This window comes from Methanococcoides sp. DA23, assembly GCF_057593895.1.
This window is the reverse complement of the sequence record NZ_CM172520.1, coordinates 1,497,480-1,728,165: the sequence shown is the minus strand read 5'-3', so window position 1 is coordinate 1,728,165 and position 230,686 is coordinate 1,497,480. Positions and strand designations below refer to the sequence as shown.

At 42.7% G+C, this 230,686-nt stretch carries 234 protein-coding genes, 7 tRNA genes and 3 pseudogenes (2 of these 244 only partly in view); 153 read left to right on the top strand and 91 right to left on the bottom strand.

The annotated features are described in order from the left end of the window. The 8 genes in view from AC20MK_RS08380 to mbhE are tightly spaced (at most 37 nt apart) and all read right to left on the bottom strand, a layout consistent with a single transcriptional unit that may run on beyond the window. A protein-coding gene (locus AC20MK_RS08380; RefSeq protein ID WP_487355397.1) for an L-threonylcarbamoyladenylate synthase crosses the window boundary here: on the bottom strand, positions 1–907 show its 5' portion. It extends 146 nt beyond the left edge of the window; only the first 907 of its 1,053 coding nucleotides appear in the window; the start codon lies at positions 905–907; the stop codon falls past the left edge of the window. 37 nt (positions 908–944) lie between these two features. Then, positions 945–1,292, bottom strand: coding sequence for a monovalent cation/H(+) antiporter subunit G (mnhG, locus tag AC20MK_RS08375; RefSeq protein WP_487355396.1), 348 nt, complete (start codon positions 1,290–1,292; stop codon positions 945–947). Next, on the bottom strand, positions 1,289–1,555 hold the full coding sequence (locus AC20MK_RS08370; RefSeq protein ID WP_172368406.1) for a cation:proton antiporter: 267 nt from the start codon (positions 1,553–1,555) through the stop codon (positions 1,289–1,291). Before AC20MK_RS08370 ends, mnhG begins: the two co-directional genes overlap by 4 nt. Beyond that, a complete protein-coding gene (locus AC20MK_RS08365) occupies positions 1,552–2,046 on the bottom strand; it encodes a Na+/H+ antiporter subunit E (protein WP_487355395.1) in 495 nt (164 codons plus the stop codon). The genes AC20MK_RS08370 and AC20MK_RS08365 overlap by 4 nt, the downstream gene beginning before the upstream one ends. Further along, positions 2,043–3,584, bottom strand: a complete 1,542-nt coding sequence (locus AC20MK_RS08360) for an NADH-quinone oxidoreductase subunit M (protein ID WP_487355394.1) — start codon at positions 3,582–3,584, stop codon at positions 2,043–2,045. Before AC20MK_RS08360 ends, AC20MK_RS08365 begins: the two co-directional genes overlap by 4 nt. After that, on the bottom strand, positions 3,581–4,003 hold the full coding sequence (locus AC20MK_RS08355) for an NADH-quinone oxidoreductase subunit K (protein WP_487355393.1): 423 nt from the start codon (positions 4,001–4,003) through the stop codon (positions 3,581–3,583). Before AC20MK_RS08355 ends, AC20MK_RS08360 begins: the two co-directional genes overlap by 4 nt. Further along, entirely contained in the window at positions 3,996–4,415 is a 420-nt protein-coding gene (locus AC20MK_RS08350) for a monovalent cation/H+ antiporter subunit B (protein WP_487355392.1), read from the bottom strand. The genes AC20MK_RS08355 and AC20MK_RS08350 overlap by 8 nt, the downstream gene beginning before the upstream one ends. Continuing rightward, positions 4,415–6,784, bottom strand: a complete 2,370-nt coding sequence (mbhE, locus tag AC20MK_RS08345; RefSeq protein ID WP_487355391.1) for a hydrogen gas-evolving membrane-bound hydrogenase subunit E — start codon at positions 6,782–6,784, stop codon at positions 4,415–4,417. The genes AC20MK_RS08350 and mbhE overlap by 1 nt, the downstream gene beginning before the upstream one ends. A 119-nt stretch (positions 6,785–6,903) precedes the next feature. On the opposite strand from mbhE, the gene AC20MK_RS08340 reads away from it, so the two are divergent. From AC20MK_RS08340 to AC20MK_RS08325, 4 genes are all read left to right on the top strand, one after another. After that, a complete protein-coding gene (locus tag AC20MK_RS08340; protein ID WP_487355390.1) occupies positions 6,904–7,677 on the top strand; it encodes a HesA/MoeB/ThiF family protein in 774 nt (257 codons plus the stop codon). Between the two features lie 174 nt (positions 7,678–7,851). Beyond that, a tRNA-Val gene (locus AC20MK_RS08335) sits at positions 7,852–7,928 on the top strand. A gap of 63 nt (positions 7,929–7,991) precedes the next feature. After that, a tRNA-Phe gene (locus tag AC20MK_RS08330) sits at positions 7,992–8,066 on the top strand. Between the two features lie 10 nt (positions 8,067–8,076). Then, a tRNA-Gly gene (locus AC20MK_RS08325) sits at positions 8,077–8,148 on the top strand. Positions 8,149–8,509: 361 nt separating this feature from the next. Here the strand turns inward: AC20MK_RS08325 and AC20MK_RS08320 are convergent. Beyond that, positions 8,510–8,755 carry a winged helix-turn-helix transcriptional regulator gene (locus tag AC20MK_RS08320; protein WP_305064147.1) on the bottom strand — a complete coding sequence of 82 codons (246 nt, stop codon included), beginning with the start codon at positions 8,753–8,755 and terminating at the stop codon, positions 8,510–8,512. Between the two features lie 411 nt (positions 8,756–9,166). Here AC20MK_RS08320 and AC20MK_RS08315 point away from each other — a divergent pair, with 411 nt between their 5' ends. Further along, positions 9,167–9,397 (top strand): sulfurtransferase TusA family protein, encoded by a 231-nt coding sequence (locus AC20MK_RS08315; protein ID WP_487355389.1) that lies wholly within the window; start codon positions 9,167–9,169, stop codon positions 9,395–9,397. A 103-nt stretch (positions 9,398–9,500) separates the two neighbouring features. On the opposite strand, the gene AC20MK_RS08310 is transcribed toward AC20MK_RS08315, so the two are convergent. The 3 genes from AC20MK_RS08310 to AC20MK_RS08300 are packed head-to-tail and all read right to left on the bottom strand — an operon-like array spanning position 9,501 to position 11,994. Next, positions 9,501–10,508, bottom strand: a complete 1,008-nt coding sequence (locus AC20MK_RS08310; protein ID WP_487355388.1) for a DUF169 domain-containing protein — start codon at positions 10,506–10,508, stop codon at positions 9,501–9,503. Next, positions 10,505–11,686: an O-phospho-L-seryl-tRNA:Cys-tRNA synthase gene (pscS, locus tag AC20MK_RS08305; protein ID WP_487357088.1), complete on the bottom strand. Its 1,182-nt coding sequence runs from the start codon at positions 11,684–11,686 to the stop codon at positions 10,505–10,507. Before pscS ends, AC20MK_RS08310 begins: the two co-directional genes overlap by 4 nt. Before the next feature lie 59 nt (positions 11,687–11,745). Further along, positions 11,746–11,994 (bottom strand): thioredoxin family protein, encoded by a 249-nt coding sequence (locus AC20MK_RS08300; RefSeq protein ID WP_487355387.1) that lies wholly within the window; start codon positions 11,992–11,994, stop codon positions 11,746–11,748. A 98-nt stretch (positions 11,995–12,092) separates the two neighbouring features. Here AC20MK_RS08300 and AC20MK_RS08295 point away from each other — a divergent pair, with 98 nt between their 5' ends. After that, complete coding sequence (locus AC20MK_RS08295) at positions 12,093–12,320, top strand: hypothetical protein (RefSeq protein WP_487355386.1); 228 nt, start codon at positions 12,093–12,095, stop codon at positions 12,318–12,320. Between the two features lie 62 nt (positions 12,321–12,382). Here the strand turns inward: AC20MK_RS08295 and AC20MK_RS08290 are convergent, their stop codons facing one another. Beyond that, complete coding sequence (locus tag AC20MK_RS08290; RefSeq protein WP_487355385.1) at positions 12,383–13,345, bottom strand: anion permease; 963 nt, start codon at positions 13,343–13,345, stop codon at positions 12,383–12,385. 209 nt (positions 13,346–13,554) lie between these two features. On the opposite strand from AC20MK_RS08290, the gene AC20MK_RS08285 reads away from it, so the two are divergent. From AC20MK_RS08285 to AC20MK_RS08265, 5 genes are all read left to right on the top strand, one after another. After that, positions 13,555–14,415, top strand: coding sequence for a 4Fe-4S binding protein (locus AC20MK_RS08285; protein WP_487355384.1), 861 nt, complete (start codon positions 13,555–13,557; stop codon positions 14,413–14,415). Between the two features lie 111 nt (positions 14,416–14,526). Next, on the top strand, positions 14,527–15,276 hold the full coding sequence (locus AC20MK_RS08280; protein ID WP_487355383.1) for a phosphoadenylyl-sulfate reductase: 750 nt from the start codon (positions 14,527–14,529) through the stop codon (positions 15,274–15,276). After that, entirely contained in the window at positions 15,273–16,181 is a 909-nt protein-coding gene (gene cysD, locus AC20MK_RS08275) for a sulfate adenylyltransferase subunit CysD (RefSeq protein ID WP_487355382.1), read from the top strand. Before AC20MK_RS08280 ends, cysD begins: the two co-directional genes overlap by 4 nt. Then, the gene (cysN, locus tag AC20MK_RS08270) at positions 16,178–17,722 is read left to right on the top strand and encodes a sulfate adenylyltransferase subunit CysN (protein WP_487355381.1); all 1,545 of its coding nucleotides are present in this window, start codon (positions 16,178–16,180) and stop codon (positions 17,720–17,722) included. The genes cysD and cysN overlap by 4 nt, the downstream gene beginning before the upstream one ends. A 280-nt stretch (positions 17,723–18,002) precedes the next feature. Then, complete coding sequence (locus tag AC20MK_RS08265; RefSeq protein ID WP_487355380.1) at positions 18,003–18,710, top strand: DNA alkylation repair protein; 708 nt, start codon at positions 18,003–18,005, stop codon at positions 18,708–18,710. 17 nt (positions 18,711–18,727) lie between these two features. Here AC20MK_RS08265 and AC20MK_RS08260 read toward each other — a convergent pair whose 3' ends face one another. From AC20MK_RS08260 to thrC, 3 genes are all read right to left on the bottom strand, one after another. Then, positions 18,728–19,636, bottom strand: a complete 909-nt coding sequence (locus AC20MK_RS08260; protein WP_487355379.1) for an ABC transporter substrate-binding protein — start codon at positions 19,634–19,636, stop codon at positions 18,728–18,730. An 80-nt stretch (positions 19,637–19,716) separates the two neighbouring features. Beyond that, the gene (locus tag AC20MK_RS08255; RefSeq protein WP_487355378.1) at positions 19,717–19,992 is read right to left on the bottom strand and encodes a ubiquitin-like small modifier protein 1; all 276 of its coding nucleotides are present in this window, start codon (positions 19,990–19,992) and stop codon (positions 19,717–19,719) included. A 1-nt stretch (position 19,993) separates the two neighbouring features. Beyond that, entirely contained in the window at positions 19,994–21,262 is a 1,269-nt protein-coding gene (gene thrC / locus AC20MK_RS08250) for a threonine synthase (protein ID WP_487355377.1), read from the bottom strand. 241 nt (positions 21,263–21,503) lie between these two features. On the opposite strand from thrC, the gene moeB reads away from it, so the two are divergent. Next, entirely contained in the window at positions 21,504–22,322 is an 819-nt protein-coding gene (gene moeB, locus AC20MK_RS08245) for a molybdopterin-synthase adenylyltransferase MoeB (RefSeq protein WP_487355376.1), read from the top strand. Positions 22,323–22,345: 23 nt separating this feature from the next. On the opposite strand, the gene AC20MK_RS08240 is transcribed toward moeB, so the two are convergent. Beyond that, positions 22,346–22,582 carry a sulfurtransferase TusA family protein gene (locus AC20MK_RS08240; protein WP_172366005.1) on the bottom strand — a complete coding sequence of 79 codons (237 nt, stop codon included), beginning with the start codon at positions 22,580–22,582 and terminating at the stop codon, positions 22,346–22,348. Between the two features lie 231 nt (positions 22,583–22,813). On the opposite strand from AC20MK_RS08240, the gene AC20MK_RS08235 reads away from it, so the two are divergent. The 4 genes from AC20MK_RS08235 to AC20MK_RS08220 all read left to right on the top strand — a co-directional run bounded on the left by AC20MK_RS08235 (position 22,814) and on the right by AC20MK_RS08220 (position 26,299). Then, on the top strand, positions 22,814–23,224 hold the full coding sequence (locus AC20MK_RS08235) for a threonyl-tRNA synthetase editing domain-containing protein (RefSeq protein ID WP_487355375.1): 411 nt from the start codon (positions 22,814–22,816) through the stop codon (positions 23,222–23,224). 216 nt (positions 23,225–23,440) lie between these two features. Beyond that, positions 23,441–24,073: a hypothetical protein gene (locus AC20MK_RS08230; protein ID WP_487355374.1), complete on the top strand. Its 633-nt coding sequence runs from the start codon at positions 23,441–23,443 to the stop codon at positions 24,071–24,073. 9 nt (positions 24,074–24,082) lie between these two features. Further along, positions 24,083–24,781, top strand: a complete 699-nt coding sequence (locus tag AC20MK_RS08225) for a tetratricopeptide repeat protein (protein ID WP_487355373.1) — start codon at positions 24,083–24,085, stop codon at positions 24,779–24,781. Positions 24,782–25,084: 303 nt separating this feature from the next. Further along, a complete protein-coding gene (locus AC20MK_RS08220) occupies positions 25,085–26,299 on the top strand; it encodes a PGF-pre-PGF domain-containing protein (RefSeq protein ID WP_487355372.1) in 1,215 nt (404 codons plus the stop codon). 25 nt (positions 26,300–26,324) lie between these two features. Here the strand turns inward: AC20MK_RS08220 and AC20MK_RS08215 are convergent, their stop codons facing one another. Beyond that, positions 26,325–27,218, bottom strand: a complete 894-nt coding sequence (locus AC20MK_RS08215; RefSeq protein ID WP_487355371.1) for an MraY family glycosyltransferase — start codon at positions 27,216–27,218, stop codon at positions 26,325–26,327. 277 nt (positions 27,219–27,495) lie between these two features. On the opposite strand from AC20MK_RS08215, the gene AC20MK_RS08210 reads away from it, so the two are divergent. Beyond that, the gene (locus tag AC20MK_RS08210; RefSeq protein ID WP_487355370.1) at positions 27,496–27,978 is read left to right on the top strand and encodes a VanZ family protein; all 483 of its coding nucleotides are present in this window, start codon (positions 27,496–27,498) and stop codon (positions 27,976–27,978) included. A gap of 28 nt (positions 27,979–28,006) precedes the next feature. Here AC20MK_RS08210 and AC20MK_RS08205 read toward each other — a convergent pair whose 3' ends face one another. Genes AC20MK_RS08205 through AC20MK_RS08195 form a run of 3 tightly spaced genes read right to left on the bottom strand, consistent with a single transcriptional unit; the run spans position 28,007 to position 30,716 of the window. Next, positions 28,007–28,942, bottom strand: coding sequence for a UDP-N-acetylglucosamine 3-dehydrogenase (locus AC20MK_RS08205; RefSeq protein ID WP_487355369.1), 936 nt, complete (start codon positions 28,940–28,942; stop codon positions 28,007–28,009). A 2-nt stretch (positions 28,943–28,944) separates the two neighbouring features. Then, on the bottom strand, positions 28,945–30,021 hold the full coding sequence (locus AC20MK_RS08200) for a DegT/DnrJ/EryC1/StrS family aminotransferase (RefSeq protein ID WP_487355368.1): 1,077 nt from the start codon (positions 30,019–30,021) through the stop codon (positions 28,945–28,947). A 20-nt stretch (positions 30,022–30,041) separates the two neighbouring features. Then, entirely contained in the window at positions 30,042–30,716 is a 675-nt protein-coding gene (locus AC20MK_RS08195; protein WP_487355367.1) for a DapH/DapD/GlmU-related protein, read from the bottom strand. A 130-nt stretch (positions 30,717–30,846) separates the two neighbouring features. On the opposite strand from AC20MK_RS08195, the gene AC20MK_RS08190 reads away from it, so the two are divergent. From AC20MK_RS08190 to ftsY, 10 genes are all read left to right on the top strand, one after another. Further along, complete coding sequence (locus AC20MK_RS08190; protein WP_487355366.1) at positions 30,847–32,118, top strand: adenylosuccinate synthase; 1,272 nt, start codon at positions 30,847–30,849, stop codon at positions 32,116–32,118. A gap of 196 nt (positions 32,119–32,314) precedes the next feature. Then, positions 32,315–32,764: a 30S ribosomal protein S19e gene (locus AC20MK_RS08185; protein WP_487355365.1), complete on the top strand. Its 450-nt coding sequence runs from the start codon at positions 32,315–32,317 to the stop codon at positions 32,762–32,764. Positions 32,765–32,864: 100 nt separating this feature from the next. Further along, positions 32,865–33,218 (top strand): DNA-binding protein, encoded by a 354-nt coding sequence (locus AC20MK_RS08180; RefSeq protein WP_487355364.1) that lies wholly within the window; start codon positions 32,865–32,867, stop codon positions 33,216–33,218. A gap of 2 nt (positions 33,219–33,220) precedes the next feature. Continuing rightward, positions 33,221–33,814 (top strand): DUF7411 family protein, encoded by a 594-nt coding sequence (locus AC20MK_RS08175; RefSeq protein WP_487355363.1) that lies wholly within the window; start codon positions 33,221–33,223, stop codon positions 33,812–33,814. A gap of 142 nt (positions 33,815–33,956) precedes the next feature. After that, positions 33,957–34,112: a 50S ribosomal protein L39e gene (locus AC20MK_RS08170; RefSeq protein WP_011498297.1), complete on the top strand. Its 156-nt coding sequence runs from the start codon at positions 33,957–33,959 to the stop codon at positions 34,110–34,112. Between the two features lie 10 nt (positions 34,113–34,122). After that, positions 34,123–34,389: a 50S ribosomal protein L31e gene (locus AC20MK_RS08165; protein WP_172367999.1), complete on the top strand. Its 267-nt coding sequence runs from the start codon at positions 34,123–34,125 to the stop codon at positions 34,387–34,389. A 39-nt stretch (positions 34,390–34,428) separates the two neighbouring features. Further along, positions 34,429–35,082 (top strand): translation initiation factor IF-6, encoded by a 654-nt coding sequence (locus AC20MK_RS08160; protein ID WP_487355362.1) that lies wholly within the window; start codon positions 34,429–34,431, stop codon positions 35,080–35,082. Between the two features lie 40 nt (positions 35,083–35,122). After that, positions 35,123–35,299, top strand: a complete 177-nt coding sequence (gene rpl18a / locus AC20MK_RS08155) for a 50S ribosomal protein L18Ae (protein ID WP_011498294.1) — start codon at positions 35,123–35,125, stop codon at positions 35,297–35,299. Positions 35,300–35,304: 5 nt separating this feature from the next. Beyond that, on the top strand, positions 35,305–35,721 hold the full coding sequence (pfdA, locus tag AC20MK_RS08150) for a prefoldin subunit alpha (protein ID WP_487355361.1): 417 nt from the start codon (positions 35,305–35,307) through the stop codon (positions 35,719–35,721). A 59-nt stretch (positions 35,722–35,780) separates the two neighbouring features. Continuing rightward, positions 35,781–36,896 carry a signal recognition particle-docking protein FtsY gene (gene ftsY, locus AC20MK_RS08145; RefSeq protein WP_487355360.1) on the top strand — a complete coding sequence of 372 codons (1,116 nt, stop codon included), beginning with the start codon at positions 35,781–35,783 and terminating at the stop codon, positions 36,894–36,896. A 42-nt stretch (positions 36,897–36,938) separates the two neighbouring features. On the opposite strand, the gene trpA is transcribed toward ftsY, so the two are convergent. The 5 genes from trpA to AC20MK_RS08120 all read right to left on the bottom strand — a co-directional run bounded on the left by trpA (position 36,939) and on the right by AC20MK_RS08120 (position 40,945). Further along, positions 36,939–37,718 (bottom strand): tryptophan synthase subunit alpha, encoded by a 780-nt coding sequence (gene trpA / locus AC20MK_RS08140; RefSeq protein WP_487355359.1) that lies wholly within the window; start codon positions 37,716–37,718, stop codon positions 36,939–36,941. A gap of 1 nt (position 37,719) precedes the next feature. Beyond that, a complete protein-coding gene (trpB, locus tag AC20MK_RS08135) occupies positions 37,720–38,901 on the bottom strand; it encodes a tryptophan synthase subunit beta (RefSeq protein ID WP_487355358.1) in 1,182 nt (393 codons plus the stop codon). A gap of 16 nt (positions 38,902–38,917) precedes the next feature. Beyond that, a complete protein-coding gene (locus AC20MK_RS08130; RefSeq protein WP_487355357.1) occupies positions 38,918–39,733 on the bottom strand; it encodes an indole-3-glycerol-phosphate synthase in 816 nt (271 codons plus the stop codon). Between the two features lie 68 nt (positions 39,734–39,801). Further along, a complete protein-coding gene (locus AC20MK_RS08125) occupies positions 39,802–40,164 on the bottom strand; it encodes a hypothetical protein (protein ID WP_487355356.1) in 363 nt (120 codons plus the stop codon). Then, on the bottom strand, positions 40,157–40,945 hold the full coding sequence (locus AC20MK_RS08120; protein ID WP_487355355.1) for a hypothetical protein: 789 nt from the start codon (positions 40,943–40,945) through the stop codon (positions 40,157–40,159). The genes AC20MK_RS08125 and AC20MK_RS08120 overlap by 8 nt, the downstream gene beginning before the upstream one ends. A gap of 397 nt (positions 40,946–41,342) precedes the next feature. Between AC20MK_RS08120 and AC20MK_RS08115 the strand changes: the two genes are divergently transcribed. The 7 genes from AC20MK_RS08115 (at position 41,343) to AC20MK_RS08085 (ending at position 47,896) form a co-directional block, all read left to right on the top strand. Continuing rightward, positions 41,343–42,125, top strand: coding sequence for a flagellin (locus AC20MK_RS08115; protein ID WP_487355354.1), 783 nt, complete (start codon positions 41,343–41,345; stop codon positions 42,123–42,125). Between the two features lie 117 nt (positions 42,126–42,242). Next, positions 42,243–43,199, top strand: a complete 957-nt coding sequence (locus AC20MK_RS08110; protein ID WP_487355353.1) for a hypothetical protein — start codon at positions 42,243–42,245, stop codon at positions 43,197–43,199. Positions 43,200–43,309: 110 nt separating this feature from the next. Next, on the top strand, positions 43,310–43,552 hold the full coding sequence (locus AC20MK_RS08105) for a thioredoxin family protein (RefSeq protein WP_487355352.1): 243 nt from the start codon (positions 43,310–43,312) through the stop codon (positions 43,550–43,552). A 13-nt stretch (positions 43,553–43,565) separates the two neighbouring features. Beyond that, positions 43,566–44,486, top strand: coding sequence for a thioredoxin-disulfide reductase (gene trxB / locus AC20MK_RS08100; protein WP_487355351.1), 921 nt, complete (start codon positions 43,566–43,568; stop codon positions 44,484–44,486). A 60-nt stretch (positions 44,487–44,546) separates the two neighbouring features. Continuing rightward, the gene (locus tag AC20MK_RS08095; RefSeq protein ID WP_487355350.1) at positions 44,547–44,939 is read left to right on the top strand and encodes a DUF2111 domain-containing protein; all 393 of its coding nucleotides are present in this window, start codon (positions 44,547–44,549) and stop codon (positions 44,937–44,939) included. Between the two features lie 59 nt (positions 44,940–44,998). Further along, entirely contained in the window at positions 44,999–45,886 is an 888-nt protein-coding gene (locus AC20MK_RS08090; protein WP_487355349.1) for an RIO1 family regulatory kinase/ATPase domain-containing protein, read from the top strand. 33 nt (positions 45,887–45,919) lie between these two features. Beyond that, positions 45,920–47,896: a DUF460 domain-containing protein gene (locus AC20MK_RS08085; protein WP_487355348.1), complete on the top strand. Its 1,977-nt coding sequence runs from the start codon at positions 45,920–45,922 to the stop codon at positions 47,894–47,896. A gap of 18 nt (positions 47,897–47,914) precedes the next feature. Here the strand turns inward: AC20MK_RS08085 and AC20MK_RS08080 are convergent, their stop codons facing one another. Next, complete coding sequence (locus tag AC20MK_RS08080) at positions 47,915–48,460, bottom strand: ferredoxin domain-containing protein (protein WP_487355347.1); 546 nt, start codon at positions 48,458–48,460, stop codon at positions 47,915–47,917. Between the two features lie 83 nt (positions 48,461–48,543). Between AC20MK_RS08080 and mobA the strand changes: the two genes are divergently transcribed. Further along, positions 48,544–49,155, top strand: a complete 612-nt coding sequence (gene mobA / locus AC20MK_RS08075; RefSeq protein ID WP_487355346.1) for a molybdenum cofactor guanylyltransferase — start codon at positions 48,544–48,546, stop codon at positions 49,153–49,155. A gap of 197 nt (positions 49,156–49,352) precedes the next feature. Continuing rightward, positions 49,353–49,478: a hypothetical protein gene (locus tag AC20MK_RS08070; protein WP_487355345.1), complete on the top strand. Its 126-nt coding sequence runs from the start codon at positions 49,353–49,355 to the stop codon at positions 49,476–49,478. Between the two features lie 213 nt (positions 49,479–49,691). Here AC20MK_RS08070 and AC20MK_RS08065 read toward each other — a convergent pair whose 3' ends face one another. The 10 genes and pseudogenes from AC20MK_RS08065 to AC20MK_RS08020 all read right to left on the bottom strand — a co-directional run bounded on the left by AC20MK_RS08065 (position 49,692) and on the right by AC20MK_RS08020 (position 60,329). After that, the gene (locus AC20MK_RS08065) at positions 49,692–50,927 is read right to left on the bottom strand and encodes an MBL fold metallo-hydrolase (RefSeq protein WP_487355344.1); all 1,236 of its coding nucleotides are present in this window, start codon (positions 50,925–50,927) and stop codon (positions 49,692–49,694) included. Between the two features lie 23 nt (positions 50,928–50,950). Beyond that, positions 50,951–53,182, bottom strand: coding sequence for a DNA topoisomerase I (locus AC20MK_RS08060; RefSeq protein ID WP_487355343.1), 2,232 nt, complete (start codon positions 53,180–53,182; stop codon positions 50,951–50,953). Between the two features lie 241 nt (positions 53,183–53,423). Then, a complete protein-coding gene (locus AC20MK_RS08055; protein ID WP_487355342.1) occupies positions 53,424–54,203 on the bottom strand; it encodes a succinate dehydrogenase/fumarate reductase iron-sulfur subunit in 780 nt (259 codons plus the stop codon). Further along, positions 54,203–55,879, bottom strand: coding sequence for an FAD-dependent oxidoreductase (locus AC20MK_RS08050; RefSeq protein ID WP_487355341.1), 1,677 nt, complete (start codon positions 55,877–55,879; stop codon positions 54,203–54,205). Before AC20MK_RS08050 ends, AC20MK_RS08055 begins: the two co-directional genes overlap by 1 nt. Beyond that, a complete protein-coding gene (locus AC20MK_RS08045; RefSeq protein WP_487355340.1) occupies positions 55,876–57,348 on the bottom strand; it encodes a class II fumarate hydratase in 1,473 nt (490 codons plus the stop codon). The genes AC20MK_RS08050 and AC20MK_RS08045 overlap by 4 nt, the downstream gene beginning before the upstream one ends. Beyond that, positions 57,297–58,787, bottom strand: a complete 1,491-nt coding sequence (locus tag AC20MK_RS08040) for a glutamate synthase-related protein (protein WP_487355339.1) — start codon at positions 58,785–58,787, stop codon at positions 57,297–57,299. The genes AC20MK_RS08045 and AC20MK_RS08040 overlap by 52 nt, the downstream gene beginning before the upstream one ends. A 30-nt stretch (positions 58,788–58,817) precedes the next feature. Next, positions 58,818–58,979: a rubredoxin gene (locus AC20MK_RS08035; RefSeq protein ID WP_487355338.1), complete on the bottom strand. Its 162-nt coding sequence runs from the start codon at positions 58,977–58,979 to the stop codon at positions 58,818–58,820. A gap of 25 nt (positions 58,980–59,004) precedes the next feature. Then, positions 59,005–59,418 (bottom strand): annotated as a pseudogene (locus AC20MK_RS08030) (DsrE/DsrF/DrsH-like family protein); the annotation flags it as partial. 19 nt (positions 59,419–59,437) lie between these two features. Continuing rightward, on the bottom strand, positions 59,438–59,659 hold the full coding sequence (locus AC20MK_RS08025) for a sulfurtransferase TusA family protein (RefSeq protein ID WP_487355337.1): 222 nt from the start codon (positions 59,657–59,659) through the stop codon (positions 59,438–59,440). 148 nt (positions 59,660–59,807) lie between these two features. Then, on the bottom strand, positions 59,808–60,329 hold the full coding sequence (locus AC20MK_RS08020) for a DUF367 family protein (protein WP_487355336.1): 522 nt from the start codon (positions 60,327–60,329) through the stop codon (positions 59,808–59,810). 569 nt (positions 60,330–60,898) lie between these two features. Here AC20MK_RS08020 and AC20MK_RS08015 point away from each other — a divergent pair. From AC20MK_RS08015 to AC20MK_RS08000, 4 genes are all read left to right on the top strand, one after another. Further along, on the top strand, positions 60,899–61,246 hold the full coding sequence (locus tag AC20MK_RS08015) for a DUF5518 domain-containing protein (RefSeq protein WP_487355335.1): 348 nt from the start codon (positions 60,899–60,901) through the stop codon (positions 61,244–61,246). 30 nt (positions 61,247–61,276) lie between these two features. Next, positions 61,277–62,038, top strand: coding sequence for a DNA/RNA nuclease SfsA (sfsA, locus tag AC20MK_RS08010; RefSeq protein WP_487355334.1), 762 nt, complete (start codon positions 61,277–61,279; stop codon positions 62,036–62,038). A gap of 70 nt (positions 62,039–62,108) precedes the next feature. Beyond that, positions 62,109–62,735 carry a class I SAM-dependent methyltransferase gene (locus AC20MK_RS08005; protein ID WP_487355333.1) on the top strand — a complete coding sequence of 209 codons (627 nt, stop codon included), beginning with the start codon at positions 62,109–62,111 and terminating at the stop codon, positions 62,733–62,735. A 7-nt stretch (positions 62,736–62,742) separates the two neighbouring features. Next, entirely contained in the window at positions 62,743–63,579 is an 837-nt protein-coding gene (locus AC20MK_RS08000; protein WP_487355332.1) for an MBL fold metallo-hydrolase, read from the top strand. Here the strand turns inward: AC20MK_RS08000 and AC20MK_RS07995 are convergent. From AC20MK_RS07995 to AC20MK_RS07980, 4 genes are all read right to left on the bottom strand, one after another. Next, positions 63,574–64,764 (bottom strand): MFS transporter, encoded by a 1,191-nt coding sequence (locus AC20MK_RS07995; RefSeq protein WP_487355331.1) that lies wholly within the window; start codon positions 64,762–64,764, stop codon positions 63,574–63,576. The two genes, AC20MK_RS08000 and AC20MK_RS07995, sit on opposite strands and share 6 nt — an antisense overlap. A 40-nt stretch (positions 64,765–64,804) precedes the next feature. Further along, positions 64,805–67,096, bottom strand: coding sequence for a sensor histidine kinase (locus AC20MK_RS07990; protein ID WP_487355330.1), 2,292 nt, complete (start codon positions 67,094–67,096; stop codon positions 64,805–64,807). Between the two features lie 125 nt (positions 67,097–67,221). Next, a complete protein-coding gene (locus AC20MK_RS07985) occupies positions 67,222–68,496 on the bottom strand; it encodes a Glu/Leu/Phe/Val family dehydrogenase (protein WP_487355329.1) in 1,275 nt (424 codons plus the stop codon). 269 nt (positions 68,497–68,765) lie between these two features. Continuing rightward, a complete protein-coding gene (locus tag AC20MK_RS07980; RefSeq protein WP_487355328.1) occupies positions 68,766–68,984 on the bottom strand; it encodes a hypothetical protein in 219 nt (72 codons plus the stop codon). A gap of 255 nt (positions 68,985–69,239) precedes the next feature. On the opposite strand from AC20MK_RS07980, the gene AC20MK_RS07975 reads away from it, so the two are divergent. The 7 genes from AC20MK_RS07975 (at position 69,240) to AC20MK_RS07945 (ending at position 80,680) form a co-directional block, all read left to right on the top strand. Continuing rightward, entirely contained in the window at positions 69,240–69,962 is a 723-nt protein-coding gene (locus tag AC20MK_RS07975) for an ABC transporter ATP-binding protein (protein WP_487355327.1), read from the top strand. A 19-nt stretch (positions 69,963–69,981) separates the two neighbouring features. Next, entirely contained in the window at positions 69,982–71,229 is a 1,248-nt protein-coding gene (locus AC20MK_RS07970) for a COG1361 S-layer family protein (protein ID WP_487355326.1), read from the top strand. Positions 71,230–71,233: 4 nt separating this feature from the next. Continuing rightward, positions 71,234–72,448, top strand: a complete 1,215-nt coding sequence (locus AC20MK_RS07965; RefSeq protein ID WP_487355325.1) for an ABC transporter permease — start codon at positions 71,234–71,236, stop codon at positions 72,446–72,448. A gap of 15 nt (positions 72,449–72,463) precedes the next feature. Continuing rightward, a complete protein-coding gene (locus tag AC20MK_RS07960) occupies positions 72,464–73,678 on the top strand; it encodes an ABC transporter permease (protein ID WP_487355324.1) in 1,215 nt (404 codons plus the stop codon). An 85-nt stretch (positions 73,679–73,763) separates the two neighbouring features. Continuing rightward, complete coding sequence (bcp, locus tag AC20MK_RS07955) at positions 73,764–74,246, top strand: thioredoxin-dependent thiol peroxidase (RefSeq protein ID WP_487355323.1); 483 nt, start codon at positions 73,764–73,766, stop codon at positions 74,244–74,246. Between the two features lie 431 nt (positions 74,247–74,677). Next, positions 74,678–79,042: a PAS domain S-box protein gene (locus AC20MK_RS07950; protein ID WP_487355322.1), complete on the top strand. Its 4,365-nt coding sequence runs from the start codon at positions 74,678–74,680 to the stop codon at positions 79,040–79,042. Positions 79,043–79,432: 390 nt separating this feature from the next. Beyond that, positions 79,433–80,680 (top strand): M28 family metallopeptidase, encoded by a 1,248-nt coding sequence (locus AC20MK_RS07945; protein WP_487355321.1) that lies wholly within the window; start codon positions 79,433–79,435, stop codon positions 80,678–80,680. Positions 80,681–80,787: 107 nt separating this feature from the next. On the opposite strand, the gene AC20MK_RS07940 is transcribed toward AC20MK_RS07945, so the two are convergent. Beyond that, a complete protein-coding gene (locus AC20MK_RS07940) occupies positions 80,788–82,050 on the bottom strand; it encodes an MFS transporter (protein WP_487355320.1) in 1,263 nt (420 codons plus the stop codon). Between the two features lie 129 nt (positions 82,051–82,179). On the opposite strand from AC20MK_RS07940, the gene AC20MK_RS07935 reads away from it, so the two are divergent. After that, the gene (locus AC20MK_RS07935) at positions 82,180–83,082 is read left to right on the top strand and encodes an SPFH domain-containing protein (RefSeq protein WP_487355319.1); all 903 of its coding nucleotides are present in this window, start codon (positions 82,180–82,182) and stop codon (positions 83,080–83,082) included. 272 nt (positions 83,083–83,354) lie between these two features. On the opposite strand, the gene AC20MK_RS07930 is transcribed toward AC20MK_RS07935, so the two are convergent. Then, positions 83,355–84,164, bottom strand: a complete 810-nt coding sequence (locus tag AC20MK_RS07930; protein ID WP_487355318.1) for a helix-turn-helix transcriptional regulator — start codon at positions 84,162–84,164, stop codon at positions 83,355–83,357. A 288-nt stretch (positions 84,165–84,452) separates the two neighbouring features. Between AC20MK_RS07930 and AC20MK_RS07925 the strand changes: the two genes are divergently transcribed. The 5 genes from AC20MK_RS07925 (at position 84,453) to AC20MK_RS07905 (ending at position 90,486) form a co-directional block, all read left to right on the top strand. Further along, positions 84,453–87,146: an FAD-binding and (Fe-S)-binding domain-containing protein gene (locus AC20MK_RS07925; protein ID WP_487355317.1), complete on the top strand. Its 2,694-nt coding sequence runs from the start codon at positions 84,453–84,455 to the stop codon at positions 87,144–87,146. Between the two features lie 314 nt (positions 87,147–87,460). Further along, positions 87,461–88,195 (top strand): hypothetical protein, encoded by a 735-nt coding sequence (locus AC20MK_RS07920; RefSeq protein WP_487355316.1) that lies wholly within the window; start codon positions 87,461–87,463, stop codon positions 88,193–88,195. Positions 88,196–88,225: 30 nt separating this feature from the next. Continuing rightward, positions 88,226–89,494 carry a radical SAM/SPASM domain-containing protein gene (locus AC20MK_RS07915; protein ID WP_487355315.1) on the top strand — a complete coding sequence of 423 codons (1,269 nt, stop codon included), beginning with the start codon at positions 88,226–88,228 and terminating at the stop codon, positions 89,492–89,494. Continuing rightward, the gene (locus AC20MK_RS07910; protein ID WP_487355314.1) at positions 89,472–90,245 is read left to right on the top strand and encodes an alpha/beta fold hydrolase; all 774 of its coding nucleotides are present in this window, start codon (positions 89,472–89,474) and stop codon (positions 90,243–90,245) included. The genes AC20MK_RS07915 and AC20MK_RS07910 overlap by 23 nt, the downstream gene beginning before the upstream one ends. A gap of 88 nt (positions 90,246–90,333) precedes the next feature. Further along, positions 90,334–90,486: a hypothetical protein gene (locus AC20MK_RS07905; protein WP_487355313.1), complete on the top strand. Its 153-nt coding sequence runs from the start codon at positions 90,334–90,336 to the stop codon at positions 90,484–90,486. A gap of 383 nt (positions 90,487–90,869) precedes the next feature. Here AC20MK_RS07905 and AC20MK_RS07900 read toward each other — a convergent pair whose 3' ends face one another. Then, positions 90,870–91,022 carry a hypothetical protein gene (locus AC20MK_RS07900; RefSeq protein WP_487355312.1) on the bottom strand — a complete coding sequence of 51 codons (153 nt, stop codon included), beginning with the start codon at positions 91,020–91,022 and terminating at the stop codon, positions 90,870–90,872. Positions 91,023–91,121: 99 nt separating this feature from the next. Here AC20MK_RS07900 and AC20MK_RS07895 point away from each other — a divergent pair. Next, positions 91,122–91,277, top strand: a pseudogene (locus AC20MK_RS07895) (CRISPR-associated endonuclease Cas1); the annotation flags it as partial. Positions 91,278–91,390: 113 nt separating this feature from the next. Here AC20MK_RS07895 and AC20MK_RS07890 read toward each other — a convergent pair. The 4 genes from AC20MK_RS07890 to AC20MK_RS07875 form a co-directional block, all read right to left on the bottom strand. Further along, positions 91,391–91,807 carry an ester cyclase gene (locus tag AC20MK_RS07890; RefSeq protein WP_487355311.1) on the bottom strand — a complete coding sequence of 139 codons (417 nt, stop codon included), beginning with the start codon at positions 91,805–91,807 and terminating at the stop codon, positions 91,391–91,393. A gap of 405 nt (positions 91,808–92,212) precedes the next feature. Continuing rightward, a complete protein-coding gene (locus AC20MK_RS07885) occupies positions 92,213–93,847 on the bottom strand; it encodes an acetolactate synthase large subunit (RefSeq protein WP_487355310.1) in 1,635 nt (544 codons plus the stop codon). A gap of 1 nt (position 93,848) precedes the next feature. Then, positions 93,849–95,216, bottom strand: a complete 1,368-nt coding sequence (locus tag AC20MK_RS07880) for an NAD-dependent succinate-semialdehyde dehydrogenase (protein WP_487355309.1) — start codon at positions 95,214–95,216, stop codon at positions 93,849–93,851. A gap of 206 nt (positions 95,217–95,422) precedes the next feature. Further along, positions 95,423–97,705, bottom strand: coding sequence for a CDC48 family AAA ATPase (locus AC20MK_RS07875; protein WP_487357087.1), 2,283 nt, complete (start codon positions 97,703–97,705; stop codon positions 95,423–95,425). A 361-nt stretch (positions 97,706–98,066) separates the two neighbouring features. On the opposite strand from AC20MK_RS07875, the gene AC20MK_RS07870 reads away from it, so the two are divergent. From AC20MK_RS07870 to AC20MK_RS07855, 4 genes are all read left to right on the top strand, one after another. Then, positions 98,067–98,822, top strand: coding sequence for a hypothetical protein (locus AC20MK_RS07870; RefSeq protein WP_487355308.1), 756 nt, complete (start codon positions 98,067–98,069; stop codon positions 98,820–98,822). A 602-nt stretch (positions 98,823–99,424) separates the two neighbouring features. Beyond that, positions 99,425–99,766, top strand: a complete 342-nt coding sequence (locus AC20MK_RS07865) for a hypothetical protein (RefSeq protein WP_487355307.1) — start codon at positions 99,425–99,427, stop codon at positions 99,764–99,766. A gap of 121 nt (positions 99,767–99,887) precedes the next feature. Beyond that, entirely contained in the window at positions 99,888–100,739 is an 852-nt protein-coding gene (locus AC20MK_RS07860; RefSeq protein ID WP_487355306.1) for a class I SAM-dependent methyltransferase, read from the top strand. Between the two features lie 269 nt (positions 100,740–101,008). Then, on the top strand, positions 101,009–102,925 hold the full coding sequence (locus AC20MK_RS07855; protein ID WP_487355305.1) for a VIT domain-containing protein: 1,917 nt from the start codon (positions 101,009–101,011) through the stop codon (positions 102,923–102,925). 307 nt (positions 102,926–103,232) lie between these two features. Here AC20MK_RS07855 and AC20MK_RS07850 read toward each other — a convergent pair. The 6 genes from AC20MK_RS07850 to AC20MK_RS07825 all read right to left on the bottom strand — a co-directional run bounded on the left by AC20MK_RS07850 (position 103,233) and on the right by AC20MK_RS07825 (position 107,253). Beyond that, a tRNA-Glu gene (locus AC20MK_RS07850) sits at positions 103,233–103,310 on the bottom strand. Positions 103,311–103,425: 115 nt separating this feature from the next. Continuing rightward, a tRNA-Glu gene (locus AC20MK_RS07845) sits at positions 103,426–103,503 on the bottom strand. A 74-nt stretch (positions 103,504–103,577) separates the two neighbouring features. Beyond that, positions 103,578–103,928 carry a helix-turn-helix transcriptional regulator gene (locus tag AC20MK_RS07840; RefSeq protein WP_487355304.1) on the bottom strand — a complete coding sequence of 117 codons (351 nt, stop codon included), beginning with the start codon at positions 103,926–103,928 and terminating at the stop codon, positions 103,578–103,580. Between the two features lie 23 nt (positions 103,929–103,951). Continuing rightward, entirely contained in the window at positions 103,952–104,176 is a 225-nt protein-coding gene (locus AC20MK_RS07835; protein WP_250867539.1) for an LSM domain-containing protein, read from the bottom strand. Between the two features lie 138 nt (positions 104,177–104,314). Then, on the bottom strand, positions 104,315–104,686 hold the full coding sequence (locus AC20MK_RS07830) for a DUF3467 domain-containing protein (protein ID WP_487355303.1): 372 nt from the start codon (positions 104,684–104,686) through the stop codon (positions 104,315–104,317). An 89-nt stretch (positions 104,687–104,775) separates the two neighbouring features. Continuing rightward, positions 104,776–107,253 (bottom strand): DUF5814 domain-containing protein, encoded by a 2,478-nt coding sequence (locus tag AC20MK_RS07825; RefSeq protein ID WP_487355302.1) that lies wholly within the window; start codon positions 107,251–107,253, stop codon positions 104,776–104,778. Positions 107,254–107,421: 168 nt separating this feature from the next. On the opposite strand from AC20MK_RS07825, the gene AC20MK_RS07820 reads away from it, so the two are divergent. Further along, positions 107,422–108,324, top strand: a complete 903-nt coding sequence (locus tag AC20MK_RS07820; RefSeq protein WP_487355301.1) for an RAD55 family ATPase — start codon at positions 107,422–107,424, stop codon at positions 108,322–108,324. A 243-nt stretch (positions 108,325–108,567) separates the two neighbouring features. Further along, the gene (locus AC20MK_RS07815) at positions 108,568–109,164 is read left to right on the top strand and encodes a GTP-binding protein (RefSeq protein WP_487355300.1); all 597 of its coding nucleotides are present in this window, start codon (positions 108,568–108,570) and stop codon (positions 109,162–109,164) included. 213 nt (positions 109,165–109,377) lie between these two features. Here AC20MK_RS07815 and AC20MK_RS07810 read toward each other — a convergent pair whose 3' ends face one another. The 5 genes from AC20MK_RS07810 to AC20MK_RS07790 all read right to left on the bottom strand — a co-directional run bounded on the left by AC20MK_RS07810 (position 109,378) and on the right by AC20MK_RS07790 (position 116,607). Continuing rightward, complete coding sequence (locus AC20MK_RS07810) at positions 109,378–110,142, bottom strand: MTAP family purine nucleoside phosphorylase (RefSeq protein WP_487355299.1); 765 nt, start codon at positions 110,140–110,142, stop codon at positions 109,378–109,380. A gap of 18 nt (positions 110,143–110,160) precedes the next feature. Beyond that, positions 110,161–111,297: a DUF373 family protein gene (locus tag AC20MK_RS07805; protein ID WP_487355298.1), complete on the bottom strand. Its 1,137-nt coding sequence runs from the start codon at positions 111,295–111,297 to the stop codon at positions 110,161–110,163. 280 nt (positions 111,298–111,577) lie between these two features. Next, complete coding sequence (locus AC20MK_RS07800) at positions 111,578–112,201, bottom strand: 6-hydroxymethylpterin diphosphokinase MptE-like protein (RefSeq protein WP_487355297.1); 624 nt, start codon at positions 112,199–112,201, stop codon at positions 111,578–111,580. Positions 112,202–112,215: 14 nt separating this feature from the next. Continuing rightward, positions 112,216–115,392 carry an isoleucine--tRNA ligase gene (ileS, locus tag AC20MK_RS07795; RefSeq protein ID WP_487355296.1) on the bottom strand — a complete coding sequence of 1,059 codons (3,177 nt, stop codon included), beginning with the start codon at positions 115,390–115,392 and terminating at the stop codon, positions 112,216–112,218. 150 nt (positions 115,393–115,542) lie between these two features. Then, positions 115,543–116,607: a KamA family radical SAM protein gene (locus AC20MK_RS07790; protein WP_487355295.1), complete on the bottom strand. Its 1,065-nt coding sequence runs from the start codon at positions 116,605–116,607 to the stop codon at positions 115,543–115,545. 683 nt (positions 116,608–117,290) lie between these two features. Between AC20MK_RS07790 and AC20MK_RS07785 the strand changes: the two genes are divergently transcribed. The 26 genes from AC20MK_RS07785 to AC20MK_RS07660 all read left to right on the top strand — a co-directional run bounded on the left by AC20MK_RS07785 (position 117,291) and on the right by AC20MK_RS07660 (position 135,638). Beyond that, positions 117,291–117,773 (top strand): RNA-binding protein, encoded by a 483-nt coding sequence (locus AC20MK_RS07785; RefSeq protein ID WP_487355294.1) that lies wholly within the window; start codon positions 117,291–117,293, stop codon positions 117,771–117,773. 174 nt (positions 117,774–117,947) lie between these two features. Next, entirely contained in the window at positions 117,948–118,328 is a 381-nt protein-coding gene (locus AC20MK_RS07780; protein ID WP_172368164.1) for a cell division protein SepF, read from the top strand. Beyond that, positions 118,325–118,990: a ZPR1 zinc finger domain-containing protein gene (locus AC20MK_RS07775; protein WP_487355293.1), complete on the top strand. Its 666-nt coding sequence runs from the start codon at positions 118,325–118,327 to the stop codon at positions 118,988–118,990. Before AC20MK_RS07780 ends, AC20MK_RS07775 begins: the two co-directional genes overlap by 4 nt. Positions 118,991–119,047: 57 nt before the next feature. Next, a complete protein-coding gene (gene proS / locus AC20MK_RS07770; RefSeq protein WP_487355292.1) occupies positions 119,048–120,484 on the top strand; it encodes a proline--tRNA ligase in 1,437 nt (478 codons plus the stop codon). Between the two features lie 20 nt (positions 120,485–120,504). Then, entirely contained in the window at positions 120,505–121,551 is a 1,047-nt protein-coding gene (gene cobT / locus AC20MK_RS07765) for a nicotinate mononucleotide-dependent phosphoribosyltransferase CobT (RefSeq protein ID WP_487355291.1), read from the top strand. A 112-nt stretch (positions 121,552–121,663) separates the two neighbouring features. After that, positions 121,664–121,859, top strand: a tRNA-Trp gene (locus tag AC20MK_RS07760). Between the two features lie 351 nt (positions 121,860–122,210). Then, complete coding sequence (locus AC20MK_RS07755) at positions 122,211–122,876, top strand: CAP domain-containing protein (RefSeq protein WP_487355290.1); 666 nt, start codon at positions 122,211–122,213, stop codon at positions 122,874–122,876. A gap of 297 nt (positions 122,877–123,173) precedes the next feature. Next, complete coding sequence (locus tag AC20MK_RS07750; RefSeq protein ID WP_487355289.1) at positions 123,174–123,767, top strand: 50S ribosomal protein L15e; 594 nt, start codon at positions 123,174–123,176, stop codon at positions 123,765–123,767. Then, positions 123,764–124,219 (top strand): RNA-binding protein, encoded by a 456-nt coding sequence (locus AC20MK_RS07745; RefSeq protein ID WP_487355288.1) that lies wholly within the window; start codon positions 123,764–123,766, stop codon positions 124,217–124,219. Before AC20MK_RS07750 ends, AC20MK_RS07745 begins: the two co-directional genes overlap by 4 nt. Next, on the top strand, positions 124,212–124,937 hold the full coding sequence (gene rnp3 / locus AC20MK_RS07740) for a ribonuclease P protein component 3 (protein ID WP_487355287.1): 726 nt from the start codon (positions 124,212–124,214) through the stop codon (positions 124,935–124,937). The genes AC20MK_RS07745 and rnp3 overlap by 8 nt, the downstream gene beginning before the upstream one ends. A gap of 2 nt (positions 124,938–124,939) precedes the next feature. Further along, a complete protein-coding gene (locus AC20MK_RS07735; protein ID WP_487357086.1) occupies positions 124,940–125,302 on the top strand; it encodes an Rpp14/Pop5 family protein in 363 nt (120 codons plus the stop codon). A 112-nt stretch (positions 125,303–125,414) separates the two neighbouring features. Further along, complete coding sequence (gene psmA / locus AC20MK_RS07730) at positions 125,415–126,218, top strand: archaeal proteasome endopeptidase complex subunit alpha (protein WP_487355286.1); 804 nt, start codon at positions 125,415–125,417, stop codon at positions 126,216–126,218. Positions 126,219–126,261: 43 nt separating this feature from the next. Continuing rightward, positions 126,262–126,954, top strand: coding sequence for a ribosome assembly factor SBDS (locus AC20MK_RS07725; RefSeq protein ID WP_487355285.1), 693 nt, complete (start codon positions 126,262–126,264; stop codon positions 126,952–126,954). An 11-nt stretch (positions 126,955–126,965) separates the two neighbouring features. Continuing rightward, positions 126,966–127,757, top strand: coding sequence for an exosome complex RNA-binding protein Rrp4 (rrp4, locus tag AC20MK_RS07720; protein WP_487355284.1), 792 nt, complete (start codon positions 126,966–126,968; stop codon positions 127,755–127,757). Positions 127,758–127,807: 50 nt separating this feature from the next. Continuing rightward, on the top strand, positions 127,808–128,869 hold the full coding sequence (rrp41, locus tag AC20MK_RS07715) for an exosome complex exonuclease Rrp41 (RefSeq protein ID WP_487355283.1): 1,062 nt from the start codon (positions 127,808–127,810) through the stop codon (positions 128,867–128,869). Next, on the top strand, positions 128,853–129,641 hold the full coding sequence (gene rrp42 / locus AC20MK_RS07710; protein WP_487355282.1) for an exosome complex protein Rrp42: 789 nt from the start codon (positions 128,853–128,855) through the stop codon (positions 129,639–129,641). The genes rrp41 and rrp42 overlap by 17 nt, the downstream gene beginning before the upstream one ends. A 93-nt stretch (positions 129,642–129,734) precedes the next feature. Further along, entirely contained in the window at positions 129,735–130,022 is a 288-nt protein-coding gene (locus AC20MK_RS07705; RefSeq protein WP_487355281.1) for a 50S ribosomal protein L37ae, read from the top strand. A 5-nt stretch (positions 130,023–130,027) separates the two neighbouring features. Continuing rightward, positions 130,028–130,168, top strand: coding sequence for a DNA-directed RNA polymerase subunit P (locus tag AC20MK_RS07700; protein WP_011498374.1), 141 nt, complete (start codon positions 130,028–130,030; stop codon positions 130,166–130,168). 6 nt (positions 130,169–130,174) lie between these two features. Next, complete coding sequence (locus tag AC20MK_RS07695; RefSeq protein WP_487355280.1) at positions 130,175–130,642, top strand: rRNA maturation protein; 468 nt, start codon at positions 130,175–130,177, stop codon at positions 130,640–130,642. Continuing rightward, the gene (locus tag AC20MK_RS07690) at positions 130,639–130,893 is read left to right on the top strand and encodes a KEOPS complex subunit Pcc1 (RefSeq protein ID WP_487355279.1); all 255 of its coding nucleotides are present in this window, start codon (positions 130,639–130,641) and stop codon (positions 130,891–130,893) included. The genes AC20MK_RS07695 and AC20MK_RS07690 overlap by 4 nt, the downstream gene beginning before the upstream one ends. Before the next feature lie 84 nt (positions 130,894–130,977). Then, positions 130,978–131,331 (top strand): prefoldin subunit beta, encoded by a 354-nt coding sequence (locus AC20MK_RS07685; RefSeq protein WP_487355278.1) that lies wholly within the window; start codon positions 130,978–130,980, stop codon positions 131,329–131,331. Positions 131,332–131,392: 61 nt separating this feature from the next. Further along, complete coding sequence (locus AC20MK_RS07680) at positions 131,393–132,358, top strand: DHH family phosphoesterase (protein WP_487355277.1); 966 nt, start codon at positions 131,393–131,395, stop codon at positions 132,356–132,358. A 50-nt stretch (positions 132,359–132,408) separates the two neighbouring features. After that, positions 132,409–133,713 (top strand): phenylacetate--CoA ligase family protein, encoded by a 1,305-nt coding sequence (locus AC20MK_RS07675; RefSeq protein WP_487355276.1) that lies wholly within the window; start codon positions 132,409–132,411, stop codon positions 133,711–133,713. Positions 133,714–133,756: 43 nt separating this feature from the next. Beyond that, the gene (locus AC20MK_RS07670) at positions 133,757–134,194 is read left to right on the top strand and encodes an ACT domain-containing protein (RefSeq protein ID WP_487355275.1); all 438 of its coding nucleotides are present in this window, start codon (positions 133,757–133,759) and stop codon (positions 134,192–134,194) included. 99 nt (positions 134,195–134,293) lie between these two features. Continuing rightward, positions 134,294–134,644 (top strand): DUF2103 domain-containing protein, encoded by a 351-nt coding sequence (locus AC20MK_RS07665; protein ID WP_487355274.1) that lies wholly within the window; start codon positions 134,294–134,296, stop codon positions 134,642–134,644. A gap of 16 nt (positions 134,645–134,660) precedes the next feature. Further along, positions 134,661–135,638: a methanogenesis marker 12 protein gene (locus AC20MK_RS07660; RefSeq protein WP_487355273.1), complete on the top strand. Its 978-nt coding sequence runs from the start codon at positions 134,661–134,663 to the stop codon at positions 135,636–135,638. 62 nt (positions 135,639–135,700) lie between these two features. Here AC20MK_RS07660 and AC20MK_RS07655 read toward each other — a convergent pair whose 3' ends face one another. After that, a complete protein-coding gene (locus tag AC20MK_RS07655; RefSeq protein WP_487355272.1) occupies positions 135,701–136,492 on the bottom strand; it encodes a carbon-nitrogen family hydrolase in 792 nt (263 codons plus the stop codon). 171 nt (positions 136,493–136,663) lie between these two features. Here AC20MK_RS07655 and AC20MK_RS07650 point away from each other — a divergent pair, with 171 nt between their 5' ends. The 4 genes and pseudogenes from AC20MK_RS07650 (at position 136,664) to AC20MK_RS07635 (ending at position 139,837) form a co-directional block, all read left to right on the top strand. Beyond that, positions 136,664–137,803 (top strand): methanogenesis marker 9 domain-containing protein, encoded by a 1,140-nt coding sequence (locus AC20MK_RS07650; RefSeq protein WP_487355271.1) that lies wholly within the window; start codon positions 136,664–136,666, stop codon positions 137,801–137,803. A 7-nt stretch (positions 137,804–137,810) separates the two neighbouring features. Next, positions 137,811–138,758, top strand: a pseudogene (locus tag AC20MK_RS07645) (triphosphoribosyl-dephospho-CoA synthase). Further along, positions 138,758–139,354 carry a DUF447 domain-containing protein gene (locus AC20MK_RS07640; protein ID WP_487355270.1) on the top strand — a complete coding sequence of 199 codons (597 nt, stop codon included), beginning with the start codon at positions 138,758–138,760 and terminating at the stop codon, positions 139,352–139,354. Before AC20MK_RS07645 ends, AC20MK_RS07640 begins: the two are co-directional and overlap by 1 nt. 3 nt (positions 139,355–139,357) lie before the next feature. Beyond that, entirely contained in the window at positions 139,358–139,837 is a 480-nt protein-coding gene (locus tag AC20MK_RS07635; RefSeq protein WP_487355269.1) for a nucleoside deaminase, read from the top strand. 15 nt (positions 139,838–139,852) lie between these two features. Here AC20MK_RS07635 and AC20MK_RS07630 read toward each other — a convergent pair whose 3' ends face one another. Further along, complete coding sequence (locus tag AC20MK_RS07630) at positions 139,853–140,743, bottom strand: tetratricopeptide repeat protein (RefSeq protein ID WP_487355268.1); 891 nt, start codon at positions 140,741–140,743, stop codon at positions 139,853–139,855. A 215-nt stretch (positions 140,744–140,958) separates the two neighbouring features. Between AC20MK_RS07630 and AC20MK_RS07625 the strand changes: the two genes are divergently transcribed. The 8 genes from AC20MK_RS07625 (at position 140,959) to AC20MK_RS07590 (ending at position 148,484) form a co-directional block, all read left to right on the top strand. Then, a complete protein-coding gene (locus AC20MK_RS07625) occupies positions 140,959–143,568 on the top strand; it encodes a PAS domain-containing protein (RefSeq protein WP_487355267.1) in 2,610 nt (869 codons plus the stop codon). Positions 143,569–143,733: 165 nt separating this feature from the next. Further along, entirely contained in the window at positions 143,734–144,579 is an 846-nt protein-coding gene (locus tag AC20MK_RS07620) for a hypothetical protein (protein WP_487355266.1), read from the top strand. Positions 144,580–144,802: 223 nt separating this feature from the next. Beyond that, positions 144,803–145,156, top strand: a complete 354-nt coding sequence (gene rpl7ae, locus AC20MK_RS07615; RefSeq protein WP_172366827.1) for a 50S ribosomal protein L7Ae — start codon at positions 144,803–144,805, stop codon at positions 145,154–145,156. Between the two features lie 22 nt (positions 145,157–145,178). Beyond that, on the top strand, positions 145,179–145,394 hold the full coding sequence (locus AC20MK_RS07610; protein ID WP_011498392.1) for a 30S ribosomal protein S28e: 216 nt from the start codon (positions 145,179–145,181) through the stop codon (positions 145,392–145,394). A gap of 5 nt (positions 145,395–145,399) precedes the next feature. Then, positions 145,400–145,588, top strand: coding sequence for a 50S ribosomal protein L24e (locus tag AC20MK_RS07605; protein ID WP_487355265.1), 189 nt, complete (start codon positions 145,400–145,402; stop codon positions 145,586–145,588). A 14-nt stretch (positions 145,589–145,602) separates the two neighbouring features. Next, positions 145,603–146,052, top strand: coding sequence for a nucleoside-diphosphate kinase (gene ndk / locus AC20MK_RS07600; RefSeq protein WP_487355264.1), 450 nt, complete (start codon positions 145,603–145,605; stop codon positions 146,050–146,052). Positions 146,053–146,207: 155 nt separating this feature from the next. Then, positions 146,208–147,983 carry a translation initiation factor IF-2 gene (gene infB, locus AC20MK_RS07595; RefSeq protein ID WP_487355263.1) on the top strand — a complete coding sequence of 592 codons (1,776 nt, stop codon included), beginning with the start codon at positions 146,208–146,210 and terminating at the stop codon, positions 147,981–147,983. 90 nt (positions 147,984–148,073) lie between these two features. Further along, positions 148,074–148,484: a 30S ribosomal protein S6e gene (locus AC20MK_RS07590; RefSeq protein ID WP_487355262.1), complete on the top strand. Its 411-nt coding sequence runs from the start codon at positions 148,074–148,076 to the stop codon at positions 148,482–148,484. A 166-nt stretch (positions 148,485–148,650) separates the two neighbouring features. Here the strand turns inward: AC20MK_RS07590 and AC20MK_RS07585 are convergent, their stop codons facing one another. The 4 genes from AC20MK_RS07585 to AC20MK_RS07570 are packed head-to-tail and all read right to left on the bottom strand — an operon-like array spanning position 148,651 to position 151,873. Continuing rightward, a complete protein-coding gene (locus tag AC20MK_RS07585; protein WP_487355261.1) occupies positions 148,651–149,943 on the bottom strand; it encodes a hypothetical protein in 1,293 nt (430 codons plus the stop codon). A 9-nt stretch (positions 149,944–149,952) separates the two neighbouring features. Next, positions 149,953–151,152, bottom strand: coding sequence for an AAA family ATPase (locus AC20MK_RS07580; protein WP_487355260.1), 1,200 nt, complete (start codon positions 151,150–151,152; stop codon positions 149,953–149,955). Further along, the gene (locus AC20MK_RS07575; RefSeq protein ID WP_487355259.1) at positions 151,149–151,718 is read right to left on the bottom strand and encodes a hypothetical protein; all 570 of its coding nucleotides are present in this window, start codon (positions 151,716–151,718) and stop codon (positions 151,149–151,151) included. The genes AC20MK_RS07580 and AC20MK_RS07575 overlap by 4 nt, the downstream gene beginning before the upstream one ends. Then, entirely contained in the window at positions 151,718–151,873 is a 156-nt protein-coding gene (locus AC20MK_RS07570) for a hypothetical protein (protein ID WP_172367613.1), read from the bottom strand. The genes AC20MK_RS07575 and AC20MK_RS07570 overlap by 1 nt, the downstream gene beginning before the upstream one ends. A 142-nt stretch (positions 151,874–152,015) precedes the next feature. Here AC20MK_RS07570 and AC20MK_RS07565 point away from each other — a divergent pair, with 142 nt between their 5' ends. The 4 genes from AC20MK_RS07565 (at position 152,016) to AC20MK_RS07550 (ending at position 156,257) form a co-directional block, all read left to right on the top strand. Further along, positions 152,016–153,347: a zinc-ribbon domain-containing protein gene (locus AC20MK_RS07565; protein ID WP_487355258.1), complete on the top strand. Its 1,332-nt coding sequence runs from the start codon at positions 152,016–152,018 to the stop codon at positions 153,345–153,347. A 141-nt stretch (positions 153,348–153,488) separates the two neighbouring features. After that, positions 153,489–155,297: a PEGA domain-containing protein gene (locus AC20MK_RS07560; RefSeq protein ID WP_487355257.1), complete on the top strand. Its 1,809-nt coding sequence runs from the start codon at positions 153,489–153,491 to the stop codon at positions 155,295–155,297. Positions 155,298–155,444: 147 nt separating this feature from the next. Further along, a complete protein-coding gene (locus AC20MK_RS07555) occupies positions 155,445–155,801 on the top strand; it encodes a DUF4389 domain-containing protein (RefSeq protein WP_487355256.1) in 357 nt (118 codons plus the stop codon). Positions 155,802–155,864: 63 nt separating this feature from the next. After that, positions 155,865–156,257 carry a thioredoxin family protein gene (locus AC20MK_RS07550; protein ID WP_487355255.1) on the top strand — a complete coding sequence of 131 codons (393 nt, stop codon included), beginning with the start codon at positions 155,865–155,867 and terminating at the stop codon, positions 156,255–156,257. Between the two features lie 31 nt (positions 156,258–156,288). On the opposite strand, the gene AC20MK_RS07545 is transcribed toward AC20MK_RS07550, so the two are convergent. From AC20MK_RS07545 to AC20MK_RS07530, 4 genes are all read right to left on the bottom strand, one after another. After that, complete coding sequence (locus tag AC20MK_RS07545) at positions 156,289–158,553, bottom strand: ATP-binding protein (protein WP_487355254.1); 2,265 nt, start codon at positions 158,551–158,553, stop codon at positions 156,289–156,291. Positions 158,554–158,739: 186 nt separating this feature from the next. Further along, complete coding sequence (locus AC20MK_RS07540) at positions 158,740–160,377, bottom strand: AMP-binding protein (RefSeq protein WP_487355253.1); 1,638 nt, start codon at positions 160,375–160,377, stop codon at positions 158,740–158,742. Between the two features lie 22 nt (positions 160,378–160,399). Continuing rightward, complete coding sequence (locus AC20MK_RS07535; protein ID WP_487355252.1) at positions 160,400–160,813, bottom strand: acyl-CoA thioesterase; 414 nt, start codon at positions 160,811–160,813, stop codon at positions 160,400–160,402. A gap of 10 nt (positions 160,814–160,823) precedes the next feature. Then, complete coding sequence (locus AC20MK_RS07530) at positions 160,824–161,402, bottom strand: helix-turn-helix domain-containing protein (RefSeq protein ID WP_487355251.1); 579 nt, start codon at positions 161,400–161,402, stop codon at positions 160,824–160,826. Between the two features lie 145 nt (positions 161,403–161,547). Here AC20MK_RS07530 and AC20MK_RS07525 point away from each other — a divergent pair, with 145 nt between their 5' ends. The 4 genes from AC20MK_RS07525 to AC20MK_RS07510 all read left to right on the top strand — a co-directional run bounded on the left by AC20MK_RS07525 (position 161,548) and on the right by AC20MK_RS07510 (position 164,631). Beyond that, the gene (locus AC20MK_RS07525; protein WP_487355250.1) at positions 161,548–162,012 is read left to right on the top strand and encodes a cupredoxin domain-containing protein; all 465 of its coding nucleotides are present in this window, start codon (positions 161,548–161,550) and stop codon (positions 162,010–162,012) included. Positions 162,013–162,042: 30 nt separating this feature from the next. Further along, entirely contained in the window at positions 162,043–163,203 is a 1,161-nt protein-coding gene (locus AC20MK_RS07520; protein ID WP_487357085.1) for a tRNA (guanine(10)-N(2))-dimethyltransferase, read from the top strand. A 159-nt stretch (positions 163,204–163,362) separates the two neighbouring features. Next, entirely contained in the window at positions 163,363–163,917 is a 555-nt protein-coding gene (locus tag AC20MK_RS07515) for a MarR family transcriptional regulator (protein WP_487355249.1), read from the top strand. Positions 163,918–163,941: 24 nt separating this feature from the next. Continuing rightward, positions 163,942–164,631 carry a DUF2110 family protein gene (locus AC20MK_RS07510; protein WP_487355248.1) on the top strand — a complete coding sequence of 230 codons (690 nt, stop codon included), beginning with the start codon at positions 163,942–163,944 and terminating at the stop codon, positions 164,629–164,631. A 138-nt stretch (positions 164,632–164,769) separates the two neighbouring features. On the opposite strand, the gene msvR is transcribed toward AC20MK_RS07510, so the two are convergent. Further along, complete coding sequence (gene msvR / locus AC20MK_RS07505; RefSeq protein WP_487355247.1) at positions 164,770–165,504, bottom strand: transcriptional factor MsvR; 735 nt, start codon at positions 165,502–165,504, stop codon at positions 164,770–164,772. 223 nt (positions 165,505–165,727) lie between these two features. Here msvR and AC20MK_RS07500 point away from each other — a divergent pair, with 223 nt between their 5' ends. Then, the gene (locus AC20MK_RS07500) at positions 165,728–166,741 is read left to right on the top strand and encodes a class I SAM-dependent methyltransferase (protein ID WP_487355246.1); all 1,014 of its coding nucleotides are present in this window, start codon (positions 165,728–165,730) and stop codon (positions 166,739–166,741) included. A gap of 104 nt (positions 166,742–166,845) precedes the next feature. Here the strand turns inward: AC20MK_RS07500 and AC20MK_RS07495 are convergent, their stop codons facing one another. The 4 genes from AC20MK_RS07495 to AC20MK_RS07480 form a co-directional block, all read right to left on the bottom strand. Continuing rightward, a complete protein-coding gene (locus AC20MK_RS07495; protein WP_487355245.1) occupies positions 166,846–167,319 on the bottom strand; it encodes a DUF2124 family protein in 474 nt (157 codons plus the stop codon). Positions 167,320–167,377: 58 nt separating this feature from the next. Continuing rightward, positions 167,378–168,340, bottom strand: coding sequence for a methenyltetrahydromethanopterin cyclohydrolase (mch, locus tag AC20MK_RS07490; protein ID WP_487355244.1), 963 nt, complete (start codon positions 168,338–168,340; stop codon positions 167,378–167,380). 160 nt (positions 168,341–168,500) lie between these two features. Next, positions 168,501–168,818 carry a hypothetical protein gene (locus AC20MK_RS07485; protein ID WP_487355243.1) on the bottom strand — a complete coding sequence of 106 codons (318 nt, stop codon included), beginning with the start codon at positions 168,816–168,818 and terminating at the stop codon, positions 168,501–168,503. Positions 168,819–168,968: 150 nt separating this feature from the next. Beyond that, entirely contained in the window at positions 168,969–169,583 is a 615-nt protein-coding gene (locus AC20MK_RS07480) for a class I SAM-dependent methyltransferase (RefSeq protein WP_487355242.1), read from the bottom strand. Positions 169,584–169,721: 138 nt separating this feature from the next. Here AC20MK_RS07480 and AC20MK_RS07475 point away from each other — a divergent pair, with 138 nt between their 5' ends. Continuing rightward, a complete protein-coding gene (locus AC20MK_RS07475) occupies positions 169,722–170,384 on the top strand; it encodes a molybdopterin-dependent oxidoreductase (RefSeq protein WP_487355241.1) in 663 nt (220 codons plus the stop codon). 91 nt (positions 170,385–170,475) lie between these two features. Here AC20MK_RS07475 and AC20MK_RS07470 read toward each other — a convergent pair whose 3' ends face one another. The 4 genes from AC20MK_RS07470 to AC20MK_RS07455 all read right to left on the bottom strand — a co-directional run bounded on the left by AC20MK_RS07470 (position 170,476) and on the right by AC20MK_RS07455 (position 176,437). After that, positions 170,476–173,283 carry a sensor histidine kinase gene (locus AC20MK_RS07470; RefSeq protein ID WP_487355240.1) on the bottom strand — a complete coding sequence of 936 codons (2,808 nt, stop codon included), beginning with the start codon at positions 173,281–173,283 and terminating at the stop codon, positions 170,476–170,478. Between the two features lie 508 nt (positions 173,284–173,791). Further along, the gene (rimK, locus tag AC20MK_RS07465; protein ID WP_487355239.1) at positions 173,792–174,697 is read right to left on the bottom strand and encodes a 30S ribosomal protein S6--L-glutamate ligase; all 906 of its coding nucleotides are present in this window, start codon (positions 174,695–174,697) and stop codon (positions 173,792–173,794) included. Then, positions 174,694–175,176, bottom strand: a complete 483-nt coding sequence (locus tag AC20MK_RS07460) for an ATP-dependent zinc protease family protein (RefSeq protein WP_487355238.1) — start codon at positions 175,174–175,176, stop codon at positions 174,694–174,696. The genes rimK and AC20MK_RS07460 overlap by 4 nt, the downstream gene beginning before the upstream one ends. A 355-nt stretch (positions 175,177–175,531) precedes the next feature. Continuing rightward, a complete protein-coding gene (locus AC20MK_RS07455) occupies positions 175,532–176,437 on the bottom strand; it encodes a mechanosensitive ion channel family protein (protein ID WP_487355237.1) in 906 nt (301 codons plus the stop codon). Between the two features lie 370 nt (positions 176,438–176,807). Between AC20MK_RS07455 and corA the strand changes: the two genes are divergently transcribed. Then, positions 176,808–177,869: a magnesium/cobalt transporter CorA gene (gene corA / locus AC20MK_RS07450; protein ID WP_487355236.1), complete on the top strand. Its 1,062-nt coding sequence runs from the start codon at positions 176,808–176,810 to the stop codon at positions 177,867–177,869. A gap of 78 nt (positions 177,870–177,947) precedes the next feature. Here corA and AC20MK_RS07445 read toward each other — a convergent pair whose 3' ends face one another. Further along, complete coding sequence (locus AC20MK_RS07445) at positions 177,948–178,532, bottom strand: hypothetical protein (protein WP_487355235.1); 585 nt, start codon at positions 178,530–178,532, stop codon at positions 177,948–177,950. Between the two features lie 170 nt (positions 178,533–178,702). Between AC20MK_RS07445 and AC20MK_RS07440 the strand changes: the two genes are divergently transcribed. Both AC20MK_RS07440 and AC20MK_RS07435 read left to right on the top strand, forming a co-directional pair. After that, positions 178,703–180,106 carry a PAS domain-containing sensor histidine kinase gene (locus AC20MK_RS07440; protein WP_487355234.1) on the top strand — a complete coding sequence of 468 codons (1,404 nt, stop codon included), beginning with the start codon at positions 178,703–178,705 and terminating at the stop codon, positions 180,104–180,106. Positions 180,107–180,303: 197 nt separating this feature from the next. After that, complete coding sequence (locus AC20MK_RS07435) at positions 180,304–180,774, top strand: metal-binding protein (RefSeq protein WP_487355233.1); 471 nt, start codon at positions 180,304–180,306, stop codon at positions 180,772–180,774. Positions 180,775–180,875: 101 nt separating this feature from the next. On the opposite strand, the gene AC20MK_RS07430 is transcribed toward AC20MK_RS07435, so the two are convergent. Together AC20MK_RS07430 and AC20MK_RS07425 are read right to left on the bottom strand one after the other, a co-directional pair. Beyond that, complete coding sequence (locus AC20MK_RS07430) at positions 180,876–181,352, bottom strand: hypothetical protein (RefSeq protein WP_487355232.1); 477 nt, start codon at positions 181,350–181,352, stop codon at positions 180,876–180,878. Between the two features lie 159 nt (positions 181,353–181,511). After that, the gene (locus tag AC20MK_RS07425; RefSeq protein WP_487355231.1) at positions 181,512–181,742 is read right to left on the bottom strand and encodes a hypothetical protein; all 231 of its coding nucleotides are present in this window, start codon (positions 181,740–181,742) and stop codon (positions 181,512–181,514) included. 378 nt (positions 181,743–182,120) lie between these two features. Between AC20MK_RS07425 and AC20MK_RS07420 the strand changes: the two genes are divergently transcribed. Both AC20MK_RS07420 and AC20MK_RS07415 read left to right on the top strand, forming a co-directional pair. Then, on the top strand, positions 182,121–182,660 hold the full coding sequence (locus AC20MK_RS07420; protein WP_487355230.1) for a GNAT family N-acetyltransferase: 540 nt from the start codon (positions 182,121–182,123) through the stop codon (positions 182,658–182,660). Between the two features lie 397 nt (positions 182,661–183,057). After that, positions 183,058–183,510, top strand: a complete 453-nt coding sequence (locus tag AC20MK_RS07415; RefSeq protein WP_487355229.1) for a hypothetical protein — start codon at positions 183,058–183,060, stop codon at positions 183,508–183,510. 561 nt (positions 183,511–184,071) lie between these two features. Here AC20MK_RS07415 and AC20MK_RS07410 read toward each other — a convergent pair. After that, positions 184,072–185,133: a DUF7544 domain-containing protein gene (locus tag AC20MK_RS07410; RefSeq protein WP_487355228.1), complete on the bottom strand. Its 1,062-nt coding sequence runs from the start codon at positions 185,131–185,133 to the stop codon at positions 184,072–184,074. Between the two features lie 154 nt (positions 185,134–185,287). After that, positions 185,288–185,500 carry a hypothetical protein gene (locus AC20MK_RS07405; protein WP_487355227.1) on the bottom strand — a complete coding sequence of 71 codons (213 nt, stop codon included), beginning with the start codon at positions 185,498–185,500 and terminating at the stop codon, positions 185,288–185,290. Between the two features lie 178 nt (positions 185,501–185,678). Between AC20MK_RS07405 and AC20MK_RS07400 the strand changes: the two genes are divergently transcribed. Further along, positions 185,679–186,143: a DNA-deoxyinosine glycosylase gene (locus AC20MK_RS07400; protein WP_487355226.1), complete on the top strand. Its 465-nt coding sequence runs from the start codon at positions 185,679–185,681 to the stop codon at positions 186,141–186,143. 64 nt (positions 186,144–186,207) lie between these two features. Here the strand turns inward: AC20MK_RS07400 and AC20MK_RS07395 are convergent. Together AC20MK_RS07395 and AC20MK_RS07390 are read right to left on the bottom strand one after the other, a co-directional pair. Then, positions 186,208–186,293: transfer RNA gene (locus tag AC20MK_RS07395), tRNA-Ser, on the bottom strand. Positions 186,294–186,382: 89 nt separating this feature from the next. Further along, positions 186,383–187,105, bottom strand: coding sequence for an FKBP-type peptidyl-prolyl cis-trans isomerase (locus tag AC20MK_RS07390; protein ID WP_487355225.1), 723 nt, complete (start codon positions 187,103–187,105; stop codon positions 186,383–186,385). A gap of 382 nt (positions 187,106–187,487) precedes the next feature. Between AC20MK_RS07390 and AC20MK_RS07385 the strand changes: the two genes are divergently transcribed. From AC20MK_RS07385 to AC20MK_RS07370, 4 genes are all read left to right on the top strand, one after another. Next, complete coding sequence (locus tag AC20MK_RS07385; RefSeq protein ID WP_487355224.1) at positions 187,488–189,155, top strand: sensor histidine kinase; 1,668 nt, start codon at positions 187,488–187,490, stop codon at positions 189,153–189,155. Between the two features lie 253 nt (positions 189,156–189,408). Continuing rightward, the gene (locus tag AC20MK_RS07380; protein WP_487355223.1) at positions 189,409–190,911 is read left to right on the top strand and encodes a homocysteine biosynthesis protein; all 1,503 of its coding nucleotides are present in this window, start codon (positions 189,409–189,411) and stop codon (positions 190,909–190,911) included. A 2-nt stretch (positions 190,912–190,913) separates the two neighbouring features. Beyond that, a complete protein-coding gene (locus AC20MK_RS07375; protein WP_487355222.1) occupies positions 190,914–191,300 on the top strand; it encodes a 4Fe-4S binding protein in 387 nt (128 codons plus the stop codon). A gap of 9 nt (positions 191,301–191,309) precedes the next feature. Then, positions 191,310–192,023 carry a UPF0280 family protein gene (locus AC20MK_RS07370; RefSeq protein ID WP_487355221.1) on the top strand — a complete coding sequence of 238 codons (714 nt, stop codon included), beginning with the start codon at positions 191,310–191,312 and terminating at the stop codon, positions 192,021–192,023. Positions 192,024–192,090: 67 nt separating this feature from the next. Here AC20MK_RS07370 and AC20MK_RS07365 read toward each other — a convergent pair whose 3' ends face one another. Beyond that, positions 192,091–192,786, bottom strand: coding sequence for an AIM24 family protein (locus tag AC20MK_RS07365; protein ID WP_487355220.1), 696 nt, complete (start codon positions 192,784–192,786; stop codon positions 192,091–192,093). Positions 192,787–193,318: 532 nt separating this feature from the next. Here AC20MK_RS07365 and ftsZ point away from each other — a divergent pair. The 7 genes from ftsZ to AC20MK_RS07330 all read left to right on the top strand — a co-directional run bounded on the left by ftsZ (position 193,319) and on the right by AC20MK_RS07330 (position 199,342). Continuing rightward, positions 193,319–194,509 carry a cell division protein FtsZ gene (gene ftsZ / locus AC20MK_RS07360; protein ID WP_487355219.1) on the top strand — a complete coding sequence of 397 codons (1,191 nt, stop codon included), beginning with the start codon at positions 193,319–193,321 and terminating at the stop codon, positions 194,507–194,509. A gap of 105 nt (positions 194,510–194,614) precedes the next feature. Further along, positions 194,615–196,081: a dihydropteroate synthase-like protein gene (locus AC20MK_RS07355; protein WP_487355218.1), complete on the top strand. Its 1,467-nt coding sequence runs from the start codon at positions 194,615–194,617 to the stop codon at positions 196,079–196,081. 15 nt (positions 196,082–196,096) lie between these two features. Then, positions 196,097–196,555, top strand: coding sequence for a hypothetical protein (locus AC20MK_RS07350; RefSeq protein ID WP_487355217.1), 459 nt, complete (start codon positions 196,097–196,099; stop codon positions 196,553–196,555). Positions 196,556–196,766: 211 nt separating this feature from the next. Beyond that, positions 196,767–196,961, top strand: a complete 195-nt coding sequence (locus AC20MK_RS07345) for a TRAM domain-containing RNA chaperone (RefSeq protein ID WP_048063138.1) — start codon at positions 196,767–196,769, stop codon at positions 196,959–196,961. A gap of 208 nt (positions 196,962–197,169) precedes the next feature. Continuing rightward, entirely contained in the window at positions 197,170–198,360 is a 1,191-nt protein-coding gene (locus AC20MK_RS07340; RefSeq protein WP_487355216.1) for a geranylgeranyl reductase family protein, read from the top strand. Next, complete coding sequence (locus AC20MK_RS07335) at positions 198,357–198,725, top strand: gamma-glutamylcyclotransferase family protein (protein WP_487355215.1); 369 nt, start codon at positions 198,357–198,359, stop codon at positions 198,723–198,725. Before AC20MK_RS07340 ends, AC20MK_RS07335 begins: the two co-directional genes overlap by 4 nt. Continuing rightward, a complete protein-coding gene (locus AC20MK_RS07330) occupies positions 198,722–199,342 on the top strand; it encodes a TatD family nuclease-associated radical SAM protein (RefSeq protein ID WP_487355214.1) in 621 nt (206 codons plus the stop codon). The genes AC20MK_RS07335 and AC20MK_RS07330 overlap by 4 nt, the downstream gene beginning before the upstream one ends. A 15-nt stretch (positions 199,343–199,357) precedes the next feature. Here AC20MK_RS07330 and engB read toward each other — a convergent pair whose 3' ends face one another. From engB to AC20MK_RS07315, 3 genes are all read right to left on the bottom strand, one after another. Then, positions 199,358–199,981 carry a GTP-binding protein EngB gene (engB, locus tag AC20MK_RS07325; RefSeq protein ID WP_487355213.1) on the bottom strand — a complete coding sequence of 208 codons (624 nt, stop codon included), beginning with the start codon at positions 199,979–199,981 and terminating at the stop codon, positions 199,358–199,360. Positions 199,982–200,049: 68 nt separating this feature from the next. Continuing rightward, positions 200,050–201,264, bottom strand: coding sequence for a hypothetical protein (locus tag AC20MK_RS07320; protein ID WP_487355212.1), 1,215 nt, complete (start codon positions 201,262–201,264; stop codon positions 200,050–200,052). A 51-nt stretch (positions 201,265–201,315) separates the two neighbouring features. Continuing rightward, entirely contained in the window at positions 201,316–202,959 is a 1,644-nt protein-coding gene (locus tag AC20MK_RS07315) for a BatD family protein (protein WP_487355211.1), read from the bottom strand. Positions 202,960–203,418: 459 nt separating this feature from the next. Here AC20MK_RS07315 and AC20MK_RS07310 point away from each other — a divergent pair, with 459 nt between their 5' ends. The 20 genes from AC20MK_RS07310 to AC20MK_RS07215 all read left to right on the top strand — a co-directional run bounded on the left by AC20MK_RS07310 (position 203,419) and on the right by AC20MK_RS07215 (position 221,568). Continuing rightward, on the top strand, positions 203,419–203,901 hold the full coding sequence (locus tag AC20MK_RS07310) for a hypothetical protein (RefSeq protein WP_487355210.1): 483 nt from the start codon (positions 203,419–203,421) through the stop codon (positions 203,899–203,901). Positions 203,902–204,442: 541 nt separating this feature from the next. Beyond that, on the top strand, positions 204,443–205,951 hold the full coding sequence (locus AC20MK_RS07305; RefSeq protein ID WP_487355209.1) for an APC family permease: 1,509 nt from the start codon (positions 204,443–204,445) through the stop codon (positions 205,949–205,951). Between the two features lie 201 nt (positions 205,952–206,152). Further along, a complete protein-coding gene (locus AC20MK_RS07300) occupies positions 206,153–206,575 on the top strand; it encodes a response regulator (RefSeq protein WP_487355208.1) in 423 nt (140 codons plus the stop codon). 433 nt (positions 206,576–207,008) lie between these two features. Beyond that, positions 207,009–207,440, top strand: coding sequence for a DUF61 family protein (locus AC20MK_RS07295; protein WP_487357084.1), 432 nt, complete (start codon positions 207,009–207,011; stop codon positions 207,438–207,440). 109 nt (positions 207,441–207,549) lie between these two features. After that, on the top strand, positions 207,550–207,873 hold the full coding sequence (locus AC20MK_RS07290) for a transcriptional regulator (protein ID WP_487357083.1): 324 nt from the start codon (positions 207,550–207,552) through the stop codon (positions 207,871–207,873). Between the two features lie 318 nt (positions 207,874–208,191). Then, on the top strand, positions 208,192–208,983 hold the full coding sequence (locus AC20MK_RS07285) for a sulfide-dependent adenosine diphosphate thiazole synthase (protein WP_487355207.1): 792 nt from the start codon (positions 208,192–208,194) through the stop codon (positions 208,981–208,983). Positions 208,984–209,176: 193 nt separating this feature from the next. Next, positions 209,177–210,346 (top strand): cysteine desulfurase family protein, encoded by a 1,170-nt coding sequence (locus tag AC20MK_RS07280; RefSeq protein WP_487355206.1) that lies wholly within the window; start codon positions 209,177–209,179, stop codon positions 210,344–210,346. Positions 210,347–210,377: 31 nt separating this feature from the next. Beyond that, entirely contained in the window at positions 210,378–211,013 is a 636-nt protein-coding gene (locus AC20MK_RS07275) for an iron-sulfur cluster assembly scaffold protein (protein ID WP_487355205.1), read from the top strand. Between the two features lie 50 nt (positions 211,014–211,063). After that, the gene (locus AC20MK_RS07270; protein ID WP_487355204.1) at positions 211,064–211,351 is read left to right on the top strand and encodes a hypothetical protein; all 288 of its coding nucleotides are present in this window, start codon (positions 211,064–211,066) and stop codon (positions 211,349–211,351) included. A gap of 259 nt (positions 211,352–211,610) precedes the next feature. After that, complete coding sequence (locus AC20MK_RS07265) at positions 211,611–212,201, top strand: FmdE family protein (RefSeq protein ID WP_487355203.1); 591 nt, start codon at positions 211,611–211,613, stop codon at positions 212,199–212,201. Positions 212,202–212,217: 16 nt separating this feature from the next. Beyond that, complete coding sequence (locus AC20MK_RS07260) at positions 212,218–213,246, top strand: 4Fe-4S binding protein (RefSeq protein ID WP_487357082.1); 1,029 nt, start codon at positions 212,218–212,220, stop codon at positions 213,244–213,246. Further along, positions 213,246–215,000 carry a formylmethanofuran dehydrogenase subunit A gene (locus AC20MK_RS07255; RefSeq protein ID WP_487355202.1) on the top strand — a complete coding sequence of 585 codons (1,755 nt, stop codon included), beginning with the start codon at positions 213,246–213,248 and terminating at the stop codon, positions 214,998–215,000. Before AC20MK_RS07260 ends, AC20MK_RS07255 begins: the two co-directional genes overlap by 1 nt. Positions 215,001–215,004: 4 nt before the next feature. After that, the gene (locus AC20MK_RS07250) at positions 215,005–215,814 is read left to right on the top strand and encodes a formylmethanofuran dehydrogenase subunit C (RefSeq protein ID WP_487355201.1); all 810 of its coding nucleotides are present in this window, start codon (positions 215,005–215,007) and stop codon (positions 215,812–215,814) included. Between the two features lie 9 nt (positions 215,815–215,823). Beyond that, positions 215,824–216,213 (top strand): molybdopterin dinucleotide binding domain-containing protein, encoded by a 390-nt coding sequence (locus AC20MK_RS07245; RefSeq protein ID WP_487355200.1) that lies wholly within the window; start codon positions 215,824–215,826, stop codon positions 216,211–216,213. Position 216,214: 1 nt separating this feature from the next. Beyond that, positions 216,215–217,522: a formylmethanofuran dehydrogenase subunit B gene (locus tag AC20MK_RS07240; protein WP_487355199.1), complete on the top strand. Its 1,308-nt coding sequence runs from the start codon at positions 216,215–216,217 to the stop codon at positions 217,520–217,522. A gap of 2 nt (positions 217,523–217,524) precedes the next feature. Then, on the top strand, positions 217,525–218,373 hold the full coding sequence (gene fdhD / locus AC20MK_RS07235; RefSeq protein WP_487355198.1) for a formate dehydrogenase accessory sulfurtransferase FdhD: 849 nt from the start codon (positions 217,525–217,527) through the stop codon (positions 218,371–218,373). A 72-nt stretch (positions 218,374–218,445) separates the two neighbouring features. Continuing rightward, complete coding sequence (locus AC20MK_RS07230; protein ID WP_487355197.1) at positions 218,446–218,952, top strand: hypothetical protein; 507 nt, start codon at positions 218,446–218,448, stop codon at positions 218,950–218,952. 135 nt (positions 218,953–219,087) lie between these two features. After that, positions 219,088–220,464 carry a right-handed parallel beta-helix repeat-containing protein gene (locus tag AC20MK_RS07225; RefSeq protein WP_487355196.1) on the top strand — a complete coding sequence of 459 codons (1,377 nt, stop codon included), beginning with the start codon at positions 219,088–219,090 and terminating at the stop codon, positions 220,462–220,464. Positions 220,465–220,600: 136 nt separating this feature from the next. Continuing rightward, positions 220,601–221,197, top strand: coding sequence for a hypothetical protein (locus AC20MK_RS07220; protein ID WP_487355195.1), 597 nt, complete (start codon positions 220,601–220,603; stop codon positions 221,195–221,197). 5 nt (positions 221,198–221,202) lie between these two features. Continuing rightward, a complete protein-coding gene (locus tag AC20MK_RS07215; RefSeq protein ID WP_487355194.1) occupies positions 221,203–221,568 on the top strand; it encodes a hypothetical protein in 366 nt (121 codons plus the stop codon). Positions 221,569–222,056: 488 nt separating this feature from the next. Here AC20MK_RS07215 and AC20MK_RS07210 read toward each other — a convergent pair whose 3' ends face one another. Beyond that, entirely contained in the window at positions 222,057–222,335 is a 279-nt protein-coding gene (locus tag AC20MK_RS07210) for a hypothetical protein (protein WP_487355193.1), read from the bottom strand. A gap of 115 nt (positions 222,336–222,450) precedes the next feature. Between AC20MK_RS07210 and AC20MK_RS07205 the strand changes: the two genes are divergently transcribed. From AC20MK_RS07205 to AC20MK_RS07180, 6 genes are all read left to right on the top strand, one after another. Then, entirely contained in the window at positions 222,451–222,945 is a 495-nt protein-coding gene (locus tag AC20MK_RS07205; RefSeq protein ID WP_487355192.1) for a hypothetical protein, read from the top strand. A 195-nt stretch (positions 222,946–223,140) separates the two neighbouring features. Continuing rightward, positions 223,141–223,710, top strand: a complete 570-nt coding sequence (locus tag AC20MK_RS07200) for a COG1470 family protein (RefSeq protein ID WP_487355191.1) — start codon at positions 223,141–223,143, stop codon at positions 223,708–223,710. Between the two features lie 2 nt (positions 223,711–223,712). Beyond that, complete coding sequence (locus tag AC20MK_RS07195) at positions 223,713–224,615, top strand: ABC transporter ATP-binding protein (protein ID WP_487355190.1); 903 nt, start codon at positions 223,713–223,715, stop codon at positions 224,613–224,615. Next, the gene (locus tag AC20MK_RS07190; protein ID WP_487355189.1) at positions 224,616–225,668 is read left to right on the top strand and encodes an ABC transporter permease; all 1,053 of its coding nucleotides are present in this window, start codon (positions 224,616–224,618) and stop codon (positions 225,666–225,668) included. 265 nt (positions 225,669–225,933) lie between these two features. Further along, positions 225,934–226,824, top strand: coding sequence for a hypothetical protein (locus AC20MK_RS07185; protein ID WP_487355188.1), 891 nt, complete (start codon positions 225,934–225,936; stop codon positions 226,822–226,824). 22 nt (positions 226,825–226,846) lie between these two features. Beyond that, complete coding sequence (locus AC20MK_RS07180; RefSeq protein WP_487355187.1) at positions 226,847–227,461, top strand: helix-turn-helix transcriptional regulator; 615 nt, start codon at positions 226,847–226,849, stop codon at positions 227,459–227,461. Positions 227,462–227,529: 68 nt separating this feature from the next. Here the strand turns inward: AC20MK_RS07180 and AC20MK_RS07175 are convergent, their stop codons facing one another. Beyond that, on the bottom strand, positions 227,530–228,270 hold the full coding sequence (locus AC20MK_RS07175) for a PDDEXK family nuclease (protein ID WP_487355186.1): 741 nt from the start codon (positions 228,268–228,270) through the stop codon (positions 227,530–227,532). A 304-nt stretch (positions 228,271–228,574) separates the two neighbouring features. On the opposite strand from AC20MK_RS07175, the gene AC20MK_RS07170 reads away from it, so the two are divergent. Both AC20MK_RS07170 and AC20MK_RS07165 read left to right on the top strand, forming a co-directional pair. Continuing rightward, positions 228,575–229,078 (top strand): NTPase, encoded by a 504-nt coding sequence (locus tag AC20MK_RS07170; RefSeq protein ID WP_487355185.1) that lies wholly within the window; start codon positions 228,575–228,577, stop codon positions 229,076–229,078. A gap of 362 nt (positions 229,079–229,440) precedes the next feature. Further along, positions 229,441–230,686, top strand: partial view of a hypothetical protein gene (locus AC20MK_RS07165; RefSeq protein WP_487355184.1) — the 5' portion only. Its footprint extends 3,050 nt past the window's final position; only the first 1,246 of its 4,296 coding nucleotides appear in the window; its start codon is at positions 229,441–229,443; its stop codon lies beyond the right edge, outside the window.

The window sequence follows — 230,686 nt, the reverse complement described above, 5'->3', positions numbered from 1 at the left end:
CTGCCTGAGCAGGTTCATTTCTTTTACCAAGTGAGAATATCTCGTCAGCATTTATCGAACCTGATATTTCCTCAGTTGCAAGAAGTCCGGCCATTTTGCCTTCCTTGTGGCAGTTTGTTATTAGCTCAATAATTTTACTTTTAACATCCTCCGGACCTCCCTCTATGAGTATTACCTTTGTCTCAGGTGAATAGTGCGTATACTTCATTCCCGGGGATCTTGCGGTTTCGTTTTCCTCAAGGGTCCTGTCGGCATATCCAATTTCGACGTTCCCGACACATTCTTTGATATCTTCTGCACTGATCTGGCCGGGACGCAGGACCATTGGTATATCTCCGGTGACATCCACTACCGTTGATTCCAGGCCTATCTCCACTATCCCTCCGTCAATTATTGCATCTATCTTTCCGGTAAGGTCCTGTATGACGTGTTCAGCGCTTGTGGGGCTTGGTCGTCCGGAAGTGTTGGCACTGGGTGCTGCTATTGCTGTACCGGACCTTCTTATAAGTTCAAGTGCAATATCATTGGCAGGCATTCTCAAACCAACGGTATCAAGTCCGCCGGTGGTAATTTCAGGCACTATTTTCTTTGCTTTGAGGATAAGGGTGAGTGGTCCTGGCCAGAATTCATCCATAAGCCTGAATGCATTTTGAGGTATGTTCTCTGCCAGGTCCTTGCACTGGTCTTTGCTGGAGACATGTACTATGAGCGGATTGTCCGCAGGTCTTCCTTTTGCTGCAAAGATCTTCTTCACAGCATCAGGGTCCAGAGCATTGGCTCCCAGACCGTAGACCGTTTCTGTGGGGAAAGCAACGGTGCCGCCTTCTTTGATGATGCTGGCAGCCTTTGACAGCTCCTCTTCGAAATTGTCGCTGTCAGTCCGAATGATCTGTGTTCTTTTATTCATAATTAATTGATGGACCTTTTAGTTTCTCTATTCTCGATCATTTTTTGTATTCTTTGCCGTATTCATCAATGACGGATCCTTTACAAAGGCCCACTCCATGCCGGTGAGCTGCTCTTCCTATCATATGTGCGGCAACCGGTGCTGTAAGCAGGATGAAAAGACCAACTGTTATGGCTTTTACACCTATGGGCTCGAGCCCTATCTTTGCTACGATGCTCAACATCACTCCAAATGCACCGAGGGTGCCTATCTTGGTAGTGGCATGTAAACGATTATATACATCCGGCAAGCGGATCAATCCTACCATTCCAAGGAATACAAAGAATGCTCCTACTACGAGCAGAAATGTGCTGATGATGTCCTGAATAAGTTCTATCTCTATCAAAATACAGCCCCCTCGTCAAGATATTTGGAAATGGTAACTGTTCCCACAAAGGAGATTATTGCAAGGACCAGGGCTACGTCCATGAAGAACGCAGATTCCTGCATGTATGAGTAGATACCCAGTATAACAACTATTACGGTCGTCATTGCATCAACTGCGATAACACGGTCAGGGATCGTCGGACCTTTGATAACTCTGTATATGCATGGTATTATAGCAATGACCATGAACGTGATCGAAATATCAAATATCAGTGAATTCATTCGAATGCCTCCAGTACATATTCTTCAAGATCATCTCTTATGGAATCACAAAGTCCCTGTGGGTCAGATGCATCGATGGCGTGTACGTAAAGCACTTCTTTGTTGTCTGAAACATCAATTGTCAATGTTCCCGGGGTAAGTGTGATCGTATTGGCGAGGGCAGTTATTCCCGTATTTGTCTTTGTACGTATCGGGACTGCAATTATCCCTGGTTTTATGTCCATCTTTGGCTGAAGGATTATCTTGGCCACCATCACATTGGCTTTGATGATCTCTATGAAAAGTACATAGAAGTACTTTATTAGCTTCGGTATCTTCCTTATTACTTTTTGATATGACATCTTGTTCTCAAATCCATAGAGTGACCTGAAAGGTCTGATCACGATAGGGCCAAGTAATGCTCCTATCAGGAAGTTGTTGAAGTTTATCGTTCCGTGGACAAAACACCAGATAAGCCCAAGGAACATCGAGTAAAGGATATATCGTTTCATCGGACCACCCTCGTCATAACTGCATCAATATATGGTTGCGGATCGATAAGTTGTTCTGCGATCGCCTGAGCAAGGGACACAAGCGGTTCAGCGTAGATCCCAAAGATAAATACAAGAGTTGCAAGGCTCACTATGGGGAGGACTATCATCAGCGATGGTTTGTGTGAGGAATATTCACCATATTCTCCAACATCTCTGTGCTCTCCCCAGAACATCAACAACCATGCCCTGAACATGTAGAACAGGGTGAACACTGCAAATACCAGTGCGATGGCAATTGGTATGTAGTATTCTGCACGAAGTCCGGCATCAAAGAGAATGAACTTTGCCACAAATCCTCCCATTGGGGGGAGGCCTGCTATGGACATTGCACCTATGAGGAAAGCTATGCTCATGACGGGTGAGGTCTTGTTCATTCCTCCCATCTTATGCATGTCCCTTGTGCCTGCGTGGTGGATTATGCCGCCGGAGGTCAGGAACAACATGGACTTTGCAATAGCATGGTTCACCAGATAGACAAGTGCTGCTGTTAGTGCATATACTGAACCGATACCAATTCCAAGGAACACGTATCCTATCTGGCTCACACTTGAATATGCAAGGAGCTTTTTAACATCTTTCTGTCCTACTGCGGAGACTGCTCCGATTATGATGGTCACAAGTGCGAGCAGGATGATTATGGGTTGAAGCAGGAACAATGCATCCTTGAATATGAGGAAGAATATCCTCAGGATCCCATATGCTCCCACCTTTATCATAACACCGCTAAGCATGGCACTGATGGGTGACGGTGCTGTGGGGTGTACGTCGGGAAGCCAATAATGCATCGGGAATATGGCTGCCTTATTTCCGAAGACGACTATGAAAAGCAGCGCAATGGCGTATATATGCCATGGAAGTGTTCCGGCAGCGCTCATGGCACTTATCTTAACCGATAGGTCTGCCATGTTGAGAGTGCCCACTGTAGCATAGAGGGAAGCGACTGCAATGAGCATGGCAATGGAACCTATCATGTTCAGTATGAGGTACTTGAAAGTGGCTTCCATTTTATCGGAACTCTTTGTCACGCTTCCTTTTTCGTTGGCTATGACAAGTCCGCAGGAGGACAACAGGAGTATCTCGAAGAATACGAACATGTTGAATATGTCTCCTGTTAGGAAGGTTCCGTTCAGACCAGCTATGAGAAGGTTGAACAGGGAATGGTAGGTCGAGTTCAATGACCTGCCTTCTATGTAATCAAGGGAATATAGTAAAGCAAGGAATGATACTATCGAAGTTAGTACGACCATTCCTGAGCTTAACAGGTCTGCCACAAGCACAATTCCGTATTTGCCCCATTCTCCTACTTCGTAGACCTGAATACCTCCGTTCCAGACCTGCAGGAGCAGTACGATGCTTATCAGCATCATGGCAAATGTGACCGATATATTGAGCCATTTCTGCACATTTGCATTAGAGCGCAGGAATATCATGAGTGCGGACATCAGTATTGGCACTGCTACCAGGAGGATGGGCAAATGTGTCATTGATATGTTCATCCCCACAACCTCCTCAATTCACGTATGTCGGTAGTTCCGTATTCCTCGTATATCCTGTATGCGAGGATGAGTATGAATGCAGTCGTCGCAAGACTGATGACAATGGCTGTAAGTACGAGCGCCTGTACAAGCGGGTCTACAAATTCGACATGTGATCCTGCAGAAACTATGGGGGCTAATATCCCCTCTGCAAGATTGTCGTTGTAAATAGTACTTGCTACTTCTCCGCCATGTCCTGAGCCTGTTATGATGGGTACTTTTCCGTTCTCGAACACACCAGCTGATACTATAAGCAGGTTCACTGCATGGGACAGCACAGACAGCCCGATGATGACCTTTATCATATCTCTCCTGAGTATCAGGAATGTTCCAATCCCAAATAGTATAGATATGGTGAGGGTAAGTAAAAAATTATTCATTATCGTCACCTACGTTTTTGAATATGAATAGCAGTGAACCTATCACTACAAAATAGACGCCGATGTCAAAAAGACCGGCAGATACAAGCTCTATCTCTCCGAAAAAGGGCAGGTGTACGAATTCCACTGCACTTCTGAAGAAGTTGTGCCCGAACAACATGGCCGAAAATGCCGTTAAGGATGCAAGGGTCAGACCGAAGCCAAACCATTTGCCCCAATCCGGGTTAAAGAATGTCTTTATGTTTTTCAATCCGAAGACAACATATGAAAGGGCGATCACTGAAGCGAACATAACGCCACCTATGAACCCTCCTCCTGGATTGTTATGGCCTGCAAGTAGCAGAGAGATGGAGAACAGGATCACCAGTGGGATACATATCTTTGTGATGGTCTTTGTTATTAAGGTCGTCATTATTCCTCGCTCCTGCTGTGTATAAGGTTATAGACACCAAGTGCTGCAAGGCACATTACTGATATCTCTCCTAGGGTATCGTAACCTCTGAAGTCCACGATTATTACATTGACGATATTGTGACCGCCTGCAAGGAGGAGGCTATTATCGATGAAATAGTGGGACAGGGATGCAAAAGGATCGACTATGCCTTGTGTCGCATTGAGAAGTACTACAAATACACTTGCTGCGACGGTTATTGCGATCAGTATGTCCCTTGTAAATACCGATAAGGATATCTTTTCCTTATATTTCTGGGGTATTTTGGTTATTGCAAGCAGGAATATTATGGTGGATAGGGTTTCTACCAGTATCTGTGTCAAGGCAAGGTCAGGTGCTTTCAGGTAGATGAACAGAAGACTGACGCCATAGCCGAGGGTTGAGAGTGCAATGATGGCTGGCAGATATTTAGGTAGAATTGCTGCTGAGAGTGCCGCTACAATGAGCAGTACTAATAATATCGCTTCATAGGGCGGTATGGCGAAGTTCAGTTGTGATGGCACTATATTGGTTGCGAGTATTGCAGCTGGAATCGCTATCAGTGCTATCATCAGCAGGAGCATGGCGCTCATGTAGAGCTTTATATTTCCTGTCTGACTGATCGAAGAGAACCTGGATGCACTGCCTTTCGCGGAATCGACTGCACGGTCATAATAGTAATTGATGCTTATCCAGGGTTTCTTCATGTTGAAGTTATCCTGCCATGCTGCTATCCTGTCATATTTAGTGTATATCAGTATGCCCAGTATGAATGTCACGATGGTCATCATAAGGGATGTCGTGAACCCATGCCAGAGCTTTACGTGCAGATGTGCACTTTCCAGAAGGATACCTGATACTGCCGGTTCGATGATGTAATGTGTGGGTAATGATGGGACCACTCCGAACAGTATTATGAGGAATGCCAGAAATGCCGGTGGGATCAGCATAGTCATTGGGGGTTCATGTATGTGGTGTGGGATAGCTTCTTTGTCACGCTTTCCCAGGAAGATCCCGTCAATGAGCTTTATCGAGTAGGCGAATGTGAAAACTCCTCCGAGTACTGCAAATGCGGGGATAAGGAATGTGAATATGCCGCCTATGGAGGCTCCCATCTCGAGGGAGGCTTCGTAGAACATTTCCTTGCTGAGGAATCCGTTAAGTGGTGGAACCCCTGCCATGGAAAGGCCGGCAATGCACGCTATTATGAAAGTAATGGGCATCTCACGCCGCAGACCTCCGAGCTTTCGTATGTCCCTTGTGGCTGCTTCGTGTGCCACTATTCCTGCGACAAGGAAGAGGCAGGCTTTGAAGGTGGCGTGATTGAGAAGATGGAATGTGGCTGCTGCGACACCAATGCCAGGTTCGTGGTGTGTGGTGTAGCCGTACATTGTCATTAAGTATGCAAGCTGACTGATGGTCGAGTATGCGAGGATACCTTTGATGTCTGTCTGCCTGAATGCCATGAATCCGGCAACGAGCATCGTGATGATGCCTATTCCGCTCACAAGGATGAACCATGCTTCAGTTCCTGAGAATATCGGGTGTATCCTTGCGACAAGGTATATACCTGCTTTTACCATCGTTGCGGAATGGAGGAATGCACTGACAGGCGTGGGAGCTTCCATTGCATTGGGTAGCCAGATGTAGAAAGGTCCCTGTGCAGATTTGGCTGCTGCGCCAATAACTATGAGTATCAGTGTTATAAGGAATAGCTCGTGTTCTTTTATGGCGTTTATCACCTGTGGATCATTCAATATGACTGTCAGATCAAATGAACCGGTGATGTTTCCCAGTAGAAGGAAACCTGCAAGCATTGCAAGTCCGCCGGAGGCTGTGAGCAATAAGGATTTGGTGGCACCGTATATGGATTCGGGTTTGTGCCTCCAGTATCCGATGAGCATGAAAGAGGTGATGCTGGTAAGTTCCCAGAAGATGAACAGCTGTATGGTGTTTCCAGAAAAGACCATTCCTATCATGGAGCCCATGAAAAGTAAGAGGTATTGATAGTATCGTTTAAGGTCTTCTGTTTTGGACATATACCCATTGGAGTAGGACATTATCAGGATGCCTATGCCGGATGCGATGAATCCTATCATCATTGCAAGTCCGTCTGCGTATATTGTAAAGTCCACTCCTGCTGATGGTATCCAGGGTATCGTTCCCTGAACGATGTGTCCTTCTTCGATGACAGCAGGTGCTGCCATCCCAATGAGTATAAAACAGGCAAGGGCTGTAGCGACTGCAAACCAGCCGATACGTTGCTTTAACAGCTTTTCCATGACGGGTACCAACCCGGCAAATATAAACGGCAGGAATATGGCTGCCGTTATTGCATTAAATGAATCCATGTCTTCTCTCTAAGCAAAGTTCCTATATATAACTGTTTTTAATTACAATTATAAACCATGACAAATACGCGGTCTTAACCACTTGTTTATTTATATCATCTTAATTGTATATGCTGAATATGAGCCTTTCACCAGATCAAAAAGAACGCTATGCAAAGCACATTATCATGAAGCAGATGGGTGAGGAAGGGCAGAAGCGGCTTCTGTCATCCCGTGTCCTGTGTGTTGGTTCAGGGGGACTCGGTTCACCTGTGATACAGTATCTGGCTGCTGCCGGGGTTGGCACACTTGGTATTGTGGATGATGATATTGTGGAAATGAGCAATCTTCAAAGACAGGTCATACATGCGGGAAATCTCGGCAAGCCAAAAGTGCGGTCTGCAAAGGAATATGTCAAAAGGCTGGATCCGGATATCGATGTACTAACATATGAGATACGTGTTGGACCGGATAATGTGGAGGATCTCATTAAGGACTATGATGTTGTTGTGGATTGTTCTGATAATTTTGCCACACGTTATTTGCTTAACGATGCCTGTGTGTTGCAGAATAAGCCCCTTTTTCATGGAAGCATTTTCATGTTCGAAGGGCAAGTGATGACGATATTGCCACACGAGGGGCCTTGTTATCGTTGTATATTCGCACGTTCGCCTTCTACAGATGCTGCAAGGGATGCTGGTGTCATGGGTATTCTTCCGGGAGTTGTCGGTACCATGCAGGCTACGGAGGTAGTCAAGCACATTGTGCGCCTTGGGGCGCCGCTTGTGGGACGCATGATCTATTACGATGCCTTGAGTATGAGGTTTGATGAGATAACTGTGCGTAAGAATCCGAAATGTCCTGTTTGTGGGAATACTCCTTCAATAACGTCTATTGATGCGGTTAATTACTGAGATTCTATTATTTGGCCATTGACCCTGAAGATGTTCTAAAATAGGCCCTAGTGACAAAGTTTTTATAGCTTAACTCTGTTATAAGAGTTTGCTTCAAGCAATATGGTTTGAAGCAAAAACGAAACAGAAGAGTTGTTCAGGTTCCAAATATACTGGACAACAATTAAGCAACATGGGCTCGTGGTCTAGCTGGTTATGACGTCGCCTTGACATGGCGGAGGTCCGGAGTTCGACTCTCCGCGGGCCCACCACAAATCTTTAGTGTCATTCGATAGGTATTTATACCAATAAGATGTGTATTGGATGCTCTCAAAGCCCAGGTAGCTCAGTGGGAGAGCGCTGCCCTGAAGAGGCAGTTGTCCCCGGTTCGAATCCGGGTCTGGGCACCAGGATCAATTCACACCAGTAGTGTAGCGGTTATCACCGGGCGTTGCCAACGCTCGAACTCGGGTTCGATTCCCGACTGGTGTATATCTTTTTTATTATCTTAACATCAATGCTAATGTCCTATTTTTCTGATCTCTCATCAGTGTGAGCTTGTTTGCAATTGCTTTAGCAGGCAGTATATATTGCATCATTTAGGTATGATGTTCCTGTTGAATGTCCAAAAACTTTTCTGTATAGATGGATCTGTGTTTTTCTTTGTCACTAATATATGATTCTAATACCATTGCATGTCTGTCAGGATACTGATGAACCTGGATAATGAATTGTAAAAATAGAAGTTGAAGAAAGGTTACTGGAAATTATTTCACAGAACTTCTGCGAGATATTTCCAGTATTATTTTCTTTCAGATGCTATATGTTCAATAGGTTATCGATAACCTATCCCTCATACAGCTGATAATTCGTACTTTTCCGAATTTATGCCCAATATGGCAGAATTTATCTCGGAGTTTACGGGGATCTTTGTTTCTTCATACATGTCAGGTGTATTCTTCAAACCATACAGGCTTTGCCTTGCATCCTTGAAGTAAAACCTTTCTTGTAGGAAATCCTCATCTTTCAACCGACCCAAAGCATATCTTATGGTACGTGGTGGAAGATAACTTTGTTCGGCAATCTCTTTCTGTGTCAGAAGACCGCCGTATTCCAGTACTTTGAAGACAAGTTTTGCTGAAGGGGGTAGTCCTTCGATCGCCTTCCTCAGATATTTATCGTTTGGCTGTTCGATGTTTTTCTTTATCTGTACGCTATCCTTGTAGTTTTCAACAAAATCGATCCCTCATTATCATTTCTCCTTTGTATAGTAAATTTTATTAATATCTCTGGGTAGAGATGTTGCGACGGTTCACTATTGTGAAGTCACAATTGTGAGTGCGTCATTCTATTATATAAATATGTCGGCAAAATGCGCCAAATCGCCTTATTTCGTTGATCCCACATCAAGGTATGGATGGAGAATACGTCTTTATTTGCCTGTATCTTAGTTCTTATATCTTTATAGGTAGAGCTATTTTTGTTCAAATACTATATAATAGGTAAAAATATGGCTGAAGAATCAATAGAATTAGATCTCAGGGGGGAGATTTGTCCCTTTACTTTCGTAAAAACCAAATTACAGTTAGAAGAACTGGAAAATGGTGACCTTCTCACAGTTATCTTTGATTATGCACCTGCAGTATCAAATGTTCCTAAAAGTGTGAAGAACGAAGGTCATAGCATCCTTGGTATCGACAAAGAAGATAATATATGGAAGGTCCACATCAAAAAGGTCTGATACGCCAAACAGCTTTTCTTTTCTTCCATTATTTTTTCAAATTATCAAAAGCAGTTCTCCTAACTATGGAGGATCACTTTTGATAAAAAAAATTAAAATTGGTTCACTGTGTCGTCTTGCGCTTGAATTTGGTAACACGATCCAGCATAACTTCTATTCCGTTGTTCACAAGTGCATTGAACTTTTCAGTTTTCATGGCTGCACGTCTGATAGGTTCGTGAAGGTCGATCAGTAGTATCACATCAACCCAGTTGTCCCTGAGGCGATAGTTCATCGGGTCCTCGAACAGGCAGGATGCCACATCCTTTGAACCCTTTGCATTATCCGCATCTTTGAACTTGACAGGAACATGCAGGGTTATCGACGAGCTCTTTCCGCTTTCATCCTTTGGGATGTATAGCCTTACTATCTCATCTCCGAAACGTCCAAGGAAATGGTCCGTACCCTTCGTGAATCCGAGTGCGAGGATAGCCTCCACCAAACGTGCTGGCAGGTCATCCATGAGACAGCCACAAAGTGCTTTTGTGATGCTCTCTTCCTTCAGTGATTCTGTGAGCTCGACAAAGGCTTCCATTGGGAATCCGAATACTATCTCATCGTTCCTGTAATCGCTGAACATGCGTGCTCCTGCACACAAAAGGGAAAGGTTCACCTTGTTCTCCATTACAGGGATGGTCGTACATTCTCCACAGACCGCGAATTCCCCTTTGAACCTTGCATTCACCATATCTCCTTTCACCTTGGACAGCGTTGCTGCCACGCGCATGAGCTTGCTGGCGGTTCCAACAACCACTACCACATCAGGTTCGAATTCGCATTTGTCAAGGGGTTCCACGGTCATCTTTTCGGTATTGGCAGGTTTGACCCTTGGATACACATCCCCATAAGCAGGTTCGACGAACCCGAGTGCAAGTTCTGCGCTTGCACAGGACATATCATCAGCTGAGCAGGTATAGGAAGTACCGAACGCTGCAGCTTTCCTGACTATCTCACAATAACGCATGGGATGGGGAATGTTCGGCTCATTGTCGCTGTTGAACTTAACAGCAACCGGTGTAAGGGGCAACTCGAAGAACTGCCTGAACTGTTTTGTTAGTTCTGTGTATTTCATGCTTCATCCTCCACCGGTATCTCATATTTCCTTGCAATCTCAATGAAAGCGTTGGCGACGTATTCGATCTGATCTCTGCTGAGTCCGAATGTATTTAATTTGAAACTCTTGCTCATCCCTGGCTGTATTCCTATTATCTTTCGTTTCTTCAGTTCGTGGTACAGGAAATAACCCCGTTTCTTGGTCTTGGCAGCAGCCTCAAAGAGGGGCAGGGATTCGAATGCTACAAGTGTGTGTTCTGTAGGCTTAACTCCCATCTGGTGAAATCCTTCGATACGCTCGAGCTGTGTGGCAAGGTATCTTGCATTCTCTACCTGCTCATCCCAGTGCTTCACACGTTCCACAACACTCGGGAACGATGCCATCAGTGTCATTACCGGAACTCCGAATACAGGTGAACATCCAAACAGAGCGACCTCCTTTTTAGTGAAACCACGTCCACTCCAGTCACCTCTGATGGACGATTTATCAAATACCTGCTGGTTCCACTCAAAAGTGGTTGCGAGTATTCCCATTGGAGAGGATGCCGCCCAGCTCTTGTGCCCGGAAGCGCAAAGGAAGTCCACACCAAGCTTTTTGCCGTCAATGGGCATTATTCCTGAGGAATATGCCGTGTTCAGCAGGAACGGAACTCCGTATTCTTTACAGATCTTCCCCACGGCTGCAGCATCTGCCACATTACCATATCGGTAATCCACATGTGTAAGCAGTGCCATTGCCGGAAGGGAACCTGTATTACGCTCGACTTCCTCGAACTTTTCCGCGTATCCCTCAGGGTCAATGATAAATTCCGGATATCCGCTATGCGGTACTTCGACTACTTTCAACTGATTTGCCTCAGCTGCAAGATATGATGTATAATGTGCAAGTGAATCCAGCACAAGGGTCTCGCCGGGTTCTGTGACCATGTGCATGGCCGCCCATTTTGCATGTCGGCATCCGGCTGTGAACCTAACATCATCCATATTCAGGAATTCTGCAATATCTGCTGTAAGGTTTCTTACAGGCGGGTTCTGGACCAGATCAACTCGGGATTCGAAACAGAAATCACAAACTGAATAACCATCTGCAAATTCAAGCGCTGCTTTTCTGGCTTCAGCGGTAAGCACTCCTCCCCTCTGTATAGGGTTCAGGTTTATGTATGTGCTTTCAATACCCCTGTTCAAATTTTTATAAATATCAAGATTCAGTTAGGAATTCCCCCTGGATTCTGTTGCTCAAATACAATTCTTCTTATTCACAGGAACTCTTCAAGTTCCGTCCGTATCTCGTCCTTTTCCACTCGTCCGATAAGCACGATCTCTCCATCAATGGCTATGGTCGGTACTTCTTCTATTCCGAGTTGCTTTGCCCTCTCAGCACCTTCAGAGCTTGTTGTGTTAATTTCCTTGAACATAACCCCTTCAGGAAGAACTTCTATTATCTGGTTCCTGACGTAATGGCAGTTCATGCAAATATCAGAATAATATAGTTCTATCAATGTCATCTATTGTCTATTGTCTGCCAGTTAAATAACAAGTGGCATCATGACAATTATTGCCTCCCCCATTACCTTATTAATATCTTGCATATATAAGATATTCTATGGATGCCACAACAATTAACCGGACAAAGTCGGCTATTGATGCTCTTATTGAAGTGCAGCAGCTATGGATCGATAATGTTCCTGAATACGATCTTTCGGACAGGGAACTTGTAATACTGAAAAAACGCCTGACCCGTGCAATAGATAATGTACAGAAGATCTATGACGATAATGAAGAACTGATGAACAAGGCGGAAGAGTCACTTAAAAAAGAAAATCCCAGATGAACATCTCACAAATATTATGGGATCTTTATCTGGGATCCTTACATTTATTCTTCTCTTCCTTTTTATAAATAAACAAGCCTGATCGCCGAATATGCTATCAGACCTGCCAATAGTGGTGATGTGACCCACATGACTACAATGCGTCTGACTGTCTTATTGTTCATTGTAGCAAAGCCTTTGTTTGCACATCCAATGCCAATAACTGCTGCTGGTACTAACTGACCCAGTGCAACAGGTATGCCTGCAATAGAGGCACTGTGCACAATAATTGCTGCGATGGCTTCAATGAAGATCGCACGAATGGTACAGATCTCTGCTATCTCCGTTCCAACGGTCTCGAGGATACGACCGCCTATCAATATAGCACCAATGCCGAGTGTAAGTCCTCCGACTATGGCTCCTGTCCCCGGTTCCATGAATCCTGCTCCTACAAGAGGTCCAACTGCATTGGCCGCATTATTTGCACCTGCTGAATAGGCAACATAACAGCCGGATATTATCAGTAGCTTCTTAATAGTGCTTCTTATCTGTGCTTCCGATTCATGTTCGACAAGCCAGACAACAAGCCTGGGGTGAATATATTTCCCGGAAAGGTAAGCAAGTACAAATGCAATTATCGGGGTGGCTATCCACCATCCAACTATCTTTGATAACAACTGAACATCGAGTATCCCGTAGAATATGCCAATTCCGACGATCGCTCCTACGGCTGACTGGCTCGCAGATATTGGGACCTTCAGTACGTTCCCGATGAAAAGGCTGATAGCAGCTGCACTGGTTGCAATAATAGCTGCTACAAGCGTTATCGTGTTGCCGGGTACTATACCCTCCCCTAGCGTCCTGATCACATCCTCACCGCTAAGTATTGCTCCAAGCAGGGAAAAAACAGCTATTAATATTACTGCCTGTCTTTTAGTACGGGCTCTTGCACCATAAGCTGCTCCCATAGCTGCTGCTGCATTGTTACCGCCAATGTTGATCCCCATGAAGATCGCAGATGCTATTGCAGCCAGTGCTATGATCATTTATTAGTAGCTCCTTTCAATATTGTCACTTCAATTCATTTATATATGTTGATTTTCTATCTCACACTCGAAGTAACTATATAGCAAATGAAAGTGAATTTATTATATAGCAGTGGGCAATGGGGCTAAAATTACCACTAATAAGAGTGCAACTTTTGCCTTTTTATATACTTATATATCTCAATCTGTGGAAGTTAGAGTGATAATACATGGGTGAAAAGACGATTAACTATGACAGACTCAAAAGAGGCGGTTTTCTTCGCCAGAAGCAAAAAGAAGACCTTTTCTCAATGCGACTTCGTGTTGTGGGGGGTCAGCTAACTTCTGATCAGCTTCGTGCACTTGCAGATGCTTCTGAGAAATATGGCAAGGGTGAGGTTCACATAACTGCACGTCAGGGGCTTGAGATCTCATACGTACCCTTTGATTACACGGAGGATCTTCTTGATGAGCTTCAGGAAAGAGATGTCCATCAGGGCACATGTGGTCCGAGAGTTCGTGGAGTAGTTGCCTGTCAGGGCAATCTCATCTGTCCGCGTGGGCTGATCGATGCACAGGAAATTGCAAAGAAGATCGATGAGAAGTACTTTGCCATGGAACTTCCCGGCAAGTTCAAATTCGCAGTTACTGGCTGTCCTGCATCATGTATGAAGGCACAGGAGAACGACCTTGGTGTAATGGGAGGTCTTGAGCCAAAATGGGTAGAGGATAAATGTACCTATTGTGGTCTCTGTCAAACAGGATGCCCCGTGGATGCGATCAAGGTCGAGGATGAAGCTCTGTATTATGACAGGGACAAATGTATCCTGTGTGGCCAGTGTCTCTTGATATGCCCTACGGACGCCTGGATCACATCAAGAGAAGGATACACGATCTACGTTGGTGGGAAGGTTGGAAAACAGCCAAGACTTGCTGTCAAACTGACCGAACTGGTAGATGAGGATGCCCTGTTCGGGATAATCGAGAGGTCAGTGGAGTTCTTCAAAAAGGAAGCATCTTCAGGAGAGCGTTTCGGAGATACTATCCTGCGTGTAGGCTTTGAAGATTTCAAGGCCTTTGTGCTGGAATGAATTGAGTCTTCCAGATCAACAGTGTAAGCTGTTATCTGGACCTCATTTCGTTTGAAAAGTGATACTATAATATTAACAAACATTTGATCAAAATGATCGGGAAATGGAACTATGCCAGAACCAAATCCGGAATTAATAAAAGAAATAGAACAGTTGGCTGAAGGCTACAAAGATAGTTCACCCCAGGAAATTCTTGAATATGCTTTGAATAGATTTGACAATGGTATCTCTATTGCATTCAGTGGTGCTGAGGATGTCGTCCTCATTGATATGGCATCCAAGATCAAAGCAGATGTAAGTGTTTTCTGCCTTGACACCGGTCGTCTGCATCCTGAAACCTATAAGTTCTTCGATGTTGTAAGGGACAAATACAACATTCCACTGGAGATCTTCTTTGCAAACAGGGAAAAGACCGAAGAACTGGTTCTCAATAAAGGTATGTTCTCGTTCTATAAGGACGGACACAAGGAATGTTGTGGTGCCAGGAAAGTTGATCCATTAAGGCGTTCCCTTAGCAAGAGGACGGCATGGATCACAGGTCAGCGTAAGGACCAGAGCCCTAACACACGTGCATCTATCCCCGTGATCGAAGTTGATTCAGCGTTCGGTGATGGTACACTTGTGAAGTTCAATCCTCTGGCAAACTGGACCTCTAAGCAGGTATGGGATCACATAAGGGAAAACGATGTCCCGTACAATGAACTCCATGAGAATGGATATGTAAGTATTGGCTGTGAACCATGTACCAGGCCGGTTCTACCCGGTCAGCATGAACGTGAAGGACGTTGGTGGTGGGAAGAAGCAACCAAGAAAGAATGTGGACTTCATTCAGGAAATAAATTAGTGGAGGATCAAGTATGACCAATACGGAAGAATCTTATCGGCTTTCAAATTTAAAGGCACTTGAAGCGGAAAGCATAGGAATTATAAGAGAAGTCGCTGCAGAATTTGAAAATCCAGTGATGTTGTATTCGGTAGGCAAGGACTCGTCGGTGATGGCCCATCTTGCTATCAAGGCCTTTTATCCGAAAAAAGTACCTTTCCCTTTATTACATGTTGATACCGGATACAAGTTTCCTGAAATGTACGAATTCAGGGATTACTATACAAAGAAGCACAATCTTGACCTGAAGGTTCACAGAAACGAGGAAGCTATTAAGAAAGGGGTAAATCCCCTTTCAGTGGGAACGGTCAAATGTTGTGCCGAGCTTAAGACGAAAGCACTCCTTGACGCATTAAAGGAAGGCGGCTATGATGCAGCGTTTGGAGGCGCCCGTAGGGACGAAGAGAAATCAAGGGCAAAGGAAAGGATCTATTCATTCCGCGACAAGCATGGCCAGTGGAATCCGAAGGACCAGAAACCTGAGCTGTGGAACCTCTTTAATTCAAAGATAGATCCCGGGGAATCCATCAGGGTATTCCCGCTCTCAAACTGGACAGAACTTGATATCTGGACATACATTTACCATGAAAATATTGAGATAGTTCCTCTTTACTTCGCAAAGAAAAGGCCGGTTGTTGAGAAGCATGGCCAGCTAATTCCGGTCTATACGGATGAACACGAGGAAGAGGTCAAGGAGGTCATGTGCCGCTTCAGGACACTGGGCTGCCATTACTGTACGGGTGCAGTACGGTCAGAGGCAGATACTTTACCGAAGATCATTGAGGAGATGATGGTTTCCCGTCATTCTGAGCGTATTACAAGAATAATCGATCAAGATCAGGATAGCTCCATGGAGCAAAAGAAGAAGGAGGGATACTTTTGAAGGGTTCTGAGTCTTTAGTTGAAAAAAATCAGAATATTGATCTATTGAGGTTTGCCACTGCAGGAAGTGTGGATGATGGTAAATCAACCCTTATTGGTAGATTATTACACGATTCAAAATCAATATTCGAGGATCAACTGGATCTAATCAAGACATTCTCGAAAAGCCATAGAAGCCAGGATATTGATTATTCCCTGGTAACTGATGGCCTTAAATCAGAAAGGGAGCAGGGAATTACAATTGATGTCGCATACAGGTTCTTTTCGACTCCAAAAAGGCGCTTTATCATTACCGATACCCCCGGACATGAGCAATATACAAGGAATATGGCTACAGGTGCATCAAATGCATCGCTTGCCCTGATCCTTATTGATGCCAGGAACGGAGTTGTAACACAGACAAAACGGCACTCGTTCATCTCATCTCTTCTTGGTATACGGAACTTTGTAGTTGCGGTCAATAAAATGGACCTTGTTGATTATTCAGAAGAAGTGTTCGAGAATATTGTAAGCGAGTTCAATGCCTTTGCTGATAAGTTATCAGATGAATCAATTTACTACATACCCATAAGTGCCCTCAAAGGTGACAATGTCATCGAAAGAAGCGCCGATATGCCCTGGTTCCAGGGATCTACACTGCTTGATTACCTGGAGAATGTAAGTGTATCAGGTGGTCGCAACCTAACTGATTTCCGGTTTCCTGTCCAGTATGTTAACTGGGGGGGCGATGATTTCAGGGGCTATTGTGGCACAATAGCTTCAGGTGTTATACACAAAGGAGATAAGGTAAGAGTTCTCCCCTCTGGAAAAACGAGTAAAATTTCAAGGATCGTCACGTATGACGGGGACCTCGATCATGCCTTTGCTCCCATGGCAGTGACCCTTTGCCTTGAGGATGATATTGACATAAGTCGCGGTGATATGATCGCGAAGGTTGATGATCTTCCTGCAATCGCCGGAAGCCTGGAGGCAAATGTAGTATGGATGGATAGCGTTCCCATGGAGATCGGGAAAGACTATTTGATCAAACATACTACCAGCACGGTAAAAGGAAATTTCTCAGAAGTACTTCACGAGTTCGATCCTGAAGACATCAGCATGAAAACTTCGGAGTTCTTAAGCTTAAATGAGATCGGAAAGGTCAAGGTCGAATTAAAGGCCCCGATATTTGCCGACATTTATTCTGAGAACAAGGGCACGGGTTCGTTCATTGTGATCGATCCTCACACCAATCAGACCGCTGCTGCGGGTATGATCACGAAATACAATCAGGTATCTCCTGACAAAGCCTGCAAAGCTGTGAATGCGAAGGTTATCCGGTATCCAGGGGACAAAAGGGAAGATGCACAGGCCAATTATGACCGCCTTTCCATGCAGGGTACACATTGTATCTACGTGGATGATGAGCTGCTAAAGGAAACCTTTTGCAAGGGGATTCCGGTTGACAGTGAGCAATATTCCGACACGATCGATAATCTTTGCAAGATCGTCACAAGATCAGGTGTGTCTGTGGTCTTGTGCTCTGATCATTTGAGCAATTGAAGCTATTGAGATGGGATACTTCTGCACTTGAATGGGTGCGGAGTTATTTCATCTCTATATGGGCACATTTCCTGTTGCTACACTGCTGAAGAGTGTATTGCAGAGGTAGCTTTTTTTCATTTTGTTTAAGGAGATGATTGCTGTTGATCCTGGCGTATTTCTAGTTAGTTCATGCATATTTTCAGGATTATATCTTTGTCCATGACATAATAGTTCGATTTCAGATTAAAAAATTCAAATATCCGTTAACATTATCCTTAAATATGGTCAATAAAAACCTATGAACAAGATTGTTGCTAACATACGAAAAGACCTGGAACAAAATGCTGATGAACAAACAAAGATAAGTTCCTCACGTTTTTTTAAAGAGGAAATTAAGTGTCATGGTGTGAAGGCTGCTGCAGTCAGGAAAATAGCAAATGACTATTTTAAAAGCATATCTGGCAAAAGCAAGCCTGAGATATATTCCACGTGTGAAGAACTCCTGAACTCGGATTACAATGAGGAAGCCTTCATAGCATTCGAATGGTCATATCGTTTGAGAAAGCAGTATGAACCTGAAGATTTCTACGTTTTTGAAAGATGGATCGGGGATTATGTAAACAACTGGGCTAAATGTGATACTCTTTGTAATCATACGTTGGGTTCATTAATCGAAATGTATCCTCAATACATTCGTTCACTCAAGACCTGGGCAGGTTCGGACAACCGCTGGTTCAGGCGTGCTTCTGCCGTCATACTGATATTGCCTGCCCGCAGAGGAGATTTTTTGGATGATGTTCTGGAGATTGCCGATCTGTTATTAACAGATAAAGATGATCTGGTCCAAAAAGGGTATGGATGGATGCTTAAAGAGGCCAGCAGAAATCATCAGAATGAAATATTCAACTACGTCATGCGAAATAAGAAAAATATGCCTCGTACGGCGCTTAGATATGCTATTGAGAAATTCCCGAAAGATCTAAGGGATAGGGCCATGGAAAAATGAATGGGATAATATTCAAATCAAAGGTCTAAATCCTCAACAAAACGAAGGTCGAAGATATCCTTTTGCTCGAGCTTCTTTGAGATATATCCGAGTTCGCTCAACACATGCACAAATCTCATGGTCGATGCGATATAGTCATCTGATATGCCCGCAGAGTATTTTGGCGACACTTTGTACATATCATTCACAAAATCTGCATCAATGATCTCTATGGTCTCAGCAACCAATTTTGATGCCTCTTCAGTGTCCTTGCGAATGAATACACTGGCTTTCTCATGCAACTCTATGAACTTTAAAAGGGTCTCCGGTGAGTTCTCGATCATGTCAGAGGTCGCAACTATCCCATAACTTGGATTATGGGGCCACAGTCTTTCAGGCGGGATCACTATTTTTGCATCACAGTATCTTTTTGCCACGATGGCCAATGATGGGGTTCCTACTGCAACCTTTATCTCCCCGTCAGCTATGGCTTCGGGGATCATGTCAGCCCATTCGTAGTTGAGGACATCGATTTGATCCTCAAGACCTGCTTCTTTGACATAGTTCCTGATGATCACATCATGGATGGAACCGGCCGGGGGGCAAGCTATTGTATTTCCTTTAAATTGATTCAAAAAAAGTGTCCGGTCATTTCTGTATTCTTCGAGTGTCAGAAATTCAGGGGTGGCGATCATCACTGTTCCTTCAACATGTCCGCCAGCGATACATTTGATATGTAGGCCGTGATCACTCCCTATCATTGCAGGGGGAAGTCCGATGTATCCGATATCCAGCTCGTGGTCCTCGAATGCCCGGACGATCGCAGGCCCTCCTCCAAAAAGCTTCCATTCAGGTTCTATGCCTGCTTTTTCGAGCCAGTCCATGCCCATCAATATGAACGAGGTATGATACATGGTCGAAAGGTGTCCTATTCTAAGTTTCTTCATATAGCCACCACTTTTAAGGAATTGCAGGTTACTGAATGTATCCTCTTTCCAAAACCTGCTCTTCCCTGTTCTTTTTAAGATCATCCTCCGCTTACTGCCGGTAATATTGAAATCTCATCAGCATCGGTTATTTCGGTATCAAGACCCGAAAGATGCCTTATATCTTCCCCGTTGACATAGACATTGACGAACCTTCGTACCTGTCCGTCCTGAAGCAGGCGCTTTTCAAACTCTTCGCCGTACTCGGTAGTGAGTCTGTCAAAAAGGGTCTTAATTGTAGTATCACCCAGTTCGATATCTGTTGACCTCGTTCTTGTTAGGTTGTTCAATGCTGATGAAAATCTTATAGATACCATTTTAGTTCACCTCTTGACATGTTGGTGTTTGTTCTATCGTTATGTTTCTGAACGTATTCGTGAATTCGGAATATGTGGGCTTTATCGATACAGGGCTATCGAGCACTCCTGCGATAGTCTCCTGTGCTTTTAGACCATTACCTGTTACATATACAACTGTTCTTTCTTCGGGGTCAATATGGCCGCTTTCGACCAGGCTCTTAAGACCTGCAACCGTTGTCCCGCCGGCTGGTTCTGTGAAGATCCCTTCAGTTCTTGCAAGCAGAAGTATGGCATCAAGGATCTCCTCGTTCGTAACGGATGCAGCATAACCATTTGAATTCTGGATGGCCTGCTTTGCATAATATCCGTCGGCAGGATTTCCGATGGCAAGACTGTGGGCTATGGTGTCGAGCTCCCTTATTGGAACTACCTCGGCATCGTTCTGTACCGCGGTCGATATTGGAGAACAACCGGTGGGTTGTGAGCCTGAGATCCTGACATTCTTGCCGGAATCGATAAGACCGATATTTTCGAGTTCAATGTAACCTCTTGTAAGTGCACATAGCAGTGCTCCGCTTCCAAGGGGGGCAACGATGTGGTCCGGAGCATTCCATCCGAGCTGTTCGGCAGTTTCAAAAGCAAGTGTTCTGGAACCTTCCGTATAGTACGGCCTGATGTTTATGTTAACAAATGCCCAGTCGGAATTCTGGTCTGCGACCTCACTTGCAAGACGATTTGCGTCATCATAGGTTCCGTCAACCGCTATGACGTTTGGATCATATGTGAGCATCTGTGATATTTTTCCAAGCTCTATCGAAGCAGGTATGAATACGTATGCCGGAATACCTGCTTTTGCAGCATGGGCTCCCACGGCTGATGCGAGATTCCCTGTGGATGCACAGCCAATTGCGGTGGCACCGAGTTCGAGAGCCTTGCTTACGGCCACCGATGTTACTCTGTCCTTGAACGAATTCGTAGGATTGACAGAATCATCAAGGATGTATAGTTCCTTAAGTCCCAGCTCTTTTCCAAGGTTCTTTGCATGGTGCAACTTATTGTAACCTGCACCGAGATCGACATAATTCGTGCCATCCAAAGGAAGCAGGTCTGCATATCTCCAGATGGACGAAGGGCCTCTGGCGATCTTCTCTTTACTTACTGTATCCTGGACCTCATCCCAATCGTAATGTACCTCAAGCGGTCCGAAACATTCGTAGCAGGTGTTCTGTATCCCACTGGGATATTCGGCACCACATTCCCTGCATTTTAAACCAATTACTTTGCTCATTTTATTTGTCTCCTAGTAACGTATGATTATTATCTATTCAACATAAAACCGCGTTATATTATTACCATTAGTTATTAGGCAATATTTGCCTTTATTTCAATATGATGGCTTATAAGCTGGTTTTTGAGATACTTGGAGTATAATTGTGAAAATTGCCGCTTTCTATACCTATTTATCAGGACATTACATTTTTTTGAAAATACTGACACGAATTTTAATCATTATTTTCAGGGAGGTAAAAATGTTAGGCGAATTTACTGAAGAACAGATAAGGCGTTATTCAAGACATATCATACTGCAGGAAGTTGGCGGAAAGGGACAGCATAAACTACTTTCCTCAAAAGTGCTCTGTATAGGTGCAGGAGGGCTTGGTTCTCCTATTATACAGTACCTGGCTGCTGCCGGGGTTGGGACCATTGGGATCGTTGATGATGATGTTGTGGACCTTAGCAACCTTCAAAGGCAGGTCATACATGGAGGCAATATTGATGTCCCAAAAGTCGAATCCGCGAGAAAGTTCGTTGAGAATCTAAATTCGGATGTGAACGTTATCACCTATCAGAAAAGGATAAGTCCTGATAATATCTTTGATATCATAAACGATTACGATATCGTGGTGGACGGGTCCGACAATTTTGCGACCCGGTATCTCGTAAACGATGCCTGTGTACTTGCGAAAAAGCCTCTTTCACACGGTAGTATCTTCCGCTTCGAAGGTCAGGTCACGACAATTCTTCCCGATGAAGGTCCCTGTTACAGGTGCCTTTTTGAGCATGCACCACCTGCGGGAATGGTCCCAAGCTGTCAGGAAGCCGGAGTGATCGGAGTACTTCCAGGCATCATAGGTGTAATTCAGGCAACCGAGGTCATCAAATATTTGCTGGACTCAGGTGAGCTTTTGGTAGGTCGGCTGATATTCTATGATGCTTTTAACATGTCATTCGATGAGATCAAGATCCGTAAGAATCCATCATGTCCTGTATGTGGTCAGGATCCATCGATAACATCAATTGAGGATGAGAACTACCAGGATGGAGGCGGGGTCTGTAGCATTGGATAAAATGATCAAGGGGAATGTTTTCATCAAGCTTTGCGGACGTATATGTTGAAGATGCCTTCCTTTTCTTCAACAGCAAGCAGCACATTCCCTGTCTTTTTTGTCCACGTTGCGATGTTTTGAGGGGTTATGGCATCATTTGCTATGACCAGCAGTACCTCATTTGATTCCAGATCATCCATTGTCTGTTTTGTTCGTATAAGTGGGTACGGACAGCACTGTCCCCTTACATCAATTTCAAAGTCTGCTATTATTTTATCCATTTGAATCAACCATAATTATGATCTGCTTAATATTGTAGATATTTAATGAGGCAATATTTACGTTATTCCCATCTTTTACTACATTCATCAATTGTTCTTTTTCAATCTTCATGGCACTTCTTACCGCAAACAGTGAAGTTATGTATATATGAAGAAGCTACTAACATACTTTAAGAATTGTATGACGTTTCAGAAAAGTCTTGCCATGACGCTAACGGAGGATAAGGATCCATGAAAATGCTAATGTTCGATACGGAATCTTTTTGGTTCGAGACCTTCAGCAAGACCCTTGATCATGTGGAGGATGTTCACAGGGATGAGAAAATAGAAGATACTGCAGTAGCTTTTATCCACGTTGAAGCGGAAGATGAGGAAAGAAAAGCTAAAGTGGTAAAAAAAGCTGTGGCGAATCTGAAATGGTATCTTAACAAGGTCAATAAGGAAAGAATGGTCCTGCATTCATTTGCTCATCTTTCATCAAGCAAATCCTCTCCGGAACTGGCAATTGAAATTATATCAGCTGTCAGGGATAAGATGGAAGATAAAGGATTTGAAGTTCATACCACTGCTTTTGGTTATTTCTCAGAATTTTCCATCCATGTTCGTGGCGAATCTCTGGCAAAAGTGTTCAAGGAGATCTGAACATAGTTAAGTTCTGTATTTCTTTTTGGCTATTTTTCCGTTTTCTATGTCTCTCTGAAACCTTCATGGAGGTTGGAGTTTTTCAACTTCTATCTGTTCGTCTCTATTCTTATGAAAGAGTTCCATCTTATTTTTATCGAAAAGTAGTATGTTTTGAATACAAAGTTGAGCCAGAACATATACTATAATTAACAAAAACAACATTCTCAAATAAGTATGGGCAATGAGGATGAACTTCCTGAAAGTGAAGGTTTTGAAGATCTGATAAGGTATACTATTCCTGGATATATGCTGGGTCTTATTGCAGGTGTTTTCCTTGATATGCAGGGTTATCAGAGAAGTCCTGTGGGGCAATGGCTGGTCAGAACCTTATCCGGGGAGGGTGAGAGCATACTGGAAGGTATCTATTCAATTCGCCAGCGCTTTCTTGGTGGTTCAAGCACAATGGCGGAGGCATACGGTTGGGGCAAGCTATTTGGGTTGGCAGTGCCGTGGATCATCGATCTTGCCAGCCGTCTTGCAGGTGTGAATGTATATGGTGTTGAGGGCTTCTATATCCCATACTTCTATGCACTTAGTGACCAGATGGGAGCAAATATTTCCGGGATGCTTTTTTTGAGGAAAAAAGAAGGTACCTGGTTTGGTGCGTTCAATAGGTATATGCATCATCCTGTGATGGTCGCAAGTCTTGCAATAATTGTGATCGTGCCTTTTGGTCTTTTACTCTTGCGCATATATGGTTTCAGCCCGACCACCCAAACCTTTACTGCCCTTGAGACCATTGTGGCAAATCTATGTTGGATCCCACCGGTTGTGGGTTGGTATGTGCAGAAAAAAAGAGGGATCTGAGGATATTTTATGGCAAAAGATGATGTAACTAAGGTCGTTGAGAGGTACATTTCCTCCGGCAGAGCTGAAAAGGATGTTGTAAGGAAAGAACATTATTTCAAGATGGCTCTGGAAATACAGCCTAAGAATGTTCGCGCATTGAACAACATGGGTCTGTTGTTGCAACAGAAAGGTGAGTTTCGGGAAGCTATCAGATATTATGAGATCATTTTAAGTCTGGGTGTGGTAACAAAACCTTCTCCTATATACTACAATATTGCAGTATGCCTTAAGCGCCTTGGTAATCTGGAAGGTGCAAAGACGTACATCAACAGGGCACTGGCAAAAAAGCCGGATGAAGAAATTTTCCTGGAATTAAAGGAAGAAATACTCGACCTTCTGAACGGCACTCCTTCGGCAGTACTGCCGCATCCTACTCCTAAAGCTTCAGATATAGGTGCTCCTTATGGGGAATGGGACCCTCCGGCGATAGCGACCTTGGCAAGCCAATTATATTATTCCGGGTGGAATGACTACAAATATCATCGTGGGCTGGGTGAGACCGATCTTAATGAAAAGATCGTTCGTGACAAGCTTGCAAACCGTATCTATTGCTGTCAAACCTGTAAGTTCAATTCCGGGGATACATGTCGCAAAAAAGGTAAGGTGGGCAAGAAGGTTCGTCTTGATTCGATATGTAAACAGTTTTTCCCGCGAAAGACAGATTGAATCGTTGTGGGTTTATGGTCTGTTCATGAGGTATGAAGTTACTTTGTATTGCATACAAATTTCAACAAACCGGTCGATTTATAGAAAAATTTATGTATTATATCGACTTGTATAATTTGTTGTTAGGAGAGATATTTGAGTCCCCCCTTCTTGAACCACAAAATTTGTACCACCAACCAACATACCCCCTCTAACTCAAATATCTCTCTTATTCTTCTATCCCAAAAACTAAATATGTTATACGGTATAACTTTTCTTATATTCAAAAAATTGGTATTTCTTCTTTTATAGGTGGTGTTCGAAATGCATGATATTTTAAAGTATAGATCATCTGGTTATTTTTTCGCATTATTCCTGTTTGTACTCTTTGCCAGCACTTTAATTACTCCGGTCTCAGCGGAGAGTGTTGTAAGTATATCTCCTTCTGAACAGTCGATAGCTGCTGGTTCAAATGTAATCGTAGTAGTGTATATTGAACCGGATACTCCTATATCAGGTGCTCAATTTGACCTTTCATTTGACAGTGAATCCCTTTCTGTTGTCTCTGTCTCCGAAGGTGACGTTTTCGCAAATGGTGCTTCTACATTGTTCAATAAGGGCACTATCGATAATTCGGAAGGGACCATTGTGGATGTATGGAGTGTCCTTATTGGCGAGAGTGTAACGGAGTCTGGAACACTTGCTACGATAGTCTTTGATACAAAAGGAGTATTTTCTTCTTCTTCTTCCTCTTTACAATTGAGCAATGTGGTGGTCAGCAATTCCATTGGTTCTGCGGTCCCGATCTCAGTTGTTAATGGTATGGTCTCAATAATAGGTGAGTCTGCTCCATCTGATGGTGAAATGTCCAATGCTGGCCCTGGAAGTGGTGGGGGCAGCAGCGGTAGTGGTGCAACAGGGGAGGAATTCGGGAACATCGAGTTTAAAGATGTGGCTGAAAAAAATGTAAGGTCGGGTCAGGTCATCTCATATGGTTTCGATTCTCCTGGAAACCCCATTGTAACCGTTAATTTTACCGGTCAAAAAAATTCCGGTGCTATCTCGACAACCATTGAAGTTCTGAAAAATACTTCTGCTCTGGTGAAAGATGCTCCAAATGGGCTTGTTTATAAGAATGTGAACATTTGGGTTGGTAATGCTGGTTTTGCGACACCGGAGAACATAGATCATCCAACAATAGGATTTAGGGTAAATTCCTCCTGGATGGAGATGCATGGTGTTGATAGTTCGGATATTGGATTGAACCGATACTCCGATAATAGCTGGTCCAGTCTTGAAACAAAAGTAACAGAAGAAGGTGGGGAATATGTCTATTTCGAATCGAAAACTCCCGGTTTTTCACCGTTCGCAATCACTGCTCATCCTTCGGATAATGTTTTTGAAAGTGAGCTAGTTTCGAATGGATCTTCAAATAACCCGGATGATCTGCCCGATGAGAAGGCACTTGCTCAGAACACATTGGCAATAAGTATCCTTTCTATATTTATTCTGGCAATAAGGCGTAGCAGGGCCAATTAAAGTTAATGGTCCTGCTTCATATATTTTAAATTTTTCCCGGAAGGAATATTCCTATCAGACAGAAAATTCCTGTAAGCATGTACATGGCATAGGTTGCCTGTTTTTCTGTAAGGTTGTAATAATATGGAAGCACCCATTTCAATGTGTATGGATTTGGTACTTCAAGTATCCCATCACCACGGTCATGACCGAATTTTGCTACTGGGAACTTTCGAACCCTCCAATAAACGTAGAGCAGGAAGTTCACTGTATGGGGGATAAGCATTATGAACCCACTTATGATGAATCCCTGTATCACTATCAATGCACCTATTGTTGCTCCTATTGTAAGTGAACCAACATTGCCCCAGAAGATCTGTGATGGGTACCTGTCATAGAGGAAATACCCAAGCAGTGCCCCTGTAATGGCAACTATTGTGAAGATATTCTCCACATCACCCTGTATTATTGATCTTATTATGAGGGACAAAAGAACTATTGCAGAAAGCCCGGATGCAAGTCCATTGTATCCGGAGTGCATATTTACAAGATTCGAGGCCACAAGTACGTATGTTGGAACAATGAATTGCAAATAAAGTATTCCAAGCTCTATGTGTCCGACACTTGGAAGCACAAGTGCTGTACTTGTGGCGTATTGGATAAGTGGGTAAGAGCAATAATACATTAAAAATATTTTTGATACCCTTCCGATATCGATCATATCATCAAGTATTCCAAATATCCCAAAGAGGCAAATCACAATGAGGACTACGTAATTTGTGGTCGAGTATTTGAAGAACAGTGATGTGAAAGAGATCGAAAGAAGGGTGATAAGCAAAATAACTATACCACCACTTTCAGGAATTTTTACAACTCCTTTTTTGTAGTAGTCTCTTCCAAGAACTCCACTTTCAGTAAATTTCTTAATGAAATATGGCATTGAAATTGTAACTAATATAATTGGCAATAATAAATTACTAATAATTGCCAAATATTGTATCGTTGAAAGAGAGGTGAAATTGAACATTTTTGGACCTTTCTATTTTTATTTATTCGGGTTGTTGCCTCAAATTTATAATGTATTTTAGTTAAATCATTTGTGTTATCTTTATAATGGTGTCTCTCAATTTATATATTTTTGTGAGCGTGTAGCTTATAAGAGCAAAAGTTCATTTGTTGATAATAAGCTTTATTATTTTATTCGAAAGGTGTCGAAAATGGCCGATAGGCAGAAATTAATATTTAATATTTTTGTTGCACTTTCCTTATTCTATGCAGCCATTATATTCTATCTTTCAGCACAGTCCAGTATTGAGATACCTTCATCTTCACCAATTCCTTTCTATGATCAACTTCTCGATCTTGTGAAAAACAGTAATATTCCTTATGTGAGGGATATTGCATATTATATTGCTCATAATTTTGATAAATTTGCACACATGATCCTGTATTTTGGATTCGGGATCCTTCTTCACATTACATTCCGTCATTCAGATAATCTGACGCTCAGAAAATATGCTCCTGTCTTTGCTATTTTTATAGGGGTAGCTTATGGAATTACGGATGAGATCCATCAAATGTATGTTCCGGGTAGAACTTCAAGCTTTGATGATATTGTGGCGGACGGTATAGGTATAGCTCTGGCTCAGGTAATTTTATGGCTAGTTGTCCTCAAAAGTCTTTTTTTCAGAAAAAAATGAAAAAGATGCAATAGGATCGTCAATCCCTTCATTCGATCTTGACGATCTTGCTCGTTTTATATGATTCTATGGCCGCTAAAGCGACATTCAATGCATGTTTTCCTTCAACACCTGATTCGATAGGTCTTTTGCCTGTTCGGATGCATTCTGTGAAATGTTCAAGTTCCTTTGCCAGAGGTTCCCCTTTTTCGACCTTTGCATTCCTTATCCATTTTGCATCGTGTATCGTTACTGTCTGGTCGATGTAATCCAGATATCCGACACCATTCACGCCAATTACTTCCATCTGCCTTACTTTATGTGGGGTCAGCCAGTTAGTGCTGGCAAGTCCTGCTCTGTCATCCCCAAAACGAAGCATTATGGATGCATGGTCTTCCTGCGAATGTATGTCCTTTCCTGCAATGGCATAGACTTCCGACACATTGCTTGCGTACATGTAGGAGATCGCATCAATGTCATGTACGCCAAGATCGAGAATTATGCCTACGTCCCTTATCCTTGGGTTATAAGGTCCTACCCTTCGTGTGGATATGGACACTATCTTTCCGAGAAGTCCGCTTTCGATGATCTCTTTCATTTTAGAAGTGGCGGGATTGAATCTCTCGATATGACCTATCATCAGGGTAAGGCCTGCTTTCTCCGCTGCTTCTATCATTATGTCAGCATTTTCAAGTGTGTCCGCGATCGGCTTTTCCACAAGTACATTGGTATTTGAATTTATGGCATCGAGAGTAACTGCTTTATGAAGGGTTGTAGGTACAACGATACTTACTGCATCCAGACCTTCTTCTAGTAGCTTATTATAATCCGTAAATGCCTTGACACCATATTGGTCTGCCAGCTCTTCCACTCTCTTCTGGTCAACATCTGAAATGCCTACAAGTTCAATGCCTTCCATTTCATTGTATATTCTGACATGGTGTTGCCCCATGGCACCTACGCCAATGACGCCTACGCGAAGCATTATCATTCAACTCCTTTTATGACCGCATCGATTATCTGTTGAATTTCCTCTTCTGAAACTCCTGGATTCACTGGTAGGGAGAGCACTTCCTTTGATGCTTTCTCACATTCTGGAAGTTTGTCTGTATAACCTGCATCTTTGTAGATAGGCTGCATGTGTATGGGTATTGGATAATATACTCCAGTACCTATTCCTGCCTTTTCCAGTCTTGTTAATAGTTCGTCCCTATCGTTCACCCGGATGGTGTATTGATGGAACATGTGCTCGCACCCCTCTTTCACAACAGGTACTGTAATTCCATCTGTATTTTCCAGACCCTTTGAGAGCAAGGCTGCATTTCTCTGCCTGAGGGAATTGTACGAGGGCAATTTCTTAAGCTGTGTTAGTCCTATGGCAGCTCCAATGTCTGTCATCCTCAGGTTATATCCGACAATTTCATGGAGATATCGCTGCTGCGATCCGTGAGCACGTATCATTTTTGCTTTTCTGGCGACCTCTTCATCGTTTGTCGTGATCATTCCGCCTTCGCTTGTCGTCATGTTCTTGGTCGGGTAGAAACTGAATGCTCCTGTTCCAAAAGAACCGACTTTCTTTCCGTGGTGTGCTGCCCCATGTGCCTGACATGCGTCTTCGATGAGTATCAGGTCATGGTCTTCGGCAATATCGGTAATGGCCTTCATCTCTGCGGGATGTCCGTAGAGGTGGACCGGCATAATTGCTTTTGTATCATCGGTTATCTTTTCTTCGATAAGGGTGGGGTCGATATTGAACGTATCCGGTTCGATATCCGCAAATACTGGTTTTGCACCGGTGTACATTATAGAGTTTGCAGTAGCAATAAAGCTGAATGAGGTTGTTATCACTTCATCTCCATTTCCGATCCCGTGTGCAAGGAGGGCAGCATGGAGGGCGGCTGTGCCGGAATTGACAGCAACAGCATGGTCTGCTCCGATGTAGCTTGCAAATTCTTCTTCGAATTCTGCAACACGTTTTCCTTCTGCTATCATTCCTGAACGAAGCACTTCACACACGGCTTTTATTTCTTCTTCGCCGATATCTGGTTTTGCTATTGGTATCATTTTTAGCCTCATTGGTGTAATTAGATCTTGTTCAACGTTTGCAGTTCTTCGTTCAGGTCCTTTATTTCAGCAGGGCAACCGATGGCCAGTTTCCATGCAGGTACATTCTTTGTTACCAATGCTCCGCCTGCGACCATTGCTCCTTCTCCTATTTCCACACCAGGGAGTATTGTGGCATTTGCACCTATGGATGCGCCTTTTCTTATTACTGGTCCTTCGGGATGATATTCATTTCTTATCGGGTATTTGTCATTGGCCAGAACGGCGCAGGGGCCGATGAATACATTGTCTTCTATTTTCACATGCGTGGGTATGTAGACATTACCCTGTATGCTGACGTTGTCCCCTATTGTTACATTCCCATCGATTATGACATTGGTTCCTATAAGTACGTTATCTCCAATGGTGGTGTTCTCACGAATCAGACAGTTGTGACCTGTCCTGAAATCGTCACCTGTACTTACGTTGCTGAATATAGTTGTGTTAGGTCTGATGAACGAGTTCGAACCAATTGTACAACCTGTATATTCTGCTTCTTCTGTTCTCATTCCTTTTTCCAGCAGGGCAGTGAGAATTGAATGTTCGGGATAGCCAAGGACTACGTTCTCAAGGACGACTGAATTGTCACCTATGGAACTGGTCCCAAGTATCTTTGCAGATGAATGAATGTTTATGTTTCTTTCCAATGTTACCACCAATAAAAATCCCCTTTTGTTAATTTATTGTGTATGACCTATGCTAATATATTATTTTTGTCGTAAACTAAATTTATCTGCAGATTATCAATCAAAACCTTATTAAAGCTAAACTGCAATTGCACCCACTATGTTTACGATTCTGACAGGGTCACAGTTCGGTGATGAAGGAAAAGGAAAGATCGTTGATCTGTTATCAAAAGACTACGATCTTGTTGTCAGGTTCCAGGGCGGGGATAATGCAGGCCACACTGTGGTCGTTGGGGATGATGTCTATAAGCTTCATCTCATACCCTCTGGTTTCCTGCTTGATTCAAGGGTTCTGATAGGTCCGGGCACTGTCCTTAATCCAGAGGTTTTAGCAGAAGAGATCGATATGCTTGCAAAGACAGGTGTTGAGGTATCTTCTGATAAATTAGGTATAGATGCTAAGACGAGTATCATTATGCCTTATCATGTTGAACTGGACGGCCTTCGTGAATCATCACGTAAAGAGAAGATAGGTACTACTAAAAAGGGTATTGGCTTTGCTTATGTTGATAAGATCGCAAGGGATGAGATCCGAATGTCGGACCTTGTGGATTCTGAAAGGCTCATGAAAAGGCTTTCTGAGATGGCTGCATCCAAGGAAGCTGCTATCAGGGAACTTGGTGGCGATACTTCAATAGTTACCGATAGTGAACTGATGGACAAATATGTGAAGCTTGGTCAGAGACTTGCCCCTTATGTCACGGATGTTTCCTATGAGATAAATGAAGCTCTCTCTGAAGGTAAGAACGTTCTGGCAGAGGGTGCGCAGGGCACTTTCCTTGATGTTATTCACGGAACTCAGAAGTTCGTTACCTCTTCCAGCACTATTGCAGGTTCTGCATGTGCAAATCTTGGTGTCGGCCCGACAAAGGTCGATGAGGTTCTGGGAATTGTGAAAGCTTATATCACAAGGGTAGGTGAAGGCCCGTTACCTACTGAACTTTATGATGAGGCCGGAGCGCATCTTCATGATGTGGGGCACGAGTTCGGCACTACCACAGGCAGGTCCCGCAGATGCGGATGGTTCGACCTTCCGTTGCTCAAGAAAGCGATAAACCTGAACGGTTACACCAGTGTCGCATTGACTAAATTGGATGTGCTTTCAGACCTTGATGTCGTTAAGGTGTGTGTGGCATATGATCTCAATGGTGAAAGGCTGGATTATCCACCGGAAGATACTTCCCTTTTGAGCATGTGTAAACCTATCTATGAGGACCTTGAAGGCTGGTCCGATGATCTTACGGGTGTGAAGAGCTATGGGGATGTTCCTCGGGCTGCCCGTGATTATGTGGAGAAGCTGGAAGATATGATGGGAGTTCCTATCAAATATGTGTCCGTAGGGCCTGGAAGGGCACAGACTTTCGAAAAATGAGGCAAGTTATCCCACATTTCTTTGTCTTATTAGATGAGGATATGGGACACTGCCGAAACACGTATATACTAATCAATAAATTACACCCTATTTCCATGCACATATTGTAATAGAGTATTACTTGCTTTCAACAAGTTTACGAAAGATCAAAATATGCAGAAATTCAATCGATACATTTCATTCCAAGGAGGATATAATGACTACAGCATACGACGTTCCTGCTTCAGATATTATTGCAAAGCTGGCAGAGAACCTAAAAGAGAATGATCAGATGAAGCCACCCGAATGGGCAGCTTATGTTAAGACCGGTGTTCACAAGGAACAATCACCAATTGACAACGACTGGTGGTACACCCGCTGTGCAGCTATCATGAGGACAATCTATATGCAGGGTCCTGTTGGCGTTGAGAGACTCAGGTCTGTATATGGTGGTAAGAAAGGTAGGGGTGCAAACCCATCCAAGAAAGCAAAAGGAAGTGGTTCTGTTGTAAGGGCAGCATTCCAGCAGCTTGAGTCCGCAGGATTTGTGCGCAAGCTGAAAAGCGGTAGGGTTATCGCTCCTGCAGGTCAGTCTTTACTTGACAACCTCTCTACTGAAGTCAAGAACGATCTCGTTGAGACCATTCCTGAACTTTCAAAATACTGATGTGGTTATTGGGAGTTTGCTCCCATCCATGTCACTCCTAAGTTGCCTGTCAATGACCCAGCGGTCATATTTGCTATATAATAAATGGATGTGATCTACAGTGGATGATCTTGAAGCTATCCGACAAAAAAGGCTCGCAGAGCTCCAGCAACAGCAGCAGCAGCAATCCTCTCCACAGAATGAGGCTCAGGCTGCATATCAGCAGGAGCAGGCACAAGCTGAAAGGGATGCGCAGGTTCAGGCAGTTCTTCGCCAGGTCATGACACCTGAGGCGCGTGAGAGATTGACTCGATTGAGGCTCTCTCGCAAGGAATTGGTTGAACAGCTTGAATCCCAGCTTGTGATGCTTGCACAAAATGGTCGTCTTCAGACAAAGATAGATGATGAGAAGCTCAAAGTTCTTCTTACACAGATGCAGCCACAGAAACGCCAGACTTCCATAACTCGTATGTGAATATGAAAGCTCATGTACTTTTCAGTGGAGGTAAGGATAGTTCATTGTCTGCTATAATGCTTGACCCCTTTTTCGATATCGAACTCGTGACATGCACATTTTCGATACTTCCGGTGGGGGATATTGCAAAAGTAACGGCTGATGAATTGGGCTTCTCCCACAGAGTACTGGAGCTTGATCGTACTATTCTGGAAACTGCATTGAATATCATTATTGAGGACGGTTATCCGAGAAACGCGATAAATTTCATACACAAGAATGTGATCGAAACACTCGCAAAGGAAGATTCGGTGTCAGTGATCGCTGATGGTGTGAGGCGTGATGATCGTGTGCCAAGGCTTACGGATGGAGAGATCCGAAGCATTGAGGATCGGTTTGGTGTGAAATACATCTGCCCTCTTCAGGGATATGGTAGAAGTGCGGTCAACATGCTTGTTGAAAAACATCTGGTGATCGATGAAGGTCAAAGTGACAGTATTGCCAAGGCAGATTATGAAACAGAGTTACGTGAACTGATAAGGCAACATTATGGAAATGAAAAAGTTATCGATATATTTCCGCAACATATGCAATCAAGAGTTTTAAAACGTATCTGATATACCGTTCTTTGTTGAACATAAAGATGATATCAGATAGGGAATCTTATTGCTCATAGATTAATGATTTATAGGATAATCGAGTTATAGACGCAAATCTTTATGATTGGCGTTACAATTAATCAAATCACAGGTGAGATAAGTGAGCCACAATACAAAAGGACAGAAGATAAGGCTGGCAAAAGCGCATAACCAGAATCAGCGCGTACCAACCTGGGTAATCATTAAGACTAACAGAAAGGTTGTTAGCCACCCAAAGAGAAGGCACTGGAGAAGGAACAGTTTAGACGTGAAATAAGGTGATGACAATGGCAGAAGACGCGGTAAAGGAACAGATCTACACTATTCCACTTCGTGAAGCAAAGCTTGCTCCAAGGTGGAAACGTACCAGCAGAGCTATGTCTCTTATAAGAAAATATCTTGTAAGGCACATGAAAGCAGATCCTTCACAGATCAAGATAGATGCTACTATCAACCACAAGATCTGGGAACGAGGTTCTCAGAAACCACCATCGTCCATCCGTATTCGAGCTGCAAAGTTCGAAGATGGAGAGATCCAGGCAGAACTTGCTTGATCTTAAGATGGATATTATATCGTATAGCATAGGACAATAATGATCAAAACAGTGAACATCTATGATAACCCTGTATTAGGGGTATTTGCCACATGTACAGAAGATGTGGCTATCGTTCCTATCGGTACTGCTGGAAAGGCTATCGACTTGCTTGCAGAACAGCTTGATGTAAAGGTAATCTCTACATTGATAAATGGCAGTATTGTGGTAGGTTCACTTTCCAAAGGCAATTCAAATGGTTTCCTGATTTCAAGGAATGCCAATATCAGTGATCTCAAAGACGTTGAGGTTCCAGTCGAAGTGCTTCCAGATATGCTCACAGCCGTTGGTAATGTGATACTGGCAAATGATACGGCAGCACTTGTGCATCCGGAAATGACCGATAGTTCGATAGAAGTGATATCAAGGGTCCTTGGAGTAGATGTTCACAGAGGCACTATTGCAGGTCTGGGTACTGTTGGAATGGCAGGCGTTGTCACGAACAGAGGTTTACTGGTCCACCCAATGGTGACGCCGGATGAACTTTCCGTTCTTGAGGATGTATTCGCTCTTCCTGTCGAAGTGGGTACCACTAACTATGGTTCACAGGCAGTAGGCTCAGGTTTGCTCGCCAATTCAAAAGGATATGTAGCAGGTTCCAATACTACGGGTCACGAACTCGGAAGGGTTGAGGACGCACTGTTCTTTGCTTGATCATTGGTCTTTAAATTAATAATATAACAGGTGATTTCATATGCAGAATTATGTTGTCAAAGGCACATTCAAAGCAGGACATTCTTGGGAGAAGTTCACCAAGAACGTCGAGAGCCAAAATGAAAAGAATGCTCGTGATAAGACATTGTCCACTTTTGGTAGTAAACATAGGATCGTTAGGGCATTAATTAAGATCGAGAGTGTCACAGAGGCATGAGATCTATGTCAGAAATGAGTGAACAGGACGCACGAAATCTCGCAGCTCAACATCGCGAGTTACAGCAGAATGCTGAATCAGTTAATCAGCAGCTCGGTATGGTGCAGATGTCCATTGAGGATTGCACACGTGCCATCGCTACTCTGGAAGAGCTTAGATCTGCTTCCGGTGCTATCAATACGATGATCCCTCTGGGAGCAGGGGCATTGATACATGCAAATATTGCAGATGTCGATAAGATCGTTGTAAGTGTCGGAGCAGGTATCAGCGTGGAGAAAACTCCTGCTGAAGCCATTGAGACTCTTACCCAGCGCAAGGAAGAGCTTGGCAAGGTTGTTGAACGCTTGAATGGAACACTTGCTCAGATAGGGCAGCGTCTGGCTTCAATTGAATCCGCAGTTGGAAGCAGACAGCCAGCGTGATCTTGTTCATGATGTTCTGATTCCTTTTTTATTTTTATCATTTTTAAGGATGAGTTTTAGTGTTTAATAAGCTCAAGGAAAAACTTGGTAGTTTCAAACAATCGATCGGTAAGACCATCGATGAGAAAGCTGTTGAGTTAAAAGAGCCTGTCGAAGAGATCCTTGAGGTCGAACCGGCAGAAGGGCCAGTATCGTCGCCAGTATCAACACCGGTATCAGCACCAGAGGTTTCGGAAATCGTTTCTCCTTCTGAAGATGAGCCTAAACCCGCCTCCTCATTAAAACAAAAGATCGGTTTTGCTCAAAAGGCCAAAGCCCTTGTTTTCGAAAGAGAGGTCATACTCGATGGAAGTGATATCGAAGATTCTCTCTGGGAGCTTGAAATGGCTTTGCTTGAGAGCGATATTGCCATCAATGTCGCAGAGGCGATAGTCGAGTCTGTAAAAGAAGAGCTTGTTGGAAGTCGCAAGAAGCTCGGAAAGAATACTGGTGAACTTGTGGAGAATGCATTGAGGAGTGCTATCTACAAGGTCATGTCTGCAAACGTTTTCGACCTTGATGATTACATCAGGGATGCAAAAAAGCCGGTTCATATCGTTTTCATAGGTATTAACGGAACCGGAAAGACAACGACGATCTCAAAAATGGCAAAACGCCTGAAAGACATGAAATATTCCGTTGTTATTGCAGCCGGTGATACTTTCAGGGCAGGAGCTATCGATCAAATTGCTATTCACGCAGAGAGGATCGGCGTAAAACTGATCAAGCATCAGGAAGGCGGTGACCCTGCAGCAGTTGTCTATGATGCTGTACAGCATGCAAAAGCAAACAATGTAGATGTCATACTTTCCGATACGGCCGGCAGGATGCACACAAATGTGAATCTCATGGCGCAGCTTGAGAAGGTCTGCCGTGTAAGCTCTCCAGATCTCATAATCTTTGTGGATGAAGCAGTTGCAGGCAATGATGCCGTAGAACGTGCACAGCAATTCAATGATGCTGTCCCAATTCATGGCTCAATTCTAACGAAAACAGATGCTGATTCCAAAGGTGGTGCAGCAATATCCATTGCCTACATAACAGGTAAGCCAATTCTGTTCCTCGGAATGGGTCAGGGGTATGACGACCTTAAAAAGTTCGATCCTAAATGGTTCGTAGACCAGTTGTTCGAATAATTGCAGAGGGAGCTAACTCCCTCTAAGTTTAATTTCTGTTCTTCAGTCCCTTCTGCAGACTGCCTTAATTTCAGTTGTAAGGTCTTCCAGTCTTTTTTCGACATTTTCTCCTGATGCGATAATATCTACAAAAGCAGAACCCACTATAACTCCGTCAGCACCTGCATCTATGATCTTTGCTGCCTGTTCTGCATTGGAAATTCCAAAACCAACAGCTTTCGGGATTTCTGTCCTGACCCTTGAAATTATGTCGGAGGTCGCAGCTGTGACGTCGGACCTTGTTCCTGTAACGCCTGATCTTGAGACAATATACACAAAGCCGGACGTCTTGGACAATATCATCTCTATTCTCTCATCCGTGGTAACCGGAGCTACCAAAAATATAAGGTCCACTCCTTCCCTTGAACAGCAGTTTGCAAGGTCATTACTTTCCTCTGCCGGCAGGTCAGGGATGATCAATCCGCTAATGCCTGAACTGACACAATCCTTTACAAATCTTTCAATTCCTCGTTTGTATATCAGATTATAGTATGTCATGCACACAAGTGGAACCTGTAAATCAAGGTTTGCCACAAGTTCAAAATATCTGTCTGGGTTCATTCCTGCTGAAAGTGCTCTTTCGGATGCTGCCTGTATGGTAGGTCCGTCTGCCACCGGATCTGAGAACGGCAATCCCAGCTCAATAATATCTGCACCGCCCCTTATCAGCGAATCAACAATTCGTGGAGTCGAATCAATATCCGGATCTCCTGCACACACATAAGCAAGAAGTGCTGTCTCATTCCTGTTCTTCAGTTCATTGAATTTATCGGATAATCTCATATCATTCCCTCCTTTCGAGATCTATGACGGTTTCAAGGTCCTTATCCCCTCTTCCGGAGAGATTGATCACTACAAGTTCGCCAAGTTCACCTGACTCTGCTGCTTCCATGACATGTGCTACCGCATGAGATGATTCAAGCGCAGGGATGATACCTTCCACACGACTTAGCTCGTGGAACGCTTCCAATGCCATATCATCATTGACAACACGGGGCAGAAGTCTTCCAATGTCTGCTAGATGGGCAAGCTCAGGTCCTACTCCTGAGTAATCCAATCCTGCTGAAATGGAACTTGATTCGAGGATCTGGCCGTATTCATCCTGAAGTATGCGGGTCCGAGCGCCCTGGAGGACTCCGTCCTCTCCGACTGACAGTGATGCCGAATGAAGTGCAGCATCCTTGGTATATGTCATACCTTTTCCGCCTGCCTCCACTGCAATGAGCTTCACGTCCTCTTCAATGAACGGGTAGAATATGCCCATGGCATTACTACCGCCACCTGTACAGGCAACTATTGAATCCGGATAACATCCCTCCTTTTCCATTATCTGTTGCTTGACCTCATTTCCGATCACGCTCTGGAAATCCCTCACCATCATTGGATATGGGTGTGGGCCAACTACTGAACCTATCAGATAATGCGTATTCTCGACATTTGAAACCCAATCACGCAAGGCCTCGTTGATGGCATCTTTAAGTGTCCTTGAACCGGATTCGACCGGATGTACCTCTGTGCCCATGATCTCCATTCGATAAACGTTCATGCGCTGCCTTTCAGTGTCCTTGGCGCCCATGTACACATGTGTCTCGAATCCCAGATTCGTCCCTGCCATGGCAGTAGCAGTGCCATGCTGTCCTGCTCCGGTCTCTGCCACAAGTCTTGACTTTCCCATATATTTCGCAAGCAATGCCTGGCCAATCGTGTTGTTCAGTTTGTGAGCGCCACCATGTACAAGATCTTCCCTTTTCAGATAGATCTTTGTGCCGTATTTCTTGCTAAGGTTCCTGGCGTGATAAAGAGGTGTTTCCCGACCTGCAAAATCTTTCAGATAATAATCAAGCTCCTCCAGGAATTGTGGGTCGTTCCTGTACTTCTCATATCCCTGCTCAAGTTCTTCGAGAGCAGGCATCAGTATCTCCGGGACGAACTGCCCGCCGTACTTTCCATACTTTGTATCGCTCATATCATACCTCCTATTATCATTCCATAGTGTCATCAAGTGCATCGACCAGCTCTTTGGTCTTTCTATAAATGTCTCCATCTTTGACAATGGAAGTTCCTATAAGTATTGCATCAGCACCGGCTCTCATCATCCTTCTTGCGTCTTCAGGTGTATGTACGCCACTCTCGCTGATAACAAGGTGTTCTTCACCTGTGCTCCTGTCGTACTTCTTTATTATCGGTATAAGTTCCTCTGTGGTGGCAATATCCACTTCAAGGGTTGTAAGGTCGCGATTATTGATGCCTACGATCTTTGCTGAACTATTTTCAAGAACATATGTAAGTTCTTCTTTATTATGTACTTCCACAAGGGGTTCAAATTCCTTCGATCGTGCATATTCAATGAGCTCCTCCAGCTTCTCGCCGAGAATCCCTGCGATCAATAATATAAGATCACTTCTTACTTCATCGAACTGCACCTTGTCAATAATAAAATCTTTTCTCAGCACCGGTAATGAAATAGCTTCTCTGACAGCTTTAAGGTTGTCCGTAGAGCCTTCAAAGAACTCCGGTTCCGTCAGAACAGATATGGCAATAGCTCCTGCAGCTTCCATATCGATGGCTATTTTCCCAGCTTCTTCTGGTGAAATGTCCATTATTTTCATAGATGGGGATGCAGGTTTGACCTCTGCGATTATCGGAACCTTTCCACTATTCTTTTTCGTGTATATGGCTTCGATGATCTTCTCTATTCCTTGTGTATTCCCCTTCAAAACTGCAGGGCTCTCCGCTTCATAAAGCGTCTTGACCCTTTTTTCCGTAGAATTGATAATTTCATGTATTGCAGAGTGCATAATAACCACTTATGTACATTGAAGTATAAAGATGTACATAGCATTTCTTCTATATACATCTTTCGCCGTTATGGAAGGCGATCAAGCATTGCCTGCATGCTCTTTGTCCTTTTGTAGAATGCAGATGTATATTTCAAAAAATTAGCGGCTATTAATCCCCTTTCTGTTATCACATAACCGCCGCGTTGCACTTTCTCTGCAATTCCCTCTGCCTGGAATACGCTCTTCATCTTACTTCCAATACTTCCTCTGTCTGCAAATTGGTCTGTGTATGCTCTTATCTCTGCAAAATCCGTTATTTTACCTTCATTTTTCTTCAGAACTAATAAGATAATACGGTATTGGATATCCCCTGGTCCTTGATTTATTCCCAATGACTGGTAGAATTCGGCCACCCTTTTCTCATATTCAACATTTATTTCCTCAGACATATGTACTGTCCTCGAGATCCATGTACTCATCTTCGTCAAAAGGCTCATATTTATGCTGCATAATGCCGAGTTTTTCTTGTAATGTCATTGGTGGGAAATATGAAAGATATGCAAGAACTGTTCCTATGAGGACAAAGATCCTTGCAACAAGCTGCATTCTATCAAGTGTCGTGATCATGTCAGTTAACATGAAATCGATGACGAATGAGATTGACACAAGCAGCAGTACTGTGTGATATCGCATTCTTTTCGATATCTTCCTTAGGAGTATCAACAACATTATTCCAAGTATCATTGCTGTGGGGATGATAAAAAGGCCAAGCAGGTATATGTTGATCGCAATGTTACTGTTTATGCTGATAATTGAAGACCAATAAGTTGCTACTGGTTCTATTACTCCGTTAGTTAATAGGAATATCAGGTATAATACTCCAAACATTGCGAATATTATACTTACGTAGCTACTTGCCTTTTTGTTCCCTGTTATGACGTAGATGATAATGTATGCCAGTGGCACGGACACAAAAGCAAAAGGAATGGATGCTATGTAATACATCAATACGTCAACCTGCGTATTGTTCAGGTAGGCTGCTATCATCCGAAAGGCTGTGGGGTAGTAAGTAAATGCTACAAGTAGCCAGAATGTGATCAATGCATAAAGTGTAGGCTTTGAATTTTGTTTTTCCAGATTCTTATTTTTTGCAAGTACCCATGCAAATGTCAAAGAGATCACTGCTATTGCAAAACAAATTGTGATATTTAGTAAGAGCCCAGTACTCATTTTGTTCATCTCGCTCGTTAGTATTTGAAGACTTTCTAATATGAATTTATTTACGTTCTTTTCTACCGTGTTGTTTCTTGTTTGGATTTTCCAACCGTGCAATATATATATAAAAACACATAATACTAATTATGATGAGCATATGATGAAAATGCTATATAACATTATTTGTTTGAATTTTCAAACTATGGTTGTATTGTGTGTTTCATCATCGCTGCATTGTGTTTGGAGGGATGTCAAAATTGATCTTTAATGATCTTGTGTTGCTGAATAAGGTTTTCAAAACTTGTACAGCTCACAATTACCATATTCAGATCAAAAAAAGTTACTTCCTCTATCCATAAAGATGGAAATATTCCAATTTATCTGATTAACTTAAAAGATAGGAGATTAATGAATGAAAGCAAACAAACATCTGATGATGAACAATGATCGTGCTCAGGCAGGAATCGGCACCCTCATTATCTTCATTGCAATGGTATTGGTAGCAGCAGTAGCAGCAGCAGTATTGATTCAGACTTCCGGTGTACTCCAGGAAAAAGCACAGTCAACCGGTAAACAGGCAGCTGAGGAAGTATCCTCTAACTTGATGATCAAGGGTATCGAGGGCATACGCGCTAATAATGACTCCACTCTTGCAAACACATCTGCTACTATCGACCTCCTTAAAGTAAAGGTTGCACTCAATATTGGTAGCTCAGAAATCGATCTTAATCAGGCTGTCATTACCATTACTGATGGTACTAATACTAACGATCTTGTCTACGCGAACAATGACATGACTCATGGTGCTATAATGGCTGATTTCCTTACGGATGAGAATGCTTCCGCAAACATGAACGATTTGGTTACAGGTACTCAAACCACTCCTGGTGACAATGCTAAATATTTCTTCACAGTTGAGAAGATCAGGGATGAGGATGGCTCATTTACAACAGCTTCACCGATCATGAACCAGGGAGATCTTGTTAACATCTACATCTCTACCGTATCAAGCACAGGAACAGCTTACACCGAACTTGATGGAGCAGGTGTTACCGGTCTTAAGGATTCAGGCATCACTGTTGAACCAAGGTCCACTCTAAACCTGGTCATTACTCCTGAATCAGGTTCCTCAACAACCGCAGGATTCACAACACCTTCATTCGGTGTAAAGAAATCACTTGCACTCTGGCCATAAGGTGAAGTGATTCACCTTATCCTTTTATTTTTTTATTATTTTTCGTTTTAATTTATTTTCATCTATGTATATTGATCTTGATCTTTAATGTAATTTTAAGGAAGGGGCTATTGTCGTATGGTGGCGTTGTTTGAAAAAGTGCTTTCTTGTGTATGTATTGTTCTTATTATTCTGGTAATTACAGGTGGTAGCGGATGTCTTCGCTCAGGCTCTCACGAGGCAATTAATGAGACTGTCCTGAATTTTCTCAACTCCTTTAATGAGGGTGAATTTGAGACCGCACTTTCTTATTATGATGGCACTGATTTTATTGTACCTGCAACTCTAAATATAAAGTTTAAGAACAGGGGTATTCCTGCAGGTTCTATTCAGCAGATCTCCTTGAAAGACATAACAATTGAAGACAAAGTCGCTTATTTGACTGCCGATTGTAATGTGAGTATTTTTGAGAAAGATGAGGTTGTGGGTTCTGTTCAAAAACAGGTATATCTCAAGACACAAAAGATCGGTAATCAATGGCTTGTGACTAAAGTAGATCTGGATGCCCCTATCTCACGAGTGGATGCGGCTCCTCTGAATGTGACATCACCTTCTTCACCCTCTAATTCATTAGTTGATAATGCACCGTTAATTGGTGTTTTTTCAATTGTCATTCTCTTAGTTGGTCTTGTCATAAATAAAAATAAGCAAGCTGGAAGCAGTTCAATTTCCAGTGTGGATATCTCTAATGCAGTTCCTGTTGAAAGTAGTGTTCTTGCCCAGTTCATTAAGATAATGCCGCCTGCTCAGTGTGCATCCGGCCAGAGCGTTGGGATCGATGTGTGGGTGAAGAACTTCTATCAACAACCTTATGAGAATCTTATAATAATTGCGACATTTCCAGCTAACGTTAATGTGAAAAAGGCCACTCTTTCTTTTGGTATCATCAATCCGGGGGAATCTGTGAAGCAGACCTGGAAGGTCACTCCGCATGTTCCGGGATGGGCTGCGATAGAAGAGCCGACCGTTGTATTTGAATTTGGCGGAACACGTTACAGTGGACAGCTCGATCAGACCTGGTTAAACGTTCAGTAAGGGTATGAGTGCCCGATGATCGGGTATTTTTCTTTAGCTTTTTTGGTATTATATTTATTAGATGAGTTTCTTATTGTATAGTATAAATTGAATTATAGGGGGATCAATTGATGACAAAAGTTATACTTGTTCACGCTTCATGGTGCCATGTCTGTCCTGAGGCAAAGAAGCTCTGGCAGAGCTTGAAAGAGGGGAATGATTTTGATTATGATGAAATTGACTTTGACACTCCTGAGGGTGAGAAACTTGCAGAGGAATATTCTATAATGTCGGTCCCTACCACTATCATAGATGGGAAAGTGGCATTTGTTGGTGTTCCTGACAAGGAAAAAGCTGTTTCTATGGTATCCTGATGGGGCATTTAAAGTGGTCTATGATCTTATAATCATTGGCGGAGGGCCTGGGGGGCTTTCTGCAGGGATCTATGCTGTAAGGTATGGTCTCAATACGCTCGTTCTTGAAAAAGGATTTGTTAGCGGGCAGATATCAACTACTGGTAATGTGGAGAACTATCCGGGCTTTCCATCCATTGGTGGTATGGAGCTTATGGATAAATTTGCCGAACATGCAAAGGCAGCAGGGGTTGTTGTTGAAGATAAGGATGTTCTCGAGGTTCGATTGGATGGGGATAAGAAGATCGTCCACACTTCAGAAGGTGATCTTGAAGCGAGCAGCGTTATTATTGCAACCGGTGCAGAACCTAAGCACCTTGGAATTCCGGGAGAGGAAGAGTTCCGTGGGAGGGGCGTTTCCTATTGTGCTACTTGCGATGGTCCTTTCTTTTCAGGTCGTAATGTAATGGTGGTAGGTGGCGGCGAGTCTGCAATTACGGATGCTCTGATCCTTTCTGATGTGGCTGCATCTGTTTGTATTGTTCATCGGAGGGATGAACTGCGAGCTTCGAAAATACTTCAGGACAGGGCTTTTGCCAGGTCCAATATTGAGGTCTTATGGAACACTACCCTTGAGGAAATTGTCGGGGATTCTGTTGTAAGGGAAGCAGTCATACGCGACATAAATGCCAATGAGGTCCGCAGGGTTCCTATCGATGGTGTCTTTGTATATGTGGGCGTGGAGCCTAATACTGGATTTGTGGATGTGGATAAAGATGAATCTGGCTTCATCATAACCAATGAAAGGATGGAATGTTCTGAAAAGGGTATTTTTGCGGTCGGGGATTGTCGCAATGCTATTTTGCGACAGGTTATAACAGCTGCAAGTGATGGCGTAATTGCAGCGTTCGAAGCTTATAATTATGTTTCCGGACTCAAGAGGGGTGGGGAATGATCCTTTCGATGTTTTTGGAGTATTTTGGATGTTTAAATGTCATGAAGGAGGGATATAAATATGGTGTGTTTGAGAATATGTGGTGATTCAACATCAGAAGACCTTAAGCCAATAGCTGAGGCAGTGCATGCTGTGATTGGGATCCCTGTTACGATCCGAAGTAAGAAGTTCAAAGGGCTTCGTATGGAAAGGGGTGTCGTTGTGGATGATGATTATACTGGTCCTGTCCTTGAAGAGGTTATAAAGACCAACACGATCATAAGGAAAATGCCTACTGAGGGTGTCTACAAGGGAAAGGCAGTGGTAGTAGCTCCCATAAGGACCTCTGATGGGGATGTTGTGGGAGCTCTAGGTGTGGTGGATATTGTCGCTGCACTTGATATTCTGTCTGTGTTCAGTGAATATCCTGGTATTGTGGATGAGGTGGAGGAGTCAAGGAAACGCCTTTCCTGATCTAATTGTTGTTTTGTACGACCAAAAACTATCTTTAAGATTCGGGAGAATAACAGTCGATGATAGATGATGTAGTAAAACTGTTCAGGCAACTGGATAGTAAAGACCTTCGTATACTGATGGGTATCGAAATAGGAATGAAACACTATGAGTGGGTTCCTGTTGAGGAGGTCCGGAAATATACTAGATTCTCATATAGTCAGCTTGAATATAAGCTCCTTCAGCTTTTCAGGTCCAATATGGTCGTGGGCACGAAAACTCCCTACGAGGGCTATCAGATATATTTTGACGGTTATGATGCACTCGCTTTGAACACTTTTGTCAAGAGGGGCTCTGTCAGCGCAATTGGCGATGAGGTGGGTGTGGGCAAAGAGTCTGTCGTGCACGAGGCTATCAGGGAACCCGAACTTGCTATTGGAGAACCGACTCCGGTCATCATCAAGTTCCACCGGGAAGGTCGTACCAGTTTCAAGAGCGTTAAAAGGGGTCGTGAGCACCTTGCTTACCGTGAACATTTCTCCTGGATCTATGCTGCAAGGCTTTCCGCAAAGCGAGAGTTCGATATTATGGAGCAGTTGTACTCCGAGATCTCAATTCCAAAACCTCTTGATTATAATCGGCATGCCATTGTAATGGCTCCTGCAAAGGGCAGTATTCTTGTTAAAACAAAGCTCACTGAACCGAATTGGGTACTTGAGGAGATCCTTTCCCAAATGACCAAGGTCTATTCTCTGGGTATCATCCATTCAGACCTTAGCGAGTACAACATCTTCGTCAGTGAGGAGGGCGTTGAGTTCATCGATTGGCCACAGTATGTGACCCTTGACCATCTTAATGCAGAAGAGCTGCTCAGGCGTGATGTCTTCAATGTGCTTACTCATTTCAAGCGGAAGTATAATATTGAAAAGGACCTGGATGAGGTCGTTCGAGTTATCAAGGGCGAATGATGTATATTCTATGACCTCCCAATTTAATTTATAATGGTTGTGGGAACCGGGGTTATATTCGGCATTGACATTGCTAAAGGCTCATCCAGGGCAAAAGAGCTTCCAAGGTATGCAGTTACTGTGCTGAAAGAGGGGGAGGTCACCCACCATACAATGGTGCGCCTTCCTCGTATATTGAAGATGGTTCGCGAGGAGCATCCTCAATATCTCGCAGTGGACAATATCTTCGAGCTGGCTCCTGGTAAAAAAGAGCTTGTGCGTTTTCTTGAAAAGCTTCCTGAGGGCGTTAAGCTCGTACAGGTCACAGGGGGTCTGCACAAGAGATCCCTTTTACATCTTGCAAAGGAAAATGGATTGTCCTTCAATCAGTTCGATCCCAATGAGGAAGCAGAGGCATGTGCCCGCCTTGTGAGTATGGGGGTCGGGTCGGAAGTATCTCTTTTTGAAGATATCACGAAGATAAAGGTAAGTCGTGCCCGCTCCCTTGGGCGCGGGGGCTGGAGTCAGAACCGATATCGTCGTAAGGTCCATGGGGCTGTGAGGGAAAGGAGTCGTGAGGTCGAGGCGATACTGAAAAAGGCTTCAAAGGAGCATGGATATACCTATTCAAGCAGGATCTCCCGTGGGTTCGGAGGTTATGTGAATGCTGAGTTCACCGTACATGCAAAGAGGAATCTGGTGCCTGTTGGTTCCGGTTCAACTGCGGATGCCCAGATCCGTGTCAGCAACGTTGTGCGTGATAAGATCCAGTATGCTCCCTTATCAAAGGCTAAAAGGCGCCCCACAATTGTGGGTATCGACCCTGGCACCACTGTGGGAATAGCTATACTCTCTTTTGATGGTGAACTTCTGCTTTTGAAAAGTATCCGTGGCATTTCTCATGATGAGGTTGTCAAACTTATTGCTGAATATGGTAAACCTGCGGTCATTGGTACGGATGTCACGCCAACTCCGGGTTCTGTGGATCGGATAAGGCGCAGTTTCAATGCCGTGATAAATGTGCCTTCTGCGGAAATCTCCTCTGAGGAGAAGATAGCTCTTGGGAGGCCGTATGGTTATTCCAACGACCATGAACGTGACTCTCTTGCTGCAGCTCTTTATGCTTACCGGAACTACAAGGGCATGTTCTCACGTGTTGAGAAGAAATCACATCCTCATCTGGATATGGATAAGATAAAGCTGTATGTGATCCAGGGTGCTTCCATAGGTGAAGCTATAGAGAAGGTTTCGGGGGTGCCGGCTCCCGGGAAGAAACCTGTGGAATTGTTGGCAACTCCTGATGAGGATGCTGATGAAAGGTTCAGGAGAGCTTTAGAGAAACTGAAGTTAAAAGATACTCAGATCCGTAATCTCCGGGATTATGTCCAGGAACTTAAGAATGAAACAGTTGCAAAGGACAAGCACATCTTAAAGCTTGAAGTCAAGCTTAAGAAAGTAAAAGAGAAAGACCGCCTTAAGGTCCTTAAGGATAAAGAACTTGAGATCCGTGACCATAAGATATCTGTATTAAAGAAAGACCTTCGAAGGGCAAAGCGTTCTCTCAAGAAAGCTCATTATAGTATAAAAAAGCTAAAACAGATACGCAAGCTGGAGTTCAAAGGGGAGGGTATTCCTGTTAAAATGATCTCTTCATTCAATCGGGATGCTATTTTGGATGCGGAGGACCGTTTTGGTATAAAGAGTGGGGATGTGGTCTTTCTGGAGGATGCCAGTGGGGGGAGCACGGTAACAGCTTCGATGCTTGTTGCCATGGGCTTAAAAGCAGTGCTCGTTGCCGGGGATGTTACCTATGCAGCAGATGAGATCTTCTTCAAAGGCGATCTTCCTTTGCTTAAAGATATAACTTTAGAGAGGATGGATGATCTTGCTATTGTCGATCCGAAGGTCCTTCAGGTCGCGCTTGATGAGTGGGCTGAAAGGGCTGAAGTAAGGCGTCAGGAAGAAAAAGAAAAGAAGTTAAAACATCTGGTGGATGAATACAGAAGTGAGAGGCGCAGGGGTCTTTCCTGACCTCTGCCTTATGCAAGTTCACTTCCTGTCAAAGAATATGTTCTTTCCTTTTACGCTCAGCGGCATTCCGCATGCAATATCGGCATCTATCAATCCGGCTGCCAATGCACCTGCTCCAATGGTGTACATTATCCTGTTGTCTATGCAGAGGTCCTTTGCTTTCGCTGCTGCGCTTCCCAGTGCTATTCCGAGGTCAATGTACTTGAAGGCACATTTTGGTCCGTTAAAATCAGCTTTGACCAATGTCTGTTCTATCATTTCCTTGCATGTGGAAAAACCGCATGCTCCGCAGTTCAATCCGGATGGTTCTGATGTCTTAAGTCCGATGAGTATTACCGCATCCGCATCTCTGACGTTTTGAGCATTACGGTTGAAGAAACCAAAGCCTTCTCCTTTACTTTCTGCCATTGCATCCATGGAGTCTGCAAGTATACTTATGTCGGATGGTTCCAGAAGCCCGGTGACGATGCTATCCTTTCCCTTTGCTTTTGGAGCCGTCCTTGCTGCGGTCAATATCATCTTTGCCATCATTTCGATATTCTCGGATTCTGGATATGTGATCATATATCTACATATGATATTTTTGAACTTAATGTTTTCTGCTTTCAGGCTTACTTATATGTACCAATAATCTAAACTATGGTTCGATGAGCTTATCAGCACTTATTCTTGCAGGTGGTCGTGGCAGGCGTCTTGGAAATGTGGAGAAGTCACTTATACGGTGTAGTGGCGGCAGTTCTTTACTTGAGCGTACAATTGGCACTCTTGAGGATATCGTGGATGATGTCATTGTTTCTGTAAGGGATGGGGAGCAGGCACGGGAGCTTGCAGACGATGCCTGTGGCAAGGAAATGGTGTTCGATACCTATGAGGATGTAGGTCCGCTTGCAGGTATGCTTGAAGGGTTCAAAAAAGCGAAAGGCGAATACATCTTTGTAACGGCGTGCGATATGCCATTCATTAACAAAGATGTTGTGAACTTCATGTTCCATTGTGCAGAAGGGCATGATGCAGCTTTTCCTGTGCACAATGATGGCTCAATGGAACCTTTGTGTGGTGTCTACCGCATTGAACCTATGTTGCCTCTGATAGAAAGCTCCATACAGGCGAACCGAAAATTCATTCTTGCGCCTGTCTTTGAGCTGGATGATGTTGTAAAGGTCAACATCGAGCTACTAAAGGAATTCGATCCTCAGCTTAAGAGCCTTATTAATATTAACACTATTGAAGACCTGGGTCGATTCGATCTTTGCTCATAATTTTTTAATCAGCTCTATTTTTTTCTTTATATCGTCCACATATTTGTTTTTATTTTGTTTGTTTGTTGTTTGTTTTTCTTGTTTTTTAAGACGAGTCAAAAAGTTTATATATTGCATACAATATAATTATTATTATGATGAGGATAATGGTGTGGTTCTCTGATTGCAGCCTATCTGCTTAAAATAGAGGGGATTATATGAGGAATAAAGAGAGTTCAAAGAAAGATGAAGATGAATATGCTGCTTTGCATATAAACGAAAAGGAAACAAATGGTTTCTTCTCAAGTTCAGGACAGGCATTTATAAGGATCCCTGTAAAATAATACAGTTCCTTTCAATTTCCCATAACACCTCTGATCGACCCGATGCAAAATTCAATTTAGCAAAGTATCTTATTAGGAAGATGTTCTTTCCTTTTTCTTCTTTTTTAACTTCTATTTTATATACGATCTCTTTTCCTCATTTTTAGGTAAGTTGATCATGATGTAAAAAAAAGATCGCCACTTTCTAAAGTGGCATAATTAAATTAAATTAAATTAAATAGTGAACTCATCGCCATTGGCAGGTGCGTAACCCTCAACGCCGATCTCATCTGTAACCCATTGTGCGAACTGATCGGTATTTTCACCATGCATCGCAAATACCTTTTCTCCGCCCTTATCACAGAACTCCTTGACCATGGCTTTAAGCTCTTTATCGCCGGAATGTGCAGAGAAATCATATTGCTCGATCTTCATGCGTATGTTCTGTAGAACGCCGTCATTATCGATATTGCCGGTGTCGAGTGCCATTCTTCCGTTGGTACCCTCAACCTGATAACCGGTCAGCATTATCTTGGACTTCGGGTCCTTGTAGAGCCTGTTAATATAATGAAGGACAGGTCCGCCATTGAGCATTCCAGCGGTCGTAACGATAACTGATCCGTTTAGTGATATATTCTCTCTCTTACGTCCCTTGACAATTGTAGCATTATCAAAAGCATGCTTGAGCTTTTCTGGATCCTTAAGGTATTCCGGATTATTCATAAGAAGCTTGTAGATCCTTACTCCCATGCCGTCCACATAGGCAGGAATACCGTTATCGCTCAACATCATCAGGACCTCCTGTGTTCTGCCAATGGCAAAGGCAGGAATAATGACATTGCCCCCAACGTCGATTGTATCCCTGAGTGAATCGATGAACTCCTTCTCCGTTTCCTTTCTCGTAGGGTGGTCCTCTCCAAAATATGTGCTTTCAGTTATGAGTGCATCTGCTTTTGGCAATTCATCTGCTGATGGGACAAGACGTGTTTCTTGTGTACTGATATCGCCAGTATATACAATGCTTTTTCCATCCTTCTCAAGATAGATCGCAGATGAGCCTGGGATGTGACCTGCATTGTAGAACTGTGCTGTATATCCATGCGTATGGAACTCCACTCCCGTATCGAAAGTCTTGGTGTTCAAAACCATCTGCTGGATCTCCCGTTCGTCAAATGCTACGGGTGTTCCTTCCCTCTCTGCAATTTTCAGAGTGTCCTTTGCAAGTACCTGTGCAAGATCAGCTGTCGGAGGTGTCATGAATAGCTCAGGTTCCATGTCCATAAGATTAGGAACGGCACCACAGTGGTCAAGATGTCCATGCGAAATAAGAACTGCTTTAGGGTTTACATAGTCCACCGGGTAAAGTGGCTCCTCTCCCGGTTTGAGCCCATAATCTACAAGTATCTCATCATTAACAAGAAGTGCGGAACGTCCGACTTCCCTACATCCACCTTTGAACCCGAGTTTCAAGTTTATCCCCCTCTTTTATAGTTTTATGTAACAAGTTCCTGCCATTTCATGATCTTACCTGCAGGCAGGCTTGTGGCCTTTGAAAGTTCAATTGCATTCGCTTGCCTTAACTCATCAATAGTATTGATTTCTGCACTCTTAAGTTTTTCTGCAGTGACCTTCCCGATACCTGGAACATCCGTGATCTTATCGGGAATAGGGGCCTTTGGCTGTTTGGCCTTTTCTTCTTCCTGTGTCTTCTTCCACTCGATGAAATTACACTGCGGACATCCCAGGTCCCATGGACGTTTTCCGGGATTGATTATCTTTATATGATTAATTCCATGTTCTTCACATAGCTTTTCAGTAACGATGATCTGCCCGCTCTTTGGAAGTGGAAGTGAGAAATTACAATCCGGATATCCATTACAACCGATAAAGCGGGATCCTCTCTTCGATCTTCTTACCATTAGCTTCGAACCGCATTCGGAACATTCTCCGACTACCTTGTCCTCACGAAGACCTGCACGCAGTGATTCCGAGATATTTTCGCTGTTGTCGGCAAGTTCTGTAAACACTTCATGAAGCATCGTTCTTGATTCTTTCAGAACATTATCTTCTTTTACTTTCCCTTCAGCAATGCTATCCATATCCTCTTCAAGCTGACTGGTCATGTCATGTTTGGTAATAGTCGGTGCATACTTCTCAAGGGCCTCTATCACTGCAAAGGATGTCTTGGTAGGCTGAAGCGGGTTTCCATGGACGTATGCTCTTGAATATAGTTTACTGATGATCTCATGGCGTGTGGCCTTTGTACCCAGACCAAGTTCCTCCATGAGCTTTATCAAACGTCCCTGCCCGTATCTTCCAGGCGGCTGAGTTTCCTTGTCCAGCATTTCCTTGCCGGTCACATCAAGCACATCTCCTTCAGAAATTGCCGGAAGCAGTCTGTCCTGCGGGGCATTGTATGGGTAGTACCATCTCCATCCCTGGTGAACAAGTCTTGCACCGTTAGCCTTGAATTCCTCGCCAGAGATATCGAACCTGACCTTCATGGTCTCCCATACAGCTTCATCTGCAAAGGTGGCGAAGAATCTTCTGACCACAAGCTCGTAAAGTTTCCACTCCTGCTCATTAAGTTCATTCTTCTTTGCAAGGGATGCAGGATAGATAGGGGGGTGGTCCGTGGTCTCTTTCTTACCACGTGTAGGCACAAGTTGATCTTTGGCAAGCAACTTTTGGGCATATTCCTTGAAAGGGCCTTTACTGAATATCTCTATCTGTGCCCTCAGGTCTATGGATGCAGGATAAACGGTATTGTCTGTCCTTGGATATGAAATAAAACCATTAGTGTAAAGGGATTCTGCTATCCTCATGGCATTGGATGCTGTAAAACCGATGGAACTCGCAGCACCGATGAATTCTGTGGTATTGAAAGGAGTTGGTACCTTGTCCGTCTTTTTCGAGCTATCAACGGATGATACGGATGCCTTATCTCCGATAACTTCCATTACAGCATCAGCTTCTTCTTTTTCCCAGAACTTGGAGTTCTTGTGCTGTACATTGACCAGTGCATCGTCGCTATCCTTAAGGATCGCATTGATCTCCCAGTATGGCTTCGAGACAAATGCTTGCCTTTCCTTTTCCTTATCTACTATCAATGCAAGGGTTGGTGACTGCACTCTTCCCACTGACAGGAACAGCTTACCCAGCCTGCCTGCTGAGATCGAAAGATACCTTGTAAGGGAAGCTCCCCACACAAGGTCGATGACCTGTCTGGAATGGCCTGCATCCGCAAGATCGAAATCAATTGAAGCAGGTTCTGCAAAAGCTCCTTCTATCTCAGTCTTGGTTATGGCACTGTAGAAAACACGATCGAACTCAATATTGGGGTTCACTTTCTTTATGATGTTAAGTGCTTCAACACCAATAAGCTCTCCTTCACGGTCGTAGTCAGTAGCAATGGTAACATGTGTGGCTTCTTTGCCCAGTTTCCTGAGTGCGGTCACTATCTTAACATGTGTGGGTGTGGTAATGACCTCAGCATCAATAAGTTCCTCTGCATCGACTTTCTGCCAGTTGTTATAGGCTTTTGGAAAATCGAGCTGTACAATATGTCCGCTCAGGCCCATTACGACTGTTCTGTCCTCTGTATTAGGATCTTTATATTCGAACGTATCCATTCCACTGACACGTACCTGCTTTGGTTCCTTCGGGGCCAGGATCTTTGCTATCCTTTTGGCTGCAATGTGTTTTTCCGCTATGATAAGATGCATCGAAAACTCCAGTATGATTATTGTGAATACGTATGTGTGACTGCTGCTATAATTATGTTGCAGTATATTATAATGGTATAAAGGAAATAATAGTAGTTGAAAATCTTTATATAATAAAAACGTTTGTGTCAGAAACATTAATTTGCATCTCTTAAAGCCTCTTTGCACATTGAATCTAATATATATTCGTCTTTTGATACCCTTTATGATCCTTTTGTACGGTTACAAGGGCCATCTCTTCTTATTCCATCACTTTATCCCATTTTTCTTTCGTCTTCTCTATCCTGTCCCGAAGTTCATTTATTGCAAGGGTGGGTGCGACCTTTTTCGGACAAACAGCAACACATTTGTATACGGTATCACAACCCCACACCCCTGATCCCGAATCAACTGTGGAGAGGCGTTCCTGCTTACTTTCCTCGCTTTCCCTTGGGTCCAGATAGAACCTCCATGCTTTTGCGAGTGCAGCAGGTCCATAATACTGTTTATCCTTGGCTGCAACGGGACATGAACCGTGGCAGAGTGCACATAGGATACAATTGGTATATTGCTCGATCTTTACCTGAGTATCCCTGTCCATTAGATTCTCTTTTTCCGGTACATTTTCCTTCATCTCGAGCCAGGGCTTTATATCTTCAATTAACGAATAGAAAGGTTCCATATCTACCACGAGGTCTCTTATGACTCTCAGATTGGGCAATGGCTCTATAAGGATGACACTATTGTTTATCTCCGTCTTTTTGTTAGTGACAAGAACTTCCAGGTTACCTTCATTTGTCGGCTCCTTTCTCATCTCAGGGATCTGCATCTTGCAGGCAAGCCTTGGAATACGGTTGATCAGCATACTGCAACTGCCGCAGACAGCACCTCTGCATGCATATCGGAATGTCAGACTTGTATCAAGTCTTTCCTGTGCGTAGAACAATGCCTCAAGAACGGTCATTCCTGGTCTGTCCTCAACTTCATATTCCTGATACCAGACGTTTTCTCCTTCTTGTCTCTTGACCTTGAGCGTTATCATCAGTACTCCCTCCTTTGTGGCTTGAAAGTTGTGATGGTGACATCCTTATACTCTAACCTTGGTCCATCAGGAGTAAAATAAGCATGAGTATGCTTCATCCAGTTAGCATCATCCCTTTCCAGATGATCCGTTCTATAATGTGCGCCCCTGCTTTCCTCACGCACCAATGCACCCAGTGCGATCGTGTGGGCAAGGTCCAGCATCCCCTTGAGTTCGATGGCATTGAGAAGTTCAAGATTGAACTGCTTTGAAAGTGTCCTTACTCTCAGTGACCTTGCCCTTATCTCAAGTTCCTTTATCCTTTCAACCGCCTTTTCAAGTCTTTCACGCTCTCGGAAAACCCCTACGTTCTCCTGCATGTTCTTCCTGAGGCTGTCCTTTATATCCGCATAACTTTCCTCGCTGTCTCCCATAAGCTCCGAGATGTTCTTTTTTTCGCTCTCAAGGGCATCTTCAAGGATCTCATTATTTGGAGCATCAAAAGTACCGATGTAGTTCGCAGCATGCACTCCGGCCCTTCTTCCGAATACCACTGTATCAAGAAGGGAATTACCTCCAAGGCGATTCGCACCATGGACGCTTATACAGGCACATTCGCCGACAGCATAGAGTCCATCTGCGGGAGTGCATCCGTCTTTATCGGAACTCACTCCTCCCATTGAATAATGTTGTCCCGGTTGCACCGGAATAGGCTTTTCAACAGGGTCGATTCCGGCAAAATCGATGCTTATCTGACGAATTCCGGGTAAACGTTCCTCTATGAGCTTTTTCCCAAGGTGTGTGATGTCAAGCTCCACATACCCTTCAGAGAATCCCCTCCCTTCATCTATCTCCTGCTGGATCGACCTTGCAACTATATCCCTTGGTGCCAATTCCATGGAGCTTTCAGCATATCTTTTCATGAACCTTTCATGGTCCTTATTGTAGAGGTAGCCACCTTCTCCCCTTGCTCCTTCTGTTATCAATATATTAGTACCCAGTAATGTTGTGGGGTGGAACTGCACGAATTCCATATCCTGTAATGGAATTCCCGCGCGATATGCAAGACTTATCCCATGCCCTTTGTTGATCAACGCATTTGTAGAACGCTTATAGATACGTCCGTAACCGCCTGTGGCCAGCACAGTTGCCTTTGCCTTGAATATCTCCAGTTCTGAATTGAACAGGTTTATGGCTATGGCTCCGATGCATCTGTTCTCCTCGATGACCAGTCGCGTTACAAGCCATTCCTTGTAAACTTTGATCTTCCTTTTTGTTACCTGTTCATGAAGGCTATGTAACAGGTTATGTCCGGTCCTGTCACCTGCATAGCACGTTCTGGGAAATCCGGCACCTCCAAAGGGGCGTTGTGCTATCGTGCCGTCTTCTTTCCTTGAGAAATTGGTTCCCCAATGTTCCATCTCAAGGACCCTGTCTGGTGCTTCCTTTGTAAGTATTTCCACAGTGTCCTGATCAGCGAGATAATCGCTTCCCTTTATGGTATCGAAAGCATGTGATTCCCAGCTGTCGTCCTTTCCAAGCGATGCATTGATACCACCCTGTGCAGCACCTGAATGGCTGCGTATGGGGGGTACTTTTGAGATAATTGCAACATCCACGCCCCTGTCGTGAAGTTCGATGGCTGCCCGAAGTCCTGAAAGTCCCCCTCCGATCACAATTGCGCCGTGTGTTATCATTGTCTCACTCCGGTCATCTTCAATGGGTCAAGCAATTCTTCTGCATCCTTTTCATCCATTATTCTCATCTCTTTTACGGTTTCGATGATGGTCTTGCCCCCCTCGTGTGCAATGTGTGCGATCTTTGCAGCTTCCTCGTAACCTATCCTTGTGGCAAGTATGGTGACAAGGGCAAGGCTTTGCTTTGACAGTTCTTCACACCTATCTCTGTTCACAGTGATTCCCCGAAGGCAGCGTTCTGTAAAAGAAGTGGTAGCGCCTGTCAATATCTCTATGGAATTGAGAAGGTCGTATGCCAGCAGGGGTGTAAATACGTTCAGTTCGAACTGTCCACCCTGAGCTGCCATCATTATGGCGGAATCATTGCCTATTATCTGGAAGCATGCCATGTTCAACATCTCTGCCATTACCGGGTTGACCTTTCCGGGCATGATGGAGGAACCGGGCTGTACCGCAGGCAGATTTATCTCTCCTATTCCGGTTCTGGGTCCACTTGAAAGAAGCCTGAGGTCATTTGCTATCTTTATCAGGCTGACCGCAATGCTGCGCAGGGATGCAGACGCTCCCAGAATGGCTTCTGCCGCCTGTGTTGCTTCAAAAGGATTTACTGCAAGGACAAATTCCTGTCCGGTGGTCTTTCTGACCTCTCGAATAGCGATATTGCTGAAATTCTCAGGTATGTTCATTCCGGTACCTACAGCCGTGCCGCCCATGTTCAACTCCTGAAGGCCTTCGACAGATCTTTCCAGGCGTTTGATCCCAAGTTCCAGCATACGTGCATATCCTGAGAATTCCTGTCCCAGTGTCACAGGCACTGCATCCTGAAGGTGTGTTCTGCCAGGTTTGACAACATCCATGAACTCGGTGGCCTTTTCCGAAAAGACCGTCAACATACCCACAAGTGCAGGCATGAGTTCTGCGTTTATCGTCTCAACGGCTGCGATATGTATTGCAGTATGTGTGGTATCATTGGATGACTGTGACATATTCACATGATCATTGGGATGGATAATGTCATATCGTCCCTTCTCATATCCCATTATTTCAAGGGCCCGATTTGCAATGACCTCATTAGCGTTCATGTTCTGTGATGTTCCGGCCCCTGACTGGAAAACATCGAGAACGAACTGTGCATCGAACTTTCCTTCCCTTACTTCTAAAGCGGCTGAGATCATTGCTTCAGCTATCTTCTGTTCAAGTTTGCCGGCTTCAAGATTGGCACGTGCTGAAGCCAGTTTTATGGCTGCCTGTGCCCTGATAAAAGAGGGGGGTAGCTTCTGTTTGCTTACTTTGAAATTGTTAATTGCCCGTACTGTCTGAGGTCCATAATATACGTCCTCGGGAACCTCTATTTCTCCAAAAGTGTCTTTCTCTAATCGGATATGACCCCCTCCCACAACGGTCTTTAAGCTCCTCTTTAGACATGTTCTATTTCGGTATGGCCCGATATCTCCGAATTTATTGTGCAAAGGTCCTTTACACTTAGTTTATGGACATCATCATTTCCTGTCAGTCTTGCGAATGCTTCAAGTTCCTTTGTGGATACCTTCAGGAAATTTTCCAGTTTTTTCGCAGAAATATCGATCTTCAGCCTTGCTCGAAGTTCCGGGTCCTGCGTTGTCACTCCTACCGGACATTTTCCGGTATCACACAGCCGGTATTGCTGGCATGCACATGCCATAAGTGCGGCTGTGCCGATTGCTATGGCATCCGCTCCCAGTGCAAGGGCCTTTGCATAATCGGGTGAGGTCCTGAGGCCGCCGGTTATGATCAATGAGATATCCTTGATCCCTTTCTCATCCAGGAATTTCCTTGCACGGCAGAGTGCGAAAATAGTTGGGATTGATGTGGAGCTCTTGACAAACTTCGATGCTGCTGCAGTAGCTCCCGGCCTGCCGTCAATGGTGATGAAATCGGGTTTTGCAAAAGTAGCAACTTCAAGGTCGGCTTCAATGTTCCCGGCTGCGATCTTAATTCCGATGGGTTTACCACCGGAAGTTTCCCTTAGCCATTCCACTTTCTTCTTCAGATCATCCTTGTTCCTGATGTCGTCAAAGTTCGCGGGGCTTACAATGTCAGTACCTTCAGGGAAACCTCTGATCTCTGCCAGTTCGGAAGTTACTTTTTCAGCGGGCAGATGTCCTCCCATTCCGGGTTTGGCAGATTGGCCTATCTTTATTTCGATGGCATCTACTTTCTTAAGGTTCTCTTCTGTTACACTGTATCTGTTCGGAACATACTCGAAAATATACTTGTATGCAGTATCCATGCTCTCTTTGAGTATCCCGCCTTCTCCTGAACACATTGCTGTCCTTACAGCCGCGCTTCCCTTTGAAAGTGCCTGTTTCACTTCCTTTGAGAGGGCACCGTAGGACATATGTGTGATGAACACAGGGGTTTCAATGACAAGAGGATATTTTGCATTTGGTCCGATCGTTGTGTTGGTGTTAACTGGCACATCTTCGTTCAGAGGTATTTTGGCAAGCTGTGCACCTTTTATGAGTATATCGTTCCAGGAGATCACATCCTGTTTTGTCCTCATGGGCTCAATTATCGATTCGCCAGTGATCGATATCTTGTGGATGTCCTCCATGAATGTCTCGAACTCATCCTTTGTTCGCTTCCATTCTCCAAGATAGCTTTTAACGTCTACATCCTCAAGGGCAGAAACAGTTATTTTACTCTTGGTGCCACATTTAGCACATGTGACTATCTCTTTGGATGTCACATGGTCGACCTTTTCCTTTTCGGCTGGCATTTGGTGGTTCTTATCAGCACCACAGATCGGACATCTCCAGTCATCAGGAAAATCTTCCGGTTTGGTTCCCGGTTTCACTTCTGTGTTCGAGTCTCCTCTTGTATCATCGTACTCAAAGACATTACAGACATTGCAACGGTATTCCGTCATTTTTGCGGCACCTTCATTGTCTTAAAAATATCAGACAGGTATTAGATGGCTCTTGTCTGAACCACATATGGGACATTTCCAGTCATCCGGGAAGTCCTCTGGTTTTGTCCCCGGGGCAATTCCCATTTCAGCATTCCCCTCAGCATCATCATATTCAAAAACGTTACATACATCGCATTTATATTCAGTCATTTTATTCCCCACTCCTTAAGTTGTTTTAAATGAAAAGTGTTATCTGTGCATCTCTTGCTTCGTTTATATAAGTGCCAACCGCACCATATTCATCGATCCATTCGCTGCGAAGCTCATCAGCCTTTACTCCCATGATCTCCATGGTCATCTCACAGGCCAGGATCTTTCCCCCAAGTTCCTTGTAGTCGTTCATGAGCCTTTCAAGGGATGCAACATTGGCTTGTTTCATCCGTTTCTTTATCATCCATTTTCCAAGTCCCAACATGTGCATCTTGGACAATGGACCCTTTTCAAGTCCCCCTTTCTTCAATCTTTGAAGTCCCCAGAAAGTAAAATACATGGAAACATCCATTCCCATGGCCAGTGCACCATTTCCAATAATAAGGGCACTGTAAAGTTTATCCATATCCCCACTATGGACTATTATGACAGTTTTATCGGTCGAGTATACTCCCCCTTCATTTTCGTATCTTTATCTTCCACTCTTTATCGTCTTCTTTTATATCGATGATCTCCAGCCCAAGTGCCTTGCAAGCCATCGGAATCTCCTTCTTGGAAGCCGGATGTGTTCCAAGGATAGTTACTTCATCACCGTCTTCTGCTTTTCTCAATGCCTTTCGGCATTCTACAAGAGGTACGGGGCAGGTTTCCCCCCGGGTGTCTATCTCAATTTCAGCCATAATATTCTCCCATGATCTCTTTAAGTCACAAAATGATACTACGCCACACTATAGTCCCATAGAAAATATCTTCACCATACTATTAAAGGATTATTACCTCGGCAAAATGGGGAAATTGCCAGTTTGACATCGATCATTTCCTGCCTTTTCACATGTATTCGCTTTGTATCTTTATGATCTCATTACTGTCCTTGGCCTTTGAATAATCCTCAAGGGGTTCTTTGTTCATATCAAGGAAAACATGTCCCCAGTTGAACTTTGACAGTATGTTTTCAGCCTGTTTCTTGTTGCCCATGATATAAAGTGCTGCTGCGAAAGCTTCCACTGATGTGAGCTTGAAAGGTCTTCCGAAATTGACCGGATTGGTAGCTACAAGGTAGGGAAGAGCACGATGTTGCAGGTGTAATCTCATAAGATGTGGGAATACCTCTTCCACTGTCTCCCAGGAGCAATCAAGGACGGTGATGTTCTGTTCGTGCTTGTCCGCAGGTGACAATGCCTGCTTTGCCATGGGGTCAAGTAAAATAGAGCCTCGGGGGATCTTCTGCACCTTGTCAAAGATACGGGCAAGGTCAAAACGAGCCATTTTTTTCCCGGTACATTTTTTCGGATCACACTGTTTAGCATGGAAAATATGAAGGTGATAATCTTTATCTGTCTGTTTCTTCATGGGTCATAGATTGGTTTTTTAAGCTTATATTCTTTGGGCAGCTTAGTTCCTTTGGAATTGGTACAATGTGAATCCAGTTTGTATATATGCATCGATTGTATATACAATAACAAACTCGTGTATATCTGTATTATTTCCCATAACAATGCCTTTTGAAGTGTATTTCAACGCAGATGACTGTGGGTGAATATTTTTATGAAATGTATTCCTACACTTAAAATTGAGTATGTTCAAACCAATGCAATCAGATCCTAAAATGAGGGGGGATCCGGCACTGAGCAGGGCCCAGTACCGGTTTCAAAGTGGTGGTGGTAGTACATTCGTTTTTCCTAAAAAGCATTCCAAACAGGGTTTGGTTATAAGAATCATGCTTCCTAGTAATTTCGAGCTATGATCTCATTGTATATATATGTTAACGCTGTAAACATTGTAAATTATACAAAACGGGCACATATACAGTTTAATCTAATTGTATTTCCCTTTTTCTAGAATAGACTACAATGCAATATGCTTTCAATATAGGTAGCTACATTTCCATTTATATTGAATGACAGAGCAAGGGGGTCTATATGAACATTATTAAAGGAGCTATCATAGGATCGATCTGTACCTTAGTTCTTTACATGGTACCGGTCTTAAATGCACTCTCCCCGTTCTTTGGGGGTGCTATCGGAGGATATGTGGCAAAAGAAGGCGGTATTGGCGGTGTCAAGGTTGGTCTGCTAATGGCCTTGTTGTTCGCTGTGCCTGGATTCCTTATCTCAGGGGTCTTTGTTGCCCTGATGTCCGAAATACCAGTGATAGGTGCAATTCTGGCAGGTTCAGGTATAGTTATTACAATTGCTATCATGGTCTATACTGCGATCTTTGGTATCATTGGCGGTGTTGTCGGTGGTGTCGTGGCCGAGGACCGATAACCTTTCTATTATCATCTAAGGAGTCCTTCGATGGTTCACAATGATCTGGTAATGGAGATCCCATGGGACGTTGAAGCTACACTTCTATCAAGGCCAAACCGATTTCTTGGCATTGTGGAGCTGGACACATCCACTATTTCATCATCTTATCCCGATTTCACTTCTTCTTCCGGTATCATTCAGGAGAAGGTTCACATTCATGATCCCGGAAGGCTTGAAGACCTCCTTTATCCCGGGAACAGGCTTCTTTTAAGAAAAGCTACCAATCCCAAGCGTAAAACAGGATGGGATGTGATCGCTGCAAAGGCGGATGATGGATGGATACTGATAAATTCGGCATTCCATCGCAAAATAGCTGAATGGGCAATAGAAAATAAGGTATGCTCCTGTTTTGAGAATGTACTTAAGGTCATACCCGAACAGAAATTCGGGGATAGTCGTCTGGATTTTCTGCTGAAGAAAAGGGATACTGAACTATGGGTCGAAGTAAAAGGGTGCACACTTATCTATGGTAGTACTGCCACTTTTCCTGATGCTCCCACTACAAGAGGGAAAAGGCATGTGGGGGAGTTAAAGAAGGTATTGGAAAGCGGTTCTGAGGCACTTATAATGATGATCGTTCTCCGAAAAGATGCTTCCTGCTTTAAAGCGAACACGAGTATTGATCCTGATTTCGCAGAGGCTTTCAAGGATGCTGTCAATGCCGGGGTGAAAGTATGCCCTCTAGTGTTCAGCTATGAAGGAAGGGAACTATTCTATAAGGGAAAGGTCCCTTTATGCACTAAAGAATAAGTTCCATTTAATAATTGATGTGTTTACAAATATAATTCCGGTTAATAATGTTACTTTAGGAGTGTCAAAAATGAATGTCAAGGATACGGTCAGGAAACATTCCAGACCAACAGGGGAAGAAGGCAAGAAGGTCGGTCTGGAAATGAACGAGCATCATTTTAAGCTATGGGGATGGGGACTTAACCATGTTAGTGTTGAACCTGACTCCAGCATACTTGATGTTGGATGTGGTGGCGGTCGTGCTGTAAGCATCCTTGCAGAACTTGCAGAAAAGGGTAAGATATATGCTATCGACCACTCACAGGATATGGTGGACCTTGCTACTGAATACAATAGTAAGGAAGTAGAGCTTGGACGTGTTACCATCATGGAGTCCTCGGTCTCAGAACTACCGTTCCCTTATGATAAATTCGATCTTGTGACCGCATTTGAGACCTGCTATTTCTGGCCGGACCTCGAGGAAGGCCTAAGGGAGATCAAGCGCGTTCTCAAAAAAGGTGGTACGCTTCTGATAGTCAATGAAATGTACGACCATGAACTTTTTACCGAACGTAATTCTCCTTATAATACTGCAAAGGGAATGAACATATACTCTGCTGAAGAATACAGGAAAGCACTCACTAGTGCAGGGTTTTTAGCTATTGAGATCGATGAGGTTCCTGAGGACAATTGGATAACCGTTGTAGCAAAGAAATAATATTGCCATGCAGATCACAAGGCATGTTCATGCCATAAAGATACCTTTTACCCTGATAGGTAATTCCGGTGAGCGGATCGAACGTTCTGTTCATTCATATCTGATCTATGGTCGTGATGTTTGTCTTGTAGATTGCGGGGTTGCTGGGTCGGAGAACATCATCTTCGATCATATTAAGGCTACAGGAAGGGATCCAAGTGAGATCTCACTTATCGTCCAGACGCATTCCCATGCCGACCACACAGGTTCCACTCCCGCAATAAAAGAGCTTACAGGTTGCAAAGTAGCAGCTCACAGGGATGCCGTTGAGTGGATCGAGCATCCGGAAATTCAGGTAAAGATACGCCCTGTTCCGGGTTTTGAGAATATTTCCGGGGGTCCGGTCAAAGTCGATGACATTCTCGAAGATGGGGATGTCATCGAGCTTGATGATGTTCTCTCCCTGAAGGTCATACACACTCCGGGACACTCTAAAGGTTCCATCTCTTTGATGCTACTTCCTGACAACGTATTGTTCACTGGAGATGCTCTTCCTCTTGTCGGCGATATCCCAATATATGAGAATGTTGAACAAGTTCTTTCATCTCTCAGAAGGATAAAGGATATCGAGAACATCGAGACCCTTCTATCATCATGGGACGATCTTGTGAAAGGTGAGGATGCCTATAGGTACATAGATGGATGCATCGAACATGTCCATCGTATCCATGAAGCGGTTGTTGAATTCTCTTCTGTTTCATGGGAGAAGGTAATGGATGAGATAGGTCTGGAAGGTGTGGCTATAAATCCTCTTGTTCTGAGGTCTCTTGAAGCACATTTGAAAACGGATCTCGACCTTTTATGATCTCGTTTCCTTCCTTTTCCTCAACACCAGCCAGACCATTATTCCTGAGAGCACTATCATCAAACTGCTGATCTGGAATGGGGTTTCAAAGCTGACATATCCTCCGAAGATCCCACCTATGAGGGGTCCCACTGCAACTCCTGCTGCCTGTGCACTTGTGATGGTGCTTATCCGGCTGCTGATGTTTTGCTCTCCTACTATATCGACTGCAAGGGCAAGTAGCGGGGTTTCAACTGCTGCCATGGCAATTCCCTGAAGTAGCCTTAAGAATATAAGTGAATTAATGTCCGGAGCATAACCAAGGGCAAGAACTATCAGAGCATTGAAGAATATTCCGCAAAGGATCGGTATCTTTCGTCCAAAGCGGTCTGAGAACATCCCGATAGGCACTTGAAATACTATTCTCGAGATCACGTATGCAGACAGGGCAACACCAAGTAAGAGTTCGCTTGCACCTAGTCTTGTCTGGTATGCAGGAAGAAGGGAGAGGATCAGCATTATTCCCACAAGCATCATGAACATTGCAACAGCAAGCACTCTGATGATGAACGGATCATCAACATGTGACACTTCAACAGTGGCTAATTCATGTGATCTTGTCTCTTTCACGAAGGCAGCGATCATGAATGCACTTATCATCACAAGAGCTGCACTTACATAGAACCCTGCTACAAATCCATAGTACGTCACCACCGCACCACCTACAAGTGTGCCAAGTCCAAAGGAAGCTCCACGCAGGGTGGAATATATGCCGATGGCCTGACCTCTCACTGTGGATGCTGAAAGATGTGTGATCATTGCAACGATGGCAGGAATTGTTGCACCTATTGCAATTCCCTGAACTGTCCTTAAGACAAGTATAGATTCAAAGGACCCTGATACAGAATAAAGATAGCATATAATTGAAAAAACAGCATATCCGAGGAGCAGGAAAGCTTTCCTTTTATTGAGTCGTTCGCTCAATCTTCCCATGTATGGTTGGGAAAGGGAATTAGCCAGCCCGAAAACAGTTGTTGCAAGACCTGCTTTGAGCACTACGGGCATGTCCTGAAGGATAAGGGAATCTATGTTCGCAACATACAGTGGAATAATGAAGACCATCATTCCGGTTGCAAGGTCCTTGAATATTTTGGACAATGAAAGAATGTACAGCTGATGGTCAACAAGACGGCTGGTTTCAGGCATGTGTTCATTTATTTGTAATGGATGTGATATAAATCATTCATTACTGTTCATTATCCTGTCTTACTATCCCTTCTACCGGAATAGTGAACGTGAATACACTTCCCTTGCCCTTTTCACTATCCACCCATATATTCCCTCCTTGCATTTCAACAAAGCTCTTGACAAGGGCAAGTCCGAGACCGGTGCCCTGATACTTCCTTGAAGAAGCAGAGTCTATTTGCTGGAATGGCTGGAAGAGTTTTTCTATGTCTTTCTTATCTATCCCTATGCCGTTATCCTTTATGCCGATCTGTGCAAGTTCGTCATCATAGAGGGCATTTATGGAGATGGTTCCTTTCTCATCAGTGAATTTAATAGCGTTGCTTAATAGGTTGTATAATATCTGCTTTATCTTTTTTTTGTCAGCAGTTATCAGTGAGAGTCTTTCATCGATATATGTAGTTATTTCAATGTTCTTTTCTATCGCAATTGGGCTCAATAGTGTCACAACATTTGTGATGATCTCATCTATGGGGAACGTTTCATAGTAAAGTTCCATCTTTCCAGACTCTACTTTTGAGATGTCGAGAATATCATTGATGATGCTTAACAGGTGTTTGCCTCCGGTCAGTATGTTATTGGCATACTTCTCCTGTTTTTCATTGATATCCCCAATGGTCCTCTCCATAAGAAGTCCTGAAAAACCTATGATCGAGTTCAAAGGTGTCCTCAGTTCATGGCTCATATTAGCGAGGAATTCGCTCTTTGTCTGGTTTGCGGCCTCAGCAGCTAGTTTAGCTTGAATTACTATATCCTCTGCCTTTTTTCTTTCAGTGATGTCAACAATTATTCCATGCAGGTGTTCGATCTCACCGCTTTGATCACTATGGGACAGGGTCTGTTCTTCAACCCAGTGAATCTCTCCTGATCCTGATATTATCCTGTATTGGCTGATGAAATTTGGAACATTCCTTTTCAGACTTTCTTCAAGTCTGTCTTCTACACGACTTATATCATCAGGATGGATTATGTCTGCATAATCGATCGTATTTGAGAGGAAATCATTGGCAGTGTAGCCAAATTGAGTGACATTTTCAGAAACAAGCTCTACAGGCCAGCCCTTTTCATTTTTCCACTTGAAAACTGTTACCGGGCTATGGTCAATGATATTGTTCATCTCTTCATTAAGTTCTTGTGACCTCTGGAGGGTACTAAGAAGCTCGTTCAAGCCAATGGGGATCTTTTCGAGATCCGCACCTATATTTGTATTTGCTCGGACCTTGAGGTCCCCGTTCAAAGCAGAATCTGCAATTTGCTTGAAGTCGTCTACAATATCTTCGATCCTTTTGCTTATCGTATTGGCTGTTAAGGACGCAACGACTCCCATAAAGATTATTGCGATCGCTGAGAAGGATATCATTTCATTTCTTAAAGAAATTACTCCTGCAAGCATTTCTTCTTTAGGGACTACAAGCACGAACGAATAGTTCCCTTCTTTTAACGGCTCATAAAATGCGATGACCTCTTTTCCGGTGGTGGGATCAATTGTCTCGATCTGCCCACTTTTCCCTTCTTCGATATCTTGTGACATTTCATGGATATTGCCAGGAAATTCGTCTAGGGATATGTTACCTATCCAGTCCTTATTGGTAGGGTGTGACAAGATCATCCCTTTGTTGCTGCTAAGTAATGCATAACCTGACTCAAATATCGTGATGTCGCTTACCACACTGTCAAGATAGTTCAGCGATACGTCAACGCCAGCGACCCCTACGAACTCGCCATCAGAGAATATGGGTGTTGAGTAACTGATGATAATTTGATCATCGTACCAGTATGGTTCAGTGATGATATCGGTCTTTAATAATTTAGGTGATGAGTAATAATGCAGATCTTCGTAGTTCTTTAAAGGATCCAGTTCTATGTTGCCGGTCAATTTGTTCCAGTATGGGATGAATCTACCCGTGGAGTCATGACCTGCTGCGTTGATATATTGCTTGTCTTTTCCATCGAATGCATCGGGTTCAAAAGCGACATATGCTCCAATGAGTTCAGGGTTCTGGATGAGTATTTCCCGAAGGAACTGATTTGCTTCATCCCTGTCTCGTGTTGCATCTTTCGCCATTGAGTATGCTATCGTTCTTCCGATGGTATGGCTTTTTACCATATCACCGTTGAACTGATTTGCATATTTTCCAGCTGTCTCTTTAGCTTGTTGATAGGCAAGTTCTTCGTGCTGGGTCGTTGAAGTTGATATGATCAGAAAACTTGATGCTATGAGAACAAGAAATGTTCCAATAACGATGTAAATGGTTAGTCTTTTTCTGATCGAAATATTATCAAGAGAATTCAATTTTACTCCCTGTCTTAAATATAGTTAGGTATATATTTTGTATGCGTAAATATATATTTTATCTAATTAAACTCCTTATCATAACTCTATTTATTTAATACTTGTGCAAGTATTTTATAACATATTCAAAGATTGCCACGCAATCTTTCGGCTTCCAGTATTCTTTCAATGGAAATCTGGAGGGCTGCTCTTCTCATGCTGCATTTTTCTTCACAATAAATTGGATACACTGTCTCAAAAGCTGTCATCATCTTTTTTCTTAGCTTTTCGAGGATCTTCTCTTCTTCCCAGTAATCCTGATTGAGGTTCTGTATCCATTCAAAATAACTAACAACAACGCCGCCGGCATTTGCCAGTATATCCGGTATCACCAGTACAGAGCGCCCAAGCAGGATCTGACTTGCTTCGCTAGATGTGGGTGCATTTGCAAGTTCAAGGATTATTTGTGCTTTTACATTATTTGCATTTTCAAGATCGATCTGATCTGAAAGCGCTGCTGGGATAAGCACTGTACAATCCGAGGTGATCAATTCCTTATTGGTTATCTCTTGTGCGTCAGGAAAATCCATCAAGTGCCCTGTCCTGGATTTGTGTTCGATAACAGCCGGGATGTCAAGTCCTTCTTCATTCAATATCCCGCTTGTTGAATCACTGACCGCGCATACCTTGTATCCTTTTTCATGTAGGATAAGGGCTGCGTTCTTGCCTACATTTCCAAATCCCTGTACTGCGATCTTGATGTCCGGCATTTTGATATCCAGTTTGCCAAGGGCAGCTTCGAGGATATAGACCCCTCCCAGGGCTGTTGAATGCTTCCTTACTTTGCTGCCACCGAGGGCTAATGGTTTTCCTGTTACGATCGATGGGACATGTTCTCCCTTTATCCTTTCGAATTCGTCCATTATCCACACCATTATCTTTTCATCAGTGTAGACGTCTGGCGCAGGTATATCCTTAAATGGACCAATATAGTCGGAAATTTCACGTATATAGGCACGTGTGACCCGTTCGAGCTCTCCCCTGCTAAGCTCCTTTGTGTTTACGACTATCCCTCCTTTTGCACCTCCGAAAGGGATCTCCACTAAAGCACATTTGATCGCCATTAGGAATGCAAGGTTCTGGAGATATTCGACGGTAAGTTCAGGATGATATCGTATCCCTCCTTTGGTGGGACCCCGGGCATCGTTGTACTGAACTCGGTGACCGATGAACATCTTTGTTTTTCCTGAATCCATATGTACCGGGAAATGAACTGAGAATGAACGTCTGGGGGTGTCCAGAATGTCTATCTCTTCCATTTTCATATCTAAACGTTCATGTATACTATCCATTTCTATCTGGCATAGTTTACAAGTTGATGCACTATCCGCATGAATACGTTCTAATTTATTATTTGGCAAGTTCATCCCTCCATTCTGTATTGATAATTTGTATATGATAGTTAATATTCTTTTTCAAAAATTGCTTCTTGTAAGATTTGAATGAAAATAAGAGTTCTTAAAGAAAGATTTTGAGCATAATTTTTACACAGTATCTAACTTTATTATGGAATATCAATATATTTGCTGGAGGTGATGGCAATCATTTCAGGGGCAGGAAATGAATTCCCTGCCGTTTTCTGCTTATTTTTAATATTGTTAGGTTGGACCAAAAGGTAACAAAAAACCGTTCAATTTTTTCTTAATCTGGGTACCAGCTCTCTTGGGATCCTTTTGTATCCCATCAGGTAGATACCAAGTATCATCAGGATGAACGATTGGAAATATGTTATATTACTGTTCGAGATATAGGGTATTCCAATTCCAAATAGATTGTTCAAGGCAGAAAGTAAGAATATGAATCCAATTATTTCGCTTATGATGCTTTGATTCTTGTCGATTATCCCCATAGTTGATCTCCATTACTGTTGACGGAATTTGCTGTTAAATGTTGTCGTTTTCGGTTAATAAAGGTTCGGCTTTGTGTGGCTACTTGAAATTACAACTCAGGGATAAATGTTTTAGATATATGCTAACTCTTAAATAAGCAGAGGCTCAATATTTCTATTAAGTTATTGTTGTAGACGATCACCGTTTATATTCAAATAAAAATATATTATATGTAAGCAATATTGAGCTATTTATGGTCCTTTAGAGGTGACTATTTGAAAACTATCCAGAACTCGGATAATGATGATCCTGCTGTTGTAAGGGCGAATGATGTTTGTCGTTCTTATCAGGTAGGTGATATGATGGTCCCGGTTCTTAAAAATGTGAACCTGCTTGTAAAAAAAGGAGAATTTGTAGCTATAATGGGTCCTTCGGGTTCAGGTAAAAGTACACTCATGAACCTGATAGGTTGTCTTGACCGGCCTACATGTGGCAGTATTTCATTAATGGGAACCGATGTGAGCACTATTTCTGATGACGAACTGGCAAGACTTCGGGGGCTGGAAATTGGTTTTGTGTTCCAGAGCTTCAATCTTGTTCCGAGACTGACAGCACTTGAGAACGTAGAACTTCCCACATATGCCAATAGCAGGCCAGGTGTTGATAATCGAAAACATGCAAAGGAGCTTCTGGAATTGGTGGGGTTGGAAGACCGAATGAACTACCGTCCAACTGAACTTTCAGGGGGTCAATCCCAGAGGGTGGCTGTTGCACGTTCTCTGATCAATGACCCTTCCCTTATACTGGCGGATGAGCCTACCGGAAACCTTGATTCAAAAACCGGCAAGGAGATCATGGACCTGTTCACCGAGCTCAACAAAAAAGGACGTACTGTTATAATGATCACGCATGATCCAAATCTTGCAAAAGTATATGCTGACAGGGTGATATACCTGAAAGACGGATATGTCGAAGACCGTACTGATGTCACGAATTGATAGAAGGGTGGAGTATATTGTGAAAAACTATAAAAGACCAATCGGAATTCTGGTATTGTTAATGGTATTTTTTGTTGCTTTAGCTCCCATGCTTGCTGGTGCAGCATCTTCCAGCAGTACATTAAGGGTGGACCTCTTGAGGTACGATCCATATCCTGCAGAAATAGGTGCTTATGTAGATGTATGGATCAAAGTTGAGAACTTTGCAGCCGGCACTGCTGAAGATGTCACAATAAAGATCGAACCTGATTATCCTTTATCACTGGATTCAGAAAGCAATGCCATGGAAAATTTCGGCATATTACCTCCCGACAGGGCTGCTATCCATGCGTATCGTCTTTATGTGGACGATGGTGCAAAGGCAGGTACAGGAAGTTTTGACATACTGTATCGTTCAAGTGATGAATCCTCCTGGCAGGAAAGCACTTTTAATATCAAAGTAGGCTCCACCACTTTTGATAGCAAAGGCACTGTAGGGCTCTCAAATATAATCGCTTCTCCCGAGGTATTTATGCCGGGGGATGAGGGCAGTGTGAGCTTTACCCTGACAAATACTGCCCAGCAGAGTACGATCCTCATTGATGATGTGAACTACGATACTTTTGCAAGGGTACAATCCGCAACACTAATAGGTACTGATACTATCACCGTTACAAGTCAGCCTTATGAAGGTAAAGGGGTGCTTGGTCCGGGAGATTTCGTGCAGGTCACTTATAATCTCAAGGTAAGTGATTCCATAGAAGATGGTACTTATTTCCTCGATCTTGTCATGATCGGCAACTCCCACTCTTTTAATAATAACTGGATGGTGCCTGTCGTTGTGGATTCCTCTTCTGTGAGGGTAATTCCTTCCATGTCTCTTGTTCTTGAGAATGGTAAGGCGAACCTGGAGTTCGATGTTGCGAACATCCATCCGAATGCACTATCTTCTGTGATCGTAGAACTTGAAGCAGATGGGGTGGAGTTCCTTCCAAAGGAATATTTCGTTGGCTCCATGGACTCGGATGAACTTTTTACCATTGAGATCGAAGCACAGGCAGAAGATCCTGATAGGACCGGTCCGGTGAACCTTACTATCAATACGAATTACAGGAATGGTCTGAATGAACATGATGAAGTTGTCGGGACACGTGTCCTTACATTGAAACATGTGGATGAGGACAATGATCACACTACACTGTTCATCCTGTTAATTGGAGGTGCCATCGTAGTTGCTGCTTATTATTTGTACCGAAAGAAAGGTTTGAGGATATCCATGGAAAGCTGAGATCATGGTAAAGCTCTCACACGCTGTGAAGATCGCATTTGGAAGCATACGTAGTGCTAAGATACGCTCTGCTTTGACCACGCTTGGCATTATCATAGGTGTGGCTGCTGTCATTGTGAACATTTCATTGGGTGTGGGATTTAGCCAGAACTTTGAAGACAATCTCGGAGCGGTGGGTTCTAATTTCGTTGTTATTTTCACGCAAAAGAACAATGTATTCACTGATAACCAGCTTGAAGTTGTAAGGAACACAGCAGGTGTTGAGGCGGTATCGCCTGTCAATGGGCAAATAGGCACTGTCACGTACCAATCTTCGAGTCGGAGTGCTACAATAAATGGTGTCAGTTCCGAATATGAGGAAGTTGGGAATATTGTCATGGAAAAAGGTCAGTTCCTCAATGATCAGGATCAGTTCGTCGCTGTGATAGGTTCGGATATAGCGTATGACAAATTTGAAAGGAACCTTTCTGTAAAGAACTCCATCAATATTTCCATTAATAATATAGAAGGTGGCGTAAGTACCCGCAAGTTCACAGTGAAGGGTATCATTCAGGACCCTGATGCTACTTTTATTGCCCCTGAGGTCGATCCAAGGTTCAGGGTGTTCATTCCCCTGGATGTGATGCAGGAGATGCAGGGTGTAAGTGATATTGGTGGTTTTTTCATAAAAGCTGAAAGCCTTGAAATCCTTGAAACCACGACTGATGAGATCGACGAGAACCTTGCAAGATCGGTTGGTGTCCCAAGTCGTGACATTGATAATGAGGACGCAAAACCCTATGTGATCTTCAGCCAGCAGGACATTCTTGAACAGCTCAACCAGATATCCAATGCGCTCACAGCGATATTGACAGTTATTGCACTGATAGCCCTTCTTGTTGGTTCCATTGGTATCACTAACATCATGCTCGTGACGGTCACTGAAAGGACAAAAGAGATTGGTATCCTTAAGTCTCTGGGATTCACTTACAGGGATATTCTAACACTTTTTGTTGTAGAGGCAGCTATCATTGGGTTTTTAGGTGGCATCTTTGGTGTTATCCTGGGAGTTATAGCTTCTTACTTCGTAAATCAGTATATAGATGTACCGTTCGTCTTCCCGATATCTCTTATCTTCCTGGGCTTTGGGATCGCCCTTTTCGTTGGGGTGGTGGCAGGTGTATATCCTGCCAATAAAGCGGCTAAAATGGATCCGGGGGAATCATTGACCTATGAATGAAAGAGGTGTTCCGGTATGCTGAAGTTCTCACAGGCTCTGCATCTATCGATCGGTAGTATCAGTAGCTACAAGCTGCGATCTGCACTAACCACCCTTGGTATCATCATAGGGATAGCTGCTGTGGTTGCAAATGTATCTCTTGGTGCCAGTTTTAATCAGTTCTTTGTCGACGAGCTTGGGTCTCAGGGTTCGAACTTCATTGTCATCTATAGTGAGGATATCAATCTATTCTATGACAATCAGCTTGAAGCCATAAAGAATACGCCAAGGGTCGAGGGGGTGTCCCCGATAAGGCAGCAATTGGCGGGTGTTACTTATATTAGCACGATCCGACAGATCGATATACAAGGGACCTCGGGTGATTATGAAAAGATCGGCAATATACAGTTGGAGGTTGGGAATTTCTTTTCGGACCAGGACAAGTATACTGCTGTACTGGGTTCAGATGTTGCATATGAAAAGTTCGACCAGAAGATATCTTATCGCAATTCTATAGATATCGAGTTCATACGCAGAGATGGCACACCTGTAGCACACAGTTTCAAAGTAATTGGTATCATTGATAGCCCGGATACCACTTTCATACAGACCGGGGCTGAGTCCGATGTAAGGATATTCATTCCCATAGATACGATGAACGAGATGCTGGGAATTGAAGATTATGGCGGTTTTTCAATAACAGTTGAAGATGCCGAGTCTGTGCGTCCTGTTTCTGATGTGATCGATAAGAAGATCGCCAGGAGTCTGGGAGTTTCTGAAAGGGAGCTTGATAATGAGGATGTAAAGCCTTATACTATATTCAATCAGGCTGACATTCTTGATCAGCTCGATGAGCTCTCAGCTGGTCTGACCTCTCTTTTCATCTCGGTTGCACTTATCTCATTGATAGTCGGTTCCATTGGGATCATGAACATCATGCTCGTGACGGTTACCGAGAGGACAAAAGAGATCGGTCTTTTAAGATCATTGGGTTTTACGAGGTCCAATATCCTTTCCCTTTTTATCACCGAATCGATCATACTTGGGCTTATAGGGGGGATATTGGGGACTATCCTGGGCTTAGCAGGCTCTTATGCTGCAGTGACCATTCTCGGTCTGCCTTACATTTTCCCCATGTACCTTTTCGTTCTGGGCGTTGGCATAGCAGTTGGTGTAGGGCTGATAGCAGGTGTCTATCCTGCAAATAAAGCTTCAAAGCTTGATCCTGTGGATTCTTTAAGAAAGGGTTAATTCGAAGCTTATCTTCTATATGGATCATTTTATTCGTAGATGGTTTTTTGTAGCTGGATGTCTAAAATAAATGTGAGGTACTAAAATGGGTAAAACATCACTTTCAGTTGGGGAAAAAGCCCCACAACTCAGCCTTCCAGATCCAGAAGGTAATGAGATCTCTTTGGAGAACTTTAAAGGAAAATGGGTAGTTCTTTACTTCTATCCAAAGGACAATACATCCGGATGCAGTATAGAGGCCATGGAATTCACAAATCTCAAAGGTGAGTTTGAAAAAGAAAATGCTCTTGTGATCGGTGTCAGCAAAGACAGCCAGGCATCGCACAAAAAGTTCATCGATAAGAAGGAACTGGGTATCACCCTTCTTTCAGACGAAGGCACTGAGGTTCAGCAAAGCTATGATGTTTGGCACCTGAAGAAGATGGCAGGTCGAGAATATATGGGAACTGTCAGGACGACCTTCCTTATCGATCCGGAAGGGAACATTGCAAAGATATGGGATAAGGTCAAGGCTAAAGGGCATGCAATGGATGTACTTGAGGAATTGAAGAAGATCAAAGCGGAATGATCTTGTTTTTTTCTTTTATTTATTTGGCTTTGCAGAAAGTCTTGCACAAACCAACAAAAATTATTTTTTTCTGATCATAAGATCAACAATTGTTAGGATCTCTGCAGAATCGTTTTCTTCATTTAATCACAAGTACTGATCAGATCCTATCAACTTTTCAATTAAGGTAATTGTTGGAATATTAAGATAATCGATAAGAGATATCTTTTGTAATTTAAAATACATGTAGGGGAATTTTACCACCTCTAAATGTATCGTATGATGTCGTTTATATGAGGTTGAACTGGATTTGTGAACTTCTAATATCTAATCATCACAATATTATAAATGATAACTTTATATTTAGAAATAATATCATTAACCCAAATCTAAATTATTTGCTCTATCATATACAATTTTAATCACCAAATTTAATCGATGAGGGTAAATTCATGGGCAATGACTTAAAAAAACGAATCTCAACTTTTGAAAAGGAATTGTCACTAAAAAACCAAGCGATCGAATCAAGTATTAGTGCTATTGCGTTAACAGATATTGAAGGAACAATCATCTACGTAAATACTTCTTTTTTAAAGATGTTTGGTTTTGATAACAAAAACGAATTTTTGAGTGATAATGCGGCTATTTTTTGGGATGAACAAGTCGAAGCAACAGAATTAATAGGAAATATTCATGAAAAAGGTTCTTGGTCTGGTGAACTCACAGTTCGAAAAAAAGACGGCTCCCATATCATAACTCTAGTTTCTGCTAATATAATTCGGGATGATTCGTATGAGAAAATTGCTATGATGATATCGTTCATAGATGTTTCCAAGCAGAAAGAATTGGAGAACGATTTTCAAACGATATTTAATTCTGTTAATGATGCCATTTTTATATATGCTCCTGATGGACAGTTCTTGGAAGTAAACCAGGTCACTTGCGATGGATTGGGATATCCAAAGGACGAATTATTGCAAATGACGGTAATGGACATAACACCTCCTGAATTTATAGAAACAATAGGTGAGCAAATTATTGCTAAAATAAATCAGGGAGGCGGGATCGTCGAAACTATTAGTAGATGCAAAGACGGTTCTTTGGTACCAGTTGAACTTAACCTTCACCCGATCAAATACAAAGGAAGTCCTGCAATAATGGGCGTTGGCAGAGATATAAGTGAACGCAAGAAAGCAGAAGCTGTATTGAAGGCTAGTGAAGAAAAATACTCAAGTCTAGTGGAAAATGGAAATGACGGGATCATCATAATTCAAGGCGATCTGCTTAAATTTGCAAATCAAAAGTTCATAGAAATCTGCGGATTTTCAAAGGATGAAATAATCGGTAAATCTTTTTTTGATCTAGTTTCAACTGAATATAAGGAAATCGTACAGGAAAGGTACAATAAGAGATTTAGCAGCGAAAATGTTCCAAACAATTATGAGTTAGAGATAATTTCAAAGGATGGAAACTTTATTCCAGTGGAGCTCAATGGATCGATCATCGAGTATGAAGGCAAATCCGGAAATATGGCAATAATCCGTGACATCACTGAGCGCAAGGAAATGGAAGTAAAGCTGCAAAAAACGGACTTTATGAATAAAGCAATTTTGAATGCTTTGCCGGATATGATCTTTCAATGCACTAGAGATGGGACCATCATTGATTATCGCCCATCAGCTAATGTAAGCACATATGTTCAACCTGATGAGTTCTTAGGTAAAAAAGTCAGTGAAGTCCTGCCAAAAGAAGTTGCTGACAGGATCATTTACTCAATTGAACAGTTAATGCAAACAAAAGAATTGCAACATTTTGATTATCAGCTTCTAATAGATGGAAAAACATCTGATTTTGAAGCTCGTCTGGTTCTTAGCGGAAATGATTCAATATTAGCGATCATTTCAGATATCACAGAGCGTAAGCTAGCAGAGAATGAATTGAGAATAAGTGAAGAAAAATACTCAACTCTGGTAGAAAAAGGAAATGATGGAATTGTTATTTCCCAAGATGGCTTGTTGAAATTTGCGAATTCTAAAATGCTGGAAATAATGGGATACGGTCCAGAAGAAGTAATTGGAAAACCATTTTCAGACCATGTATGCGAAGAACATCGAGAATTAGTTCTTACGAGACATATTGATAGATTGAATAATGGTAAGAATATTCCATCTAGATATGAATTCGATCTTCTTTGTAAAGATGGAAATAGGATCTCATTAGGCGTCAGTGCTTCCATTATTAAATACGAAAATAGACCTGCAGTTATGTCAATCTTGCGTGATATAACCAAGAATAAAGAGATGCTAAATACGCTGAAAAAATCTGAAAAGAAGTTCAGAGACATTTTTAACAGCTCTAATGATCTAATTTGTATACACGATATAGAAGGTAAACTCCTGAAAGTGAACAAAGTTACTTGCGAAGTTACTTGCTATGGCCGACATGAACTTCTGCAAATGTCAATCATGGATCTGGTTCCACCTGAATATAGATCAAAGTTAATTGATGATGTCAAAATCCTACCTGAGATCAAACATTCTATATTTGAAACATTAGTTCTATGCAAGGACGGTTCCCACATTCCTATAGAAGTAAGTAACCGCCTTATTGAGTATGAAGGGAAAACCGCTGTACTCAGTATTGGAAGAGATATTACAGAACGCAACAGGTTAAATGAGGAACTGAAGAAGAAAAATAAATTACTTCAGGTGAAACTTGACTACATATCTTCATCAAAAAATGAATTGGATGATCTGTCACTACTGGACATAATAGATCTTGAACATATTCAATTAATACAGGACACTTTTTCAAAGGCGAATGGTGTGGCTTCCATAATTACCGAAACTGATGGCAGTCCCATAACCAGACCAAGCAATTTCTCTAAGATCTGTCAGATAGTGCGTAGCACAAAAGATGGAGAAAGGAACTGTCAGAGATCCGACATGATATTGGGAATAAAGGCGAATGAACTTAGGGAACCCATTTATGAAAAATGTCATAGCCTTAGATTGATGGATTCCAGCGCTCCTATAATCGTAGGCGGAAAACATATTGCCAACTGGCTTATCGGACAAGTCAATGTGGGAAATTTTGATCCTAAATCGATAGAGAAGTATGCCAGTGAAATTGGTGCTGATGTGGATGAAATGCTAGATGCATACAACGATGTCCACCAAATGTCTGAGGAACAATTCGAGAATGTGCTACACTTGTTTTCACTCTTTGCAAAGGAGATATCAACGCTAGGATACAACAACCTGAAACTGATACAAGAGATAAATGAACGCAAGAGAGTAGAAATAGGTTTGAAAGAAAGTGAAGCAAAATACAAAGATGTTGTTTCATCAATGGATGCTATGTTCTGGAAAACCGATGTGGTACAAAATGGAAATTTTATTAATACTTATGTATCTCCATTTGCAGATAAATTGTTAGGGGCAGAAGAAGGAACAATTGATTGGAATACATTTTTAAGTTCTATACATCCCGAGGATATAAATAAAATACATCAAAAACTAATTAAAGATGTTCATACACAGTCCCCTCTTGATTATTATGAATATAGGGTCATAAGACCCGATGGAACTCAATTGTGGCTATATGAAAAAGCAATAGCAAAAGTTAATTCTGAAGGGACGTTGCAGCTATTCGGAACTACAGTTGATATAACCGAACTTAAAAGAATACAAGATGCAATGATAGCCGAAAAGGATCGGGCACAAAAATATTTTGATGTTGCTAAAGTTGTAATGTTGGTTCTTGATGTTAACAATAAAGTAATTCAAATAAATAAAAAAGGTTGTGAGATCCTTGGTTATGAAGAGGAATATATTGTTGGCAAGAATTGGTGTGAGGAGTTTTTACCTGAAAATATTCGCGAACAAGTTGAAAAACAAATTGAATATTTAACATCAGATAATAACAAACAAATTAATTATTATGAAAATCCAATTTTAAATTCTGCCGGTGAAGAAAAATGGATTGCATGGAATCTATCCATATTAAATGACAAAAACGGTTACATTGAAGGTTATCTCTGCTCGGGACAAGATACTACAGAGCGCAGAATTTTCGAAAAGAATTTACTAAATGCAAAAATAGCTTCTGAACTTGCAAATCGTTCCAAGAGTGAGTTTTTGGCAAATATGAGTCATGAACTAAGAACTCCACTTAACTCTGTAATTGGTTTTTCGGATGTTTTATGCCATGAAACTCATGGGGAACTTAATTCAAGTCAAAAGAAATTTATAGAAAATATAAATAAAAATGGACAAAATCTTTTAAAGATAATAAATAACATACTTAACCTCTCAGCTATAGAAGCAAGAGCAACTGAACTCAATTGTGAAAAGTTCCTGCTATCTGATCTGTTCAAAGAGGTCCAGAAAAATGCAATTCCATTTGCAATTGAGAAGAACATATCCATAGATCTCGATGTTGAAGACCTGATCGTTATCGATGCTGACAAGGACAAAATGAAACAGATAATGAACAATCTAATTAACAATGCACTAAAGTTTAGTGAACATGATGGGTCAATAGTTATCAAAGCACGAGAAGGAAAAAATGAGGTGAATATTTCAGTTAAGGATTCAGGAATTGGTGTCCCTGAAAAAGAGATTGAAAAATTATTCGACCCATTTTATCAGATAGATGGTTCATCAACACGCAAATATGGTGGAAATGGAATCGGTCTCGCTCTTGTGAAGCATTTTGTAGAAATGCATGGAGGGGATGTTTGGATCGAAAGTCAGGATGGGATGGGGACCGAGGTTCATATAAAACTTCCTGCTGAGATCCGGATAATATCCTGACCTGTAGAAATTGAATTTGGAATTTAATACGCATGTTTGGTGGTTGAGAAATAATCTACATAACAGGCTTTCTCAATTCGCTGACTAAATTGATCAAAATAATGAAATTGAACCTGGCACATTTGTCAGGGTCATATCCTTTTTTTAACCAGGATCTTGAACTAAAGTTTAATGCCTTTAATCCTCTTTTGAAAATGAATTTGGTGGTACACTGGTTTACAATTGGCAAATATGAATGTCGATCGACTATGATCAAATCCGGATCACAATAAATAGATATTTTACGTTTAAAGACCAAGTATAGATGGGTACTGGGTAAATTCACATCAAAATAGGGACACTACCTTTTGACTGGCAAAGATGGGTTAGATCAATTCTTGGAGAATTAATATGAAATTCAATAAAAGAACTGAGAATGAAGAATATTCAGAAAAAGCAGAGTTCTACTTGAATACTTTATGTGATGTAAAGCCGACCAGAAGCACTGGTTCGGCAGGTAATCATGAAGCAACAGACTTCTTTGCGAGAATTGTTACCTCTTATGGCTATTCAGTCGAAAGTGATTCCTTTGATTGCATGGATTTTGAGAGTGGGGATTCTTCCCTTATGCATATGGACACATCTTTTGAGATATATCCAAGCCCTTTTTCTCTTGGATGTGATGTAGAAGCGAAATTAGAAACAGTTACTACCATTGAAGAATTAGAAAAATGCAACTGCAGGGATAAAATCCTATTGATGAAGGGCAAAATATGCGATGAACCGCTGATGCCAAAAAATTTCATTTTCTATAATCCCGAAAATCATAAGAAAATATATTCTCTTCTAGAGACAAAAGGACCAGCCGCCATAATCACTGCCACAGAAACCAAACCTGAACTTGTAGGAGCAATATACCCCTATCCCCTTATAGAAGATGGTGATTTTGACATCCCTTGTGCATATTGCACGGATACTGTTGGTGAAAAAATAGCCAAAGGAACAGGCGTCATGTTCAAATTAAGGATAGATTCCAAAAGGATCCCTTCAACAGCCTGCAATGTCATTTTGCGGAAAGATCCAGACGCGGATATGAAAATTGTTATTTGTGCACATATAGATTCAAGGGCCAGCACACCTGGTGCGTCAGACAATGCTTCTGGGACAGTGGTACTATTACTTCTTGCTGAAATGCTTTCAGATCATCAAAGCAACATTTGCATTGAAATTGTGGCTTTAAATGGTGAGGATCACTACAGTGTGGCAGGACAAATGGATTATCTGCATAAGTATCAAAAAGACTTCGATAAGATAATTCTAACTATCAATATCGATGATGTGGGCTACAAAGAAGGTAAAACCGCTTATTCATTCTATGAGTGTTCAGATAGAACAAAACAAAACATCTGTAAAACTTTATCCAAATACGAAGGTTTAACGGAAGGAGAACCCTGGTATAGCGGTGATCATATGATGTTCGCACAAGATCTCATAGAGACCATGGCATTTACATCGGAGTGCATACCTTTTTTGATGAAAACAATTACACATACAGAAAAAGACACACCAGATATCATTGATTATGATAAACTTGTGGAACTTGCATTTGCATTAAAGGATATCGTGATAAGTATGGATCCAATAAGTAAAGAAGAATAAGCATCTGTTATCGGTATCATCAAAGCTATTATGTTTTGTATCTGAAGAATATCTCAGATCGAAATATGTGGTACTTTCAGGATTACTTTCTTTCCTTTTTTCCTTTTTTATAATTTATTTTCCGTCTCTTCCTGTATTTTCTTTTCAAAAGAAAGCATCCTGAAGGACAGCAGGAACACTGTGTAGATGATCAATGCTGCCATTATGAACGCTCTTCCTCCAAGTATCTCATAGAGAAAACCTCCCAGAATAAGTCCTGCAATACTGGCCAGGCTTGAAAAACTGCTGGCAAAGCCCTGCACAGCACCCTGATTCTCTGTTCCGGCAAGTTTTGAGATGATGGACAGGATCGAAGGCCACATGATCCCGTTCCCAAGTGCAAAGAAGGCAGCTGCGAGATATGTGAGGGCAACGTTCCCGGATGCAAGCAGGACGAAGTTCGTACCGAGTACAACACTTCCGGTTATGGCAAGATGAGCATCCGAATACCTCTTCACCGCCTGGCTAAGTATGGGTCCCTGTACTATTATCATAAGGATCCCAAGTACTGAGAAATATATCCCCATATCAGCAACGGACCATTGAAGGGACCTTATGGCATGAAGCGGGAACGCTGTGTAGAATATATTGAATCCTAAAAATATCAGGAAATATAGCAACAACATATATGGTATGTTCTTTATTCCAATCACTTCTCTGAAACCGATCTTCTTCGTTTTCTGTATTATGCATTGCCTTGATTCCGGCAGATACAGCAGTATCACAATTGTTCCTGTGAGGGATATCAGAGCAGCAGCAAGTACTGGGACCAGTTCCTTATAGATCGTTATGCTAAGCAGTCCTGCAAGTGCCGGTCCTATTATGAACCCCAGGTTCGCGGAAATGGACATTTTCCCAAAGTTCTTGTTACGGTCCTTTTCCTCGGTTATGTCCGCAAGGTAGGCATTTGCTACGGCTATGTTTCCTCCAGTAAGCCCGTCAAAGCTCCTTGCTATGAACAGGATGAGAAGGGGTATCGTGATGATAAATGTTCCAAATATCGTGGAATCTACGGTAATCAGGGTCTTCAAAGGAGTGAAAAATGCAAGCAGGAATATTATCCAGGACAATAATGTTCCTGCCTGTGTTATGAGCAATATCTTCTTCCTTCCGTGAATGTCAGACCATCGTCCCAGTATGGGTGCCCCTATTAGCTGGAAAGCCGGATACATGGCACCGATGAATCCGTAAACAATGGCGTTCCCCCCAAACTGGTCCACCAGGAAAACAAGGAAGGGGATGACTATCCCAAAGCCAAGGGTGTCGATGAAGGTTATGAGGAGCAAGGGGAAAAGTCTCAGCTTTTTTGGGTCACAGCCATTTTCATCCATCTACATTTAGTATCTGTTTTCATTTATTTATAGGTTCTATTTTCCGGCTCTGAACTTTAAGGCAACTCTATATTGCGGACAAATCTATATAGTGCAACTTCCATCATAAAATTAAGAGGAGTGATGTATATGGCTTTCACTGAAAGATCACAGAGAGATACAAATAGAGAATTGAGATCTAACCCGATAATTTTTGCACAGATCAGACCAATCGAATACGGTGTGGTCGAACGTTTTGGTAAATTCACAAAGGTGCTTGAACCCGGATTGCATATCTTGATCCCATTCGTGGACAAAGTAAGGATCGTTAACATTACCGAACAGATGGTGGATGTCGATCCGCAGATGGTTATCACAAGTGACAAACTGAACGCGATCGTTGATGCCGTGGTTTACTATAAGGTAAATGATCCACAGGCTGCACTTTATCACGTCGATGACCATAAACGCCAGCTTTCTTCACTTGCACGAACCACACTCAGGGCGGTCATTGGTAAAATGACATTGACCGATGCGAACGAGAACCGCGCTGAAATAAACGATAGTGTGGAACAAGTATTGAACGAGGAAACAAAAAGCTATGGTGTGGATATCCTTCGTGTTGAGATCCAGAGAATTGAACCCCCTCAGGATGTTCAAGAGGCAATGAACGAAGTCGTGAAAGCAAATAACAAAAAGATCGCTGCTGCCGATTTTGCCAATGCTGCCGAGATCGAGGCGGATGGTTTCAAACGTGCGGAGATCAAGAAGGCGGAAGGTCTCAAAGAAGCCGCAATCCTTGAAGCAAACGGAAAAGCGTATGCAATAACAGCAGTCGCAAAGGCCGATGCAGAACAGATAAAGCTGGTCAACGAATCAATTCAAAAATACTTTGTCGATAATGCAATCGATTATAAGAAACTTGAATCGACCGTTGCTGCACTGCAAAACGGAACAAAGATCATCGTTGGTACAGATACCGAACTCGTCAATGTAATTGGTGATGCTTCCGGGGTTGTGCCAATAAATACAAAAAGAAATGATGTAATCTAAAATGCCAGTCGTAAGGCAGGTAATTTTGAGAAGAGGATCTCTACAGAACCAATTGGTTTTGTGTTCGATCTTCTCACAATTTATGTTTAATTAAACTTACATTGGGTAACTCTTTGGAGATTTGCATGTTCCTGAAGTCCCCTGGGGAAATAAAAGGTTCAATTATATCTTAAAACTGAAGGAAAGCTGTTCTATGTGTATGATGATAGTGATCGAGAAGGAGAGGAGGTGGGCGACTATTCGCCATAACGAAAAATCTCTTTCTGACTCTCTTATTTAGTAATTTCCTGAAGCATTTCTTCTTTTTCTACAGGTATTGATAGTTTCTTGAAGTGCTCTATCAGGTCCGATCCCCATTGCAGAGCCTGCAGATCAGAGCTTGTAAGCTTCAGGTGATCAAGCACCATTTCTTTATTGAAAAGCGCTATCATGAAAATATTATCAGTGACCGAGATCGACCCTATTGTTACATCTTCTTTCAAAATGAACAGTTCTGACCTGTCCGATCCAAGTATTGTCCTCAGGTCCTTTTCACGATCCTGTTTCATCCTGTCAAAAACAGCTTTTGTGAGTATAAGCGTTATATTGATGCCTCTTTTGGCAAGCATGGCATAGTTATGAGGGCACTGTGGGTGGAAAAAGGAAGCAAGGGTTTCGATACTTGCTGACTTTGCAAGGCTGTCATTAAATTCTTTTGGAGGCTCAAAAATACATGTCATATCAGGCTTTTTGAGCTCGCATTTTTCCAGATCCCATATCCTGTCGCGAAATTCTTCGGGAATACAGCTCAGGTTACGGCTCATCCAGTACTCATAATTGTCCTCGAAAACTTCGATGGTACCAAGAAGGGGTTTCATTTTCTTGACAAGTATCCGTGCAGCATCTGTCAATGAATAGACTTTGTCATCATATGCAATAAGGTCAAGTTTTCTCAGTTTCTTGATCTGTGGAAGCATGGCACTGGATGTAACATCGAGTACTTCCTTTATCTCATCGATATCCTTCGGTCCGTCCATTAGAAGCAGAAGTAAGTTCTTTCTTTTCTCTGAAAGGAAGATCGTATCGATGAGTGATGCTTGCATTTTTGATCTTGTCCCGAATGTAATCCAAATGGCATTTGTTTACTATTCTATTTAGTTTCGTTCCTTTGTACATGCTATTTCAGGATCTATAATATTTCAAAGCCCTAATGAATTTTAACGCCTTTGCTTATTTTAAGCCCTTTATGTTTTTTCATGCTTTTACGATACAGTAGAAGGTTAGGTTATATAAATTCAATTTCAACGTCTTATTGTTAACACTCTTACTTATCTGCCGGATCTTCCGGATACGAATGCATAATAGAATTCAGAAAAAATGAGGGATAGTCCATGACCAACAATGGAATTAATACAGCATTAAAAAACAAGCTCGAAGAGATGTTTGAAGATCGTGTATCTTTCAGTAAACTTGAAAGATTAGTATATTCCCATGATGTGGGAGTTATTCCATACTCTGTCAAAAAGACGATAGCCACAATGCCCGATGCAGTTGTTCAGCCTGTGAATGCTGATGAGGTATCCGTTCTTGTGAAACTTGCAATTGAGAATAAAGTTCCTATCATTCCAAGGGGTGCAGCATCCAGTGGGTTCGGTGGAGCTGTTCCTGTTGCAAATGGAATTGTCATAGATTTTGCCCGAATGACAAATGTAATTTCTCTGGATACTGAAGATCTCACCGCAGAGGTTGAGCCAGGTGTGGTCTGGTCAGAACTCGATGGAAAGCTTAAAAGAAGCGGATTGACGTTGCGCCTGTATCCGAGCAGTGCTCCTACTTCCACTGTTGCCGGATGGGTTGCCCAGGGTGGTAGTGGAATTGGCAGTTATGAGTACGGTACGTTCCGGGACAACATAGTTTCCGTTGAAATGGTCGATCCACAGGGTAATTTGAAGGTAATGAAAGGGGATGACCTTGACCTTGTTTATTCACTTGAGGGTATCACAGGTATAATCACAAAGGTCACATTCAATGTGAAAAAGGACGAAGAACAAATTCCAATCCTTGCAGCATTCGATGATGAAAAGAAATTGCAGGCTGCACTGGATGAAATTCGAAAAGCAGGAACTAAGGTCTGGTCAGTGAGCATACAGACTCCCGGCTATGTGGAACTTAGCCAGAAGGCTGCAAACGATACAACTCTTCCAAAGGGCAAGTATCTTGCACAATTCGTGTATAAGCAATCAGTTCCCGAAGTTGCATCCGAAGTGGAAGATATTGTCAGGCGAAATAAAGGTGAGGTCCTTCCTGAGAACGTTGCCAGGCATGAGTGGGACAATAGGTTCTACACCATGAGGCTCAAGCGTCTTGGTCCTTCATTGATCGCCAGTGAACTGATCGTACCTGCGGATTCAATGGGGGATTTCCTTAAGTCAGTTGATAAGAAGTTCAAGGGCGATTTTGTCTTTGAAGGTATAATGGAAACTCCTGACAGGTTCATCATGATGGGATTCATGCTGGCCGATGAAAGGAAAACAAATTATCCGCTGAAATTCTCATCCTCGCTCATTGTGGCAGATATTGCAAAGAAGCATGGGGGCAGACTGACGGCCACAGGCATATTCTTCACCGATGAGTCAAAGGAGCTGCTGGGTGAAGATCTGTTCAACAGGATCGTTGCCTTCAAGAAGGAATTCGATCCCGAACACATTATGAACCCTGGAAAGGTCCTGCCACCTTCGGCTGAAAAGGACTCTCCGATAAAGCAGCTTTCAATTGCCATGAAGGGTGCAAGCAAGGGTAAATCCATCATGAGCCTTGCCGGTAAGATAATGGAAGGAAAGGATGTGGAATACAAGTATGCTGACAAATTACCTGAAGAAATAGGTAAGGATGCGTTCATCTGTGCTCAGTGTGGGGCCTGCAAGACCACCTGTACAGTGTATGAAGCAGACCCCTGGGAAAGCAAATCGCCAAGGGGTAAGTGGTATTTGCTTGCCGAATATCTCAAAGGCAACATTGAATTCGATGAGGAACTGGCAACCGATATGTTCCTGTGTGCTACCTGTAAGAAATGTGACATCAAGTGTCAGACTGACCTGAAGATCGCTCACCAGTTCATAAGCATGCGTTCTATCATGGGTGGAAAGGACTTTGAGAACACCGGTCTTGGCATGATAAGGCAGAACGTGCTCAATTCAGGAAACTTCTGGGGACTGCCTAAGGAAGCCCTTGATTGGAAGACAGATGACATGAAGATGGCTGAAACGGGAGCGATCGGTTACTGGCCGGGATGCTGGTCATCTGCCGTTACCAAGAACATGCCTCAGAACATAGTGAGGATACTGGAGAAGGCAGATATTGAGCTTGTGAATCTTGGAGCACAGGACGACATCTGCTGTGGTCTTTACCTCGCACTTGGGGGATATTCCGAGGACTTCGTAAAGGCTGTTGAGAGAAACATCAACCTGATCAACGAGAAAGGTATCAAGACACTCATATTCTCCTGTCCCGGATGTTTTGCCACCTTCACGGAGCAGTATTCTGCCGTTGCAGAGATGCTCGGACTGAACTGGGATGTTGAGACAAAGCACGTGGTCGTCCTGCTTGATGAACTTATCAAGGATGGCAAATTGAAGCTTGAAAATCCACTGGACAAGACGGTAACATATCATGATGCATGTCATGTTTCCAGATGGTTCAATGCCTATGATTACCCAAGAGATATAATAAAAGCCATTCCAGGTGTAGAATTCGTGGAGATGGAACATAACAGGGAAGAAGCCCTCTGTTGTGGCATTGTAACCGCATTCAATGATCTTCCAACAGTGGCCCATTGCGGACAGAAGCGTATCGGTGAGGCCACTGAAACAGGAGCCGATTATCTTGTGACCAACTGTGCAGGATGCGCATCCCAGCTTAACCTCACCTCCAATATGATGGAAGCCCCTGTAAAACAAAAGGATATCACAGATCTCCTGTGTGATTCAATGGGAATCGAGGTGACCTATGATCCTACGGAGGCCATCGGTCAGTTCATGGGACAGGCAATTGAGCTTCTTGGAAAAAGCTGCATACACCGCCGTTAAAGTTGAAACGGGCTGATGAAGGTCAGCTCTGTTTATTTTGTTTTTATTTTTAGCATATATGCTCTATTATCCTTCTTCACTCCTACTCTCTCTTCTGTTCGCATGGACACAATCTAAATATTACGATAAGAAATATTTCCACTTTGGATATTTATATTTCATAGTGAAATATAATTATTCTACAAGCGTAACCTCACAATTAAATTCATTAATTAAATTATTATTATTAGAATCTGTTTATATTAGGATATTAATTTATATAGAATAGCTTCGAGATTATTATGACTGATATGGAATAATGTGTAGGTGATATAATGAGCGAAGAAAAGAGCAAACTTAAATATGTATTCATAATAGCTTTTTTAGTGATCATAGGTGGTGTTTTTTCAGCTTATGCAAGTTTTTCATTACTCGGACCTAAAGATCTGGGAGTTGAATATACCCATGAAGATTATCTGAGTGCTTTGGAAAAAACGGGTATGGAGATAGAATACAAAGGGTTAACTGGCGAAGCATTAGAAGAATATAAAAAAGATGCAAAAAAAGAATCAATTCATGATTACAATTTCGAATTCTCAGAATATGAAAGAAAACAATTTACTTTAACTGCAGAGGAGTCAACAGCTCTGTTAAATGAGATCGCACCTTCATTTTGGTGGTTCGATGATCTGCAAGTAAAGGTTTCACCAGATGGGACCATGGAAGGGTCAAGTACTGTTGATATAAAAAGGCTTAAAGCCGATCTATATTCAGATGTTGCAGATGATATCCCTATTCCATTACCAGGTAAATTAAATATCTATAGTAAAGGACAGATCAGCATTACAGATAATAAATTAAGCGGAAATCCGGAAGTATTCAATCTTGGACCTGCTCCACTTCCAGCTGAATATATGGCTGATGAAAGTGTAAGTGTAATGGAAGATTACTTCCCTCGGGTATATACTGTTGTTCCAGGACTTGAAATAAAAAGTCTGACCTCAAATTCAGATGGCGAATTCGTTTTTGATGGAGTAATTCCACAAAAAGTATCTGTGACTGAAAAATAAGGTTTGGAGGGGTTGCTACTGAAGCATTTAATGATCAATGGAAAAAAGGAAGAAATTCCTCCATTTCCTCATCACAAAGCTTACATCTATAGATGTAAGCAATTTTTTTTAGCTAAGAGAATAACGACTCATTTGACAATGGGCAATTTCGTTACCTTAAAAGAGCTATACAATGGATTCAAAAATAAAAGTTCGATTCCAAGAGTTCTTCTTGTAGATCCAACCAGTAACTGTAATTTGAAGTGTAAGGGTTGCTGGTCTCAAGACTATGAAAGTGGCCATAATATCTCATATGAAAAGTTTGATGATATATTATGTCAAGCTGAAAAATTAGGGATCATGGATTGCTTAATGACTGGTGGTGAACCTCTACTAAGGAAGGATGATATCCTTAAATTATGCAGAAAGCATGATAAAATGACATTTGGAGCGTTTACTAATGCCACTTTGATCGATGAAGAATTTGCCGATGAAATGGCTGAATTAGGAAATTTAAATGTTTTTATAAGTATTGAAGGGACAAAAGAAGAAAATGATTTTAGAAGAGGGGCAGGCGTTTATGATAAAGCGATCAGATCGATGGATATTCTGAAATCCAAGGAAATTGCGTTTGCTTTTTCAGCATGCTATCATTCAAAAAATTACAAGACCATAGCTAGTGATGAATTTCTGGATCATATGCGTGAAAGAGGTGCCTGGTTTGGCTGGTTATTCCAATATATCCCAGTGGGAAGTACTGCGGATACTTCTTTGGTATGCACTGCCGAACAAAGAGCATACGTACAAGAAAAAATTAAAGATTACTGCATAAAACACGATTATGTGATCATCGATTTTTGGAATAACGGTCACTTAGCTTTTGGTTGTCTTGGTGCAGGCGTTGGTTTTGTGCACATTAATGCTAAAGGTGATGTTGAACCCTGTGCATTTTGCCACTATTCAGATTCAAACATACACGAAGTATCACTTGCTGAAGCTCTCAGGTCAAAATTCTTCACTGCCTTTAGAGATGCTCAACCATTTTCACAAAATCCATTAAGACCCTGTCCGTTAATAGATAATCCTCAGGCAATTATTGATGTAGTTAATGAAGGAGATGCAAGATCAACTCATTTATCAAATCCAGAATCAGCTGAGGACCTTGCAAAGAAAAGTTTTGAAAGGGCTGAAGAATGGGCCGCAAAGTCAGAAGAACTATTCAAAAAAATGCCCGAACATAATCAAAAAAACTTTCCAAAATTTTTGAAATATCTTGCATTTAAGAAAGGAATAACCGATGGCAGAAGAAAAAAGATTTGATGCCGAAGTTTACTACAAAAGTGATTCAGCTGATTGGATCACTTTTATTCATGGTTTTGGAGGCAGTGCTAGAACCTGGAAAAAACAAATTGAATTTTTTTCAAAACGTTATAACCTGCTTGTGCTGGAAATGCATAAGAAAAAAATAAGTGAAGAGCTTAACCTTGATAAAGTATGTATTTTTATAAATAATACATTAGATCACTACAAAATTAAAACATCTCATTTTGTAGGGTTTTCTTTTAGTTCATTAATATGTCTACGCTTCGCCATCCTCTATCCCCAAAAAATAAATTCATTGATAATGGGTGGAGGTATCACCAAGTTCAACATAAGAACAAATTGTTTACTATTTTTGGCAATAACATTCAAAAGATTGATCAATTATATGATCCTTTACAGATTTTTTGCGTATATAATAATGCCTAAACACAATCACAAGCGATCAAGAACTATTTTTGTGAACGAAGCAAAAAAATTAGGTTATGATGAATTTTGTAAATGGGTTGATCTCGTTCCCCAAACAAAAAAAAGTTTAACCTGGTTAGATGAATTAAACAAAGATATCCAAGTCCTATATGTTTCAGGAAACGAGGATCATCTTTTTTTAAAAGACACTTTGAAGCATAGTAAGAAAATAAACAATTCTCAAGTAGAAATAATTGAGAATTGTGGACACGTATGTTCAATTGAGCAATATGATAAATTTAACAACATTGTGTTTAGATACTTAAATTCAGTACTTCTTTAACTTTACCTGTTTTGTTAAGGTTAAGAATAGGACAAACGTCTCTTTATTTACTCTCTCCTCCAGATCCCAGCTTAACCTCACCTCCAATATGATGGAAGCCCCTGTAAAACAAAAGGATATCACAGATCTCCTGTGTGATTCAATGGGAATCGAAGTGACCTATGATTCCACGGAGGCCATCGGTCAGTTCGTGGGACAGGCAATTGAGCTTCTTGGAAAAAGCTGCATACACCGCCGTTAAAGTTGAAACGGGCTGATGCAGGTCAGCCCTGTTCCTTTATTTTGTTTTTATTTTTTGGTGTATGTCTTCTTTCACCCATCCTCACTTCTCCCCTCTCTTTAACCTTCCTTTTAATTTTGTTAAAGATAGCTAACGTACATTATTTGAAGATATTGAATGAAATGCAAAACTTAGGAGCTGATGTTAAGGGTGATAAGCCGTTTACTCTCAATGTTCGTGTGAGGGAACGGTTGGAGAATTGAGAAGAATGTTGTTGATGAATCATAAGATTTAACTTATATCTGGTCTGCCGAATTTAAAAAATAAACTACTCCTATTATTAGGACTGCTCCTAAAGTGCTCAAGCCAGCTAAGTAAACTAATTAATGTGCTCCAAGATTGCTTTATAGTTTCCCCGGTCTGCAAAGGTACTTCATGTCATTTGATGCCCTTCCACAATTTTTGCAATAGAATTTTGCACCTGTAACAAGTTTTTTAAATTCATCTTCCTTGTCTCTTATGTCATCCTTTTTCCATGCACACATATTTTTTGACACACATAACACCTCTTGTCAATACACTTTAGAAAAATAGTGAAATACAATATACATCAATGCTTTATTAACATTAGAAGTTGGTGTTGATATTATCTGTTGAGGAAGGTTATTGACATATCTTATATCGAATGGAAGAAAATGGGTTTCTCTAAGGGTACTTTGCATTATATGAAGCAGAATGTTAAAAGCGAGAAGCCTTTTACTCTGAATGCACATGTTAGGGAAAGGTTGGAGTTTTGGGGAGAATGTTGCTAAGGACAATTTAAAAATCAGGGATAAAAGGCTTGGTAGAGAAGTTTGAAAAACGATTAAAGAAAGGGTTGTTGTCCCTTTCTCAAGATTATCTAGTAAAATAAACGATAGAGACTTCAAGCCCAACCAATCTGCTGGAGAGTGATCATATCATTCCAGATCTTGATCATGTGTTTGATATGATCTCCTTCGAATACCATCAGATAGGCATAGTCTGCTGCAGCGGTCTTACCTGTTGGAGGCACAGGACCACCTGGACCAGTCTGAGTTCCGTGGAATACAGCACAAGCTGCAACGCTATTCCTTTCCTCATCTTCTGCAAGGAAAAGCAGCTCATAATGTCCATCTGGTATTGGGGTTAGTAAGTTCTTCATCCATTCGGTGTAACCTTCCACAGTATTTATTCCATCCAATGCACCTGCTTGGGCAGAGAATGTTGCATCAGGATGACAGTATTGCTTACAGACTTCCCATCCTTTTCCAGTTTCGCATGCCTCGTAAAACTGTTTTGCCATTTCTAAATTTTTGCTCATCTTTCAACCTCCATTTTCCCATCACACATATTGTGACAAGAATTAACAAACTCATATTAAATAATATTCTAGAGTTACCATATATATACTAATGCCTATAGCAATTTCCAAAAGTAAAAGTAATTTAGTCTTAAAAACCGATGAGCAATTTGAGGTTATTATAATTATATCATTTATTTTAAAAAGGGTAATAGTTTAAGATAATATTTTGGGATCTCGGTTTTTTCACGTTACCTATATCCCCAATGAAATTTGCGAGGGGGTGGAATCTGAACCCTTTCTAATTCCCATTCCTAATATGACCTATCCCTCAAATGGGAACATGGTTGCCAACATACCGGGCAGTGCTTCCGCTGCAAAGCTAAAAGTTCATGATCCATTCTGAAACTGCGTGGCACCAACCGCTTAAACGGGGCAATACTTGCCTTCCAGTATTGTTGTGAGTTTCATATTTTCCGAATAATCAACGGGAACGTCGATCAACCAGACACCTCCTTCCTTAAAGGCATTTTGCAGGGCATCACCAAGTTCGTTAGCGCTGCTTATGCGTATTCCCTTGGCACCAAAACTGTTTGCGAGTCCCACGAAGTCCGGGTTTTTGAAAGAGGTACCGAAGGACTCACCGAATTTAGTATTGCTTTCCCACTCGATAAGCCCGTAGGATGCATCGTCAAAGATAATGATCACAAGATCGCAGTTCAGTCTCACAGCGGTTTCCAGGTCCTGGATGTTCATGAGGATACCTGCATCTCCTGCGATCGTCACAACTTTCTTTTCAGGATGCATAAGGCAGGCCGCTATGCCGGCAGGTAGGCCAAATCCCATGGCAGCCAGGCCGTTCGACATAAGTACGGTGTTAGGGGCGAGGGCTGGATACAGTCTTCCGATCCAGAGTTTGTGAGCACCCACGTCGCTGACCAGTATATCCTCGCGATCCAGTTTCTGTCGGACCTCCCAGAGAATGCGCTGGGGTTTCACCGGGAATGCGGAGTCATCCTTGTAGCGAAGTAATTCGTCCTCCATTGAAACCTTGATATTCCTGTAATGGTCCGGAAATTCCTGCGGGGTAATTGCAGAGGTCAGTGCACGGAGGGTTGCCTTAAGTGTGCCTAGAAGTGCACATTCCGGGATATAGCTGGCCTCTATTGCAGGATGCCTGTTCTGAACATGAATAATGCTTTTTGAACCGTCCATGTTCCAGTGGTCCGGGCTATATTCCACGGAATCGAAGCCAACGGCAATGACCACGTCAGCTGCATCCAGACCGCACATTATGAAATCATTTTCGGACATCCCCATGGAACCTATAAAATGCTCATCGTCTGCGGGAATTGCACCCTTCCCCATGAAAGTGGTAACAACACCGATGTTGGCTGCCTCCACGAATTGTTCCAGCTCAAGGGAAGCATTCTCACGGATCACACCGTTCCCGGCAATGATCAAAGGCCGGGTCGCACCCGAGATAAGTTCGATGGCCTTATGCAATTCCTTTTCATCAAAGCTACATGAATGGGAGTATTCCTTTTTCTCAAGGGGCAGTGCATCGGTCTCCTGGGCAGATACATCCTCAGGCAGTTCAATGTGAGCAGCTCCGGGCACATCCGTGGCGATATCAAATGCTTTCCCTACCAGTTCCGGGATCTGGTGTGCAGTGGTCACAGTCGCATTCCAGGAAGTGATCCTGCTGAACATTCCCGCAACGTCCAGAAACTGGTGGGATTCCTTATACGCCCTGTCAAGGGAACCCTGGCCGGTAATGGCCACAAGGGGTGCCCTGTCAAGATGGGCATCCGCTACACCGGTCATGAGATTGGTAGCTCCCGGACCCAGGGTGGAAAGGCATACACCGGGTCTTCCTGTCAGGCGTCCGCATACATCCGCCATGAATGCTGCGGATTGTTCATGCCTTACCACAATGAATTCAATGTCGGACCTCGAAAGTGCCTCCATGAGATCCAGTGTTTCTTCTCCCGGGATGCCAAAAATATATTTCACTCCCTCGTTTTCCAGACATTTGACAAACAGTTCGCTTCCTTTCATATCAATACACCTTGATCGACTTGATGTTCATGAACTCATAAAGTCCATACTTGTACAGTTCTCGTCCTATTCCGCTCTTCTTGACACCGCCAAAGGGAAGGCGTGGGTCCGAGGCCACCATTGAGTTCACCGACAACATGCCGGATTCGATACGTTTTTCAATCTCCATTGCATGTTCCCTATCTTCGGTCCACAGGCTGGCACCAAGCCCGAAATCGCTGTTGCCTGCAACCCGAATGGCCTCCTCCTCATCCTTTACAATGATAACAGGGGCAACGGGTCCGAATGTCTCTTCCTTCAACACACGCATGTTCTCGTTAACATTACCGAGTATCACAGGTGCATAGAATGCCCCTGGCCTGTCAAGTCTTCCCCCTTCAAGCAGGAGGTCAGCACCCTTGTCCAGGGCATCCTTTACCTGTGCATCAATGATGTCCACCTGTTGCGCATTGACGAGGGGCCCCACATCTGTTAGTGGGTCCATTGGGTCCCCTACTTTTAGCTGTTGTGCGGAGTCAATAAAAATACGCAGGAATTCATCGGCTACAGCCTCGGTAACTATGAAACGTTTGGCTGCAATGCAACTCTGGCCGCCGTTCTGGAAGCGGCTGTTCACACCCGCCTTTGCGGCCATCTCCACATTGGCATCATCAAGAACGATGAACGGATCACTCCCTCCAAGCTCGAGCACAGCCTTTTTCATATTCCTGCCTGCAGCTTCCGCCACCTTCCTGCCTGCATCAAGGCTGCCTGTGAAGGTGACCGCTGCGATCTCATTCCTTGCGATAAGTTCCGAGGCGGTCCTGCCGTCGATGAGCAGGGTCTGGAATGCACCTTCTGGAACCCCTGCATCAGCAAACACCTTTTCGATCGCAAGAGCACACATGGGCACGGAGCTGGCATGCTTCAGTATGACCGTATTGCCTCCTACGAGTGCCGGTGCAGCGAAACGAATGGCCTGCCAGAACGGGAAATTCCAGGGCATTATGCTGAGGATCACTCCCTTTGGTTCAAACGAGACCCCGGAATCCGGAGCGTCGGTTTCCACAGCTTCCGGTGCAAGGAAATTCTCCGCATTCTCCGCAAAGTATTCGAGAGCCCACGCACATTTCTCCACTTCGGGAACTGATTCCTTGATGGGCTTACCCATCTCGATAGTTATGATTCGGCCCAGTTCATCCTTGTCCTTTCTTAGTTGTGCAGCCGCCGTTCTTAGATAATGTGCTCTTTCGGAAATGTCAAGATCCTTCCATTCAAGAAAAGTAGCCCTTGCCTTTGTTAAGGTTCGGTCGATCTTCTCTTCGGAATAATATTCAAATTCATCATTTATTTCCCCTGTTGCTGGATTCATAGAGACCATTTTCTTCATGTAACCACTCCCATAGATACGGAGGAATGTAATCTCAAGCCCCGCCTCACAGGGTTTTTCAAATCCCCCTTATTTACCCAATATTAATGATGTTGGGCATGAGATATAAAACAAATTGGGAGAGGGTTCAATATAATTTCATGGACCTTGCATGTTCGCATCAGTGCAAAGTGAGATAGGTCTGTCTTGACATCTCTCAATAAGTATCAGCCATAGACAGGACTCTCTATCTCCCTTGATCTTTTGGTCTGAAGGTCTCCTTTAAGGCCCTCGTAATATTTCATGGTGTCAGAGGTAACCGATGTTCCTGTTTCAGATATCGCTTTTAGGAAGTGCTTCTGTGTGATCTCGTTTGCCATGAGGTCTTCACGAAGGGCAAAGCGCCCTGCTTTTTTACAGACTGCGGCAACATCAGCTCCTGTAAACTTGTCTGTTGAAGTTACCAGTTCATCTATATTGACATCACTTGCAAGTGACATCTTTCTGGTATGGACATCAAAGATCTTACGCCGGGTGGGCAGATCTGGCACAGGGACAAGTATCAGTTCATCAAATCTTCCCGGACGGATCAGTGCCGGATCGATTATATCTGGTCTGTTCGTAGCACCTACGATCACAACACCGTGAAGCTCTTCAAGACCGTCAAGCTCGGAGAGTAGCTGGTTCACGATACGCTCGGTGACCTGTGGTTCTCCCATTGCTCCTCCGCGTATGGGTGCAAGGGCATCAAGCTCATCAAGGAAAATAATGGATGGTGCTACCTGTCGGGCACGGGCGAACATCTCTGAGATGTGCTTTTCAGATTCCCCATACCACTTTGAAAGCAGGTCGCTTCCCTTTGCGGTTATAAAATTAGCTTTTGATTCATGGGCGATGGCCTTTGCCAGCATGGTCTTACCGGTTCCAGGAGGGCCATAGAGCAAAACTCCCTTTGGAGATTCCACTCCTATACGCTGGAAAGATTCCGGATTTTTAAGGGGCCACTCAACAGCTTCCTTGAGCAGTTCCTTTACATCTTCCAGTCCCCCGACATCGCCCCATCCCACATTGGGTGTCTCGATCATGATCTCCCTCATGGCGGATGGCTCCACATCCTTCTGTGCCAAGTTGAAATCTTCCGACGTAACGCTCAGCTTTTCAAGGATCTCGACCGGGATGTGCTCATCTTCAAGGTTGATCTGGGGAAGGACCTTCCTTAGCGAGCTCATTGCAGCTTCCCGACAAAGGGCTGCAATGTCCGCTCCCACGAACCCATAGGTAGTCTCGGCCAGTGCCTTAAGGTCCACATCATCTGCCAGTGGCATCCCACGGGTGTGTATCTGGAATATTTCCAGCCGGCCGTCCTGATCAGGCACATGCAGAACGATCTCACGATCGAACCTTCCGGGACGACGCAGGGCCATGTCCAGGGCTTCCGGACGATTGGTCGCACCAATAACAATGACATTCTTCCTCTCTTTCAGACCGTCCATCAATGAAAGGAGCTGTGAGACCACCCTCCTTTCGACCTCTCCGGTAACCTCTGCTCTTTTCGGTGCGATGGAATCGATCTCATCAAGGAATATTATCGCAGGTGCATTCTGTTCGGCATCATCGAAGATCTCACGTATCTGATGCTCGGACTCGCCATAGTACTTTGACATGATCTCGGGGCCATTGATGGATACGAAATAAGCATCGGATTCATTGGCAACTGCCCTTGCCAGCATTGTCTTGCCGGTCCCGGGAGGGCCATGCAGCAGTACTCCCCTTGGTGGTTCTATGCCCAGCCTGTCAAATAGCTCCGGATGCTTTAACGGAAGCTCTATCATCTCCCTTATTTTGGAAATTGCTGGTTTGATACCACCCAGGTCCTCATACATCACAGTTGGTATCGACTGCTCCGGCGGGAGCTCCACCGCTTCAGGAAGCAGTTGAAGTTCTGTCTGATCAGTGATCTTTACAATGCCCTTTGGAGATGTTGAGATAACCTGCATCTTGATCTCACCCAGGCCGAACGAGTAATCAAATAGGTCACTGAACATATCCTCTAACATCATGCTTCTGGCAGGGCTGCTCTTTGATCTCTTGAAATTTGTTGTAGAGATAAAATCTCCTTTTGATACTGTCCTGTTCCTGAAAACAGATGCAAGTATATCACTTGAAGCTGAGATGTGCATTCCTTTGCTCACAGGTGCAAGGGTGACATTAATTGCTTCCTTCCACTCCGCTTTCCTGACCTCCACATGATCTCCGATGCTGACCTTTGCATTGGCACGCATAAGACCATCCATTCGGATGACATCAAGCCCTGTATCTACCGGATCAGTATTTACCGCCAGTGCTGATGTTTTACGCTCCCCTTCTACTTCTACTACCTCATATTCCCCAACGCCGATCTTTTCCCTGTGTTTCGGATCGATACGCACAATGCCTTTTCCCACATCTTCCTGAGTTGCCTCAGCTACCTTCAGTTTGATACTATCCCCGTTCGAATTGCCTTTTTCCATACTCAACGGCATCTACCCATCTCCCACAGATGATCTTTATATATAGTTACAATATGTCAACTTCCTGTATTTATCATTGTTTGGAAATGATGTAGTAAAGAAATTTGTTGACTTAATTTAACAATCGTACATTTTTTGACAAATTACACATAAATGTCAGGTATAAGCAGTTACACTCCACAATTGTACATATTTTGACATTCTTGAATGAAATGTAAAAGATAGTAATGAAAGTTATAAATACATTAAAATAATTATTTAGTATACTCTACATTTTATTGAGATGACTTATTATTGATCATAAAAATAGAAAAAATGGATATTTTCAAGTTTGAAGTTAAGTTATTTTTGGAAGTTAATCATGAATAAGATTCTTAAGGTTGGTTTTGGTATTTCCATAATCATAATTTTAGTTGTGCTCTTGTATGTTGGCTTAATATTTGGTAGTTTAATTTTTTTAGGTTTTGCAGAAAGTGCCCAGGATATGATGGATTGGGACTATTATGGAGATGACCTAAATAGTAACTATGTGTATGATCTTGAACTTCGAGTATCTTCTACTCCCGACATTACTACTATAATCGATAATGTAACTATATATATTCCAGTAGTTTTGGGAAAAGATAATTTATCGTTTAGTGAATCCTTTATTGTGAGTGTGAAAAATGGTAATGCTCGCAATGAAAAATGGGATTGCTACTTTGTGAAAACGCCTAGTGGTACTATGATCGCTGTTGAAAATGTTTTACCAATAAGGGTTAGTGGAAAACGAAATATTGTGTTGCATAACTATTATGAAACAGACTATATCATTGACACTCTTGACCCTATAGAGAATGCTTTAATTATACCAATTAACTCAGATAACTCCTCCAGATCATTTTCTAACATTTATGTAAAATATGACATTAGTGAGGAAGATGCCAGAGTTATTTTAAATGTAAACTTAGAGGGAACTAATAGCTGGTATAACTCACGTAGACAAGATTATTATTATCAACATAGTCATCTGGCAATGATAGGTTCTCAGGATGGTTGGTTTAAGGCAGGTAATAGTATGTCTACTGGAGGAGGTAGATATCCAGAAGTTAGGGAAATTAAGGGTTCAGAATCATAATTCCATTGAGAATTGTGATTACCTGCTAATTTTTCTGTTTCTTATCTATTTTTAAAAGTTATATCTATCTTCTCTATCTACTAAGTTTAACCTTCCTTATGCGGAAATGTTAGATATGATGAACGGGCACAAGGGGCTTATTTTGATGGCTTTGTTCTCTATTTCTGTCATTATATCAATAGTATCTGACCTTTCATAACTTCGACAGGGAAAAGTCCATGACAACCTTCTCTTTATTTCTTCTTTTTTGACCAGTGTAAATGGCAATCCCTGATAATGTCTCATTGAAGTCAAAGAATCGTGAAAAAAACAAAGAGTAAATTCCCCAAAGTTCTAACAGAGCCTAGAATTTGCATGTTCGCATCAGTATCAAGTTAGATCGAACGGTCTTGACATCTCTCAATAAGTATATATTAAGTTACACACCTTTTTTTAGTGGGGAAATGTAATTCGGGTTGTTCAATGGCTTCTGGATCAATGCAATATTGACTCTTGCACTTATGCTGGCATATTGTACCCTGCAAGCAACCCGAATAAGCAACTTTAATAGAATATTGAAACTGCTTCAATACATTTTGTAAATACACTGGGAGTGACAATAAATGGACAAGATGAAGAAAATAGGCATATTGGGAGCAACGGCTTTGATCGGTGCAGGACTGGCAGCACTATCTGAAGAGAGGATAAAGGAGTGCGTCAAGGAAAGGATCGAATCAGGATCAATGAGCAAAGAAGAAGGCAAAATGCTTGTTGAAGACCTCGTGAGTGAAGTAAAAAAGCAGAAGTTCAATATGGAAAAGAACATCGTTGAAAAGGTACACAACACGATCAAGATGGCTGATAAGGAACTTGCGGAACTTTCAGATAAGATAGATGAAATGAAGATCCAGGAACTTGAGGCTGAGCTTGAGAGGATGAAGAGCTTGAGGAAGGCTAACAATTAAATTATCAGGCTACTGACAGTAAAGCCAATTTCTCTTTCTTTTTTAATTCATCTTTATTTAGTATCGATATCGTTATATCCATATATTTTTGAAGAAGTCTGACTGTCAAAATGGGGTTATCATGCAAGAGAAAGACCTTTCAATGGAAGAGATCGAAGATCTGGGCTACTATGATTTCATGAGCTATCTTGGGGTACCGTATTTTCATGTGGGTGGCTTAACATCAACGAAAAGATTGGCTGAACTGTGCCAGATCAACAAAGCCAGCAAGGTGCTGATGGTTGGATGTGGTACAGGGTTCAGTGCATGTTTTGTAGCTGAAAGGTTTGGTTGCTCTGTTGTTGGTGTCGATATTGCAGAGGTATCCATCAGGAAAGCAAAGGATAGGGCAGAGAGTTTAGGTCTTGGGGACAGAGTGGAATTCCGTATAGGTGATGCCTATGACCTGCCATTCGAGCCTGGTACTTATGATGTGGTGATCACTGAGTTCGTGGCACAGTTCCTTGATATGGATAAAGCGTTCCGGGAATTCGTACGGGTATTGAAGCCCGGAGGTATGGTGGGGATCAATGAGATGTACAGGGATGCGTATATCCCTCCGGCCATAGAGAAGGAGATAATGGAGGCTGAAAGCATCTTTAGTGAGCTCACGCAGTTGCCTTTTTCTCTCTATTCTGCTGAAGAGTGGGAACAGCGGCTCGAAAGAGCGGGATTGTGCGATGTCCATGTGCACAAACATAAGGTCTCTGTGAGCCTGAAGGAACTAGGGCTGCTGATCAGGGCAATGGGTGGGTTCGGGCAATTTGCCAGGCTGTTCCTGGGTTTGATGATCGGAATGATCAGATATGCTTTGTCAAGTAAGAAGATAAGGAACAGGTTCAGGCAGATCAGCAGGGGCAAAAGGATACTGTTGAATAAGGGATCTACTTCGAAGTATGTGGGGTACGTTCTTGGTGTTGGCAAAAAAGTTTAAGGTTCAAATATTTCATAACAAAAGATGGTCAGTAATATGGACATGTATTCTAGGAACTGATCGTAATTCATTATCTTCTACCTTTCCCTACTGCCCATGTCCCACCAAAAGAACCCATTTAGATATTGGAAAGTAGCAAGTTTTGTTTTTTTAATTCTTCAATAAATTCACTTCGACACCTTGAAATAAATCAAATCGCTAAAAGTTTTTATAGTTATATATCATTTCTTTACAATATTAGCCAGTATTAATTGGGGTGTATGAAAAATATGGAATATAAAAGGAGATTAGCTGGAGCTATAACTGTAGTATTGATCATTTTTATGTGTCTGTTGCTGATAGTTCCTGCAAATGCACAATCTAATGCAGAAGTCGATTACCTGAATATAGATGTCAATATCAATGATGGTTATGCGATCACTACAGTGGAAGAAAAGCTGGACAATGAGAACAATTTTGCAATTACGGACAAGTTTGAGTTCCTGATACCTGAGAAAGCATTTTTATCAGGTTTTTCCATAAGCATTGATGGTGAGGAATATCAAGCTGATATATTGAAGAAGGCTGAAGCACAGCAAAAGTTCGAAGAAGCTGCTTCTGGCGGTAGGACTGCAGGTCTTCTGGAAACCAGAGATTCCGAACTATTTTCGTATTCCCTTAATTTTGAGGCGAATCAGAGTATTGTAGTGAAACTCACCTATGAGCAGGCCCTTGCAAGAACACTGGATGAATACGAGTACCTACAATATTTGCGTAGCGATCATGATGTGAATGATCTGCAGGTTTCCATAGATATTGGATCATCAACAGATGTATTGAGTGTTGAAACCCCGGGTTTCAGGTCAGATATAACTTACCCGAATACCAATAGTGCCAGTGTCAGATATACTGATGTCGGACTTCCGGGGCAGGATATGAAAGTTGTTTTCAAGACCGAAAATACACCTCTCAATGGTAACATGCTTTTCTATGAAAGCGATGGTCGGGGCTACTTTATGCACACCTTCTCCCCTACGGAAAAGGAAGTTGGCGCATCACCATTGAACAAGGACATCATCTTTGTTATCGACAAGTCCGGTTCAATGAGTGGACTGAAGATACAGCAGGTGCAGTCAGCATTTTCTCAGATCATCAATGACCTTCCCGAAGGTGACAGATTTAATGTTGTATTCTTTGATTCATTAGTTAGGGAACCTGGCGATGAACTTTTGATAGCAAATGATACCAATAAGGATCGATCAGTTGAACTGGTAACTGAAACGAATGCAAATGGTGGCACTAATATCAATGATGCACTGGTGTCATCACTTGGTTTGTTCAATGCTAAAAGTGAAAATGTTCCTATGATCGTCTTCCTTACAGATGGTATGCCTACAGATGGAATACAATCAACTGCAGTTATCAGGCAAAATGTGATGGAGGCTAATGTGATCGGAGCATCAATATTTTCAATTGCTTTTGGTAGGGAAAATGATTATGATTTTGATTTCTTACAGGCATTAAGTCTCGAGAACGGCGGAATTGCTGTGTACTTCGAGCCAGATACCGAAGCATCGACCGGCATAAGCAACTTCTATGATACTATTTCCACACCTTTGATATCTCACCTGACGTTCTCATACGATGAACAGGTATCCAATACCGTTCTTACGGGAAGGGAACATCTGTTCGTTGGTTCAGAAGTTATACTTTTAGGCAACTACGATCAGGATGCAGAAACCATCATTGCCAGAGTAGACGGGAATACCAGGTCTGGTAAGCATGTTTTTGAGCGTGAGTTCATCGTACAGCCGGAGGAAAAGAACAACTTCGTTGCAAGGCTATGGGCTTACAACAATATAATGGACAAACTTGACCGGATGAAGGTGGTGGGTGAAACGGATGAACTTGTTTCAGAGGTCACAAACCTGTCTTTAGAATATGGTTTTGTCACTCCCTATACTTCATTCTTCGTGGAGGTCCCACAGGCAGAGAAGCCGGATGAAGGGCCTGTAGATTCTGCAACGGATGAAGCAGTGATGGATGAAGTCCCAGTGGAAGAAGCAATGGTGGATGAAGCTCCCGTAGAAGAAGCAGAGGATAGTGCTATGGAGGAACACGTGGAAGAAACCCCTGGATTCAGTTTCATACTGGCAGCATCAGCAATTGGAGGTACCTTGTTGTTTTTGAGAAGGATGAAAAATTGAGATATGTATGTAAATGCTGGAGATCGATGCAGTCTCCAGCATTACATAATTCAATAAATAACAACAAAAGGTGATAATATCGCCTAAAACGTTCCTTTATTATTTTCTCTTATTTGCTCTGGTAATGGTGACATTGCTGATGGATCTACTATGACTTCCCATAAATTGCAAAAATAGTAACTGAACTTGTCCTATCCTTCTATTTTTGTAGCCTTTGGCTCTGTATTAGCAGAATTTCCAAAAAGGATGCTTAATTATAATAGCAGAATATTTATGTGCTGTTAATATCATTTTAAAAAAGTTGAATTGGTGCTCCGGCCGGGATTCGAACCCGAGTTTTCAGCTCGAAAGGCTGGAATGATTGGCCGGACTACACTACCGGAGCACGCTGTTTTCTGCTCGCATTGGAGCGAGTTCTATAAAGGGGATTAAGAATATATACCTTTCTAACTATTATAACAGACTCAACATAATCTTATTACATTTTAAAAAAGTTATATTGGTGCTCCGGCCGGGATTCGAACCCGAGTTTTCAGCTCGAAAGGCTGGAATGATTGGCCGGACTACACTACCGGAGCACGCTGTTTTTCGCTCACATTGAAGCGACCCCTATAAGGGGTATTAAGAATATATACCTTTCGCTTGGAAAGGCTTATTCTTCTTCTGTTTCTACAGGCTCTGTGGTCAGCTGGCTAACCCATGCTGACAACAGTTCGCATTCTTCGGGTTGGCAGGCAAGCCTGCAACCTGCGCAAGGGGAGAACATCTCTCCTGCAAGGAGCAGATCAAAGGATTCCTCTTCTGGAGTGACTACCTTAATGAGGTAGGTACTGGCTCCATTGTTAACAGATGATTCGCGGGATATAAGCTCCGCTTTGATCAGCTTGTTGAGTATCCTTGAGCATTTACGGCTGTCTATCTCCAGAAGCTTCCATAGCTCGTTCTGATAGACGCCGTCCTTGCTATCGCGTATGATCTTTAGAGTCTTCTCTTCTATTTCCATGGTTCTTTCCGGAAAATAAAAGCTTAGTTCTCTACAGGCACTATCAATATTATGTTGTTTCCTCTCAATACAACGGAACCAAGTGATCGTAGGCGTTCGCCATCAGCGAGCTCTGTGGTGTCTACAAGATGCAGGTTAAGGTAATCATCAGCACTCTGTAATGTACCTTCAAGGATATGCTGGTCGCCCTTCATCTCTACCTGGACTTTAGATCCAATCATTTTCTGAACTTTCTTATTTGGGAACAAGATTGTATCCTCACATCATTGTTAATAGATAATTATCAATACTATATACGGAAAAAGTAAAGTGTTCTGCCTACTATTTATGGTTGCCGATTAGAAGCAAAACATCGTTCTCACAAATTGCAGATAGTAGGTTATCACTTAGATATATCCCTGTATTTCAGCTGTATCTTCTGGCTGTTCTACCGGACGCTGACCGTGTTTCACTTTCGCGATAGGTCCGAACATAGCTTCAAAGTCACGAATATGCTGTTCAAGCCAGTGGGATAGCTCCAGTGCGGCAAGGGGTGACATGATCACTTCTGTCTCGATGGACCTCTGTATGACCTGGGAATTCGAAGATTTTTCAAACCCTTTAGGGCTGTCATTATAGAAACCTATCCTAAAATCGTAAGGACTGTGACCACCCAATGCACCAATGGCATAGGTCTGCTTAAAGTCCTCAGGTTTAACGACCTCTATCTTCAACTTCTTTGCAACTTTCCCTTCGGGAGCGATCTTATCTTCGGTCATATTAATGTATCCTTCAAAATCATGCCTTATTTGGAAAGTAATTGTCAACATCGCTTAAAAGGGTTTGTCCAATTCGGAATATTCCCATGTCATCCTTCAATTAGCTTTTTCAAATCCCTTGCAGAATGTGCGATATCCTTCTTTGAATACACTGCCGCTATCCTCTCAACAGCATCCAGGTTCCTTATGGTATCATCAAGATAACCCAGCAGATCACCGGGATAAGCAGTAATACCGTACTTATCCTCAAGCTGCCTGACTATCTGTATGGGATCATAGCCATCCATCCTCATGTTGATGATCTTCTCGGAGAACAAATGCTCGGGACATCCGCAGAATGGGCTGTCTTTGCATCCGCACGTCAGGAAATCCGCAGCAAAGTCCAGTATCTGGTCCTGCATCTTGGTCTCAAGTTTCGAAAGGTTCTCGCCTTCCATGACAATATCCATTGAAGCACCCTGGAACACCCTTGAAGGCATATTTATCTTCAGGGCAGTTGATATCTGGGCTGCATACTTGAAATAGACAGCCTCAAAGAACTCGAGATTCGTGACGATCTCTATGGCTTTATGGTCGGAAAGGACCGCATCGCGTATCAAAAATGCCTTTGAGATCGAAAGGAAATGTCCGGCAGCAATACTTCCGAACTTCGTAAGTGCTATGGAATCATCCTTGATAATAATGAACTTCTTCTTTTTCAATTTAGCAAGCAATGAGCTAAAGGCAAAGTCCGCCAGCATGTTCCGGTGTATGGTCTCCAGGTCCCTTTTAGATGTGGTGACAGCAGCGGTTGCCAGTATCTCCTCTATCTGCTCCTCTTCACCATACTTCACATCCGTATGTTCCATCTCGCCATTCAACAGCCTGATGGCAACTTCCTCTTCAGTACCGGTCTGCTCACTTGTATAGTGCTTTTGAGGGGTGGCAAGCAAGACCACGATGCCTCGGTCATGGAAATCAGGTCTTCCCGCACGACCGAGCATCTGAAGGAATTCCTGCATGTTCAGCCATTCGATACCCATGGCCAGGGATTCAAAGATGACCTGTGATGCCGGAAAATCCACTCCCGCAGCAAGGGCTGCTGTAGTTACCACGACCGGTATGTCTCCTTTCTCGAACCGCCTTTCTATCTTCTTTCTCTCCTCCATTGAAAGACCTGCATGGTATGGAGATGCAGGTATCGATATGGCCTGTGCGATACGGTGGCAGTTCCGGCGCGAATTTGTGAATATGATCGTCTGTCCCCGGTGTCCCTTCGAAGAGACCTTGGCATACTCGTCCTTGGCAAGCTTTGTCATAAGTCTGATCTTGCTGCTCTCCGGACAGAAGAGCAGATGTCTTTCAATAGGTACCGGCCTATATTCATATTCCACAAGCTCGGCATTGAGTCTTTTAGCGAGCAACTTTGGTTTTGCCACAGTTGCTGAAAGGTAAATGAACTGCGCACCTGATGCCACGTATTTGAGCCTTCCGATAACTCCGTCCAGCCGGTGACCACGCTCAGCATCCTCTATCATATGCACTTCATCGATGACCACAGTACCGATCTGTCCCAGAAGGTCAGCGTCCCCTGTACGAAGTATGACGTCAAGGCCTTCATATGTACCCACTATGATGTCTGCATCAAGGCCCCTTTTCATCTTCTTTGTCTTGGATGTCCTTATCTTCGAACTTCCTACTCTTATGGACGTCTTGATGCCGATACCCGAATAACGTTTGTTGAACTGTTCATATTTCTGGTTCGCCAGTGCCACAAGGGGGACAAGATATAGCATCTTTCCATGTCCATTTAAGATGTTCTCAATACCTGCCATCTCTCCAATAAGGGTCTTTCCGGTAGCAGTAACTGATGTAACAAGCTGATTCCTGCGTTCCAGCAATCCCTTTTCGATGGACAATGACTGTACCGGCAGGAATGTATCGGATTTTTGAAGCAATATACCTTTAAGCTTTTTTGAGAGCGGAACATCCTTTATCTTTATCTTATTGGCATGTGTCTGCTGCTCTATCGTATCGAAACGTGTATATTCAAGGTCAAGTTCTTCCGGGCTCAACATGCCGATGGTACGGTCAAGGTCACGCGTGGTGAGCATGATCTGCTGGATGCGATCTGCAGCCTCATCGCCAATATAGCTATGTGCATTACGGAGCGCCATCTCAAGCTCTTCCTTTGCACAATCTTCACAGATCAGTTCGTGATGATATTTGATCGACTTCTTATTAATGAAATTGAACTGTTTTTTTAGCAGGCAGAACCTGCACACATGCACATCTTCCGATTCCAGGTGGAAAGCTGCCATAAGTTCCCGGACAGCAGCTTCGCTCCTCTTTTCACTCTCAACATCGATAAGAATGCGTTCTGATATCCTGAGAAGCTCAATGAACTCTTCAGGTGGTCTTAACTCCTCTTTATCATCTTTGACCACGCGAAATTTATGCGGACGTGGGCCTGCGGGAGATGTGCGAAGGATAAGTTCTCCGGTTAGAAGTGGTACTCTTTTACGGTCCTTGATGGCCATTACGATGACCTTTGCCTTCTCAGCTTTTATGAATGTCCACAAAGTCATTTTCTGATTTCAAAGAGGTGTACTCATATATAAATCATGTTTGTCTAAACCTTTTTTAGAATAAAGGTGTTCACAAAAGTGCATATGTGTTCACAATCCTTATATGTATGTGCGCATTTATATAATACTTACGTAATATTGCACTGGATAATATTGGTGGGGTTAAAAATGTCAGGTAGTCTTTCTATGGGTGTGGAGGTAATACTTACTCCAAAGTCTTCGCAACAGCAAAATACGTCTGCTCAAGAAATCTCTATTTCAGAAGAGGTTCCTAGCAAACGCAAACTTGATCTGTGTGCTGTCCCAAAGTCGGAAGCTCCCATTCGTGATAAAGCGCTTGAGCTTCAGACCCCGGTCTATAAGGGTCCTGTCATTTCAACCACTGGTATCTATGTTCTGGATAGAAGTCTTGGCGGTGGTTTGCCACTTAGTTCTATGATATATTTCTCGTCAGATCCACGATCGATGGCAGAGGTGTTCCTTTACGAATTTACTCAATCACGCAAGACATACTATTTTACCACAGGCCGCAGACCGAAATATATCATGAGGGATATCATAAATCAGCGCCTCGACCCATCTCGTATCATATTTGTCGATATCTACAGCGAGTATTATTTTACTTCACAGGGTGACATGATCGATAATGTGGGCAATGAGTATGTCGACTCCAAGATCATCGAGTTCACTGAATATAATCTGCAAAACATACAGAACGATGTGGGTGAGGAAGAGATCAACATTATCTTTGACAGCTTCTCATTCTTCATGAAGCTGAATGTGAATCCCGGTCTGTTGAAAAGATTGACCAACATAATCTACGAGACCTCTAAAGAGATCAATAGCATGACCTACCTTTATTCATTGAAGGGATGCTACGATAAGCAGATCGAAAATGAAGTGCTTAATGCTTCTGATGTCATCTTCGATGTAAGCGTTGATCACGGCTGTGATCAGATAATAAGCAAGCTCGCAATTCCCAAGATACGCGGAATGGTGCCGAATTCGGATGTTCTCAAGTTCAAAGTTTCAGAAGGTGTGCAGATCGATACTTCAAGGGATATTGCATGATGAACGACAGCACAGGGTAATATATTACTTTGTCTATCCTTTTTCCTTAAAAAGTTCAGCTGCTTTCACAACAGGTTCACTGCTTTTTTCACCGAACTTCATTGTTATTTGAAAATACATTTTCCCAATGAGTTGCTATCTTTTCGGATTTTCTTTACACTGATATTATTAAGTTCCTTTTTATCTGGCAAAAAGGCCATGTTTATACGTCAACAGATCCAAATAGGTAATACGGGGAATTCTATGAGAACAATTCTTTTATGTGGTCTGCAGGGAAGTGGGAAAACTACTTTAATAGGCAAGATTGGAAAATATCTTGGTGAAAGAAGCAGGAAACTGGCAATAATAATTATCGGTGAAGGTGATACTAAGCTTGATGAGAGTTCCCTCCCGTTTGAGGGGATATCCATAAAAGAGCTATCTGTTGACTGTGTCCCCTGCAGTTTACGATTTGCTGTCGAAAAGACATTAAAGGAAATGGCTGACCAGTCTATGCCTGAGTTTGTGTTCATAGAGCTTGAAGGTACTGCTTTTCCAGTTCAGATAAAAGAAAGCCTTGAACACATGCCTTTTGAGGACCTGTCCTTCATGCTTGTATACCTTATAGATGCAGGCACTTTTAGCAGTGAAATTGATAAATTGCCAAAATTCATCATTACACAGATCAGGGAATCGGAAATTATCGGAATAAACAAGATCGATTCTACTGATGAGGATAAGGTGGTTTCAATAAGGGATGCCCTTGAAGCCATTAATCCGGGTGTGAGAACATTTGAATTTTCAGCTCGAGATCATGATGAAGGGTTTGATAAGTTCATTGAAACGCTAGCAGGCAATTAATTAATAACTTTGTCGAGATTTTCTGTATCAGGTAACTGGGCAGCAATCATAAGGGAATGTTCAGCTACTCTGGAATAACTTTCCCCTTTATGCTAAGTGGTCTGGCTCCAGGGTTTTCAGCTTACATAAGCAGATACTATCCAGCAGCCATCACATTATCATGATGGTATCTTTTTCTTGCATAATTCCCTTCACATCATTTCCATACTTGTCTTAAAGGCGTGCACCGTGGGTTGCATCTTTGCAGCCACAATCCCTTTCCATGGGAAGGTTGTCTATGGCATCGAACAGTATTTCCAGCAGTATATCCTGTTTTGTGCTAAGTTCTTCCACAACTTCATCTGCGGTTATCTTGCTATCGGCCATTCCGCAAGCCTGGTTGGTGATGGTGCAAATGGACGCGTAGCAAAGTTCCAGTTCCCTTGCCAGCACGACTTCCGGTAATCCTGTCATTCCCACTATATCACCGAAAGTGCTCATCATGGCTATTTCTGCACGTGTCTCGAAACGTGGTCCTTCGGTGCATACATATGTGCCTCTGGTGTAACTGAGACCTTTTTTATCAAGGGAATCCATCAGGCATTTGCTTACGGTTTGACAATATGGCTCTGTCATGTCCACATGAACGGTATCCTTGTCATAGAAAGTGGATATGCGGCTTTTGGTAAGGTCGATAAAGTCATCAGTTACTACAAAGCTTCCTATTGGATGACCTTTCATGGTGCCTACTGAATTGGTTGCTATTATCCTTTTCACACCAAGTTCGCGGATGGCCCATATTATGGCACGGTAATTGATCATGTGTGGGGGTACATGTTCGGCTGCGCCGGAATGTCTGGGTATCATGGCGATGCTCTTCCCCTTGTTCTGGATGATATATACTCCTACATCTCCATAGGGTGTGGCTACGATCTTTGTATCTGCGTCTGTAAAAGAAGAGGATCCGACACCACCAAGTATTGCTACATCTAGGCTCATGGGTGGTAATTTGTCGGTTTAGTTCTTATTTTTATCCTTTTTTCCTTTCTTGATCTTACTTTGTGTGTCAGAAAAGGATCCATTCAGGGATATCTTAATGCCTGCAAGGGCAATTACTATCGCTCCCACTACTGAATAGATGAAATATTGGATGCTAAGGTTGGGTGAGTCTGTTGCACCGGGTAATGCACTAACTGTAAGTATGTAGGTACTAGCACCCCAGAAAAGCAATCCCATTGCTATAATGAATAGGGATGGTGAAAGATCTTTTAATGAAAAACGATCGTTTATTTTCAGGTCGACCATTTTTCCGACGTTGGCAAAAAGTATGGCTATCACATACCACCAGACCGTAACATTGATGAATACGGTGAATAACGTGATAAGTCCATAATACCAGCCACCACCTGCGGTAAAGTAATTCCACAACGTGATCGCTCCTATCATTGTGGCTATCACTGCAACGATTATGGCAATTGTATTTGTCACAAATGTCATTTGACCTTCGTAGTAGGATCCCTTCATCCTTTCTCTTAAAAGAGCGAAAGGCTGGTCAAGATTGAATCCGCGGTAAAGCATGTACGCACCTATGGCTGCTGAAATACCGATTATGGCACCTTCGGGGTATCTTGCCAGAAGGAATATTGCATATATCAATGCTGTAAGCCCAATTGGTACGAAGAACGTTTGTGATATCTTCGGGTCATTGAATGCGTTCTTGAGGATGTAGTATGTACTTTCAAGATTTGCACTCTGCTGTACCACTATTCGTTTTACTGAGTCTATCTTGATACGTGATTGGACGATGGGTAAAAGGGTTTCATCCTCTGCACCATCGGAAATAAAGATCGCGTTAGTGATATCATTCTCTTCCAGGAACGCATCAAGCTGGACGACTATCTTCTGATCTGATATTATCCCTACATTCTTGTCCCCTGCAAAGGTCACAATTTCCGCATCAATACCCTTTGAATGTAGCTCATTGAGGGCATTGATACCTCCGAATATCGTATTTGAATCGGAGTCTTCAGGATCGACAGTTGCAAGTTCCACTGCAGCCTTGATATTATCTTCACGCCCTATGATCGGGCTGGAGACATTCGCCTTTTCTCCCAGGTCATTATCCCTGTCGATACAGATCACTAAAGTTCGCATAAAACCTCTTTAGAATTTAATAATATACGCCATTTTATTTATAATGTAACAAAGGACTATATTCTCTATTGAATATTAGAATTGAACCAATATAAAATATACTGCATTATTGTTATTGATGTCAATATTTATGGATGAGGCATGGAAATCATTTTATTTTGGTTGTGTTCCAATACGGCTGTTTTTCTATGAAGTAGGATCAAACTAACGTTATGTTCATTCTCTTAAAACTAATTTTATGACCAAAAAAGAACAAAGAAAGAAAGAAAGAAGAAAATAATCACAAGACGCCGAGCAACTTCTTTGCCCAGCCAAGCTTCTTATGCTTCATCTCAGTCACGTTCTCATCGTCAAAATCGAATCCTGCAAGGGTTATGCTGGTCGCATTGAACTCGCCTGCGAGGAATACGCATCTGTCACCGTCGGTGAAACCACCGAAGTTGTATATGTTGCTTAAAGGGGCTGCCTGTGTGGTGCCTATGATGTTATTGAACCTTGGGACATACTTCAATATCTGTTCAATATTATCGCCATGGGCATGTATGACCGCAATTGAGCCTTCTTTGTTTGCCTGTATCTCTTTTTCCACATCGCCATCAAGGTCTGTCACGATGACCGCTGGTATGATGCCTCTGTCCACAAGGATTGCAGTGGCACCATCGGCTGCGATGATAACATGATCTTCTATCTTGACCTGGTCGAGCTCCTGTGCCAGTGTGGGTGCATTCCCACAGACCAGCACATCCTTTCCGGAAATGAGCTCTTCAAGTACTTCGGTACTTGCGGTGTTAGGTCCTATCAGAAGATGGGAAAGGATGGTGGCAGCATTCTGATCATCTTCCCTTGAGAACCCGAAGTCCTCGAGGATCGCTTCATAGACTGGCTCCCACTTTTTAAAATCCATCTTTTCACCTTGCCTTATTCTTCCTTTGAGATCGCTATGCTCATTGGGATGCCTTCAACATTCCATTCCTTTGCGAGCTCTCCGGTGGTCTCGACATCCAGGCCGATCACAAGTATCTTTGCACGTACTTCTTTTGCTATGTAGTTCTCAAAGTCGAGAACAAGGTCGAGTACTCTTTCATCGCTGATCTGTATGTGTGCTTTGATACTGTCATCTACATCAAGGTCCAGTTCCTTACGCATGTCCTGTATTCTGCGAATGACCTCTCTTGAATATCCTTCTGACTCTATCTCACGGCTGAGCTTTGCATCAACGAAGACTACTCCGCCATTGAATTCAGCACTTCCTACATCTTCCGGTACCGTTTCGCTGAAGTTGACCATCTTCTCGGTGATGGTCACGTTCGTGCCGTCCGCAAGGCTGATCTCCATCTCTCCGCCTGCAAGTCCTTTCTTCAGGTCATAAGCATCCATTGCACCGATGGCGGCACTGATCTTACCTGCGTCTCCCTTGAAGACAGGTCCGATGGCTCCGGGGTTAGGTGCGGATTCCACTCCAAGCTCGTTCCAGCTTTCGCCGACCTTGGTAGTTTCGATATCCTTGGCATTGGTCTGGTCCATAAGGACGTAGCGTAGTCCTTCGACAGCTGCGATAGTGTTCTCATCGGTCGGGCTGACAACGATGCGGGAAACCGGCCATCTTAGCTTACGTCCTACCTTCTGGCGAGCGTTGGAAGAAGCCTCGACGATAGAGCGTGCGACCTTCATCTGTGCTTCAAGGCTGGTATCAACAAGTGCTTCGTTGACAGCTGGCCAATCACAGAGGTGGATGGTCACAGGTGCATTCTCGTCAACGTTCCTGACAAGGTTCTGGTACATCTCTTCCGCAAGGTGTGGCATGAACGGTGCGATCAACTTTGCAGTTGTCACGAACACATCGTAGAGCACCCTGTAGACTGCCAACTTGTCGGGATTATCTGCTTCGACCCATGTCCTTGGTCTGATGAGCTGGATGTACCATCTTGAAAGGTCCTCGAGCACGAATTCATTGATGTGGCGCATTGCCTTGTGCAGCAATCTCGCATCCATTGCTTTATTGACATCAGCGATCACTGTCTGCATGCGTGAAAGGATCCATTTGTCCTCGCTTCTCAGATAAGCTTCAACGGATTCGTATGAGACCTTCTGTGGGTCGAAATCATCAAGTGCCATGTATGGAAGCGGGAATCTGTACACGTTCCACAGGATGTTGTTCGTCCTGTGCACTGTTGCCAGCTCGTCCCAGTTGAACTTCAGGTCTTCCCAGGGTGCACTTGCTGACAGTACATATGATCGGAGTGTGTCAGCACCGAACTTTTCGATGACCTCGGCAGGCTGTATGACATTGCCAATGCTCTTTGACATCTTCTTTCCGCTACCGTCAAGGGTGAATCCGTGCATGAGCACATTCTTGTATGGTGCTTTTCCGAATGCCACCATACTGGCCCCGAGCTGTGAATAGAACCATCCTCGGGTCTGGTCGTGTCCTTCTGTGATAAAGTCAGCAGGCCACCATTCATCGAATTGTTCCTTCTGATGTGGGAACCTCAATGTTGCCCAGGATGCCACTGCGGAATCGAACCAGACATCGAAGACATCTTCGACACGTTTCATGGTCCCGCCACACTCACATGGTATTGTCACTTTGTCAACGTAAGGTCTGTGCAGCTCGATATTCGGGTCTGCTCCGGAGCGTTCGATAAGTTCTTCGCGGGTTCCGACAACCGTCAGGCTGTTACAACTTGAACATTTCCAGACAGGGATCGGGATGCCCCAGTAGCGCTGTCTTGAGATACACCAGTCGCGTGCACCCTCTATCCAGTCCTTGAACCTTGCAGAACCTGCCCATTCAGGTGTCCAGTTGACTTTCTTGATCTCTTCGAGCATATCTTCCTTTAGCTCGCCTATCTTCAGGAACCACTGTTCGGTTGCAAGGTAGATGATAGCTGTTTTACATCTCCAGCAATGGCCATACCTGTGGCTGATCATTCTCTCGGCCATGAGAAGTCCTCTCTCCAGCAGATCATCCATAACAACGCGGTTTGCGTCACGGATGTTCATTCCACAATATTTTCCTGCTTCACTGGTGTAACTACCATTAGAACCCACAGGACAGAATATCGGGAGTTCGTTCTTTACGCCAACTTCAAAATCGTCAACACCATGTCCGGGCGCAATATGGACACAACCTGTGCTATCTGCTGTAACGTAATCTGCATTGCATATCCTGTGCTCGATCTCTGCCTGCAAAGGCACAAGGTCTGCAAGGGGGTGCTCGTAAACTGTGCCCTCGAGGTCCTTGCCTGACATCGTGCTGAGGACTTCATAATCTAAATATCTGCCAATTCTGAGAACGTTCTCAACAAGCTCTGATGCGATTATCAATATCTCAGTTGCATTATTCTCACTGATAGCTTTTACTTTTGAATACTCGAATTCCGGATGGACTGCCACAGCGATGTTGGATGGGATGGTCCATGGGGTTGTTGTCCATATGACGACAAAGGTGTTCTCTTCGTCCTTTAGTTTGAACTTGATATAGGTTGAAGGGTCTTCGCGGTCTTCATACTCGACCTCAGCGTCAGCAATTGCGGTTTCGCATCTTGGGCACCAGTTGACAACTCTCTTTCCGGTATCAAGCAGGTTCTTTTCCTGTGCCTGTTTAAGTGTCCACCATGCAGCTTCGATGTACTCATCCTTGAGCGTCATGTAGGGGTCTTCCCAGTCAAGCCAGGCACCAAGGGTCTGGAACTGCTCGGTCATATCGTCCTTCTGGCGAAGTGCGAACTCCTTACATTTCTCAATGAAATTACCTACACCGTATGTCTCGATGTCCTTCTTTGATTCGAAACCAAGGGCACCCTCTACCTTTACCTCGATGGGTAATCCGTGCATGTCCCATCCTGCCCTGTCGAGGATGTCATGGTCGTTCATTGACATGTAACGCAGGATACTGTCCTTGATTATCTTGTTCCAGGCAGTGCCAAGGTGGATGTGACCTGTGGTGTATGGTGGTCCGTCCACGAAATAGAATTTCTTAGCGCCTTTCCTGTGTTCACGTACTGATCTGTAGGCGTTGTTCGCCTCCCAGAATCCATGAACCTTTGTTTCGATCTCTTTGGCATTGTACTGGTCAGTAACTTCTTTGATCATGATGGTGCCCTCCTGGATATGTCCAGTTCCTTGGCTACGTATAGGTGTTATCCTAATGCGGTAACTGATTTAAATATTATTGTTAAAAAGCGTATGTTTCAAAAAATATAATATGTATGTGGGCAGGGGCAAAGATGTCCCCTTAACTGCTCAGATCGTTTCTGGCTCTTCGAAGAAGAACCTCTTTTCCCCAAATGCAGGCTCAAGGTCGGTAAGCCATGAGGCTGTCGGGGAATATTTTGCAAAGAACGGTTTACGCACCCATCCACAATCACGTCCTTGCAGGAATTCAAGTACAAAGACCTTTTCACCGTTGATTTCCTGTGTGCCGAGGACATTTATCTTCCCTGGGTCAGTGGACATGCTTGGTCCGCGTACGGTTCTTGCAAGTCCGCTCACGTTCTGGTATGCTTCCTGGAAAATCTCCCATGCTTTTGCCACAGGAGTGTCGAAATAGTGGTTTGCACCTGTGTTCCTTACCATGAACATGTAGTAGGGAATACATCCAAGGCGTACCTGTTCTCTCCACATCTGTTCCCAGATGACAGGGTCATCGTTTATGTGGGCTATCAGGGGGGACTGGGTTCGTATCTGTGCTCCGGTCGCACGTATGTTCTGTATGGCTTCCTTGACGATATCTGTTGTCAGCTCTACTGGGTGGTTGAAATGTCCCATAATGGCCATGTGCTTGTTGTGGTCGGCAACATTGGAGAACAGTGACAGTATGTCTTCGCTATCCTTGTCCGAAACAAAGCGTTGTGGCCAGTAACTTAATGATTTTGTCCCTATCCTGATGTTCTCGATCGTGCGAATATCTGCTTCCAGGATAGGCTCGATGTATCCTTTCAGGAGATTTGCACTCATCGTCATGGGATCTCCTCCTGTGAAGAGCACATCTTTGACCTCGGGATGTTCCTGTAGGTATGATATTAACGTCTCTATCTCCTTGCTGGCAAACTTCAGGTCTTTCATGCCAGTGAATTGTGCCCACCTGAAGCAGAACGTACAGAATGTGTGGCAGGTCTGTCCCTGTGTGGGGAAGAAAAGGACAGTTTCGTTATACTTGTGTTGCATTCCCTCAAGGACCTTGCCGTTAAGTTCGGGAACGTTCTTATCAAGCTGTCCTGCAGGATGCGGGTTCAGGGTTAAACGTATATTGTGTATTGCCTGTTGGATCTCTTCTTCCGGTGCACCGGTGGTTAAAAGGTGCTTCATCTCCTCGTAGTGAGGTGGCAATAGCATGTCCGTGTTAGGAAAAGTAAGTCTGAACATAGGGTCATTGGGTACATTGTCCCAATTAATGAGCTCATCGATGACGTAATTATTAACTCGGAAAGGAAAGATCCTTGCAGCGATCTCGATATCCTCTTGCTGCTCTTGAGTAAAATTCTGTATCTGTGGGATATCTTTATAATTTGAAAGGGTGTATGCGCGGAATTCTCGTTTTGTAGCACCAGTTATGCTGATACCTCCCGTTTTGTTTTTTAAAAAAGCCGCCTTTTGCCAGCGGTTTCAATTTATACTTGAAACTATTTGTGATCTTGATTAATCACGCTATAGATAATATATAGTTGTTAAATTCTGAACTCATCTATTACGATTGATTATATAATAATTTCCCTTTTTTTATACTACTGTTTCTACTTTTTATGCGTATGTCCAAAACAACTACGCTGGTGTTTATATGGCTGGCTGGGGGCTGCCATCGTTCTGTTCATTTTTGACTGCCTTTCTATTATCATTAAGGGTCAGAACTCTTCTGAAAGATTCTGTTGTTCCTAAATTCAATCAACTGCCTCTGTATCTTTATTCCTTCCAATGTCCTGTTCGAAATGTTTAAAACAATACGGGGCTATAATGCATGGTTAAAATCATGTTTTATTATCAAAGGTGATAAGTTGAAAGTAAAGTCCAGGGTTCAACTAAGGAAATCTGCAAAGAACAAATTGTTTAAAAGTCTTCGATCTACTTTCGGGGATGTTATTGACAGTATTTCAGAATGCAAGCTTGAGAGTGCTATGGCTGATGATTTTAAGATAATCATCGTTGATGGCAAGGTGCTTTTCTTCCATATGGATGAGGTACCTTTCCCCACTGTAAGGGGTGTGCTTGAATTGGGACTTGATTGCAATGTCGTTACTGTTGATGCGGGTGCCGTGAAGTTTGTTGTGAACGGTGCCGATATAATGTGTCCGGGAATCGTTAAAGTTGATGATGGGCTGAATGAGGGCGACCTTGTTATTATCGTTGAAGAAACGCATGGTAAGCCTCTTGCTATCGGACGTGCCCTTGTGCCGGCGACTGAGATGGTGGGCAGGTCAGGTAAGGCCATTAAGTCCATACATCATGTCGGGGATGAACTTTGGAACCTTGAGGCATGATATTTCAGGATGAATGGGAAGCTATCATTAAAATATGATGAACATCCATATTAAACCCTATAACATTGATGCGAAGCCAGAAAATCAAAATAGCTAATGGCTTAAATATTAAAAGAATTATTAAAGATACATTCTAGATCCATTCAATCTAATCTTAGGACAAAGGTGCTGACTATGGCAAATTTCATGGATAAAATATTTGGAAGTGGAGTAAAGGGCGCGACAGATGCTGATGAATATACTGAGCTCGACCTTGGTAAATTTGAACAGGAAATGGCAGATGAACCTGCAGAGACCTATATCAGGGTGGCAGAACTTACAAACCTTAACGAACTTCCTGACTTGAAGAAAGAGATCTATAATGGCAATATCCTTATGATCGATATCTCTAATATCAAGGCTGATAAACTCATGCTTGACAGGGCACTTAAGGATCTGAAAGATGTTGTTATCGATGTGCATGGGGACATTGCAGGTATTAAGGATGACCAGGTCCTTGTCACTCCTACAGGTGTCAGAATAGACCGATCCAAGATAGTGGGTGGAAGGTATTGAGCGCAGAGGATAGTTCCGAGGCAGAGTCTCCGAGATCGTTTGAGACCAGAACTTCCTGCCCTCTCTGCCAGGAAGACCTTATCATTAAATGGAAGGGGGATGAAATTCCCTATTTTGGGGAAGTTATGTACATTACCACTTCCTGTTGTAACTGTGGGTTCAGGTTCGCGGATACAATGATACTTGCTCAGAAAGAGCCTATGCGTTTTGAGCTCAAGGTAGAAGGACTTGAGGACCTCAATGCAAGGGTCATACGTTCGACCTCAGGAACCATAAGGATCCCTGAACTCGGGATCGATGTTGAGCCTGGTTCTGTTTCGGATTCATATGTTACCAATATTGAGGGCATTCTTCAAAGGGTACAGTCGGTTGTCGTGACCGCTACTGGCTGGGTAAAAGATGATGCCGATGCGTATGCACGTGGGCTGGAACTGCAGGACCAGCTTGAAAAAGCCATGGAAGGGGCTTTCCCTCTGACGGTAATCATAGAGGATCCGCTTGGTAACAGTGCTATAATCTCTGAGAAAGTTGTATCCAAAAAACTCTCAGCCGAGGAAGCGAACGATCTTCATAGCGGTATGGTCATCTTTGATGTTGATACCTCCCAGATGGAAGTCGATTCTTCTGATAAGATACAGCCGATTGGAAATAGCTATAAATGATGCCTGTATTTAGCTCAAAAATTCTTATTTAATCGTTTCGATCTTATTGGTGACATTATGGCTGAACAAGAAAAAGAGGCAACACTTCCTTCAAAAGAGAATTTCAGTGAATGGTATAATGATATGCTCCAGGTCGCAGAGATCATGGATGTACGTTATCCTGTGAAAGGTTCATATGTTTGGTATCCTTTCGGTTTTTCCATTCGCAGGAATGTTTATGATATTATTCGTGGATTGCTTGATAAAGATCATCAGGAAACAATGTTCCCTCTTTTGATACCTGAACATGAGTTCATGAAAGAGGCAGAACATATCAAAGGCTTCGAGGAAGAGGTCTATTGGGTCCTCAATGGCGGTACATCTCCTCTTGATGTGAAACTTGCGCTTCGTCCAACCAGTGAGACCGCTATTTATCCTATGTATCGTCTTTGGGTGCGTTCACATGCGGACCTCCCATTGAAGCTTTATCAGATCGTCAATACCTTCAGGTATGAGACTAAGCACACCAGACCGCTTATCCGTCTCCGGGAGATAACCTCTTTCAAGGAAGCGCACACTGTCCATGCAACCTGGGATGAGGCTGCTTCTCAGGTGGATGAGGCTATCAGGCTCTATATAGAGTTCTACAAAAGGCTTGCTATTCCTGTGCTTCCTTCCAAGCGTCCTAGCTGGGATAAGTTCCCCGGGGCCGATTATACCATTGCAGTAGATTCATTGATGCCTGATGGAAAAACGCTTCAGGTGGGAACTGCACATCACTTGGGTGATAATTTCGCAAAGACCTTCGATATCAAGTATGAGGATGCTATTGGTGAACAGGTCTATGCTCATCAGACATGCTATGGCGTTTCTGAAAGGTGCATTGCCACTCTGCTTTCTACCCATGGCGATGATAAGGGTCTGGTGCTTCCTCCGGAGATCGCTCCGACACAGGTGGTTATCATACCTATCATTTTCAAAGAGCCGGAAGCTGTGCTCAATGCATGTAATGATGTCAAGGCTGAGCTTGAGGCTGCAGGTGTTCGGGTCACTATCGATGATAGTGATAAGCGTCCAGGTTCCAAGTATTATAAGTGGGAGATGAAGGGTGTTCCTTTGAGGATCGAGATCGGTCCGAGGGATCTGAAGAACGAGGCTGCAATGCTTGCCAGGCGTGATACCGGTGAGAAGGAACAGGTGCCTCTGGCCTCTATCAAGGATGAGGTTCTCTCAAGGTTCGAGATCATTCAGGCATCCCTTTTGGAAAAGGCAACCGCTGAGCTGAACGAGCGTATATTCGATTGTTCTACTGTGGATGATGTTAAGGAAAAGGTGCAGGACGGAATTGCTCTTGTTCCATGGTGTGGTGAGGAAAAGTGTGGGCTCGATCTGGATGAACAGGTCGGCGCAGGCATACTTGGAATTCCTACTGATATGGATGAGGATGGCACTTACAAGTGTCCGATCTGTAGCAAGGAAACTCGTACAAGGGTTTACGTGGCAAGGACTTATTGATACTGACTGGGTGATTTGATATGGGATCTCTGATAGCTAATGATAAAAGACCGGAAAAGCCGTTATTCATTTGTGTATTGGGAAATACGGAAACTGCATATATCGAGAAGTTGTCTGCGGCAGGAAAGACTGCTAAGCTTACGGATTATACTCCGACAGGCGATGCGGAGCTCGTGGAGACTGGTGGTATCATCAGTACTCCTGTGATCCCGATGACACCTCCTTATAATACTCCCACTCCCGGGCTTATTACGCGTGCATCATTACAACTTTCAGGTGTCCCTCATCTTTTCGTGAACTCCGGTCTGAAGATACCTCCTAAGGTTCCTTTCGAGGACCTGGGTGCAAGGTATGGGGAAGATATCAGGAACGATGTTGCGGTGCATGATGTCGAAGGTATCATCAAGGCTGCACTTTCTGTCGGTGAGAGGGTTCGTGATGACCATGATATGTTCGTAATAGGGGAAAGTACTCCTGCTGGCACGACCACTGCAATGGGTGTTCTTGATGCTCTCGGATATGATAGCAATGTGAGCAGTAGTTCTTCCGAGAACCCTGTGGAACTTAAGAGAAGGGTCGTGAAAGAGGCAATGGATGTGTCAGGCATCATTTCTGGTGGTCTTAAGGGGGATCCTATGCGCGCGATCGCCTGTCTTGGGGATCCGATGATGCCAGCTGTGGCTGGTCTTGTTTCCGGTCTTAAAGGTAAGCGTGTCATCCTTGCAGGCGGAACTCAGATGGCAGCAGTGTATGCTTTCATGAAGCATCTGGGGACTGATCTTAGTAATGTTTCCATTGTGACCACAAGTTATGTCGCTAACGATGAGACTGCGAATTTCAATGATATCATCGAAGCACTTGAAGCTGATATGTTCGCAATTGATCCTCGTTTTGGTAATTCTTCCCATAAGGGATTGAGGCAGTATGAACTTGGTTATGTGAAGGAAGGGGTAGGTGCCGGAGGAGCACTTTATCTTGCAGGTCTTCTCGGAGTATCTGTCGATACTATCCGTGAGGAGATCGAAAAGATCTGCCTTGAACTTGCTGACCTTATAAATGCAGAATGATCCTTTGGGTTGAAGGATGTGATCTTGTCACATTCTTGAACCATTTTTGTTTTTTAAACCGATACCTATATCAGCGATGAGGTGTATCTTTGGGTTGTAATCGCAAGGTTGCGGGGCTGTGGCCTAGCCTGGAATGGCGACGGGCTCCAGCGGATAAATGATGAACAACGGGTCTACTGAGATCTACTCGACGGAGTGGGTCGGTGAAGAGCCGTTGGAGCACTGATGTGTGTTCTTAAGAATTGACTGTCGTAAGGCAGTTGTTCGGAGAGACCCGTCGATCGAGAGTTCGAATCTCTCCAGCCCCACGTTTTTCTTTTCTTTTAGCTTCCTCGGGAAAATACATTTATTTTTGGATAAATTTAGCTTACAGGTGTTTCTATCCAGTTCGAAGTGCACCGGTCATATATCTTTTAACCTATATTCAAATTATTATTCGATCTATGGTCAATATGCTATTCCTATTTCATCAATTATTAAGTTCTTTAAAATGTGATGTTGGACTGCCTCAATTTACTTTTTTTGTGTGACTTGTATCCATTAGATGTATATAGTTGTTCAATACAACAGGCTGAATGAAATTGTATATACGCAATTTGATAAATATGGGGTTATTATTAATGAATAGTCTAATCCTTAAAATAGGCGGTAATTGAAATATGAACAAATTAAAGATCCTGCTGGTTTCCTTGCTAATGGTTTGTTTGCTTGTCCCTGCGGCAAGTGCTGATAATCCATATGCTGAGGTAGAACAGCAAATGCTTGACCTTATTAATCAGGAGCGCGAAAAAAATGGGCTTGATCCTTTTAGGTTCAATTCTCTTCTTAACGATGTGGCAAGTGAACATAGTCAGGAGATGATAAGCAAAGATTATTTCAGCCACAATTCATACGATGGTACTTCTTTCTCTACAAGGATCAGAGCCTCTGGTTATGAATCCTATAGAGTTGCTGAGAACATTGCTTTCAGGGTGCCTCCAAGTGTTACGACAGCTCATGAACGTCTTATGGCTTCTCCTGGTCACAGAAAAAATATATTGAATCCCAGTTATAATGAGATCGGTATTGGTGTATGGACTGGTGAATTCACATACGATGGCAGGACATACAGCAATGCTGCAACGTACACACAGAACTTCGGTTGGTGTGAACCAGCTACAGATCCTGTAGTTACATACCATCCGTACGATGAAAATAAGGACTTTATAATTAGTATTGGTGAATTGAGTAAGGCGATCGATGACTACCGTACAAACGGTTCAATATCTATTGCAGAACTCAGTGATCTGGTGGATGTGTATCGTACAGGTGAGCCTTATTATTAAGAATTAGTTGAGGGGGATTATCTCTCAACCACTCTTTTTTCATATGATCTTACTTCCGAGATACTCACAATATATTAGATCATAAGATTTGCCAACTTTTCCAGTTCCTCGTTTTCATTTCCTTGTTCTTCTTCTAATTAATCAATACTATCATCCGTTCAGTCCTATCAGATACAAAGACTTAAATGTCATAGTGTATGTAGTAATCGATGTTTCATCGTCGGGATAATATCCCGTGGGAATGTGGCTGAAAACTTCAGCTGAACCGTGAAACTAACATGAAACTAGGTGAATAAATTGTCAAAATCATTTTATGGATATATAAGAGACGCATGGAAGAACCCTGATGCGACATACGTTCGTGACCTTAGATGGGAAAGACTTCAGGTATGGAGAAAGGAAGGCTCAGTTACAAGGGTAGAGCGCCCAACACGTATCGACCGTGCACGAGCACTTGGTTACAAGGCTAAGCAGGGTATTGTTGTTGCTCGTGTAAAAGTACGAAGGGGTAGCATGAGAAAGTCCCGTTACATTCGTGGAAGGCGTACTCAGCACACCGGTAAGAACAAGATCACTGTCGCTAAGAGCATTCAGAGGATCTCTGAAGAGCGTGCTGCAAGGAAGTACCCTAACATGGAAGTCCTTAACTCTTACTGGGTAGGCGAAGATGGTAAGCAGAAATGGTACGAGGTAATTCTCGTTGACCCAAGCCACCCTGTCATCAAATCTGACAAGAACCTCAACTGGATCTGTGGCAATGCTCACAGCGGTAGGGTATTCCGTGGTAAGACCAGTGCAGGTCGTAAGGGCAGAGGCATGCAGAAGCGCGGTACAGGTACTGAGAAGACCAGGCCAAGCGTGCGATCAAACATCAACAGAAGCAAAAAGTGATCCACTATATCTCTGTGCGTGTAAGCGCACATGCTACTGAGGATGAGTCCAGAGTAAGATCTGCTCTGGATCTCTTTTTATTGAATTCATTTGACAAGGGCAAGTGTACTGATACTGATAAGTACGTTGAGTCTCTGGTCGTCGAAGGGTATCATGGTAATCCTATTACCATGTTCAGTTCAACTATCAAGCGTAAGCCTGACACAAAGGCCTTTGCTGCATTCGTCAGACCGAAGATGACGCCTGAAGATGTGGAGCTTCTTCGTGAGGAGATGCCTGATCGTCTTGATGATGATCAGATGTTCCATCTGAGATTCGACAAGCAGGCAGCTTACAATGGCCAGATCAAGTTATCCTCTTCATCGGATGCGATAATCGTGAAAGTGAAGATCGAAACGTATCCAAAGGATCGGCTGGAAGCCGGCAGGATCGTGGAGGAATTATTTGGCTGAACGTTCATTCTATGATCTTAGTGTACACTCTATGCCGGATGGAATAAATACGGCACAAGATCTTGTCTCAATGGCAAAACACCTTGGTTTTGTCGGGATCGGTCTGAGCAATCATTCCACGGCAGAAGGGCCGCTAAAATCTGATCGTGTTGAAGGTTTTGATATTTTTCGTACGGTCGAGCTTGTGGCTTCCAATCCATCTAAACTTCATGGTCTTGTTGGAAAATATCGCAATACCGTGGATGTTCTGGCTGTGCATGGTGGCGATGAGGGGATTAATCGTGCAGCATTGGAGAATTCGAATGTTGATGTCCTTTTACACCCGTCCACTCCAAAGGGCAGTGGCTTAAATCACGTGCTTGCAAGATCTGCGAGTGAAAATAATGTTGCTATTGGATTTGATATTGATTCGTTGATCATGTCCCGTGGTGGCAGACGTGTGCACAGCCTATCTCATTTCAGGGATTATCTGGCACTTTCAAGGAAATATGATGTTCCAATGTTGCTTACAAGCAATGCTTCATCTATCTTTGGTCTGCGTGCACCTCGGGAGATCATTTCACTTGCCGTTCTTTTTGGAATGGAAAAGGATGAGGCCATCACGGCATTATCGGAAACTCCTTTGGGGATAGTTCAAAAGAAAAGACATGATAAGAACTATGTTTGTGAAGGGGTGGAGATACTTGAGCCTTCTCTTTCTGTTCAGGAGGATGAATGAAGCTGAAAGTCCTTCCTCCGACCTTGCGTCAGGACCGCAGATATTTTGCATTTGAACTTATAGGTGGCAATAGGGTCGATCGAAGTGATCTCCTTCGTGAGATATTCTCATGTGCCAGTTCGCTAGTGGGCGATAAGGGTTCAAGTGAATGCGAGATAAGGTTACTTGATTTCGAGGATTCAAAAGGTATTGTACGTTGTCTTCGGGACCGTATGGATATGACCCGTGCTGTTCTTGCTTCGGTGACCTCGGTGAATGGTAAGCAGGTGATCATTCATGTTCTTGGTATATCCGGAACTGTGCATGGAGCAACAACAAAGTATTTAGAAGGGTGTACTGTATATAGTCCTGAAGAAAAGACATAAACAGTCATATATATTATAATTTGGAATTACTTTAAGTGAACTAGATGAATGTAAAGAAACTCTATTCATACGTTTTTTAGCATCACAAAATAATTAGTAGGAGATAAAGAGCATGCAAATGGCACCACAAATGGGTTATGATAGAGCAATTACTGTTTTTAGTCCCGATGGAAGGCTTTTTCAGGTAGAGTATGCAAGGGAAGCCGTTAAAAGAGGCACTACCGCTGCTGGAATTAAAGCAAAGGACGGTGTTGTCCTTATTGTTGACAAGAGGATCACAAGCAGGTTGATCGAAGCGGAATCCATCGAAAAGATATTCCAGATAGATGAGCATATCGGAGTCGCAACATCAGGTCTTGTTGCTGATGCACGTGCTCTCGTGGACAGGGCAAGAGTGGAAGCTCAGATCAACATGGCCACCTATGATGAGCCTATCGGTGTTGAGGTTCTGTCAAAGAAGATATGTGATCACAAGCAGACATACACGCAATATGGTGGTGTCCGTCCTTATGGTACTGCACTTTTGATCGCAGGCGTCGATGACCTCAAACCCAGGCTGTTCGAAAGTGACCCTAGCGGTGCACTTCTTGAGTATAAGGCAACAGCTATCGGAGCAGGCAGAAACGTTTTCATGGAAACTTTCGAGGAAATGCATCGCGATGACATGACCATGGAAGAAGCAGTAATGCTTGGAATGGAAGCGCTTTATAGGGCATCTGATGTAAAGATCGATCCTGCAACACTTGAAGTGGGCATGGTCACTCTTGAGGACCGCCAGTTCAGGAAATGTCCTGTCGAAGAGGTCGAGTCATACGTTGAATCCATTCTTGCTAAACATAAGGAAGATGATGCTGACGAAACCACTGAAGAAACCACTGAAGAAGCAGCAGATGAGGAAAAGCAGCAGGACGAATAATGTGTTTTTGAGCATTATTGGGTAATATAGGAGAGTGTAGAGTATGGTATCTCTTGATGAATCATTGGTTGCAAGGCTAAAGAAAGGCAGCAAACATTATGAAGTGCTTGTGGATCCTGACGGGGCTCTGGAGTTCAAGAAAGGAGGCAATGTTAAAATTGAGGACGTTCTTGCAGTAGAGGCCGTTTTCGAGGATTCCGGCAGGGGAGACCATGCAGCAGAATCCGATCTTACCAATGCATTCCAGACGGATGATGTTTTTGAGATCGCAGCGTATATAATCAAACACGGCGAACTTCAGCTTACCAAGGAACAGAGGAAACATATTCTTGAGGAGAAGACCAGAAAGGTCATTTCCATTATTGCACAAAATGCGATAAATCCTCAGACAAGGGCACCTCACCCTCCTGGTAGGATCGAAAAAGCAATGGAAGAGGCAAAGGTCCATATCGATCCTCTGAAGGGTGTGGATGAACAGGTCAATATTGTCATGAAGGCGATAAGACCGATCATTCCTATTCGTTTTGAAGAAGTTGAGATCGCTGTCAAGATCCCTTCTGAATATGCAGGTAAATCCTATGGGGATATCGCAAAGTTCGGGACCATGCTCAGGGATAACTGGGAGAACGATGGCTCCTGGGTAGCTGTGATCAAGATCCCTGCAGGTATGCAGAATGACTTTTATGGTCTTGTGAACCATCTGACAAAAGGTGATGCGGAAACAAAACTTTTGTAAGAGGTTAATTAATGGATCGTAATATAGTAATTCCCGGGCAATTGCTTTCTGAGAAGAAGGAAATGGCCGGGCCAGGCACTTATGTTAAAGACGGAAATATATATTCATTACTTTATGGAGTTGCAAATTTCAAGGGAAGGGTTTCAGTAGTACCCTTTTCTGGAAAATATATTCCTTCGCGTAAGGATTTCATTATTGTGAAGGTCATTGATGTTACTCCTTCCAACTGGATAATGGAAACAGGTTCTCCGTATGATGGTCTACTTCATGTATCCGAATTTCCGAAACGTGTTGATTCCTCTGAAATGAGGAAGTTCATGGATATTGGGGATTGTGTCGTTGTTCGTGTGAAAGATGTCAGCAAGGCTATGAAAGTAGAGCTTTCAATGCGTGAACAGGGCTCAAAGGTCCTAAGAAAAGGTCGTATCATTGAAGTTATGCCTGCAAAGGTACCACGTGTCATCGGACACGGGGGTTCAATGGTGTCTATTCTTAAGAAAGAGTCGAATTGTGATGTTTTCGTAGGAAAGAACGGCCGTATCTGGATCAATGGTAGGGATAACGATATGGATCGTCTGACAACAGCGATCGAAATGATAGAAAGTGAATCTCATATTTCCGGTTTAACGGATAAGGTCGGCATGTTTTTGAGGGGTGAGCCGGAAGGGGCCGAGGGTTCCGATGAAGAACAGCTAGTAGATGAGGAAGTTGCTGGTGTGCCCTTTGAAGACGATGACGTTACCGAAGAGACCAGTCGTAAGGTCGATGTCTTGCTGGACAATGATCCAGAAGAGACTGATTAAGACCTTTTGTGTTCACAGATGGGAGAATGAGATGAAATTGGAGATTAAATATGAGTGATAAACCGGAAAAATTTATTGACGAGAATGGACTTCGTCTTGACGGTAGGCGTGTTGATGAGATCCGCCCAATGACCGTGGAAATGGGCGTACTCTCAAGAGCAGATGGCTCTTGTTATCTTGAATGGGGTAACAACAAGGTCCTTGCAGCTGTTTATGGCCCGAGGGAACTTCACCCACGCAGGCTTCAGCGTCCAAGTGAAGCACTTGTAAGGTATAGGTATAATATGGCAGCCTTCTCTGTGGAGGATCGTATCCGTCCTGGTCCAAGCAGGAGGAGTACTGAGATATCAAAGGTGAGTGGAGAGGCATTCGAACCTGTTGTGATGAAACAGTTCTATCCAGGTGCTGTTATTGATGTGTTTGCAGAGGTCCTTCAGGCAGATGCAGGTACAAGGACAGCGGCTATCAATGCTGCTACACTTGCACTTGTGGATGCAGGCATTCCTATGAAGGGATTGGTCGCATCATGTGCTGTCGGAAAGGTGGATGGTCAGCTTGTGCTTGACCTTAATAAGCCTGAAGATAATTATGGTGATGCAGACCTGCCTATTGCAATGACCGAGGATGGCGAGATCACTTTACTTCAGATGGATGGTCACCTTACCGCTGATGAGATCGCTAAGGGTGTCGAAATGGCCCGGAAGGGCTGTGAACAGATATTTGCTATTCAGAAGGAAGCCCTTTTATCAAAGTTCGGTACAACCGACGAAGAGGAGATCCTCAAAGAAGCTGAGCTCCAGGCTGAGATCGCAACTTCTGAGGATGAAACTGAGGATGCTGAAGTAGTTTCTGAGGAAGTTGAAGTAGTTCCTGATGTCGAACCTGAGGCTGAGGACGACGAAACTGACGAGGACGGGGAGATCGAGCTTCAGGACGAGGAAGTGGCTTTCACGGATGACGAGGCTGAGGATGCTTCTAGTGAGGCCGAGGATATGTTCGGAGAGGATATCTCTGAGTTCGAGCTAACTGAAAACGCTGAATCCGAGGGTGACAGCTCTTCAGAACCAGAGGGCGCTGAGTCCGATGAGGATGAGGGTGAGAAAAATGAGTGAAGCTATATCAAGACTTAAAAAAGATTATTTGTTCAATCTGGCTCTCAAAGGTCAGCGTGAAGATGGTCGTGGGTTCGATGAAGTACGTGATCTGATAGTTGAGACCAATGTCATTGATAAGGCAGAAGGTTCCGCAAAGGTCTTGCTGGGTGATACGCAGGTATTGGTCGGTGTCAAACTTCAGGTAGGCTCTCCGTTTGCGGATTCTGCAGACAAGGGTGTCATTATCACAAGTATGGAGCTTAATCCTATAGCTTCACCAAACTTCGAAGCTGGTCCTCCGCGAGAGAAAGCTATTGAAATGGCACGTGTGGTAGACCGCGGTATCCGTGAATCAGGCGCAATTGATTTAAACAAGTTGTGTATTACGGAAGGAGAAGAGGTCTGGATAGTTTTCATAGATGTCCATGTGCTTAACGACAGTGGTAATTTACTGGATGCTGCTTCACTCGGTGCTATTGCAGCACTTATGACGGCGACTGTTCCGGGAGAACGCGAAGGTCGCGGAGGGGATGTAAAACTGCCTATCCGTGAAATGCCGGTCTCTCTCTCCTTTGTTGACATTGGAGGGGAACTTGTCATTGATGCGACCAATAATGAGGAATCAGTTAGTGATCTAAGACTCACTATAGTGACCAATCAGGATGGTTCGATCTGTGCTATGCAGAAAAGCGGTTCAGGTACGCTCTCAGAAGAGAACTTCCTGAGATCCGTTGAAAAATCACGTGAGATCGGAGCGAAAATCAGAGAGGAATACCTCCTCAACATCTGAATCGTCTTTGATTCAATGAAGACTCATAACGATTATACTCGATCATTATAAGCTCGATCATAAATAGGAATCTGCTTCAAGGAGATATTTATAATGGCAAAGAAATATACAAGGAAAGGACGTGTATCTAGGTCCGCAGGAAGATTTGGTACACGCTATGGTAGAAGAGACCGAAAGTTGGTTGCTGATCTCGAAGAGAAGATGCATGCAGCACACAAGTGCGCAAGTTGTGCACGCCTGACTGTAAAGAGAGTTGGGACTGGTATCTGGAAATGTAAAAAATGTGGATATACTTTTGCAGGTGGTACTTACATCCCAGCTACAACAGTCGGTAAGACTGTGTTGAGGACTGTTAAGAAAGCCACTGAACAGGTTGAGTAATAAATATGGACTATAAGTGTACACGATGCAAGCGGCCAGTCGAGATCGACTATGGATATACTGGTATTCGTTGTCCGTACTGCGGGCACCGTATACTTGTAAAAGAAAGGCCGCAATCATCGATCAAAAAGGTTAAGGTCGAGTAAGAAGCCATGCTAATCACTTCTTCTCGCAAACCTTCTGCCAATACTCGCACTATGTGCAAGTATTTGGCATCTTTTTTTAATTGCAAATATATGACCCGTGGAAAAATGGGTCTGATGGATATCGTCTCTTTATGTGAAGATGGTCTGTTGATGGTCATAGGTGATTATCACGGAAGTCCTGGTAGCATTATGTTCTATGATGGCGAGGGCGCTGAACTGTTATCGATCCATTTGAGCGTATTTTATCCGGACGGTTACAAATATGCACCCCTTAAGTCACTGGAGCCTTCAATAAATGGCGATGGTGAGCTATTCGAGTTACTTTCCTATTATCTCGATATTCCTGAAGGGGAATGTTATCACGATTCAAAGTGTCTCATTGCCAGCGATGATCATCTTGAGTTCATTTATCTTGATGATATGCTTTTCAGGCTAAATATCAAAAATTATCGTAAAATGGGGATGCTTGAATGAAAATGGCTTCTGAATCTGTTTTTATTACAGAGGACGCAGAGGCTATATATCGTTGCATCTTGCCTGAACTTGGAACCATGGTCTCAGAACGTTCTGCTGTGGATGTAAAGGTCAGTAACGATTCCCTTGTGATGAATGTCATTGCTGATGACATCATATCAATGCGTTCCACACTCAACACCTGGCTTCGTCTTATACAGATAGCACATGATGTATGTGCTGTTGGTAAAAATGCCATAAATGGTGTATGAGATACCCTGCTTTTTATTTTGATGAACCCTGGATAGAAACATTAAAATCATTTCAGGTTTATTGACTGGTCAGGTGAAACCAATATGAGTTCAGAAATACCCCCACAAGTACAGAATCAGCTTGCACAGTTGCAGCAGGTTCAGCAGCAGGCACAGGCGCTTGCTATGCAGAAGAACCAGATGGAATCTATGAAGAAAGAGTCTGAAATGGCACTTGAAGAGCTTGAAAAGCTTTCCGATGATGCTGTTGTCTACAGGGCTGTAGGTGACCTTCAGATCCAGTCAAATAAGGATGATACCATCACAAAGCTGAAAGAGAGACTTGAGACACTTTCACTTAGGCTTCAATCCATCACACGCCAGGAAGAGCGCATCTCAAAGCGTTTTACCCAGCTTCAGGAACAACTTAAGCAGGCAATGGGTACTCAGGGACAGTGATCCTTGTGACCCCTCCTTTATCCTTTTCAGACGGTCCTGTCTGAGCGGATGAGAGGTAGCAATGCAGGTTGACGAAGCTGGATTCTACAACCGTCTCCTTGATTATCACAATATCCTATATCTCTGCCATCGAAATGCCGACCCGGACGCCATAAGTAGTGCATTTGCATTATCTGAAGCTGTCGGAGGCAAAGTGGGGCTTGTGGATGGCTGTAACAGAGTTGCAGCATTACTTGTTGATAAGCTGGGGATAGATGTAATAGATAATCCTGATCCCAAAGATTATGATCTGGTAGTGGTCGTAGACACATCTACCAGCGCACAGCTCAATGATATTGAACTTACCAACTATTGTGTAGTAGATCATCATGCAACTACTGCACTGACAGAGAACGCATCCTTTTACCTTCACCGTAATGCCACATCAGTAGCAGAGATCGTCTATGATGTTCTGAAATGCATGGGTGCACCCATAATGCATCGCATGGCTCTTGGACTCATGGCCGGGATCGTGACAGATACAGGCCATTTCAAGCACGCTACTAGCAGAACGTTCAAGACATTTTCTGAGATAATCGATTCAAGCGGTGTCGAATATGCAGAAGTGCTCGATCTTATGGCATCAACACCTCAGGATGTCTCCATGAGGATCGCAATGCTTAAAACAGCATCAAGGGCAGAGGTTGAACGTGTCGGTGATTGGCTGGTCGTAACTTCGAACGTAAGTTCCTTTGGTGGTTCTGCTTCTTCCATGCTTATCAATATCGGTGGAGATGTTGCTTTTGTAGGCACTGCAAGATCCGATAATATAAGAGTAAGCGGTCGCGCCAAACGCGATGCTGTCAATGCAGGTGTTAATCTTGGCAAGATCATGGAAGAGATCAGCAGCCACTACGATGGAACCGGTGGTGGTCATGCAGGTGCAGCAGGAATAGATGTTGTGGCTGATATGGACACTATCCTCTTCGAGTGCGTTGAGTTGGTGAAAGAAATTTTGAGAACTAAGAAAAACCCGTTGAGTCTATAAGTGGTTGTGACAGACCACCATCATTATTGATCGACAATAGCGTGATAAATATGATAGAATATTGGAATCCACAGATCGAGAGAATGCCTGTTGACGAGTTGAAGAAGCTACAGGGAGAGAAGTTATGCAACCTCGTAAAATATGTTTATGAGCATTCTCCATTTTACCGAAAACGATTTGATGATGCAGGGATAAGGCCAGAGGACATCAAGAGTCTCGATGATGTCACAAAGCTTCCTTTCACGTACAAAAAGGACCTGAGGGATACTTATCCTACAGGTATGTTCTGTGTTCCCAATAACAAACTTGTACGTTTTCATGTATCATCCGGTACTACCGGTAAGCCCACCGTTGTCGGTTATACTGATAATGACATAAAGGCATGGACTACATCACTTGCCCGTGCCCTGACATCGATTGGTGTCGGACGTGACGATGTTATGCAGATAGGTTATGGCTATGGTCTTTTCACAGGCGGTCTGGGTATGCACTATGGTGCAGAAGAGACCGGTTGTACGGTATTGCCTGCAAGTTCCGGTAACACTGACAGGCAGATCGAACTGATGCAGGATCTCGGAACGACCGTCATCGGTTGTACTCCTTCATATTTCCTTTTCATGATAGAGGCTGCAAAGAGTGCAGGCGTGAGCTTCCAGGACGATACGGATCTGCGTGTAGGTGTTTTCGGTGCTGAACCCTGGTCCGAGGAAATGCGTAAGAGGATAGAGGAGTCAGCAGGTATCAAAGCCTACGACATCTTCGGTACATCCGAGCTTAGCGGTCCTCTCTTCACTGAATGTCAGGAACAGGAAGGAATTCATATCTGGGCAGACCAGTTCCTTGTTGAGGTCATAGATCCTGATACAGGTGAGCCTGTACCGAACGGCGAGCGCGGTGAACTTGTGATAACCACACTTGTAAAGGAAGCATTGCCACTCATCAGGTACCGTATAGGGGATATCACTGTACTGAACTGGGATGAATGTGAATGTGGAAGGACACATCCACGCATAATGCGTGTTCTTGGTCGTGCTGATGATATGCTCATTGTTCGTGGTATCAATGTGTTCCCCGGACAGGTCGAGTCCGTACTCATGAAGATACCCGAAGTTGGCGAACACTTCATGATCATCGTGGACAGGATAAATGAGCTTGATATCATGAAGGTGCAGATCGAGATGACCGATGTGGCATTCAGTGACAAGGTCAATGATATCATCAACCTGGAGAAAAAGGTTTCAGCAGCCCTTAAGGGTGTGTTGAATATCGCTGTCAAGGTGGAACTTGTGGAACACGGTTCATTGCCACGTTCTATGGGCAAGGCAAAGAAAGTGATCGATAACAGAAAGTTATAAGCTTTAGAAGACATCATTTAAATTAGGATATGGGGCTGATCTCATGGAAGATAAAATGATCAAACAGATTTCATTATTTGCAGAGAACAAGCCAGGTAGGCTTGCAAGCGTTTCTGACAAGTTCAAAGATGCCGGTATTAACATCCGTGCGTTCACCATTGCTGAAGCAGGCGATTTCGGTATAATCCGAATGGTGGTAGATGATCCTGATCTGGCTCACAAGGTGCTGCATGATGCCGGGTTCACCGTATCGGAGACCAATGTACTTGGTGTGGAGATGGAAGATGTGCCCGGTCAGCTTGGCATGATCGCAGATGTCCTTGGTGAAAAGGATATCAATATCGATTACGCTTATGCTTTCGTTACCAGGACCGAGAAAGCTTTCCTCATTGTCCGCGTCAACGATATCAGGGGTGCTGTCAAGGTCCTTGGTGATGCGAATATAAAGCTTCTTGACATGAGTGATGTTCAGAACATCTGATACTTGAAAATGCACCTTTTGGTGCATATTCTATCTTTTTTTTAAATTTTACTTTCTGTAGACCAGTAACGTTTTATATGATTCTTCCAAATTTTGTTCATGGATGATACTGCTATAATAAGTAAGGAAGCGTCGTTGAAAGAGAAACTTCATGGAGCACACACAACTGTCATTGGTGAACGTCAGGGCAAAAAGATCCTTGCTATCATCAGTCAGCATGAAAAGGTCAAGGGCATCATTCCTTCTGTGATCACTGTTAGGGGTAAGAGCTCTCCAGGTGGTAATCTCACCGCAAAGGTACTTCCACATCCCGATGAGCATGGAAATCTCCGTCTTCTTCTGTCCCATGGGACCTCAGCTCAGGAGATCAGGATCGTTACAACGGTTGCTACCCGTGAGGAAGGGGTACCTCTGATGGAAGAGCTTAATGCTATGCTTTTCGACATCTGATGACAAGGTGTGATCGATGTTTATCGGAGTTGACCACGGGACCAATGCAATGCGTTTTGCCGGGATCTGTGAGGAAGGAATACGGACATTTGAAATGCCGCGTACAGAAGTATCCGGCATGTCCGAGGCTCAGATAATCGATTCGATCACTTCTCATCTTGATATCGGGATCTCTGATATAGAACTTGCAGCTGTCACCTATTCCATGGGTGATGGTATTGTAAGTATCGAGGATATGGACAATGTCGATTCCAGGGGCGTTCTGAGCATAGAGGGTGTCGGAAAAAAGACCGGAGCCGGAACGCTTGTCTTTGATGCTATAAGGAACTCTCCTATCCCTGCTGTCCTCATTCCCGGAATTCATGCAAAAAGCAATACTGATCCTCGATTGAACGTTTTTTCCCATTCCACAAGTCCTGAAAAAATAGGTATAGCCTACAATGCCAAATGTAGGGGCATAAATGATCTTGTGGTCTCGGACATAAGTTCCAATACGGTTACTGTGGGTGTTTGTGGTGGCAAGCTCATAGGTGCTATCGATGCCTGTATATTTGCACCGGGAACCCGGCATGGTCCGCTGGACCTTGAAGCTATAAGGGATGTGGATGCGGGTAAATGCAGTGCCAATGAGGCCTTCATAAATGCCGGTGTGCTGAAACACACTCCTTATTCAGATAATGGTGAACTTCTTGAGGCTGCAGCCAATGGTGAAAGTGCTGCTATCCTTGCACTTGACCAGATCGCTTTATTCGCATCAATGGAAATTGCAGCAATGCAGGTCTTGATGAAAGATCACGGCTCCTGTGGAAAGGTCTTCCTTGCAGGTTCGATCGGTGAAGTTGACTACGTTGCTGAAAGAATAGGTTCTCATCTTGACCTGAAGCCCGAATTGCTCGGTAAATGGAGTGCTGCTGTGGGATGTGCTGAGATGGCACGTGACATTGCAGGTGGTGCAAGGACCATTCTTGGACTTGATGTCAACTTTAATATATGAGCTCGTAAATGATCTGAGCATCTTAAGTGGCTTTGTTCTTTTTCCCTTTCTTTATTCTTTCCTCAATATAGTTCTGGTCTGCGATCATCGAAAACCGGTATTGCTTTTCTTGTTCTTCTCATAAGGGATGTATCAATTTCTTCTATTATCACACATTCCTCCCCCTTTGCATCTGCCATTACGTTTCCAAGAGGGTCGATCATCATGCTGCCTCCAAAGAAGGTGGAATTAGGGTCTGAGCCGGAGCGATTGCATGCAATGTGGAATATCTGATTTTCAATGGCACGTGCAGTGACAAGTGTTCTCCACTGATGTTCTCTTGGGTTCGGGAATTCGGCAATGGTTATGAGTATGTCAGCTCCTGAAAGGCAAAGCTTCCTTGCTATTTCGGGGAACCTTATCTCGTAGCATATTTGCAACCCAATTGTCAATTCCTGTTTTTTAAGCTGTATGGGTTCAATGAGATCTCCTGATACGAAATATCCTTTTTCCTTTCCGAAAGGATGTGTCTTTGAGTAGGTCCCGACAAGTTCTCCATCTTCCAGGCAAAAGCCCAGATTTGTGTATCTATCTCTATTCTCGGAGTCAGGGTTCGCTATTATGGAACCTATCATGGTAAACTTGTTCTTTTTCGAGAAGGCTGCCAGTTCTTCAATTGTGGGGTATGGGCTTGATTCTGATGCCTTCTCAATGTCTTCATAGCAAAAGCCAGTGGAGAACACTTCCGGGAGGATGATGATATCAGCACCTTTTGAAATGGCCTCTTCTGAGAAATGAAGGGCCTTTTCAATGTTCTTTTGTTTATTGCAATGGCAAATATCCATCTGTATGGCTGCAATTTTTATTTTTTCCACTTTATAGCCTCTTTTTATTAATTGTGATATCATCATCATGTTGGCAACACTGGTGCCATTATCGGTCCTTCGTCGTCTGTATCTATCTATTTACCTAACGTTACATTAATATGTAACCACTTTCTTCTACAGCGCAAGATATGCTATTACAATCTTAATGAGGCTATTATTGTGAGCGATGAACTTTTTGATCTGCAAGTTGGCTATGTTACTTTCAGAAACCCCATTGCGCTTGCGCCAATGGCTGGTATCACTGACAGTGCATTTGCCAGCAAAAATGCAAAGAATGCCGGTCTTGCAGTGATCGGTGGCTATAACCTGGATGAAGAAACGAATGCAGCTGCAGCAAAACTTGTTGGAAGAGGCCGGCAGGAGTTCTTATCGGATGCTCCGCTTGAATTCTTTGAAAATGAGGTAAATGCTGTCGATATCGGCGGGGCTGTGGGCTTCAATGTAAGGGCTGTGAGCCTTGATCCTCTTCTTAAAGCTGCCAGTATAGTGAAAGCTGCAGGCGGCATACTTGAGCTTGATGCACATTGCAGGCAGGAGGAAATGGTTTCCATCGGTGTTGGTGAAGCATTGATGAAGGACCTCCCCAGACTCACCGAGTGGATAAGGAAGATCAAAGATACGGGTGTGGTTCTTTCTGTGAAAGTGAGGGCGAACGTTGTGGATGATATCGCCCTTGCAAGAGGCATTGAGAACGCAGGAGCGGACATTCTCCATGTGGATGCCATGAAAGAAGGTGCCGGTGCTGACCTTCGTTCCATCTTGCGTATTCGTGATTCTACAAGGCTTTTCCTCATAGGGAACAATTCCATTATGGACATCATGGATGCGAGGGACATGTTCTCAAAGGGTGCTGATATGATCTCGGTGTCTAGGGGTGTGCTTCAGGATGATGGGTTCATTGATGCCCTTGTTGAAGATGTCTGTGCGGTACAGGAGCAGATGGGCTGGTATAATTCTCCCAAACACGTGTGTCGTGGTGAAGGCGACCTTAGGGGACTCGCATTTTGCTGTTTGCCTGTAAAACCATGTGCAGTTCATGACAAGGCAGCTCAGCTTGGATATACTCCAAAAGAATTCGCTAACATCAAAATGGAATTTGTAAAAGGAACCCCTCTTGAATTCGGTGACAGCACATGTTTTGGTAGTCTGGCATGGTGTTGTAAGATCTCAAAGCCCTGTTATCTGAGGGATGGTGTTCTCGATGTCCTTGACCTTTCTGCTTCGGATTATATGCGTTTGAAAAAGGACCTTGCAACTTATATATTAGATAATGCCAAAAAACCTGTCAATGAACAGTGATCAGGGTATGCATTCTATGGATGCTTGTAACAACCGGTCTGTATACTCACATATCGCATGCTGTGCACAGCTGGCAATGATACTTGAGGTGTCCTCATCTCCAAAGCCGGGTAATATTGACAGGCACCATGACTATGAGGATACTCGCTATGAACATTTTCTGGCATCAGCGGTAAGTATTCATCCCGTCATTGAAGCTGCAGCAAAAAAAGATGCCCCTTTTGGTGCTCTGCTAAGAAGTGCGGTCTGTCATAGTAATAGCTGGCAAAGCGGCGGGAACACGCATTTCGGGGCATTCCTTCTCCTTATACCGCTTTCAATGGCTGCCGGTGAGATCCTTGGCAGTGGGGACGAGTTCGATATGGATAAGCTCGTTGCCCGTGCTCATGAAATAGTCCGCTCAACGGATACGGATGACGCTATTGATTTTTATAAGGCGTTCCGTTCAGCAGGAGTGCGTGTGAACGATGTGGACGAGTTCGATCTTCAGGATGATTCATCATTTGTATCCTTGAGGGAAGAGGGACTGACTCTCTATGACCTCATGAAGATATCACAGGGTTACGACCAGATCGCTAATGAATGGGTCAATGGTTTTGGTGATTGTGTGAAGTGTGCCCAAATGCTGGATAGGTTCATGGGTATGTCCGGGGATGGACCACTGATACCTGATATCAATCATGCAGTCGTTTTTTCATTCCTGAAGCTGCTTTCTGAAAGACCTGATACTTTCATCAGTACAAAGACAGATGAAAAGACCGCTGAGGAAGTTTCATAGCAGGCGAAATGTATTGTGGACAGGTTGGAAGGCTCAGGCTACCACGCGTCTCCTTTCTGGGGTGATGTGGAAGAGTTCGATGAGCTGCTCTTGGAGAAAGGCTTAAATCCCGGATCGACAGCAGATATCGTCATAGCAGGTTTGTTCATATCTTTACTTGGGGGCTTGAGATTCTAATGACTGGATTCGATCTGGATGATTTTGGTATTTCTGAGGGTATCTCGGAAGTTATTGTGACCACCTCTAATGGTTGGGAGCCAAATGCAGCTCCAATAGGTATCATAAGGAAAGGCAATGATGTATTTGTAAGGCTTTACAAAGGTTCGCATACCTATGATAATGTAAAAGCAGAGCGCATGCTGGTTGCAAATCTTGTTTATGACCCTCTTATTTTCGTGCGTAGTACTTTTGGTAACCTCGCGGAATCGGAGTTTGAAGTCCTTTCCTATGAGGGACTTGGGTTTGCAACTATCAGGGATACATTTTGTTGGGTCGTATTCGAATGCGATGAGATCAAGGAGACTTCCGAAGCAATAGTTGCAAAGCTCATCCCAAGGCATGCCCATGCAGGTCGCTGTATCTTCAATCCAATAAACAGGGGATTCAATCTCGTGGTAGAGTCCTGTGTGCATGCTACCCGATTTGAATTGACGAATGATAAGAAGTACCTGAGGCTCATTAAAGCATATTCTGTCACTGTCAACAAATGCGGTAGTGAGCGCGATAAGGAAGCAATGGCCCTTCTTCTTAAAAGATATGATGAACAGGTGTGAGCTATGTCAGAAGATCCTATTGGCAATTTCATGGATGTTGCTGTGAAAGAAGCACTAAAAGGTATGCGTAACAATGAAGGTGGCCCTTTTGGGGCTGTCATTGTAAAGGACGGTAAGATCATCTCAAAAGGGCACAATGAAGTTCTTGGGACCAATGATCCGTCTGCTCATGCTGAGATCGTGGCTATACGTAAGGCATCAGCAGCTCTGGAGGATTTCGATCTGTCCGGTTGTGAGCTCTATGCGACAACAATGCCTTGCCCTATGTGTCTTTCAGCGATCATGTGGGCACGTATTGGGAAGGTATACTATGGCACCAGCACAGAAGATGTTGCATCTATAGGTTTTGATGATGGTGACCTTTATACGATGCTGAGGGAAGGTGTTGACCCTTCGGTACTCAGTGAAGTGAAACTCAAGTGCGAGAATTGTCACGAGCTTCTTAAAGAATGGTCAAAAAAACCGGATAAGAGAATGTATTGATCATTCTCTAACATCTCAGCTTGAACCGAGCAATTCCTTTGCTTCTTCCTCTCTTCCAAGTTTGAATAGTAAGTTTGCCTTGTTCTCAAGTGCTGCGGTAAAACCCCTTTCTACCTCGAGTGCATTGCTGTATGCATTCAAAGCATCCTCATTCTTTCCCATTTCTTCAAGAGTGTTCCCCATGCAGTACCATGCATCGGAAAATGCTGGTTTGATCTCAAGGGCATTGTTGTAAGCTTCAATTGCTTCTTTGTGCTTTCCCAGCTTTTCAAGGGTGTTGGCCTTGCAATACCAAACTCCGGATGCATTTTTCTTGATGGTGGGGTCAGGGTTCGTGTTCAGGAATGAGTAACGCGGAAAATTGAAGTGCATCATGTCTGCAAATTCGATCGCTTTTTCATAGGATTCGAGGGCTTCTTCAAAACGTTCGAGTTGATATAGGGTGTTTGCTTTGCAACACCATGCATCGGGATATTCCGGTTCGAGCGAAATGGCCTTATCGAGTATCCTGAGTGCTTCTTCATATTGACCGGTGTTGAAAAGTATGAACCCTTTGCTGAATACGGGTTTTATGTCATCGGGCGTTTTTTGTATCGTTTCTTCTATTATGGCAAGGGCTTCTTCCTTTTTGTCCAGTTTGAATAGGATGAAACATTTGTTGAATCTAACTTCAAGTTCACGTTTTGCGGCATTCTCGGCCTCATCATCCATTCCGCTTTGGAGGAGCTCTTGCTGCAGTTCTTCCCATATGGATGCTGCTTCTTCATATTTTTCCAAAGCTTCTTCAAATCGTCCGATCTCATGAAGCACATAACCTTTTCCATATGTGCTTTCAGCGTTCTTGACCATTTGTTTTAGTTTTCTTTTATTTGATGCCTGCTGGAACATGTCCTTGATATTATTCATATATTGAAATATCCGGTGGCCAGTGATATACTTTTTGCAATGGGGTTGAGGCAGTAAGTGCTTTGGCGTACTCTTCATATTTATCCGCATAAGGCCAATTTCTTTAAAGGCGTGAGAAATTTATATAAAAAGAACTGTTATTTTGTATGCTAACTCATCAATGTATAAATATGTCTTTTATCTTATTACTTAATGAGCAATATTAATGAACTGCATTGTCTGGCAGTAATTATGGAGTTGATCGCATCAGTGCCAAAAAAACGAATGTCGGCGGTGCAAAAGTATCTACTATTGATGCGGCATCCCGGGAAGAGGTTTTCAAATCTGTTATAAATTCCAGCCCCGCGATTGTCTTTTTATGGAGGGCAGAAGTAGGCTGGCCCGTGGAGTTCGTTTCCGAGAACATCTCACAATTCGGGTATGATGCAAAAGATCTGATCTCCGGAAAGTTTCGTTATGTTGATATTATCCATCCCGATGATGTTGATCATGTAATATCTGAAACGCTTCTTCATATGGGTGATAAAGACCGCAATTTCAACCTCCGATATCGTATTCTCACAAAGGTCGGGGATATTCGCTGGGTCGATGAAAGGACGTCTGCTCATTGTGATGATTCCGGTTCTATCCAGTTCTATCATGGTATCGTTCTGGATATTACTGAGCAAAGGATGGACGATATTGCTTTGCTTGACGGTGCCCTTGGCATGAACAAGGCGCTTCAGACCGTTATCAATTCCAGTCCTGTGGTTGTTTTTCTCTGGAGGGCAGAGAGGGATTGGCCCGTAGAGTTCGTATCGAAGAACATTGATATGTTCGGTTATTCGGTAGAAGATTTCATCTCGGGGAAGTTGGTCTATGGGGATATTGTACATCCTGATGATATTGATCGTGTTCGTACAGGTGTTTCCAAGTGTACTGAGGGCGGCTATTCTGATTTCTTCCAGGAGTATCGTATCCTCACAAAGGCCGGGGAGGTGCGCTGGGTCGATGAAAGAACTCAGATACAACACGATCCACAGGGCAATGTGACATATTTGCAGGGTATCATTCTTGATATAACTGGTAGGAAAAAGATAGAGAATGCACTTCATAGTGAAGAAAAACGTATTGAAGCACTGTTAAGTTTGTACCAGATGACGGATGCTTCCATTCAGGAGATCATTGATTTTGCCAGGGATGAGGTCGTAAGACTGACTGACAGCAAGATCGGATATCTGGCATTCCTGAGCGATGATGAAAGTGTCATCATGACAGATTCATGGTCTGAGGGCGTTACGAATGAATGTTCTCTGAACAAAAAGAAACTTCAGTCACATGTTGTCGATGTCGGGCTTTGGGGTGAATCTCTGAAACAGAGATTGCCGATCATAGTCAATGATTATTCTGAGGAGAATCCTTCTAAAAATGGATATCCTGAAGGGCACATGAGGATCGATCGGTTCTTGAGCGTTCCTATATTTGAAAGGGAAAGGATCGTTGCTCTTGTGGGACTTGCCAATAAGACTGATAACTATGATCTTTCAGATGTGCGTCAGGTCACACTTCTGATGCAGGGGATGTGGAGTATTCTCCTTCATAGGGGGGTGGATGAAGAACTGCGCCGTTCTCTTGACATACAGAAGATCCTGGGGGATGTTATTAAGAACAGTCCTGCGGTTGTCTTCCTTTGGCGCGCTGACCCTGATTGGCCGGTCGAGTTCGTTTCAGAAAATGTGGCCCAGTTCGGTTATTCTGTGGATGATTTTATTTCGGGAAGGTTTGTGTATGCTGATATTGTGCATCCCTATGATCTTGATAGGGTTCAAAAGGAGCTTTCTAAGAGGATAGATGCAGGCTTTATGGATTTTAACCAGGAATATCGGGTATTGACCAAGTTCGGTGATATACGATGGGTGGATGAAAGAACGTTCATCAAGCACGATGAGGATGGGAATGTCGCTTATATGCAGGGTATCATTGTGGATGTTACTGACCGTAAACATTCTGATGATTTTATGCATATGCAATTTGACCTTGATAGTGTTCTAAGTTCTGCGCATACTCTTGAAGAAACCTTTGAACAGATGCTTGAATTCAGCTTAAAGGTCGAACCGGTGGATTCTGGTAGGTTGTATATTTTTGATGAATCAACGGGGGATCTGAGACTTGTGGCACATAAAGGTCTTTCAGAGCGTTTTGTGAAGGACACTTCGGTGTTTGGAACGAATTCTGTGCAGAACCGTCTTGTGATGACCGGGCAACCGGTTTACAAGCATCATTCGGAACTTAGTGCTATTACCACTGGTGAGAGCTCACAGTACGAGGGCTTACACGCTACCGGTATAATCCCTGTGAAATATGATGGGAAGGTCATTGCAGCTCTTTGCTTGTCTTCGCATTCCGAATATGAGATCCCTGCCAATGCCCGTAATTCCCTTGAGACCATAGCTACCCAGATAGGAGTTGTCATTTCAAAGATCCGCTCGGATTCAAATGATTCTAAGAAGTGCAAGGACCTTCAGTCACTTGTTGATATGGTGGATGAGATCTTGGTGGTGCTGGACATGGATGGATATGTACTATATGCAAATAAGATGCTTGCAGAAGTTCTGGAACTTTCTGATGGGGATATTTCAGATATGCATTACCTTGAGCTTCATCCTGATGGGGAATGGGATAATGTGGATTCCATGCTTTCCAGTGCTAGGGTTGGAAAAAAATTAGTATATGAAACTGTCATGCTGGGTGCGGGTGGTTTTCTTGTCGGGGTCGAAACAAAGCTTGTCTGTGGTGAATGGTCGGGACAGCCTTGTATTATGGCTTCATCAAGGCTGATTGATTGATTGATTGATTGATTGATTGATTGGATTATGAGCTGTTGTATCGGGCTATATCGTCTGCCCTATTTTTTTATTTCAGGAGTAAATAAATAGTCTTTATATATGATTATGTAGATAATTGCTTTACATATTAGATACGATAATACATCGATTTTTTGGAGAGTATAAATGAATACAAAATATGTAGCCATTTTTTTGGTGGTTATAATGGTCATGTCAATAATGCCTTTTTTCTTCAGTGGGAACTCGAATGGGGAGACTGCGGACAATTCGGCTGTGGATGTAGCTGGTTTTGAATCTATTCCAGGTGAACATGTGGACTATGAACTGAACTCCCTTGCTGATGGGCTGGCAGTGACGCCTGAAGGGGCAGTATTTGCAGAGTATGTTGACCTTGACAGCATAAGGGATACCCCACTTATCCTTATGATGGGTAATACGTCACAGCTGGATGCAGTCTATGGTGTTCCGGTAACGAAGTTGTACTCTGCGGAATATACTAATAAGCACAGCTTCAATATGCATGTAATAAACCCTGAGGTCATTGCTTTCCCTTATTATCTTTCAGAGGAAGCGTATAATGGATACTATTTCGCTTCACGCGGAAGCGACCTGTATAATGTAATAGGTAATCCTATCCTCTTTGGTCAGCAGGATCGACTGGAGGACGTTCTGGATGTCATGGAAGGCGATGCTACAGCTTCATCAGATTTCAACAGGGTAATGGAGTTCGTGGAGTTGGGTGCACCTGTACAGCAAGTCATGGTCGTTGAGGATGGTTTTGCAGATCAGTATTACCTTGATCTGATGTTCCTTGATGATTCACGCTTGTCACGCACTACTGTCTATCTCAATCCGACAGAGGGTACTAGGAACAACATAACTGCCTATGCAGCTGAAGGTCCTGATAAAGGGCTGGAATATGATGTTTATTCTCAGGAAGATATTCTAAAGGTGACCGTTACCTTAGATTCCTCAGATTTCTATACCTTCATGGCTGAACCTGCTTGGTGAGCTTGCTCTCACCTCGTTTTTTTTTTATGTTCTGTTCTGCGTATGTCTTTGGTGAGCTATCAGGCATTTCGGCGCAAGCTATATATGTGACTGTGGCGATTCATACCAAATACTTCGGTTGATGTAATATACACTCATTTCTGGGTGAATGTGCATTGCTGATGTGAATTACAATGAATAATGACAGACCGCAGATAAGGGCGGTTTCGAAGGAGATATAAATATGGTTAAATTCGAAGTTCCTGATGAATTAGCAGATAAAGCACTTGAAGCAATCGAACTCGCAAGAGACACCGGAAAGGTAAAGAAAGGTACAAACGAAGCAACAAAAGCTATCGAGAGAGGCATCACAAAGCTCGCAGTAATTGCAGCTGACATTGAGCCATCCGAGATCGTTGCTCACATTCCAGCTCTTTGCGAAGAAAAGAACACACCATACATTTTTGTAAAACAGCAGAAAGAACTTGGTGCAGCATGTGGAATTGGCGTAGGCTGCGCAGCTGTTGTGATCACTGATGCAGGAAAGGGCAGCGAAATTGTAGAAGACGTTGCACAGAAAGTCGCTGCACTCAAATAATCATTGACTGGAGGTATCCCCAATGGCAGATGATGATATGGGTTTTGCAGCTGAGGTTATCGACGTGATCGGTAACACCGGTATGCATGGCGAAGCCAGCCAGATTCAGTGCAGGGTTCTTGAAGGTCGTGACAAGGGTAGGATCATTACAAGAAACTGCGTTGGTCCTGTAAGAATTGGTGATGTTTTCATGCTTATGGAGACATCCAGAGAGGCTAAGAAACTAACTACCAGGTGATGATAATGGAACAGAGAAAATGTTCATTTTGCGGAGAGTTGCTTGAGCCAGGTACAGGTCTCCTTTTTGCAAAGAGGGACGGATCCACATATTATTTCTGTTCTTCCAAATGTAAGGGCAACTTCGATCTTGGAAGACTTCCAAGGCGTACTGTCTGGACAGAACAGGGTAGGGTCTACTTGAAGAAAGCATAATGTTGGTGAATCTGATGGAAAGAACCTATGTTATGGTCAAACCAGATGGCGTTCAGCGCTGTCTTGTTGGAGAGATCGTTTCAAGAATCGAGAAAAAGGGTCTTAAGATCGCAGCATTAAGGATGAATGTGATGACCGAAGCGGCTGCAAAGGAGCACTACAAAGAGCACTCCGAGAGGCCTTTCTTCGGTTCCCTCGTATCCTTTGTCACTTCAGGTCCATCTGTTTCGATGGTCATTGAAGGCAACAATGCGATCAAGATCATGCGTGCGATCAATGGTGCAACAAATCCTGTCGATGCATTGCCTGGAACTATCCGTGGCGATCTTGCAGTTGATATGGGTAGAAATGTTGTCCATGCATCCGATGCTCCGGAATCAGCAGAGCGTGAGATAGCTCTTCACTTCGAAGAGTCTGAGATCTCCGGCTATCCACGAGCAGATGATGAATGGTTGTATGAGTGATTCGAAAGGATCAGACATCTGAAGATCGAATAACATTCAGGGATAATTGACCGTTAGTTCGGTCCATTGTCATTGTTAGTATGTTATGTACTAACGTTCCTGAATGTTTTTTTTAATATTAATGAATTCAACAGGATTTCAGAGAGAGTTGTGTCATGGTTGTAAAAGATAACTTACGAACTCCTATCGTTTGTGTTATGGGGCATGTGGATCACGGCAAGACCTCACTGCTTGACATGATACGTGGAAGTGCAGTTGTATCCGGAGAAGCTGGAGCTATAACCCAGCACATTGGTGCAACCGAAGTTCCTATAAGTGCTATTGTGGAAAAATGTGGGAATCCAGGTCTACTTGACAAGTTCATGGTCCCTGGACTTCTTTTCATTGATACGCCTGGCCATCATGCGTTCACTACTTTAAGGAGTCGTGGCGGTGCTCTTGCAGACCTTGCCGTTGTTATCGTTGATATCAATGAAGGGTTTAAACCACAGACGATCGAGAGCCTGAATATTTTGCAACAGCATAAGACCCCGTTCGTTGTTGTGGCGAACAAGATCGACAAGATCCATGGTTGGAACCCTCAAAAAGGTGCTCCTTTCATGACATCTTACAATAAGCAGAGCGAACACGTGAAGGGAATCCTTGACACCAAGTTCTATGAGGTCGTAGGTGAACTGTATAACCATGGGTTCAGTTCAGATCGATATGACCGTGTAAACGATTTCCAGCATAATATCGGTGTCATCCCTATCAGTGCGATCACAGGTGAAGGTATTCCTGATCTATTGATGGTCCTGCTGGGTCTGGCGCAGAGATTCCTTGAATCTAATCTTCATTATAATGCAGAAGGACCCGGTGTGGGTACTGTTCTGGAGGTCAAAGAAGAGCGTGGACTTGGAACCACCCTTGATCTTATATTGTATGATGGAGTGCTGAAAAAAGGTGATACGATAGTTGTTGGATGTTTGGGTGAACCTATACAGACAAAAGTTCGTGCTGTCCTAAAACCACGTGCTCTTTCAGAGATCAATGTTGAAGATAAGTTCAAGCAGGTCAGTAAGGTTACTGCTGCAGTTGGTGTTAAGATCTCAGCTCCTCATCTCGATGGTGCATTATCCGGAGGTTCAGTCAGGGTAGCTACTGCTGAAACATTGGATGCTGTTGTTGAAGAGGTGCGTAATGAGGTCGAAGATGTCCAGATCGATACCGATCAGAGTGGCATAACTATCAAAGCTGATACAATTGGCTCTCTTGAAGCTCTTGTGAACGAACTTAAAAAGGAGGATATCCCTATTCGCAAAGCGGATGTGGGTGATATTTCCAACAGGGACATTATGGAAGCTTTCGCTATCGAAGATCCATTCCATTCTGTTATTGTCGGTTTCAATGTCAATATCCTTCCTGATGCCAAAGAAAAAGTACAATCTACTGGTGTCAAGGTGTTCATGAACGATGTCATCTACCGTTTGATAGATGACTATAGGGACTGGGTAAAGGAACAGCGGGCTATATCCGAAAAGGCTGTTTCCGAGACAATTGTCAAACCTGCTATGTTCACTATTATGCCTGACTGTGTGTTCAGACAGAGCAAACCTGCTGTTGTGGGTGTGCGGATAATAGGTGGTACTATCAAGACAAAGGTCGATGTTACGACAGACGATGGTACTGTAGTGGGAGTTGTAAAAGGCTTGCAATCACGGGGTGAGAACGTAAGTGTTGCTAAGATCGGCATGGAGGTTGCTATGTCTATCGATGGTCCTACTGTGGGCAGGCAGATAAACGAAGGCGATGTGCTCTATGCGAACATACCTGAAAGGCATGCTAAGATACTTGAGCACGAACTTTACGATTCACTTTCGGCGGATGAATTAGAAGCACTTGAATCCTTCTTGGATATAAAAAGAAGGGATAACCCATTCTGGGCGAAATGATCGATGGATACAAAATAAATACCTGTAATTCATATACAGGCTTAAGCTAACTTTAAATACGAATTTATTCAAACATATTGGAGGCAAATCATGGCAGATTTTAAAATTGTAGTTTCAGATCCAAAAACAAAGACCTACCAGTTCGACATTACTGGAGCTGAAGCAAACCAGTACATTGGAAGATCTATTGGTCAGACAGTAGATGGCGCAACCGTAGGTCTGAATGGTTACACACTAACCATTACAGGCGGTACCGACAACAGTGGTTTCGTAATGAGCCCAACCTTCCCAGGTCCAAAGAGGCAAAAGATCCTCATTGCAAAGGGTGTAGGATATTCAGCAGTAGCAAAAGGCGTACGCCGAAGGAAATTCCTTCGTGGAAGCGAGGTCGCTCCTGACATCACTCAGATCAACACCAAAGTTACAGGATACTCTGACAAGAGCATTGAAGAGATCCTTGGTGGCGGTTCAGAAGACGTTGAAGCACCAGCAGAAGAGTGATATTAGTCACTCTCCTTTTTAATTATTTTTTTCGATTCATTCATTAAAAAAATTGATTTTATTAAATGATCTATTTTGTTACTACATTTATTTAGTTAAAAAATTTAATTTAATAGCAGCTATGTCCTATCAATTGATCTGCTGTTCAATCCTAATTCTCTTGGTATTATTTTGATCTTGTATATTTTGGCGAGTCCAGGCCAACATCGATTAGTGCTTTCTTCTTAACAAGGCCATCTATGAATTTTTTAGCTCCTCTTAAGTTGAGCCCGGAATGTTCCACAACATCATCGAGGTCAAAGTACTCTTCGTCTTCAATGAGTTGGTCCACGATCTGTGCCAATTTAGTCCGGTTTTCATTTGTGGAATGCCAGAATACAAATTTCCGGTTGTTTTCATCAGTTTCATTGTATACAAGATCGTCTTCCAACAGATCGTATATGAAAAATCCCAGTCTCTGATGTGAATATGTCCTTACCCAGTCCTTTATGCTTTGATCCCATGAACTGCTGATAAAACATAGGCTCATGTACTGGTTTTGTTCGATGGTACTTGCTTTTGCCTGTATCATCTCGATGATATCTCTCTTGTCGTCTATGGATTTCCAGTAGTTATCGACTATAAGCATTGGAGTTTTGAACCTTCCTTCCTTTATGGAGCCACGCACACTTCTTTTTGAAAGTTCGACCTTCCATTGCTTGTCTGCAATGTATTCTCCATCATAAGAGACCTCGGGATGCTGTTTCTCAAATTTTTGTTCCAGGATATTTATGTAACTGTAAAGTTTTGAAAGGATTTCAGTATCAAGTTCATCTTTTTTGGTATAGATCTGGGTGTCATGTGGGATTGATGTTTCATCTTCAATATCATCAATTGAGCTAGTTTTGATCTCAGGGGGAGAAGTTTCAGATATTTCTGTTCTGTTTTCTGCAGAGGTTTTTTCTTCAGTTTCCTTCTGCTCTTTCTCTCTTATTTCCTTTTCTTGCCTTTCCCTTTTTTCTCTTTCAGCTTGCTTCTTACTTCCGATCCTGTTCTCGTATTCGCTCAGGTTCTTGTCTGTAAGCTCGATCCTGTGGCTAAATCCCATCTCTATTTTATCCACAAGGTCACTGATGGCAAAGGCATCGACATTCTCACCGGTAGCAATGGCATTCTCCACTTCCTGAAGCAGCATCGTAGAGGCGTCTACGAATCTGTCTTCGTTCTCATAGAACTCATCAATGTTGCCGCTATGACTTCCGAAGGAATCAAGTTCTTTTTTTACCGCTTCTGATATCAGTCCTGTTATCCTCGTCCGAAGCTGTCGAAGTTGTGATGTAGTGACTGAATCCTTTTGTTGATATGTCTTCTGGATCAGTTTTTCGATGCGTGAATGCGTGTTCTTCAGGAGTTCATGCACTTTTTTCCTGTTCTCTTCCTGCAATGTTGTGGGATGGGATTCCAGATCCATATCGTTCACTCTCTGTTATTAGTGGAATAGCTCTCTAAAGACTTCTTCTTCGCCAGTTTTCTTTATTTCACGTTTTGCTTCGGAATACCAGCTGGTGATCGAAGGTTTCCTTTGCTCCAGTACTTTGATGAAATCGTCCATCTTTATCTTCCTGGGCTCTGCACCACGAAGTGCCTCTCCAAGCGGAATGTCAGCGGCCTCTTTGCAAATGGCTGAAATATCTGCTCCCGAATATGATCCGGTGATCTCTGCCAGTTTCTCTACGTTGACATCATCATCGATCGGTCTTTTCTTCAGGTTGATCTTAAAGATGGCAATTCTTGCAGGAAGGTCCGGTTCCGGCACGAAAACGAGTTTACTAAAGCGTCCAGGTCTGCGAAGTGCCGGGTCTATGGCCCAGGGTTCATTTGTCGCAGCAAGGACCAGCAGGTCATCATCGGCTGTGTCCACTCCATCCATCTGGGCAAGCAGTTCATTGACCACTCTTTTGGCATAATCCTCAGCTTCACTTCGCCTTCCCCCAATGGAGTCTATCTCGTCAAAAAAGATGATGGCCTTCTCACATTCCCTTGCAGTGTCAAAGACCTTCTTTATATTCTTCTCAGAAGCACCCACCCATTTGCTTACAATACTGCTTGTTTTTACACTGATGAAATCCGCACCACATTCCTTTGCAGCGGCCTTTGCCATCATTGTCTTTCCACAACCTGGGGGGCCGTGCAGGAGTATTCCTTCGCCAGCTTTCTGGCCATACATCTGGTACAGTTCTTTATGGGTGAATGGGTATATTATGGCCTTTCTGATATCCTCTTTAACAGACTCGAGGCCACCAATGTCGGAAAATCCGATATCAGGCTTTTCTGTCATTATCAGATCATCTTTTGATAATGACGATTCATCGGTATCTTCCTTTGTGCCCGTGCCTGATCCGGAATACTGGACGCCTGAACGTTTGAATGACTGTGCCTTTGCAAAAAGGTGTTCTGCAAGGTCACGCTGTGTATTCTTATCGGTTTTGTCAGTTGAGAGCTTCGAAGCTTCGTTGTAGAGCTTTGCAGATCTTAGGTATAGTTCCCTTGCCCTCTCCTTTTCATTCTCTTCTTCCAATGTCCTGGCAGCTTTTGCATACCCTCTTGCCTGTGCTGCCAGTGAACTTGCAGATCCCAGATTCGCACCCCCTTGCAGTATCTGTAGGTCAGTATGATCCTGCCAGATCACTCTGACTCGGCCATCTCTTCATCGATCTTCTTTGATAGCTCATCTTTAGATGATGTCTCAGTGCTAAGTTCTGCCAATAGCTCGGAGCGAAGGGAGTCCTGCATATCACTAAGCTCTGTACCGCCGTTCATAGCTGCATCCATTGAGGATGTCATGAGGTTGGTGGCAGTATTCACTTTCTCCATGGATGTGCGGATGTTGGTAATAGCTCCCTCGAGCTTTGTTGTATCAAAACCAAGCTGCTTTTGCCATTTTCCGAGGTTTTCCCCTATCTCGACAACCTCTTTAAGTCCACTTTCCATCTCGATCACATCGGTCATGGACTGTGCCATTTCGACCATACTTCCAATGGTGTTGACCTGGCCTTCTATCATCGAGTATCTTCGAGATGCCACCCTGAAATCCCTGTCATTCCCATCTGAAAGGGCATCCTTGGCTTGTGTACGTGCCTGTTGTCTTTTCTTGTTGAGCTCTTTCTCACGTGCTGTCAATCTCTGCTCTGACATCGATAGCTTTGTTTTCAGTTCATCAGGTGATACCTTTTTGAATGGATTAGCGAATCCCATTATATCTCCTCCTCCATTTTCTTTTGTTTGGCATACCTTATACATATTTTCAATGCTTCGGACATGTTTATAGCAACTCCTTTTTCAACAAGATGTTGTAGATATTGTTTACTATCTTCTGAGACCCTTGCACTTACAGGATACGAGCGACCCATTTTATCTCCTCATGTTTAGTTTTTTTGATTACAGATATCTATTTTTCTTTCGTTGACCTATCTTCTAATGGTCTGTCAAAGAAATTAAAGATTATGTATGCTTATGTATACAATAGAAAACATTATATATAATATTTGTTCAATGTTAATCTATAGCATATTCCCTGAGGATGGAGGTATTGGAACTATGGCGTTCAAATGGAAGAAGGATCTTGATGATATTGCACGTGTAATCCCTAAGAAGAATGTAAAAGGTTTCTTCAGCAAGTCTATTACTCTCTCACCTAATGAGAAAGCTGTTATGATAAAGAATGGTGTGGTTGAAGACATCATCGACAGTGGGAAAATGAAAATTGGTGGTCTGCTGAAACCAGGGACCTTGCGTAAGGATGTGGATGTTGCTCTTATTGACACTTCCTTTAAGGAACTGAGGTGGGAGGTTCCCGGTCTATGGACACGTGATGATCAGGAAGTTGGATGTGGAGGTATCCTGAGGTTCACCATAAACGATCCTAAAAAGTTCTTCAACATGATATTCTCCTATACGGTTGCGGAAAAGAATGGGGAAAGAAATCTCTCTATCTTCGATATTTATGATCACCTTGAAAGTGAAACAATAACCCGTGTCCTTGAACCGGAAGTTCATGGGGAGGATATTGACTCCCTTTATGGTAACCGTGACCTTCAGCTGAGGATGGAAAATGAGCTTGAAATGCAGCTTAAGGACACTCTTTTGCTGTGGGGGATAGAGCTTGTAAAATACACTTGCGAGTGGGACTTTGGTAGCTATGCCGTTGTCAGAAAGGAGCGCAGTGGATTCCAGGTTAGCGAGGAGCTTAAGGAAATATCTGCTCTTGAAAAGGAAGGCGACCTGGACCGTGAGAGCCGCATAAATGTTGCAGCCACAAGGGCTGGCTTTGCAGAAGAAACAGTGAGTGCAGCTCATTACAGAACCGAAGTGGAAAAGGATGCTCTCCACAGGTCAAGGATCTCACAGATCGAGACCGAAGCTGATGCTGCCGAAGCTAAACAGGCAATTGAAACGTTTTCTGATTGGAAACAGACCAAAACCGGAGCCAAAAGGGCTGAACTTGAACTTGATGAGGATATGAGCGACCGTCAGCATTCCCGGGACATGGAGTATATGGGTAATGTTATGGAAAAAGGCGGTTCAGATGTTGCAAAGGTCATTGTACAGGGCAGGGAGTTCCAGAATATGTCTCCTGAGCAGCTTGAAGCCCTTGCCAAAATGAAAGAAGCGGAGAACATTGCAAAAGAGGACAAGGTCCGGTTCATGATGGACGTTGAGGACCGTGAGCGTGAGGATTCATATCGCAGAAAGGAGTTGGATGCTGAAATGATGGGCGCTGCACAGGCACGCAGAACTCCAGGTGTAAAGAAATGTCCGGGTTGTGGTACTACAGTCCCTGCAGAGGCACATTTCTGTGGTCAGTGCGGGACAAAGCTTGATTAAACTCAATGTAGGGGTAAAACATTACTTTTAAAATAAAAATCCCTCTAAAAGCAATATGTATTATCTGTATAGCTTTGCCTCGGAAAGAGCTAATAGCGATCAAACTTAACATAATATGATAGTCTCCACAGGTGTCCGATCTTGATAGAAAAACACGTAAAAATACTGATATTATTATCCTTTTTGGCCCTGTCATTATCCGTGATTGGCAGTGCCTCGTCGACTCTGGACTATGAGGTTGCCATCTCTGAGGGTGACTCATTCTGGCTGGAAGAAGGGTACGTTGTCAATATAATCGATATTGATCCATACTACAACTATGCTCAGATGTCTGTGACATGGAACGGTCGTGAAGTCCACAATGCCATCTACTATGAGGGGGATTATTTCTATTACGACGACGGCCTTATTTCTCTGGAATTTGATATAGTGGACATCTATTCGGACTCATATATTGACTATATGGATATTGACGATCTTTACATATTCTATAAGGACTTCCCCCAAGGTACCATCGTACTTTATTCCATCCCGGTGGGTTATGATGTCTATCTCAATAATTATTATCAGGCCACAAGTGATGGCTACACTCTGATAGAATTAAGTTATCTGGAACCCGGTTATCATGCAGTGACCCTGGAATCTCCGGGATATGATAATATGGAGGGCAGTTTCTACGTCCCATCAGGGGAGGTCCAGTACTATTCTGTCTCTGACTTTAGCAGGTCTTCAGCTACTGATACTGACTGGATAGATCCTACCTATTATGACGATTACGATGATTCCGGTAACAATAACAATGGGGCTGGTGTTGTTATTCTTATTCTTTCCTTCATCTTTGTGGTGTTATTCTTAAGGGGCATCATTAAGGCACGAAGGCGGAACAAGAAGTCTAAAAGATCTGGTACTGATGGTTTTGGAGCTAGTCCGTCTGCAAAGGCTGATCGCCCCTCAAAGACCGCCAGTAAGCCTAAGAATAAACCTGAGCCTGCTCCTGAAACAGTTACTAGGACCGAAAAAGGTCCATCCATACCCATGGGAGACGGTGCAGGAAAAGCACCATCTTCACCTTTGAAGGAAAGTAGTTCCATTGTGGTAAAATATGCTTTTAATTACCTTGGTGCTCTTCTCCAATACAAGGTAAAGGTGGAGAACCACACTTCTGAGCCGATAGGGGACATTAAGATATCTCTTTTCGTACCTGATGTTTTCCTGTTGAAAGAGGCTGAGAAAACGATGTCCATGCTTGAACCCGGGGAGGGAAAAACGGTTACTTTCGAGATCCGCCCGACTGGTGAATGTGGTAACTGTAAGATCTCTGCAAGCATTGATTATTATGACTATAATACGAAGAAGCGTAAGCATGTCGATCTTGAAGGCAATATGGTAAGCATAGTGTGTCCGGTACTTCGGGTCAGGCAGATCGATGAACCTTCCTGGAGGTCGGTGGTCAGCACCCTCATTTCAGCAGAAGAGGACTCCAAGGACCTTGAGATCCCTGCAGAGAACCTGTTCGATATTGCTACCCGGGTCCTCAAGGACATGAACATGTACATGATCGAGCCGGAGATCACATCAACACCTCGCCTTTTTACGGGAGTTGCAAGGTTCTATGCTGAAGGTGTTAGTGGTTTGAAGTATGCATCATATGTCGAAGTCGTAGGCAAGAGCCGATCACGTCTCATATTGAGAGCATGGGCTGAAAAGGAAGACGCACTTACCGGATTCTATCATAAGATGCTGGAGGAGATCGAAAAGAGGACCGATATCAAACTTTTCGTTGATGATGGGTCTGCACAATACAATATAAGCACTACCAATATTACTGATAGTCTTATACAGCGCTCTACCATAGGTTCGGAATCTGAAGTCCGAAAGTGTCCCGTTTGCGGAAAAGAAGTAAAGGAGAATGCAAAGTTCTGTGAAGAATGTGGGGAAAGGCTAGACTGAACAGGCAGACTATTTTTGGTCTGCAAATTCTCTTCCCTTATTTTTTCGCTTTCCCACTGAAAAAACATATAACTTATGCATTTGTTTCTTAGATACGGTTCGCTTTATATATTTAATAATTTAAAAAAGTAGCTCGGTGTTAGAATAATGGATCAAAAAAGAATGAATGAGCTTTTTGTATGGAACAAAAAAGCTTCCCGTCTGGAATTGTTCATAAGGATATTCTATGGTATACCTGTTGCGATCGTTCTATCCCTTTATAGTTTTCTAATGACCTTTTGTTTTCTCCTGCAGTTGCCTTTTATTTTGGTACTTGGAAGAAGACTTGAAATTCTGAACAAGGTCGTAAAAGGCTATTTGGAATACTATACTCAAATTGCAGGTTATTTCTATATGACCACCGATGAACGTCCTGGTATCCTACCAAAGGATATTTCTATCTTTGAAAAGCAACTTTATTATGATCACAATACGGTCGAAATATTTGATAGGGATGAAAAATGATCGTCCTTACCAAATAAAAAAGTGATAATTTATTCCATAAACGATATTAACGAAGGGGGTAGCATGGATACTAGTTATGTAGGCGAAGTGGGTGACGTTAATTGGGAAAAGATGATCGAAAAGGAATCTAAACCTGTTCTGGTAATGTTCTATCTGACCACATGTTCTCATTGTAAAGCGATAGAACCTTACTTCAGGGAGTTTGCAGAAACATACAAGGATTCATGTAAATTCTTCAAGGTCAATGCCGAGATCAATCCCTGGGTCTCAGAAAGATATGGCGTGGAGGGGACACCCACTTTTATGTTCATGTGTGCCGGGAAAATGATAAGGGGCATGGCAGGTGTTTCTCATCCTTCTGAACTTAAAAGGAACATTGAGGATTTCCTGAAGAATGGTTCAGTGTGTGCTGCGAATATCACATCGCTTAAGTATGATATGTCAATGTATGGCTGACCAGTTATTTACTGATCTCTTCTTTTTATTTTCATTTACTGGTAGGGATGGTAAAGGTGAAAGTGCTGCCTTCATCGATCTCGCTTTCCACCCATATTTCTCCACCGTGCAACTCGACCAGCTTTTTCACAAGAGCAAGGCCAAGACCTGTGCCTTCCTGCTCTTTTGTGGCAAAGTTTCCGACCTGTATGAATGGTTTGAAAACTTCGTCGATATTGTCCTTTGAGATCCCGGTTCCGGTATCTTTGACATTGACATAAAGTTTCTTGTCCATTGACCATGCGTTGATGTCAATGCTCCCCTCTTCAGGTGTGAACTTTATGGCATTGCTTACCAGATTATACATTATCTGTTTGAACATGGTCTTGTCAGCATTTGTGGTGCTGACATTATGAGCAATGCTGTGGGATATGTTTATTCTCTTTTTGTTCGCAAGGGGTGAAAGGATAGTGGCCGTATCTTCGATCATTTCATTGAGGTCTAGATCTTCGCTTCGCAAGTGCATCTTTCCAGCTTCTATCTTTGAAATGTCAAGTATATTATTGATCAGACCCAGCAGATGTTTTCCGCTGATCAAAACATTATTGACATACTTAGTCTGTTTTTCATTAAGGTTGCCGAACATCTCTGTCTGCAACAGATCTGAAAATCCGATTATCGCATTAAGGGGCGTCCTTAGTTCATGGCTCATATTTGCCACAAAATCACTTTTCGCTTTATTTGCTGCTTCTGCTTCCATCATTAACTGCACTAATGTGTTCTCTGCATTCCTTTTGTCAGTAATATCAATAATAAGTCCTTTCAGATGGTCAACATTCCCTTCTTTGTCGTACAATAAGGTCGTCCTTTCATTGACCCACCTTGTCTCTCCATCACCGGTCATGATCTTGTAATCGATGTTCACGGAAGGTAATTCACCATTGCATAGCTTTTGAAATTCTACTTCAACATTCCTTTTGCAGTCAGGGTGAATAATGTCGCCATAATTAAGGTGACCCTCAATGAAATCCTGGGCCTCATATCCTAAATTACTGATATTATCCGAAATGATCTCTACTGGCCATCCTTCCGTTGGCTTCCATTTGAATATGATGATAGGACTGCTTTCAACAACTTTTTTCAGTTCAGCGTTAAGCTCGGTTGACTTTTGTAATGCATCAAGTATATCGTTCAAACCTTCTGGTATGTCCTTAAAGTCAACTTCGATATCGGTATTTGCTCGCGTTTTAAAGCTTCCTTCAAGAGCAGTATCTGATATATATTTAAAGTCATTGACTATATCTCTAATAGGTTTTGTTATCCTTTGTGCAGAAAAGATCGCAATAGTTCCCATAAAAAGAATTGCGGTTGCAGATATAGCCACTAATATATTCTGCATGTCTGTAACGCCTGCATACATTTCCTCTTTTGGAACTACGACCAGCATGGAATAATTACCAGTTCTGACCGGTTCATAGAAAACGATAGCTTCCTTATCTGTTACAGGATCGATAATCTCGATATGACCTTCTTTGCCATTTTCGATATCTTTTGCCATTTTCAGTATTTCTGGCTCTTCGAAATCGTAGAGTTTCTTTGATCCAATCCATTCTTTAACTGGGTGGGATATGAACAGTCCTTTATTACTAACAGTGAAAGCATAGCCTGAATCTAATATTTTAATGTTGGATATTTCCTCATCGATGTAGTCCAAAGACACATCTGCACCGCCAATGCCGATAAATTCTCCCTCGAGCATAATGGGTGAAACATAGCTTACAATAAGTTCTCCCTGATAAAAGTAGGGTTCTGTGAGCACATCCGTTTTTCGTTCTTTTGGCAACTGGTAGTACTCAAGGGAATCATAATCCACAAGAGGCTCGACGAAGATATCTCCGCCGATCAGGTTCCAGTATGGAAGGAATCTGCCTGTTCCATCGTGGTATTTAGTATTTGCATATGCAGAATCATTTAGGTCAAAAGCATCAGGTTCGAACCCTGCATAGGCCCCTAAAAGATTAGGATTATCCATCAATGTTTGTTTGATAATGCCACTGACGATCTCTCGATCTGTATGTCTGTACCCTTTCATTGTGGTGGCAATACCTCTGGCAATTGCCATATTGGCCCGCATATCTGCATCGAAATTAGCAGCATAATTTTTCGTAAGAGATGCAGCTTCTTTGTATACCAGTTCTTCATGCTGTTCAGTTGTTGTGGAAATGATCAGGGACATGGTGAATATCATGACTAGGATGATGCCGATCACTATATACAATAAAATTTTCAGATCAAGTGGCACATCTTTAAAGTTCATTCATTATCCCTTCGTTTTTAAATGATCATTTTTAGGACCAATAATGACTAAGTTCAGTATATCATCACAATAGTGATGAACTAATCCGTGTAGTTAGTTCACAACTTAATATATTTTGTGATTGTTTTATTAATAAAAATAGAAAAAGGGGAGCTTTTAGCTCCCTATATGCTGTGATATGGTTGGTCAGTTCTGTTCCATAAACTCGACAGCCATTTCCCTGAGCTTGAACTTCTGAACTTTTCCGCTTGCTGTAAGTGGATACTCATCTACGATGAATATGTGTTTTGGCACTTTATAGCGTGCTATCTTTGTGATGCTAAAATCCCTGATATCTTCCGGTGTGAGCTTTGAACCCTCATTGAGTACAACGAAAGCTCCTACTATCTCACCGTATTTCTCATCAGGGATACCAACTACCTGGGCATCTTTAATTCCCTCGATGGTGTAAAGGAATTCCTCTATCTCTCTTGGGTAGATATTTTCTCCGCCACGGATGATCATATCCTTTATCCTTCCGGTAATGCGGTAGTATCCCTCCTCATCAACGGTGGCGAGATCTCCGCTGTGGAGCCATCCATCCTTGTCTATGGCCTTCTCTGTCATTTCAGGCATCTTGTAGTACCCTTTCATGACATTGTAACCGCGACAGCATATCTCTCCCTGCTCGTTCGGTCCTACAGGCTTTCCGGTGTCAGGATCCACTATCTTTACATCGATATGTTCCATTGCTGTTCCTACTGTGCTTACACGGCGTTCGATGGGGTCGTCTGTACTCGTCTGAGTAAATACGGGAGAAGCTTCTGTAAGGCCATATGCTATAGTGATGTCCTTGCAGTTCATTTCGTCGATGACTTTTTTCATGGCCTCTATCGGGCATGGGGACCCTGCCATGATGCCTGTTCTCAGTGAGGACATGTCGAACATTTCGAACATAGGGTGTGAGAACTCTGCAATGAACATCGTGGGTACTCCATAAAGGGCAGTACATTTTTCTTTCTGTACCGCTGCAAGCACCAGAAGCGGGTCGAAGAGCTCTATCATTACAAGCGTACCGCCATGTGTGAGGGTTGCGAGCACTCCAAGTACTATTCCAAAGCAATGGAACAATGGCACAGGGAGGCATAATCTGTCTTTCTCTGTGAACCTTTGCCTTTCTCCGATGTAATATCCGTTGTTAAGAATATTCTCGTGTGTCAGCATAACACCTTTCGGGAATCCTGTGGTTCCTGATGTGTATTGCATGTTGATGACATCTTTGCAGTCCAGTGTTCCCTTGAGACGGTCAAGTTCTTCTCTGTCTGAATACTTTCCAAGCAGAAGCATTTCTGCTGTGTTGTACATTCCTCTGTGCTTTTCCTGGCCGATAAAGATAACACTTTCAAGTTTGGGATACTCTTTACTTTTAAGGTTCCCTCTTTTACATGATCTTAGTTCGGGTACCAGGTCATAGAGCGTTTCCACATAGTCAACGTCCCTGAACCTGTCAACGATGGCAATTGCCTTCATATCCGATTGTTTCATCACGTATGCAAGTTCGTGGCTCTTGTATGCAGTATTCACGGTGACGAGCACCGCTCCGATCTTTGCTGTTGCAAAAAGGAAGGTCAGCCAGTCAGGCACATTTCGTGCCCAGATGCCAAAGTGATCGCCCTTTGTGATGCCAATGGCTATGAGTCCCTTTGCAAGATCATCGACCCTGTCATTGAATTCACTGTATGAGAAGCGTAAGTTCCGGTCAGGATAGACAATAAAATCCCTCCCGGGGTCCTTTCTGACCTGTTCTTCAAAGAACTCTCCAATGGTAGCTTTAGTAAATGGCATTGATATCAGATCCTTTTTAATATTATTCGTTTTTCTCTTCAGGGATCATGTGTTCTGCCAAGGCTTCCTTTATGTCCTCTGGTAAGGGCTTTGATCTCTTATTGACAAAATCATAGCACACCAGCACAGCATCACCTTTTGTCTTGAGCTCTCCCCTTTGCCAGGCTTCGTGATGCAATGTAAAGGATTTGTTCCCTAATCTTTTTACATATGTCCTTATCTCTACATCGCCATCGAAGAACATCTCGCCAAGGAAATCAAAATCTATCCTTGCCATTATCAGTGTCCATTTCTCAGGGCTCAGGTCAAGATCCGGTTCGAACATACGGAATATCGGGTTCCTTGCCAGTTCAAACCATTCGGGAAGGACTGTATTGTTCACATGTCCCAGGCCATCGATATCGCCGAATCTTGGGGTAACAGTGGTAACGAACATTTCTCCTCCTTTAGATCGGGGTATAGACAACTGCCAGTATCTTTGATTCCTTGCCTGCTGCATGGAGGTCATGCGGAACGATGGAATCATAATAGATGCTATCCCCTTTTGTCAGGGTGTGCTTATCCTTGCCGTAGGATACTTCGATATCTCCGTCGAGCACATAAATGAACTCTTCACCTTCGTGGGATGACAATACCGGTTCCTCTACATCATTGCAGGGGTGAATATCAATAATGAAAGGCTCCATATGTCTGTCCTGCTTATCAGCGGCAAGTGAGCAAAAATCAAGTGCGCTTTCTTCACAGGTTGCACATTTGCCTGAAAAGCGGACCACGTTCTTTGTTTCTCCACTACGGTTTATCCTGGGGCCTTTTTGTGGTGTGTCGTCAAGGAATGTTCCAAGACGCACTCCGAGGGCACGTGCGATCTTCAAAAGAGGTGTTAATGACGGGATGAGCTCTCCCGCTTCAAGCTTTTCTATCAGTTCCACATTGCTCTGACTTTCTTTTGCCAGTTCTTCCACTGTCATATCACGGTCTTCACGGAACTGGCGGATCTTATCTCCAACACTGTTTTTTTCAGTCAATTCATTTCACCTCTTTTTGCATATATGTAAACATCAAATAATGATCAATAGGGTTTTTGAATTGGTATTGCAACTTAAATAGATATCTGCGTTACTGTGTGGCTACCTTTATAATTCTTGAAAACAAAATATGAGTGTGAGGAAAATGAATAATAAAATGCTAATATTGTTATTGGCGACCATGTGCATTTTTGCAGCAGGCTGCATAGGTGACAATGGCGATGATGTTAATGGTGGGGAGACCAATGTTTCAGATGATGTTATCTCCGGAGATATTCCAGATGAAGATATTTCTGAAAATGTCTCAGAAGATATATCAGAAAATGTCTCTGAGGAAATAATCGAGCCAAGGATATATTCTATCATACTCGATAATTATCTATCACGACCTGCTTTACTTGAGATCAATAAAGGGGATACCGTTTATTGGAACAATCGGCAGAATAGCGGTGATAGGAAACGTTTCACTCTTGTCAGTGAAGATGGATTGTGGGAAGACCGTACTATAAACTATGGGGTACCTTTCAATTATACTTTCACTGAAGCAGGAACATACAACTACAGCATTCTCGGCCAGCCAAGAATGGATGGTACCGTTATTGTTAAATGATGTTGTTCTGTTACACGTTCCAATATGCAAATGTTGAGCACTAAGGTCACAGAGGGTAGTACAACAGTCTCTGTGCCGGTTCCTCCGGAAGGTGTCCCATTTCCACCTTCTGAAGCGCCGGTCTTCTACAATCCTCATATGGAATTGAATCGGGATATTTCGGTTGCAGCAACCTCAGCTTGTGCTAAACGTATTCTTCTCAAAAAGGATATGGAGCTCAAGGACATTACTTATCTTGATGCGATGTCTGCATCAGGTATCAGGGGATTGAGAATAGCCAATGAGGTAGGCATCACTTCTATATTGAACGACTGGAGTGATGATGCCCACGAGCTCATTCTTGAGAACATTGAACTTGCAGGGGTCTCTGATATTGCGGAAGCTACTTGCAAGAACGCCAATGTACTGATGCATGAGAGACGTTTCAATATAGTGGATCTCGATCCTTTTGGAACACCTGCTCCTTATCTTGATGCGGCCACAAGGTCGGCAGTTCATTTTTTGGAGGTTACTGCGACAGACACAGCTCCGCTTTGTGGTGCTCATTTTAATTCCGGGATGAGAAAATATGCCGCTGTGCCATTGAACAATGAATTTCACAGTGAGATGGGTGTACGTATCCTTCTTGGCAAGATCGCGAGAGAACTTGCCAAGCATGACAAAGGTATGACTCCCTTGCTCTCTCACGCTACAAGACATTATGTGCGCACTTATCTTCAGGTTAAAAAAGGTGCTAAACAGGCAGATAAAGCGCTTCAGGAGCTTGGATTCCTGGCCCATTGCGAACATTGTGGTCACAGAGAGGTCTTTCACGGAATGGCTGTATCGATCAGCTCTCATTGTAGCTCTTGTGGAAATGATGTCTATATCGCAGGTCCTCTCTGGTTAGGACAGTTACACGAACCTCAGTACTGTGATGAGGTTCTCCTGGAGATCGAAGAAAGACCTCTTGGAACGAAAGAGCAGGCAAAGAAGCTTGTACTGGCTTGCAGAGATGAACTGGAAATTCCTTTCTTCTATGATCAACACGTCATTTGTAAGATGATAGGAGTCTCCGCACCTGCAATGGACCTGTTTATCACAGCCCTTAGGGAAACCGGAGCCAACGTCTCAAGGACACATTTTACTGGGATCTCATTCAAAACCGATGCAAAGATCGATACGATCAAAGATGTCTTAAGAAGTCTTTAAGTTCTAAGCTTTGACCATTTTAGTATGGTCTGAGCTCGAACCATGCATTATAGAAAGTAATATATATATCAAATTAGCTAATGTTGGATTAACTATAATCTATTATAAATTTTATATATTTATGGGGGAATCAGTCTGCCAAAAACAAGTCCTGAATATTTGTTCCTTCAAGAGAAACCAACACTTGCCTTGCTTGCGATATGGTTCTATGGTAGGACCTATGGTTCCGTTATCACAAAAGAGATAAATTCAACATTTGCCCACACGACCAAGATCCTTTCAAGAATGGAAGAGGATGGACTTGTTCAATTTTCATTTGAAGGGCGTATCAAATATGTCGAGTTGACGGAAAAAGGTGTCAATGTCGTATCGATCCTAAAGGACCTCATAATTTCCCTTGATGGTGAACTCCCTGATGAATATGATGTCGAAGAGCGCCATGAAGTAAGTGGGTCGGAACTTGATACAGCTTCTGCTGAGATACTTGATATGGTCAAAAAGTTGCGCCTTAAAATAGAAGGTATCTATAAAGAACTTATAGACTCAGGCGCTGATGCGGATACTATCAAGAGGAAGCTTGGGCCGTTCAGTCGTGATGTGGCAATGATAGGTGATATGATCGATTCTTCAGAAACACCTGTGGCTGGTGAGGTCATCAAGGCTTATGACACTACAAGGGATGTCTTTTCTTCTCTTCTGAACAAAAACGGTTAAATGCTTGCTATTCAATGAGTACCCATGGAAACCGCAATTTTGACCATCAAGATCTACGGCAATGTAGAACGTGCATTAAGCTCTGCATCCTTTATGCTGGAGAACGAATTGAAAGACCTCGATGCGAAAGCTGAGGTATCACTGGGTCCGGATGGATGGCTTCAGGTATCTGCTACTGGAGATGATGGTGAGTTCGCTATTAATTTCCTTAAGGAAAAATTCGGCACCCCTGTGACATATGTAGATGATAAAGCAGTCTATAGGGGCTTTATTTCTTCCATTGATGAGGATGGCATAACGGTCGATATCGGCATAACTTTAAAGATCCCATCCTCAGAGCTTAGTGTTCTTGGGGCTGGCACTAGTCCGCAGATAGCATCAAGGTTTGGGCTTATACCTCACCTGCCTGTATATATCAGGGTATTGAAGCAGGAAAATGGTACGATCGCTTCTTTTACGAAAAAGCAGGTTGACCTTTTCTGGAGCTGGAAGAAGTTCCCAACCGACCGTCTGGTCGTTAATTCAGTTACACGTTCCGAACTTAAGAGTGCTATTAAGAAAAAAGGGCATGGCAGGGATATTTACGGCATTGAAAGACTTGGTCTGCTTGAGAACCTGGTGGTCTGTCGTGAAAAAACGGATGGTCCGGGTATCGTGGCAGCGATAGGTCCTTTGCTGAATGCAGAAATTGGCGTTATCAAAGGCACTCGTTAAGTTAATTGACAGACAAGTCCCTTTGGTGATCTTGTCTGATCTTACTCTTTTTTACCTTATCTCTAATATGATCTTATAAAGACTTGATATATGGCTTGCAGTTTCATTCCTATGTATTGAGTATATTTGCAAGGACATTTATTGCATAACAAAGAGGCAGTGTCCATAACCTGTTCCGCAGCATTCTGTTTCCACGATGTTGCATTGCAGGTTCAGTTTATTTAGGATAATTCCCTGAAGTATGCCTTCATTAAAAGAGCATAATGTCTGGCCTATGTTCTTCGTACCTTCGCAGATAAAACTGTCCTTTATATTGATAATGAGGGGATCATGGGATACAATGGTGAGTTTGCCCATTTTGTGCCTTTGCCAGTAATCCGCAACTTCCTCGAACAATCCTTCGATATCAGTTGAAGTGAACGTTTCAGCGATCTTCATTCCTATATCCTGTCCGATATTTTCCATTATTGGCGTGTGGTTGAATCCCTGTGCCTGAAAACCGCTTTGTACAGTCTGGAATATTGATCTGAGAAGCTTTCCTTCACTATCGAAGCTCGAGGTAAACTCTTCCAGGTTCTTTCTGTAATGGTCGAATACTGGTTTTTGTGAGCATGCGGCATATTGTGAGCACATGACATATGTCTTTTTACGCTTGTCATCAGGGTCCACATGTTCTTCAAGCAAATGACTTGCCTTTAGATCTTTCAGATGTACGGATATCGTTGATTTTGCTTTTCCTGTATGCTTTACGATATCATCAAAAGATTGTGCATTCTCGTACAAGAACTCCATTATTTGAAGCTTGACCGGACCGTCAATGGCAATAATACCATTTAGGGTTGAAAATAGTGCAGTTTGTCCATCAGGCTCCATATAGAACAATTAAAATATAAAATATATAAACGTTCGCTATGTAACGAATTATAAAGCTCCAACATATATCTATTTTTGAGGCAATCTAAATTGATTTTGATAGATTCAATGATAATTTCAAATAAGTTGGGAAGTTTTATCATCTTTTTGAGCAATTTTCAATTCTTCTTTTCAATTTTGACCGTTAGTTTATTTTTACTTCAGTACAGATTCAGACCATTCTATGAAAGCTGTTGTTGTACCCATTGGATCGGTTGAAGCTGTAAGGGCTGAATTTGCAGAGTCGAATGTGCTGGATAGGGCTCGGAAGATAGTTGTAGTTGATTCAATGGAGGGTAGGGTAGCTGAAATTCCCGTTCTTCGTGATGTGTCCGGTTTCACTGTTGTGGAACAAAGTAGCCCGGAATTCTATCTTTCAGCTGCTTCATTGAAAGAGCATCTAACAGGTGTCATTCCTGATGAACTCATACAATACGTGCCTTCAGGCTGGCAGTTGATAGGCAATATCATAATAACCCATATTCCTGCTGAGATCCGAAATTACAGAACAGAGATCGCGGAAAAACTTCTTTTGATCAATCCTCGATGCAATTGTGTCGTACAGGACCTTGGAATAAAAGGACCTTTCAGAGAACCTGAGCGTGAGATCATCATTGGTGATAAGACGGAGACCATACAGAAGGAGAACGGATGTCTTTTTAAGATCGATGTAATGAAATTGATGTTCTCAAAGGGCAACCTTGCTGAAAAAAGACGAATGAGTAAGCTTGGAAAGGATGATGTGGTAGTAGACATGTTCGCAGGCATCGGATACTTTTCCATTCCTCTGGCTGTTCACGGAAAGCCAAAGAAGGTCTATTCCATCGAACTGAATCCTGTCTCATATGGCTATCTGCTTGAGAACATAAGGCTGAACCATCAGGAAGATGTCATTGAAGCTATCAATGGAAATTGTAAAGATGTGACACCTGTGGGCATTGCCGACCGGGTGATAATGGGATATGTGGGAACCACCCATGAGTATCTCCAGCAGGGGATATCTGCTATTAGAAAAGAAGGCGGTACTCTGCATTATCACGAGACTACGCCTGAATGTCTTGTCTTTGACCGTCCCATAAAGAGAATAAAGGAGGCAGCGGCAACCCTTGGAAGGGGTGTTGAGATCATGGGATGTTATCGCATCAAAAAATATTCGCCAGGCGTATGGCATGTTGTTGTGGATGCATTTATCAAATGAAGGATAACCCCTATTCTATGGGTCAATAATGGTCATAAGAATGGATAATGGGCACTAAAAAAGAAAAATAATGCAGATGCTTGATTATCAGATATTCTTCTAATTCAAGCTTTCAATGTTTTGATCGATAGGTCGGAATCAATAACATGATCGAACTCTATCGGTCCTATCCAGCACTGGTTCTCAAAAGCTGACTGGAAACAGACTCCGATGGTTGTTCCATTATCGGTGTTCTCAAATACCTTTTCAATTGTGGTTTTCACGTCATTGATATCTATGCCCATCTTTGGCATGGAAAGTCCGCCAAGAAGGACAATAGTATCTGCATGGAAGTCTATATTGTCTCCGATCTGCATCCCGAAAGGTGTTTTGATTATCTCTCTCGCTTCCTCAGGGCTGGTCTCTGGAATAAACCCTATCTCTATATTGGTGTCACGTATGACGTATGCCATAAGTTCTGCAAAAGGTGTGCAGAATCCGGCAGTCCCAATGAACATTACTTTTTTTGAGTCTTTGACAAGTTTTCTAAATGATGTTAAAAGACCGCCTACTCCACTGGAATTTTCTATGGTTTCCATTTTTCCTCCAAAAAAAGAAATGTCGCAGCCAAAATGATGGCTGCATTCTGAATTATGCTTAAACGTTCTTGACGCCGAATGATTCGAGAAGGATGCCAGGGTTTGTGCGACCGCTGGTGAATGACTTCTTTGACTTGAGGTCGTTGATGGTGATCTTTGCAGGTGCGAACATTCCTGCGTCAACCTTGAAGAAGTCGAATCCTGCTTCCTTGAATGTTGTGTAGAATGGCTTACCAAAGTCCCTTGATGTTGAGGATGGTGCTTTCTTCACGAAGTCTTCGAGTTTCTCATCGTCTCCATATTCAACTGTGTAGTATGTCTCACCACAGTAGATGATACAGTCGTTGGTGGATCCCATGCACTTGGTGTCGTCTCCGACAATAGGTGCAATAGGTGCAACACCGAAACCGCTCTTGATGGTGTTGATGTCGAAACCGATGGATTCGAGCTTGTGGATACCTGTTTCAACAACCCTTGCGGAGATCTGGACGGATCCTGCAATTGATGAGGTTGGTGCAACAGCAATGTAAACGTTCTGTGGCTCTACACTGCAATGCTTTGCAATGTATTCGACGATCTCCTCGTTTGGAAGTTTGTCGGATTCCATTACCAGGACCGCTGCATCAGCATCGTCTTTGTAGCCGATCTCTTCGTAGAGCTCTTTTGGCTTGAGTCCGAGACCCCTTGCAGGACCTGAGCCCATTCCAAAGTAGTCACCGACTGCAATTCTCCAGCCTGCATACTGTGATGCCATACATGCGATGGTAGGATGGTCTGTAGCTACCTGAATTGCAGGTACTGCTAATCCATCGAGATCTACCTTTGTGTAGCTGATCTCAGCAAGGTCTGCGAGGCAGAGGCGTGAGAGGTACATACCTGCATCGTAACCGCCTTCGGTGTTAACACCACAGTCGATGATGGTTGCGCCGTTATCAAGCACTTTTGATTCTATCTTTACATCTTCTTCCCAGTCTAACATCTCATCGATGATCGCTAGTCCTTTTTCATTGACACTTATCATGGTTATCACTCATTATTATTGGTGTCTTTGATTAGCTCGGGGAGAATATAAAAGTGCCGATTGCACGGAGGCAGTCTAAATAGTGCTGTAGATAGCTATAAGTTAAAAAAGGGGGATCAAGGCAGTTCAACTGCCTTAGAGCCGACCTGATGCTGTATATTTATTTTTCCGGATGGTTTTTGATAGAGGCCAGCATGTCAACGCCGCTATCTGTCAATCTGAGAAGGTCATCCTTGACCACAACGATATTAGCATTTTTCAGAAAGTCCATGTGATACTTTAATGTATTATCATCGGTCTCCACTTCAGACTTTATGTCAGCTTCCGCTTTACCGAATACGCCGATGGACCTTACGATCTGTCTTCTTATTGGGTGGGACGCAGCTTTGTCAAGCATTTCGTGTTCCATCCTTACTCTGTCTCCTTCAGAAGGTTTCTGCATTATAATATCATCAAGTTCATCGTAGTCATCTTCCATTATATTCGCCTCTTTTGTTGTGTATTCTAATAGGTATCCATAACGATTAATCATTTATAATAATAACGGTAACTTTAAACAGATCTGTTTTATCTCTCAAGTTCAGTGTTATTATTTTCTGATTATACTGTGAGGTTCTTGTTTATGGTCTTATTTGTTCGGTTTACTGATAAAGAGCCGGAATACATCGAAAAATGTCATATTATTGTCTTCGACAACATTTGCTCCTCCGGCTTCGATATTGCTTCTTGTGTTCCTATTGACATTGAACCCGAAGAATCCGCTTGTTATCGGGTTCATCAGCTCTTCCATAAATGCAATTATTCGGTATTTGCTGCGAACATGTTCAAGATTTATTATCTTACCTTCAGGTTTGCAGACCCGTACGCATTCTTCCACTCCTTTTACAGGATCTGGCACTGAACAAAGTACAAATGTCATTACAACTGAATCAAATACATTATCCTTGAAGGCAAGATGCTGGGCATCCATTACCACCATTTCCACATCTGCTTTTGCTGCTCTTCCCTTAGCTTTTCCCATCATTCCAGGTGATAGATCGATAGCTACCATTTGAGCATTTTCAGGATAGTGATCAAAGTTCTTACCTGTGCCTAACCCGACTTCAAGACATCTTCCTTCAACTTTTGAGAAAACGACCTTCCGCCATTTTTTGAAAGCAATATGTTCCATCACCCATTCAAAAAGATCATAGACATGTGAATAGCGGTCATATTTCCGGAGTGTATCTTTTGTTGTGTTCAATCCCTTTTTCCCCACATAAGTTCTGTCTGTTTAATATATGTAATTTTTTCATAGGTTATTGCAGTTATGTGAGTTACAAGTAACACCATGATAAACTATTTTATGTATCAGCATCAATTCTTATTCGGGGTTGTTGTGATGAAAATGATCGGTATCTTTGTCATCTTGTGTTTGTTCATGTCAATTTCAGGCTGTATCTCTTCAGATACAGGAGGGGATGATGTTGATACATATGGTGATGAAGTGGAAACCCTTGAATTTCAGGGGATAGAGCTTACTCCTATCAGTGACCAGAGGAACAATGCCATTAAAGGAACACAGAGGATAATTGAGGATACTTATCTGTTGACCATCAATGGTATGGTCGATGAACCATTGGAACTGACCTATGGGCAGATAACTTCTTATCCGAACGTTTCAAAGGTGGTAGATCTCAATTGTGTTGAAGGTTGGGATTTTACTGGAAAATGGACCGGTGTGCCAGTTGCCACACTGCTTGATGAGGCAGGTGTTCAGGAAGGAGCAACAACAGTTATTTTTTATTCAGAAGATGGCTACTCTACAGCCCTTGATCTGGATTATCTTATCGACAACAACATTATTCTCGCTTACCGGCTCAATGATGTAACCCTTCCGCAAGACCGCGGTTTCCCTCTACAGCTTGTTGCTGAAAGCAAATACGGTTACAAGTGGGCAAAATGGATAACAGGTATCGAAGTTGTTGATGAGCCCTATGAAGGCTTCTGGGAAAGCAGGGGATATAACAATAATGCAGATTATGGTGGGCCCCGATTTGGGTGATCCGTTTATGTCCGCTTATATTTCCATTATACTGCTGACAATGTGGTCACAGTTGTTTTAACCTCTCTGTCAGCCCAATCAAATATTGATCTCAGGCTATTATCTCGGGATCATTTGGTAAAGTAAATCCAAATTCACTTCCTTTTCCAACTTCAGTCTCGACCCAGACTTCGCCACCATGCATTTCCACAAACTTTTTGACAATGGTGAGGCCAAGGCCAATACCGCCATATTCCCGTGTGCGTGATGAATCGAGCTGGACAAATGGTCTAAATAGTTTCTTCATTTCCTCGGACAAGATCCCAATGCCATTATCTTTTACAAAAAATGAAATATTATCCTCAGAGGTTCGGGATTCTATGGTCACATAACCTCCTCGGTCTGTGAACTTGATGGCATTGCTTATAAGATTATAGAGTACCTGCTTGAGCTTTGTTCTATCTGCTCTTATAATAGGCTTTTTGATATCGATATTGAATTTAAGTTCAATATCCTTCTTTGAAGATAAAGGTACGACCGAAGTCTCTATTTCTTCAATTAATCTTGTCAAGATGAAATCTTCTATTTTCAACTCCATCTTTCCGCTTTCAACCTTTGAGAAATCCAATAACGTATTGATCAGTACCAAAAGTTGCTTCCCATTCGCAGAAACATTATTAATGTAGCGTTTCTGATTTTCGTTCAAGGTGCCGGATTTCTCACTATGCAGCACATCCGAGAAACCAATGACCGAATTAAGAGGAGTTCGAAGTTCATGGCTCATATTAGCGATAAATTCTGATCTTGTACGATTAGCATCTTCAGCAGCAATCTTGGCATTGATCATTGTTTCTTCGGCTTGTTTCCGCTCTGCGAGATTTCTAGATGTGGAGAGGACAGCTGTTTTTCCATCATACTCAATAATGCTGTTACTTAGTTCGATAGGTATGTGGCTGCCGTCTTTGCAAATAGCTACACTTTCAAATATGGATCGTTTTCCATTCTGTAAATGCTTGATATTATCAGTTATCCTTGCTGCCTGTTCAGGAGAATCCAAGTCCATCACCGACATGCTCAGCATTTCATCTCTGCTATAACCTGTGAATTCACAAGCAGCCTCGTTCACTTCCAGGATGTTGCCTTCAAGGTCGTATATCAGAGTCGGATCATTAGAATTATTAAAAAATGTTCTGAACTTCTGTTCCGATTTTTGTAAAGCAGTCTCTATCTCTTTCCGCTCTGTGATGTCATTCATCGACAATACTGCTCCGAGTGGATTCCCTTTGGCATCGGTCAGCTTGCGACCAGTAGTGATCACCGTGTGAGGTACAAGTCCTTTCATTGCGATGACCATCTCTTGGCCTGAAACATTTTCGCCTTTCCACGCCCGGATCAACGGGTTACGTTCACGTGTCAGTGGCGTTTCACCATCCGCCTCGTACAGGCTGTAGTGATTCGCCCAGTCTTCCGCTGGGATCGGCACAATAGGCAAGCCATGGAACTCGCACGTGGCCCGGTTGAAATACGTCAACTTTCCCTCCTGGTCGCACGCCACGATGCCATTGGCTATACAGTCCAGGACTGCCTCTTGGAACATCAGGCGTTCCTCCAGTTCCTCTTCCACCTTCTTGCGCGTGGTAATGTTGGTTAAAGAACCAACGATTGCCACGGTTTTTCCATCTTTTACGAGTGGTGTTTCGTTTACCTCTACCCAGATATTTTGGCCTGTCTTTCCTGACGCTTCCATTTGGTAGCAAGGCTGTTTTTTTCCGGTCTTGATCGCTTTCTTGGTCAGCGCAAATCCTTCTTCGTTAACTGGATTGTCGGTAGCGAATTCGGACCATCTTACCATGGCTTCCTCGGGTTCGCATTGAAGGAACTCACGGCACTGAGGGCTAAGATATGTCAATTCGTGTTCAGGTGTGTGTGAGTAGAAGAGATTGGTACTGCTCTCCACGATGTAGCGCATTTTTTCTTCACTATCTCGCAGTGCATCCTCTACTTGCTTGCGCTCGAGGCTAGTTCCTATTATGTGGGAAACCATACGAAGAATGGATATATCCTCTTCTTCCCACTCTCCGGTATTTTGAACATTGTCCAGTCCGATAAAACCGGCAAGTTCATTATCCCTATGCAGAGGCAAAACTATCAATGATCTTATCTCTTGCATTTCCAGGATCTCTTTTTCAGCTGATGCTTCTTCGGGTAATGCTGAGACATCTTTAATATGGATCGATTCACCATTGTGGAGTTTGTTCATCCACCAAGGGAACATATCTACTGGGAGGTCCTGAAGGTTCTCTTTTTGGGCTTCCACACCCTCCGGACAATACTCATGGGTGTTGTCCATCTGAGTCCTATTGTCACGGATCAGAAAAATGTAACTTCTACTACTTCCACACAAGTTGCAAATTTTTTCAAGAGCAAAATCTATGTTAAAATCAATATCTTTACTGGAGATGAACATCGAAGAAGTATGTGCTACTACCTTCTCGATCTCAAGCTTCCGTTTGATGATATCATTTGTCTTTTTGATCTCTGATATGTCATCCACGACCAATGTGACGTTTGGACCATTTTTATCTTGTGTCAGGATAGTTGAAATTAAAAAATGAATTGGTATGGGCTGACCATTGGTCAATATGTCCAGTTCCCCTTCCTTTTTGTAAATGTTCTCTCTGGTTTCAAAAGTGTGCATCACAGACTTTCGTACGGGACATTCTAAACATTCTGTGTTTTTTCCACATCCTTTCCCTGTGAAAGAATTTATACACTGGAATATTTCGCCACCAAGAAACCCAACACAATCCTTTTTATCTTTATCTAATTTAGCAGTGGCAGCTCGATTTACATTTTTAATTTTGCCGTCCTGATCGATGAGGATCATAATAAAAGGTAGGTCATCAAAAATAGAATTCAAGATACCTGGATCAACGATCGATTCGGTCTAACTCTTATAGTATTCGTCTACAGCTAGATCACTCCGAATGTCTTCTGTTCCATCCATATTTGATTATCTTCCTAAATTTCCCACGTATTATATCGAGTATGTTTTAAAATTTATCATATATATTATTTGTTATATTTCATTGTTCAATCTGGTCCATTTTGTAATCCTCAAAGAAGCTAAGGGACAATGAAAAAAGGTCCGAAAGCTATTATGATCACATTTATAAAATGCAACTTTTGCACGACTTATTGTAGAAGTGTCGATAATGTCTTAAATAAAACAAAAAATAACTCATACTTTAAACAAGCGTAGTAAAAATATAAACTTCAATAAAAAAGGTTGGATGCTGACCGGATATATACCAGCGATCAAACTCTTAAATGCTTTTTTTGCCGGAGGTGTTTATGTGCAATATTGGTTTAAAGGCATATTTTTGATGAATGGTTAAGCTTGTAATTGTTACGGGTGGCTGTATGGATCAACCTTTTCCACGAGTCTTTGTCTTACCGGCTTTACTGGTCTTCTCAATATATTCAATGATCATGCCTGCAACATCCTTCCCTGTCGTATTTTCTATTCCTTCCAGGCCAGGGCTTGAGTTAACTTCCATTACCACAGGTCCGTGATTGGAGCGTAAAAGGTCAACACCTGCCACATTGAGTCCCATTATCTTTGCAGCACGTACAGCTGTCGAGCGTTCTTCAGGTGTGATCCTGATGACCTCTGCAGAGCCTCCTCTGTGTAGGTTCGACCGGAATTCGCCTTTTGGTGCCTGCCTTTTCATGGATGCCACCACTTTACCGCCGATAACAAAACAACGAATATCAGCCCCGTTCGCTTCCTTGATGTATTCCTGGACAAGGATGTTTGCTTTCACACCCATGAACCCTTCTATCACACTTTCTGCAGCCTTTTGTGTTTCAGCCAGTACTACACCAATACCCTGTGTACCCTCAAGCAGCTTAACAACAAGGGGCGCACCACCAACCATCTTGATCACATCTTTAATGTCATCAGGTTTGCTTGCATATCCGGTCACAGGCATACCTATGCCCTTGCGGGAGAGTAGTTGCAATGAGCGCAGTTTGTCCCTGGAGCGGGTAATTGCAACCGATTCGTTCAAAGGGAAAACACCCATCATTTCAAATTGTCGCAAGACAGCAGCACCATAGAATGTCACAGATGCACCAATGCGAGGAATAACCACATCAAAACCATCAAGCTCCTCGCCTTTATAGTGAATGGATGGCTTGTGAGGGGTAATGTTCATGTAAGCTCTCAATACATCGATCACTTGAACTTCATGCCCTCTTTCTTCAGCTGCTTCAATTAAGCGACGAGATGAGTATAACTTACGGTTTCTTGATAATAAGGCAATTTTCATTTGTCAACCTCATGTTTCAGACTATATAGTGAGAGTGCGTCAAGTTTTCCAGTAATGTGTGATGCACCTGGATCGACTAATGCTATATTTTCTATTGCGGTACGGCCCAATAACATCCTGAAACGCATTGTATCGCGGTCGGTAAGTGTTAATTCAATTGGGTATCGACGGGATGCAATTACAACATCCGTTTCGATAACATAACGGGTCTCCTTGTGACCACCGGAATCGGTTACCTGGCGTCGGTCCTTTAGGGGTGCTATGCATTCGATCTGAAAATCTTGATCTCTTTGTATCGGGTGGATCAAAAATCGGACCATTTCAACGCCATTCTCCCTGTAAAGTTCTACATTAAAGGCATGTAGTGCTGATGTCTTGGCTCCGGTATCGACCTTAGCTTTGATGGCATGTATGCCCAGATCTGGCAAAGCAACCCATTCTCTCCAGCCAAGTATCAATGTCTGATCTTCTTTATTCATAGGATTCTCCAAAGTAGACGACATTGTTATTTTTATACAAATTCAGTCGCAACTATAAAAGCTGTATATTTTGCACGATTGCTATGTACAATGAATACTATTGTACACCTTTAGTCAGGGTGCTAATTAACCTGTCACATACACTATTTTATAAGGTCTGATTCTAAATTCGAAAAAGAGCATTTAAGTATAAATCTAATTTGGTCCGATAAAGGTATCTATATGTTCTTTATTCCAAATTCAAAAATAGCTCAAGCATGACCTCTCGTATGGAAACAACTCTTTTTGACAAAATGTGGCATATATCGCTGTTGAAAATTGATCAGACCTACCCCAAGGTCCACAAACCAAAATCTTATTGTTGTTCCCCCACATGTTCTGTTTGAAGGACACTAATTCCTTCAAGGATGATACCTATCAATTTGTGCTTTACATTTTCCCTTTCATAGAATGTGGACCTGTAATATGCTGTAAGCTTTAAACCGTCACAGTCGGAGTCCAACTTCAGCTTGACATCAATACCTTCTGTCATCTTTATTTTTTCCACAATCTTATCTATACGATAGCTGAGGTCTCCTGGGATATCCTTGATATAATAGTCGAAGGACGACTCAAAAAGTCCAGTGCTATAGTTTTTAATGGATTTTTCCAGGAAGAACTTGTTTGGTATTTTATAGAATTCTTTATGTCTGGTAGGAGAAATCACAACATAAAATAGTCCGATATGTTTCACTAATCCCTCTTCCTCTCCTATGCTTATGTAATCCCCTATCTTGAAAGGTTTTTTAGTGAGCAGTATGAACCAGATGAAATAGGAGAGAATGATCTCTTTGATAGCAAAAGCAAAACCTGTTGCAACAAGACCTAAGAATATCACAATATTCTGTGTATCGATACCAACCTGCCAGAACATCACTGCACTTGTGAATGCATAGACAAATCCGATGTAGATCTTACTTAAGAGGATCTTTTCTTCGTTCTTACCTACACTTTCAAACATCCTTGGAATTATATTCACGGTAAATTTGAGGAATAGTGTGGCAAACGTGTAGGAAATGAGGATGGTATAGACCAGTTTTAGGAAATCAATAATTATTACCGGGATAATTACCCAGCCCCGATGATCAACAAAAAGTATTGCAGATATCGGTAGTATGAAGAACAAGAATATGATAATAATGTGGTTTAACAACTGATTAATTATCTTGCTTTTGAAATGCTCTTTCTTCAATTTCCTGTTACTTTCTTTTTTTCTTGGCATTCTATTGGTCCATAAACTTTACCTTTGCTCGACGAGGTCATTCTTAATAAAGGTAATCAAGGCAGTTATTTGTTTTCTTTTCAAAAAGTTTGACGCAGCTATCTTTTAATCAACTTTCTCTGTATGATTATTAAGAACGTCACTTTTTGTCAACTAATATTCATAGCCAGCAAAACATCTTAAACATTATCAGGGCAGGCAATGATCATTGCTACAGGTCCAGAACAATTATATTTAGTTTCTTCAAAGACCTGATAATCAATTTTATGAGTTGCATTTCTACTATTTTTTTTCCTAGAAATAAACTGCACACGTATTCACATAAATTGAAATAATAATACTTCTATAGTTGTAAGTGGCAGGGGTGTTTATGTCTAAAATCTTCAAAAGATCTTCTAAAGCAGGCCTACCGCCTGGGTCTCTGATCCATGTCGGAGAGATGAAGGAAGAACGGGTCAGATTTACTATTTTTGATTATGATGAAAGCTATTTTTCGGAGAAGGAAGTGGAAAACGTAGAGGAATGTCTTCGTTATGACGATCAAAAAACGGTTACATGGATCAATATAGATGGCATGCACCAAGTTGATGTCATAGAGAAGATCGGACTCCATTTTGGTTTAAATTCCCTTGTGCTGGAAGATATACTTAACACAGACCAGCGTCCGAAATTAGAGGATTTTGGAAATTACATGTATGTTGTAATGAAAATGCTTTCATTTGATGAAAAGGTAAATGAATTGACAACAGAGCAGGTCAGCTTTATTTTAGCACCGAAGTTGGTCTTATCCTTCCAGGAGAGGGTCGGGGATACTTTTGATCCGGTCAGGGGGAGATTGAGGGCATCAAAGGGTCGTATCAGGAAAATGGATGCGGATTATCTTGCTTATGCGCTAATGGATTCAATTGTCGATAACTACTTCATTATACTCGAAAAGATCGGGGATAAAATTGACTTTATAGAAGAAGAACTGGTAACCGATCCAACACCAGATACCTTGACGACGATCCATGAACTGAAAAGAGAAATGATAACCCTTAAAAGATCGGTCTGGCCACTTAGGGAGATCCTAAATAGTCTGAGAATGATAGAATCGTCACTTATAATGGATTCTACCCACGTATATCTCAAAGATGTGCATGACCACATAATTCAGATAATCGATACAATAGAGACGTATAAAGAGATGCTTTCCGGAATGCTGGACATATACCTCTCAAGTGTAAGCAATAAAATGAATGAGGTAATGAAAGTTCTTACATTGGTTGCCACGATATTCATACCTCTAACATTTATAGCCGGAGTATATGGAATGAATTTTCAGCATATGCCCGAACTTGCCTGGAAGTGGGGCTATCCAGCGGTGTGGCTCGCCATGATCTCTGTATCAATGGTTATGGTCTTTTATTTTAAAAGGACGAAATGGCTATAAGATAGGGTAGATTCTCGAATCAATGATATTTGATCCTTATGTATAGCATATCCGAGGATAACACTCAGTCCATATTTCTTATTTCCAGTACCCTTCGACATAGGATTCTGTCTGCTGTATATATGGGGTGACATACCTCAGCAGAAATGGAACTATCACGATGATGGCTACAACATTTCCCGTGAACCATTGTTCAAAGGTTAGGAATATCTCCTCATAAGGTATGACTCCATTGATGGCTAACATATAGCTTCCCCATAATGCACCTATTAGGTTGTTCAGAAATACTCCGAAAATTAGCAAATAAACAAAATCCCTTCTTGTCTTTAGACGGATGTTCACTTTAAAATAGGTGAATGCAACAAGCGGGATCATCACCTGCCATAGGTCCGCAATGGACCATATGATGTTCAGTGAGGTTGGCATATCTGCAAGGATGCCTGCTCCTACAATGCAACCAAAATAAGCTGCCAGTGCCCCCCACATCCCATACCATAGGGCAAACACTATCATAAAAGCTACTGCAAAGTACATGCTGGATACTCCTGCTGCAGGTGAAACTGGGAAATTTACAACTGCGAATCTTGAAAGGAGTGAATTTACCAATGTCACAAAGAGGAAGATGTTCAGGTACATTGAAGCAGATTCTATATCTCGTTGCATTCTGATTTTTCCTTCTGGACCGGTACTTGTTTTGTGTGTCAATAAATGTTTTACAATGCTAACAATGTACTATCTTTTTATATTATGTATTTCTTATTATTCAGTGCACATTATATAAAACCTTTGTATAATTTAATCTGTATCAGTTTTAGTGTATTGGGAGTTGTAATATGAGGGGGGAATATGAGGATGAAGATCCGCTTCGGATTAAAGAGTGGTTCAAACACTCCTATTCTGTTCCTGTCACAATTATCCTGTTTTTCTTATTGTTCCTTTATCCTGCATGGCTTTATGTCATCAATTGGTTCCAATATGTAATGGTCAATGGTCTGTCTTCAACAGATCTTTCCTTTATCAAAGCTCTTTCCTTTATATTGGTCCTTATGTCTGCCAATATCTCCTATATGGTACTGAGTAAGAATGTGAGTCTTTCAAGGACAGTTGAAAAGCAGGATATAGAGCTTCAACTCAACGATCAGAAATTCCGTAAATTCATAGACGATATTCCCAATGTCGCAATTCAGGGGTTCGATAGTCATCTCATTGTTCATTACTGGAACAGCGCCAGTGAAAAGATGTATGGATATTCCAAGGAAGAAGCGATCGGTCAAAAGATAACTGACCTTATAATTCCCATTGACAATGGTAAAGAACTGTCTGAAATGGTCAATTCAGCCATGACCGAGCCAAAATTTGAACGATTTAATGAAACTACCTTTGTTACAAAGACCAAAAGGAGTATCCCGGTACTATCCAGTTATTCAAATGTTCTGTTGCCAGGGACCCAGTTGAGCATATTTTCCATGGAGATCGATCTGACTGAAAGAAAAATAATGGAAGAAGAGCTCATAATCTCAAAGGATATGGCTGAAGCTTCAAATATCGCTAAAAGCAAATTCCTTGCAAATGTCAGTCATGAGCTCAGAACGCCACTGAACTCTATCATAGGTTTCTCCGATCTGCTTGCTAACGGATATACTGGGCATTTGGATGAAAAACAGGGGAAATATGCAGAGAATATCTCTGCAAGCGGCAAACATTTGCTTAGTCTTATCAATGACATTCTCGATCTTTCAAAAGCAGAAGCTGGTAAGATGGAACTCCATTGTGAAAAAGTAAATTTGCGACTATTGCTTTTAGAGATCACGGAGTCCATGAATATATCTGCCAGTCGCAAAGGGGTAACGATCACTACTATGATAGAACCTGATGTAGGTACCGTTGAAGTCGATACTGGTAAACTCAAGCAGATACTCTACAATCTGATAGGTAATGCCATCAAATTCTCCACCGAGGATGGGGTCATAACTATAAAGGCCTGTGTGGATCAGGGGTCTTTGGAAATTGAAGTTGAAGATAGTGGCATCGGGATAAAGGAGGAAGATATGGACAAGCTGTTCAAGCCATTTAGCCAGATCAGCTCCTTTTCCCAAAAACAGCATTCAGGGACTGGCTTAGGTCTTTCACTTGTGAAAAAGCTAGTTGAGCTCCATGGGGGGAAGACCTGGGTCAGAAGCGAATACGGAAAGTTCAGTATATTTGGTTTTTCGATTCCAATTGAAAGGATCAAATAAATACATTATTTTTTCATTTGGGCGACTGATCAATTGTTCTTTGTTTTGTTCCCTTCATTTTTTTGGTTCTGAAAAGATCCATTGATTGGCGAGGTAGAAACTTGGATTCGCATCAATTATTCCAGCATCATTATGCGAAGATATAACACCCCCTACGTCATTAAAGACCCAAAATCATATTCAGGGACGGATGAACAATGCCAGGCGGAAAAACACATGACACGATAAACATTGCAGTGCTGATAGTTGTACTGGCAGGCATTTTCTATCTTACTATGTGGAATGTAAATGAGCTGGCTGTCCGATATCTGGATATTTACACGGTAGCGGTCTTTTCTCTATCCTATCTGTTCGCAACGTTCTTCCTTAGCCCTGATCTGGATATAGAAAGCAAGCCCTACAAGCGATGGAAGATGTTCAGGATACTCTGGTGGCCTTACAAGGTTATATTCAAACACAGAGGCTTTTCTCATAATCCTATCATTGGACCCCTGTCCATAGTGATCAATCTTGCTTTGATAGTGGCCGTATTGCTGCTGCTTTTGGGCGTTGAGTTGCACCTGGGATACTTAAGGTTTATTGTAGCAGCCACGATAGGGATGGTCCTGTCAATGGAGGTCCATATAATATCGGACTTCTTGGTCTCAAAACTGAAAAGTATTTTTTGAAAATTCAGTTGTTCCCCTCATATATGGCATGTAGCTATTCGCTATCCTTCAATCCATTTTTTTAATTATTCTGTCGAATGATATGCCTTTGATCACGGTAGTTAATATTTCTCAAAGTATTCGCGATTTGCCCACAAGCCAATTATCCCTAAAAGCGAAGGTATGGTCCATAGAAAAATGGCTATGATCACTGTCTCTGGATAGGTCGTCCATCTCTGAAATGCAAAAACGATTGGAAAATAGACACCTATGGAAAGCTCCATCAATCCCGTAGCAAAACCAAAGAACCTTTTTCGTAAAAGTCCGATGAGGGCCATAATCCCTAAAGGCATTGCCCATAGCATATCAGTTACTGCTACGCCCCAGCTCTCCTGAGCCCAGGCACGCTCTGCAGCATCACCAGTGAAACGTTCGTTCTGGAATCCAAGATCTACAGCACTATCCCAATTGAGGAGTGAATAGGCTTGCATGAACCAAGCCAAGAACAGGGATATGAGGGCAATGAGGGCGATCCAGACTCCCAATGGAAATCTACCGATGCTTTTGTTCAGGATGTTCATTGTTCGTTCACCTTCCATTCTTAAACGTTTTTTAATATTTGTTTATTAGAAGTAGTGTTCCTTTTGTCAGAACGGTATGCCAGTCAGTCATAGCACAGCCATAGGCATCGCTTGAAAACACACCTGAAAATAAAAACACACTAAGGATAACTATGACCCAAATGAATGGTTTCTTATTCAACAAAGTGACCACCTTGATTTTCTCTCTTCCCTGATCTGGAACTCGGATGGAAGTGTAAAATATGCCGTATTGGCAAAGGCTACAACATCTGGTGGATTTGCAGACTCAAGAGCATTTCCATCATACATTACAGTGCTAACTTCTGCAGAAGCAGCTGTCACAGGCATAGACAAAACGACTAAAGAAATGAAAAGAACATACAATAAGCTCTTTGTGGTATTTTTCATATTTTGTCCCCCACGAACAAATAGTCTTTTACATGCAAATGTTTGTGACTACTAACTATTAAAGAGAACCGTCTCATAATTAGAAGAAAAATGATATAGACCCACGGTAATTGTCGGATTCAAATTATAACTGGTTTAACACTGTAACCAACGATTCTGCTTTATTTAGAGACGTTACTAAAGTGGAAATCTTATACTCATGCCTTTAATGCTTTTGAGAACTTCAATGGACAAGGCATGCGGGCAATTTTTACCTCTAAAAAAGTTATGAAATATCTTTGTCGCAATATTGAAATCAAATATCAACAATGAGTATTAATCCGGCATGTCATTTTCTTTGCTCATAGCATTCGGGTATATTTGATCTTAGGTGGTATTATGAACGATCAGTTTGATGTAGTACAAGCCAATTTGTTGCATGTAAACTTTCTTTCCGAATTCGGGAAAGAATCATTTATAGATGCATATAAGGTCACCCTTCCTATAGATGAACTTAGAACTTATGTGGAAGAGGCTTTCTCAGAAGAACTGATCAAGCATGAGATAGAAAGCTCTGGATGCATATATCTGCTCTGTAAAAACGCAAAGGGTGTAATATGTGGCTATGCAAAATATGTGGATTCTGAAATACCTGATCGCTTAGTTCCTGGTAGGGCAATAGAATTGCAACGTCTTTATGTTCAGGATGATTGTAGGGGGAAAGGGGTTGGACGACTTCTTTCTATCTATGGGGAATCGATATCTCAGCAAAAAGGATTCAAGGTTATATGGTTACGTGTATGGGATGGCAACACTGCTGCTCAACAGATCTATTTGAAATGGGGATTCACATTTTGCAGTGAAGAAGCATACCAGGTAGGACGAGAAAAACGAAAAGTATTGATAATGATGAGGCATATTCAACCAAGTTCCGATTGATCGAATCTATCAGTTCATCATCCTAAAGACACTTTGCATTACAGTGCTAATGTACTATGTTTACAGAAATTAGTACTTATAAGCTATTTTCCAATTTAATAGTTCTATTGATCATACTTACTTGGTTTCAAATCCCTTTAGCAGGCCAATATTGTCAGTATGCCCAACTTCTCCGCCAAAATCTTAACTAAAAGGCTTTCTACAAAAAATATAAGATATACTAATATAATCAGAAATATTGCTCCTAAAAAAACGAATCCCGAATCCATATTTACCACTCCAGTTAATTATTCACTTTCTATTGCATTTATCATTCTTGGTTTTTACTTATCGTGTAATGGGGAGGTTAGGGATGTGGGAAACAAAGCTTTTAATTTGATATAACTAACTTAATGATATGAATTACAAACACACTCAAACAGGATATTTAATAATAGTTGTCTCACTCGCACTTGTTTTACTTTTTGGAACTATTTTATCAACAACAGGTTTTGAACCAATCGTTTTTGCCATTATGTTGCTCAGTTTGCTGATCTTAATTTCTTTTACAACACTTAAAGTAATGATCGATGAAAACTACCTAAGAATAAAATTTGGTTATGGGATATTTCGTAAGAGATTTCCGCTTAATGAGATCGTTTCAGTGAGAACTGTAAGGAATCATTGGTATTATGGCTGGGGAATAAGGTTATGGCTATGGCCTAAAATGTTGATCTTCAATGTTTCTGGTCTTGATGCAGTTGAGATCAAGATGAAAGACGGTAAAATATACAGGATAGGTACAGATGAACCCGGGGAGCTGGAAAGTGCGATCTTACAAGCAATTAAATTAAAAATAGCGGAATTCTGAAGTCAAGCCAAATTGAACTCTCGCTTAACTTCTTTTTGTTCGTTGCCCATTAGAAAGTACGCACAATCATCCACTCAGCCCATATTGTGAATAGGATTATGATCAAGCCTAAAAAACCGTCCGATAAAGTTTGTCTACTTATATTTTCCAATGTCATGATATTAACCCTCCTCATTTTGTAATATCACTTGTTCACATATATCAATGTCTTGACCACAGTATGCGTGATTGTGGCCATATATATGCTGCCAAGGTAAATTTGAGTAAACACAATAATCTTTCAGCATTTGATATATATATAAAAAAGAATGATCCATCAAGCTCTTACAAAATACAAATGATGTCTATCTGGATATTAAATGTCCGATTCAATTATCGTACACTTGATGGAATCTCTGAAGCAAATAGGGATTAATCCAAAGTATTCCTCCAGCACCAGACACAGCACGTATGTCTTAATGCCGTCGTAAGCATGCCGCAGAATTCCTGCAATACAGATGATGTCATCTCTTCTTCTGATATCGTCTCATGTAGTTCGATATTCTCGATCAGATCATCAATTCAATAAAGCTCCTCATTGATCTGCTGCATGTCAAACACAGGAATTTCCACATCAGGATACCATTGCTGCAGGAATGTGAGCATGTGGTATTTCATGAAGACACTTGCAGGCAGGGCAATAAATGCAAGCAAAAGGATGAAGAAGATCAGCTCGATCAAAATTATTGGTATAAGGATCATCCAGGCAATGCTATCTGATCCTGGTAGAATTGCTGAAAGGGCAAAATAAAGAAGCATGTCTACGAACAAGATGAAAAGACCTACTGCAACCATTACTATCAATAAAATGATAGCTACTGCAATTCCAACCGCAAGACCAAGCACTATCCTGCCAATCCAATAAACAACTATTTGTTTCCAGTCTTTCCTGAACTGTCTAAATACATTGGAAAATGCGCGGAAAATGCCGGACTCTGTGTAAATGGCTAAAGGTATTGACAGATTGATAAATGAACTGATGATCCCGCCAATTATTGCTGTTACCAGAAGTATGCTAATTAACAGTAATATTAAGGAAATAGCATTACTTGCTATAGCGTCTGAAAATTTTCCACCTGAAGAATCTATCAACGGTAGCACAAAGGGAAGGGCCATAACTGCAATGATGGCAAGCAAAAGAATACCTGTCAATATCCTGAATACGAACAGTCCCAAACCTTTCCTCAGGTATCTGCGGGAGTATTCCCAGAATCTGACATCATTGCTTACGAGGGATTCAACAAATACAAATTCCATGACACTGGAAACGTAGGAGAAGAACAAGATCAGGATAAATATGAGAACTATTATCCCAATGATCAATCCCATTCCAGGATCCGTCGGGATCTGATCAACAAAACCTCTGAAAGCATCGGTGAAGCTGTCAGTTGCACCTGACTCAGGAAGGTTGTAACCATCAGATGAATAACTATTTCCACCGCCATTGAAATTGCTTCCAGCACCGCCGATAAGCATAACGATGATGGCAAGTTTCATCCACTTCCAGAAATCAAAAGGCTCAAAAAGGCATTTTTTTGTTCGTCCAAATGCCTTGTCCAGGGCGTCTACTACATACCAGGTCATAAAAATAAATAGAGACTGTTATGATAAATAATTTATGATGTATTGTTCTGCAAAATACAATTGCTGTCTGTCGGAACAATACATACCCAGTTCAATTTTCTTTTATTCGCCGTTCTTCCCTTCAAGGATATGTTTCATTCGACTATGTCACTCTTTAAAGAGTATGGTCATGAGCTACTGCAATGGGTTGATCCTGGGCCAGTTGAACTTGCATGATCTCGTCAGATAATCCAACTTCCGAAGTTGTATCCGTGTCTGCACCGGGCACTTCATTTATTTGTTCCTCGGCTGCAACGTCTGTGCATCCAATTGCAGTCATAGATGCTAATATTAGCAAAAGTGCAATTATTTTATAAATTATTTTCATGTTGTACCCCTTTTATTATAATTCGTAATTTGATATGCAGAATGATATACTGTAAAATAGAATTATAACTATATATAAAAATTATGTTTTGATTTCTATAGCATTTTGTATTACATTATACAAAATACCAAGAATCATTTACTTTGAATGTTATAAAGCAAAAAGGAGAGAATTTGCAATGGACCCTATAATTGATGAAAAAACGACATTACTAATCGTTGGAACATTTCCTTCACAAATTTCCCGAGATATAAATCAATACTATGGAAATCCCAGGAATCAGTTCTGGAAACTGATGGGTGAAATACTTGCAATCGATTTGCAAGATTTAGATTACGATGGCAGAATTCGAATTTTGCATGATCATCAAATTGGATTGTGGGATACTTTGAAAGATTGTGAGATAACTGGAAGTTCAGATAGCAGTATCCGTAATGAAGAATACAATGATTTTTCTCAACTAACATCTATCGAAAAAATAATCTGTAATGGGAAAAAAGCAGAGAAATATATTAAGCACTGTAATGTACCAACAAATGTTGATATTTTAGTTGTTCCATCTTCAAGTCCAGCAAGGGCTATGAAAATTTCGGATAAATCTGAAATGTGGAAAGAAGTAATTGGTACAGTAGAAAAACGGTGATGTTTAGGGAACATTTAAACTAAACGATCGCATGGTCAAAATGTAATTCTAAAAGAAGTGTGGACGCTGAGGAAGAGATTCGAACTCTTGCAGCGCGTTAGCACTACCGGTTTTCAAGACCGGCGCCGTAGTCCACTTGGCTACCTCAGCAAATGAATGATTCCTAAACAGCCTTTTCATGTATAAGGCTTTTGCTTTGAAATGAGTATAATTACTTTAAAGAAAGAATGTGAAGAGGATTACTCTTCACTTTCTGTAACTTCTTCTTCGGTTGCTGTCTCTACAACAGGTTCCGGCATCTGAACTGGGTATGATTCTACGTAGCTTACTCTTTCAAGACCAAGGTACTCTATGAGTTCGCTTGCTACTCTTCCCTTTGCCATTAACCAGCGCTGGTTGAATGAAAGCATTGCAGGGACCTCAATGGATACTTTGTTGTCCTCGATAGTAACTTCGAGGTCAGAAACGCCTGTATATAGTGCAAGGAGTCCTTTTGCTTTCTCGACAGGCTCTTCGATCTTCTCGTCAATGGAGTACTCGTAGTTGACATCCTTTCCTGCAAGAGGGTGGTTGAAATCGACACGTACTCTGCGGCCGATGACCTTTACAACAGTACCTCTTTTGTTGTCAAGCTCAACGTTCATGCCAGGGTATGCCTTATGGTCTTTGAACTTTGTAATGGAAATGTTCTCCACAAGTTTTGGGTCATGATCGCCAAAACCTTTCTCAGGTGTGACAATAACTGTGCCTGAATAGCCGACCTCTTTACCTGCAAAGTCTTCATCAAGACCTGCAATGGTGTGTCCTGCGCCTACGATTACAACATCTCCACCGTACATGCCACGTGGGTTGTAGATCTCGTTTGCCTTTGCAAGCTCTTCGTCGGTCGTATCAAAGATCTGGTCTTCACCGAACTTTCCGGTGTATGATACTTTAATGATATCTCCTTTTTCTATTGCCAAGATGATCAACTCGATTGGATTTTATTAATTCAATTAATATCTATAGGGAATTTCTTCTCGGTATACTCATTTGCCTTTAATAAAGTTTTGGGATAAATCGATTATTATTGGATAATCGATGTTAGGGTTCGTCAGGCCCGCGTGTTCTCATTATCGAATCTCAGTTATAAATGAGCAACCTCTATATTTTATTAAATCAAACTTTTATTACCATTCACTTTTTATAATTTATATAACATTTTAAAAAAACACAGTGTATTAAAACAATTATTATAATAAATCTTAATAAATTATTATGTATTCATAAACATATGTATATTTATATATGTGTAGCAATATTCATTATGTGCAGTCCGGTATCTAGCTAAGGGGATGAGTTCATATGAATGATGAACACGAAAAACTTAAGGGAATAAATGGTCTTGAATCTGAATTGCGGCAATCCCTTAAAGAAATAAAGCTATCTGCAGAAACGAAAATACGGTTAGAATCTGTAATTAATAAGAGCCCTGCTGTTGTGTTTTTCTGGCGTGTGGAGGTGGGACGCCCGGTCGAGTTCGTTAGCGAGAACATTGAAAGGTTCGGCTACTCAAAGGAAGACCTTGTTTCCGGTACATTACTTTACGACAGCATAATACATCCAGATGATCGTGATGGTGTAAATGGCATAATCTCTGAGGCTGTTAATGCCGGACTGGATGAGTTCAGTTGTGAATACCGTGTCGTAACAGAATCCAATGATGTAAAATGGGTATATGAGACGACAGTGATCCATCGAACAAACGATTCAACTGTCGACCATTTCTATGGGATAATTTTTGATATAACCGGTCGAAAACGTGCTGAACAATCCGTCGTGGATCATGAGCGTGACATCTCTATACTTTATTCTGCTGTAACACTTGCATCAGGGTCACTGGATATCGATGAAATGCTCTCTGAGGTATTGATGGAGCTTGGTCATCTTTTCGAGATCGAGGCCGGTGGCATTTACATAATAGATCATGACCTGCATGAAGCAAAGCTCAGGACGAACATAGGCATTGATAATGTGCTTGCATCTACGATCCACTATTCTCAGGATGAGGATATGTTCAAGAACGTGACGAATCTGCCTAAAAACACTATTGTTTCAGATGAGCTCATACGTCAGGATTCCCGCTTTATAACAAAAACAAATCTAACCTTCTATCTTTATTCGAGGGACAAGGTTGTAGGTTTTGTTATTCTGGTACTTCCATCTGGCTATCCTCTATCTGAGAAGAACCTGCAGGTCCTTGAGCATGTGGGTAAGCATATTGGTATCGCTATTGAGAATGCCCAATTGTTCGAAAAGACACAAAAAGCCTATGATGAGCTAAGGTCACTTGAAAATCTCAAGAACGAGTTCTTTGCGAACTTAAGCCATGAGCTTAAAACACCCATGATATCTATCAAAGGCTTCAGCGAGCTTCTGGGGGATGGGAAATTTGGTCATCTGAACCCTGAGCAAAGCAAAGCGAATGATGCTGTTGTGCGCAATGCGGAACGATTGAAGGACCTCATCGATTCACTACTCTATATGTGCATGGAGCGAGAAGGCAAATACAAGTATGAGTTCACAGTCCTTCCTATCAAGAGACTAATTCTCAATTCCATCGAAAAGGCACGAGCTCAGGTCGGCAGCAACAACATCCTCTTCAGGGGGGATATTCCTGAAAATGTGCCGGATATCTATGGCGATGAAGAAAGGCTGACAACTGCATTGAATAATATCATGGACAATTCTGTCAAATTCATGTCTGAAGGGGAAGTCGTTGTCTCGGTACAGGATGAGGCTGACTATATTCATATTCGGATCAAGGACAATGGTATCGGAATTCCCAGGGACAAGGTCGATAAGGTCTTTGACAGCTTCTATCAGGTGGATGGTTCCCTTACTCGAATGTATGGCGGAACGGGTATTGGGTTGAACGTCTCAAAAAGGATCATTGATGTACACAATGGTAAGATCTGGTTGAAGAGTCTGGAAGGTTTTGGTACGACGGTCCATATACTGTTGCCAAAATGATCTTCTTCTTTTTGTTACTCTTCGTTCTTTAGTTTATTATTTGAATTATTTTTTGTATGGATCTTTCTTTCTGTTTTTACTCCCCTTTATTTTTCGTGTCTCTTGTTTTTATTTTCCTGCTACATTTATCTCCTTTCATCTTTCCTTTTCTTTTTTGTAAACCATTATTTAAGCCTCTATTATATATCTGAAATAACCGGAAGTAATATATGTACAGTTGATTATTACTCGTTAGCAGGCAGAGGTAGTAGATATGGTCAAAAAAACAATACATGAGATCAATGGCAGGATTCGTGACGGTAGTGTCAATGTAGTGACTGCCGAAGAAATGGTGGATATCGTGGGCGAGCTCGGTGCAGAAGGTGCTGCAAAGGAAGTCGATGTCGTAACTACCGGTACTTTCGGAGCCATGTGTTCTTCCGGTGTATGGCTGAATTTTGGTCATTCGGAACCTCCTATCAGGATAAACAAGCTCTGGCTCAACGATGTTGAGGCTTATTCCGGTGTTGCCGCGGTAGATGCATATATAGGTGCCACTCAGGCATCCCGGTCCAAAGGACTGGAATACGGCGGTGCTCATGTCATAGAAGATCTCATTCGTGGCAGGTCCATCGATGTTCATGGAACTTCCCCTGGAACCGACTGTTATCCACGAAAGGTGATCGATACCACCATTAACATCTATGATCTGAATCAGGCCATCATGCTGAATCCTCGTAACTCATACCAGAAATACAACGCTGCTACTAACAGTACCAATCATACTCTTAACACCTATATGGGTACTCTACTACCGAATCATGGCAATGTGACCTACTCTGGTGCCGGAGTGCTCTCTCCAATGCACAATGACCCGAACTATGAGACCATAGGCACAGGCACACGTATCTTCCTTGGTGGTACTCAGGGCTACATCGTAGGCGAAGGTACACAACACTCACCTGCAGCAGGCTTTGGAACCCTCATGCTTAAAGGTGATCTGAAGGAAATGAGCTCAGAATACATCCGTGCTGCCAGTTTTGAAGGGTATGGAACTTCCCTTTATGTTGGAATGGGTATTCCAATACCTGTGCTCAATGAGGATATTGCAAAAGCCACTGCTGTAACAGATGATGATATCGTTACAAATCTTCTTGATTATGGTATTCCAAGCAGTAAACGTCCTGCTATCAGGTCTGTCACATATGGCGAATTACGTTCCGGTTCGATCGATGTCAATGGCAAGGAAGTAACGACCTCATCTCTTTCAAGTTTCAAAAAGTCCCGCCAGATCGCCAATGAACTTAAAGATTGGATAAAAGGCGGTGAGTTCTTTGTCAGCATGCCGGTGGAACGTCTTCCAAGGGACACTGCATGCAACTCGATGAAATTATCCAGTGTTAATCCTCTTGTGGGCGATATCATGACCTCGAACGTTAGTCTCATTCGGGCAGAAGCAAGCTTTAACGATGCTGCAAAAACAATAATGGATAAACAGTTCAGCCATCTTCCTGTGGTCGATAAGGATAATTCCCTTGTGGGTATCGTGACTGCGTGGGATATTTCCAAAGCTGTTGCAAAAGCGGAATATGATCTTGTCAAAGATATCATGACAAAAGATGTGGTGACCACAAGCCCTGATGAAGCAATAGACATTGCGGCTTTCAAACTTGACAGCAACAGTGTTTCTGCACTACCTGTGATCGATGCAAAGAAACAAGTGGTTGGTATAATCACAAGTGATGATATCAGCAAACTGCTCGCAAGGAGGCAATAAAGATGAAGATAAAGATAAGCATTGAATCTGCCATTGTTTCAAAACCGATATTAGCGGAGGCTATTGTCGAAACAGGTGCTCTTCTGAACATTTCGCAGGCACACTTTGACACTACTCATGGTGAGGTCGTAGCTGATATTCCTTCCGAACAGTTCGGTAGTATCCGGGATTCTCTTGTGAAGAAAGGTGCCGAGGTCGTAGTTCTTGACACTCCTATATGCAGGGATGAGGAAGAATGTGTGGAATGTGGTGCATGTGTATCTGTTTGTCCTGTGGGGGTATTTTCCCTTGCTGACGACTGGAGTCTGGAGGTCGATCATGACAAGTGCATCCAGTGTGGGACCTGCCTGACCATGTGTCCGCACAATGCTCTGGTTCTCGGCCAGTGATATTCGAACATGAAAGAACATTTCCAGTTAAAGGAAACTATCGTAACGATAGTTGCGGATGAGCAGTTCTATATCGAGGTGGCGAAGGATGCCATAGCCGTACACCGGCTGGAACTTGAGGACTACATCCGCTCTGATCCTTATTTTCAGGTAACTCTTGAACCCTACGAATGTTCAAATGATGCACCTGAGGTTGTCAAAAGGCTCGTTGCTGCCGGGAATTCCGTGGGTATCGGTCCCATGTCCGCAGTTGCGGGTACGATAGCTTCGCTTGCAGTTGGATCAATGGTCGACGCCGGTGCAACTTCTGCAATTGTCGATAATGGGGGAGATATTGCGGTTATCAATGACAGGCCAATAGTTATAGGGATATATGCCGGTCAGTCCTCTATCAGGAACATTGGATTCACACTCGAGCCTTCTGACCACATTCGTGGTATATGCACATCATCTGGTACAGTTGGTCCCTCTATCAATTTCGGGTGTGCAGATGCTGCCGTGGTCTTTTCAGATGATGTCTCCCTGGCAGATTCCGCAGCCACCGAACTGTCCAATGCAACAGGCATAGGACATGAGGGTGTGGAAAATGCCTTCGATGCTATAAGTTCTATCCCCGGTATCGATGGTGCGGTCGTTATACAGGGTGATCACATGGGTATGTGGGGCACAATTCCGCAGATAACACGCGCTGATGTGCAGTATGAGTGTATCACAAAGGGTTGAATGTAAAAAAGAGCTTAATAAAATGTTTGGCAGTACCTTTTGGTCTGCCATTTTAAAGATAATATGTTTAAGCTACCGGCTGCTGGAAAGGTATCTCTTCATAAGGCTGGATCACAACAAATCCTTCACCTTTGAAGGCCATCTGTATACTTTCACCACTTGAGCGTCCGACAAATGATTTTAGTGATATATCTGTTTTGAGGTCGGGGTTGAGGTTGCCAGACCATGCAACTGTGGCGTTGGGGTCGGTAAATACCGGTGTTTCCTTTGTGACTTTGAGTGTGACCGGGTCGTAATGTGTGGTTATGGCAACCATTCCGGTACCTTCGAGCTTTACATTAAAAAGTCCGCCTGCCATTATGCCGGTTACCTTTTTCATAAGTTTGATATCCCAGCTTATTCCTTCCTCGAATGCCAGAAGATCGTTTCCGTTAACGAATATTGCTTCATTGTCAAGGTTGATTATGGATATCTTCTTTCCGGCATCTGCAAGGTAAACTTTACCTTGACCTTCTGCCTTTGTGAGGCTGATGCCTTCTCCTGTTACAGCTTTCTTCAAAAGTTTGCCGACACCGTGTTCCAGTACACCTTCTCTTGTGAATTTCACATTACCGAGGTATGCTACCATTGAACCCCGTTTTGTCCAGACGCGGCCATTAAGGTTCAGTTCGAGCATCCTGTCGCGCTCAAGTTCGAATAAACCTTCTCCTTTGTCCTTCTGTCCGGTTTCACTTATGAATTCTTCTATTGAATATCTTGGCATTTTATCATGTCCTCTAAAATATAAAATGTAGCTAATTTCTAGTATTCTTCTCTATGTTTAATAAAGTTTCTTGGTGCGCATTTATCAATAAATATTATTATATTTCAAGGGCTTATATTTCGACAATATCAGAACTTATATACAAGCTAACTTGGAAAATCGATTGCAGTAATGTCCAAGTCCTTTCCGACAATTGTCGATAAGCTTATATAATAATATTTATGAATACTATATCTGAAGACAGTCCTATGGGGGCAGTTCAGGCGGACATATGTCTGTCAGATCTATTTCTATATTGGACGCGATCTGACAAGAAGAGATGCGATAATTGATAAGATGATATCGGTTTATCCGATAATATTTATGTTATTCTATTCAATTTATCCTGATCTATCCATCTGCTTACAACACGGATGGCGCCGGGGAAACCTGGCAAGAGAGTAGAAATTTAATTCACATTGATTGAATTCGGTAAATGCGTAGTAGAGCGCATAATTTGCACTAGAATGCAAATCCAAGAGAGGGGATGAACATGCAGTCTATAGTACAAGAAGCACTAAAACACACAGAGAAAGAGAGAGAGTACAGGCAGTCAGTTACAGAAGACGACAAATTCGAAGGCTTCGGTATGCCTAGGATCACCATCGTTGGTTGCGGTGGTGCAGGGAACAACACTATCAATCGTTTATATAATATCGGCATCGAAGGTGCAGAGACCATTGCTATCAATACTGATAAGCAACATCTGGACCACATTCGTGCTGACAAGAAGATCCTCGTCGGTAAGACTCTCACAAGGGGTCTTGGGGCAGGTGGCTATCCTGAGGTTGGTGCCAAGGCTGCAGAACTCGCACGTGGCACTCTTGAAGAGATATTCAAAGAGAGCGATCTTGTTTTCATTACCGCTGGAATGGGTGGAGGGACCGGTACTGGTGTTGCACCAGTTGTTGCAGAGATCGCAAAGGAGCAGGGAGCTATCGTTGTTGGTATGGTCTCCAGTCCTTTCATGGTCGAGCGTGCACGTACCGTCAAGGCTGAAGAAGGTCTCGATGCGTTCCGCAGTGCAGCTGACACAGTGATCGTTCTTGATAATAACAGGCTTCTGGACTATGTTCCAAACCTTCCTATCGAGCAGGCATTCTCTGTAATGGACCAGCTTATCGCTGAGACAGTTAAGGGTATTACTGAAACTATCACTCAGCCATCCCTCATCAATCTCGATTACGCTGATATCAGGGCTATCATGGGCTGTGGCGGCGTTGCGGTCATGCTCGTTGGTGACAGCAAGAACCAGGACAAGAGCACTGATGTCGTTCGCACAGCACTTAATCACCCACTTCTCGATGTTGATTACAGAGGTGCTACCGGAAGTCTTGTGCACATCACAGGTGGCCCAGACCTCAGCCTGAAGGAAGCAGAAGAGATCGCATCATCCCTGACATACGAACTTTCACCGGATGCAAACGTTATCTGGGGAGCACGTATAAGGGACGACTACGAAGGAAAGGTACGTGTAATGGCTATCATGACAGGTGTCCAGTCTTCTCAGGTGCTCGGTTCACAGTTTCAGGGCGGTATGATGGAGAACGTAGCTACGAACTCAAACACAAGCTCACACTCAAAGCCATCCTTTACTCGTGCAGAGCGAGGTCGCCGCTCAGTTGTCGAACCTATGGGTTCAAAGGCATCCTTTGGCGGTTCTATTATCGATATAATACAGTAATTTCATACGTTGGTCGGAATGGATATTTCCGATCAGCATATATTTTTTTAATTTGCATTCAATTTCTATGGATATTCTTTTTTACGATGCAGGGAATCTAAGTCCATGAAAGTTCTGATCGCTACGGGTAAGCTTGCGGAAAGGACCGTAAGGTCTTCTGTGGGTGATAATGCTGATGTTCTCGTACTCGACGTAGATGTTGCCGCATTTATAACCCCTCATAGATTGCTGTCTGCTACTAAAGAGCAAAAGGGGATGTACGATGTTATATTGGTCCCGGGGCTTGCATCCGGTGATTTTTCCATGGTGGCAAAAGAACTTGGGTGCAAGGTATTTCTTGGTCCTAAACATGCTTATGATATTGGTAGTGTCCTCAAGTTCGTTGATGGGATGGATCTCTCACTTGAGGTGCCTGCATGTGAACTTCTTTCTGATATCTGGAGAGAACTTGCCCTTGAAACGCTTGTGGAACTGGAAGAAAATGCCGATATGCTTGCAATGCTTGGTGATGTGAAGCTTGGTGGCGGCTCTCGAATGAAGGTCATGGCAGAGATAGTTGATGCAACTGGGTTCAAGGAAGATGCTTTATCGCTAAAGGTTCTTGAATTTATCAGAAAGGGTGCAGATATCATTGACCTGGGAGCTTCGCTGACGTCATCTGTCGAAGAGGTCCGGAAGGCAGTTCGTGTGGCTCGTAAGGTCTCAACGGTTCCTATTAGCATTGATACTCTGGAACCTGGTCTTTTAAAAGCTGCGATGGACGAGGGTGTCGATCTGGTGCTCAGTCTTAATTCAAGCAATATCGATATTGTGGGGAAGGATGTGGCAGAAGCAGGAGTTGCTGCGGTGGTCATTCCTGATGCCGGAAACAGTTTTGAGAGCCTTGTTCATAATATTCAGGCCGCAAGGTCTGCTGGCATTGAAAACATAATTGCCGACCCCGTGCTTGATCCCATCGGGCATGGGTTCGTTGATTCTATAGTCAGGTATGCACGTTTTCATGAGGAGTATCCGGAGGTCCCGGTATTCTTCGGTGCTGGCAATGTGACCGAACTCATAGATGCCGATTCTGTTGGTGTGAATGCTACTCTTTGTGGACTGGCCGCTGATGTTGGTTCATGCATTTTGTTCACACCGGAGTTCAGTGAAAAGACGAGAGGTTCTATTGCTGAGCTTAATACCGGTGCTAAGATGATGGCGCTTGCTTTGAACAGGGATAGTTCTCCGAAGGACCTTGGGCTTGATCTTTTGGTGCTCAAGGAGAAAAGGCGGCGACCTGATGTTGCTATTCCGGAGGGGTCTATTCCTGCAGAACGGTTTGCAGGCTGGGAACTTGATCCACTCGGGCCGTTACGTATCGGAATAGTTTCCGATGATCGCGGCGGTATGATCGTTGCACAGCATGAGAATGCGACCATCACGGGCAGGACTGCAAAGGAAGTCATCGAGACGATAATTAAAATGGGTCTTATATCAAAGCTCGACCATGCGGGTTATCTTGGATGTGAAATTCAAAAGGCTGAAATAGCCTTACGCCTTGGTAGGAGTTATTCACAGGACGATGATCTTTGATCTTTAGGTGTTAGGATGAAATTGCAAAATTATGATAAGGAACTGATCGTTGAGATTATGGCTGCAAGCTATTTTGCTCAACAGGGATGGAAATGGATCAACCTGAAACGGGATGCTGACAAGCTATACAAGATATATGATGAACTTGTTGACCAGTACAATGCATATCCCTATATGAGCAAAGACTGGTATGTGGAGAACTCAGCTTCAAAAAGCATCCACATGTGCAGCAAATGGGAGGAGCTTAAATCACTCGTGGATTTCCTCAAAGCTCATTCCGATGATCTTGATTTCCTTGTAAATAAGGATAACAAAAAGATGTTCTGCATAAAAACCACAGATGGTGATATCTCTGATTCTCAGAGACGTGCCATCGCAGAGGCAAGGAATCTGAGATGTGATGTCTTTGTCTTCAAAGCTGTGGTTCCTGATGATATGGATTTTGAAATATTGCAGGTCGGTGGGGGTTACTGATCTCACCCACTTTCCTATTTTCATGGGCTTGACCAACATGTTTATATTCGAGTTACACCTATTTAGATTTGCTTCAAAGTATAACTTTCTACTTCAAACGTAAGGCATTAAATAGTATTTACTCATGTATTTGCTGATTTTTTCCATTATGTTCCGGTTTAGTTAGTTCTTTTTAGCATAATAAAAGGACGTGAAAAGTTTGTTTAATAACATGGAATCCACTGCACCAGTAGAAGCTGGCGAGACTTACGAAGTGACAATTGAAGATATCGCAAGGGAAGGAGACGGCATCGCAAGAGTAAGCGGTTTTGTAGTCTTTGTACCTAACACCTCCGTCGGTGACGAAGTTACCATCAAGGTAACAAAAGTAATGCGCAAGTTCGCATTCGGCGAAGTCGCTGAGTAATTTCTCAGTGTTCATATCTGGTGTGAAAGAAAGAGTGATCTTTCTTCATACCATTTACTGACATTCTTTTGATTCTCTTAGTTTTGTTCTAATTATCTTCCTATATCATCTTATTTTGTTGATCTTACTCTTATCTATTCTAATTGTTCCCTTATTATTTCCTGTTGAAACACATTTATAATATATCGCTACTATAGAACACATTCTCATGATACCTGAAGAATTATATGATATTATTATTGTCGGAGCAGGACCTGCAGGTTCAACTGCTGCAGCTTATGCTGCACAGGCAGGTGCATCCGTCCTTCTCATTGAAAAGAAAAAGGACATAGGAGTACCACTTCAATGTGGGGGCTTCCTTCCTCATCTTGATACTTTACAGGAGCTTGTGCCAAATGCACAACTTCCATATATGCTTGAGGAGATCCCTGCGGAGTGCATTCACACTACAAGCAGTGTGCAGCGTTTCATCGCTCCGAACGGATATTCCAAGGAATTTGAAGTGGATGCTGATGCCATCGACAGACGCAGGTTCGACAAGTATCTTGCAAAAGAGGCAGGACGCTGCGGTGCGGATATAATGGCAGGTACCAATGTTCTTGAGGTCAATGGTACTTCCGTTAATGTGGATGGTGTTTTTGGAGCACATGCCATTGGTGCTAAAGTGCTTATTGGAGCAGACGGCCCAAATTCCATTGTAGGCAGGGCAAAGGGTCTGGTAAGGGATCCCGATCCCATGGGAACAGGCACTGCTTTCGAGTATGAGATAACTGGTGTGGATATTGACCGCGAAGCCGTTGAGATGTACTTTGGTAAGGACTACGTGCCCGGTGGTTATGCGTGGATAATCTCCCAGGGGGGGGATACCGCGAATATCGGTGTAGGTATAAGGGAAGTATTGTTCAGGAACGGGTTGTCTGCAAGGGACTATCTTGAAAGGTTCATGTATAAGCACCCCATAGCAAGTCCGAAACTTGCCGGTGCTTCCATTGTTTCAGTCGTATCCGGCCTTGTGCCGGTAGGCGGTGCACCCAAAGTAACTGCAACGAAGGATACGCTTGTGGCAGGGGATGCAGCAGGTCATATAATAGCCACCAACGGTGGCGGCATCTCCACTGCAATGGTCGGGGGTAAGATCGCAGGACAGACCGCAGCTGAATTCCTCGATGGGAAATGTGCTTTACAGGATTATGATGAGCGCTGGAGGCGGGAGATGGGACTTGAGATAAAAACGGCGGTCTATGTGCGCAAGCTTATGGATAATCTCATGCGTTCCGATTCCATGATGTCGACTGCCATCAGGATGATCGCCCCTGAGCAGATGAAGGCATTGCAGTGCGGGCAGTTGCCGGATGCTGTGCGTAAAGGCCTCATCAAGATGAACTTTGGGATAAAATGAATTCCCTTTTTGTCTATGGCACTTTGAAAAAAGGACATCAGAACCATCATCTTCTTGATGGATCATCATTTGTTTCGGAAAATTGTACCGAAGATCAATTTCAGATGCTCGATATGGGGTTTTTTCCCGCAGTCGTGAAAGGGTATCCTGTGTCTAGTATCGTTGGTGAGTTGTTCAATATCGATGATAGTACATTGTCCGCTATAGATGGATTTGAGGGGAAATGGTTTTGCAGAGAGGAAGTCATCCTAAAAGACAGTTCTGTAGCATGGATGTATTTTCTATCGGATGATGTGTCCTATGAAGGATGTTCATCTATCGTTCCGGGAATATGGGTAAAGGATAAAGGAGGCAGTTACGAATGATCGAAGAAAAAATCGATGGGAATGTTGCAGGTGTCGGAACTATCTGTTACGAAGGGCATGGCAATCTTTATCTTAACATTACTAACAGATGCAGTGCAAGCTGTATTTTTTGTATTCGTGATATTTCTGATGGGATCTATGGATATGATCTTCGCCTTAAGAAAGAACCGCCCATTGATGCTATCCTGGATAAGCTCGGTTCTCTTGATCTTAAAAAATACCACGAGGTCGTTTTCACTGGCTTTGGTGAACCTACTATAAGGTTCGATGTTGTGCTTGAGGTAACTCGTTGGTTAAAAGAGCGTGGGGTAAAGGTACGGATCGATACGAACGGACATGCTCAATTACTGCATCCTGAAAGGAATGTTATCACTGAGCTTAAAGAAGCCGGTCTTGATGAAGTTTCAGTAAGCCTTAATGCCGAATCGAAAGAAAGGTATGACGAATTGTGCCAGCCTGCTTTTGAAAATGCCTATGATGCAATGCTCGAGTTCACAAAAGAAGCAGTAAATGCCGGAATTGAGGCTCGTATGACCGTAGTGGGCTTCAATGATGTCGACATTCCTAAATGTGAAAAGATAGCACATGATATGGGTGCTGCTTTTCACGTAAGATGATATCTCAGTCCAATTTCAGATATACTTGAAAAGGTCATCTCTTTTTTCTTCGTGGAGACGTTTTCTAAGAAGGCCCTTAAGGCTTTTTATATCTCCCTTTTTAGCACTGGTGGGTGCAACGATATAGTTCCACTGTTTCCATGGTGCTGACAAACCGAACTTTTCAACTATAGCATCAAGCCTTTCATCATGCTCCACATCCTTTATGCGGTCCATCTTGTTGACGGCTATGATGGTGTCGAACCCAAGTTCATTGAAAAAGTCGAATATCTCAATGTCGATGGGTATTTCATTTCGGCTTTCCCAGCGTTCAACGACATCAACGAATGAAACAGGATCAGCAACTATCACTGCGATCTTTATCCTGTCAGCATTTTTCTCTATGTAGCGGACGATCTGGTCCTTTACAATATCCTGTTTCCTGTCCTTTACACCGCTCATGAACCCAAAACCAGGTAGGTCCGTTATGAGCATATCGGAAAGAAGGATCTGTGTTGGTTTTAATGTAACTCCCGGGCGTTTTCCAACTTTTACTTGTTTGCCGGTGAGCTCCCTTATTATGGAAGATTTACCAACGTTGGATCTGCCGGAGAGGATTATCTCAAATTTGACTTTATCTAGATTCTGATCATTTTTCATTTCATGCTCCAGCTGTCCAAACTCCTGAAAGGGCTATATAGGTTTCGTTCAGTGAATTCCATTATTTGTCAGAAGGAAAGGGCTTCGTTGATTATTTGAAATGTGGTATCCACAAGGTCTCTGATCGATCTAATATTTCCATATCTGGGAATATCAGCTTCTATTATCCTATCTTCAGAATTGCTATTGGAAGTGTTCATCTGTGGCCTTGTATAGTCATCATGCTCTTCGATGACCTCTACTTCCTCATCTTCAAAGATATTGATTAGATAATATCTATTTGTTCTTACTGTGCCGGAATAACCCTTTGCATCAGTAAATTCAATGACTGCTGAAGGTACGATCATATTACCCTGGATATTTTCCATGTGGACGCTGTATGACAAAATAGTGGTGTTCTCCGGGAAAAGTACAAGGTTTGCCGAGGTCTCGCCTTCAATAAATTTGGAATCGATGATCATCTCATCGTGAACCCTGATATGTGCTGCCCTGTCACCTTCGTTCTTGACATTCACCGTGATGTCGAGTACCTCCGGATCAGTTTCATTTCCTTTAACGGTCTTTGTAGCGTTGATGTAAGGGCCATGAACTATCAAGTTGGTCGAATTGCTGTATTGGAAATAGGTGATCCCTTTATTGACAAACCGTATCTCTGTGGGGGGTATGGTATAATTTCCCGGATACAATGCTTTTACCGAATACTGGATCACTTCCTTTGAGTAGGGGCTAAGGTCCGAAATATGGATATCTTCTATTTCCGGGTCGAGTATAAGGTTCTCTGGAAGGGTTTCATTGATGGAGATCTCGTCTAGGCTGGTGCCTCTAAGGTTGTGTAACTGGATGGTGATGTATGCCCGCTCATCAATATTTGCATTCTTTAATTTTGTCTTCGAGACTTGAAGTGTTTTGTTGACCCAGCTTTCAGCATCGGTTTCTGTGACATTGAAAATTGAAACTCCTATCTTCGCATAAGGGACGGGTATGTCATCCCCGGTCACTACTTCCAGAGCAGTTATGTTCAACCTTCCCTCGATGATCTTGCTGTCAGGTAGATCACTATTATTTACCGAGAGCATAACATTCCATTCTTCTGAACTTTCTGAAAGGACCGTGAGCATAACATAGTCTGTATCAGTATCAAATGGCCTTGCCTTTGAAAAATCATGTGCTGTTATCAATGATCCATTCATATCGATACTGTCACCCCAGTACAGTGTATGGTTAACACGTTCTTCCCAGTTCCCATTCTCCTCTGCTGCTATGGGTGCATTCGCTAAGGCCAAGATCAAGACAGCTAGTATAATGCAAATGTAGGCTTTCATCATATGACCCTTTTAATTTTTCCTTCTCAACAGATATACGCCTGCAATACTGGCAATTGCGAAAAATGATCCAAACCCGGGTTGAACCTTTTCTTCACTTTGTTCAAGGTTGTTTACAAAACTCTCTCCAGAAGCTGTATGTGATTCAGCCCAAGTGCCTGCAGTGTCGGATATGGTCGAAGTGATTGAAGGATTGGTCTCTTCTACTTCAGGTGGTATCTCTACTGTTATGCTGGGCATGTTCGATATCTTTTCACCTTTGAAACCTTCCATATCGATGAACGTTGCAGTTGCAGGTGGAATTTTAAATATTCCAATTTCGTTCATTTTCAAGATATATGTATAACTGCTGGATTGGTCTTTACCAAGGACCATGTCGAGGATCGTGTCCCCGCTAATGAATGTTGTACCTTCCGGGAACTGGGTCGAAATTACCCTGGTACTGGCATCTCTGTTGCCTTCATTCCTAGCTGTTACTGTTACCTTCACTTCATTTTCAGGTCTTATGGTCGATTTATCCAATGTCTGGGTTATTACGATATCCGGGCCGTTGATGGTTACCTGCGGGGCATTTGATGCGTAGGTATACTCTTTGTCATTGGAAGCTACAAATGATGCAGTTGCTTTAGGGGCAGTAAAGGTACCTTCTTTAAGTGGTTTTAATGAATATGAAAATATTTCTTTCGTTTCGCCTGGTGCGAATGAGAGGGTCTTTTCAAGGGTTATACTATCCTTCAATTCAACACCCTCGATGGTGAAATCCCGTATGGTGACCGAATTAACATTGTAGTTGCCCGAATTGCGGACAGATACAAGAACGTGTGCAGTTTCATCCATGTAGATCTCTTTTGTCATGGACTTAGTGAGTATGAATTCGACCTTCGGCTTAATTGTAATGGTCTTTGATTCGCTGTCCTCATAGGGGTCGTTGTTGATGTCCTTGGCTTCAACTCTGGCATTTATGTCCAGCTTAGTCTCTTCCCATGGGTGAGGCACTTTGAATTTGACCGTTATGGGTTCGGAAGCCTCACCCTTTTCAAGACCATAAATGTCATGTTTGAGCTTTCCATCCACGATCTCCAGTCCCTCGGGCTCAATGGTGAGTTCAATGTTCTTACCCTGTGCATCCCCTGTGTTCTTTACGGAAAATGTCGCTGTGATCGCTTGGTGTGAACCCATGGTCTTCGGGTCATATGTGTCCTTGTCTGTACTGATCGAAATATCAAAATCCGGTAATCCTCTTCTGTAGATCTCTATCTCTGCGGTAGGATCTTCCATCTTGCCGGTCCATTCATCAATGTTCACGGTTACTTTCTTTACATAGACCCTTATGTCCTGTCCATCTGTTTCATCCCTGTACTCAAGGCTCTGGCCGACCCTCATGAAACTGAAATCTTTAATTTCATTGTTCCTTGTCAGTGAAATATGCACATATCCATCTTTGGTGAAATCTTCCGCTTTTACTATGTACCTATCACCACCTACCCCATTAGTCGTCGTATCTCCCCAGTGTAATGTGGAAGTGGCAGTTGATTTCCATTCAACATCCTCGATCGAGTATGCAGATGCGGTTAATGGGAGCAAGCAAAGGAATATCAATAGTGCAGAGACCACTAGTAAAGATATTGGGCGTATGGATACAGCTTTCCGGAACATAGGACACCTTCTTTGAATTGTTGATACTTGATCAGGGTAATTTATTATCGAATAATATGACCTCTGATCAACTTTTAAAATGATCGAATATATTTATGTATTTATTGATTGGTAATATATATTATTGTATTTTATTTAAATTTATAGTTTAAAGTTATTATAAAACCATAATATGGTAATATTTTTCTTTGTATATTCCTGAATCTATAATCCCATCGGTTAACTTATATACTAACTGTTAAGGTATGTTGGACCGTATTGAACAAAAGGGTTCGAATCTCTCCCGCTGCATAGAAAGTTGCTGAAGGCTGGCCTGAATCGGGCTAAGGAAATCGGGAAGGATTTTTAGATAGGGGAAAGCGGTCTTCTATTTTTTATTGGGATGAATGATCTAGGGATGTATTGGGTACGGCTGATGGTTGTTAAAATGAATATATGAATTTAGGAATGGTGAAAAAGATGTCTATTGAGAACGAATTTAGAGAATTTAAAGAAGATGTAATGAAACTTTTGGACTATTTTGAATGTCCCGAGGGATGTGAGAAGTGTAAAAGTATGAAGGAGAAGAGCGGTGACACGGTGGACATGTTCCCATTATGGATCCAGAATGAAGAGTATTCTGATAAAATAGCAATTGCTCCTTGTGATATGGGTGTGGAAATTGCGAAGGCTCTTGCAGAACAGAAGAAATCATTGTTTGCTTATATTGTTGATGTTGGACAAATGGATGAGCAAGAGGCTGTGGAATTGTATGCGTCTTTCCTTGGCAGTGTTGAATTATTGGAGGAACAAAGTAAGACATTTACTGGGACAGAAAAAAGCTGTGGCAATTTGATAGTTGATATAAAGGATGTATATATGCTTTTGTCATATGTGAGTTATGATGAGAACGATCAAGAACAATCCCAAAGATATTTTGATAAGTCTTTAGGCTTGAACTAAGCCTCGCATGGAAAGTTGGGGTATAAGGGAGATCGAGAAAAGGCAACCCCTATAACTTTCTAATTATAATACAGATAAACTCGGGTAAATTCAAATAACAGCTGGTGCATTAATTGCTGATATCATGAGACGAATCAATGGGAATATATTTCTCACTGACTATATTAATTTTCAAAATATCGTTTCTGATTATCTTTACATGTAATTCTTTTTTTCATCGCCCCTTTTCTATAAAGTCCAGTACTGACCCAAATGATTCTCTCGGTTGTTTTTCAGGCTGAACAGGTAAATCGCATAATTGTTTCCTTCTCTTAAATAATATGGCTATTGATATTGATTTCTTAAAATGACCTTTGAATTATATATAAACTAAAGTCTTTGGAAATTCTCATGTCTTTGGAATATCCAACACTCCTGGTCATTTCTTGTAGGTATGTCCATTTCCAATATCAGTCGAGCTTTCAAAGCAAATTATGCTATATATGATTCTGGTTTATTCTTAATTATTACAAGAAATCAATATTAAAAGGAGTGATGTAATATGTCTGAGGAAAAGAAATCGGGTATAGACTGGAAGCACGCAGAGCAATGTGCTAAAGTTGTCTGTGAAACCGGTGAGCTTGAACGATCGATCGATTGGAAGCAGGGATTGGCTATTGCTATTGGTGTACCTTTATTGATCTTACCTTCGATTGGCTATTTTGCCAGCTATCTATGGTCATTTGCTATTATTGTATGGGGTCTCTCTGTATTCCAGGGATTTATGCAGAACCTCGCTTATGGTGAACTCGCAACTACATTCCCTAATGCATCCGGTCTGCCTGGATTTGCACAGAATGTTTTCAAATCACCTAATCATGAAGGAAAGTATGACAAGGGTAAATTGATCGGTGGATTCAGTGCATGGAGTTACTGGTTCGCATGGAACCCTGTACTTGCTATCTTCGCAATTCTTATTGGTTTTTATCTCCACAGTTTGTTCCCCTCACTTGCAGCAACTTTCAGCCAGTACCAGCTTTCAATGATAGCAGGTGTTGTGATATTTGGTGGTCTTATTCTTGTGAACTACCGTGGACTTTCGAGTGGTGCTACTGTGGGTTATATCCTCGCAGCATTCTCACTTATCCCAATGGCAATTATTACACTGGCTCCTTATGCAACCGGCGACTTCGCAATGTCTAACATAACCAGTACCTGGTTGCCAACTGACTGGGCATGGGATTTCCATCATATCTTGATCTTGCTCGGTATCTTTGCAATGGCTCAGTGGAGTGCTTGTGCATGGGAAACTGCAGCTATTTATGGTCCGGAATATAAGAAACCTGGGTCCGATGTACCAAAGGCATTGTTCTCCTGTGGTGCTATCTGTCTGGTAGCTTTCATCCTTGTACAGATGACCATTACTGGTGTACTGGGCATCGATGGTATTGCAGCTGCACCAATTGACCCAATGCTCCCACTTGCACAGATAGCACTCGGTAGCTTCGGTTCAACGATCGCTATTGTAATGCTCATTGCAGCAATGGTCCTTATCATCCAGACTGCATACCTTGGTGCTTCAAGAGCAATGCACTCAATGGCAACTGAAGGAAATCTTCCTAAAGTATTTGCAAAGACAAACGCACATGGTACTCCTGTACTCGCAATGGTCGTTATCGGTATCTTCAACCTTGTACTGATCTCAATGGGTACTCCATCAGCTATCCTTGCTGCATCAGCGATCGGATATGTTTGTGCTAACGGTATCAGCCTTTTCGCATACGTAAAGGCAAAATCAAGGCCGGACCTTGCTGGTCTTGACAGGCCATTCAAGGCACCAACCGGATGGAAGAACGTTGCATTGATGTTTGGTCTCTTCAACCTTCCTCTCTGTCTGATCGGTGTGATCTACCTTAACAGTGTTGAAGGAAGCTGGTTCTCAACAATTGTCGGTATCTGTGTACTTGCTCTGTATGTCCCAATGTGGTTCTATTCACAGCATGAGGCACATACTGACAAGATGGCTGCTATAAATGTAAGTATGGTATCAGCAACTTCAAAGAAGAAGTGATAGGAAACAACTCCTCTATCTGTTGAAAAGTCCCCGGATATCTCCGGGGAATGTTACCTTTTTAGATGAAAAACTGGGATTCTGATCAGTAATATGAAAATGTCCGTAATGAGTGACGGTATGCATTGCAGTATGAAATGAATGGAAGCATATGGATATGGGTACGAGATCAGTCATTTTTGGGATGATCTGGATGTTACTATGAAAAGTAAAAAAATAGTTGTTGTTGAAGTTGAACTGATCGTTCGTATGATGATCAAGTTGAAGCTTGAGAAGATGGGTTACTCTGTAACTGGTTTTGCTTCAAATGGCAAAGACGCTATTTCTATGGTAGATGCATTCCATCCTGATCTAATACTTATGGATATAAGGTTAAAGGGTGGGATGGATGGCATCGAAACCGCTATGAAGATCCGTGAGTCATACAACATCCCCATTATCTTTCTAACAGCAGATTCTTCTAAGGAAACGCGTGAGAGGGCAAGTCTGGTAGGTCATCATTTTTACCTCACGAAACCATTTATGGATGAAGATCTGGGGTATATTGTTCATTCTGTGTTTTACAACTCCGTGGATAAAGCAGGAGAAGTCCACGAAACGAAGTCTATATTATGCAAAACATGATGGTTTCAAGATTAGATTGCGTAAATTCGGGATGCAATTAAGTATTGATCGGTATATAAGAAGCAAAGTTGATCTTTCGAAATATCTATGGACTTGAAGGGTATATGAAGGCTAATGCTACTGAAGTATGTGAAATGCTGAAGAAGAATATGTGATTCTAATTTTCATTTCCAAAATTACATTGTTAATATTTTTAACTTTTCTCATCTCCTAATTGTCGCCTAATTTCCGTAGCAAATCTACAAAAGTGACAACTATTCTCATAAAATTAAGCCTTTGAGATTTCACTCTGGCAATCTTCGCCCCTGTCAAAACTTTCTTGTAGCGGCAAGCACTAAAAATTAATCTAAAGAACAGCATATGTGCCTAATAGTGTTAAAAACGGACACTCGAGGTAATAGCCGTTCCCAATAACAATATCGAAGTGAGCGATATGTTAGGAAGACTGCCGGATTCGGATGACTCAGTTCTTATGGGGTGGATGAGGTCGGAGATAGGCAAGATCAATAAGGAGATCGTTGCTGAGAGGAAACCCCTTTCTCAGTTGCTTGGGGAGGATATCCCATCTTCTAAGACAAAGAGTGGCACTGAGCATTTATTCGATAAAGAGACACTAAGTGTGCTTGAAGAGGGTCTTCCGGAAGAACTCCATGGAAGGCTCAGGCTTCCAATTCTATTCTTCCTTGATCACCGTGTGGAAGATAGTTGTTTTCTCAATGATGAAAATGCTGTCAAAGCTCTCCAGATAATGGGGGAGCTAAGCAAATCCCGGAGTCTCAATGAAGGCAAATTATGGGTGGGAAAAAGTATTGCCTATTCCATCATGAGAAAATATCCAACTGCAATACAGGTAGTGATGGGATGAATCGTTCTTTCTCATGCAAAGCTCCTAGCAAATTCACAATAGTGAACATTTAAATAAGATACGAAAAACTATAAGTCATTGTGAAGTATCCGAAGGTATTATAATGAAAATGGAAACTCCTTGTCAGGCAGTAGTATGGGATGTCCTCCCTGCGATACGCGCAGCACTTGCGGTTGAGCTTGTGAACAATGGCATTGCTCAAAAGGAAGTTGCAAGGCTCTTTGGTATGGCTCCTTCTGCTGTTTCTCAGTACCTGACCAAAAAAAGAGGTTATCGCATCGAATTCGATGACGATATACAAGAAGCGATCTCTCGTCTGGCTGTTGAGATACAGGAAGGCAAGATCGAGAATGTTTCTGCAAAGATATGTGATATATGCAGAAATTTAAGGACCGGGGAAGATGCCTGTCCTGTGGGACCTACTGAACTATAAAGATCTCGCATTTTATGAGCTATTGTTGGTCCAGGGTCAGCCTTTGCTTTGATCATTTTGCCCTGCTGTTTTAGTTGGCTTATATTCCTTTTTTATATTGACAATTTTGTAATCAAGCGCAATATCTAAATAAGATATCACGAGTTCACTATCGTGAAGTCACGATTGTGAATCAATTGATCTGGTTGGATTGCAGAGTTGCCATGTGTTCGACTGCAGCTCGGACATGTGAGGGTAGATGCGCATTCTGGACTTCGATCTGATATGAACGGGAAAATTCCTGTAAAATTTGCATTTCATCTCTTAAAAGGTGTATATATGAATCAATTCGCACAAGCAACTGAAAAAGATATTACGCGTTCGATAGTTGAAGAATTCCTTGGAGAGTTCCTGGATCACATAGAAAGTGATGTGATCATCGTTGGCGGAGGACCAAGTGGTCTTGTGGCAGCAAGGGACCTTGCATCCAAGGGCATAAAGACCGTTGTGCTTGAGAGCAACAATTACTTTGGTGGCGGTTTCTGGTTAGGCGGTTACCTGATGAACAAGGTCACAGTAAGGGCACCTGCACAGAGGATCTTTGACCAGCTTGGAGTTCCTTACAAGGAAGTGCCTCACATAAAGGAAGGTCTCTATGTAGCAGATGCACCTTCTGCATGTTCAAAACTTATCTCCGCTGCCTGTGATGCAGGCGCTTTCATGTTGAACATGAACAAGTTCGATGATGTTGTTCTCAGGGATGGTCGTGTATGCGGTGCTGTTACCAACTGGACACCTGTCTCAGCATTACCACGTGCCATAACCTGTGTGGATCCTGTGGCCATCGAGACTAAATGCGTTATTGATGCAACAGGGCATGATGCAGTTGTGGCCAACTCCCTGGCGAGCCGTGGCCTGGTAGACCTTAAAGGTTTCTTAGGAATGGATGTTGATAATTCCGAAGATGCTGTGGTCAATAACACCTCAGAGATCTTCCCTGGTCTTGTGGTCACTGGAATGGCCGCAGCTACATGCTTTGGTCTTTCCAGGATGGGTCCGACCTTTGGTGGTATGCTGGAGTCCGGTGTAAAAGCTGCAAAGATCGCTGAAGCTATCGTAAAGTCCGTATGATCTTTGTTTAAACAGGTAGTTTATCTACCTGTTCTTCTTTTGATTTTATGGCAGATAGTTAACGATTTATACCGTTGCCGATATAACTTTGTATATATCTCCGATATCTGCCTTAAATTGCCTTTATCATTACGTTTATTTTGGCAGGTCAGTTAATATCTTATTCCACTTAATCTAAGGAGCGTATTGCCAGATGTTCAATGAGACAATCTATCTTGATAATGCTGCAAGTACAAGGCTTGATGAAGCAGTACTTGAAGCGATGAAACCGTATTTCTTTGATGCCTATGCAGTTGCTACGTCTGAATTCGGTTATTCCATGGGCATTGATGCCAAGGAAGGGCTTGAAAGGTCCCGTAAGGTCATTGCATCAAGACTTGGTGCGCAAGCTGGCGAGATCGTGTTCACTTCAGGAAGCACCGAATCGAGCAATATGGCAATAAAAGGGGTGCTTTCAGCTCTGAAAGGGAAGAAGGACGATCATCTGATCGTATCCCGTCTGGAAGATTTCCCTGTGCTGAACACAGCCAAGAAACTTGATAAGCAGGGCTATAAGGTAGACTTTATAAATGTCGATGGTGAAGGTATCCTCGACCTCGATATGTTCAGCGATACTATCACTTCGCAAACAGCATTGGTGTCTATTCAGCAGGCAAATCAGGAGATAGGCACTTTGCAGGACCTTAAGGCCATCTCTGATATCTGTCAGGATAAGGATGTTCTGTTGCATACTGATGCCACTCATAGCTTTACGAGGGTCCCTCTGGATGTTAGCAAACTTCCTGTGGACCTTGTAACATTGTCAGCCCATACGATCCATGGTCCCAGAGGTATCGGTGCACTGTATATTCGTGAAGGAACTCCGATCGACAAATGGATGGATGGAGGATTCCAGGAGTCCGATAGACGTGCCGGTGTAGAGAACATTCCGGGTGCGGTGGGATTCGCAAAGGCTGTGGAACTTGTGACCCCTGAGGAGAATGAACGTCTTGCAACGATGAGGGATCGAGTTATCGAAAGGGCAATGGCTGATATTCCTCATGTTACACTAAATGGAAGTGCTACCAGCAGGCTGCCACAGAATGCCAATATGACGTTCCATTATGTGGAGGGTGAATCCATTACATTGCATCTCGATATGATGGGCTTTGCAGTGAGCACAGGCTCTGCATGTTTTAGTCGTTCTCTTGAAGCAAGCCATGTGATACTCGGCATAGGTGGCGATCATGAGAGAGCACACGGTTCACTGCGTTTCAGTTTCGGACGCTTTAATACCATTGAGGATGCAGATGCTATTATAGATGCATTGAAGGACGTTGTTACGAATCTGCGGGCTATCAGCCCTCTGGCAGAGGATAATTGAACTTATAGCGAGAAAATAAAGAGGTGTTTCTATGACTTTCCCATACACAAAAGAGGTACTTGAGCATTTCAGAAATCCACAGAACGTTGGAAAGATGGAGGATCCTGATGGAAAGGGCCTTGAAGGCAGTCCTGCGTGTGGTGATATGGTTGCCGTTTATCTGAAAGTTAATCCTGATACTCTGGTCATCGAGGATATTTCTTTCGAGTCCTATGGTTGTGCATCCAATATCGCAACAGCATCTATGATCACTGAGATGGCAAAGGGCAAGACGCTTGAAGAGGCCAAGAAGATCACGTGGAAGGAAGCGGCCAATGCTCTTGGTGGGCTTCCGCCTGTCAAGGCGCATTGTTCCGTGCTTGCGGTCGAGGGGCTTCGTTCTGCTATTCGTGATTATGAAGAGAAGCATGGCATGGTCGTGGAGAATGAGGCCACTACGGTAGAGATTGTCAGTAAGCGTTTGAAGCATGTGATGAATCCGATGGCAGGTCTTGATATCATCAGGACCGAACTTGTGCTAAAGGTAGTTGTCGAGGAAGGAACTGTTCGTATAGTGCTTGATATACCTTCGACACATCAGTTTGCAGCTGCCATAAAGGAAGATATTGTCGATAAGCTGGAGTCTCTGTGGGATATCGAGAGTGTCACGGTTGATTTCATCTCCTGATACTCTTCTATTTCCTTTTTGTATCTGCATTTGATCAGGTTCTGGTAAATATGGAAATTCGTTCGATAGCTCCCTGTACAAGCAAGCCTTCTATTTTTCATGTGGAGGCACAGCTTGAAAATGAGATAGATATTCCAAAGGCATGTGAAGCTCTATCTGTCGAGGAAGGTGTGACCATCAAGTTCCTCAGGTGCTCTGAAGAGCTTGGAGCTATTCGGTTCACTTCAGGTGCTATGATGGTGCTTATCTATGAAAGTGGCAAGATCACTGTAAGACATGCACCCGATGATGCTACTGCCAGGCAGTTGCTCGAAAGGGTTGCTGAGCTTGTGGAGTGAATTTGATGGGCTAAAGGGTCTGTCAATATCTTATGCTTAAAATATGGCCTTTCTTTTTTATTTTCCGTCTTATATGTCCCTTATGTGAAAACGAATTCCAGTGGCTATTTAAACTCCCTGCTGATATTCGACCGGCAACGATAAACTATATATAATTTTCACCGGTATGTTCCTTACTATTAGAAGCGATGCTATCAAGCAAAGCCTATAAGAATCTGGCCGATTCGATGCGTTATTTCATAAATTAAGAGGTCTTCATATGGACGATATGGATACTATTATCAACAGGATAAAAGAGCAAGATCCAGAACTATTTTTACAGATAGAGAAGATCATTCCTTTCCACGGGTACTTGAGCTCGGGGGCACTGATAGGATTACAGATGCTCACTATGGCGAAGAGATTACTCGATGTTAAGGAAGGGGAACGCATCTATGTTACAGCGGAGACATCCAACTGTGTTCCAGATCCATTCCAGATACTCGAAGGTGCTACCATCGGGAACAAGGGAATGAAGATAAAGGACTACGGCAAGATGGCTGTTACCGTGAACAAACGTGGTGCACCGGGCGAGACCAGGATGCCTGCTGTCAGAATATATCTTGACGCAGAAAAGACTGCGGCTTACCCGAGATTGCATGCATGGTTCATGAACCTTGAAAAAGTGCGTCATGAAGAGGTCCTGCCTATATTACTCGAGGCAGGCGAGAAAATTTATTCTTACACTTTTACAGAGATCGAAGTTCCGGTCAAGAAAAGCAAGCAAGTAAGGCTGTGCGAGAAATGTGGAGAGAGCTTCATTCAATATGAAGGCGAAGCACTCTGTGAAGCATGCAGGCATGAGCAGTAATTACGGAGTAGATGAGATGAACGAAATAGTAGTTCAGACAAAAGATAACAAGCAAGTGGTGTATTTACCAGAAAAGTGCATTGGTTGCGGAACCTGTACAATGGTCTGTCCTAAGGACACATTGATCATAGGTTCAGTAGGACCTGTTGCCAGGGGACTCATAAATAAGGAGTACCTGGATATCAGAGAGACATGTATCACATGTGGAATGTGTACTAAGATCTGTCCAACAGGTGCCCTTGAGATGAGAGAAGATGGAAAGCCTGTATGCGATGAGAACTTCCTGTGCAGCTCGCTCGCACCAACAACGGTGAACGATAATTGTGTACACTGTGGTGTATGTGAGCAGATCTGTCCGCAGGGTGCTATCGAGACCAAGCAGTGGCTCGCAAACGATGGCAGTGCACGCATAGATGGTGAGACCATCATCGATCAGGAAACCTGCGTACACTGTGGATGGTGTGGCGAGGTATGTCCAACTAATGCTATCACTGTGCAGAAACCTTTCGAGGGTACATGGGAACGCGCAGAGGATGTCTGTCAGGCATGCCGAACCTGTGTGGATGTATGTCCATGCAATGCACTGTTCAATCCAGAATGGGCTCCAGGAGAAAGAGTTGACAAGGTCGCTCAGCGTGCTGATGCATGTATCTACTGTGGAGCATGTGCTGTTTCCTGTCCTGTAAGAGCTATCGATGTCCAGAAGACAGCGATCGTTCCTGACATGAACAAGAAAGCTCTATTTGAGAAGAAACTTCTCAACAAGCCATCAGCAACCCCTGTATTGACCTCTGTCCTGGTGACAGATGAAGATGCATGTCTTGGCTGTGGTAACTGTGTCATCATGTGTCCTGTCAATGCAAACTCCTCAAAGAACCTTGCAGCAGGTTCACTAAACGATCTTGAATTTGATGGGAAACCACTCCTTGAGGTAATGAACGGTACTGTCAAAGTAGTCGATCAGGAAGTATGTGGCTCATGTGGTGCATGTGCTCTCATCTGCCCGGTCTCTGCGATCTGGCTTGAGAAGAGGGAGGTTGAATAATGGCTGGAACTATTGTAATTAAGAACGGATATGTTTATGATCCGCTCAATGAAGTGAACGGTGAGAAGCAGGACATCTTCATCAAGGACGGCGTGGTAGTTTCCGAACTTTCCGCAGCTGACATGAAGGATGCTAAGATAGTTGATGCAACAGGCAAGACCGTAATGCCTGGTGGTGTCGATTCTCACACACACATTGCTGGTGCTAAGGTAAACGTCGGTAGGATGATGCGTCCTGAAGATGGTTACAAGGCAACATTGGCAAAGACCGATATTACCCATTCAGGCTCAGGAGAGACCGTACCATCCGTCTACATGGAAGGTTACGAATACTCCAAGATGGGATACACCACTGCTTTTGAAGCAGCTGTTCCTCCAATGGAAGCACGCCATACTCACGAAGAGATGCGTTCCATTCCAATGCTCGATATGGGTGGCTACCTTGTTCTCGGTAACAACTGGTTCATGATGCGCTACCTGAAGGAAGGCGACGTCGACAGGGCAGCAGCATATGTTGCATGGATGATGAGAACCCACAAGACATATGGTATCAAATGTGTCAATCCTGGTGGAGTCGAGAACTGGGGCTGGGGTAAGAACGTTTCTTCCCTTGATGAAGCAAACATCCACTTCGAGATAACTCCAAGAGAGATCATCGATGGGCTGACCGAAGTGAATGAAATGCTCGGTATGCCAATGTCAGTGCACCTTCACGCAAACAACCTTGGTCATCCAGGAAACTTTGAGACAACAAAGGAATCCTTGAAAATGTCCAAAAATGCGAAAGTAAAGCAGGACATGGGTGTTGACTGGGCTGAGACAAAGATCGATGCAAGCAGAGACCAGTCCGTGTACCTCACACACATGATGTTCAACGCATTTGGCGGTACATCCTGGCGTGACTTCGAGTCCGGTGTCAAACCTCTTACAGATTATATCAATAGCACTGACCATGTTGTAATTGACAGTGGTTGTGTACCATTTGGTGAAGCAACATGCATGACCGGTGATGGTCCTTCCATCCACGATCTCTCAGTGCTTACCGGTGGCAAATGGTCAAACACAGATGTTGAACTCGAATGTGGTTCAGGTGTCTGTCCATTCACATACCTTAAGAGCAACCCTGTTCACAGTACCCAGTGGGCAATGGGTCTTGAATGCCTGCTCCTGATCGATAATCCATGGAAGGCTATCATGACAACTGACAGTCCAAACGGTGGACCATTCACCAAATACCCACTTGTTATGAGCTGGTTGATGTCCGAGAAGTTCAGGGACCAGACATTCAGTGAATGCCACCCATGGGCAAACGACAGAAGTACACTCGGTGGCGTTGACAGGGAAATGTCCCTTTATGATATTGCTATCATGACCCGTGCTAACCCAGCAAAGACCATTGGTATGGCACACAGGAAGGGTAGCTTCGGTATCGGTGCTGACGGTGATGTTACTGTTTACGACATCGACCCAACAAAGATCGACACCAGGGAATATTCTGACCTGATCAACAAGTTCAGCACTGCTGAATACACTGTCAAGGGCGGAGAAATTGTCTGTCACGATGGTGAGATCACCATGATCCCTGAGAAGAGGACCTACTACACCGATGCGAGTGTTCCGGACGCAAACGAGAAAGAAATGCTTAAGGATGTTCAGGAATGGTTCAGATACTATTCACACGGATTCAACCACTATCCAACACCTGAGAAATACCTTGTAAACCCAACAGCTATCAAGGCAAACATGGAGCAGTGAGAGCATGGCAGAAGTCATTCTTACAATAAATACTGAAATTGGTATCAAAGTAGAAGCAGATGTTATCACTCCTGATACATTTGCCGGCAAGAACAAGAGCGAGATCGAGGCTTTGCAGGTCTGGCAGGGTGCGGAGCAGTTCCCACTCTCTGCATTCTTCAATGTAGAAGGCGAAGCTGGTGCTTCCGCAGAGGAAACTTCCATAGTCATCAAAGGCGATGCTTCAAGAGTAAAACGCATCGGTGAAAAGATGACTGCAGGCAAGATCACAATTGAGGGATCTGTCAGCATGCATGTCGGTTCCGAGATGGAAGGTGGCGAGATCCTTGTAAAAGGTGATGCTGATTCCTGGGCAGGCATGGAGATGAAAGGCGGACTCCTCCACATCGAAGGTAATGCAAATGACCACGTTGGTTGTGCATACCGTGGTAAGTGGGTAGGAATGTCCGGCGGACGCATCGTTGTCGATGGTAATGCTAACAATAACCTCGGTGGCGGTATCAGCGGCGGAGAGATCATCGTTGGTGGAAATGTCGGTCACTACACTGGCATTCGCCAGAACGGCGGTCTTATCGCTGTAAAAGGAAACGCTATTCGTGCAGTTGCTGCTGAGATGACAGCAGGTACAATGGTCGTTAACGGAACCATCGAAAGGTTCTCTCCTGGATTTGAATATGTGACAAACGAAAGCGACCTTAAGTTCGATGATATAGAATGCCCAGGTGAGTTCATGAAGTTCCTCGGTGACAATGCGATCACAAAGAGGCCAAAGGGCACACTCTATGTCAATCAGGACGCAAACATGAATCTGTGAGGTGTGATAATGAAAGTATTACTTAACACAGGAAGTACCATTGATGAGGGCAGACTCGCTAAAGGTGGTAACAAATATTCAGAGGCTTACGTAAAGGAGTGTGCAGTATGCTGGCTCTCCCCCTCTAATTTTGAATCCCTTGGATGCCCGGAAAAAGTAAAAGTAACAAGTAAGGACGAAAAACACTCCATCATAGTCTACACAAAATGCACAGATGCTATGATGGATGGCGATGTGTTCATGCCAAGGGCTATCTGGTCCAACGTGATCATTGACCCATATACATTCTCAACAGGTTCCCCTCTCTACAAAGGCAGTCCCGTAACTGTCGAAGCAGCAGAAGGTGAGGTATTGAGCGCAGAGGATGTTGTCCTTAATCTCTATATGGGAGGTAAATGATATGGTTTTTAAGAACATTATGTGTCCTGTATGCGGAGCTTCATGTGACGATATCCAGGTAGAGCTTGGAGATAACGAGATCACTGTCAAGAACGCATGCAAGATGGGTAATGCAAAGTTCCAGGAAGTCGTAAGCTCACACCGTCTTAAGGACCCACTTGTTAAAAAGAACGGTAAGCTTGAGAAAGCTGCATGGGACGAGGCACTTACAAAGGCTGCAGAGATGCTTGTGAACGCAAAGAGACCTCTTTTCTTCCTCGGAAGTGAGACCTCATGCGAAGCACAGGAAGTCGGTCTTCACATCGCTGAGTATCTTGGCGGTGTGGCTGATTCCAACGCAACCATCTGCCACGGTCCTACTGTAATGGGTATCCAGGAAAGCGGATGTCCAGGTGCAACAGCAGGTCAGACCAAGAACAGAGCAGATGTGAACATCTACTGGGGATCCAACCCTCTGGCATCCATGCCAAGACACATGTCAAAGTATGCTGTCTTCCCAAGAGGATACTGGTCCAAGAGAGGAAGGTTCGATCGTAAGGTCATCACCGTTGACCCAAGAAGGACCGACACAGCAGTAGCATCAGACCTTCACATACAGCTCAAACCAAACTCTGACTATGAGCTTTTGAGCGCACTGTTGACCATTCTTAACGGAAAGCGTCCACACCCATCCGTAGAGGAGATCACAGGTGTGCCAATTTCCGCAATGGATGAGATGGTCGAAGTAATGATGAACGCAAACTTCGGTAGCATCTCAGTCGGTCTTGGCCTTGGTTCTTCAATGGGTAAGCACAGGAACGTTGAGCTTGGTCTCAACCTTGTGAAAGAGCTTAACAACAACCACGGTACAAAGTTCGTACTCGGTGCACTCAGAGGTCACTGTAATGTGGCAGGTTTCAACCAGATCGCATCATATCTGTACGGATATCCATTCGGTATCGACTTCTCAAGAGGCTACCCAAGGTACAACCCTGGAGAGACCACCTGTGTCGATGTACTGAGGGATAAGGACGTAGACGCTGCATTCGTTATGTGTGCTGACCTTGTCAACCACATTCCTGCAGATGCTGCATCCTATCTGGCAGAGATCCCAATGACCTGCCTGGATATTGCTCCATGCCCAACAACAACAGCTTCAGATGTTGTTCTTCCTGGTGTCATCGATGCAATGGAGAATGACGGTACATTCTACAGGCTCGACAACGTGCCAATGTACTTCAAGCCGTTCACAACGTCTCCATTCGAGTTCACACAGAGCAATGAAGACACACTCAAGCAGTTGTTCGCAAAGATAAAGGAAATTGCTTGATCATGCCGTTGGATTGGCACGTTGAGAGAAAGAACGCCCAGAATAACTTCTGGCGTGATGAGGAGCGGGATGATTCCGCTCCTTATCTTTCTTATAAGGGTGTCGAGCTTACGGAAGATAGCAGTAACGAAATTGATGTGGATGTCATCGTTGAGAAAGAATTCCATCTTTCTCTCAATGGCGTCCCTCTTGCTTCTTTTTTTGCAACCCCTCAAGAGTTCGAGGAACTCGCTGTGGGTTTTTTAATATGTGAAGGTTTTATCGATCACGCTATTGACATCATCTCGGTCGAGGTCAAAGACGACCGCCTGATATGCGAAGCGGACATCTGTCCGGACCGTATCGGAAAGACCAAACGCAACATAGATCCTGATTCAAGATTCGATTTTTGCAGTTGTGCCATTGGCTCCAGACCCTGCAAGAAAAAGGTCGGAAATGTTTCTGACATAAGATTTGACCGCAAGGTCCTCTTCAATGCAGTGGAACACCTCAAGACCGATGCAAAGACCTGGAGACGCACCGGCGGTACCCATTCGGTCATCATCACTGATAACGACAGCAATATCCTGGCATTCTGTGAAGATGTGAGCAGGGCTTCCGCTGTTGACAAAGCAGTTGGCAAAGCAGCCCTTGCAGGTGTGGATATGTCAAAATGTGCAATTGTCGCAACCGGCAGGCTTTCAGTAACAATGGTCTCAAAGGCCGTCAATGCAGGAGTCTCCGTACTCGCCAGCAAAGCAGGTCCTATAAATGAAGGGATTGACCTTGCAAGGGCGGTAGGTCTGACACTGGTAGGTTTTATTCGCCCGCCTCATATGTATGTCTATAACGGCATTGAGCGGTTAATTTAAAATCATTTTTTTAGTTCTAGATACAATATATTTATATTGTGTGCTGCCAGTTATGTGCAGGGAGTGGCCTGCATGGAAAAATCTGGTATCACTAATAAGAAGGATTTGATGTTTGCATTTATCGGACTTGCAACTTTCTTACTGAGTGGATATGCCTTGAGCGGAATACATCCGCCGGAATCAATATTCTATATGTTCATTATTTTCGGATTATTGTTCGGTCTGGGGATATTGGTAAGCAAAGACAGATCACGTGATTTTGTAGCAAAAGCCTTTGTCATATCATTTGTGACACTGTTCCTGATCTCAGCGGCATTTTTTGCAGCAAGTGTAAACGGCCACATGAATGCCAAATGGATAGATGCCGAACAATTGCAGACGATTCCTGAGGAGTTTGTTGTTGTGACGGAAGAGGAGTTGAACGACTATCCCGCACTCAAAGAAGTGATCGAGACCCAAAGCTATGTGAAAGCAAGTCCAGGGGAATGGAGGCGAACGATCGAGTTCCTTGATAAAAAAGGTTCTCACGTTATCAAGGTCGGGAATGAATATTATGGGGTCGGGTTTGCAACTGCGTGATAACATAAAAAATGTTGGAAATAATGAAACTATAATTTTGGAGGAACTGTTGGGTACAATTAATAGCGGTATTATCGAAGGGGCACTATATTGAGATTCAATATTTGTTGTGTAATTTTTCTGATATTTTTGCTTATGATAGCTGGCAATGTTGCAGCTAAAGATATCACCGTAGATGACGATGGTTTTGCCAAATTTATGTCGATAGACGAGGCTGTTAAATATTCAAAATCAGGTGATACGGTTGTTGTGTATCCCGGGATATATTTGGAGAATGTGCATGTCTATAAAGGAATCATACTGATATCAGAATCCGGTAATCCAAACGATACCATTATTCAGGCCGAAGATCCGAACGATCATGTCCTTCGTGTGAGTGGAGATAACGTAACTATTAGCGGTTTCACTCTAAAGGATGCAACCGGTTCTAAGTACGATGCTGTAGCAGGTATATTTCTTCATGATGTAAAAAATAATTCCATTAGCAATAACAGGGCCACAAACAATTATGTAGGTATTATTGTGGGCAATTCTGAGAAAAATTCGCTTATAAATAACATTGTAGATCGGAATAACAACGGCATTTCTGTCGGTGTTTCCAACTATAACGTGCTTAAGAATAATACCGCTACATTGAACAACGATAATGGTTTTGTCTTTGGTTCTTCCAATAATAATGAAATATCCAATAATATTGCAAGTTCGAACTACAATAATGGTATTAAACTGGCATCTTCACACAATAACACGCTGATCAACAATATTGTAAATTCGAATCACTATGGGATTGAACTCAAAGGTTCCTTCAATAATACCTTAAATGGTAATTCTATAAGTTCGAATAGTGGTGTTGGAATTTATTTTAGGGATTCCGGAAATAATAAAGTTGAGGACAATCTATTACCAAAAAATCTCAAAGGCATCTATGAAGATCCTGGTAGTAAAGGTCAAAATGCTATATCTAACAACGAGGTCCGTGGAAACAGAATAGGAACTCTAATATTCTTTGTTTCTACCCTGTTTGTAATTGCACTTGTGTCTTTGTTCTTGTCAATTAGAAATAAAATTGATACAAAAAAATTGCTTGTATCAGTGACTGCATCGTTGTTGTTATCATCTATGATAATTCTCATTAATATATTGGTCTTTACCAATGAATTGTTCCGCACGATCGTCGGTGGATATTGGTCTTTACTTGAAATTCCATTTTTCTTTATGATACCTGCAGCACCCATCATTTATGGATGGATAACAAGAGACAGGATCGGGTCAATTATAGTTGGGATCGTACCGTGGATCGGTTTCATTATTTCTATGGACATAATTTCGGGTAGGATCTACGATATTCTCAGATTGTCAGAGGCCATTGAGTTGATTCTTTATTTTGTTGCTTATTCGGTAGTTGGCGGTCTGGCAGGTTATTTTGCATCAAAAAGAGAGATTGCATATCTTCTGATTGCGATCATTCTTGCAATGGGATGGATCACGATTTTTATCAGTGGCATTGACTGAAAAAGGGGAGATTAATTAAGTAAAATAGTAGGTTGGTTTCATGAAATTTTCATTCAAAATTTTAATAATTCTTCTAATTCTATCTGTATTTACCTCAAGCGCATGTGCAGATGTGCTAGTTCCCGGAACACGCGGGATGGACAGATGTGTAAAAATAGTGAATCTGGATGAGTTCCCGGAAATTGTGCTGGTCGGACACATCACTGGTCCGGTTATCCAGTGTGAGAATCCGTATATCATCAGCCCGGATAAATGCTTGACTAAGTTTTATAAGGCCAATGACCTGACGATCTATGCCATCGATAAAGCTTATCTGGAATCCAAAGGGCTTGAGAATATCGATCTGGAAACTGATCCGAATCTATACCCATACGAAGTTGAGATAAATCCTGACTGGGATGTTGTGAACATAGAGAATCCGTTGATCAGAGAAGAGATCGAATATTCGATCGCTGGTTTTTCTGAAGACGGGCTGATCATCTACAAATCCAGACAAGTGTCAGAGTACAAGGCTGGCATTCCAGACAAAATCGAAACATTTGAAGAACCGGATATGCCGGATATCAGGCTGGTGATAAAAGAAAATGTGTCCTCTGTAGAAGAGAACATTTCTTCCATAGAAGAAGACGTATCAAAGGATGAGGTGCCAGTTCCGGATGAGGGTGAAGCAAACGATGAAGGTATCCTGGATTCCATTATTCGTTTTCTTAAAGGGATTTTTAGTGCTAAGTGATAAGGATGATCTATGAATACAACTTTTTGCTTGCATTGCTCGTTACTTTGATAGTGGAGACAACTATCCTATTCGCAACTGTTCGTTATCTCTTTAAAACAGATCAGGCATCTATTCCTGATTCCTTGTTGGTATTTGCAGGAACCTTTTCTTCCTTCTCAACACTTCCATACCTCTGGTTCGTACTTCCAATGTTCATCAGAACATATTCTCATTTGGTTGCGATCGGGGAAGTTTCAGTGGTTCTTGTGGAAGCTGTGATCTACTGTTTTGTGTTGAAAGTGAGCATGAATAAAGCACTCTCCCTATCTTTCATCTGCAACCTTGCTTCCTTTTTGGTAGGATTGGTATTACGTCCGATATTTCTGTGATTATATTTCTTATTCTGAAGTCTACACTTTGGTATGGTGGGAATAAGAATATTTTTGATTGGTTATTTCGATTGAATTTACATAAATACTTTATAATAAATAAATATTAATTAAGAGTAAAAAAAATAATTTAAAATTAAATATTTATGCTTATGTAATGGGGGTACTATGGTACATGAACGAATTAATAGATTTACAAAAGAATATATAATGTTCTTCTGTCTTGGCATCTTCATATTTCTTCTTAACAGTTACCTTCTCAGAGGCATACATCCGCCACAATCGATCTTTCTTATGTTTCTTGTCTACTTTTTATTAGTTGGTACTGGGATACTGATCTCCAAAGACAGATCGCGTAATTAGTAATAATCTCTGGTATTATCGTTCTGACTATCGGGTATACTGCGAATTTGTGGGCCATATTTTTTTATTTCGAAGATTTATCTGTGATGAAACTGGTTTTAATATTGTGATACCCTCTTTCTTTATTAGTCGCAGCGTGCTGTTTTTAGAGGGTTTGAATTTGGCCCTGTCGGTAGACTTGCCAACTTATCGTGGAGTATTATTAACTGTATTTTGAATCTATTTTCTACATCTTTCTTTTTTATTCTTCTAAGTAAGTAAAGGTCTTTTCGCGTGTATGCCTCTGTTTTTGGGAATACGCTTATCAAATCAGCTACTTGCGGAAAAATAAAATGTGCTGTGTATTGGAATAATGGGCAAATACCGGAGTTTTTTTCTATTTTTTCTGAATATGATTGCTTCATTTAAATACTGTGTCACTCTCCAATAACCTATTTTCGTATTGCTGGGACGTGTTTCAGGCTAAATCAAAATACCGTTTCAACCTATTGTATTTTGATCATAATTGACAAGGAAGGTATGAATGAAACAAAATCACATATTATTGGAAAAACGTTCTTACTTGTTTTTCCTGGCAATTTCCTGGGAGGTTCAGGCTTGATAAGCAGAAAAATGATATTGTTGCCATTTATTCTGGCATTTTTTGTACTTGCTGCTCCTTCGCTGGCTGCATCCAATTCCGTAGAAGTATCTGATCTGGATGATATCAACTATAAGGGCTGGTTCAAAGAAGAGATCGATCTCTCAGCGAATGAGGAAATTGAATTGGGTAACTACACTTTGAATTATATTTATCCTCAGAATGGTGGTCCTTTTGTGGAAGACCTAACCGTTCAGGAAAAAAGAATAGATGCTATCGGAAATGAGAGGCTCTATCAGATAGAAGATTTCAGTGGTCATGAAGATATCTATGATCTCAAAGGGAGGGTCATCTTTATTGAACGCTCATCACTGGCATTCAGGATAGATGGGATCGAGGATGACGGCCTTAAGCTGACGGTCTGGTCGAATTAGGATATTTTTTCGGATGTTGAGATATCTACAGATGTTCCTGAATTCGTTGAGTTCTATAAAGACGAAGCCGTTAGTATTCCTTTAGAGATTAACAACTCCGGTTCTATTGATGAGATATTTGATCTTGAAGTAAATGGCCCGGGATTTTACTCTTATGAATTTATTTCAAATAGTTATAAAATATCCAGAATAAACGTGGAATCCGGAGATGTGGAAAACCTGGAGCTCAAACTTCACATAGATAAGAATTGTCCGGCTGGAGATTACAATTTAAGTATAAGCGGTTCAGGAAGGACTTCAGATACTTTGTACTTGCCTTTTAGCGTTACAGAAGATCTGAATACTACAAGTGACCCGGAACTGACGATGCAGCTTTCAAGTATCTATGTTTCCGGTGAGGCGGGTTCAGAGATCACTGTACCTGTAAGGGTGCTCAACTCAGGCAATGTCGATCTTGAGAACATAGAGATTGACACAGATTCTCCGGGAAGTAACTGGGACCTTGAGTTTTCAGAAAATGATATTGACAGGATCAATTCAGAAGAATATGTGAATATTGACCTCAAGATAAGAATCCCTTCGGAGACCGAGAATGGTGACTATTTTGTGGATCTCAGTGCAGAATCCGGTGACGTTGAGGCTGATGAAACGAAGTTGCGTGTCAATGTCAAGAACAGCTCGAACTCAGCATGGATAGGATTGTTGACAATAATTCTTCTGGTTGCAGGTCTCGTCCTTGCAGCTAAAAAATACGGGAGGAGATGAATATGGAAAAAATACTTGAAATACAGAACTTAACAAAAACATATGGTGACTTCAAAGCTGTTGATGATGTGTCCCTTGATATCAATAAAGGGGATCTTATCGGTCTTCTGGGACACAACGGTGCAGGAAAAACGACCCTCTTTGTAATGCTTACAGGGCTTACAATACAATCATCTGGGACCATAAAGGTATTCGGTGAAGATATCGGGAAAAATATGATGATGTTAAAGGAGAACATCAGCTTTCTTCCGGATAATACACTTTACTACGAGAACCTGACAGCAAAAGAGAACCTGGAGTATTTCTGCGATCTGGCGGATGCAGATCGTTCAAAGGTCCCGGAACTTCTTGAGATCGTAGGGATGAGCAAGTGGGCAGACAAGAAAGTAGGTGAGTTCTCCAGGGGAATGGTGCAGAGGGTAGGATTCGCACAGGCTCTTGTAAAGGAACCGAAGGTAATCTTCCTTGATGAGCCTACATCAGGTCTTGATCCCGAAGCAAGGGTAGAGATGAACCAGCTTTTAAAGAAGCTTAATGACAGGGGAATCGCGATCGTAATTTCTTCTCATGTACTATCGGAGATCAAGGATATCTGCTCAAAGATCGCTATCATGAAACAGGGGAAGCTTGTTGCTTTTGATACACTTGAGAATCTCCGCAGAAAGGAAAATAGCAATGTCATCCTGCTGGAGACAAAAGATCCGGAGATCACAATGAAAGTCCTTAGTTCGATCGATTCTATCAAATTTGTTCGTGAAGGCAATATCTTCAGGATAACTTCTGAAGGGGATGTCAGGGAACGGATCAGTTCAGAACTGAGCAGCATAGGCATCATTATTTTGAGCCTCAGATATGAAACAGAGGACCTTTTCGATATTTTTGAAAAATATTATCAGGTGGATTAAATGAACTTTAACAAAATAAAGACCATAGCAAAAAAAGAGTTCTTTGATAGTGTGAAGAGCAAGTCTTTTGCTATCGTATTTGGAATCTTTTTAGTACTGATGTTAACATCTTCAATTTCCGGTGTAAATCAATATAATGAGGATATTCAGAGTTATCAGGAAAAGATGGCGAATTTTGGAAATGTGAAAAGCAGTGATATATTCTTATCATTTCCCGAACCGGAACTAACATCTGTACTGTTTGGAAATATCGTATCGAACATTGCAGTGATGGGTGCGATACTGGCAATAATGCTTGGATATAATGCGATTTCCGGTGAAAAAGAAAGAGGAAACCTGAAATTACTGTTATCCTATCCTCTTTACAGGGACGATGTTATCAATGGAAAGTTCCTTGGAAAGATCGCAGTACTTGTCATGACACTGGTGATAACCGCTCTTATATCGGTATCTGTTGCATTGATCATGGGTCTGGTTCCAACAGGTGACGACATCATTAAACTGATATTGTTCATGGTTGTTTCCATAGTCTATCTTGTAACATTCTTAGGAATAAGCATATTCTTCTCAACTGTTTCCAAAAACGATACCAGCTCGATGCTGAACTCATTTATGTTCTGGATCGTCAGTGCAATACTGATCACCTCGGTTTCGGGTTTAGTTGCAGACACCATGTTTCCGGAGGCTCAGAGTTCTAATGGCGTATCTTTCATCATATCCGGAGCTACTGGTTCAGAACTTGACATGTCAGACTTTGAAGATGCGTCCCATGGGATTGGGATGGATGGCTTTGATAGTTATGAAATGAAGTGGAAGGTCCAGAATATGATCGAAGCTTTGATCTCGCCCAGTCTGAATTATGAGCAGGTGGCAAATGCTATTCTGGGAAGTTCGGGCGATAAATTTTCACTTATGGTCAATGATCCTACACAAGATCTTTCGGTCTTTGAGATCCTCATGGGTAAAATGACAAATCTGGTCAGCATGTTCTTCTGGGCAATAGTTTCTCTAATAGCGACTTATTATGTCTTTATGAGACAGGACATCAGGTGATATGATCGATTGTTTTATCGTTTGATTCTTTGGTTGTATGATTGCTTGATAGGGTCCAAGGGATAATAATGGCATGTATTTTTCCCGTTATTATTCCTCGGACTCTGTTATGGCTATGATGGTTCAACTTAATTTAGGATCAAAAACTAAATGTTGAGGCGTTCCAAATTTATCTCACTCACTCTGGATGTAGTTTCTTGAAATAATGATCAAGTTGCTCAAGCACATTGTCTTATATAATATTAAATAAAAGGGGTTTATGTCTATGATGGATCTGAATAATGGAAAAACGGCTGTTCTATTGATCACTATGTGCATATTAGCTGCGATCGCAGGAGCGGCAGCCAGCCAGTTCCTTCTGGTTGATGATAATTCCGATAAGCTTGTTAAAGAAGAACTACGAATTCCAGTTTCTCTTGTGAGCAATGATGTCGGGTTCATCATTGAAGATCTGGAGAGTTCAAATCCGGATAATGTTATAGTGCTAGACGATGGTTTTATACTTAAGGGGTCAGCCGTAAATGAATTTGATGAATTCTATTTTACTGATAGAGCTAGATTTAATGAAATTCAGGTTGCTACAGCACTGCCTGTAGGAATTGAATATATTGTAATTGATGGTGATATCAAATACTCTCAGGACCTGACCAAATATTACCTTTCTGGCAATACTATCACTGAAAAGTTGTTTATTCCGGAAAGCTTCCTGAATGAGAACATCAGTTCCATACTGGTTGAGCTAAATTCAACTTATGATGATGCTATAGATACATCCGGCGATTCGATCATGATCTCCGGAAGGTTACCAATAAATGACTTCAACAAGTTTTATTTCTCGACCGGATCAAGCTTCGAGTGGGATCAGGTCGATGATGGGGCTGAAGAAACTATAACAATGAATGTCTTTGAAGATGGTACTCTGTTGTATTCGGAAGATTATACTTATTTTTATAACAAGGATCTCTGGACCAACATCGATAGGTTTGAAGAAGAAAGTTTTGTTATGCTTTCCTACGATGAAATTGAAAAACTGATCAAAGGCGATGAAGAAACGATCGAACACTTCAGCTCGGTACTTGAGAACATGAACAATGCTTCAGTGACCACAGGTATTATTATAGAAAGTGGTATAACTACCGATGTAGAATGGGTCTGAATCTATATTGAGAGGATCTAGCATGGAAAAGAAAGATACATTCTTTGCGATAATCCTTGCAGTATCCCTGTTCTCATTATCATTGCTTCTTTTTTCACAGGGTATGTCCAGTCTTTCTGTTTCCCTTAAGGACGGAAGTACTGTAGGGGTCGAGGTGCCTCTTATGTTTCCAATTAACTCTGTTTTTCTTATGCTTATGATGGCATCAGTTGCAACCTATTGTGCTGCTATGTTCACATCGGACATTTTCAGTTCGGATGAACAGGATCTGCCTGAAATGGGGGAGTATCTTTCTGATCCAATCGCCAGCTCCAATTCGTTCAATGATGCCGATCCATGCCCGGTATTCAATAATTCAGCCACCGGCATATCACCATCATTCAATTCTGTCAGTAATAGTGAAAAGCCAGATGACACTGCACACAAAAGGGATCTTATTGCAAGGGTTCTTGATGGCGATTCACAAAAGTTGTACCGGATAATAGCTGAAAAAGAAGAAATCTTCCAGAGTGAATTGGTGCTGGAGTCCGGATTCTCCAAAGTGAAGGTAAGTCGTATTCTCAAAAAGCTTGAAGATAAATCCCTGGTAGAGCGAAAGCCTTATGGGAATACGAACAAGATCAAAGTTTCCCTGTAATGTAAATTCTACTATAGGTGATAGTGATCGGATCAGTTTTACCTAATGACTAGTTTACATTTATTGCATCATTCCAACTTTTCCAGACACAGCCTATAAACCTCAATACCTGCACCACGACATGCCGTCATTCTGCTACTATCAATATCTGCACAGACGATGCCCAGGCGTATATCCTCTAAATCCACTCCGTACTTTTCAGCATAAGGCAGCTTGAACCTCTGCACCTGGCCGATGGCATTGTCCCTTGCGTTTATCTCTATCTCTATCAGGAAATGCTTGTCCTGTGAGTCAGTAAAAACAGCATCTATCCTACCGCCCTCCACCTCTACTTCCACTTCGTGGAATGTCAGTCCGGGTTCGATAAGTTCAGGGATGCTGGATATCATCCTTGAAATGTCATCTTCGGAAATATGTTTTGACTCAAGGGCATCCTCGACATTTGGTGACCTCATTATCAGATTCAGGTATTGAATAGTAGTCGTCATCTTGTTGTTCTTCACATTAGGATAGACCGCAATGTCCTTTCCATCTCTGGAATGAACGAGTATTCCCACATTGCTGAGATTCTTCTTGCGTGAGATGGGAAGAGACCCTCTGCCTTTGCTGACAACGCCGATCGTATTCCTCCGGCTCAATATGCGTATGTTCTCCAGAACATCTTCCTGTTCGTCCTCTGAAAGATCCTCTATCTTAATGATCGTATAATCGCAATCATGTTCTTCCTTGATGGCCTGAAGGGTCCTTAGGACCGATTCCGCTACTTCAACCGGAGTGTCATCTCTTACATAATACCTGAAATTATCCATACTATCACACTTACAACCTCTCTATATAATAATAAGGACTATTTACACAGGAATGATCATGTACCGATCGATCTTGGATCGAAATTTAGATTTCTGATCTTGTCTTATTTTTTCAAAGGACTTGGCATTCTGCTCATACAATGCAACGTACTCTTAGAAAACATCTACATGAATGGGTTACAGAAGAGGGGATGCCCGGATCTACACTACAATATCTATCAATAAACCTATGATCAAAGACAGACCGAAACCAATTCAACTTAAATACCACCCACTCATCCTTTCCATATGGGAGAGATTACAGATGCTTCGAATAGCGGTAACAGGAAAGCCCGGTGTGGGGAAATCAACGGTAGTGGCAAGGGTTGTGGAAATACTTGATCTGAAAACCTGTGGCATTCGGGCCGCAGAGATACGTGTGGACGGCAAACGCCAGGGGTTTTCGATAGAGGATATAGATACAGGCAGTAAAGGTATCCTAAGCCATATCAAATGCACCGGTCCGAAGCTGGGAAAATATCATGTAAATCTTGAGGACCTTGACAGCATAGGTGCCGAGGCGATAAGGGATGCCCTTAGTTGTGACCTTGTGGTTATAGATGAGGTCGGGCCCATGGAGCTTAAGTCGGATAACTTCGTCCGTGCAGTGGAGGAAGTACTTGATTCGGACAGGCCGATTCTTGCCGTGCTGCATAGGTCGAGTGAGCATCCACTGGCGCAGAGGATAAGGGGGGAGTTCGAGGTTCTGATGGTCGATGAGGCTAATCGGGACTATCTGCCGGAGAGAATAGCAAGGAGATTTCGGTAAAGGGGGAAACAAAAAAGGAATGGTTGAAGCTCAATGGGGGATCTTTCAAAAACATAATGATAATACATGAAGTTTATTATAATGTAATCATTTATATATTAACAAATCATGCATCTTTTATGCTCCACATCCATTCCATGCTCAAAAACAATCTAAGTACCATGCTCATTTTGATTGCTTTTTTATTTATTACTATTTTTATATCTGGCTGTGTTGAAGATAATGATGATACTGCAGATTTCGAAACTTTACCACAAGTTCAGCAACTTACGGAAGATCATCTTGATGCGAATTCAACTATTAAATATTATTCAGAAAGTGAAATCTCCGATGAATGGGGGCAGAACTTAACACCAACTGCTATGCACAAAGTTGTAGGTTATGACGGTGAGTCTATAGGCAGAGATACAACAACAGTATCCGTGAGCAATGCAAGGTTAGTAACAGTCAATCTGCAGGATAGTACGGGTTCACCCCTAATTAGCGGTGACGTCAAATACTATAGCGGGGGCTGGAATGACTTCGGTACGACTGACGAGAATGGTCAAGTGAGCAAGGAATTGCCAAGTGGAATATACGAGTTCAGGATGAGCTATGAGCATGCATCCAACGATATAACTCAGGATGTCGGAACTAATAACACAGTTGTTTTCTCCACGGTCAACACAAGCGTTGAACTCAGGGATAGTTATGGTAACCTTATGGATACCGGTTCAGTGAAGTACTATTCCGATGGTTGGTATGATCTCGGAACTACTACTGATGGAATTGTTTCCAGGGAGTTATTGCCTGACACGTACATATTCGAGATTACCTATGAACATACATCCCACGATATATCTCAGGATATCGGAACTGATCCAACAGTGGTTTTCTCCACTATAAACACAACCGTTGAGCTCAGGGATTGTGATGACAAGCTTATGGATACTGGTTCTGTGAAGTACTATTCAGGTGGCTGGTACGATTTCGGAACTACTACTGACGGAAATGTTTCCAGGGAATTATTGCCTGGCACATACATATTCAGGATGACCTATGATAATGCATCCAATGATATATCTAAGGATATTGGAACCGATCCAACAGTGGTTTTCTCCACGGTCAACACAAACGCTGAACTCCGGGATGGTGATGACAATCTTGTGGATAATGGTTCTGTGAAGTATTATTCCGGCGACTGGCACGATTTTGGAACTACCATTGGTGGAAATGTTTCCAGAAAATTATTGCCTAACACGTACATATTCAGGCTGACCTACGAGAATATATCTTACGATGTATCTCAGGATATCGGAACTGACCCAACATTGGTTTTCTCTACTGTCAACACAAACGCTGAGCTCAAGGAACTAGTAACGGTATATCTGCAGGACAGTACGGGTTCACCTCTCATTAACGGTGTTGTCAAATACTACTGTGGAGGCTGGAATAACTTCGGTACGACTGACGAGAATGGTCAAGTGAGCAAGGAACTGCCAATTGGGATGTACGATTTCAGGATGACCTATGAGCATGCATCCAATGATATCTCTCAGGAAATCGGAACTGATCCAACAGTTGTTTTTTCCACGGTCAACACAAGTGTTGAACTCAGGGATAGTAATA

Coding starts and splice junctions, on each gene's coding strand:
- AC20MK_RS08370 (WP_172368406.1), bottom strand. CDS start 1,555: ATGAATTCACTGATATTTGATATTTCGATCACGTTCATGGTCATTGCT.
- AC20MK_RS08365 (WP_487355395.1), bottom strand. CDS start 2,046: ATGAAACGATATATCCTTTACTCGATGTTCCTTGGGCTTATCTGGTGT.
- AC20MK_RS08360 (WP_487355394.1), bottom strand. CDS start 3,584: ATGAACATATCAATGACACATTTGCCCATCCTCCTGGTAGCAGTGCCA.
- AC20MK_RS08355 (WP_487355393.1), bottom strand. CDS start 4,003: ATGAATAATTTTTTACTTACCCTCACCATATCTATACTATTTGGGATT.
- AC20MK_RS08350 (WP_487355392.1), bottom strand. CDS start 4,415: ATGACGACCTTAATAACAAAGACCATCACAAAGATATGTATCCCACTG.
- mbhE (WP_487355391.1), bottom strand. CDS start 6,784: ATGGATTCATTTAATGCAATAACGGCAGCCATATTCCTGCCGTTTATA.
- AC20MK_RS08340 (WP_487355390.1), top strand. CDS start 6,904: ATGAGCCTTTCACCAGATCAAAAAGAACGCTATGCAAAGCACATTATC.
- AC20MK_RS08315 (WP_487355389.1), top strand. CDS start 9,167: ATGGCTGAAGAATCAATAGAATTAGATCTCAGGGGGGAGATTTGTCCC.
- AC20MK_RS08310 (WP_487355388.1), bottom strand. CDS start 10,508: ATGAAATACACAGAACTAACAAAACAGTTCAGGCAGTTCTTCGAGTTG.
- AC20MK_RS08300 (WP_487355387.1), bottom strand. CDS start 11,994: ATGACATTGATAGAACTATATTATTCTGATATTTGCATGAACTGCCAT.
- AC20MK_RS08295 (WP_487355386.1), top strand. CDS start 12,093: ATGGATGCCACAACAATTAACCGGACAAAGTCGGCTATTGATGCTCTT.
- AC20MK_RS08290 (WP_487355385.1), bottom strand. CDS start 13,345: ATGATCATAGCACTGGCTGCAATAGCATCTGCGATCTTCATGGGGATC.
- AC20MK_RS08285 (WP_487355384.1), top strand. CDS start 13,555: ATGGGTGAAAAGACGATTAACTATGACAGACTCAAAAGAGGCGGTTTT.
- AC20MK_RS08280 (WP_487355383.1), top strand. CDS start 14,527: ATGCCAGAACCAAATCCGGAATTAATAAAAGAAATAGAACAGTTGGCT.
- cysD (WP_487355382.1), top strand. CDS start 15,273: ATGACCAATACGGAAGAATCTTATCGGCTTTCAAATTTAAAGGCACTT.
- AC20MK_RS08265 (WP_487355380.1), top strand. CDS start 18,003: ATGAACAAGATTGTTGCTAACATACGAAAAGACCTGGAACAAAATGCT.
- AC20MK_RS08260 (WP_487355379.1), bottom strand. CDS start 19,636: ATGAAGAAACTTAGAATAGGACACCTTTCGACCATGTATCATACCTCG.
- AC20MK_RS08255 (WP_487355378.1), bottom strand. CDS start 19,992: ATGGTATCTATAAGATTTTCATCAGCATTGAACAACCTAACAAGAACG.
- thrC (WP_487355377.1), bottom strand. CDS start 21,262: ATGAGCAAAGTAATTGGTTTAAAATGCAGGGAATGTGGTGCCGAATAT.
- moeB (WP_487355376.1), top strand. CDS start 21,504: ATGTTAGGCGAATTTACTGAAGAACAGATAAGGCGTTATTCAAGACAT.
- AC20MK_RS08240 (WP_172366005.1), bottom strand. CDS start 22,582: ATGGATAAAATAATAGCAGACTTTGAAATTGATGTAAGGGGACAGTGC.
- AC20MK_RS08235 (WP_487355375.1), top strand. CDS start 22,814: ATGAAAATGCTAATGTTCGATACGGAATCTTTTTGGTTCGAGACCTTC.
- AC20MK_RS08230 (WP_487355374.1), top strand. CDS start 23,441: ATGGGCAATGAGGATGAACTTCCTGAAAGTGAAGGTTTTGAAGATCTG.
- AC20MK_RS08225 (WP_487355373.1), top strand. CDS start 24,083: ATGGCAAAAGATGATGTAACTAAGGTCGTTGAGAGGTACATTTCCTCC.
- AC20MK_RS08220 (WP_487355372.1), top strand. CDS start 25,085: ATGCATGATATTTTAAAGTATAGATCATCTGGTTATTTTTTCGCATTA.
- AC20MK_RS08215 (WP_487355371.1), bottom strand. CDS start 27,218: ATGCCATATTTCATTAAGAAATTTACTGAAAGTGGAGTTCTTGGAAGA.
- AC20MK_RS08210 (WP_487355370.1), top strand. CDS start 27,496: ATGGCCGATAGGCAGAAATTAATATTTAATATTTTTGTTGCACTTTCC.
- AC20MK_RS08205 (WP_487355369.1), bottom strand. CDS start 28,942: ATGCTTCGCGTAGGCGTCATTGGCGTAGGTGCCATGGGGCAACACCAT.
- AC20MK_RS08200 (WP_487355368.1), bottom strand. CDS start 30,021: ATGATACCAATAGCAAAACCAGATATCGGCGAAGAAGAAATAAAAGCC.
- AC20MK_RS08190 (WP_487355366.1), top strand. CDS start 30,847: ATGTTTACGATTCTGACAGGGTCACAGTTCGGTGATGAAGGAAAAGGA.
- AC20MK_RS08185 (WP_487355365.1), top strand. CDS start 32,315: ATGACTACAGCATACGACGTTCCTGCTTCAGATATTATTGCAAAGCTG.
- AC20MK_RS08175 (WP_487355363.1), top strand. CDS start 33,221: ATGAAAGCTCATGTACTTTTCAGTGGAGGTAAGGATAGTTCATTGTCT.
- AC20MK_RS08165 (WP_172367999.1), top strand. CDS start 34,123: ATGGCAGAAGACGCGGTAAAGGAACAGATCTACACTATTCCACTTCGT.
- AC20MK_RS08160 (WP_487355362.1), top strand. CDS start 34,429: ATGATCAAAACAGTGAACATCTATGATAACCCTGTATTAGGGGTATTT.
- rpl18a (WP_011498294.1), top strand. CDS start 35,123: ATGCAGAATTATGTTGTCAAAGGCACATTCAAAGCAGGACATTCTTGG.
- pfdA (WP_487355361.1), top strand. CDS start 35,305: ATGTCAGAAATGAGTGAACAGGACGCACGAAATCTCGCAGCTCAACAT.
- trpA (WP_487355359.1), bottom strand. CDS start 37,718: ATGAGATTATCCGATAAATTCAATGAACTGAAGAACAGGAATGAGACA.
- trpB (WP_487355358.1), bottom strand. CDS start 38,901: ATGAGCGATACAAAGTATGGAAAGTACGGCGGGCAGTTCGTCCCGGAG.
- AC20MK_RS08130 (WP_487355357.1), bottom strand. CDS start 39,733: ATGCACTCTGCAATACATGAAATTATCAATTCTACGGAAAAAAGGGTC.
- AC20MK_RS08125 (WP_487355356.1), bottom strand. CDS start 40,164: ATGTCTGAGGAAATAAATGTTGAATATGAGAAAAGGGTGGCCGAATTC.
- AC20MK_RS08120 (WP_487355355.1), bottom strand. CDS start 40,945: ATGAGTACTGGGCTCTTACTAAATATCACAATTTGTTTTGCAATAGCA.
- AC20MK_RS08115 (WP_487355354.1), top strand. CDS start 41,343: ATGAAAGCAAACAAACATCTGATGATGAACAATGATCGTGCTCAGGCA.
- AC20MK_RS08110 (WP_487355353.1), top strand. CDS start 42,243: ATGGTGGCGTTGTTTGAAAAAGTGCTTTCTTGTGTATGTATTGTTCTT.
- AC20MK_RS08105 (WP_487355352.1), top strand. CDS start 43,310: ATGACAAAAGTTATACTTGTTCACGCTTCATGGTGCCATGTCTGTCCT.
- AC20MK_RS08095 (WP_487355350.1), top strand. CDS start 44,547: ATGGTGTGTTTGAGAATATGTGGTGATTCAACATCAGAAGACCTTAAG.
- AC20MK_RS08090 (WP_487355349.1), top strand. CDS start 44,999: ATGATAGATGATGTAGTAAAACTGTTCAGGCAACTGGATAGTAAAGAC.
- AC20MK_RS08085 (WP_487355348.1), top strand. CDS start 45,920: ATGGTTGTGGGAACCGGGGTTATATTCGGCATTGACATTGCTAAAGGC.
- AC20MK_RS08080 (WP_487355347.1), bottom strand. CDS start 48,460: ATGATCACATATCCAGAATCCGAGAATATCGAAATGATGGCAAAGATG.
- mobA (WP_487355346.1), top strand. CDS start 48,544: ATGAGCTTATCAGCACTTATTCTTGCAGGTGGTCGTGGCAGGCGTCTT.
- AC20MK_RS08070 (WP_487355345.1), top strand. CDS start 49,353: ATGAGGAATAAAGAGAGTTCAAAGAAAGATGAAGATGAATATGCTGCT.
- AC20MK_RS08060 (WP_487355343.1), bottom strand. CDS start 53,182: ATGCATCTTATCATAGCGGAAAAACACATTGCAGCCAAAAGGATAGCA.
- AC20MK_RS08055 (WP_487355342.1), bottom strand. CDS start 54,203: ATGATAACGCTCAAGGTCAAGAGACAAGAAGGAGAAAACGTCTGGTAT.
- AC20MK_RS08050 (WP_487355341.1), bottom strand. CDS start 55,879: ATGATAACACACGGCGCAATTGTGATCGGAGGGGGACTTTCAGGACTT.
- AC20MK_RS08040 (WP_487355339.1), bottom strand. CDS start 58,787: ATGACGGAATACCGTTGCAATGTCTGTAATGTCTTTGAGTACGATGAT.
- AC20MK_RS08035 (WP_487355338.1), bottom strand. CDS start 58,979: ATGACTGAATATAAATGCGATGTATGTAACGTTTTTGAATATGATGAT.
- AC20MK_RS08025 (WP_487355337.1), bottom strand. CDS start 59,659: ATGGCTGAAATTGAGATAGACACCCGGGGGGAAACCTGCCCCGTACCT.
- AC20MK_RS08020 (WP_487355336.1), bottom strand. CDS start 60,329: ATGAAGAAACAGACAGATAAAGATTATCACCTTCATATTTTCCATGCT.
- AC20MK_RS08015 (WP_487355335.1), top strand. CDS start 60,899: ATGAACATTATTAAAGGAGCTATCATAGGATCGATCTGTACCTTAGTT.
- sfsA (WP_487355334.1), top strand. CDS start 61,277: ATGGTTCACAATGATCTGGTAATGGAGATCCCATGGGACGTTGAAGCT.
- AC20MK_RS08005 (WP_487355333.1), top strand. CDS start 62,109: ATGAATGTCAAGGATACGGTCAGGAAACATTCCAGACCAACAGGGGAA.
- AC20MK_RS08000 (WP_487355332.1), top strand. CDS start 62,743: ATGCAGATCACAAGGCATGTTCATGCCATAAAGATACCTTTTACCCTG.
- AC20MK_RS07995 (WP_487355331.1), bottom strand. CDS start 64,764: ATGCCTGAAACCAGCCGTCTTGTTGACCATCAGCTGTACATTCTTTCA.
- AC20MK_RS07980 (WP_487355328.1), bottom strand. CDS start 68,984: ATGGGGATAATCGACAAGAATCAAAGCATCATAAGCGAAATAATTGGA.
- AC20MK_RS07965 (WP_487355325.1), top strand. CDS start 71,234: ATGGTAAAGCTCTCACACGCTGTGAAGATCGCATTTGGAAGCATACGT.
- AC20MK_RS07960 (WP_487355324.1), top strand. CDS start 72,464: ATGCTGAAGTTCTCACAGGCTCTGCATCTATCGATCGGTAGTATCAGT.
- bcp (WP_487355323.1), top strand. CDS start 73,764: ATGGGTAAAACATCACTTTCAGTTGGGGAAAAAGCCCCACAACTCAGC.
- AC20MK_RS07950 (WP_487355322.1), top strand. CDS start 74,678: ATGGGCAATGACTTAAAAAAACGAATCTCAACTTTTGAAAAGGAATTG.
- AC20MK_RS07945 (WP_487355321.1), top strand. CDS start 79,433: ATGAAATTCAATAAAAGAACTGAGAATGAAGAATATTCAGAAAAAGCA.
- AC20MK_RS07940 (WP_487355320.1), bottom strand. CDS start 82,050: ATGGATGAAAATGGCTGTGACCCAAAAAAGCTGAGACTTTTCCCCTTG.
- AC20MK_RS07935 (WP_487355319.1), top strand. CDS start 82,180: ATGGCTTTCACTGAAAGATCACAGAGAGATACAAATAGAGAATTGAGA.
- AC20MK_RS07930 (WP_487355318.1), bottom strand. CDS start 84,164: ATGCAAGCATCACTCATCGATACGATCTTCCTTTCAGAGAAAAGAAAG.
- AC20MK_RS07925 (WP_487355317.1), top strand. CDS start 84,453: ATGACCAACAATGGAATTAATACAGCATTAAAAAACAAGCTCGAAGAG.
- AC20MK_RS07920 (WP_487355316.1), top strand. CDS start 87,461: ATGAGCGAAGAAAAGAGCAAACTTAAATATGTATTCATAATAGCTTTT.
- AC20MK_RS07915 (WP_487355315.1), top strand. CDS start 88,226: ATGATCAATGGAAAAAAGGAAGAAATTCCTCCATTTCCTCATCACAAA.
- AC20MK_RS07910 (WP_487355314.1), top strand. CDS start 89,472: ATGGCAGAAGAAAAAAGATTTGATGCCGAAGTTTACTACAAAAGTGAT.
- AC20MK_RS07905 (WP_487355313.1), top strand. CDS start 90,334: ATGATGGAAGCCCCTGTAAAACAAAAGGATATCACAGATCTCCTGTGT.
- AC20MK_RS07890 (WP_487355311.1), bottom strand. CDS start 91,807: ATGAGCAAAAATTTAGAAATGGCAAAACAGTTTTACGAGGCATGCGAA.
- AC20MK_RS07885 (WP_487355310.1), bottom strand. CDS start 93,847: ATGAAAGGAAGCGAACTGTTTGTCAAATGTCTGGAAAACGAGGGAGTG.
- AC20MK_RS07880 (WP_487355309.1), bottom strand. CDS start 95,216: ATGAAGAAAATGGTCTCTATGAATCCAGCAACAGGGGAAATAAATGAT.
- AC20MK_RS07875 (WP_487357087.1), bottom strand. CDS start 97,705: ATGGAAAAAGGCAATTCGAACGGGGATAGTATCAAACTGAAGGTAGCT.
- AC20MK_RS07870 (WP_487355308.1), top strand. CDS start 98,067: ATGAATAAGATTCTTAAGGTTGGTTTTGGTATTTCCATAATCATAATT.
- AC20MK_RS07865 (WP_487355307.1), top strand. CDS start 99,425: ATGGACAAGATGAAGAAAATAGGCATATTGGGAGCAACGGCTTTGATC.
- AC20MK_RS07860 (WP_487355306.1), top strand. CDS start 99,888: ATGCAAGAGAAAGACCTTTCAATGGAAGAGATCGAAGATCTGGGCTAC.
- AC20MK_RS07855 (WP_487355305.1), top strand. CDS start 101,009: ATGGAATATAAAAGGAGATTAGCTGGAGCTATAACTGTAGTATTGATC.
- AC20MK_RS07840 (WP_487355304.1), bottom strand. CDS start 103,928: ATGGAAATAGAAGAGAAGACTCTAAAGATCATACGCGATAGCAAGGAC.
- AC20MK_RS07830 (WP_487355303.1), bottom strand. CDS start 104,686: ATGACCGAAGATAAGATCGCTCCCGAAGGGAAAGTTGCAAAGAAGTTG.
- AC20MK_RS07825 (WP_487355302.1), bottom strand. CDS start 107,253: ATGACTTTGTGGACATTCATAAAAGCTGAGAAGGCAAAGGTCATCGTA.
- AC20MK_RS07820 (WP_487355301.1), top strand. CDS start 107,422: ATGTCAGGTAGTCTTTCTATGGGTGTGGAGGTAATACTTACTCCAAAG.
- AC20MK_RS07815 (WP_487355300.1), top strand. CDS start 108,568: ATGAGAACAATTCTTTTATGTGGTCTGCAGGGAAGTGGGAAAACTACT.
- AC20MK_RS07810 (WP_487355299.1), bottom strand. CDS start 110,142: ATGAGCCTAGATGTAGCAATACTTGGTGGTGTCGGATCCTCTTCTTTT.
- AC20MK_RS07805 (WP_487355298.1), bottom strand. CDS start 111,297: ATGCGAACTTTAGTGATCTGTATCGACAGGGATAATGACCTGGGAGAA.
- AC20MK_RS07800 (WP_487355297.1), bottom strand. CDS start 112,201: ATGGATTTTAAAAAGTGGGAGCCAGTCTATGAAGCGATCCTCGAGGAC.
- ileS (WP_487355296.1), bottom strand. CDS start 115,392: ATGATCAAAGAAGTTACTGACCAGTACAATGCCAAAGAGATCGAAACA.
- AC20MK_RS07790 (WP_487355295.1), bottom strand. CDS start 116,607: ATGAAGCACCTTTTAACCACCGGTGCACCGGAAGAAGAGATCCAACAG.
- AC20MK_RS07780 (WP_172368164.1), top strand. CDS start 117,948: ATGGCAAATTTCATGGATAAAATATTTGGAAGTGGAGTAAAGGGCGCG.
- proS (WP_487355292.1), top strand. CDS start 119,048: ATGGCTGAACAAGAAAAAGAGGCAACACTTCCTTCAAAAGAGAATTTC.
- cobT (WP_487355291.1), top strand. CDS start 120,505: ATGGGATCTCTGATAGCTAATGATAAAAGACCGGAAAAGCCGTTATTC.
- AC20MK_RS07755 (WP_487355290.1), top strand. CDS start 122,211: ATGAACAAATTAAAGATCCTGCTGGTTTCCTTGCTAATGGTTTGTTTG.
- psmA (WP_487355286.1), top strand. CDS start 125,415: ATGCAAATGGCACCACAAATGGGTTATGATAGAGCAATTACTGTTTTT.
- AC20MK_RS07725 (WP_487355285.1), top strand. CDS start 126,262: ATGGTATCTCTTGATGAATCATTGGTTGCAAGGCTAAAGAAAGGCAGC.
- rrp4 (WP_487355284.1), top strand. CDS start 126,966: ATGGATCGTAATATAGTAATTCCCGGGCAATTGCTTTCTGAGAAGAAG.
- rrp41 (WP_487355283.1), top strand. CDS start 127,808: ATGAGTGATAAACCGGAAAAATTTATTGACGAGAATGGACTTCGTCTT.
- AC20MK_RS07705 (WP_487355281.1), top strand. CDS start 129,735: ATGGCAAAGAAATATACAAGGAAAGGACGTGTATCTAGGTCCGCAGGA.
- AC20MK_RS07700 (WP_011498374.1), top strand. CDS start 130,028: ATGGACTATAAGTGTACACGATGCAAGCGGCCAGTCGAGATCGACTAT.
- AC20MK_RS07695 (WP_487355280.1), top strand. CDS start 130,175: ATGCTAATCACTTCTTCTCGCAAACCTTCTGCCAATACTCGCACTATG.
- AC20MK_RS07690 (WP_487355279.1), top strand. CDS start 130,639: ATGAAAATGGCTTCTGAATCTGTTTTTATTACAGAGGACGCAGAGGCT.
- AC20MK_RS07685 (WP_487355278.1), top strand. CDS start 130,978: ATGAGTTCAGAAATACCCCCACAAGTACAGAATCAGCTTGCACAGTTG.
- AC20MK_RS07680 (WP_487355277.1), top strand. CDS start 131,393: ATGCAGGTTGACGAAGCTGGATTCTACAACCGTCTCCTTGATTATCAC.
- AC20MK_RS07675 (WP_487355276.1), top strand. CDS start 132,409: ATGATAGAATATTGGAATCCACAGATCGAGAGAATGCCTGTTGACGAG.
- AC20MK_RS07670 (WP_487355275.1), top strand. CDS start 133,757: ATGGAAGATAAAATGATCAAACAGATTTCATTATTTGCAGAGAACAAG.
- AC20MK_RS07665 (WP_487355274.1), top strand. CDS start 134,294: ATGGATGATACTGCTATAATAAGTAAGGAAGCGTCGTTGAAAGAGAAA.
- AC20MK_RS07660 (WP_487355273.1), top strand. CDS start 134,661: ATGTTTATCGGAGTTGACCACGGGACCAATGCAATGCGTTTTGCCGGG.
- AC20MK_RS07640 (WP_487355270.1), top strand. CDS start 138,758: ATGACTGGATTCGATCTGGATGATTTTGGTATTTCTGAGGGTATCTCG.
- AC20MK_RS07635 (WP_487355269.1), top strand. CDS start 139,358: ATGTCAGAAGATCCTATTGGCAATTTCATGGATGTTGCTGTGAAAGAA.
- AC20MK_RS07630 (WP_487355268.1), bottom strand. CDS start 140,743: ATGAATAATATCAAGGACATGTTCCAGCAGGCATCAAATAAAAGAAAA.
- AC20MK_RS07620 (WP_487355266.1), top strand. CDS start 143,734: ATGAATACAAAATATGTAGCCATTTTTTTGGTGGTTATAATGGTCATG.
- rpl7ae (WP_172366827.1), top strand. CDS start 144,803: ATGGTTAAATTCGAAGTTCCTGATGAATTAGCAGATAAAGCACTTGAA.
- AC20MK_RS07610 (WP_011498392.1), top strand. CDS start 145,179: ATGGCAGATGATGATATGGGTTTTGCAGCTGAGGTTATCGACGTGATC.
- AC20MK_RS07605 (WP_487355265.1), top strand. CDS start 145,400: ATGGAACAGAGAAAATGTTCATTTTGCGGAGAGTTGCTTGAGCCAGGT.
- ndk (WP_487355264.1), top strand. CDS start 145,603: ATGGAAAGAACCTATGTTATGGTCAAACCAGATGGCGTTCAGCGCTGT.
- infB (WP_487355263.1), top strand. CDS start 146,208: ATGGTTGTAAAAGATAACTTACGAACTCCTATCGTTTGTGTTATGGGG.
- AC20MK_RS07590 (WP_487355262.1), top strand. CDS start 148,074: ATGGCAGATTTTAAAATTGTAGTTTCAGATCCAAAAACAAAGACCTAC.
- AC20MK_RS07575 (WP_487355259.1), bottom strand. CDS start 151,718: ATGGGATTCGCTAATCCATTCAAAAAGGTATCACCTGATGAACTGAAA.
- AC20MK_RS07570 (WP_172367613.1), bottom strand. CDS start 151,873: ATGGGTCGCTCGTATCCTGTAAGTGCAAGGGTCTCAGAAGATAGTAAA.
- AC20MK_RS07565 (WP_487355258.1), top strand. CDS start 152,016: ATGTTAATCTATAGCATATTCCCTGAGGATGGAGGTATTGGAACTATG.
- AC20MK_RS07555 (WP_487355256.1), top strand. CDS start 155,445: ATGGATCAAAAAAGAATGAATGAGCTTTTTGTATGGAACAAAAAAGCT.
- AC20MK_RS07550 (WP_487355255.1), top strand. CDS start 155,865: ATGGATACTAGTTATGTAGGCGAAGTGGGTGACGTTAATTGGGAAAAG.
- AC20MK_RS07545 (WP_487355254.1), bottom strand. CDS start 158,553: ATGAACTTTAAAGATGTGCCACTTGATCTGAAAATTTTATTGTATATA.
- AC20MK_RS07540 (WP_487355253.1), bottom strand. CDS start 160,377: ATGCCATTTACTAAAGCTACCATTGGAGAGTTCTTTGAAGAACAGGTC.
- AC20MK_RS07535 (WP_487355252.1), bottom strand. CDS start 160,813: ATGTTCGTTACCACTGTTACCCCAAGATTCGGCGATATCGATGGCCTG.
- AC20MK_RS07525 (WP_487355250.1), top strand. CDS start 161,548: ATGAATAATAAAATGCTAATATTGTTATTGGCGACCATGTGCATTTTT.
- AC20MK_RS07520 (WP_487357085.1), top strand. CDS start 162,043: ATGTTGAGCACTAAGGTCACAGAGGGTAGTACAACAGTCTCTGTGCCG.
- AC20MK_RS07510 (WP_487355248.1), top strand. CDS start 163,942: ATGGAAACCGCAATTTTGACCATCAAGATCTACGGCAATGTAGAACGT.
- msvR (WP_487355247.1), bottom strand. CDS start 165,504: ATGGAGCCTGATGGACAAACTGCACTATTTTCAACCCTAAATGGTATT.
- AC20MK_RS07500 (WP_487355246.1), top strand. CDS start 165,728: ATGAAAGCTGTTGTTGTACCCATTGGATCGGTTGAAGCTGTAAGGGCT.
- AC20MK_RS07495 (WP_487355245.1), bottom strand. CDS start 167,319: ATGGAAACCATAGAAAATTCCAGTGGAGTAGGCGGTCTTTTAACATCA.
- mch (WP_487355244.1), bottom strand. CDS start 168,340: ATGATAAGTGTCAATGAAAAAGGACTAGCGATCATCGATGAGATGTTA.
- AC20MK_RS07485 (WP_487355243.1), bottom strand. CDS start 168,818: ATGGAAGATGACTACGATGAACTTGATGATATTATAATGCAGAAACCT.
- AC20MK_RS07475 (WP_487355241.1), top strand. CDS start 169,722: ATGAAAATGATCGGTATCTTTGTCATCTTGTGTTTGTTCATGTCAATT.
- rimK (WP_487355239.1), bottom strand. CDS start 174,697: ATGAAAATTGCCTTATTATCAAGAAACCGTAAGTTATACTCATCTCGT.
- AC20MK_RS07460 (WP_487355238.1), bottom strand. CDS start 175,176: ATGAATAAAGAAGATCAGACATTGATACTTGGCTGGAGAGAATGGGTT.
- AC20MK_RS07455 (WP_487355237.1), bottom strand. CDS start 176,437: ATGCCAAGAAAAAAAGAAAGTAACAGGAAATTGAAGAAAGAGCATTTC.
- corA (WP_487355236.1), top strand. CDS start 176,808: ATGTCTAAAATCTTCAAAAGATCTTCTAAAGCAGGCCTACCGCCTGGG.
- AC20MK_RS07445 (WP_487355235.1), bottom strand. CDS start 178,532: ATGCAACGAGATATAGAATCTGCTTCAATGTACCTGAACATCTTCCTC.
- AC20MK_RS07440 (WP_487355234.1), top strand. CDS start 178,703: ATGAGGGGGGAATATGAGGATGAAGATCCGCTTCGGATTAAAGAGTGG.
- AC20MK_RS07435 (WP_487355233.1), top strand. CDS start 180,304: ATGCCAGGCGGAAAAACACATGACACGATAAACATTGCAGTGCTGATA.
- AC20MK_RS07430 (WP_487355232.1), bottom strand. CDS start 181,352: ATGGAAGGTGAACGAACAATGAACATCCTGAACAAAAGCATCGGTAGA.
- AC20MK_RS07425 (WP_487355231.1), bottom strand. CDS start 181,742: ATGAAAAATACCACAAAGAGCTTATTGTATGTTCTTTTCATTTCTTTA.
- AC20MK_RS07420 (WP_487355230.1), top strand. CDS start 182,121: ATGAACGATCAGTTTGATGTAGTACAAGCCAATTTGTTGCATGTAAAC.
- AC20MK_RS07415 (WP_487355229.1), top strand. CDS start 183,058: ATGAATTACAAACACACTCAAACAGGATATTTAATAATAGTTGTCTCA.
- AC20MK_RS07410 (WP_487355228.1), bottom strand. CDS start 185,133: ATGACCTGGTATGTAGTAGACGCCCTGGACAAGGCATTTGGACGAACA.
- AC20MK_RS07405 (WP_487355227.1), bottom strand. CDS start 185,500: ATGAAAATAATTTATAAAATAATTGCACTTTTGCTAATATTAGCATCT.
- AC20MK_RS07400 (WP_487355226.1), top strand. CDS start 185,679: ATGGACCCTATAATTGATGAAAAAACGACATTACTAATCGTTGGAACA.
- AC20MK_RS07385 (WP_487355224.1), top strand. CDS start 187,488: ATGAATGATGAACACGAAAAACTTAAGGGAATAAATGGTCTTGAATCT.
- AC20MK_RS07380 (WP_487355223.1), top strand. CDS start 189,409: ATGGTCAAAAAAACAATACATGAGATCAATGGCAGGATTCGTGACGGT.
- AC20MK_RS07375 (WP_487355222.1), top strand. CDS start 190,914: ATGAAGATAAAGATAAGCATTGAATCTGCCATTGTTTCAAAACCGATA.
- AC20MK_RS07370 (WP_487355221.1), top strand. CDS start 191,310: ATGAAAGAACATTTCCAGTTAAAGGAAACTATCGTAACGATAGTTGCG.
- AC20MK_RS07365 (WP_487355220.1), bottom strand. CDS start 192,786: ATGCCAAGATATTCAATAGAAGAATTCATAAGTGAAACCGGACAGAAG.
- ftsZ (WP_487355219.1), top strand. CDS start 193,319: ATGCAGTCTATAGTACAAGAAGCACTAAAACACACAGAGAAAGAGAGA.
- AC20MK_RS07355 (WP_487355218.1), top strand. CDS start 194,615: ATGAAAGTTCTGATCGCTACGGGTAAGCTTGCGGAAAGGACCGTAAGG.
- AC20MK_RS07350 (WP_487355217.1), top strand. CDS start 196,097: ATGAAATTGCAAAATTATGATAAGGAACTGATCGTTGAGATTATGGCT.
- AC20MK_RS07345 (WP_048063138.1), top strand. CDS start 196,767: ATGGAATCCACTGCACCAGTAGAAGCTGGCGAGACTTACGAAGTGACA.
- AC20MK_RS07340 (WP_487355216.1), top strand. CDS start 197,170: ATGATACCTGAAGAATTATATGATATTATTATTGTCGGAGCAGGACCT.
- AC20MK_RS07335 (WP_487355215.1), top strand. CDS start 198,357: ATGAATTCCCTTTTTGTCTATGGCACTTTGAAAAAAGGACATCAGAAC.
- AC20MK_RS07330 (WP_487355214.1), top strand. CDS start 198,722: ATGATCGAAGAAAAAATCGATGGGAATGTTGCAGGTGTCGGAACTATC.
- engB (WP_487355213.1), bottom strand. CDS start 199,981: ATGAAAAATGATCAGAATCTAGATAAAGTCAAATTTGAGATAATCCTC.
- AC20MK_RS07315 (WP_487355211.1), bottom strand. CDS start 202,959: ATGTTCCGGAAAGCTGTATCCATACGCCCAATATCTTTACTAGTGGTC.
- AC20MK_RS07310 (WP_487355210.1), top strand. CDS start 203,419: ATGTCTATTGAGAACGAATTTAGAGAATTTAAAGAAGATGTAATGAAA.
- AC20MK_RS07305 (WP_487355209.1), top strand. CDS start 204,443: ATGTCTGAGGAAAAGAAATCGGGTATAGACTGGAAGCACGCAGAGCAA.
- AC20MK_RS07300 (WP_487355208.1), top strand. CDS start 206,153: ATGAAAAGTAAAAAAATAGTTGTTGTTGAAGTTGAACTGATCGTTCGT.
- AC20MK_RS07295 (WP_487357084.1), top strand. CDS start 207,009: ATGTTAGGAAGACTGCCGGATTCGGATGACTCAGTTCTTATGGGGTGG.
- AC20MK_RS07290 (WP_487357083.1), top strand. CDS start 207,550: ATGGAAACTCCTTGTCAGGCAGTAGTATGGGATGTCCTCCCTGCGATA.
- AC20MK_RS07285 (WP_487355207.1), top strand. CDS start 208,192: ATGAATCAATTCGCACAAGCAACTGAAAAAGATATTACGCGTTCGATA.
- AC20MK_RS07280 (WP_487355206.1), top strand. CDS start 209,177: ATGTTCAATGAGACAATCTATCTTGATAATGCTGCAAGTACAAGGCTT.
- AC20MK_RS07275 (WP_487355205.1), top strand. CDS start 210,378: ATGACTTTCCCATACACAAAAGAGGTACTTGAGCATTTCAGAAATCCA.
- AC20MK_RS07270 (WP_487355204.1), top strand. CDS start 211,064: ATGGAAATTCGTTCGATAGCTCCCTGTACAAGCAAGCCTTCTATTTTT.
- AC20MK_RS07265 (WP_487355203.1), top strand. CDS start 211,611: ATGGACGATATGGATACTATTATCAACAGGATAAAAGAGCAAGATCCA.
- AC20MK_RS07260 (WP_487357082.1), top strand. CDS start 212,218: ATGAACGAAATAGTAGTTCAGACAAAAGATAACAAGCAAGTGGTGTAT.
- AC20MK_RS07255 (WP_487355202.1), top strand. CDS start 213,246: ATGGCTGGAACTATTGTAATTAAGAACGGATATGTTTATGATCCGCTC.
- AC20MK_RS07250 (WP_487355201.1), top strand. CDS start 215,005: ATGGCAGAAGTCATTCTTACAATAAATACTGAAATTGGTATCAAAGTA.
- AC20MK_RS07245 (WP_487355200.1), top strand. CDS start 215,824: ATGAAAGTATTACTTAACACAGGAAGTACCATTGATGAGGGCAGACTC.
- AC20MK_RS07240 (WP_487355199.1), top strand. CDS start 216,215: ATGGTTTTTAAGAACATTATGTGTCCTGTATGCGGAGCTTCATGTGAC.
- fdhD (WP_487355198.1), top strand. CDS start 217,525: ATGCCGTTGGATTGGCACGTTGAGAGAAAGAACGCCCAGAATAACTTC.
- AC20MK_RS07230 (WP_487355197.1), top strand. CDS start 218,446: ATGGAAAAATCTGGTATCACTAATAAGAAGGATTTGATGTTTGCATTT.
- AC20MK_RS07225 (WP_487355196.1), top strand. CDS start 219,088: ATGATAGCTGGCAATGTTGCAGCTAAAGATATCACCGTAGATGACGAT.
- AC20MK_RS07220 (WP_487355195.1), top strand. CDS start 220,601: ATGGACAGATGTGTAAAAATAGTGAATCTGGATGAGTTCCCGGAAATT.
- AC20MK_RS07215 (WP_487355194.1), top strand. CDS start 221,203: ATGATCTATGAATACAACTTTTTGCTTGCATTGCTCGTTACTTTGATA.
- AC20MK_RS07210 (WP_487355193.1), bottom strand. CDS start 222,335: ATGAAGCAATCATATTCAGAAAAAATAGAAAAAAACTCCGGTATTTGC.
- AC20MK_RS07205 (WP_487355192.1), top strand. CDS start 222,451: ATGAATGAAACAAAATCACATATTATTGGAAAAACGTTCTTACTTGTT.
- AC20MK_RS07195 (WP_487355190.1), top strand. CDS start 223,713: ATGGAAAAAATACTTGAAATACAGAACTTAACAAAAACATATGGTGAC.
- AC20MK_RS07190 (WP_487355189.1), top strand. CDS start 224,616: ATGAACTTTAACAAAATAAAGACCATAGCAAAAAAAGAGTTCTTTGAT.
- AC20MK_RS07185 (WP_487355188.1), top strand. CDS start 225,934: ATGATGGATCTGAATAATGGAAAAACGGCTGTTCTATTGATCACTATG.
- AC20MK_RS07180 (WP_487355187.1), top strand. CDS start 226,847: ATGGAAAAGAAAGATACATTCTTTGCGATAATCCTTGCAGTATCCCTG.
- AC20MK_RS07175 (WP_487355186.1), bottom strand. CDS start 228,270: ATGGATAATTTCAGGTATTATGTAAGAGATGACACTCCGGTTGAAGTA.
- AC20MK_RS07170 (WP_487355185.1), top strand. CDS start 228,575: ATGCTTCGAATAGCGGTAACAGGAAAGCCCGGTGTGGGGAAATCAACG.